The sequence below is a fragment of the Levilactobacillus sp. genome, from assembly GCF_022646225.1.
GTDB classification, from domain to species: domain Bacteria; phylum Bacillota; class Bacilli; order Lactobacillales; family Lactobacillaceae; genus Levilactobacillus; species Levilactobacillus suantsaiihabitans.
Map to the genome: position 1 here is coordinate 1 of NZ_JALCJA010000006.1, position 201664 is coordinate 201664.

General features: G+C 52.6%; 168 protein-coding genes, 1 tRNA gene, 2 pseudogenes and 1 other annotated feature. Of the genes and pseudogenes, 66 read left to right on the plus strand and 105 right to left on the minus strand.

Annotation, left to right across the window (positions count from 1 at the left end; all coding sequences use genetic code 11):
* Nucleotides 1-346 precede the first annotated feature (346 nt).
* Complete coding sequence (locus LKH74_RS10290; RefSeq protein ID WP_135368275.1) at nt 347-964, minus strand: LysE/ArgO family amino acid transporter; 618 nt, start codon at nt 962-964, stop codon at nt 347-349.
* Nucleotides 965-1350: 386 nt separating this feature from the next.
* On the opposite strand from LKH74_RS10290, the gene abc-f reads away from it, so the two are divergent.
* Nucleotides 1351-2838 carry a ribosomal protection-like ABC-F family protein gene (gene abc-f / locus LKH74_RS10295; protein WP_287788894.1) on the plus strand — a complete coding sequence of 496 codons (1488 nt, stop codon included), beginning with the start codon at nt 1351-1353 and terminating at the stop codon, nt 2836-2838.
* A gap of 273 nt (nt 2839-3111) precedes the next feature.
* Here abc-f and LKH74_RS10300 read toward each other — a convergent pair whose 3' ends face one another.
* From LKH74_RS10300 to LKH74_RS10355, 12 genes and pseudogenes are all read right to left on the minus strand, one after another.
* Entirely contained in the window at nt 3112-3669 is a 558-nt protein-coding gene (locus LKH74_RS10300; protein WP_287788895.1) for a DapH/DapD/GlmU-related protein, read from the minus strand.
* Nucleotides 3670-3686: 17 nt separating this feature from the next.
* Nucleotides 3687-4049, minus strand: a complete 363-nt coding sequence (locus tag LKH74_RS10305; protein ID WP_287788897.1) for a nuclear transport factor 2 family protein — start codon at nt 4047-4049, stop codon at nt 3687-3689.
* Between the two features lie 178 nt (nt 4050-4227).
* Nucleotides 4228-5067, minus strand: coding sequence for an SDR family oxidoreductase (locus LKH74_RS10310; RefSeq protein ID WP_287788898.1), 840 nt, complete (start codon nt 5065-5067; stop codon nt 4228-4230).
* Nucleotides 5068-5103: 36 nt separating this feature from the next.
* Nucleotides 5104-5706, minus strand: a pseudogene (locus tag LKH74_RS10315) (NAD(P)H-binding protein).
* Nucleotides 5707-5791: 85 nt separating this feature from the next.
* Nucleotides 5792-7132, minus strand: coding sequence for an MFS transporter (locus tag LKH74_RS10320; RefSeq protein ID WP_287788899.1), 1341 nt, complete (start codon nt 7130-7132; stop codon nt 5792-5794).
* A gap of 297 nt (nt 7133-7429) precedes the next feature.
* On the minus strand, nt 7430-8473 hold the full coding sequence (locus LKH74_RS10325) for a zinc-dependent alcohol dehydrogenase family protein (protein ID WP_287788900.1): 1044 nt from the start codon (nt 8471-8473) through the stop codon (nt 7430-7432).
* 15 nt (nt 8474-8488) lie between these two features.
* Nucleotides 8489-8968, minus strand: a complete 480-nt coding sequence (locus tag LKH74_RS10330; RefSeq protein WP_287788902.1) for a flavodoxin family protein — start codon at nt 8966-8968, stop codon at nt 8489-8491.
* A gap of 171 nt (nt 8969-9139) precedes the next feature.
* Nucleotides 9140-9778 carry an NAD(P)H-binding protein gene (locus LKH74_RS10335; protein WP_287788904.1) on the minus strand — a complete coding sequence of 213 codons (639 nt, stop codon included), beginning with the start codon at nt 9776-9778 and terminating at the stop codon, nt 9140-9142.
* A 64-nt stretch (nt 9779-9842) separates the two neighbouring features.
* Nucleotides 9843-11423, minus strand: coding sequence for a cation:proton antiporter (locus LKH74_RS10340; protein ID WP_287788906.1), 1581 nt, complete (start codon nt 11421-11423; stop codon nt 9843-9845).
* A 75-nt stretch (nt 11424-11498) separates the two neighbouring features.
* Nucleotides 11499-11936 (minus strand): MerR family transcriptional regulator, encoded by a 438-nt coding sequence (locus LKH74_RS10345; protein WP_287788907.1) that lies wholly within the window; start codon nt 11934-11936, stop codon nt 11499-11501.
* Nucleotides 11937-11950: 14 nt separating this feature from the next.
* Nucleotides 11951-12604 carry an NAD(P)H-binding protein gene (locus LKH74_RS10350; protein ID WP_287788908.1) on the minus strand — a complete coding sequence of 218 codons (654 nt, stop codon included), beginning with the start codon at nt 12602-12604 and terminating at the stop codon, nt 11951-11953.
* Nucleotides 12605-12697: 93 nt separating this feature from the next.
* Nucleotides 12698-13342, minus strand: a complete 645-nt coding sequence (locus LKH74_RS10355) for a TetR/AcrR family transcriptional regulator (RefSeq protein ID WP_287788909.1) — start codon at nt 13340-13342, stop codon at nt 12698-12700.
* A gap of 175 nt (nt 13343-13517) precedes the next feature.
* Here LKH74_RS10355 and LKH74_RS10360 point away from each other — a divergent pair, with 175 nt between their 5' ends.
* Nucleotides 13518-14120, plus strand: coding sequence for an NADPH-dependent F420 reductase (locus tag LKH74_RS10360; RefSeq protein WP_287788910.1), 603 nt, complete (start codon nt 13518-13520; stop codon nt 14118-14120).
* Between the two features lie 288 nt (nt 14121-14408).
* On the opposite strand, the gene LKH74_RS11965 is transcribed toward LKH74_RS10360, so the two are convergent.
* The 6 genes from LKH74_RS11965 to LKH74_RS10385 all read right to left on the minus strand — a co-directional run bounded on the left by LKH74_RS11965 (nt 14409) and on the right by LKH74_RS10385 (nt 20057).
* On the minus strand, nt 14409-14597 hold the full coding sequence (locus LKH74_RS11965; RefSeq protein WP_353845643.1) for a type II toxin-antitoxin system mRNA interferase toxin, RelE/StbE family: 189 nt from the start codon (nt 14595-14597) through the stop codon (nt 14409-14411).
* Between the two features lie 538 nt (nt 14598-15135).
* Nucleotides 15136-16095, minus strand: a complete 960-nt coding sequence (locus LKH74_RS10365) for a beta-galactosidase small subunit (protein ID WP_287788912.1) — start codon at nt 16093-16095, stop codon at nt 15136-15138.
* The gene (locus LKH74_RS10370) at nt 16079-17965 is read right to left on the minus strand and encodes a glycoside hydrolase family 2 TIM barrel-domain containing protein (RefSeq protein ID WP_287788913.1); all 1887 of its coding nucleotides are present in this window, start codon (nt 17963-17965) and stop codon (nt 16079-16081) included. Before LKH74_RS10370 ends, LKH74_RS10365 begins: the two co-directional genes overlap by 17 nt.
* A gap of 168 nt (nt 17966-18133) precedes the next feature.
* The gene (locus LKH74_RS10375; RefSeq protein WP_135368290.1) at nt 18134-18565 is read right to left on the minus strand and encodes an Rrf2 family transcriptional regulator; all 432 of its coding nucleotides are present in this window, start codon (nt 18563-18565) and stop codon (nt 18134-18136) included.
* 42 nt (nt 18566-18607) lie between these two features.
* On the minus strand, nt 18608-19465 hold the full coding sequence (locus LKH74_RS10380; RefSeq protein WP_287788914.1) for an SDR family oxidoreductase: 858 nt from the start codon (nt 19463-19465) through the stop codon (nt 18608-18610).
* A gap of 187 nt (nt 19466-19652) precedes the next feature.
* Nucleotides 19653-20057, minus strand: a complete 405-nt coding sequence (locus tag LKH74_RS10385; protein WP_135368292.1) for a hypothetical protein — start codon at nt 20055-20057, stop codon at nt 19653-19655.
* A gap of 463 nt (nt 20058-20520) precedes the next feature.
* Between LKH74_RS10385 and LKH74_RS10390 the strand changes: the two genes are divergently transcribed.
* Nucleotides 20521-21369, plus strand: coding sequence for a hypothetical protein (locus tag LKH74_RS10390; protein ID WP_287788915.1), 849 nt, complete (start codon nt 20521-20523; stop codon nt 21367-21369).
* Nucleotides 21370-21637: 268 nt separating this feature from the next.
* Here the strand turns inward: LKH74_RS10390 and LKH74_RS10395 are convergent, their stop codons facing one another.
* The 11 genes from LKH74_RS10395 to LKH74_RS10445 form a co-directional block, all read right to left on the minus strand.
* Nucleotides 21638-22063, minus strand: coding sequence for a GNAT family N-acetyltransferase (locus LKH74_RS10395; RefSeq protein WP_287788916.1), 426 nt, complete (start codon nt 22061-22063; stop codon nt 21638-21640).
* Between the two features lie 412 nt (nt 22064-22475).
* Entirely contained in the window at nt 22476-23306 is an 831-nt protein-coding gene (locus tag LKH74_RS10400; protein WP_287788917.1) for a DUF2399 domain-containing protein, read from the minus strand.
* Nucleotides 23303-24265, minus strand: a complete 963-nt coding sequence (locus LKH74_RS10405; RefSeq protein WP_287788919.1) for an SbcC/MukB-like Walker B domain-containing protein — start codon at nt 24263-24265, stop codon at nt 23303-23305. Before LKH74_RS10405 ends, LKH74_RS10400 begins: the two co-directional genes overlap by 4 nt.
* Before the next feature lie 9 nt (nt 24266-24274).
* Nucleotides 24275-26425, minus strand: coding sequence for a chromosome partitioning protein ParA (locus LKH74_RS10410; RefSeq protein WP_287788920.1), 2151 nt, complete (start codon nt 26423-26425; stop codon nt 24275-24277).
* 1 nt (nt 26426) lies between these two features.
* On the minus strand, nt 26427-27452 hold the full coding sequence (locus LKH74_RS10415; protein WP_287788921.1) for a hypothetical protein: 1026 nt from the start codon (nt 27450-27452) through the stop codon (nt 26427-26429).
* Nucleotides 27445-28956, minus strand: a complete 1512-nt coding sequence (locus tag LKH74_RS10420) for a hypothetical protein (protein ID WP_434737656.1) — start codon at nt 28954-28956, stop codon at nt 27445-27447. The genes LKH74_RS10415 and LKH74_RS10420 overlap by 8 nt, the downstream gene beginning before the upstream one ends.
* A 479-nt stretch (nt 28957-29435) precedes the next feature.
* Entirely contained in the window at nt 29436-29756 is a 321-nt protein-coding gene (gene arsD / locus LKH74_RS10425) for an arsenite efflux transporter metallochaperone ArsD (RefSeq protein ID WP_135368297.1), read from the minus strand.
* 62 nt (nt 29757-29818) lie between these two features.
* A complete protein-coding gene (arsA, locus tag LKH74_RS10430; RefSeq protein ID WP_287788925.1) occupies nt 29819-31549 on the minus strand; it encodes an arsenical pump-driving ATPase in 1731 nt (576 codons plus the stop codon).
* Nucleotide 31550: 1 nt separating this feature from the next.
* Nucleotides 31551-31883 (minus strand): ArsR/SmtB family transcription factor, encoded by a 333-nt coding sequence (locus LKH74_RS10435; RefSeq protein ID WP_135368299.1) that lies wholly within the window; start codon nt 31881-31883, stop codon nt 31551-31553.
* A gap of 290 nt (nt 31884-32173) precedes the next feature.
* Nucleotides 32174-32335: a hypothetical protein gene (locus tag LKH74_RS10440; protein ID WP_167850177.1), complete on the minus strand. Its 162-nt coding sequence runs from the start codon at nt 32333-32335 to the stop codon at nt 32174-32176.
* Nucleotides 32336-32589: 254 nt separating this feature from the next.
* Nucleotides 32590-33192 carry a TetR/AcrR family transcriptional regulator gene (locus LKH74_RS10445; RefSeq protein ID WP_135368300.1) on the minus strand — a complete coding sequence of 201 codons (603 nt, stop codon included), beginning with the start codon at nt 33190-33192 and terminating at the stop codon, nt 32590-32592.
* A 116-nt stretch (nt 33193-33308) separates the two neighbouring features.
* Between LKH74_RS10445 and LKH74_RS10450 the strand changes: the two genes are divergently transcribed.
* Nucleotides 33309-34784: a DHA2 family efflux MFS transporter permease subunit gene (locus tag LKH74_RS10450; RefSeq protein WP_287788926.1), complete on the plus strand. Its 1476-nt coding sequence runs from the start codon at nt 33309-33311 to the stop codon at nt 34782-34784.
* A 13-nt stretch (nt 34785-34797) separates the two neighbouring features.
* Here the strand turns inward: LKH74_RS10450 and LKH74_RS10455 are convergent, their stop codons facing one another.
* Nucleotides 34798-34995, minus strand: coding sequence for a hypothetical protein (locus LKH74_RS10455; protein ID WP_287788927.1), 198 nt, complete (start codon nt 34993-34995; stop codon nt 34798-34800).
* Between the two features lie 121 nt (nt 34996-35116).
* Nucleotides 35117-36007 (minus strand): EamA family transporter, encoded by an 891-nt coding sequence (locus LKH74_RS10460; RefSeq protein ID WP_135368302.1) that lies wholly within the window; start codon nt 36005-36007, stop codon nt 35117-35119.
* Nucleotides 36008-36189: 182 nt separating this feature from the next.
* Here LKH74_RS10460 and LKH74_RS10465 point away from each other — a divergent pair, with 182 nt between their 5' ends.
* Together LKH74_RS10465 and arfA are read left to right on the plus strand one after the other, a co-directional pair.
* Nucleotides 36190-36615, plus strand: coding sequence for a hypothetical protein (locus tag LKH74_RS10465; protein WP_287788929.1), 426 nt, complete (start codon nt 36190-36192; stop codon nt 36613-36615).
* Between the two features lie 200 nt (nt 36616-36815).
* Nucleotides 36816-38318, plus strand: coding sequence for an arabinosylfuranosidase ArfA (gene arfA, locus LKH74_RS10470; protein WP_287788930.1), 1503 nt, complete (start codon nt 36816-36818; stop codon nt 38316-38318).
* A 185-nt stretch (nt 38319-38503) separates the two neighbouring features.
* Here arfA and LKH74_RS10475 read toward each other — a convergent pair whose 3' ends face one another.
* Nucleotides 38504-39448 carry a sugar-binding transcriptional regulator gene (locus LKH74_RS10475; protein WP_287788932.1) on the minus strand — a complete coding sequence of 315 codons (945 nt, stop codon included), beginning with the start codon at nt 39446-39448 and terminating at the stop codon, nt 38504-38506.
* A gap of 144 nt (nt 39449-39592) precedes the next feature.
* On the opposite strand from LKH74_RS10475, the gene deoC reads away from it, so the two are divergent.
* Together deoC and yaaA (LKH74_RS10485) are read left to right on the plus strand one after the other, a co-directional pair.
* Nucleotides 39593-40243 (plus strand): deoxyribose-phosphate aldolase, encoded by a 651-nt coding sequence (gene deoC, locus LKH74_RS10480; RefSeq protein ID WP_287788934.1) that lies wholly within the window; start codon nt 39593-39595, stop codon nt 40241-40243.
* A 184-nt stretch (nt 40244-40427) separates the two neighbouring features.
* Nucleotides 40428-41174, plus strand: coding sequence for a peroxide stress protein YaaA (yaaA, locus tag LKH74_RS10485; protein WP_287788935.1), 747 nt, complete (start codon nt 40428-40430; stop codon nt 41172-41174).
* A gap of 498 nt (nt 41175-41672) precedes the next feature.
* On the opposite strand, the gene LKH74_RS10490 is transcribed toward yaaA (LKH74_RS10485), so the two are convergent.
* On the minus strand, nt 41673-42254 hold the full coding sequence (locus LKH74_RS10490) for a TetR/AcrR family transcriptional regulator (protein WP_287788936.1): 582 nt from the start codon (nt 42252-42254) through the stop codon (nt 41673-41675).
* 163 nt (nt 42255-42417) lie between these two features.
* Here LKH74_RS10490 and LKH74_RS10495 point away from each other — a divergent pair, with 163 nt between their 5' ends.
* Complete coding sequence (locus tag LKH74_RS10495) at nt 42418-45180, plus strand: YhgE/Pip domain-containing protein (RefSeq protein WP_287788938.1); 2763 nt, start codon at nt 42418-42420, stop codon at nt 45178-45180.
* A gap of 218 nt (nt 45181-45398) precedes the next feature.
* Nucleotides 45399-46151 carry a M23 family metallopeptidase gene (locus LKH74_RS10500; RefSeq protein WP_287788940.1) on the plus strand — a complete coding sequence of 251 codons (753 nt, stop codon included), beginning with the start codon at nt 45399-45401 and terminating at the stop codon, nt 46149-46151.
* Between the two features lie 162 nt (nt 46152-46313).
* Here the strand turns inward: LKH74_RS10500 and pyrE are convergent, their stop codons facing one another.
* Nucleotides 46314-46949 (minus strand): orotate phosphoribosyltransferase, encoded by a 636-nt coding sequence (pyrE, locus tag LKH74_RS10505; RefSeq protein WP_167850180.1) that lies wholly within the window; start codon nt 46947-46949, stop codon nt 46314-46316.
* Nucleotides 46946-47662, minus strand: a complete 717-nt coding sequence (gene pyrF / locus LKH74_RS10510; RefSeq protein ID WP_287788941.1) for an orotidine-5'-phosphate decarboxylase — start codon at nt 47660-47662, stop codon at nt 46946-46948. The genes pyrE and pyrF overlap by 4 nt, the downstream gene beginning before the upstream one ends.
* Before the next feature lie 403 nt (nt 47663-48065).
* Here pyrF and LKH74_RS10515 point away from each other — a divergent pair, with 403 nt between their 5' ends.
* Nucleotides 48066-49298 carry an MFS transporter gene (locus LKH74_RS10515; protein WP_135368315.1) on the plus strand — a complete coding sequence of 411 codons (1233 nt, stop codon included), beginning with the start codon at nt 48066-48068 and terminating at the stop codon, nt 49296-49298.
* Between the two features lie 62 nt (nt 49299-49360).
* On the opposite strand, the gene pepI is transcribed toward LKH74_RS10515, so the two are convergent.
* The 7 genes from pepI to LKH74_RS10550 form a co-directional block, all read right to left on the minus strand.
* Nucleotides 49361-50245 (minus strand): proline iminopeptidase, encoded by an 885-nt coding sequence (gene pepI, locus LKH74_RS10520; protein WP_287788942.1) that lies wholly within the window; start codon nt 50243-50245, stop codon nt 49361-49363.
* Nucleotide 50246: 1 nt separating this feature from the next.
* Nucleotides 50247-50678 carry a MarR family winged helix-turn-helix transcriptional regulator gene (locus tag LKH74_RS10525; RefSeq protein ID WP_287788943.1) on the minus strand — a complete coding sequence of 144 codons (432 nt, stop codon included), beginning with the start codon at nt 50676-50678 and terminating at the stop codon, nt 50247-50249.
* Nucleotides 50679-51030: 352 nt separating this feature from the next.
* Nucleotides 51031-52995 carry an elongation factor G gene (locus LKH74_RS10530; RefSeq protein ID WP_287788944.1) on the minus strand — a complete coding sequence of 655 codons (1965 nt, stop codon included), beginning with the start codon at nt 52993-52995 and terminating at the stop codon, nt 51031-51033.
* A 21-nt stretch (nt 52996-53016) separates the two neighbouring features.
* Complete coding sequence (locus tag LKH74_RS10535; protein ID WP_287788945.1) at nt 53017-54540, minus strand: hypothetical protein; 1524 nt, start codon at nt 54538-54540, stop codon at nt 53017-53019.
* A 218-nt stretch (nt 54541-54758) separates the two neighbouring features.
* Complete coding sequence (locus tag LKH74_RS10540; RefSeq protein WP_287788946.1) at nt 54759-56645, minus strand: hypothetical protein; 1887 nt, start codon at nt 56643-56645, stop codon at nt 54759-54761.
* Between the two features lie 551 nt (nt 56646-57196).
* Entirely contained in the window at nt 57197-59137 is a 1941-nt protein-coding gene (locus LKH74_RS10545; protein ID WP_287788947.1) for an Ig-like domain-containing protein, read from the minus strand.
* A gap of 443 nt (nt 59138-59580) precedes the next feature.
* Nucleotides 59581-60618, minus strand: coding sequence for an SDR family oxidoreductase (locus LKH74_RS10550; RefSeq protein WP_287788948.1), 1038 nt, complete (start codon nt 60616-60618; stop codon nt 59581-59583).
* Between the two features lie 114 nt (nt 60619-60732).
* Here LKH74_RS10550 and LKH74_RS10555 point away from each other — a divergent pair, with 114 nt between their 5' ends.
* Complete coding sequence (locus LKH74_RS10555) at nt 60733-61305, plus strand: TetR/AcrR family transcriptional regulator (RefSeq protein WP_287788949.1); 573 nt, start codon at nt 60733-60735, stop codon at nt 61303-61305.
* Nucleotides 61306-61535: 230 nt separating this feature from the next.
* Here the strand turns inward: LKH74_RS10555 and LKH74_RS10560 are convergent, their stop codons facing one another.
* A complete protein-coding gene (locus tag LKH74_RS10560) occupies nt 61536-62225 on the minus strand; it encodes an EAL domain-containing protein (protein ID WP_287788950.1) in 690 nt (229 codons plus the stop codon).
* 86 nt (nt 62226-62311) lie between these two features.
* Between LKH74_RS10560 and LKH74_RS10565 the strand changes: the two genes are divergently transcribed.
* The gene (locus LKH74_RS10565) at nt 62312-63679 is read left to right on the plus strand and encodes an FAD-dependent oxidoreductase (RefSeq protein WP_287788951.1); all 1368 of its coding nucleotides are present in this window, start codon (nt 62312-62314) and stop codon (nt 63677-63679) included.
* Between the two features lie 385 nt (nt 63680-64064).
* On the opposite strand, the gene LKH74_RS10570 is transcribed toward LKH74_RS10565, so the two are convergent.
* The 3 genes from LKH74_RS10570 to LKH74_RS10580 all read right to left on the minus strand — a co-directional run bounded on the left by LKH74_RS10570 (nt 64065) and on the right by LKH74_RS10580 (nt 65433).
* Nucleotides 64065-64682 carry a sugar O-acetyltransferase gene (locus LKH74_RS10570; RefSeq protein ID WP_287788952.1) on the minus strand — a complete coding sequence of 206 codons (618 nt, stop codon included), beginning with the start codon at nt 64680-64682 and terminating at the stop codon, nt 64065-64067.
* A gap of 331 nt (nt 64683-65013) precedes the next feature.
* On the minus strand, nt 65014-65229 hold the full coding sequence (locus LKH74_RS11970; RefSeq protein WP_353845641.1) for a UPF0158 family protein: 216 nt from the start codon (nt 65227-65229) through the stop codon (nt 65014-65016).
* A 6-nt stretch (nt 65230-65235) separates the two neighbouring features.
* A complete protein-coding gene (locus LKH74_RS10580) occupies nt 65236-65433 on the minus strand; it encodes a WW domain-containing protein (RefSeq protein ID WP_287788954.1) in 198 nt (65 codons plus the stop codon).
* 212 nt (nt 65434-65645) lie between these two features.
* Here LKH74_RS10580 and LKH74_RS10585 point away from each other — a divergent pair, with 212 nt between their 5' ends.
* Complete coding sequence (locus LKH74_RS10585) at nt 65646-66812, plus strand: DUF2075 domain-containing protein (protein WP_135368852.1); 1167 nt, start codon at nt 65646-65648, stop codon at nt 66810-66812.
* Nucleotides 66813-66900: 88 nt separating this feature from the next.
* On the opposite strand, the gene LKH74_RS10590 is transcribed toward LKH74_RS10585, so the two are convergent.
* The 3 genes from LKH74_RS10590 to LKH74_RS10600 form a co-directional block, all read right to left on the minus strand.
* Nucleotides 66901-67380 carry a hypothetical protein gene (locus tag LKH74_RS10590; protein WP_287788955.1) on the minus strand — a complete coding sequence of 160 codons (480 nt, stop codon included), beginning with the start codon at nt 67378-67380 and terminating at the stop codon, nt 66901-66903.
* Between the two features lie 242 nt (nt 67381-67622).
* Nucleotides 67623-68324 carry a type 1 glutamine amidotransferase domain-containing protein gene (locus LKH74_RS10595; protein ID WP_287788956.1) on the minus strand — a complete coding sequence of 234 codons (702 nt, stop codon included), beginning with the start codon at nt 68322-68324 and terminating at the stop codon, nt 67623-67625.
* A complete protein-coding gene (locus LKH74_RS10600) occupies nt 68306-68644 on the minus strand; it encodes an ArsR/SmtB family transcription factor (RefSeq protein ID WP_287788957.1) in 339 nt (112 codons plus the stop codon). Before LKH74_RS10600 ends, LKH74_RS10595 begins: the two co-directional genes overlap by 19 nt.
* A 173-nt stretch (nt 68645-68817) precedes the next feature.
* Between LKH74_RS10600 and LKH74_RS10605 the strand changes: the two genes are divergently transcribed.
* Nucleotides 68818-69828 carry an NADP-dependent oxidoreductase gene (locus LKH74_RS10605; RefSeq protein WP_287788958.1) on the plus strand — a complete coding sequence of 337 codons (1011 nt, stop codon included), beginning with the start codon at nt 68818-68820 and terminating at the stop codon, nt 69826-69828.
* A 109-nt stretch (nt 69829-69937) separates the two neighbouring features.
* On the opposite strand, the gene LKH74_RS10610 is transcribed toward LKH74_RS10605, so the two are convergent.
* The 4 genes from LKH74_RS10610 to LKH74_RS10625 all read right to left on the minus strand — a co-directional run bounded on the left by LKH74_RS10610 (nt 69938) and on the right by LKH74_RS10625 (nt 77198).
* On the minus strand, nt 69938-72526 hold the full coding sequence (locus tag LKH74_RS10610; protein ID WP_287788959.1) for a MucBP domain-containing protein: 2589 nt from the start codon (nt 72524-72526) through the stop codon (nt 69938-69940).
* Between the two features lie 382 nt (nt 72527-72908).
* Nucleotides 72909-74531 carry a glycoside hydrolase family 43 protein gene (locus LKH74_RS10615; RefSeq protein WP_287788960.1) on the minus strand — a complete coding sequence of 541 codons (1623 nt, stop codon included), beginning with the start codon at nt 74529-74531 and terminating at the stop codon, nt 72909-72911.
* Nucleotides 74532-74559: 28 nt separating this feature from the next.
* Nucleotides 74560-76038, minus strand: coding sequence for an MFS transporter (locus tag LKH74_RS10620; protein WP_135368845.1), 1479 nt, complete (start codon nt 76036-76038; stop codon nt 74560-74562).
* Nucleotides 76039-76292: 254 nt separating this feature from the next.
* On the minus strand, nt 76293-77198 hold the full coding sequence (locus LKH74_RS10625; protein WP_287788962.1) for a helix-turn-helix domain-containing protein: 906 nt from the start codon (nt 77196-77198) through the stop codon (nt 76293-76295).
* 358 nt (nt 77199-77556) lie between these two features.
* Between LKH74_RS10625 and LKH74_RS10630 the strand changes: the two genes are divergently transcribed.
* Nucleotides 77557-78117: a hypothetical protein gene (locus LKH74_RS10630; RefSeq protein ID WP_287788963.1), complete on the plus strand. Its 561-nt coding sequence runs from the start codon at nt 77557-77559 to the stop codon at nt 78115-78117.
* Between the two features lie 83 nt (nt 78118-78200).
* On the opposite strand, the gene LKH74_RS10635 is transcribed toward LKH74_RS10630, so the two are convergent.
* From LKH74_RS10635 to yycF, 12 genes are all read right to left on the minus strand, one after another.
* Complete coding sequence (locus tag LKH74_RS10635) at nt 78201-79070, minus strand: hypothetical protein (RefSeq protein WP_287788964.1); 870 nt, start codon at nt 79068-79070, stop codon at nt 78201-78203.
* A 403-nt stretch (nt 79071-79473) separates the two neighbouring features.
* Nucleotides 79474-79881 (minus strand): hypothetical protein, encoded by a 408-nt coding sequence (locus tag LKH74_RS10640; protein WP_287788965.1) that lies wholly within the window; start codon nt 79879-79881, stop codon nt 79474-79476.
* A 58-nt stretch (nt 79882-79939) separates the two neighbouring features.
* Entirely contained in the window at nt 79940-80242 is a 303-nt protein-coding gene (locus LKH74_RS10645) for a hypothetical protein (protein WP_287788966.1), read from the minus strand.
* 3 nt (nt 80243-80245) lie between these two features.
* On the minus strand, nt 80246-80524 hold the full coding sequence (locus tag LKH74_RS10650) for a Mor transcription activator family protein (RefSeq protein ID WP_135368837.1): 279 nt from the start codon (nt 80522-80524) through the stop codon (nt 80246-80248).
* 667 nt (nt 80525-81191) lie between these two features.
* Nucleotides 81192-81671: a 23S rRNA (pseudouridine(1915)-N(3))-methyltransferase RlmH gene (rlmH, locus tag LKH74_RS10655; RefSeq protein WP_135368836.1), complete on the minus strand. Its 480-nt coding sequence runs from the start codon at nt 81669-81671 to the stop codon at nt 81192-81194.
* Between the two features lie 296 nt (nt 81672-81967).
* Nucleotides 81968-82108 (minus strand): hypothetical protein, encoded by a 141-nt coding sequence (locus LKH74_RS10660; protein ID WP_287788967.1) that lies wholly within the window; start codon nt 82106-82108, stop codon nt 81968-81970.
* A gap of 103 nt (nt 82109-82211) precedes the next feature.
* Nucleotides 82212-83549: a S1C family serine protease gene (locus tag LKH74_RS10665; protein ID WP_225428735.1), complete on the minus strand. Its 1338-nt coding sequence runs from the start codon at nt 83547-83549 to the stop codon at nt 82212-82214.
* Between the two features lie 158 nt (nt 83550-83707).
* A complete protein-coding gene (locus tag LKH74_RS10670) occupies nt 83708-84535 on the minus strand; it encodes an MBL fold metallo-hydrolase (protein ID WP_135368833.1) in 828 nt (275 codons plus the stop codon).
* 816 nt (nt 84536-85351) lie between these two features.
* Nucleotides 85352-86209, minus strand: coding sequence for a two-component system regulatory protein YycI (locus LKH74_RS10675; RefSeq protein WP_287788968.1), 858 nt, complete (start codon nt 86207-86209; stop codon nt 85352-85354).
* A gap of 27 nt (nt 86210-86236) precedes the next feature.
* Nucleotides 86237-87541: a YycH family regulatory protein gene (locus LKH74_RS10680; protein ID WP_287788969.1), complete on the minus strand. Its 1305-nt coding sequence runs from the start codon at nt 87539-87541 to the stop codon at nt 86237-86239.
* A complete protein-coding gene (gene walK / locus LKH74_RS10685) occupies nt 87528-89384 on the minus strand; it encodes a cell wall metabolism sensor histidine kinase WalK (protein WP_135368830.1) in 1857 nt (618 codons plus the stop codon). Before walK ends, LKH74_RS10680 begins: the two co-directional genes overlap by 14 nt.
* 44 nt (nt 89385-89428) lie before the next feature.
* Nucleotides 89429-90145 carry a response regulator YycF gene (gene yycF / locus LKH74_RS10690; RefSeq protein WP_048733642.1) on the minus strand — a complete coding sequence of 239 codons (717 nt, stop codon included), beginning with the start codon at nt 90143-90145 and terminating at the stop codon, nt 89429-89431.
* 572 nt (nt 90146-90717) lie between these two features.
* On the opposite strand from yycF, the gene LKH74_RS10695 reads away from it, so the two are divergent.
* The 5 genes from LKH74_RS10695 to LKH74_RS10715 all read left to right on the plus strand — a co-directional run bounded on the left by LKH74_RS10695 (nt 90718) and on the right by LKH74_RS10715 (nt 94764).
* Nucleotides 90718-91920, plus strand: a complete 1203-nt coding sequence (locus tag LKH74_RS10695) for an iron-containing alcohol dehydrogenase (RefSeq protein WP_287788970.1) — start codon at nt 90718-90720, stop codon at nt 91918-91920.
* Between the two features lie 299 nt (nt 91921-92219).
* Nucleotides 92220-92292, plus strand: a tRNA-Lys gene (locus LKH74_RS10700).
* Nucleotides 92293-92470: 178 nt separating this feature from the next.
* On the plus strand, nt 92471-93142 hold the full coding sequence (locus tag LKH74_RS10705; protein ID WP_225428734.1) for a hypothetical protein: 672 nt from the start codon (nt 92471-92473) through the stop codon (nt 93140-93142).
* A gap of 191 nt (nt 93143-93333) precedes the next feature.
* On the plus strand, nt 93334-93645 hold the full coding sequence (locus LKH74_RS10710; RefSeq protein WP_135367821.1) for a hypothetical protein: 312 nt from the start codon (nt 93334-93336) through the stop codon (nt 93643-93645).
* 117 nt (nt 93646-93762) lie between these two features.
* Nucleotides 93763-94764: a matrixin family metalloprotease gene (locus LKH74_RS10715; protein ID WP_135367820.1), complete on the plus strand. Its 1002-nt coding sequence runs from the start codon at nt 93763-93765 to the stop codon at nt 94762-94764.
* Between the two features lie 165 nt (nt 94765-94929).
* On the opposite strand, the gene LKH74_RS10720 is transcribed toward LKH74_RS10715, so the two are convergent.
* The 4 genes from LKH74_RS10720 to LKH74_RS10735 all read right to left on the minus strand — a co-directional run bounded on the left by LKH74_RS10720 (nt 94930) and on the right by LKH74_RS10735 (nt 98947).
* The gene (locus LKH74_RS10720; RefSeq protein ID WP_287788971.1) at nt 94930-95172 is read right to left on the minus strand and encodes a hypothetical protein; all 243 of its coding nucleotides are present in this window, start codon (nt 95170-95172) and stop codon (nt 94930-94932) included.
* A 197-nt stretch (nt 95173-95369) separates the two neighbouring features.
* Nucleotides 95370-96980 carry a peptide ABC transporter substrate-binding protein gene (locus tag LKH74_RS10725; RefSeq protein WP_287788972.1) on the minus strand — a complete coding sequence of 537 codons (1611 nt, stop codon included), beginning with the start codon at nt 96978-96980 and terminating at the stop codon, nt 95370-95372.
* Between the two features lie 448 nt (nt 96981-97428).
* The gene (locus LKH74_RS10730) at nt 97429-97698 is read right to left on the minus strand and encodes a hypothetical protein (RefSeq protein WP_287788973.1); all 270 of its coding nucleotides are present in this window, start codon (nt 97696-97698) and stop codon (nt 97429-97431) included.
* A 73-nt stretch (nt 97699-97771) separates the two neighbouring features.
* Complete coding sequence (locus LKH74_RS10735; protein ID WP_135367816.1) at nt 97772-98947, minus strand: MDR family MFS transporter; 1176 nt, start codon at nt 98945-98947, stop codon at nt 97772-97774.
* Between the two features lie 138 nt (nt 98948-99085).
* Between LKH74_RS10735 and LKH74_RS10740 the strand changes: the two genes are divergently transcribed.
* On the plus strand, nt 99086-99616 hold the full coding sequence (locus LKH74_RS10740) for a flavodoxin family protein (protein WP_287788974.1): 531 nt from the start codon (nt 99086-99088) through the stop codon (nt 99614-99616).
* Between the two features lie 248 nt (nt 99617-99864).
* Here the strand turns inward: LKH74_RS10740 and LKH74_RS10745 are convergent, their stop codons facing one another.
* The 4 genes from LKH74_RS10745 to LKH74_RS10760 all read right to left on the minus strand — a co-directional run bounded on the left by LKH74_RS10745 (nt 99865) and on the right by LKH74_RS10760 (nt 105949).
* Nucleotides 99865-101001 (minus strand): NAD(P)-dependent alcohol dehydrogenase, encoded by a 1137-nt coding sequence (locus tag LKH74_RS10745; protein ID WP_287788976.1) that lies wholly within the window; start codon nt 100999-101001, stop codon nt 99865-99867.
* 540 nt (nt 101002-101541) lie between these two features.
* A complete protein-coding gene (gene dnaB / locus LKH74_RS10750; protein ID WP_135367813.1) occupies nt 101542-102936 on the minus strand; it encodes a replicative DNA helicase in 1395 nt (464 codons plus the stop codon).
* 470 nt (nt 102937-103406) lie between these two features.
* Complete coding sequence (rplI, locus tag LKH74_RS10755; RefSeq protein WP_125574696.1) at nt 103407-103865, minus strand: 50S ribosomal protein L9; 459 nt, start codon at nt 103863-103865, stop codon at nt 103407-103409.
* Nucleotides 103866-103933: 68 nt separating this feature from the next.
* Nucleotides 103934-105949, minus strand: coding sequence for a DHH family phosphoesterase (locus LKH74_RS10760; RefSeq protein WP_135367812.1), 2016 nt, complete (start codon nt 105947-105949; stop codon nt 103934-103936).
* A gap of 255 nt (nt 105950-106204) precedes the next feature.
* Between LKH74_RS10760 and LKH74_RS10765 the strand changes: the two genes are divergently transcribed.
* The 3 genes from LKH74_RS10765 to LKH74_RS10775 all read left to right on the plus strand — a co-directional run bounded on the left by LKH74_RS10765 (nt 106205) and on the right by LKH74_RS10775 (nt 110395).
* The gene (locus LKH74_RS10765) at nt 106205-106969 is read left to right on the plus strand and encodes a MerR family transcriptional regulator (RefSeq protein ID WP_287788978.1); all 765 of its coding nucleotides are present in this window, start codon (nt 106205-106207) and stop codon (nt 106967-106969) included.
* Between the two features lie 554 nt (nt 106970-107523).
* Entirely contained in the window at nt 107524-109128 is a 1605-nt protein-coding gene (locus LKH74_RS10770) for a peptide ABC transporter substrate-binding protein (RefSeq protein ID WP_287788979.1), read from the plus strand.
* 79 nt (nt 109129-109207) lie between these two features.
* The gene (locus LKH74_RS10775; RefSeq protein WP_287788980.1) at nt 109208-110395 is read left to right on the plus strand and encodes a metal-dependent hydrolase family protein; all 1188 of its coding nucleotides are present in this window, start codon (nt 109208-109210) and stop codon (nt 110393-110395) included.
* A gap of 71 nt (nt 110396-110466) precedes the next feature.
* On the opposite strand, the gene rpsR is transcribed toward LKH74_RS10775, so the two are convergent.
* The 12 genes from rpsR to dnaA all read right to left on the minus strand — a co-directional run bounded on the left by rpsR (nt 110467) and on the right by dnaA (nt 127156).
* Nucleotides 110467-110706 carry a 30S ribosomal protein S18 gene (gene rpsR, locus LKH74_RS10780; protein ID WP_129032222.1) on the minus strand — a complete coding sequence of 80 codons (240 nt, stop codon included), beginning with the start codon at nt 110704-110706 and terminating at the stop codon, nt 110467-110469.
* Between the two features lie 27 nt (nt 110707-110733).
* Nucleotides 110734-111306 (minus strand): single-stranded DNA-binding protein, encoded by a 573-nt coding sequence (gene ssb / locus LKH74_RS10785; RefSeq protein ID WP_287788982.1) that lies wholly within the window; start codon nt 111304-111306, stop codon nt 110734-110736.
* A gap of 35 nt (nt 111307-111341) precedes the next feature.
* Nucleotides 111342-111638 (minus strand): 30S ribosomal protein S6, encoded by a 297-nt coding sequence (gene rpsF / locus LKH74_RS10790; RefSeq protein ID WP_125574700.1) that lies wholly within the window; start codon nt 111636-111638, stop codon nt 111342-111344.
* Between the two features lie 208 nt (nt 111639-111846).
* The gene (locus tag LKH74_RS10795) at nt 111847-112650 is read right to left on the minus strand and encodes a hypothetical protein (protein ID WP_287788983.1); all 804 of its coding nucleotides are present in this window, start codon (nt 112648-112650) and stop codon (nt 111847-111849) included.
* 211 nt (nt 112651-112861) lie between these two features.
* Complete coding sequence (locus LKH74_RS10800) at nt 112862-115234, minus strand: BspA family leucine-rich repeat surface protein (protein WP_287788985.1); 2373 nt, start codon at nt 115232-115234, stop codon at nt 112862-112864.
* A gap of 393 nt (nt 115235-115627) precedes the next feature.
* The gene (locus LKH74_RS10805; protein ID WP_287788986.1) at nt 115628-117463 is read right to left on the minus strand and encodes a bifunctional metallophosphatase/5'-nucleotidase; all 1836 of its coding nucleotides are present in this window, start codon (nt 117461-117463) and stop codon (nt 115628-115630) included.
* A gap of 393 nt (nt 117464-117856) precedes the next feature.
* Nucleotides 117857-120355, minus strand: a complete 2499-nt coding sequence (gene gyrA, locus LKH74_RS10810) for a DNA gyrase subunit A (RefSeq protein WP_434737657.1) — start codon at nt 120353-120355, stop codon at nt 117857-117859.
* An 88-nt stretch (nt 120356-120443) separates the two neighbouring features.
* Complete coding sequence (gyrB, locus tag LKH74_RS10815) at nt 120444-122390, minus strand: DNA topoisomerase (ATP-hydrolyzing) subunit B (protein ID WP_287788990.1); 1947 nt, start codon at nt 122388-122390, stop codon at nt 120444-120446.
* Nucleotides 122391-122393: 3 nt separating this feature from the next.
* A complete protein-coding gene (gene recF, locus LKH74_RS10820) occupies nt 122394-123542 on the minus strand; it encodes a DNA replication/repair protein RecF (RefSeq protein WP_135367804.1) in 1149 nt (382 codons plus the stop codon).
* Nucleotides 123542-123769 (minus strand): S4 domain-containing protein YaaA, encoded by a 228-nt coding sequence (gene yaaA / locus LKH74_RS10825; RefSeq protein WP_135367803.1) that lies wholly within the window; start codon nt 123767-123769, stop codon nt 123542-123544. The genes recF and yaaA (LKH74_RS10825) overlap by 1 nt, the downstream gene beginning before the upstream one ends.
* Nucleotides 123770-124331: 562 nt before the next feature.
* Nucleotides 124332-125471: a DNA polymerase III subunit beta gene (gene dnaN, locus LKH74_RS10830; protein ID WP_287788992.1), complete on the minus strand. Its 1140-nt coding sequence runs from the start codon at nt 125469-125471 to the stop codon at nt 124332-124334.
* 326 nt (nt 125472-125797) lie between these two features.
* Nucleotides 125798-127156 carry a chromosomal replication initiator protein DnaA gene (gene dnaA / locus LKH74_RS10835; protein WP_135367801.1) on the minus strand — a complete coding sequence of 453 codons (1359 nt, stop codon included), beginning with the start codon at nt 127154-127156 and terminating at the stop codon, nt 125798-125800.
* Between the two features lie 539 nt (nt 127157-127695).
* On the opposite strand from dnaA, the gene rpmH reads away from it, so the two are divergent.
* From rpmH to LKH74_RS10870, 7 genes are all read left to right on the plus strand, one after another.
* A complete protein-coding gene (gene rpmH / locus LKH74_RS10840; RefSeq protein WP_081624573.1) occupies nt 127696-127830 on the plus strand; it encodes a 50S ribosomal protein L34 in 135 nt (44 codons plus the stop codon).
* A gap of 96 nt (nt 127831-127926) precedes the next feature.
* On the plus strand, nt 127927-128283 hold the full coding sequence (gene rnpA, locus LKH74_RS10845; RefSeq protein WP_135367800.1) for a ribonuclease P protein component: 357 nt from the start codon (nt 127927-127929) through the stop codon (nt 128281-128283).
* A gap of 11 nt (nt 128284-128294) precedes the next feature.
* The gene (gene yidC / locus LKH74_RS10850) at nt 128295-129128 is read left to right on the plus strand and encodes a membrane protein insertase YidC (RefSeq protein WP_225428687.1); all 834 of its coding nucleotides are present in this window, start codon (nt 128295-128297) and stop codon (nt 129126-129128) included.
* Between the two features lie 796 nt (nt 129129-129924).
* Nucleotides 129925-130701 (plus strand): RNA-binding cell elongation regulator Jag/EloR, encoded by a 777-nt coding sequence (gene jag / locus LKH74_RS10855; RefSeq protein ID WP_287788995.1) that lies wholly within the window; start codon nt 129925-129927, stop codon nt 130699-130701.
* A 220-nt stretch (nt 130702-130921) separates the two neighbouring features.
* Complete coding sequence (gene mnmE, locus LKH74_RS10860) at nt 130922-132316, plus strand: tRNA uridine-5-carboxymethylaminomethyl(34) synthesis GTPase MnmE (RefSeq protein WP_135367798.1); 1395 nt, start codon at nt 130922-130924, stop codon at nt 132314-132316.
* Between the two features lie 535 nt (nt 132317-132851).
* Nucleotides 132852-134762: a tRNA uridine-5-carboxymethylaminomethyl(34) synthesis enzyme MnmG gene (gene mnmG / locus LKH74_RS10865; protein WP_287788996.1), complete on the plus strand. Its 1911-nt coding sequence runs from the start codon at nt 132852-132854 to the stop codon at nt 134760-134762.
* A 276-nt stretch (nt 134763-135038) separates the two neighbouring features.
* Nucleotides 135039-135290 carry a type II toxin-antitoxin system Phd/YefM family antitoxin gene (locus tag LKH74_RS10870; RefSeq protein ID WP_287788998.1) on the plus strand — a complete coding sequence of 84 codons (252 nt, stop codon included), beginning with the start codon at nt 135039-135041 and terminating at the stop codon, nt 135288-135290.
* Here LKH74_RS10870 and LKH74_RS10875 read toward each other — a convergent pair.
* The 4 genes from LKH74_RS10875 to LKH74_RS10890 form a co-directional block, all read right to left on the minus strand.
* Nucleotides 135287-135970 carry a YjjG family noncanonical pyrimidine nucleotidase gene (locus tag LKH74_RS10875; protein ID WP_135367796.1) on the minus strand — a complete coding sequence of 228 codons (684 nt, stop codon included), beginning with the start codon at nt 135968-135970 and terminating at the stop codon, nt 135287-135289. The two genes, LKH74_RS10870 and LKH74_RS10875, sit on opposite strands and share 4 nt — an antisense overlap.
* Before the next feature lie 126 nt (nt 135971-136096).
* A complete protein-coding gene (locus tag LKH74_RS10880; protein ID WP_135367795.1) occupies nt 136097-136363 on the minus strand; it encodes a hypothetical protein in 267 nt (88 codons plus the stop codon).
* A 108-nt stretch (nt 136364-136471) separates the two neighbouring features.
* Complete coding sequence (brnQ, locus tag LKH74_RS10885; RefSeq protein ID WP_287789000.1) at nt 136472-137815, minus strand: branched-chain amino acid transport system II carrier protein; 1344 nt, start codon at nt 137813-137815, stop codon at nt 136472-136474.
* A 278-nt stretch (nt 137816-138093) separates the two neighbouring features.
* The gene (locus LKH74_RS10890; RefSeq protein ID WP_287789001.1) at nt 138094-138741 is read right to left on the minus strand and encodes an NAD(P)-dependent oxidoreductase; all 648 of its coding nucleotides are present in this window, start codon (nt 138739-138741) and stop codon (nt 138094-138096) included.
* A gap of 120 nt (nt 138742-138861) precedes the next feature.
* On the opposite strand from LKH74_RS10890, the gene LKH74_RS10895 reads away from it, so the two are divergent.
* Nucleotides 138862-139413, plus strand: a complete 552-nt coding sequence (locus LKH74_RS10895; protein WP_287789002.1) for a GNAT family N-acetyltransferase — start codon at nt 138862-138864, stop codon at nt 139411-139413.
* A 415-nt stretch (nt 139414-139828) separates the two neighbouring features.
* Here LKH74_RS10895 and LKH74_RS10900 read toward each other — a convergent pair whose 3' ends face one another.
* On the minus strand, nt 139829-140353 hold the full coding sequence (locus LKH74_RS10900) for an acyl-CoA thioesterase (RefSeq protein ID WP_225428685.1): 525 nt from the start codon (nt 140351-140353) through the stop codon (nt 139829-139831).
* A 175-nt stretch (nt 140354-140528) separates the two neighbouring features.
* On the opposite strand from LKH74_RS10900, the gene LKH74_RS10905 reads away from it, so the two are divergent.
* Nucleotides 140529-141737, plus strand: coding sequence for a condensation domain-containing protein (locus tag LKH74_RS10905; protein ID WP_135367791.1), 1209 nt, complete (start codon nt 140529-140531; stop codon nt 141735-141737).
* 778 nt (nt 141738-142515) lie between these two features.
* Here LKH74_RS10905 and LKH74_RS10910 read toward each other — a convergent pair.
* Complete coding sequence (locus LKH74_RS10910) at nt 142516-143709, minus strand: multidrug effflux MFS transporter (protein WP_404819919.1); 1194 nt, start codon at nt 143707-143709, stop codon at nt 142516-142518.
* Between the two features lie 418 nt (nt 143710-144127).
* Here LKH74_RS10910 and lepB point away from each other — a divergent pair, with 418 nt between their 5' ends.
* The 8 genes from lepB to LKH74_RS10950 all read left to right on the plus strand — a co-directional run bounded on the left by lepB (nt 144128) and on the right by LKH74_RS10950 (nt 151406).
* Entirely contained in the window at nt 144128-144721 is a 594-nt protein-coding gene (lepB, locus tag LKH74_RS10915) for a signal peptidase I (RefSeq protein ID WP_135367789.1), read from the plus strand.
* A gap of 234 nt (nt 144722-144955) precedes the next feature.
* Nucleotides 144956-145423 carry a MarR family winged helix-turn-helix transcriptional regulator gene (locus LKH74_RS10920; RefSeq protein WP_287789004.1) on the plus strand — a complete coding sequence of 156 codons (468 nt, stop codon included), beginning with the start codon at nt 144956-144958 and terminating at the stop codon, nt 145421-145423.
* Nucleotides 145424-145749: 326 nt separating this feature from the next.
* Nucleotides 145750-146493, plus strand: coding sequence for an ABC transporter ATP-binding protein (locus tag LKH74_RS10925; protein ID WP_287789006.1), 744 nt, complete (start codon nt 145750-145752; stop codon nt 146491-146493).
* A complete protein-coding gene (locus LKH74_RS10930; RefSeq protein WP_287789007.1) occupies nt 146471-147667 on the plus strand; it encodes an ABC transporter permease in 1197 nt (398 codons plus the stop codon). Before LKH74_RS10925 ends, LKH74_RS10930 begins: the two co-directional genes overlap by 23 nt.
* Nucleotide 147668: 1 nt before the next feature.
* Nucleotides 147669-148322, plus strand: a complete 654-nt coding sequence (locus LKH74_RS10935; protein WP_135367785.1) for a TetR/AcrR family transcriptional regulator — start codon at nt 147669-147671, stop codon at nt 148320-148322.
* Nucleotides 148323-148393: 71 nt separating this feature from the next.
* Nucleotides 148394-148810 (plus strand): hypothetical protein, encoded by a 417-nt coding sequence (locus LKH74_RS10940; protein ID WP_287789008.1) that lies wholly within the window; start codon nt 148394-148396, stop codon nt 148808-148810.
* 198 nt (nt 148811-149008) lie between these two features.
* Nucleotides 149009-150340 carry a C1 family peptidase gene (locus LKH74_RS10945; protein WP_287789009.1) on the plus strand — a complete coding sequence of 444 codons (1332 nt, stop codon included), beginning with the start codon at nt 149009-149011 and terminating at the stop codon, nt 150338-150340.
* A 421-nt stretch (nt 150341-150761) separates the two neighbouring features.
* Nucleotides 150762-151406 (plus strand): HAD family hydrolase, encoded by a 645-nt coding sequence (locus LKH74_RS10950; protein ID WP_135367782.1) that lies wholly within the window; start codon nt 150762-150764, stop codon nt 151404-151406.
* A gap of 584 nt (nt 151407-151990) precedes the next feature.
* Here the strand turns inward: LKH74_RS10950 and LKH74_RS10955 are convergent.
* The 3 genes from LKH74_RS10955 to LKH74_RS10965 form a co-directional block, all read right to left on the minus strand.
* Complete coding sequence (locus tag LKH74_RS10955) at nt 151991-152326, minus strand: hypothetical protein (RefSeq protein WP_287789011.1); 336 nt, start codon at nt 152324-152326, stop codon at nt 151991-151993.
* Nucleotides 152327-152389: 63 nt separating this feature from the next.
* The gene (locus LKH74_RS10960) at nt 152390-152563 is read right to left on the minus strand and encodes a hypothetical protein (protein ID WP_287789012.1); all 174 of its coding nucleotides are present in this window, start codon (nt 152561-152563) and stop codon (nt 152390-152392) included.
* Between the two features lie 208 nt (nt 152564-152771).
* Nucleotides 152772-153311, minus strand: a complete 540-nt coding sequence (locus LKH74_RS10965; protein WP_287789013.1) for a hypothetical protein — start codon at nt 153309-153311, stop codon at nt 152772-152774.
* 260 nt (nt 153312-153571) lie between these two features.
* On the opposite strand from LKH74_RS10965, the gene LKH74_RS10970 reads away from it, so the two are divergent.
* The 7 genes from LKH74_RS10970 (at nt 153572) to LKH74_RS11000 (ending at nt 163136) form a co-directional block, all read left to right on the plus strand.
* Nucleotides 153572-154387, plus strand: a complete 816-nt coding sequence (locus LKH74_RS10970; RefSeq protein ID WP_287789015.1) for a DNA/RNA non-specific endonuclease — start codon at nt 153572-153574, stop codon at nt 154385-154387.
* 241 nt (nt 154388-154628) lie between these two features.
* Entirely contained in the window at nt 154629-155762 is a 1134-nt protein-coding gene (locus LKH74_RS10975) for a glycosyl hydrolase family 8 (protein ID WP_287789016.1), read from the plus strand.
* 22 nt (nt 155763-155784) lie between these two features.
* On the plus strand, nt 155785-157284 hold the full coding sequence (gene wsfD / locus LKH74_RS10980) for a glycan biosynthesis hexose transferase WsfD (RefSeq protein ID WP_434737655.1): 1500 nt from the start codon (nt 155785-155787) through the stop codon (nt 157282-157284).
* A complete protein-coding gene (locus tag LKH74_RS10985; RefSeq protein WP_287789018.1) occupies nt 157281-158840 on the plus strand; it encodes a hypothetical protein in 1560 nt (519 codons plus the stop codon). The genes wsfD and LKH74_RS10985 overlap by 4 nt, the downstream gene beginning before the upstream one ends.
* Nucleotides 158841-158937: 97 nt before the next feature.
* On the plus strand, nt 158938-160191 hold the full coding sequence (locus tag LKH74_RS10990; protein WP_135367776.1) for a glycosyltransferase family 2 protein: 1254 nt from the start codon (nt 158938-158940) through the stop codon (nt 160189-160191).
* A gap of 46 nt (nt 160192-160237) precedes the next feature.
* On the plus strand, nt 160238-162274 hold the full coding sequence (locus tag LKH74_RS10995; protein ID WP_353845642.1) for a cellulose biosynthesis cyclic di-GMP-binding regulatory protein BcsB: 2037 nt from the start codon (nt 160238-160240) through the stop codon (nt 162272-162274).
* Nucleotides 162267-163136, plus strand: a complete 870-nt coding sequence (locus tag LKH74_RS11000) for a GGDEF domain-containing protein (RefSeq protein ID WP_287789021.1) — start codon at nt 162267-162269, stop codon at nt 163134-163136. Before LKH74_RS10995 ends, LKH74_RS11000 begins: the two co-directional genes overlap by 8 nt.
* Nucleotides 163137-163334: 198 nt before the next feature.
* On the opposite strand, the gene LKH74_RS11005 is transcribed toward LKH74_RS11000, so the two are convergent.
* Entirely contained in the window at nt 163335-163490 is a 156-nt protein-coding gene (locus LKH74_RS11005) for a hypothetical protein (RefSeq protein WP_167850147.1), read from the minus strand.
* 118 nt (nt 163491-163608) lie between these two features.
* Between LKH74_RS11005 and cls the strand changes: the two genes are divergently transcribed.
* Nucleotides 163609-165066: a cardiolipin synthase gene (gene cls, locus LKH74_RS11010; protein WP_135367773.1), complete on the plus strand. Its 1458-nt coding sequence runs from the start codon at nt 163609-163611 to the stop codon at nt 165064-165066.
* A 1079-nt stretch (nt 165067-166145) separates the two neighbouring features.
* Here the strand turns inward: cls and LKH74_RS11015 are convergent.
* A complete protein-coding gene (locus LKH74_RS11015) occupies nt 166146-166667 on the minus strand; it encodes a QueT transporter family protein (protein ID WP_287789022.1) in 522 nt (173 codons plus the stop codon).
* A 201-nt stretch (nt 166668-166868) separates the two neighbouring features.
* Between LKH74_RS11015 and LKH74_RS11020 the strand changes: the two genes are divergently transcribed.
* The 5 genes from LKH74_RS11020 to LKH74_RS11040 all read left to right on the plus strand — a co-directional run bounded on the left by LKH74_RS11020 (nt 166869) and on the right by LKH74_RS11040 (nt 172599).
* The gene (locus LKH74_RS11020; protein ID WP_287789023.1) at nt 166869-169946 is read left to right on the plus strand and encodes a YfhO family protein; all 3078 of its coding nucleotides are present in this window, start codon (nt 166869-166871) and stop codon (nt 169944-169946) included.
* A gap of 98 nt (nt 169947-170044) precedes the next feature.
* Entirely contained in the window at nt 170045-170959 is a 915-nt protein-coding gene (locus tag LKH74_RS11025; RefSeq protein ID WP_287789024.1) for a prenyltransferase, read from the plus strand.
* 290 nt (nt 170960-171249) lie between these two features.
* Complete coding sequence (locus tag LKH74_RS11030) at nt 171250-171738, plus strand: hypothetical protein (RefSeq protein WP_287789026.1); 489 nt, start codon at nt 171250-171252, stop codon at nt 171736-171738.
* Nucleotides 171735-172193 carry a hypothetical protein gene (locus LKH74_RS11035; RefSeq protein WP_287789027.1) on the plus strand — a complete coding sequence of 153 codons (459 nt, stop codon included), beginning with the start codon at nt 171735-171737 and terminating at the stop codon, nt 172191-172193. Before LKH74_RS11030 ends, LKH74_RS11035 begins: the two co-directional genes overlap by 4 nt.
* 19 nt (nt 172194-172212) lie before the next feature.
* Nucleotides 172213-172599, plus strand: coding sequence for a hypothetical protein (locus LKH74_RS11040; RefSeq protein ID WP_287789028.1), 387 nt, complete (start codon nt 172213-172215; stop codon nt 172597-172599).
* 175 nt (nt 172600-172774) lie between these two features.
* Here the strand turns inward: LKH74_RS11040 and LKH74_RS11045 are convergent, their stop codons facing one another.
* Complete coding sequence (locus tag LKH74_RS11045; protein WP_135367766.1) at nt 172775-174085, minus strand: NCS2 family permease; 1311 nt, start codon at nt 174083-174085, stop codon at nt 172775-172777.
* Between the two features lie 295 nt (nt 174086-174380).
* Complete coding sequence (locus LKH74_RS11050) at nt 174381-175364, minus strand: aldo/keto reductase (RefSeq protein ID WP_287789030.1); 984 nt, start codon at nt 175362-175364, stop codon at nt 174381-174383.
* Between the two features lie 149 nt (nt 175365-175513).
* On the opposite strand from LKH74_RS11050, the gene LKH74_RS11055 reads away from it, so the two are divergent.
* The 3 genes from LKH74_RS11055 to LKH74_RS11065 all read left to right on the plus strand — a co-directional run bounded on the left by LKH74_RS11055 (nt 175514) and on the right by LKH74_RS11065 (nt 177952).
* Nucleotides 175514-176116: an NAD(P)-binding oxidoreductase gene (locus LKH74_RS11055; protein ID WP_287789031.1), complete on the plus strand. Its 603-nt coding sequence runs from the start codon at nt 175514-175516 to the stop codon at nt 176114-176116.
* 86 nt (nt 176117-176202) lie between these two features.
* Nucleotides 176203-176574: a hypothetical protein gene (locus tag LKH74_RS11060; protein WP_135367763.1), complete on the plus strand. Its 372-nt coding sequence runs from the start codon at nt 176203-176205 to the stop codon at nt 176572-176574.
* 349 nt (nt 176575-176923) lie between these two features.
* Complete coding sequence (locus LKH74_RS11065; protein WP_287789032.1) at nt 176924-177952, plus strand: polysaccharide deacetylase family protein; 1029 nt, start codon at nt 176924-176926, stop codon at nt 177950-177952.
* Between the two features lie 63 nt (nt 177953-178015).
* On the opposite strand, the gene LKH74_RS11070 is transcribed toward LKH74_RS11065, so the two are convergent.
* On the minus strand, nt 178016-179158 hold the full coding sequence (locus LKH74_RS11070) for an ArgE/DapE family deacylase (protein ID WP_287789034.1): 1143 nt from the start codon (nt 179156-179158) through the stop codon (nt 178016-178018).
* Nucleotides 179159-179340: 182 nt separating this feature from the next.
* On the opposite strand from LKH74_RS11070, the gene LKH74_RS11075 reads away from it, so the two are divergent.
* Together LKH74_RS11075 and addA are read left to right on the plus strand one after the other, a co-directional pair.
* Complete coding sequence (locus LKH74_RS11075; protein WP_287789035.1) at nt 179341-182946, plus strand: PD-(D/E)XK nuclease family protein; 3606 nt, start codon at nt 179341-179343, stop codon at nt 182944-182946.
* Nucleotides 182930-186718: a helicase-exonuclease AddAB subunit AddA gene (gene addA / locus LKH74_RS11080; RefSeq protein WP_287789036.1), complete on the plus strand. Its 3789-nt coding sequence runs from the start codon at nt 182930-182932 to the stop codon at nt 186716-186718. Before LKH74_RS11075 ends, addA begins: the two co-directional genes overlap by 17 nt.
* A gap of 51 nt (nt 186719-186769) precedes the next feature.
* On the opposite strand, the gene LKH74_RS11085 is transcribed toward addA, so the two are convergent.
* Nucleotides 186770-186961, minus strand: coding sequence for a hypothetical protein (locus LKH74_RS11085; protein ID WP_287789037.1), 192 nt, complete (start codon nt 186959-186961; stop codon nt 186770-186772).
* Nucleotides 186962-187024: 63 nt separating this feature from the next.
* Nucleotides 187025-188194 carry a thiolase family protein gene (locus LKH74_RS11090; protein ID WP_287789039.1) on the minus strand — a complete coding sequence of 390 codons (1170 nt, stop codon included), beginning with the start codon at nt 188192-188194 and terminating at the stop codon, nt 187025-187027.
* 155 nt (nt 188195-188349) lie between these two features.
* Between LKH74_RS11090 and LKH74_RS11095 the strand changes: the two genes are divergently transcribed.
* The 5 genes from LKH74_RS11095 to hdcB all read left to right on the plus strand — a co-directional run bounded on the left by LKH74_RS11095 (nt 188350) and on the right by hdcB (nt 195219).
* Nucleotides 188350-189312, plus strand: a complete 963-nt coding sequence (locus tag LKH74_RS11095; protein WP_287789040.1) for a hypothetical protein — start codon at nt 188350-188352, stop codon at nt 189310-189312.
* Between the two features lie 483 nt (nt 189313-189795).
* Nucleotides 189796-191073, plus strand: a complete 1278-nt coding sequence (gene hisS, locus LKH74_RS11100; RefSeq protein WP_287789041.1) for a histidine--tRNA ligase — start codon at nt 189796-189798, stop codon at nt 191071-191073.
* A gap of 148 nt (nt 191074-191221) precedes the next feature.
* Nucleotides 191222-191456 (plus strand) — a binding site (T-box leader).
* Between the two features lie 684 nt (nt 191457-192140).
* Nucleotides 192141-193076, plus strand: coding sequence for a histidine decarboxylase, pyruvoyl type (hdcA, locus tag LKH74_RS11105; RefSeq protein ID WP_287789043.1), 936 nt, complete (start codon nt 192141-192143; stop codon nt 193074-193076).
* A gap of 94 nt (nt 193077-193170) precedes the next feature.
* Nucleotides 193171-194655: an amino acid permease gene (locus LKH74_RS11110; protein WP_287789045.1), complete on the plus strand. Its 1485-nt coding sequence runs from the start codon at nt 193171-193173 to the stop codon at nt 194653-194655.
* A gap of 24 nt (nt 194656-194679) precedes the next feature.
* Nucleotides 194680-195219, plus strand: coding sequence for a histidine decarboxylase maturation protein HdcB (gene hdcB, locus LKH74_RS11115; RefSeq protein WP_287789046.1), 540 nt, complete (start codon nt 194680-194682; stop codon nt 195217-195219).
* 108 nt (nt 195220-195327) lie between these two features.
* Here hdcB and LKH74_RS11120 read toward each other — a convergent pair.
* The 3 genes and pseudogenes from LKH74_RS11120 to lysS all read right to left on the minus strand — a co-directional run bounded on the left by LKH74_RS11120 (nt 195328) and on the right by lysS (nt 199818).
* A pseudogene (locus LKH74_RS11120) lies at nt 195328-196592 on the minus strand (ISL3 family transposase).
* Between the two features lie 176 nt (nt 196593-196768).
* On the minus strand, nt 196769-198286 hold the full coding sequence (locus LKH74_RS11125; protein ID WP_135367741.1) for a UDP-N-acetylmuramoyl-L-alanyl-D-glutamate--2,6-diaminopimelate ligase: 1518 nt from the start codon (nt 198284-198286) through the stop codon (nt 196769-196771).
* A 20-nt stretch (nt 198287-198306) separates the two neighbouring features.
* Nucleotides 198307-199818, minus strand: coding sequence for a lysine--tRNA ligase (gene lysS, locus LKH74_RS11130; RefSeq protein ID WP_287789048.1), 1512 nt, complete (start codon nt 199816-199818; stop codon nt 198307-198309).
* Between the two features lie 255 nt (nt 199819-200073).
* Between lysS and LKH74_RS11135 the strand changes: the two genes are divergently transcribed.
* Nucleotides 200074-201255: an MFS transporter gene (locus LKH74_RS11135; protein WP_287789049.1), complete on the plus strand. Its 1182-nt coding sequence runs from the start codon at nt 200074-200076 to the stop codon at nt 201253-201255.
* Nucleotides 201256-201664: the final 409 nt, after the last annotated feature.

The window sequence follows — 201664 nt, forward strand, 5'->3', positions numbered from 1 at the left end:
TAGCTGCATTGACGACTAGTCTTTCATTAACACAGTGTTGCTGACAGGTATCAACTTGCCGGAGGCAGCCAGGGTGGAGCCAGCTGTGTCGGCGGTGTTGGCTGAGGTTCTTTCTCAGCCTACAGCGCGGGGCGACTTTGAAGACTTACGGGTTTAGTGAGGCTTCAAAGCGAACCGGAAGCCCGCTTCTCAGGCTGGAGGTGTCCCCCATAGCAGGTGGAACCCTGGCTGACGCAGGCGCCTGGTTTCACCAATTTTAGCTTCAACCTTCACCTGGGCAAATTAAAAGAGCACTGCCAGCTCAGTGGACGTGCTCCCAATCGACAAATTTTATCATTTAATCCGGCTAAATCACCATCATCACCGCTTGGTACAACAGGTAGGCCCCGTACACCATGACGATGCCGCCGGAAACGATGTTGACCCACATCAAGAACTTCTGCGGCAACCGTTCCTTGAGCAGACCCAAGATCAGCGTGATGCCAAAGAACCAGATGGCCGTGGCGGATACGACCCCGGTGATGAAGGGGGTGACCTCGTTGTCGGCCAGCGACCCGCGTAAGGCCCCGAACATCAGGCTGGTGTCGATGATGGCCTGGGGATTGGCCCAGGTCACGACCCAAGCGTTGACCAGCGACTTTTTCATCGTCAACGGCGTATTGGCACTTTCCAATTTGAAACTGGCCGCCGAGCGCAGGATGCCAAAGCCAATCCAGATGACCAGCAGGCCCCCCAGAAACATGATGATCAGCTTGAACAGCTGGTGGGAACTGATGATGGCCCCCATACCAAAGAAGGCGGCCAGCGTCAGTGCCGTGTCGGCGAACCACACCATGATGGTGACGGGCCAAGCCCGCTTCAATGGCTGGTTAATGGCGTTGTTAAAGACGAATAAATTTTGCATCCCAATCGAGGATACCAGAGCCAGACTCAACAGTAGGCCCTTCAAGTACATTGCGGACATGATAACTCGCTTTCCCTCCAGGCCCACTCCGATAGTCGCCCGAGTTTTTTTCAGTATTCGATTAGCATACCAAATATTCTGTGAAAATTAAAGATAAACGAAAAAGAAACGGGCCCCTATCCCCCATCGTGAAGGACCGACACCGTTCAGGGGCAACCCGCCTAATCCCCACGGCTTTAATTGCCAGATGCGTGGTCCCGGTGACCCAACTGGTGACCGGCGACTAACTAGAGTTGATTTTAATCTAATTTTAATCTAAAATTCACTTTGAGATGGCTGAGTCATCCCCACACTAAACCGAAAGAACGCGATTCACGTGAAAAACCTAACGCAGAACACCCCATTATTGCGGAAACCTAGCCAACCAAGATGGGAAGTCTCGTTATATGCCCAAAGTTTCATTACACCAATTGACCTTCGGCTTTGCGTCGAACACCGACTTACTCTTTGATCACGTGGATCTAGACCTCGATACCCGTTGGAAACTCGGCTTGGTCGGCCGTAACGGGCGGGGCAAGACCACCCTGTTCAACCTCTTACAAGGCCACTACCCCTATCAGGGGCACATCACCAGCACCACACCCTACACCTATTTTCCCGCCCCGGTCCCCGACCCCACTTTGCCAGCGATGACCGTCCTACAAGCCACTGCGGACGTGGCCGACTGGCAAGTGGTCCGCGAATTGCGGCAACTTCAGCTGGACCCGCAGCGCTTGGAGCAGCCCTTTGCCGCGCTGTCGGGCGGGGAACAGACCAAGGCTTTGCTCGCGATTTTATTTGCCGACGAAACAGCCCTGCCCCTGATCGACGAACCGACCAATCACCTGGACCTGGCCAGTCGCCAACAGGTCGCGGACTACCTCAAACGCCAACGCCGCGGCTTCATCGTCGTCAGTCACGACCGGCATTTTCTCAATCAGGTCACCGACCACACGCTGGCCATTGAACGCCGCCAGATTCGACTGTATCAGGGGAACTTCGCCGTTTACGAGGACCAAAAGCAGCGCCAAGACGCCTTTGAAGCGCAACAAGACGCCAAGTTAAAAAAGGAGGCCGACCGCTTGAAACAAGTCGCCGTCGACCGGACCAACTGGGCCCAGGTCACCGAGAGCCGCAAGCACGGCAATCCGCACCAAAAGAACAGCGGCTGGCAGGCGGCCGGGGCTAGTGCCTTACCGGCTAAGATGATGAAACGCGCCAAGAACCTCGAACGCCGGCGGGATCGCGAACTCCAGGCCACCGAGGGACTGCGGCAAAATATCGAACACGTGGCCGCGCTGTCCCTGACGCCGATGACCACGCACTACCAGCCGCTGATCCACGTCGCCGACTTTGCGTTGTGGTACGGCGACCGACAGCTATTTCAGCCCGTGTCCTTTGACCTCAACGCTGGCGACCGGCTTGCCTTGGTGGGACCCAACGGCTGCGGCAAGTCCTCGTTCATCCACTACCTCCAGGGGACCTTCACCGGCCAGCACACTGGTAGTGCCACGATCCACCAGCAGCTCACCTTGAGCGTGACCCGCCAGTTGACCGCCGAAAACGGCTCCCTGACGGCATTTGCCGCGGCCCATCACCTGAACTATCGTGAGTTGTTGAATACCTTGAAAAAACTCGGCCTGCCTCGCGACGTCTTCGCCACGCCCATCGACCAGATGAGTCTGGGTCAGCAGAAAAAAATCGAGCTCGCCCAATCGCTCATGACGCCGGCCAACCTCTTCATTTGGGATGAGCCGCTAAATTACTTGGACGTGTTCAACCAAGACCAGCTGGCCACCCTGCTCACGCAGACGCAGCCCACCCTCCTGTTGGTCGAACACGACCAGGATTTTATCGCCGCTGTGGCCACGAAGGTGGTGCGGTTGCGGCCGTAAAAAGCTAGAAAAAAGGCACCTGTGGCGGTGTCTTTTTTAGTCCGAGAGTATTTACATATTTGGTTTCGTACAACATGCAAGATTCAAAATTTCTAATTTTTATCCAGTATACTGGATAAAATCCAGAATTCCCCAGTTTCTTCCAGTATACTGAAAGAAATCCAGACCGTTCATCGGCCGATTCCAGACGGAACACATCTGGGCGGTGCTGATCAAGTCCGTGGGGAAGGTCACGTCGACGTTCGCCATGATGTTTCACATGAAACATTTAACCTAATCCAGCGTCTTCACAACCTTAGCTGGCACCCCTACGGCGACCGCATTATCGGGGATATCCTTGGTGACCACAGCGCCCGTCCCCACAATGGCATTCTCCCCAATCGTTACGCCCGGCAAGAGACTAACCCGGGCGCCAATCCAGGCATTACGCTTAATGTGAATCTCCTTGGTCAAGATTGTTCGAATATTTTTGGGCTCATGATTGACCGTAAAGAACCCCACTTCCGGCCCCATCATGACGCCATCGTCAATAGTAATGGTGCCCGCCGCCATCATGGTCAAGCCGTGATTGGCGTAAACATTTTTGCCCAGAAAGACCCGGCTGGCCGTATCGATGTGCATCGGCGGCGTAAAGAAGGTGCCGTCGGTCATTTGCCCGTGAAGTAAGCGATTTTCCAAATCCAAGATACGCTGTTTTTGCTTAGGATTGGTTTGGTTAATTTGAAATTGTAACGCATCCGACCGATCAATTTCACCGTGAACTTCTTTTAAATAGGCCGCGTCGTGGATATCGTAAGCCTGGCCCGCTCTTAAATTTTCAAATACACCCATGATTAATGCCTTCCTTTCTAATACGTCGTGACAACCGCTGACAAAATCTGCCACCGACCATCAATTTGCGAAACCGTCATGACCGTATTCAACGGCCACTCATGCCGCCCGCTACCATGAATGCTGGCTACGACCCGGTTTTGACCGGTCACCTGCCAGCCTGACGCGGTCGCTCGCATCGCCACGTGGTCTTCGATAGAAGAAAAGTAATGCATGGTTCCCCGTTTCAACTCACCCAGCCATTCCGCGCGTGGCTGCACGTATCCCGTCATGTGGGTCAGCGTGAAGTCCGGCCCCAGTAAGCGGTCCAAGGCCGCCGTGTCATCTGCCGCCATGGCTTGGTTGTAGTCCCGGTAAAGTTGTAAGATTTCTGTGTTCATGTTAAAACCGCCTCTCAATCCATTTTCATTTAATAAAACCTTACTGTAGTTCCTTGCAGTTACTTCAAGGCAAGGCCCATTGCCCTAAGAATGATAAACGAGCCCATAAAAAACGTCCCAATCGCCTCGGAGGAGGCGTTCGAGACGTTCACAGTCAGTCTTTTCTACCCTGTCTAGCCTATTCGCCCGCCGGAAAATCCGTCGAGGCGGCCAGATCCGTTTGTGTCTTGAAATCGGCGACTCGCTTTTCCAGCGTCGCAATCGTATTTTCCAGCGCTTGGGAACCCAAGACCATCCGCAATGGCGCTGGGTCTTGCGCAACACTTTCGATGATGCGACTGGCCATACGCTTAGGGTCGCCAGGCGCGAGTCCATTGGCCGGGTCTAGCATCGTTTGAAAGGCGTGCGCCGGATTGCCTTCGTACGCTGGCATCGCCTTGGCCACCTGCGCACTGCCATAACGAAATTCAGTCCGCGCACCACCGGGTTCAACGATGGTCACGCCAATGTTAAAGCTGGCCACTTCCTGGGCAACGGCCTCCATGAAACCTTCAATCCCAAACTTGGCGGCATGATACATCGCATTCCCCGGAAAGGCCACCTGACCACCGTAGGAAGAAATCTGAATCAAGCGGCCATGTCCCTGATGCCGCATGCTAGGTAAAATGGCCCGCACCATTTGAATGGATCCCGTCAGGTCAGTCGCGATGATCCGATTGATCTCGTCATCGCTCAATTCCTCAGCGGCACCAAATAACCCGTAGCCAGCATTGTTGACCAATACATCAATCTGATAATCCTGCGTTAACTTGGCGACTAAGCGATGAATGGCCGAAACATCCGTCACATCAAGGATTTCACTAACAAAGGTGTCGGGATACTGGTCCATCAAGTCCTGCACCTTGGCAACGTTACGGACGGTGCCAATGACCGTCTTCCCCTGAGCCAAGAGTTGCTCGGTCATCGCGTGACCAAATCCACTGCTAACACCAGTAATCAACCATGTTTTATTTTCCATTTCTACAATACTCCTTTAATTCAAGTCCACCGTTATCTACTTGCGGTTAATACCTAGGCTATCGCGAGACCCCAACGTCTCGTCGTGGGCCAAACGCATGACCAGGTCGGCAATGCTTTACCGGGAAACATCATGGCCGCCGAAGGGTTCGCCCTTCTTGGTCACCTGGTAGTCGGTGTCATTACCGTTGTCAAACCAGCCGGGCCGGATGACCGTGTAGTTCAGATCAGATGCTTCGATCACGTCGGCGGCGTTGCGGTAACCTTGCAGCATCGGGTTAGTGGCCAAATTGCCGCTGGCGCCCACGCTCGCCGGAATTTCGTTGTAAATCCCCATCGAGGCAATGAATAAGAGGCGCTTGACGCCCGTCTCATCCATAGCGGTAACGAGACTCTTTGCCATACCAGCAAGGTTCCCACTCAAGGCAGCAAAAACCACGTCCTGACCCTTAAGTGCATCCTTCAACGTTGCCGTATCCGTGACGCTGCCAGTGACTGCACGTTCGCGGTCGGACAATTGGCCCAAGCGACGGGTGTTCCGCGCCATCAAGGTCAGTTGGTCAGCCGTGTGGTCCAAGAAATATTGACGGGTAACGCTACCCACAGAACCCGTTGCCCCAATAACTAAAACGTTTGTCATGATTCATTTCCTCCAATTCATTCGTTGATAAATTCAGTGTAGCCCCTTGCAGTTACTTCAAGGCAAGGCCCATTTCAACTTATTTTTAATTTTTTTGACGTTCACCCGGCACAATTAGGAAGATGGCGGCTAATAAGGCCAGTAACAGCAAGCCGGCACCCGTCAGGATAGCGTGTTGGAACCCTGGTACTTGACCACCAAAGAGATCTTGCATGGTCACCAGAATCGACAACCCTACGGAGCCACCAATCTGATGCATGACGTTGACCACCCCAGAAGCGGCACCAGCGTCAGCCCCTTGCGTGTGCGCGACTCCGGCCGCCGTGAAGGGACTCAGGGAGAAGCCTTGACCAATTCCGACGACGACCATTGGCGCGGCGATTCCCCACCAGTAGCCGGTCGTCGGCGTAAACCAACTCAGCCAAAGCATGCCAAGCGCCGTCAGCGCAATCCCGATGACCAGTAGGCCGCCATTACCCCATCGCGCCGTCAGTCGGGCAACCTGAAGCGCAATGATAAAGTTCACCACGGTTAAGGGGAAGAACGCGACCCCTGCCATCAACGCGCTGAATCCCAATTGATTTTGCATGAGTTGTGGCGTGATGAACCAAAAGCCCATCATGGCCCCGAGGTAAAGGAAACGCCCCACGTAAGCCCCAATCCGTTCACGGTCAGTAAACAATCGTAACGGCATGATCGGTTGCCCCGTCCGGTGTTCCTGATAAATGAAGATACCCAAGAATACGACGGCCAAGAGTAAGGCCGGCAGCTTGGCCCAATTTCCAATAATACTGTAGACCAGTACACTCATCCCAATCAAAGAGCTCAGGGTGCCGACCCAATCCAATTTGCCAGATTGACCGCGATCCGCGCTGAGCTTCTTAACCGCCAAATAATACATCCAGATACTGATGGGAACGTTCATGAAGAAACCAACCCGCCAGGTTAACAGACTGGCGAAGACGCCGCCAATGACCAGACTGACGCTAGCACCAATGCCGGCCATGGCGCCATAATAAGCGATGGCTTTGACGCGTTCAGCCCCCTCGTAAGTATCCATCAAGATTGCCAGCGTGGTTGGCGCCAGAATAGCCGACCCAATGCCTTGAAAGGCCCGAGCGGCAATGATCATCGGCGCATTTACCGCCAGCCCGACCAAAAGTGACCCCAGGCCAAAGATGATCAGTCCTAATTTAAAGACCCGTCGCCGACCAAATAGATCTCCGGCCCGGCCCCCTAACAACAAGAAACCACCGAACGTCAGCGAATAAGCACTGCTGACCCAAGATAGCGTCGCCTGATTCAGGCTTAAATCTTGGGCAATTTTAACCGTCCCCGTGAAGATGATTGAATTGTCCAAGAGAATCATGAAATAACTCATTAAGATGACCAGTAAGATCCAGTCAACTCGTTTTTGCTTTGCCATGTGTATTTGCTCCTCGTCTTTAAGTGAATGATTAGGAGTTTAGACCTTCATCCGTACTTCAAGGCAAGAAGAAATTTGAAATAAATTAAAAAGCTCTCGGCGAATCCCACATTTCACGCCAGTCACTCATTTTCAAAAAGACAGACTTGTAAGGAATTCTAAAGTCTTGTCGCCCAGGGGTTACAAATTCCTCACCAATTTCGTTAGTAAGCGTAGAGAGGGTATTTTTCCCATTAAAAAGGGGCCTGCAGCTACTGCCACACGCCCGTTTTTATTATTAATAATTGAATTTAATTATTAGTCACTGATAATTAACAATGATTTAATTGCTTCTCGCTTGTCCATGGCCTCATAGGCGTCCTGGACGTGATCAAGGTCAAAGCGTTGCGTGAAGACCTTGCCCGGGTGAATTTCACCTTTCAAAACGGCGTCCAGCAGAACAGCCCGGTCGTAAGTTGTGACCGAAGCGATTCCACCGCGCAGGCCAATGTTCTTCCAGAACAAGTTGTTGGTGTTCATTTCAGCCTTTTGCGGCACACCCACACGACCAACCACGGCACCCGGACGGCCTACCTTGACGGCCGTATCGACGGATTGTTCAGTCCCGACACATTCCAAGACGGCATCGGCACCAGCACCAGCCGTCAGGGCCATGACACGTTCAACGGCTTCATCGCCGCGTTCGGCTACGATATCGGTCGCGCCAAATTCCTTGACCAACGCCTGGCGATCGGCGTGGCGGCTCATGGCAATAATTCGCTTAGCCCCACGAAGCTTGGCAGCAATCACCCCGCACAGACCCACGGCGCCGTCACCCATAACGACCACCGTATCGCCGTCCTTAACTTCGGCGGTCGCGGCGGCGTGGTAACCCGTAGCCATCACGTCGGCCAGCGTTAACAGGTCGTTGAGTTGGGCATCGGAGTAGTCACTGGGTTGACCGGGCACCTTGACTAGGGCCCAGTCGGCGTTCTTGAAGCGTAAGTATTCGCCTTGGTAGCCGACGATTTCGTCATCGGTCCGTGCATTTTCACAATCGCCGTCAAAGCCGGCCAGGCAAGCCGCACAGTGACCGCAACCATGGGTGAACGGGGCGACGACAAAGTCACCGGGCTTCACGTTGGTGACATCGCTACCCACACTCTCCACGACTCCGATAGCTTCGTGACCCACCGGCGTGTTCTTTTGCCGGTCGTTGATGCCGCGATACCACCACAGGTCGGAGCCGCAAACACAGGCGCGGACGATTTTTAGAACGGCGTCCGTGGGATTCTTCACTTCTGGTTTAGGTAATTCTTGGGCTTCTACCTTGCCTGGTTCAACAAATACGGCTGTTTTCATTTGAAATTCCTCCAATTATTTAATTAGGTTCTGCCACCAACTGGTCAGCTGCTGCTCGGCGTCCCGCAGTTCTCCCGCTGTCAAACCAATTCCCGGGACCACAGTAGCGGTCGTGACCAGACTGGCAAAGTCATCCTCATAACCACCGGGAGTACCGGCGTCCGTGTAGAACGGCGCGACGGTGCCCTGGAAGTTCGTAAGCTGCTGTAAGAATGACCGGACCGGCGTCGACACCTTCGCCGACCAGACGGGACCGCCCACGAGCAACACGTCATAGGCGCTAACATCGGGGAGCACATTGGTTAAGGCCGGTAACTGCTGCGTTATCAGCTGCTGGTTCGCCACATCAGAGGTAGCGTACATATCGTTAGGAAAGGTTTCTGCGGCGACCGTCAAGTCCACCCGATCACCGCCAGTCACGTGCTGCAGAGCAGTCGCTAGCTTGGCGGTAGTCCCGGACCATGAATAATCGACAATTAACGTTTTCGTTGCCATGTGCAGATCTCCTTTATCTATTCAATGGTTCCAGTTTAGACCTTGAAGTAGACTTTAAGGCAAGCGTTTTTTCAAAAAAACAGACTTGGGCTTCATTACTTGTCGACGCGTTCTGATTACCACGGCGCTACACGGCATGCCCCCCTATCACCAGCCAGCCTGTCGCTTAAGCTAGGCATACACCGGCGTATCGCCATCCGTACCCGCCTTCGCAATGCCAAGGCTACTGCGGCTGTGCAGGGCCGGATTCTTAGCAATCTTCACGATCAAATCGGCAATACTTTGCCGCGAGATGGTCGTTCCCTTGAAAGTTTCGCCCTTTTCCGTCAGCTCGTAATCGATCTCGTCCTTGTTGGTCATGTAGCCAGCCCGGATGATGGTGTAATCGAGCGGTGAATCTTCGATAATTTTGGCCGCTCGCCGTGTATCCTCCATGACGGCGTGCCCAATCGACCGTTCCAACCAGGCATCAAACTTTGCTGGCAATTCGTGGTACAGGCCCAATCCCGTAATATACAGTAAGCGTTTCACGCCAGTTTCCTCCATGGCTTGCACGATATTTTTGGCCATGGGTTCAAACGTCCCACCCAAATCAGCTAGTACCAGGTCTTGACCGGCCATGGCGGCCTTTAGGGTGGCGTAATCATTGACATCACCTTCGACAACCGTTTCTCGTTGTGCGTCAACCGCGTTTAGTCGCGTTGCTTGGCGTAGGTACAAAGTCAACGTCGCATTCGTTTCGGCCAGCAACCGCGTCCGGACCAATTGGGCAATTTGACCATGCGCACCTAGAATTAAAATTTTCATCATGACACACTCCTTTTGACTGATTACGCTCACGATAAACCTTCGAGTCGACTCGAAGACAAGTCTTTTAAACCATTCGGCTGTAAGGGTCCACCACCAAGGCTTCCGACATCAAAACTTCCGTGTAAATATCGTGTAACAACGTCACATCAACGACGTGGCGGCGTGCCTGGTCGGCCAAGAAGGCCCGTTCACTAGCAAATGCTTGCATCATGGCCCAGCGTTGATCACGACTTTGGAGAAAACTGATGGCTTCATGATGACTAATAATACCGCGCCAACGTCGGAGATAGGCCTGCAACGGATTGCGTTTGTTTTGGTCCTGAAGATCATAGATGACCACGTGCTTAACACTTTCTGGTAAATCCAACTCCTGAACCCGTTGAATTCCCACGGCCGTCATCTCGCGACGAATCTGCGCCAGAATCTTAGTTTTGCTGAGTGCATCGCCGTCTTGAGGCAACAACCGTTTGAACAACACGGTCGGTACCAACATACTCAGAATAATGACCACCGTTTCCATCAAGATTACTTGCTGAAATTGACTGGTGGGCAGCATCCCCAGAACGGAAAAGGTCATGGCTAACGTCACCGTCCCGTGAACACCACCCAGTGCAAACAACCAACTGGTTCGCCACCGATGCTGAGCAATAAAGAAATAGGCGTAAATGGTCCGGCAGAGGAGCAAGGCTAAATAAACCGTTACCCCCCACCACAGCCACTGGAGCGACTGAAACATTTGCTGATACTGTTCCTGAACAATGCGTTCCAAACTAATGCCGAGAATCACAAAGACCGCACCATTTAGAATTTCTGAAATAAAATTCATCAGCTGCGTCCCCAGATACATCTGCCGCGGCGCCGTAAACCGACTACCGTTAGCTTCCCCATTGTGAATCAAGCCCGCGACCACAACCGCGATGATCCCTGACACGCCCAGTTGCTCCGCAATCAAATAAATCACGATTGGTGTCAGCAGATAGATGAGGGTCTGGGAAGAAATCACGTTTTCTTCGGTTCGCACCAAGGCCTGCCGAAATAACATGATAGCCACTGCTAGCACAGCACCCACGAGGGTACCACCAACTGCGGAGATTAAGAGTTTACCGATGTTTTGACTAAAAGAAAACTCGCTGGTCTTCAGCCATAGCAACCCAGCTTGTAGCAGAATCAGCCCGGTGGCATCATTAAATAAGGACTCCATTTTTAACTGGTTACTCAGTCGATCACTGATTTTTCTCCCGGTAATGACGGATTCAAATGCCGTGGCATCCGTTGGCGTACTAATCGCCACCATCACCAGTGCTAAAGGCAAACTGACCGCGAAGATGCCATGTAACCCAACAGTTGCGACCACGGCTGACCCGATGGCCAAGGCAAAAGCCGTTCCCAAGATACTGGGAATTCCTTTCCCCACCTTAACCATTGGCGTCGTTTGACCTTCGAAAAATAGCAGCGGTGCTAGAATCAAGACCATAAAGATTTCATTTTCAAAATTCAAGACCAAATGATTTAACCCTGGAATCAGCGCGACCACAATTCCCGCCAGTAATGCCAAATACGTCTTAGGAATCGGTAACCATTGCGCTACCAGATTCGCTAAAGCGACTGTTACTAACAAAACGAATGTCGAAGTGAAAAGTGCCATTCGACCGACCTCCTAATTATATTGACCCCACAACCTCAAAAAGAGCGACCATTCACAAATAGTCGCTCTTCGTTATCAATTCAGTTCATCGTCGGCCTGCTCTGTCGACTCCAGCTTTTCCGCGTGTTGCTTTTCCAATTCCCGCAGTTCGGCTTCTGTGGTTTCCATATGATCATAGAAGTGGTTGAGCTTGTAGTTCAAGTGGTCGATGGCCGCCTGCAGATCGTCGCGCTTTTCTTCCATGACGGCCAGCTGCTCTTTCAACAGAGCCTTTTGTTCCTTGGTGTTGTCCTCTTGCGCGTCAAACAATTCAATGTAGCGCCGCAGGTTTTCGATACTCATCCCTGCTGCGCGCATTTGCGTGACAAAGCGAATCCGCCGAATGATGCGGTCGTCGATATCACGATTACCCACCTCGGTCCGGTCGATGGCGGGAATCAGGGATTCCTTTTCGTAATACCGAATGGCTGCGGCGGAGACCCCCGTCTTTTCGCTTGCTTCTTTAATGTTCATTTCCCATCGCTCCTTTAGTAAACCGGTCGGTCGTTGCCCGCCGTAGTGGGGTCGGCCATGCCAATGCTATCGCGACTGTAACGGGTCGGGTCCGCGATGATCTGCAAGACCACATCGGCGACGCTCGCCCGGGATCCCGAGACCCCCTCGTACAGCTGGTCCTTGGCCGTCACCGTGTAATTGACGTCGCGATCATTCAACCACGGCAACCGCAGCGTCGTGTAGTCCAGCCCCGAATCGGCCAATAATTGGTCAGATCGCCGGGCTGGCGCCATCCCTGCGCCAATCATCTCCAAGTTCCAGCGACCAAATTCGCCGCCGACTTCATTATACAACCCCAAGACGTTGGTAAACAGCACCCGATCAACGTGGTTGGCTTGCATCCCAGCAATCACGTTTTTCGTTAACCGGTTTTGTCGGTCATGGTCCACCACGGCCACGAAGACCAGATCTTGGCCGGCCATTGCCTTGGCCACAGCGTCAGCATCCGTAATGTCCCCCTCGATCAACGTGACGCGGGGATTGTCCTGCAGATCGTTCAACCGACTGGCGTGACGCAAGAACAGCGTCAAGGCGACGTCTTGAAAGGCCGCCTCCGTTAAGATCCGGTGTTCCACGAGTCGCGCAATTTGGCCGTTAGCGGCGAGAATCAATACCTGTTTTGTCATCCGTGTCATTTCCTTTCATGTCACTTGAATGACCTTAGGATAGACCTTGATGTGTACTTCAAGGCAAGGGGAAAGTTTAAAAATTTTTCTTCCCTACAAAATCAGCGCATAGGTCTCCCGGAACTTCCGCAAAACCGCCGCTTCCAGGCCGGCCACCTGCTTGACGTCCAGGCGTGCCTGGCTGTTGGCTGCCAACAGACTGACTAGTTGCAGGTGCAAGGTCGCTTCCACATACCGTCCCGCCTGGTCAACTGCCAGCTGGCGATGCTGCACCCGAGTCAAGATGCCTTGAATCAGCGTTTGGGCCTGAAAAATCACAAAGTCGGCGGGGTAGACGTCCATCAACACTTTTTGCGCCTGACCCTGAGTGATGTAAGTCTCTAGTTGGGCGAAGTAATCCTGCTGGGCTTCGCTGACCGCCTGAAAGTGTTCTGGGTAGTGGGTCCGCAGGTCGGCCATAAACCGTTCGGTGGTCATTCCCATCAGCTGGAGCGACGCCAACCAAATCGGTAGGAAGGTCGCCGGGGAAAATTGCTGCGGCACGGGATGTTCCGCGATGAAGCCCAAATGGCGTTCGACCACGGCCTGAACGACCTCATCTTTGTTCTTGAAATACAGATACAGACTGGCCCGGCTAATGCCTACCGCGGCGGCCAGTTTCCCCATGGATAATTTTTGAAAGCCTTCAATTAAGACGACTTGGTTCAGCTTGCGCATTAAGTCTTTTTGATTGATCACGTCTAGTCACTCCTTATGTAACCAGCATAGCATTTCTTGGCGTTTTAGACTACTTAAAATCTTATCTGTCTAATCATAAACGTAACCACGAGATTCTCACAAACAAATAACTTCGCTTTTTCCCGCCAGTCCCGTAGACTAGACCTAAGACAATTTACCGAAAGGATGAAGCATTATGAATATTGGTGTTGTGGGTTCCGGAACGGTCGGTACGATTTTGACGCAGACCTTCAGTCGTGGCGAAAACACCATCGTCTTGAGTCATCAGGGTGGAGCGGCCAGTCTGACACCCCGTCGCGCAGAATTTGCGGCCAACGTGACCTTTGGTGAGGTCGCCGTGGCCCTCCAACAGCCCTTAGTCATCATTGCCGTACCGTTTACGGTGGCACCGACTGTTTTAAGCCAAGTCGCCGATTACCAACAACGTATCGTGGTCGATGTGACCAATCAATTTACCGCGGACTTTAAGAAGATCGACACGCGCCCATTGACCAGTAGCGAAGTCATTGCGCAGGCCGCGCACAACGCCCGGGTCATCAAGGCCTTTAACACCTTGCCCCATGAGCTGATGACCGGGCACGTCGACGGTCCCGGCCAACGGGTCCTGTTCTACGCCGGCGACGATCGCCCCGCCAAAAAGCAGTTCGCCGAGCTGGTCAAGCCACTGAATTTCCACCCGGTCAACCTAGGCAAGCTCCGTCACGGTGGCAGCGTCATGCAGGTCGGTGGCGGCTTGGGTCATACGGCGTTCGTGCAATTGGATGAATCACTGGACTAGTTGGGTTTAAAAAAGTTTGGGACAAACTCCCCACTCGCATAAAAAGGGACCACCCAAGAAATTGTGTAACTTCTTGGGTGGTCCCCTGTTTGTGCTTATGTATACACAGAGATGGCAATCCCTGCTAGTCTTTAGGTGCTGAACCAAAAAAGAAAAGAGATAACCAACCCCATGCAACTGAATTATACCAGTAATCGCACCATTTTAAAAATCAGCCTGACCTGGAGTAAGTGTCTAGTTTTCCCCGGTCATCTCTAATTCGATTTATTCCCATTCTGTTGATTTTAGTTAGAGCATGTCGTGTGAACCCGTGTTTAGCACTAACAATGTAATCTCGTCTTCATTGACGATCTCGTATAGCAAAAGCCAGTTGGCATCTAAGTGAATTTCGTTGACACCGGCATGGTTGCCTTTGAGCGTGTGCCACTTAAACTGTCGAGTCAACGTTTCATGGTCTTCAGCAACGATTAAAGCAATCGCTTAGGTCATTTTCGCGGTATCATAGTTTTTTCGCAGCTTTTTCCAGGTTCTTAAAAACAGCTTGGGATATCTGACCTTTTTAATCATCAGGATTGTCAAGGAGCTTCATGAAGTCATCAACGGAGACGGTTTTAGTATCGCCATTTTTAACTTCTGCTAACGCTTGATCTAATTCAATTGCCCAGTTATTACGCGTTACATAGTGGTTATCGATTTGGGTTCACCTCTTTCTCAAATTGTTGATCCAGCAGTTGCGCCAACTGTGTTTCTGTTAAATCGGGCTGCTTTTCAGTATTTTCCATCTGACTCACTTCTCAGCTAATTGGTAGCTAAATCATATCATCTAGATAGTCGATTGCAACTAAAAAGAACCTGAGACAAAAACTTGCCCAGGTTCTTTCGCGTTATTTTTACCTAGCTGAAACGTACGCCCAAAGGCAGCCCGGTTCCGCTTAAAACTGCTAAGGCTTATTCGGTCAGCAGCCTTAATACTCGCCTACTAATCACCTTTTGGCTCACTCTCTTTGACGATGCGCTATTCAACGCCCGCAATCACAAACTTCACCTCATGGTCGGTATCCCCGGCCACGTGGTATTGCGGTTCAACGTCAGCGCCCCAACTGTCGATGCCACCGACACCGCGGGTAGCCCCGTAGATGGTCAGGACCGTCCGCCGAGCGAGCGGCAACTCTTCCATGTGCGTCGCATTTTCCAGTTCCTCCGGCGTGTACGGCAGGCAGCTGAAGGCAAACGGTTGGTCGGCTTGGGCAAACGTCAGGCTAAATGGCTGGTGATCGGGGTCGGCGTTATTTTGCGTCGTGGCCCGCGTGACCTTGACCCAGTCATTTTGCATGTGCATCCCGCATTCCTGCGGCACCATGTACGGCGTCACCGGAAGACCAGCGACGTGGTAGGTGCCCGGTTTGCCGCCAGCTTGGCGGTCCGGATACGTTTCGCCCGACAGGCCTTGGTAATCAAAGCCCGTGGCGCGCGTTGGCATCACGAAACGTAACCCGAAGACTGGCAGCTCTGGTAAGCCCGCGGCCCCGTGGTAGTGGGCGGTCACGGTCATTTGGCCACTGCCATCAACCGTGTAGGCCACGGTCACCGTGGTAGCGGGAACCGTCGGCGTGGTGTAGGTGAAGGTGATCGTCACTGAATCCGCCGTTTCGTGGTCGGAATACTTGTTGTTTTCCGGCGCGATGGGCAGCGGAATGGCCTGACCATCCACCGCCACGTCTACACTGGTACAGGTGCTGAACATGTCGGCCCCCAACCAGGCAGCCGACTTCGTGGAAAAGCCGTTACCCCGGTCGTTATCGGTCGTCGCGCGCCAGAAAGCGGGCATCGGCGTCCGGTACAGCCACTCCTTGCCGTAACGCACCAGCGACTCCAAGCCGCCGCGGTCATAGGCAAAAATGTAGTGGAATCCCGGACCGCTGAGTCCTAGCGTCACGTCGCCGTAAATCACGTTTAATTTAGTCGTGTTGGCCATAGTAGTAGTCCACCTCCTGTAGTGCTGGCTTAGGCGTCCGGTCGGCAAAGAGCAGGCCGTCGCCCGAGAATTCGTAATCCGAGTGCCGGTCGTCGAAGTCCCCACCGTAGCGCAGAACCGGCTGGCCGGTCACCTCATCTTTGGTCCAAAGCGCCTGGTCGATGTAATCCCAAATGAAGCCGCCCTGATACATGGGGTACTTATCGATCAAGTCGATGTAACTGTTCATGCCGCCAATGGAATTGCCCATGTCGTGCATGTATTCACAGTTGACAAACGGCTTGTCCGGATCATTTTTCAGGTATTCTTCGATGGCGCGCGGCGGATCATACATCATACTTTCCATGTCGGAAATGCGGTCCGCGTAGACCCGGTTGCGGCAAACGCCCTCGTAATGGGTCAAGCGTGTCGGGTCGGCGTCGTGGTAGAACTTGTCCATGGCCGCGATGTCATCGCCAGCGTAGGATTCGTTCCCCAGTGACCAGAACAAAACGGCCGGGTGGTTCTTGAACATTTCGTAGTTGCTCTTGGCGCGATCCAAGACGGCCAATTGCCATTGCGGCAGGCTGCCAGGCACGTTGTAAGACGGTTCCACGGCGCCCATCTTTTGCCAGGTCCCGTGGGTTTCCAGGTTATTTTCGGCCATCATGTAGATACCATTTTGGTCACACAGGTGGTACCAGGCATCCTGGTCCGGGTAGTGACAGGTCCGCACGGCGTTGATGTGGTTGTCGTGAAAGACCTGCATGTCGTGGGCCATGTCCGCGGCGGTCACGGCGCGGCCGCGGTGGGCGTCCCATTCGTGGCGGTTGACGCCGTTGATGATCAAACGGTGACCGTTCAATTGCATGATCTTATTTTTCAGTTCAATGCGACGGAACCCGACCTGATAAGGCACGACTTCGACCAGTTGGCCGAGGGTATCGCGCAATTCGATCTGCAGCTGGTACAAATACGGGTCGTGGTGTTGCCACAGGTGGACCGCGTCAACGGTCGTCTCGAGGTCTAGGTTCGCGGCCACGGGCGACTCGGTGGTCCACACGGTGGTGCCGTCGGCCGTCAAGAGGCTCGCCGTCACGGTGCCGGCCAATTGGTCAGCCGCGGACAACTGCAGCTTAACCTTTAAATCGCCGGTCTTAAAGGCATCGTCGACCCCGGCGCGAATCGTCAGATCCTCGACGTGCAAGGCAGGCTTGGCCACCAACCGCACGCTACGGAAGATCCCGGAGAAGCGGAACATGTCTTGGTCCTCGAGAAAGGCCGCGGTACTGTGTTTGAAGACTTCGACGGCCAACAGATTGTCGCCGTCTTGCAGGTAAGGCGTCAGGTCAAATTCGGAGCGGCTGAAACTATCTTCGGCATAGCCCACGAAATGGCCGTTCAACCACAGGTACATGGCCTGTTCGACACCATCAAATTCGACGCTGACCCGTTGCCCCTGCAATTCGGAGTTCAGGGTGAAATGCTTCACGTACGCGCCGACCGTATTTTGCGGGTCGGTACTGAACATCCCTTTTTCGGGGTAATCGGCGCCCATGCTGTAGGCCGGCCGCCGATAATGCTTACCCTCCCACGGATAGGCCGTGTTGATGTATTGAATCTGGCCGTAACCCGCTAGCTCGATGTGGCCAGGAACGGTCAACCGATCGAAGTCCGCCCGGTCAAAGTCTGGCTGATAAAAGCCGACTGGCCGATGTTGCGGGTCTTGCGCAAAGGCAAATTCCCAAGCACCGTCAAGACTTTGGACCAGACTGCTCTGCTGGTTTTGCGCCTCCGCAACCGTCGCGTAGCCGCGGTGATCACTATGTGCGGGTAACTGGTTGACCCGAAAAGTCTGGGGGTCATCCAGCCATGAAATTTCTGCTTTCAAAAGTCTTCCTCCTTTTTAAAACGCTTACATTGGTTATTATACAACAGAATTGATGAGATGCCAGCGAAGTCGTCGGTAATTGTCAGTTGTTGAGTGACAAATTAAAAAGCAGTCTCTCCGGCTACTGGACCGGAAAAACTGCTGGAATTGTTGCCTTTATTTGGTGACCTAGCTCACCTGCTGGTGGCGGTCCTGAACATCTTGGATCATATCGGCGACGGTCAACTGGCGCATTTCGGCCTCGGCCGCGCGCTGAATACGGGTGTACGCCGCATCCAGGGTTTGCTGGATGTGCGCGCCGACCGGACAATCCGCATTAGTCCGCGGATCCACGTGATACAACATCTGCCCGGGTTCCACGGCGCGGGCGACCTCAAGCAACGTGATGTCGTGGGGGTCACACGCCAGGCGCGGTTCGGCGGCCCCGGCATGACTGATGATCAGCCCCGTGTGCTTCAACGTGGCCATCAACCGCCGCACCACGCTGGGATTAGCGCCAATGCTGGCCGCAATCGTTTGACTGTCCAAGAGGCCTTGCGGGGCGATATAGATGTAGACCAAAATGTGAATGGCATCACTCAATTTATACGAATATTTCATGGGTTTTCCTCCAAAATTTGGGCACCATTTCGCCGCAACGCTCTAGCGCTGTAAGATCTCGTGGATGGCGTCCGGTAGGCTAGTCAACGGCCGCCCCAACACGTCTGGCAAATCCGAACTGGTCACGTCTAATTCGCCAGCACGCATCATCGCCTGCATGCTACTCAATACAGCCACTAGCCCCTGGTCCATACCGGCAGCCTGCAGCGATTCCCGGTAGGCCGCGTCGTCAACGGACTTAAAGGTAAACGACTTGCCCGTCACCTGACTGAGTGCTGCGGCCAAGTCGGCATAGGTCCGTGGTTCGCCCCCGAATTCGTAGACTTCCTTCGGCGCCGGGGTCATCAAGACCTGAGCGGCCGCCTCCGCATACTCGCGTTCCAAAGCAAAGCTGATGCGACCCTGACCGGCGGCGTAGACGGCATTTTGGCCGTTGGCGCCGGCTTGCAGGTAGCTGGATTCGTTTTCCAAATACCAAGCGTTGCGCAGGAAGCTGTGCCGCAGTCCGCTAGCCCGTAAGGCTTTTTCCGTGGCCACGTGATCCGTGGACAACGGCGACTGCGCCGTATCGGCGTGGGCAAAGCTGGTGTAGGCCACGAAAGCAACACCGGCCGTTTGCGCCGCTTGGATCACGTTGGCGTGTTGTTGCTGGCGTGAAGGCTCCCCACCCGGCACGGATGAGATGAACAGCAGCCGGTCAACACCGGTCAGGGCCTGGGTCAAGGCAGCTTCGTCGCCGTAATCGGCTTGGCGAACCGTCACACCAGCCGGCAAAACGCTGCGACCCTTAGCGGCATTGCGGACAATGGCCACGATGTCACCGGCATCGACGACCTTAAGTAGATATGAGATGGCAAGTTGACCGAAGCGCCCGGTCGCGGCAGAAATGGCATATTTCAAAATTAACGTCTCCTTATTTTAACATCTGTTATCCTGAACACAACAGCTACAGGATAAATACTGGTTGTTATTTTATAAACCACAGGTTACAGCATAATCGGTTGTGCTTTTAAAGTCAACAGGTTTGTGTGCCTTTTTGAAAAAGACCCAGGAAGCGCATCCCAGGTCTTAAAATGAAGTGTATTAGTTATTTATGATACCAACCCAAATAATCATACTTACTCGACCACGCATTCTTGAATTCGAGCTTGTGATTCTTCAGGACGATTTGGAGCCGGGCATCCTTATCGGTCAGATCCTTGCTCTTGAACGTCCCCTTTAACTTGTAGGTCTGCTTGCCCACCTTTTGGTATTTCAACTGCGACCAGGTACTCGTGGTCGCGTGCTTGCGCGTCAGATGAATCGTCTTAGCTTTTACCTGAAAATGCATCACAATCTTGGTCCCTTGATCCTTGTAGGCCCGTTGCCAATTGCCACGCAGGGCTTTGGGCGTACCATTGTGCCACGTCGCCGCATCAGCGGTCGTGGCGGCAACGCCCCCTACCATGATGGTCGTTAAGGCAATGACCATGACTTGTCCCAACTTTTTCATGTTTTCCATCCTCCAGGAAAATCGATTCAGCTTTTAACGACTTCCGTTGACTGGTCACTACCCAAATTATACACGCCGGGCTTGAAAATTACCGCCATTAACTATCGGAATATTTGGTGTCAAAAATCGATTGGCCGTTTAATCGCCTCTTCCAGCAACTGATGCCAGCACAATTGGTTTGACCGGTGGCGATTGTAAGGTCAGCGGCGAAACGACGCAGCCTGATGGGCACTGCCGCAATGAAGGGGTTATCACCCGGGTTAAGCAGCATTTCCCTCGGTCTCCTTGCCCCGGTTAACCCGGGTTATATTTCCCAATTTAACCCGCATGCCCGCTTTCACCCGGTGCATTTCCACGACATTTCAGGTATACTGAAGTTGATGAAATTTCTTGAAAGGAGTCGGTTCCCATTTTCAAACAGCTTGTCAAAGGCAGCTTGGGTGCCCTCGTCGTTGGGCTTATTGTGGGTGGCGGTTATCTCGCCGCACAGGCCCAAACGGAGAAGCCCAGCGCCATCGTTAAGGTCGGCGATTACGCCGCCAGTACTGACTTTCTCAATTTGAGTGCCTACTACCAAACGACCCGACCCGTGACGGTCAAGGTGGCCTATTTTCCAACTTACAAATCCGGCCACGCCATTCGCCAAAAACTGACCCTGCCTACGGGTATCACGGTCGCGGGGAACCTGACGTCCACCAAATCCGGCAGCTATTTAGTGCCCAGCCTGCAGCTATTTTTGGCACGGCTGAGCTACACGGCCTTGGCTGGCAGCGCCAAACCCGGCTACACGATTGACCCCGGCGCTAGCGCGTATGATCCGCAAGCAACCATCACCGACACGACCAGGCTGAGCGCCTTCAAACGGGTGCCCGCCCCCGACTACATGCCGGGCTACAGTCACGGCGACCTCTACATCGGCGGGGCCAAGGCGGCCTTGAGTCCGGTGGAGCCGCAGACCAAAAGCATTCGGGTAACGCCGGACGGCTACCTGGAGGTCCTCAAGTATGACCGCCGAGCGAACACAGGCTTGGGCTTTTACCAAAAACCCGTTGGCATGGGCAAGATCGTGAAGACCGACTTCAAGGATCCCAACCGCACGCTGTATTTCAGCCACGACATTGCCGGCGTTAAGACCCAACGCGTGACGCGTGACGGCCAAACACTTTACCGTCTGACCTTAAAGAACCTCCATCAACCCCAACACATTGCGGGCAATCCGGAAACGGGGACCGCGGGCACGTTCGACAGTCTGTACCGCATCGGTGGCCAGCTTTACTACACGTTCATTGGCTATGATGGTGTCAGTGATTAAGTTAAGCGATTCGTATCGAGTTGGCTAAAAGGCGATTAGCCGGTTCCGCTATATAAAGATGAAACGAACAAGCTTGGGATGTTTGTGGAGCTGCCGAAAAAGTCAGAAATCCGGCATTTGCAAAATCGAACTCCCCAAAATATAATCAAATAGCCAGCAAAGTGGGGGAAACCATCCACTTTGCTGGCTATTTTTAGGTTTAAATGGTGATTCTTCAAATAACAATTTAGTTTTTCAGCGGTCCCATGTTTGCCCTGTTTTTTTGATTTCAGTGTGTCAGGCGTTTGCAAAAATACGTGGTCGTGACCCCGGCAAACGGGAGATCTGGCAGGGTACCGTAAATTTGATAGCCACATTTTTCGTAGAACCCCACCGCCTGATAGCTCCGCGTCGACAGGGTGATATTGATGACGTGGCGGTCGCGGGCGAGTCGTTCCGCCGCACGTATCAGTTGGGTGCCGATCTTTTGGCCACGATAGGCCCGGTCGATCGCCAGTTGCGTGATGGCCAGATGGTCGTAGCGCCGCCGCATGATGATGCCGCCAATCAGCCGGTCACCATCATAGGCCCCCATTGCCAGTAACTCGCCCACCTTACCGTCATAGGCCAAGTGGTTTTCAGTAAATTGTTGCGTAAAAATCGTGTTTAAATACAGTTCCAGTGTCGTCGAGTCTGTGCGTTTTAAAGTTGCCATCGCTGCGTCCTCCTTAGACCAAGTTGCCTTCATTTTAACGAATTCATCCGGACTTAGCGATAACTAATTTGCCATTAAGTGACTTATGGGGTAAAACGACTCTTTCCCATCCCACCTGAATCCATGCTACAATGACAGTAATCTTACCTGGGGAGGAATCAGGGATGCTCATTAAAATTGTCTCATCTTTTGCCGCTTTGTTTATTACGGTCAGCCTCTTGACGTTCGGCAGTTGTCAGCCACTGCCTCGTCACCGCACCAAATAAGAGCCTGGGATAAAACCTCCCAGGCTCGTTGGCATGACCTTTATATAGCTGAAACGTGCGCCAAAAGGCAGCTGGTTCCGCTTAAAACTGCTAACCAAACAATCCAAAACCGGGATTATTCGGTTAGCAGCCTTAATGCTCGCCAGCTAATCGCCTTTTGGCCCACTCTCCGATTTGGCTAACCACTGCGTTATCAGGGGCTCATACGTGGCAATCAGCTGTTCTTGTTCGACGAACTTGCCCAAGAGGTTGAGCGAGTTGAGTTCTTTTTGAAAGACTGGGTTTTGAATCGCCAGCGACCGGGTTCGCTGGCGATTGGCTTTTCCCTTTAGCGTTAGCCATTGCACCACGTTGACCGGCGACTGGATCGCGGTGAACGTGGCAATTGGCGTTTGTCGCAAGACGCTAAACAGGTGGTCGGCCATCTGAATCCCCCGACTGTCCAAGTCGCCCAAATACGTGAGGGCCACGTGGCGCTGTTCCAGGGACCGAATCAACGCTAGGTACGTGGTGTTAAAGTCGTTGCCCGACTGGTTGATGAGCGGCCAATTGGGATGCAACTGTAGCAACCACGCGAAGACCCCGTTGTTTTCGACAATGATGGCTCGGTCGGTCCGCAATGGAAAATCTCGCATCGCGGTGACCTGCCACGGATTGATCGTCAGGGGTTGGGGCAGGTCGGTTTGAAAGACATTGGCACACGTGAATACGCGGCCAATCAATTTGGCGGTCAATTCCGTGATCTGTTCCGGCTGAAAGCAGTTGGTCAACACCCACCGGTAGTAGTCGTAGACGGCGGGATTTTCCTGCGGGTCGTTGAGGCTATGGGCCGTCAAGCCTAGATCCACGGCCTGTTGGCCCCGCGGCGGCAAGACCTCACCGGCCGCAATGCGGTCAAACAACTTGGCCAACTGAGCAGCTTCTTGCGGGGCACGTTTGCCCGTAGCCGTTTCGTAGGCCTGTTGATAAGTCATCACTGGACATCCCCCCAACTCAAGGCCGGCCGCACGACGTTTTCATGAAAGCGACCGTCATCTTGCTTGGCGGGCGCAATTACGTCATAGGCAATGTTGTCGACGCCATCGGCCAAGATCTTATTTTGCGCCCCACTCGGCATGGTTGCAATAAAGTTGAAGCCAAACCGGGCAATCGTCTTGGCAAACGACTTGGCGGTTTCCGGGTCCAGTTTGTCGGCAAACTCATCGAACATGACCAGATAAGGCGCATCCGGCAGCTTAGCGCGTTGCAGGACCATCTTAGGCACCAGCAACAGTGGTAACACCATGGCCTGGGCCTTTTCCGCCCCGGAGCCTCCGGACTGAACGAACTTGTCGTCGACTTCTTCGTAGTGGTCCTCATCGCTTTGCCGCCGTTTGATCATGACCTTAAAGGCCGACCACTGGCGCGTATCCAACAATCGTTGGGCGGCCGCCATGAACAGTTCGTCATCGTCGGCCACGGTCAGGTCATTGGCCAATTTCTCCAAGCGATTTTGAACCTCCGCCAATAACGTCGGCCGCTCTTGGCGCTGGGGATCACAGGCTTCCGTGATGACCTGGGCATCAACGTCCACCGGCGTCAGGGTGATCTTCAATTTGATACTCTGCTCGCGGCTGACACCCTCCATTAACATCTGGTTGTAATCGCCAATCAACCGGTATTGCGAGGTGATTCGCTGTACGGCCGCAGCCATATAGGTGTCCTGGGCGACGTTGTTGCCAGTCGTGAGTTCCTGCAATGCCCGTTTGACGTGACTTTCATCGGTCGACATCAAGAGCAGCGCCTTGTTGATGTCAAAGGCCACGACCGTCAAGCCGTTGCGGTTAACGGAACGTTGTTGGCGCATGGCACTGGCAAAGTCGTTATACCCCCGCTCCTCAAACAGCGTATCCAAGGCGTTACGGTCGATACCATCGCTATTGTTCTTATGAATCAAGCGGCCGATTCAATCACTGATATCAGCATAGTCACTGTTACGGACCTCGCTACGATGCTGTTGGACAAACGCCAGGGCTTCCAGAATCGTGGTCAGCGGCGTCTCGGCGGGAACGTACGGTGCTAAAGTCTGCAGGATCGCCTGCCCATCCGTTTCCAGCTGGTCCAGTTGGTCCCTGAGACCCACCATATCTTCCTTGGCGGAGCTGATGCGGCCTTCTGCTTGGGCTTGCTGATTACTCAGTTTCGCTTGTTCCCGTTCGAATTGATGTTGCGCCTGTTCGGCCTGGGCAATCTTTTGGTCGATTTGCGTATCGATGACCAGGGCATCCCGGCGTTGTTGCGTGTCGACAATTGTGTCTTGCGCCTGTTGCGCGTCAAAATCAGGGTCCATTTGGGCCTGCACGTCATCGACCTGTTGTTCATAGAGAGCTTGCGTATTAGCCAAGCTCTCTAACTGCCGACTCAGATCCGCCAAGTGCTGAACCAGCTGAGCTAATGACCGCTGCTGTTGCCCCAATTCTGATAAGAAATCAGCCTGGTCTAAGATGACCTTCAAATCAGGATGCGCACGCAACGCCGCCTGTTGTTTCGCCAAGATTTCTTGAAACTGGTCATTCATCTTGGCTGCACCGGCTTCGTGGACGTCAACGTTATCTTGTTGCAGATCCTTGCGCACCCGTCCCTGGAGCGGCCCTTGGAGTCGTTGATCAATGCGTTGGCCTAAAGTCTCCCGCATCTCACTCACGATTTGAACGTCACGGCTGACCCGTTCCTTGGCGCGTTCATCGGCCTGATATTGCGTCAAGACTTTCTTCATTTGTCGAATGTAGTCGGCCAGGCCCACGTTAACGTCGGTCGGCTCAACTTCGGTCACCACGTCCATCAGCTCGGGCAAGTCCGTGGCCCGCGTGGCCAACTGCGTCAATAGCGGCCGCAATTGTTGTTCTTGGACGGCTTGTTGTTGCGTGGTGAGGGCCGCTTGTTGCTGGACCACCTCGGCTAATTGCGCTCGGACCTTTTTTAACTGCTTCTGTTGGGCCTGGTAGATCGCCAACTGCTTAGTGAGACTTTGAATTTGGGCTTGGTATTGGTCGCGTAAGACCACGATACTTTGCTGATCCGCCTTGGCTTGGCGTAATTGCCGTAACTGTTCGGTCACCTGGGTCAGACTCGTCGTCACCAACTGCAACTGTTCCTGCACCGTGGCAATCATCTGCCGCGCCTGGTCAATGACTTCTTGTTTCTTTTCATGGTCCTGGCGCACCCGACTATACGGGATCAGCGTGGTTTCGCGAATGTGATTCAGGTTGCGCCAGAAAATTTCTTTTTTCATTCTCTGGAGGCGTGTTTGGGCCTGTTTCAGTCGTTCCAAGACGCCCTTGGTGCGGTTCACCTCGCGCTGGCTGTCGGCGACCTGTTGAATGATTTGGGGATCGATGCCCTCTTGTGCATGCTTTAGGGCCTCGCGAATCGGCGTAAAGCGGGCATTGCCGGCTGTTAAAATCGGTGAAGCCAACAGGCGATACACCGCGGCTAATTTACCCAGTGATTCGCCACTGGTAAAGCCGTAGACCTGCGTGGCTGCGTATTCCCGATAATTGATGGCTTGGTTGAAAAGCCGTAATTGGTTGCCCAAACCGGCATTGGCTTCACGAAATTCGGCCTCGTTTAGCCCGGTGCCATCAGTGCGCGTCGTGATCAACGGCAACTCGGCGTCGGGCCGATTGCTGATGACGACGAACCACCAGGTGGGCTTACGGATCTCGCCGACAGCCCGGTGCGCCCCCAGGCCTAAAATGACCTGGCGTTTTTGCGACCGCAACCGCATGTAACTGTAGCCCGTCCGCACCTTCATGGCACCGCTGCCCCAGCCCAGTAACATGCTTTCAAAGTTCCGCGATTCGCGGGCACTGTTGCGCGGATTCCCCGTCTGCGTCAATTTGTCGGTACCCTTAGCGGAGTTGAAGGACGGCGTCGCAATCGACCCATCGATCAACATCGGGAAGAAGCAGTTGGCCAGTGTCGTTTTCCCGGCGGCATTTTCCCCAATCAGCGTTAAATTTCCGTTTTCGGCCGCTGGTAGATCCAGGGACCTGTACTTGTTGAAGCTACGCAGGTGAAAACTGACCGGCGTCAAATGTTCCTTTAGTTCCATCATGTTATGCTTCCCCCTCATCTGGCGTCTTGGCGTCCTGTTCTACCATCGTCCGCATGACAAAGCGACTGACGATGGGCGTGGGACTGACGTACTGGTTTTCTTCCTTGACCAAACCGTTATCCGTCAGTGCTTGCTTGACCAGGCTTACTGACACATCGGTTTCTGGAAAAATTTGGCGGGTTAACAAATGAATCCGCGTCGTTAACATATCGCTGGGGATGCCGACCCCCAAGGAATTGGCCACGGCAATCGCCACCACAAACGGCTTGGCCTTGCTGGGCTGACGGGTATTATCCAATAGCAACGCGTAGTCATCCCCGCACTCCAAATCAAATCGCCCCAATTGCGCCCACTGCTCCGCGATTTCTGCCTTGTGTACCAGCAGATCCGGCCACAATTTAGAGGATCGACTCAAGTAGCGTTGCGTCAACAGCGCCCGGTTGACCCGTTGGACCGCCGTCAACGGCTGCGTATCCGTTTGCGCCTGAAGATGGTTGACCAGGCATTGGGCAAAGTAGTTGAAATCCGGACTGACATCCCAGTAATCTTCCACCGTTTGGGTCTGCTCGCTGGGCCCCAGATCGGGCAGGTCGGGCACAAACAACGCGAAGCGGTCCACGAACAAGGCCGTGATCTGCCGGCGAATCTCCTTTTCGTTGAGCGTGACGACCTCACTGTGGACTTGCCGAATGATCGTCTGGGTCGCCACCACCCGGTCGCTTTGGGTATTTTGCAATTCCGGAAGGTTAATGACTGCTTTGATGGTCGCCAGTAATACGTGCACCGCCTCTGGCTCTAAGCGTTGCGTGCCAAACAAGAACAGGAGGTTTTCCTGATAGTTGTCCGGGACCACCCCGAGTAAATTCTTAAAATAGCTGTTCAGCCGCTGTTGGTTAGCTGGTTTCTTTAAAGCATTGATGGCATCCACCATCGGCCCCGTGGTCTTGGGCGTAATCGTCCGGGTGAAGACACCATTATTAAAAAGTTGATTGATAATTAAGCGATCCGTCGCGCGTAAATTACTCATGGTCTTCATCTCCCTTGGCAAACCAGACGGCAAACGACCCCGGCAAGGTCACCGTATACTGCTCATCGACACAGTGGATCCGCACCGGTTCGGCCTTGAGTAGCGCCACCTTGACGACCGGCCGACCAAACGGCGCAAAGCTATCGTAGTGACTGTACCCGGTGGCACTGTAAAGGCGGATAACTTCATCGCGGGCGTGGCGCGAATGAAAGGTCAGGTCATGATCCACGACGCCATAATCCGCGTCTTGCATCACGAGTTGCTGAAATTCCACCAGGCCTGCTTGAGCATCCGGCACTTCAGGGTCATCCGTTGCCAGGGGCGGGTTATCCGCTTCGGTCGCGACCTTGGTCGTGCGCGTTTGGGCCGCATAGACCACGGGTCCCATCGTCGTGGCGTTCAAAAGATCCGCACTATCGTCTAAGTCCTCGCGATCATTGGGCAGGTGGCGGGGAATCGGCTGACGCACGATCAACGATTGATAGTGCGTCAATAGGTGGTCGATTTGTCCCGTCAAGGCCTTGACGTCAACGGTCTGGCTTTGAATGTGGTCGTACTCCTGACTGAGCAAGCGAATCGCGCCCAGAATCGTTTGAAACAAGAGATAGACCGTATCCAGACTGTTGTCAATGGCCGTTGCACTGGGGTCAAAACTCCCCGCGAGTCGTTCCAGTTGGCGCTGGGTGTACGCCTGCACATTTTGAAAACGCAAGAGCATCTTCGCCTGGTCGCCCGTCGCGTGAGCCGCGTCAAGGTCGTCGCTCCCCTGTTGGCTGCGGGCGACGCGTTTGCTAAAGCTAGTGGAATCCGCCAGGGCTTGAATGCGCGGGCCCTGACTCAACAGCTGCTTAAAGGCTGGGATGGCCTTGTCTTGCAGCATCTGTTGTAACTGCTCGGCCGCGGCCCCGCCATGATTGAAGGCCAGGTCGTTAGCCAACTCACTGAGGTCTTCGTCGAGCTTGTGCATTCCCTTCATCACGTCCGCGTAAGCCGCCAGCATATTTTGAAAATCGTTGAACAGCTGCGTATCTTCCGCCGACAGTTCCGGATCGGCCAATTTCGCCACCAACACACAGTACTCCTGAATCCGCGTGATGTTGGCCGTCACCGTGTTATCGGCATCGATGACCTTGACCATCAGGGTTAAATACTCAATACCACTACTCGTAATCTTGTAAACGTAGGATTGGTGAATGTGGTATCCCCCATTCATCATGCGTTTGCGGACCTTTTGGGGAGACACTTCAATCAAGCCCGCCTGAGTGCTCAACACGTCCAAGATGCGTTTCAGAACCTCATCGGTGATGGGCTTTTCTTCCTCATCCAGGTACTCGTTGTTATATTTCTGAGAGAGGTAGTTTAAATCCGTGACCTCGCCACTGGCAGCGCCGTCGTGGTAGAGAATCGTCAACACATTCCAACCGGCCAACCGGTGATCTCTGCTCAACCCGAGATTGTTGGCCAGCAATAACTCTCTTAATTTTGGATCAAGTGCAACTGCGATGATGCTCCCCTCCTCTATGTCGCAGGTTTTCTGCGAGACTTTCATCTCTCCAGTATACCGACAACGCCCGATTAGCGTCTAGTTTACCGGTGAAATTGTTCCGGCAGCTTAATCAGCTTACCAATCTAAATATAAGAATTTTAATTTAACGCATCTGATTAATTATGCGTAGTGTTTACTATACAGAACAGGTGTTCCGGCGTCAACCTTTTTTTGGCGACAGCACCCGATAACATGATTACCCGTTTAATGATTTTGCCACGCGAAAAAAAGGTCTGGGACAAAACTTCCCAGACGCTTCGCATCACCTTTACCTAGCTGAAACGTGCGCCAAAAGGCAGCCCGGTTCCGCTTAAAACAACCAACCAGTCCCAACCCGAGATTATTCGGTTAGCAGCCTTAGTGCTCGCTGGCTAATCGCCTTTTGGTCCATTCCTCTTTTTGTTAGCGATTACATTTCAAGCCTTAACCGGCCTCACTCATGACTGCTTTAACTGAAGTCGCGCGTAATCTGAAAATTCGGCCACGCTTGGGTATTCACCTGACTTGACCACTTCATCTCCCACCATCGTTATTGGTAAACAAGCCATCCCCCGGGTAGCCAATAGTTCTTGGACCACCGCTTGATGGGCAAAGGCCCCGGGATTTTGTGCCAAATTATAGCGAATCACCCGCACGTCTTTGGACGCGTTCACTTCCTTTTGGACCGCCGTCATGCGCAATAAGTCTTGACGAACGACCGGACCACAAACCCCAGTCGGACAACACAGTGCTTCCTCATAAACTTGAATCTTTCGCATAAGCCATCTCGCCTCCCAAGTAAAGAATCTTAGTCACTTTAAACAATTCGTTGTCAATTTTGTCAAACCCGCAAGCGTTGTGCTTCAAAGTCCGGCTGCCAGCCTTCAACCGCAAAGTGCCCGCCCGATACAGCCTCAACCTTGGCTACCCACTTTTTCTCGGCTGTCGCCTTGGCCTGTAATAGCGGACTAGTCGTAGTTGTTGCTAGCAAACTCTCATTGATTAACCACCATTTATGCGGCATTTGCGCGCGATTCAGGTCCGCACTTAATCTTTCGGTTTCATAAACCGGTGTCGCTTCGGGCAGCGTGACCATGACCACTTCAACGTCTTGGGCGTGACGTAATCGCGCCAGTAGGTCGGTGACCGCTACCGGAACAGTGCCCACCGTTCGTCTAACTTCTGCTTCATATTCTCGAGTCGTGTTCAACAACAATAAAGTGTGTCCCGTTGGCGCCGTATCTACCACCGTCACCTCGCACTTGGTCTGGGCAATTTCATCCGCGAACACCCTGAATAAAGCAACTTCTTGGGTACACGGTGACCGTAAATCTTCCTTCACGTAGTCTAAATCATCCGCACTCATCGTTTGCGCCGCCTGCTGGATCACCTGATCTTGATAGTCCTGTAAAACGTGCTGCTGATCAACGTGAGTCACCTGGACCCGGGCGTCCACTTTAAATAACCCCAAATGATCTGCCGGATCAGTCGTAATCAATTGCACCGATTTTCCTCTAGCCACTAAGCCTTGCGCAATCTGCACTGCCGTGGCGGTTTTACCCACGCCGCCCTTCCCCATCGTAAAGATCAGTCGCTTGTCCTGCCGGTCCAAATCAGCAATAATCGTCGCTAACGTTGGTAATTGGGGAGTTGGCTGCCGCAATTGTTGGTGCGGTTCAACCGTTTCTGGCTCTAAAATCTGTCGCACATTGGCGATACCGACCGTACTCCCCGCCCGTAAATAAACTTCGCTTTGCGGGGATGCCGCCAACCGTGGTAATAACTCGGCCAGATCTTGTTGTTGCTGGCGCCGGATTTGCGCCGTCACCTCGTCATCGGCTACTGGGATAACCCCATTAACAATGACTTTCTGCTGCGTCATGCCTAAGCGGTTTAGTTCTGACGCTGTGCGCACAGTCTCTAATAACGAGGTCCGCTGGGGCCGGGTCACTAACAGCATCGTCGTCTTTTGCCCGTCCGCCAACGTTGCCACCGCCTGCCGATAAATTTGCCGGTTATCCGCTAATCCCGCCAGTTGTCCCAAGCAAGAAGTCCCCGTGACGTTCGTATCCAAGTAACTGGTCCAGGCCGCTGGCAGCTGCAACATTCTTAACGTATGCCCAGTGGGAGCCGTATCAAAAATAATATAATCAAAGCTTTGGTCCACCGTCTCATCAGTCAGGAAATGCGTAAACTCATTGAACGCGGCCACTTCAGTTGTACAAGAACCTGATAATTGTTCTTGCATATTTGCTAGTGCTGCCGCTGGTAAGACGCCACGGTACGGCGCCACCACCGACTCACGATAGGCTTTAGCTGCCGCCATGGGATTGAAATTTGCCACTTGCAGATTGGCCACCCCAGGGATGGCTCGCGGCTGGTCGGTCAATGATGTCTGAAAAACATCTTGCAAATTGCTCGCGGGATCAGTCGAAACGAGCATGACTCGAGCACCTTCATCTGCCAGCTTAATGGCGGTTGCGCTCGCAATCGTGGTCTTACCCACACCGCCTTTACCCGTAAAAAATAGATAGTGTGTTAACGCTGAATCTAACGGATCATACCGTTTCACCTTAACCTACCTCCTCACAGTCAGAACCTGCTTGCGTTTTCTCATGACAAATACAGTTCTCATCACGCTGTAACAGCCGTTGGGCGAACTGGGGAAATTCTGTTGTAAATGCCGCAACTAACGTGTAATACTGCCAACGCCCCCGCTTTTCAGCGCGAACAATCCCCGCATCTTGAAGAACCTTCATGTGATGGGACAATGTTGGCTGGGTGAATGAAAAATGCGCTAAAATATCACAAGCACACAACGTCCCACACGAGAGTAGGTCGACGATCTCCAGTCGTTTCGCATTGGCCAATGCTTTGAGCGTCTGAGCATACCCTTCATAATCCACGAAATTCACCCCCAATACATAGATAAGTATCTATACATAAAATATAGATGCCTATCTATGTAAAGTCAAGTTGCGTGATTCAGTAATCGTTCACCCTGACGAAAAAAGGGCCTGGGAAAACTTCCCAGACCCTTCGCGTCACTTTTACCTAGCTGAACCGTGCGCCAAAAGGCGGCCGGCGTTTAAAACTGTTAACCAAACAATCCCAACCCGGGATTATTCGGTTAGTAGCCTTATGCTCGCCGGCTAATCGCCTTTTGGCCCACCCCCTAGTGTTTCACATGAAACATTTAATTAAGGCCGCCGGGATATTGCAACGTCAGGTCTTGAACGTGGAGTAAAACCGGATAATGGGTCGCCAGTGGGGTCAGTGTTAGGGGCGCGATGTGTTCAAAGAGTGGTGCTGTACCAGCGAAGCCAAATGTGAGGTGCTGAATGGTAATTTTGGTCATGTAAAAGAACTTCCCATCTATGGTGACTAAGTATCGGGTGATATGGGATGAAACGAGAACGGTTCTTCACAGTGATCGCATTCTTTCGGTTTAATTTACACCATTCTCGCCTAATTCTAACAATTAGACGTTGATTGTCTTTCAAGTGGCGCAGTTGAGCTGATTTTAAATGATAAAACAATTAAAATCAGTAAAATCCATCTCGTCTTGCAAATTAATTTAATTATAGAATCATCTGCGCCGATCACATGTAATCATTCGGTTAAAGCAGCCGTATAACTAGGGAGCAGGACTGTTTGTACGAAATCGGTTAGTTGGCGATCATCGATTGGTTGATTGACAAAGCGTTGGTAACGAATCCAATCAAAGGGTAATAATTTAAGATTATCAGGAAGATTGGTCCGTGTGAGTTCGTGCCGTTGCTGCGCCCGTTGTAAAACATGGTCGATGGCGTGACTATCAATCTCTTTGACGGCCGTTAACATTTGTTGTAGTTGCGCAGTTTGTTCATGATCTAGGCCGGTAAACCAAGTGTTCATAAGTGCCTGGCCGTAAGCGTCCATGCTCAGGGTAAATCGTTTGAGTACTTGAAAAAGATCAGTCGCTAGATTATGACCAGTTAAAGTGAGCTGATCGAGACGACCGTGATTATCAGTTTTAATTTTATCCTGAATAGCCAGTAAGGCCAAAGTAAATGGTGAATCCCAGTGACGATAGATAACGGGTTTGCTGGTTCCGGCTACTTCGGCAACTTTGGCAAAGGTTAATTGTGCGAGGCCATCCTGTTCTAGAATAGTCCGAGTGGCCTGATAAATGGCGGCATTAAGTTCTGCTCCGCGACGGCGGGTTTTCGTCATATGATAACCTCCAAATTAAGAAACTATATAGTTTCTTATTGACTTTTTCTATCTAGGGTGTATTATACGCTTTGCGTTATTAAGATACCAAAAAGTTTCTTAAAAGGAGAACAAAAATGTCTAAAGAAAATCAGATTCCTAAGTCAACCATTGTGATAGCCTTGGTCATTGTTTTTGGTGCCATGGCACCATTATTGGATTCAACGATGATGAATATCGCCCTTAACAATCTCGTTCATAGCTTTGGTAGTTCGGTGACTACGGTTCAATGGACGGTTACCTGCTATTTACTTGCAACGGGGGTGGCGGTTCCGTTTTCTAGTTGGTTTTTGAATAAGTTTGATGGGAAACATGTTTTCATGGCCGGTGAGATTTTATTTGGTCTCGGTTCAATCATGTCCGCTTTAGCGCCAAGTATTGAGGCTTTAATTGTGGCACGACTCATTCAGGGATTTGCTGGTGGGATTATTATGCCACTGCTGACAACGCTATTAGTGCAAACGGCGGGAACTGCCGTTATGGGACAGATGATGGCAACGGTCGGATTGCCGATGATTTTGGGACCGTTATTTGGCCCCATTATTGGCGGTATCATTATAAAAGTGGCATCGTGGCGGTGGATTTTTTGGGTAAATGTTCCGGTTGTGGTGATTGCGATTGCTTTGATTCTGTGGAAGATGCCCCATTATCCGGCTCAAAATAAGACCGCTAAAATGGATTTTGTGGGGATTCTATTATTGATTCTATCTTCCAGTGCTTTAATTTATGGTATTGTTCAGGCAGCACACCGTGGTAGTTTTATGAATCACACCAGTGTCCTCTTTGTTGGCTCGGGAATCGTTGCGGCGTTATTTTATCTTGGATGGGCCAGCTATCAAGGAAAACAAGCCGTGCTGCCATTATCGCTCTTTAAATTTCGTTCCTTCGATGGCTCTGGTCTGGGGTTATTCATGGCGGGAACCGTGTTAAATGGGGCGATGCTGCTCTTGCCACTGTATTTTCAAAATATTCAAAATATGTCAGTAATCATGGCAGCCTTGGCCTTGTTGCCACAAGGGATTGGCATGTTAATTTCACGAGGATTAACGGGAAAGTTAACCGATAGCTTGGGTGCAAAATATGTGGTCTTAGTGAGTGTCGTCATTACCTTTGTGGGAACGCTCCCCTTTTATTGGTTTGATCAGCACACAGCCTATTGGGTAATCGCGTTAGTCCTGTTCATTAGAGGAATTGGTGCCGGTGGAATCTTAATGCCACTGATGGCGGATGCTTATACCGGTATGCGGAAAGACCAGATTCCGGCAGCCACGATTGGTTCTCGAATTATTCAAAACATTGGGAGTGCTTTTGGTTCAGCCTTAATTACAACGGTGGTAACAGCTGATGCGACGACACGGATTCATACCTTTGCGGAACAATTAAAAGCCGGGAAGTTCCACGTAACGGCTGAACATTTATCAGCTTTTGCGGCCAGTCATGTGCTAGCTTTAAAGATTCAGGCCTTTCAGAATGGTTTTTTGTTAATCTCAATTGTGGCTCTGCTGATTACGTTACCGACATTACTTTTAACCAATAAACGGCACGGTGCCTAACGATAGCCGTGTTTCACGTGAAACCGGACAAGGCAGCAACACTACCCTTTTTAACGACTTCATGTTTGCCACACCGTGGGCAAACACTAAGGGTGTAGGAAAGATCCGCGTAAATACGTAAGGCATCACGTGATTCGTCTAAGACCTTGAAGTTATTAATGTTTTGGTCTTTAATTTGTAAGAGTTTTCTTGTAAACTGTTCTTGGGACATATCATTTTCCTCGCTTTCAATTGGTTTCGACGACTTGATTGTAGCACAGAGGTGATATGCCTCTTTTTTATACAAAAATGGCGTCGATGGAGTTCTCCATCAACACCAAATATCATAGAACCTAATTAAGTTGTCCCCGGCGTTGCATGCTCCAGACGTTGGGCAAGATGACCGCCCCAATGATGATCAGCACGCCGATAATCTGCGGCCAACTGACCGTTTCGCCCAGGATGACAAACGCCACGATGATGGACGATGGCAATTCCAGCGACGATAAGATGGGACCGATGCCCAGCTCCAGGTAAGGCATGAAGATGGAGTAGGCCACCAGGGGGAAGACCATGGAAAACAGCGCAATCAGCACGCCCCACTTGATGGTGTTGCCGGTTACCGGCGCCGTCACGATTTGTGGCCCCCACACAATGGAGATCAACAAGAAAGCCCCAATACACAACAGCCAGGTCTTGCTCAAGGCATCCAAATTGTTCCCCAAGCTGGCCGTAAACTGCATGGTACAAGCGTACGCGCAGGCTGCTAGAAAACTAAAGAACAGGCCTAGCGGCGACAACGCCTGGGTGATGGGAAACAGGCCCGCGGCCAAGACCGTCCCGGCCAGGACCAAGACAATGCTGACGACCTGAACCCGGGATGGCCATTGCCGATGGATGATGGATCCCAGTAGGACCGACAACCAAACGGCCTGCATTAACATGACCGCCGCTGCGGCGACCGGAATTAATTTCAACGACTGAATATAAAAGGTATTGGTAAATCCGGAGGCCGTGCCAGCCGCAATCACCAGCAGAATCTGCTTCCAATTGGTGTGCTGATACCGCAGCCACTGCCGGCGTGCAAAATGGATCACGCCGAGAATGATCACAGCGCTGAGAAACGACCAGAACAATAACGGTCCGTTGACCACGCCTTCGCGGGCAGCAATCTTAAACAGCGTCGCGGGAATCCCGAAACTTACCGCGCCTAACCCTACAAATAGGGGTGCTAACTTCTTCAAAAACTCACCTCATCTAAAAAACTCACCCTTTCATTATACAACACTGGGTCGGTTCGTTAGACCCGGAAAAAATCGGCTGACTGATTCACAGGCATTGACTACACCAATTCCCTTGCAGACTTCCCTTGAATCCCCCACTCAGACTCGTATACTAAAGTTATCATTATGAAAGGGGATTCATCATGAAGAAGATTGTTTACACGACGCTCGCCATTGGCTTGGCGGTGACTGGCCTCGGGGTTGCGAACCCAACCACTGCCAGCGCCAAGACGACCTACCTACCTAAAACCGTTCGCAGCCACACTTGGTATCGCCTGACCGATGGTGCCCAAGGCGGCTTCCATGACAAGACGACCTTTAAGGGAAACCACTTCACGGTCAAAGTCAAGGGGTCCAGTCTGCGTTATCACTGGCACTTTACCGGCCTCAAGAAACACACCAAGACCACTTACTACGGCCGCTTACACTACTCCAAAAAGCGCTCCGAACTTGTTAAGGTTAAGATTTTCAGTCACAAACATTTCGATATTATTCCGAAACATGTCTTCCACCTGGCCGGCAACTACACCGGCAATGAAAGTTACGGCGCCATGATTTTCAAGCGCTAGCCCCACTACGCGACCAGTCACTTGACCCGGCCGCGTTTTTTCATCCCCTCAACTCTGACAAAATTTATAAACGAACAGTGAAATTCCCCATGGCCAGCGACTTTATCCTCCGTTATATTAAAGGTAATTATTTAGTGAGCAAGCAAATGTAACCGCTATCATAAAAGCTCACCACACCATTAAATTTGGAGGTCATACCCATGAAAGGTTCCACGAAGATTCAACCACAAGACGTCATCGCACCGATCGACCGGCGCATCTACGGCTCATTCATCGAACAACTGGGCCGCGCGGTGTACACCGGCGTTTACCAACCCGGACACCCGGCTGCGGACGAAGATGGTTTTCGGACCGACGTGATCAACGCCGTGAAGGAACTCAACGTGCCGCTGATTCGCTACCCCGGTGGGAATTTTCTGTCACAATATCGCTGGGAAGACGGCATTGGTCCGAAAGACCAGCGGCCCACACGACTTGACTTGGCTTGGCGCGAAATCGAAACCAATCAATTTGGCCTCCACGAATTCATGAAGTGGGCGGACAAGGTCAATGCGGTCCCCAACATGGCCGTCAACCTCGGGACCCGCGGGATTCAAGAAGCCGCCGATCTGGTCGAATACTGCAACTTCCCTAAGGGCACCTACCTGAGCGACCTGCGCCGGCAAAACGGGGCGGAACAGCCCTTTGCCATCAAGACCTGGTGCTTAGGCAACGAAATGGATGGTCCGTGGGAAATCGGCGCCAAGACCGCCAGCGAATACGCCCACCTGGCCAACGAAACGGCCAAGGCCATGCGCCGCGTCGACGATTCGCTGGAGCTCGTGGCCTGCGGCAGTTCGTCGATGGACAACCCGACCTTTGGTGAATGGGAAGAAACCGTGCTCGACGAATGCTACGACAACGTCGATTACCTGTCACTGCACCGCTACTACGGCTATTACAACGACGATGACCCGACTGAACTGGACAATTTCTTGGGCAAGAACCTCGACCTCGATGCCTTCATCAAGGGAGTCGTTGCCATGTGTGATGCCGTGAAGGCGCGCAAACGGTCGACCAAAACCATCAACCTGTCCTTTGACGAATGGAACGTGTGGTACCACTCCAACGATGCCGACACCAAGGTCGAACCGTGGCAAGTCGGCCCACATTTGCTGGAAGACGTCTACAACTTCGAAGACGCCCTGCTGGTCGGCAGCCTCTTAATGACGCTGTTACGCAACGCCGACCGGGTCAAAATTGCCTGCCTGGCCCAACTGGTCAACGTGATTGCGCCGATCATGACCGATACCGACGGCGGCGTGTGGAAGCAGTCCATCTTCTTCCCGTTCATGCAGGTCGCTAACTACGGCCAAGGCAAGGTCCTGGTCGATCACAGCCAGTCGGCCACCTACAATTCCCGGGAATTCAAGGATATTCCGTACTTAGACACCGTCACGACCTACGATGAGGCCAGCCAAACGCTCACGGTCTTTGCCGAAAACAAACACCAGACCGATACGCTGGACTTCGACTTAGATCTGACCGACTTCACGGTCGACCACGTCATCGATGCCACTCAGTTCTACGGCTACGACATCAAGGCCGACAACCGTGACGGCAAGATGCAGCTCCAACCACTCGCCGTCAACGCCAGTGGCCACCAAGCAGCCGTGACGCTACAGCCACTGTCCTGGAACGTCCTGCGGTTCGCTGTTAAATAGTCATTTCCAATCACTCGCCATCGAAATTAAACTCACTCACCGCGTAATTTTGCCGGTGGGTGAGTTTTGCTATCCGCTACTGATACAAACGAAACTCAATCATTTTTTGTAACCCCTAACGCAAAAAAAGCTTGAGACAACCGCCCAAGCTCCTTGCGAATGCTACTATACAATTTACCTGTCATTTACAACCGCAACAACGCCTTAGCCACCGCCTGGTCCACGATCAACACGTTGGCGTGATGGCCCACGAGCGCCGCGTGGATTGGCTGCAATTTGGCCTGACCGCCCGCCACTAAAATAGCGTAACGCTTCTTGCTCAGCCGCTCGAGTGGAATCGACACCGTGCGTTGGTCTAGGTCTGGTGCGGCCAAGGCTCCGGTCGCCGTGATGTAGTGGGACAAGACGTCACCCACCGCATCGGTCTGGAGCTGGTGAATCTGCTGGTCATCCAGATAGCCCGACTGAAACAACATCGCCGTGGGCCGCGTCGTGCCGACCGTGTACAGCGCAATGTCGGCGGCATCCCCCTGCGCCACGACCTGCTTGATGAATTGGTCGGTCATGGCCAGTTGCTTGATCCGTGCGTCGCTGAACACGATGGGCAGCGGTAAGAGACTCGCCTGCGTGTGAAAGGCCCGGTTGAATTTCTGGGTGATGTCGGCCGAAAAGTTATCTTCGCTAGAATTGGTCACGCTTCCCTTGAGCTGGACCAACCGGACGTTGCGGTTGTGACTGGCATGCAGGTGATTGGCCACGGCCTCCATGGTCCGCCCCCAGTTGATGCCAATGGTCACGCCGTCCGTGACGATCTCATCGAGGTAATCGGCGGTGACGGCTCCCAACTGTTCCAAAATCCCCTGCTCATCGTAGTTGGCCTGTTCGGCGATCACGACGTCTTTCAGCTGATACTTGGTCCGCAACTGCTCGCGCATGACCCCGGTATCTTCAAACGGGTCGTGAATGTTGATGGTCACGATGTGGTTATCGCGCGCTAACTGGAGTGATTTGGACACCGTGGGCCGCGACAGGTCCATCTTGCGGGCGATCTCTTGTTGGCTCAGGTCATCTTGATAGTAATACCGGCTGACAGCCAAGATTCGTTCGATCTGTTTCTTGGTTAATGCCATGGGTTTCCCTCCTTCGTCTGAATAATTTTTGTCGTTAACCTATTCTACCACACTTTACATTTGTTATTTTTATTACTTTACATTTGTAAAAATACGTGTTAAATTAAGTGGGTAAATAACTTAACATTGAAAAGAGGAACTCACATGACCACATTAAATCGCACCATCGACCACACCTTACTGGCCCCAGAAGCCACGCAAGCCGACATCGACCGCATCATTCGTGAAGCTAAGGAACACCATTTTCGCTCTGTCATGCTCAACCCTTACTGGGTCGCCTACGCCCATCAACAATTGGCTGATACCGACGTGAACACCGACACGGTCATCGGCTTTCCTTTGGGGGCCAACACCACGGCCATCAAGGTTGCCGAGACGAAACAAGCCATCCACGATGGGGTCGACGAGATCGACGTGGTCATGAACATCGGTGAATTCAAGAGTGGCCATTTTGCCACCGTGACCAGTGATTTGAAAGCGGTTATTCAAACGGCTCACGACCATGACAAATTGGCCAAAGTCATCATCGAAACAGCCCTGTTGAGCGATGCCGAAATCACCCGGGCATCTGAACTCGTGGTCGACGCCGGCGCAGAATTCGTCAAGACCTCCACTGGTTTTTCCACCCGCGGCGCCAGCGTCCATGACGTGATTTTGATGAAGCAAGCCGTCGGTGACCGCATCCAAGTCAAGGCGTCCGGCGGCGTCCACACTAAGGCAGAAGCCGAAGCCATGCTAGCCGCCGGGGCCACGCGGCTGGGCACCAGCTCAGGCATTGCCGTCGTCAGCGAATAGCCCACGAACTTTAACTTGACGCCACCGCCACCACGTGCGATACTACTCGTGGTGCCAAACCACGGTGGGGGTACGCGATCGGTGCGCAAGCATTCCGAAGGTCGCCGCACCTCACCACAGCAGTCTCGAGTAGAACGCGAGGCTGTTTTTATTTACAAATTTATCTTGAAAAGAAGGCCCCCTCGTGAAAATCATCATTGCGCCCGCCAAGAAGATGGTCGTCGATCCCGACACGTTTGGCGTCGACGCGCTCCCCCAATACTTAGCCCAAACGCAACAGCTTCTTGCGGCCCTGCGGCAACTGGATTATCCGGCGGCCAAGGCGTTGTGGCACTGTAGCGACAAGCTGGCGCGGCCCAACTTCGACTGGCTGCAACGGCTCGACTTGACCCACCAGCTCACTCCGGCGTTGCTGGCCTTCTCCGGCATTCAGTACCAGTACATGGCCCCGGACCTGTTCACCGCGCCGGCCTTGGCTTACGTGCGGGCCAATTTACGCATCCTGTCGGGCTTTTACGGCATCTTGCGGCCCTTTGACGGCGTCGTACCCTACCGCTTGGAAATGCAATCTAAGCTCAACGTGGCGGGAACTCGCAGCTTGTACGATTTCTGGGGCGACCGGTTGTATCGTGTGTTGACCCTTAAATCAGAGCCCATCATCAATCTGGCCTCGCAGGAATACGCCAAGGCCATCACGCCTTACCTGCAGCCCGACCAACCACTGATCACCGTGGTCTTTGCCAGTTTGGTGGATGGCAAACTCAAGACCAAGGCCACCCTCGCCAAGATGGCCCGCGGCGAAATGGTCCGCTTTTTGGCCGAACACCAGGCCAGCGACCCGGCGGAGATCCAGGCCTTCGACCACCCCGACTGGGCCTTTGCGCCGGAGCGGTCGACCGCGCGGAAATTGGTGTTTGTTTATCAAAAATGACAATCAAAAAACTCACTAGCCCCCTCCGCCGAGAGTCGCTAGTGAGTTTTACTTTTGCTTTGAAGGCTGAAAGACAAAAATCAGCTGGAACTACTGTTAGCACACGATTTATGGCGTCAAAAATAGTCGTTTACAGCCACATGATGCGAGTGCATGTCAGTAACAGTCGTCTTAACTCCAGATAGTAACTACAGTGGCAACTAGCCTTTAATTAACACAGTGTTACTGATAACCGTCAACCTTGCCGGAGGCAGCCAGGGTGGAGCCAGCTGTGTCGGCGGTGTTGGCTGAGGTCCTTTCTCAGCCTACAGCGCGGGACGACTTGAGAGACTGGCGATTTTTGCCAGGCTTTCAAGCGAACCGGAAGACCGCTCCTCAGGCTGGAGGTGTTCCCCAGAGCAGGCGGAACCCTGGCTGACGCAGGCGCCTGGTTTCACCAATTTAGGTGTCAGAACACCGTCGTTACGGCAATCGACGCGTTAATTTTACTTGCAACCTTCAGTTTTGCTTTGTTAACGCCAACAACCCCTGCATCCCCGACAAATTCAACGCCACCAAGCGTTGGCGAAAGGCCGGCTTGGATAGGTCGATCTGCTTCGTGATGTACAAGCGAAACAGCGTCATTGTGCTGTCGATCAGGAAGTTCACGCCGATTTGGGCATCAGTAGCGCTCAGCTGGTAATCGCGCTGAAAATCCGCGGCCATTCCTTCAGCCACGCGATTTTTAACCCGTCGCGATAGGAAACTATAGTCATCTGACGTCAGGATGAACGTGTAAAAGGCCGGTGCCTCGTCGAAGAACTCCCCCAGCCGTTGCGCCCAGATGCCGGGATGTTCCAACGGTTCGTGGTCGGCTGGCGCTTGGAGCAACAGCGTCAAGAGCTGGTCGGCGATTTCTGTAGTGAAACTTTCCGCCAGGTCATCGATCGAGTCAAAATGTAAGTAAAATGTCTTACGATTGATATTGGCCTCATCGGTCAGCTGCTGGACCGTGATGTCGTGGTACGGATACTGCTGGGCCAGCTTTCTGAAGGCCGCGCGCAGTGCCTGGTTCGTTCGGACAACTCGTCTATCCGTCATCTAATCCCTCCCGTTAAACCCCAGATGTGGCGAAAGTGAGGTTTAATCCTCAAAGTGCCAATATCTGTTGTGGACGCTTGGCCACTCCCTGCGTATGCTTTACCCACAAATGAGGCAGATCCTTTGCCCATAGAATACCACAAGAGTTAGGGGGGCGTCGCCGATGATCCGTGCAGAATGGCGCTATTTGTTAAAACACAAACTATTATTGGTGGTGTTGGTGGTAGTCATGTTGATTCCATCCATCTACGCCGTGACTTTTTTAAAATCCATGTGGGACCCGTACGGCAAGCTCGCAGACTTACCCGTCGCGGTCGTCAACCAAGATCGCCCGGTCACCTATCAGGGAAAGCACCTGACAGCCGGACAAGACCTCACCCACAATTTGACCCACTCCAGCGCGCTACATTTCACCACGACTAGCGCAGCCGCCGCCCACCGCGGTCTCACCAACGGCAAGTACTATATGGTCGTGACGATCCCGCAGAACTTTTCGCACAACGCCACGACGCTGATGGCCAAAGACCCGCACCAAATGGTTCTGCACTACCAAACCAGCGCCGGGCACAACTACACCGCCTCGAAGATGACCGCTTCGGCCGCCCAATCAGCGGCCACGGCCGTCGGCGACCAGGTCACGCGTACCTACGCGCACACCCTATTTACGGACATCAAGCGGTTAGGGAGCGGTCTGAATACGGCCGGTCGCGGCAGTCAAAAGCTCGCTACCGGTAGCCAGCAACTGACGGCGGCCGACCAGAAGATTGCGCGGGGCCTCACGACCCTGGCGACCAGCACCGTGAAATTAACCAACGGTGAGCGCACCATTTCCCAAAAGCTCAGCCAATACGTCAACGGCGTTCAGCAAGCGCAAACCGGTAGCCAGCAGCTGACCACCGGATTGGACCGCCTGCTGAGTCAGTCGCACCAACTTATCGCCGGTCTCAATCAACTGGCCACCGGCAGTCACCAGCTCGCCAGTGGCGTGAGTGCCTATACGGCCGGCGCTGGTCAGCTCAACACCGCCGCGACCCGGTTGTCCAGTGGCAGCCAAACCGTTGACACTAGTACCCACCGCTACGTCAACGGCGTCACCAGTGCTAATGAAGGCGCCCAACAGCTCGCGACCCAGTTGACCACCTTACATGCCGGCACCCAACAACTCACTAGTGGCGTGAACCAACTGGCCACGGGTAGTCAAACGCTCACCCAAAACTTCGGCAAGCTCACGACTGGCAGTGCCGCTTTAACCCAAGGCCTCCAAAAGCTCCAGGCCGGCGTGAAAACGTCGCAGGCCCAACAGGCAACGATGAAACAGGCCGCTAGTCAGCTGGCCACCAGCACCGCCAGCACCCAGGCGCTCAAGCAAGACGCGACCAGCCTGCAGACGGCATTGACGGCCCTGGCCAGCGCCGATGACACCACCAAGCTGCAAAGCAAGGTCGCCGCGGCCGCCGACGCCCAAGACCTGACCGCCAGTCAAAAGGCCGCCATGTTAAAGGCCGTTAGCGCCACCACGACTACCAGCACCCTCACGGCCGTCCAAACCGCCGCCAAGCACCTTAACAGCGACCTCAGCGCGCTGACGACCGGGGCCAATGCCGCCAAAACGCTACAGACCGGGTTGACCCAAGCCGCTAGCGCCCAAACGCAACTGGGACAAGGGCTAACGACCCTCACCACCAATGCTCAAAGCCTGACCAGTGGGCTGAAACAGACCAATCAGGCGTTAACCACCCTGACCACAGGCCTGCACACGCTAAACACTCAAGCCCCCGCCCTCAATACTGGCGCCGGACAACTGGCTACCGGCGCCACCACCCTGGTCAACGGCACGCAACGGCTAGCCACGAGCGGGACCCAATTGACCGCTGGGACCGGCCAGTTGGCCGCCAGGAGCACGCAACTCGCCGCGGGAGCGCACCAATTGACCGCCAAGAGCACCGCGCTGAATACCGGGGCGACCACCTTAGCCAATGGCCTGGCCACGCTGAATGAACGGGCGCCGCAGCTGACCCAGGGTGTCGGTCAATTGGCCACTGGGGCCACCACACTCAATGCCGGACTGACGACTCTGGCCACGACGGGTCCGCAACTCACGGCGGCCACGCAAAGTGCCACATCCGGGAGCACACAGGTCACGAGTGGCGCTTCGCAATTGGCTACCGGAGCCCATCAGGCCGCCAATGGGGCCACGACCGTACAAGCTGGCAACGCCCACCTCGCACAATCCTTGAATCAAGCCGGGCACCAGGCGGCCGTCCACCCGTCCCAGCTGACCTACCGGCAATTTGCCAAACCCGCGACTACCAGTCACACTGATCACGATGACGCCCCGGACAACGGCACGGGGATGGCCCCGTACATGATGTCCGTGTCCCTCTTCGTGGGTGCGCTGGCGTTTAACCTGATGTTTGATATGTACACGCCCCGCAAGTATCCGCGCAGTGGCTGGCGGTGGTGGCTGGGCAAGGCGTCCATCATGTGCGCCTTCGTCTTGGGCGAAGCCCTGTTCATGACCGGCCTTTTGGCGGCCATCGACGGACTGGCGCCGATCCACCCGTGGGCAACCTTCCTGACACTGCTGATGACTGGCGGCGCCTTCATGAGCATCGTCTACTGGCTCAACCTCGTGCTCGGCAAGCCCGGCGCCTTCTTCAGTATGGTGCTCTTGGTGCTCCAGCTTGGCGGCTCTGCCGGAACTTACCCGCTGCAAATGACCAACGGCTTCTTCCAGGCCCTACACCCGTGGCTGCCAATGAGCTACTCGGTGGCCGGGCTGCGTGAAACGCTGATGATCGGCAATTCCGCCTTGCCAGAAATCGCCGTCCTCGGAGGCATCGTGGCCGCCTTCTCCTTACTCAGCGTGCTCTTCTACGCGCGCCGGCACGGCCACTTGTCGGCAATGGATGTGGAAGAAATCTAGCCGAATTTAAACGTTTAAAGCCACGCCGGAGAAATTTTTTCTTCGGCGTGGCTTTTTTGTCAGAAACCGCCGCAAGCGCCGGTATCACAGCATTTGGCCCACAACTTTTTTGGATGAATTGCGCCCGTCGCGGGAAAAATTCACAATTTCTTAACACTTAGTCGGCTAATCACTGGTACAATCTTTCTTATCACTGTTAAAAGGTAGGTTCCAAAACAATGTCGACGCTACACCAACTCCCCCACTTAAATCATCGGCTCAATCGCCACTTGCTCCTGAGCACGGCCGCACTGGTCGTCTTGGGCGCAGTCCTGCTGCTGGCATCTTGGACCACCAAGACGACGGCCAAGGCAGAGACCTTAACCATCGCCAACACGCCCACCGATCTGGCCACGGACCAGCCCAAGCGCGTTTATCAATACTTCCACGTGGAAAAAAACACTCCCGCCAAGCCAAAATTAACCAGCTTGGCAACGGCCCAACAACCCGCGACGCAATCCGAGTCCACCACCGAATGGGGCTGGCCCTACACCGGTGGCCGCTACGTGACGTCAACCTTTGGCAAACGTGACCTGGCAGATTCTCCTTGGCACGACGGCGTTGACTTCAACGCGGGCGTTGGCAGCAAGATTCACGCCATCCACGCCGGCAAGGTCATCTTCGTGGGCAATCCCATGAAGCGGGGCGTGACCGACGCCTATCCGCTGGGCCTGGGCAAGGACGTCGTGGTCACCAAGACCGCCGCGGGCGACGAAATCATCTACCAGGAATTTGCGATGGGCAAACAGACTCACACCGTCCACGTGGGCGATACCGTCAAGACCGGCCAAGTCATCGCAACGCAGGCCAGTGGTCATTTGCATTTGGGCATCACCAACCACAAGAGTTGGGTCAGCGCCCAAAACGATTGGCAAAATCCAGCGGCACACTCCTGGCAAGATCCGTTGAAACTGCTGAAAACGGCGGCGTAAATACAACGATTTTTGAACAATTAATCATGAAAAAAGAGTTGATTTGGTCATTGGACCGAGTCTACTCTTTTGGTATCTGCTATTAAATTTGCAATAATGCCTTTCCTCACCGAACCGCTTTGTCGAGCAGGTGACCGTCATTATCTTGTTCCACGTGAAACACTACCGCCGCGGCCAGTGCCACGGATCTGCCCGCCACTGTTGTAAGGAGGCAAACTCTGCCGCGGACATGTCGCCTTCGGCTCGCGCTACCGCAATTAGAGTGCTGTAGGTGGTCAGCGGCGTCAAGGTCAGGCCAGCTTGGCGAAAGTTGACGACGCTGTCGGGCAGTTCGTACGAAAAGATGGCGACGACGCCCAATACGGTGGCCCCCGCCGCCTGAACGGCCTGGGCGGCGGCTAACACACTGCCGCCAGTCGAAATGAGGTCATCGATCAAGACCACCTGATCTGCCGCTGATAATTGGCCCTCAATCTGCTTGCCCTGCCCGTGGTCCTTGGGTTTGGCCCGGACGTAATTCATGGGGAGGTCCAGCCGGTCGGCGACCAGCGCCGCGTGCGGAATTCCCGCGGTGGCGACCCCGCCAATCACGGTTGCACTGGGATAGTGGTCTTCAATCAGTGCGGCTAACCCGTCGGCAATGGCCGCTCGTACGCGCGGATAGGCAATCGTTTGCCGATTGTCCGTGTAAATGGGCGCCTGCATGCCACTCGCCCACAAGAAGGGGTCCTGGGGTGCCAGACTGACCGCGCCAATGTGCAAGAGGTCCGCTGCAATTTTATCCGTAATCGTCATCATTTTCCTGCCTCCCATTCTGCTATTACCTGATGATACGCCGCAACCGCATCGGCGGCTTGCGTGATCGACCGCCCGACAACGATGCCATCGCTCCCTAGACGTGCGGCCTGGGCGGGCGTAACGACCCGTTGCTGGTCATCGGCCGCATCCGTGGCCAGCCGGATCCCCGGATTGATACATAGAAATTCCGGAGCGGTCGCCGCATGAATCACCGGATCCTCTAAAGCTGAGGCAATGACGCCGTCCGCACCGTTGGCCTGGGCCAGCTGGGCCAAATGCCGCACACTCGTGGGGAGGTCGGCAGCGACCAATTGTTCGGCTTGCATCTGCGCTTCCGTCGTCGAGGTCAGTTGGGTAATGGCCAGTAGCTTTGCCGGCGCCACCCCTGCCTCTTGGCTCCCCTGATTCAATCCGCGACGGGCCGCCGCAATCATCGCCGCGCCCCCGGCCGCATGGATGGTCACCATCGCGACGCCTTGCCGCCCCAGTTGGCGCATAGCCCGCTCGACGGTGTGGGGAATATCATACAACTTCAGGTCTAAGAAAATCTGGAGTCCCCGTTGCCGTAATGTTCGTAAAATGCTGGGACCGGTCGCGTAAAAGAGTTCCATCCCCACCTTGACCATTGGCTGGTCCGTAGCGGGAAATTGCGCTAAAAAGTCGGTGACGACCTGTTGATTTTCGAAGTCTAAAGCCACAATTACTGGGCGCATGTGAAGGGTCCTTTCTCTAAAAAAAATCCGGCTAGCGCCTGTGGTGGGCTAGCCGGATTTCGCCCGCAAATCGGTCTACTGCGGGTTTTACCGTCCAACTTTTTAGTCTCACAGGGCTAAGTTAAAGGTTTAGTTGCTATTGAGTTTAGCGAAAATCCAGGTCCGCGTCAACCTCAAGTTTCAGGTTAGACGATTTACCTAGAAAAATAAAGGCACACCGTCTTTGTTCGCCAAAATAGTTAATTTTCCTAATGATTGACAAATCTAAGAACCCGTATAATTAATTTAATATCCGGATTAACGGTTGCTTTTCACTGACGTCCATGGCATAATATGCCCAACGTCCGGTTTGCCGGCAAAAATAACGAATGTCCGTGAACATTCATTTTGGAGGAACTGAATAATGGAAACCACCACGCAAGACCACGCGCTTAACACGCACCAGAAATGGACGATTGCTTCGACTTCGGCGGGATTCGCCCTGGAGAATATGGACGTCATGTTCTTATCATTCGCCCTCTCCTCAATCATCGCCGATCTGCACATCAGCGGAGCCCAGGCCGGTCTGATCTCATCGATCACCAACCTGGGGATGCTCGTGGGGGGCGTTTTGTTTGGCATCTTGGCCGACCGCTTCGGCCGCGTCCGCACCTTCTCGCACACCATCTTCATTTTCGCCTTCGCAACGGCGGCCATGGGGTTCGCCAGCAATATCACCTGGATCTACGTCTTCCGGTTTCTGGCTGGCGTCGGCGCCGGTGGGGAATACGGCGTGGGCATCACGCTGATTGCTGAAAGCTTCTCGCGTGACAAGATTGGCAAAATGACCTCGGTGGCCGCGATTGGCGGTCAAATTGGCGCCATCCTGGCCGCCGTGGCTGCAGCATTTATCATCCCCGCGCTGGGCTGGAAAGCCCTGTTCGTCTTGGGCCTGGTCCCAGTGGCTCTGACCTACTTCATCCGGCGGCACCTGCACGAAAGCGATGAATTCTTGGCCGCCAAGCAAGCACCCCGCGACCAACAAAAGCCGGTCCAGATTCGTGCCCTGTTCAAGACGCCCAAGCTGGCCTACCAAACGGTGGCACTGATGATCATGGTCATCGTTCAAATCGCCGGTTACTTTGGGCTGATGAACTGGTTGCCAGCCATCATGCAACAAAAACTGGGCCTGACGGTTTCCGGGTCCTCGGTCTGGATGATTGCGACGATCGTCGGCATGAGCATTGGCATGATGACCTTTGGGAGCATCCTGGATTACTTCGGGCCGCGACGCGCATTTGGCATCTTCCTGATTGCCTCGGCCATCGCCGTCTTCAGTATCACTCTGGCCTTCAACCAACTGACTTTAGTACTGGCCGGCGCCATCATCGGTTTCTTCTCTAACGGGATGTTCGGCGGATACGGCGCGGTCATCAGCCGCCTCTACCCGACCGAGATTCGCTCAACGGCCAACAACGTGATTGTCAATGTTGGGCGGGCCATCGGCGGATTCTCCTCCGTGGCCATCGGTTTTTTGATGGACCACTACACGCTGACCGTGGTCATGGGCTTCCTGTCCGTACTCTACATCATCAGCTTCACGGTCATGCTCACGATTCCCAGCCTTCGTAAAATGGGCGTTGTCAACGAAGATTAAGTAAACACAAAACTGGCCCCCGATGCCGTCGTTTGGACGGTGCCGGGGGCCTTTTCCTTTGCCTAATCTTGTGCCGCCAACCACGCCGTTAAGCGTGCGAAATACGCCGGTGTCTCGTCGATAAACGCCATGTGACGACTGTGGGCAAACAACGTCCAGGTCGCGTGGGGCAAGGCATCGACCATGGTCTTGGCGACTAGCGGTGTGCATAGGTCATTGGTGCCGCTGGTCACCAACGTGGGCGTCGTCACCCGCGCTAATTTGGCCGTGTAATCATAGTCGCTGAGCGTGCCCGTGGGAACGTACTCGTTGGGCCCCCACGCCACGTTGTACGCGGCCGTACCTGCCCGCTTGGGGCGGCGCAAGAATTCGGGCGAATCCGCTGTGATTGGTCCCGCCGCGTGCGCCAGCATGTAGCGCTCATTGGCTGCCAGGTAGGCCGGCGCGGTAAAATCGCCGCTGGCTTCGGCCTGGGCGATAGCGGTTTGGTCGGCCGGCGCCATGAATTTGATCAGCCGGTGCTGTTCTTGCCGCCACAGGGCCGCCGACGATAGTGTGCTGGCTAGAATCAGGCTCTGAATGCCGGCCGGGTGGTGGTCACACAGGTAAATGATGGCCAGCATGCCACCCCAGGATTGCCCCAGTAAATGCACGCGTTTTAGCCCCAAATAGTGACGCAACGCCGTTAGTTCCGCCACCCAGGTGTCTGCGCGCCACAGGCTGGCGTCGTCGGGCATACTCGAGCGACCACAACCCAACTGATCATACATGACGACCGGTCGCCCCGTTTGTGCCGCCAGTTGGTCGAACACTTCAAAATAGTTGTGGGTCGACCCCGGTCCGCCGTGTAACAGGAGTAAGGGCGTTGGTCCAGCCGTCAAATCCCCGACGACCCGGTAATACGTTTGGTACTGGCGAAACGGCATGAATCCGTCGTGAACTTGCATACTACCCCTCCAATCCGCGCTGGGCCGCCGTTAGCAGCGCCAACAACTCACGCTGCTGAATGGTGTTCAGTTCCACGGTCAACTGCTGGTAAACGTCGGCGCGCGCCCGTTCAAAGGCGGCGACGACCCGTTGACCACTCACGGTCAAATACAATTGCTTGTTGCGGGTATTGTCGGTGGACACCCGCCGCACGATGTATCCCGCCGTCTCCAATTTCTTTAAAAAGGCCGAGACCGTAGCCGCCCGCCGCTGCAAAACGTCCACGATATCGCGTTGAATCAGCCCCGGGCGCTCATCGATCAGCTGTAACACGACTGCCTGCTGCGGCGTTACTGCCGCGTCATCGGCCAATGTGGCCGCAATTTGCCGCTGTTCGGCGAGAAAAATCTCCCGAATCCGCGTGCTGATGGCCTGACTATCTTCCGTTGCCATTGAAATCACCTCGCCCTTAGTTTACCAGAGAGTTCGGCAGGAATACAGTTAGACGGACTAACTGAATCGACGGCTGATGAAGTTTGGCGTAGCTTAACTAACTGTTAGATAAACTAACTATGCAAAAGACGTTTGGGAGCAGATAGAATCCTTCCTCATCACGCGCGATACGCGTCGCTGCTTTTTCCAGGTGTCACCTAGTCGACCCCACGCCATGACAGTGTTCCACGCTCATCCGTAAAAAAATTAAAAACTAGGTAAGCATCCCGCATTACTGCGGATTCTCGCCTAGTTTCACGCCATCTTACTGTAGTCATTTATTTGCGTTGTCTGGCCACCAGCTGGTCCACGCTCATTGATCCAACGCCCGCAACGCCGCGGGTGAATAGGCATAATCGACGTGCGCCATGGCCGGCACCTCGTCCCATGGCACGGGATAGCCGGCACCATGCGCACAGAACACGGAATCCGGCGTGTTTGGTAGATCCGCCACGGGGGCGTAGTCCTGTTCGGCCACAATGTCATCCTGATTGTGACACGGCCGGTAACCGTCGACCAGACATTCCAGTTGGCCCTTGCCGTGGGTGTAAGCCTGCACCGCTTGGGCGTAGGCTTGCATCTCAGCGACCGGCGCCGTCCCCGTCAAGACGACCATGCCAGCCGTGCTGGTTGTGCCATCGGGCGTGTCAAATTGCCCGTGCATCCGCTGGATATCGTTCATGGCCCGGCCAACCTGGTCTTGGCCAATTTCCAAGCGGAACTGATACCACGGTTCCAGCAGCTGACAGGCTTGTTTGGCCCGTAACATCATCAGGCCTTGCCGGACCGCTCGCCAAGTGGCCTCGCGAAAGTCGCCGCCGACCGAGTGAACGATGCTGGCGCGCCCGGTGACCAGCGTGATCTTCACGTCGGTCAGAGGTGCCCCGACCAAAACGCCCAGCTGTTCCTTAGCACGCAGATTGGTGAGGACTTGGTGTTGCCAATTTTTCCCCAAGATCTCTAACGAGCAGTCGGCGGCAAACGTCAGCCCGCTGCCCCGCGGCGTGGGTTCCAGTAGTAAATGGACCTCCGCGTAGTGCCGCAGCGGTTCGAAATGCCCAACGCCCTCCACCGGCTGGGCGATGGTCTCCTTGTAAAGGATGCTCCCGGCGCCAAAGCCAATCGTCAGGTTGAACCGGTCGCGCAACAGCTGTTGTAAGATCTCCAGTTGTACGCTGCCCATGATCTGGACGCGAATCTCCTGGAGTTGTTGGGACCAGGTCACGTGCAGCTGCGGATCTTCATCTTCGAGTTCCTGCAGGACCGTCAAACAGTGATGCAGGTCGTTGTCACCGGGATCCACCGTGTAGGTCAAGACCGGTTGGATCTCCGGCGTACGTCCCGCGGCCTGTTGGCCTAAGCCTTGTCCCGGATGGGTAGCCGTCAGGTTCGGAATGGCACAGACCTCACCGGCCACGACTTGCGGCTGAATCGTGAACTTGGATCCATTGTACACCCGCAACTGATTGACCTTTTGCTCGCCCAAAATGACGTCCTTATTGGCCAGGACACCCCCGGTCAGACGAATCCAAGTCAGGCGTTCGTCCTGATCGTGAGAGATCTTAAAGACCTTGGCACCAAATTCGGCGGGATAGCGCTTTTCTTGGGTCCATTTGGACAATCCAGACAAAAAGCCATCAACACCGTCTAATTTCAAGGCTGCCCCAAAGAAGCACGGAAAGACCTGACGGCGCTGAATCAATTCCCGAACCGTGTCGTCAGCCAACTCCCCGGCATCCAGGTAAGCGGCCAACACGTCATCGTCTTGCATGGCCACGTTTTCCGTGGCGTCCGCAGACAAGTTGGGCCTGTCAAAGGCGATACAGCCAGGTGAAAAGGTTGCCTGTAGCTGGGCCAACACGCGATCCTGGTCGGCCGTCACGGCATCCATTTTATTCACGAAGATGACCGTGGGCACCTGGTAGTGGTCGAGCAAGCGCCACAGCGTGCGGGTGTAGCCCTGAATACCATCGGTGGCCGAGACCACCAAAATGGCATAGTCCAAGACGCTGAGAACCTGTTCCGTTTGCGAGGCAAAGTCCACGTGGCCCGGGGTGTCCAGCAAGGTCAACTGCAGGTCATCATAAGTCAGGCTGGCCTGATGGGAGAAGATGGTGATGCCGCGTTGTTTTTCTAAGTCGTCGGGGTCCAAGAAGGCATCCCCGTTGTCGACGCGTCCCAGTTGCCGCACCGCGCCGGATTGGTACAATAACGCCTCCGATAGCGTGGTCTTGCCGGCATCTACGTGGGCAACGATTCCCGCTACGATGTGTTTCATGATTGGTTGATTCCTCCAAACTTACTGACGTTTCTTCTTGCGCGCTGCCTTCATCGAAATAACATTGCCCTGCTGGTGGTTGGCTGGGTGGAGGACCGCGATAATGCGTTTGCCCTCTTCGGCAGGGAGATAGTGATCATCGACCAGCATGTGTATTAACGCCGTCAACAAGGCCAGCAACTGCTGCGGCTCAAGGCCAGCTTGCCGAATCCACTGCGCAAAGTCCTCCCAAATAACTGGCGGACACTCGTCCAGCATGACCAGCTGTTGGCTGTACAACATATCAGCGAGTTGCGTCAAAGCATCCATTACCTTAAACGCCAGCTGCCACGACTCCCCTTCTAACGGGTACCGGTCCCGTAACAGCCATAACCGCAGGCCGAAGAGCAGACTCAACTTGTGCGCATCCTGGGCATCTGCTTGGTGCCAATGACGGTCACCCACCTTGGTGACGTGCATCCTGGTTAAGTAGTCTGCTTGCGGATCCGGGTCAAATTTAACCGCAACCGCAAGCAACCGATCGTCATCATCTAGCAGGGCTTGAAATTCTGCGGCCGTTAGATCCCTTCCGTCCGGCAGACGTGCTCCCCCTTCGTAGGCGCTGTTCAGCCCCCCTTGGGCATTGACCTGGTCCATGAACGCTTGGATTGCGGCTTCATCGGTCGTATCGACACCTTCCGTCCGCATTTGGATGATTGCTTGTTTGGCCGGGCCAAAATTGTTGGGATCCTGGGCCTGGGCAACGGCTTTAGGCGCAATCGCGTTCAAGTAACGCTGATAATTTTCGGCTTTCTTGGCATTCAACCAGCCCTGCTCAGCCGCAAAGCGCATGACGTGGCCGATGACTGGAATAACGGCGCCCAGCTCAGCTGCGGTCAAGTCTAGGTTCGAGACAAAATAACCACACAAGATGCTAGACAAGACCTTCTTCGTCCAGCTCTTGGGCGTCTTGCGATACGTGTCGTAGGCCTGTTCACTTAACTGTTCAACGGCTAATTCTAACGTATCTTGGGTGAGATCCGCGTTACGGTCTCGTCGCCAACCTGGACTTCTCACATAAGCCGCGACCCATTTGGCCGTATACCGCTGAATGCTATCAGCCCTGTATGCACGCCACTCTGGCAGATCCGGATCACTCACGTCACGGGTGGGCACGGGCGCTGGGTCGTCGTTTTCTAACTGGCCTGCGGACAACTGATGCCCCTTTTCAAACTGGTCCAGCGACTCGGTTAAGTCCTGTTCCTGAATCTTGGTGGTACCAGTCCCAACTAGATACTGTAGGAAACTCTTAATCACAGCATAACTAAAATACAAAAAGTCATCAGCGTTAGGCATGTCCGGCTGAGTAGCGTCCGCCGCGAACTGCTTTAAAGCCAGTAACACAGTATGGGTCGTCCACTCATGAAAATCTTTGTTACTACTGCTAATCTCTGACAGGTAGAATACCAACGTTTGCATGACCAACTCGTCGGGAAAAGCGCTAAAGTCACGATACGCGGCCGAGGCCTGAAAATCAGACAGCAGCTTTTTTTCTTCACTTGTCACTAGTAACACCTCTTTTTTCGATATGCGATGAGTCAATTTTACCGTACCCCCGCGCAGAATGCACCTAGTGACTGCGCATCGTGGTTGAAAAACGCCAATGGACCGAAACGGTTGGAAACATAAAAGGGGAGACAACAGACAGCGAACATTTAAAATTGGTGTACAAAAAGAGCTTGGGCGGCTTTAAACCCAAACTCTTTGGAAAGTCACTGATTCATTTAAGGGGCTGAGGTAATCGTCCAGTCCAGTGTGGACGTGTAGTTGCCTGGGTAGATGGCTTGGCTGGCGAGATCTAATTCTAATTTCTGACCTGAATTAGCTCCCAGAGAGCCCACTTTTATCCCGTTACCACTATTCAGTACAGCTTGGTTGGTATCCGTCAACTGCCTGACTAGCTTGCCGTTGACAAAGCTAAGCGTCGCATCCAATGTATGCGTCCCTTCTGAATTGGTAAATGGCGTTGCTTGCCGCAATGTAATGGTTGCTCCGCCCTTCGTTCGGCGATCATCTGTTACGTCAAGCAGGTTTCCGCCACCTTCAACTTGACCCTCAATCTCCTGATTGATATTGGCGTATGACAATGTGCCAAAGGTAACTTCCCCGGCCGCCGTTGCCTTAAGTTGGCCATCCGTTTCGTTAATTGTTAAGTCTGGTCCCTGATAAGTATCAATTGGCGTACCGCTCGCCTCATCCGTCTGATACCCTTGAAGTTGGACAGTGGTTTTCGTCAAGACATTGCCCGGTTCAATTGATTGAAAATCAACCTCGTACGTATGCGTCTGCACACTGCTAAAATCAGTAGGCGAAGCCACAACCAGATACATTTTTCCGTCCACCGATGTTGGGGCATAAACCTCGTTCTTACCGTCGATAATGACATGGGTATTTTGCACGTTATCCGGTAACATAATCAAAAACGTCCCAGACTTTAGCTTAGAATCCACATTTTTATCTTGAATCGTCCCCGTGATTTTTACGTTATCTCCAGACACAACGTTATTTAGCGTCGTATCCGTATTGCCTGTATTATCAGTCTCGTCAGTCATCTGACTGGTGATTGTGACATTGGGTGTATGATCAACAATTACGTTAAGTGCGGCCTTATTGGTCGTCACCGTCTCTGATCCATCACTGTTCTTTATCGTCAAAACGGCGTAGTATTTCGATCCATCATCCCCGGCAACGGTCGCCGGCGTTGTGTAGGACAAACTGTTACCGGTCGAAACCGTCTTATCAGTACCGCTAGCACTCACCTTGTGCCACACAACTGAGGATGGGGCTTGGCCAAAGTTCCCTTGAACTGAGAATTTAGCCGTTCCACCGCTCTTGACCGTTTGACTGTCCAGTCCACCACCAATCTTGATGGTGACCGTCCCCGACTGTGTCGACCCATCACTATTCTTGATGGACCCCGTAATTGTAACATTGCCAGACTGTCCATTCGTGTTAGCCGTAACCAAGCCCGTTTTGGCATCAACGGTGGCTAAGCTCGTGTCACTACTCGTCCAAGTAATGTCCCCCGTCGCATCAGCTGGCGTCGGACTGCCATGAACATAGGTAGTGGTAGCATTACTCTGATTATTATATAGATAGTCATCATCAGTTGAGACGTTCAACGCTGTGGCCTTAATGGCTGAAGCCACCGTAGTAACTGCGGCAACTTGGGAGTAATAATCTGGTGGCAAAACTATCGTAAGCGGATTATATTGTTCATCTAATTGATAATAAACTTTTCCCGCACTCTGAGGCGTAACTGCCAGCGAAAAGTCCGTTGCCCCACTCACTTTCGTCCAAGTTACCCCTTCATCAGTGGATTGATACCACTGCCGCGAATCGGCATGAACTAGCAGCGGTTTAAAGAACATATTACGCCCAAAACTAGTAACTAACGTTTTCGTATGCCCGACGTAGGTATATTGATCCTGCGGTTGAAGCGTATACCCTGAACTAAGATAAAATCCTGCAGCATCAACGATATCCGCACTGGGCTTATGCATCTCTACCACAGCTTCGGCACGCACCGGCTTTACCAAACTACCCAATAAAAACGCCAGCACCAACGTCAACAGCCCCACGAGTAGTCGACCCAATTTCTTACCCGTCATAATGTCTTCTCCCCTTTTAAAAGGTCTGAACGACTGCTGATCCACTACGCAATGGCAGTCGATCAGCGGTCTACTTATCTAATCGTCCACGACCGAGCTAACCCAATCAGTTCTCAGCCGCGTGACTGTAGTCTCTCATCCGCAACCGCAAGATTAGGGCACACCGGTAAATAGCCTGGCTATAATCGTTGTTTACTGATCATTGAGACTAATCAATTGGCTACGAAATGATTCGTGACACGCCCCCCAGTCGCGGGCACCGTGTCCTACCGTAAAGTCGACAATCAATCCGTCACTAACACTGTTACAGATTAACCACCCTGGTCATCTTTATTATAGTTTCTATTTTGGAGGAATACCATTTTAAACATAAATTATTTTAACTATCGAACTATAAGGTAGGTGTTATCCGTTGACCCCTCGAAAAAAGAGCCTGGGGACTGCATCTCCCCAAGCTCTTGACCGTCTATTCTAAATAACCAAAACGTGCACCAACAGGGGCTACTCCCAGCCGCCTTTTAGCCCACGCTCCTATGTTTCACATGAAACACTTATCCCTGCGGCCCGGAAATAAAGGTCCACTGGATGGTCGATGTATAGTGGCCCAGCTGACTCGCCAGCGCGTTCAAGTGAAAGTCCAGCCGTTGTCCTTGGCTCGGGCCAATCGCGGGCACCGACTGGTTAGCCGCAATCTCGGCTACGGGTTGTGGGTCCGCCGTTATCGGCAACCGCCTGCCCTGTCCGTTGTCAAAATTCAACGTGGCTGGCAGTTCTTGGGTGCCATTTTGAAATGGCGTGACCTGCTGGAGGCCCACCTGTGTGGCGGCCTTTTCCCGCCGATAATCGGTGACGTCTAGCAGATCCGTTTGCCCCTGAGCCGGAACGTCTTGCCCCAATTCAGCCGGTCCCACCGTCCCGAAGTTGACTGGGTTGGCGGTGGCGTGCAGGTTGCCATCGGTGAAGTTTATCGTGAGCGGATCACCTTGGTAGGTCCCCAACTGCTGATTTTTACTGTCATAGCTAATCAACTGAACCCGCGTCGAATAGCGTCTTAGCGCGCTTTGCTGCGAGGTCAGCGTGACACGAAATGACTTGGGAAATACCCAGTCGAGCTGGACGCCACTCACAATCAACTGCTTACTCAAACCATCCGGCGCCACCTTAACGTAATATTGTGCTTCCGCGTCATCGACGGTAAAATTCGTGACCTGGGCACTCCCCGGAATCGAAATGATCAAGTCACCATCTGCCATGGCCGTGTCCCCATTGGCATCCTGAAGTGTGCCGCTGATGGTAAAGTGATCACCGGTGATGACGTTGCTGAGCTGCTGGTCGGTGTCTCCCGTACTATCCGTCAAATTTTTAACCTTACTGGTAATACGGACGTCGGGCGTCGTATCGGGCTGGACCGTTAACGTGGCCTGGCGGGTCGTGACGGTCTGCGTCTGGGGCTTTTCTTGTTCATCATACATCGTGTAGGTTGCCGTCGCGTAATACTTGGCCTGATCATCAGCCTTCGTGGTGGCGGGGGTCGTGTACGTTAATCCTGCAGCGCCTTTGATTGTCGCCACCTTAGTCGCCTGACTACTCCCTGACGCCAGACGGTACCAGGCCACCTGGTCAGGCGCCTGCTGGTCACCACCGAGCACGTGGAACGTGGCTGTCTGGCCTTCCGCAGCGCTCTGGTCCATCAGGCCACCACCAATGTCGATGGTCGTGTGGTCCGTGATCGTCGACTGATCATGGTTGGTCAACGTCCCGGTAATGGTGACGCTACCGGCCTTCTCTGCAGTGTTGGCGGTCACCTTCCCGGTATGGGCATCCACCGTGGCCAATGTCGGGTCACTACTGGTCCAGGTCAGCTCGCCGGTCGCGTTTGCCGGCTCTGGCGTGGCGTGCACATAGGTCGTCGCCGCCACCTTCTTGCCGTCAAACACTTGGTTGTTATACAAATAGTGATTGTCGCTGGTCACCGTTAGCTTGGTCGCGTCCACCGGGGTCGGTAACGTTTCGACCGTCGCTACCCGTGAAAAATAGGTTGCCGTAACAAATGGAATTGGCACGATTGTATAGTACTGAAAAGACTGCTGATAGTAGGTGGTGCCCACCTTGTCAGTAGGCAGCGTCAAGTCGCTCTGCTGGCCCTTGTTCACCTTTGACCAGCTCTGACCGGCATCAGTCGACTGGTACCATTGAAAATGGTCGCTGGCGGTCAACCCGGTGACAATCGCCCACATGGAATGCGCCGTGTCTGTCGTCAAAATCTGCTTGCCCGGCGCATTGAGGTAGGTGTAACGATCTTCGGGTTGGAGACTGAAACCCGTGTTCAGGTAAAATCCAAATACCCCCACAGGCGTCGCACTGGGCCGGCCCTTACCGTTGATTGTGGCCGCCTGAACGGGTAACGGGGCTTGCGGCCACCACAAATACAGCCCCATCACCATTGCCAAAACGCCTAACGCCATGCGCCAACGCCCCATTCTACGCCCCATCTTCGTCTCTTCCTCTCCGTTTATTTGGTTAAGGTCCAATCACATATTTTACCGGATTAGACGTAAACACACTTAATTTATTTAACAGGCAATACTCGCCCACCCTGACCATCCAGGGCCACCCATTCGCCCCCATTATAGTCAGTGGCCCCTGTAAATACCACGATTAATGATAAATATTTTTCATAATGGACTATCAACCGTTTTACCGACAAAAAAGAGTGGGACAAAAGGCGATTAGCCGGCGAGCATTAAGGCTGCTAACCGAATAATCCTGGGTTTGGATTGTTTGGTTAGCAGTTTTAAGCGGAGCCGGCTGCCTTTTGGCGCACGTTTCAGCCATGTAAAGGTAAAGCGAACGAGCCTGAAAGGGTTTCTCCCAGGCCCCGGTGCGTCACTTTTAACTAGCTAAAACGTGCGGCAACGGCTGGCGAGCTCTAGTTTTAGGGGGCCGTCACAATACCTAGGTCGATCATCGACTGGGCCGTGGCCAAAATGGCTGCTTGTGCCGAACGCGGCTGCCATCCCAGTAATTTCACTGCCTTGGCGTTGCTGGTCCCCGCATACGCGCCCACGATGCTGGCAATCATTTTCAACTCTGGCTTGATCCACGCCGCCGCTTTGACCACGGCGTTAGGAATCGTCCGGGTCGGCAAGCGTGTTGCAAATGCCGGGAAGGCCTGCCGCAGAAGCGTGGCGACGTCTAGCATGGACAGGGTCTCTCCCGTGGTCGCCAGAAACCGCTCGCCCGCGGCTTGAGGCGCCGTCATGGCCAGGAGGTGCAGGCTCGCCACATCGCGCACGTCGACGTACCCGGAGTCCACGTGAGGCACGGCCTTGAGTTGACCGGTCAGGAGCTGATAAATCTGCACGTTAGAGTGAGAATAGTCATCGGCCAAGACCGGCCCCATGACGCCGACGGGATTGACTGCTGCTAGTTCCATGCCGTGACCCTCACGCTTGATAAACGCCCAAGCGGCCTGCTCAGCCAGCGTCTTAGACTTTTGATAGGCGTGCACCCCTTTGGCAGTCACGTCCGACCAATCCCGCTCGGTGTATGGCGTCGTGCGGTGGGGATGGCCGGCAAAGATGGCCCCATAAGCTGAGGTCAACACGACCCGTTTAACCCTCGCATCCCGCGCTGCCGTTAACACCCGGCGAACACCCGCTACCGCCGGGCGAATCATGTCATTTTCATCCTTGAATACGCGATTGGGTGTGGGTGAGGCCACGTGAATCGCGTAGGTCGCTCCCCGCATCACCGTCGACCAGTTGGCATCGCTGGTCAAATCAGCAGTGGTCACCTCAAGATCCGTCAAATCCGTCACGCCACCCGTCGCTAACATTTGGCGAATCAGGTCCGCTTTTTGCAGCGACCGGACCGTGGTGCGCACGGCATAGCCCTGTTGCAGTAATTGTAAAATAATGTGGCTAGCGATAAACCCACTCCCACCGGTCACGACGACAACTCGTTTAGTCATTAATCTTCACTCTCGCTTTCGTTTCACTTGTAACGTCTGTGCCATTAATCTACACTGAGATTGGACGCGTGACAAGAACTTACCGCGCATCTCTGACAGATTGGAGCGATTGTTATGGCAGCTACTCAGCATGCCCAAGCGATTAAACAGGATTCACAAGATTACCTCGCCACCGCACTCTTGCAGCTACTGGCGACCAAGGACCTCAGCGACCTGACCGTCACGGCCGTGGTCCGCCGGGCTGGCGTTAGCCGCATGGCCTTTTACCGCAATTTCACGACCCTCGCCGACGTGTTGACGGCGCATTTTACGCCCATCATCACGGCCCGCTTCGACGATGTCTTGGCCCACGTGCCGCAAGCGCAAAAATTAGCGGCCTTGGGGGACTTCTTTACGGACCTCGCCCCCACGCTCAAGTTGGCCGTCACCCGCGGTTTCGAACCCGTTTTCCAACAAATCTTCACTCAAAATATGATCCGGTTTTACGCCAGCATTTCCTGGCCAGCCATCACGCCGGTCCAGCAAAAGTACTGGACCACCTTCATGACCGCTGGCGTCTACCAAATTTGGCGTGACTGGCTATTGGCCGGTCAAGTCGAGTCACTGACCACCATTCATGAGCTGATTGCCGATTTTCAAACTGGTACCCTCCAGGCCCTGACCGCCCGGCACGCAACCGATGTGTAAAAAAGACATTGTTCCGCGCCACAGCTGTGACGGGGGACAATGTCTTTTTTTAAGTTAAGTCTTGAAGATAAAATTAACGCGTTACGTGCCGGAACGACGAGGTTTTGACATCTAAAATCAGTGAAACCAGGGGCCTGCGTTCCAACCCATATTTGGCGAACGGTAGGCGGCTAGCTCACTTCCTGTCACGGTCAACAACCAATCCTAACACCATGTCTTCCAGCCCTTATTTACGCAAACATATCGCCGGGCAGCTTCAAGAGCCGCGGCTTGCTGAAATAGTAGCCCTGCTTGAGCTTGATACCCAGATGACGGCTCAGTTGGCTATCCGCCGCATTTTCGATGCCCTCGAGGACCAGTCGCAACCCATATTCTTGGGTAATGGCCCGCCAAAAATGAATTTTTTTCTGAATCTTGGGGTCGCTGAATTCCTCCGCAAAATTTTGTAACGCAAATTTAACTTCGGAGACCAGTGGCAACAATTCCTGAATACTTGTGAAATAATTATCACCGGTACCCACATCATCCAAGGACAATTCCATCCCCTGGTCGAGGAACTTTTTCAGCTGCGGAATTAGCTCTTGGACCGAATATTGTTGCGGCCCGTCGTCTTCCGTTAGCTCCACGACCAAACGTGTGGGATAAATCTGTTCTTGGCTTTTGGTGATGGCTGAGGCAATTGACGTCGTCATTAATTGCTCACGGTTAACGTTTACTGAACAATATCGCACTTTAGGCGATAAAACCTTCGTTGTTTCAACTAACAGGTCGGCCACGATTTTCGAGTCGATAGCGGAGAACGACGCTGGTAAACGCCAACCGTCAGGGGTCAATTGCTTCATCAACAATTCATAACCGAAAACCGTTTTCGTTTCCGTGTTAATTTGTGGTTGCACAAAATACCGATAGATTGGTTCCAAAAAATACTACCCCCTCATGAACAGTTTGCATTGCTTTATCTTATAGAACAGTATACTATAATGTAGTCAATTAGTAATAGAAAGAAATGATTAATGTTATGAAAGTCGTCGTCATCGGCTGTACCCATGCGGGCATCGCGGCGGTAAAGCAAATTTTAACCTACTACCCTGATGCAGACATCACGGTTTATGAGCGGCAGCAAACAATTTCCTACCTGTCTTGCGCGACCTATCTGCACATCGAGGGGACCGTTGCCACCCTGGCCGATGCGCGATACGCTGAACCCGCAGATTTCATCAAACGCGGCGTGCATTTTGCCACCAACCACGATGTCATTCGCGTCAACGCGGCCAACCACTGCCTATTAGTTCAAGATCTCGCCACCAAACAGATTAGCCGCACCAGTTATGACAAACTGATCGTGGCTACCGGCTCGGTCACGGCCATCCCCGCTATTTCTGGCGTGGAAAATCCCAAGGTCCTCTTGTGCAAGACTTACGATGAGGCCCACGACCTGTGTGCCTATTCGGCCAATCAGCAAAGCGTCGCCATTGTTGGGGGCGGCTATATCGGCGTCGAACTGGCAGAAGGCTATGCCACCTCGGGTTATCAAGTGCTCCTGATCCAAAAGCCCGCCCACTTGCTAAACGGCTACGTGGAACCAGCAATCGGTGATCAAGTCGCCCAACTCCTGCAAGCCAAGGGCGTCACTGTCCTGACGGATGCCGTGGTCACCTCGTTTCAAGACACCGACGATGATCAGCTACTGATCACCACCACCCACGACAGCTACCGCGTTGACATGGCCGCCATTAGTGCCGGCATGTTGCCGCAGACTGATCTGTTGGCTGGTCAGGTCAAAATGGCCAAGAACGGCGCCATTTTGGTCGACGATTACCTGCAGACGTCGGACCCCGACATCTTTGCTGCGGGCGATGCGGCCATGAACCACGACAATCCCACGGACGACTACGTTTACGCACCGCTGGCTTCTACCGCGGTGCGCCAAGGCACGGTCGCGGGCATCAACGTGGGTGAACGGCGACTCCGCAGCCTGGGCACCCAGGTCACGACGGGCATGAAAATCTTCGACCACACCATGGCCTGTACCGGGTTGACGGTCGCGGCAGCCCAGGCGGCTAATTTTAACGTCGGCCACGTCACATCCACGGGCACCTACCGGCCGCACTTCATGCCAGACGCCCACCCGATCACGGTGGAACTGGTGTATGATCGCAACAATCGCAAGATTCTCGGGGCCCAACTGCTCTGCGCCCACGACGTTTCTCAAGCCGCCAACACGGTCTCGGCACTGATTCAAAATGGCGGAACCATCGATCAGTTAGCGCTGTTAGACATGCTGTTCTCTCCGAATTTCAACGAACCCTTCAACTACCTGAACCTCGCCGCACAACAAGCGGTGGCTCAGGAAAATGGGTATTGGCGGAGTTAATTTTAAAAAGGACGGCACGTACTAAGCCCAGTCTTGGCTGCGTGTTTCCGCTATTAAACATTAGTACAAAAGCGTCTGAGATGTTTGGTCTCAGGCGCTTTTTAAGTTGCCGGTTAAAGTGACCGGCGATTTTCTTGCTGGGATAGTAGGTCGACTCGACGTGGCTCCCGGAGACGGTCTGGGGCACCTTGCTGTGGTGATCGCGGTCAGTCGCGGCCAGCGGCAGGGCGCCCCCGGGCCACAGGCCAATGTGGATGCCGCCGCGCTGCTTTTTCTTGTGGCGATTTGTTTCATGTGGAACACCTTACTAGGGAAAACTGTTGTGGATTCAGCTACTTGAACTTACCACCACAACGCCATTTTCACTTTCCCGACACACGGTCACCTATTTCTCAAATAGCTCCGGGTCAATTCGCCGGTCCTTGAAGTAAAATTTCCGGTCATGCTCACCGACCTGGCGGAGCACGTGACACGGATCACCAACCGCCACCACGTTGTCCGGCAAGTCCTTGGTGACGACGCTCCCCGCACCGACCACCGTATTATCGCCAATCGTCACGCCCGGGAGCACGATGACGCCGGCACTGAGCCAGCAGTTGCGGCCGACATGGATCGGCATGTTGTACTGATAGTTACGCGCCCGTAACTCGGCGTTGATCGGATGACCGGCCGTGGCCAGCGTCACGTTCGGTCCGATCATCGTGTGGTCCCCCACATAGATATGGGTATCGTCGACCAGCGTCAGGTTGAAATTGGCATAGACGTTATCCCCGAAATGGACGTGATGTCCACCAAAATTCGCATGAAACGGCGGCTCGATGTAGCAGTTCTTGCCTAACTCGGCGAAGAGTTCTCGCAAGATTTTCTGCTGCTGCGCGGGCTGGCTCGGCCGCGTTTGGTTATAGTCAAAAAGCCGGTCTAGGTAGCGTTTTTGCTCGACTTCAATGGCAGGATCGTCTGGTAGATACAGGTCCCCTGTATGCAGTTTGTCGCGGTTGGTCATGGGTAGGATCCTTTCTGGATTTGATTTTGATACCGCTATCATAGCATACTTTTTTCTGAAGAGCTTTGTTTCACGTGGAACAATCCCTGTGATGAGGGGGTGCCGACTAGGGCTTCGCTGATGAGCCTGGGACAAAACTTTCCAGCCCCGTCGCCTTCACCTTTACATAGCTGAAACGTGCGCCCAAAGGCAGCCGGTTCCGCTTAAAACTGATAACCAAACAATCCAAGACCAGGATTATTCGGTTATCAGCCTTAATGCTCGCCGGCTAATCGCCTTTTGTCCCACTCTCCTCGCTGATAGCCCCATTTTAAACGACAAAAGGACGAGCCTAATCTTGCCCATCCGTAAAATTGACTTGATTCTCGCGACACCACGCGATAGCCTGTCGCCGATTGGCAGCATCCTTAAAGTCATACCACGCTTGTGTGAGCCCCAATTGTTCCAGCTCATCACGAAAACGTCGAAAAGCGCCGCGGCCGTTGATGGCACGAGTCAATCGTTGGGCTTCTTTGCCAGCTGGTAGACCCGCAATGAATTCGACCATTTTTTGCTAGTCATTAATTTCGTAGTGACTGGGTAGCCTTAAGTATTGGTCAAAATTGTCTTCGATTTCGTCGGCCACGGCGTCATCATCTGCCATGCCATCTACGACCAATTCAACCTCCCCTGTCTTTTTGTTGTAGTAATAGGTCATCCCATCGTCAGTGAAATCGATGGCCTCAATGATGTCACTTAGTTTTACTTGCATCAATGATTCCTCCAGTACGATAACCCCTTCAGCATACCGTAGCCCGCGCCGCCGCACAACTGAGCGCCCACAATTTTCAAAATTAGCCATTTTTAAAATTGTGAAAACCCTTTTCTCCACAACTAGCCCGCGCATCTCCAGCATAACTGCTATAATTAGACCTTGTATAGGCGCCGGCATTGCCTACAACTCAACTGATTAGGAGTTTACTTATGAATAAAATCTTACAAGAACAATTCTTCGTCAAGGACCTGTCTGACGACCAAAAGCGCGTCATCACCAACCTGAACGCGTACATCAAGCAAGGCCTCACGGGTGACACGTCTTCCGTGGCCATCATCGAAGGGGCAGCGGGGACCGGTAAGTCCGTCGTGTTGATGGAACTGGTCCGCAAATACATGACTGACAAGCACTACCGTACCTCGTTGGTCGTGAACCACCCCGAGCTTTACAAGGCCTATCGCGACCTCGCCGCATCGATTCCCAATATGAAGGCCAGCGAGATTCGGCGGCCCACGTCCTTAATCAACTACGCCCAGAAGAATCATAAAAAATATGATATTATCTTCGTCGACGAGGCCCATTTACTCTATTCCAAATCCGAACCCTACGCACACTACCGCGGCCAAAACCAGTTGACCGACCTGATGGCGCTGGCCAAGGTCGTCGTGGTCGTTTACGATTTCGACCAGGTCTTCCAATCCAAGATGTACTGGGACAAGGACCTGCTTTATCAAACCATCGGTAACCACCCCCACGAACTCTTCAGCATGAACTTCCAGTACCGGATGGTCGCCAGCGACGAACAGGTGGCCTGGATGGACGACCTGACCGCTGAAAAGCCGTTGCGGCCCTTCCCCGACAACAGCCAGTTTGAATTTAAAATGTTCGACACGGCCGGCGAACTCTTCGAGAACATCAAGAAGCGCAACAAGGAGGTCGGCATGAGCCGGGTCGTGGCCACCTCGGGCTTCCCGCGGATCGACGGTCGCCACAACGTTGAGATGGACTCCTTCAACCTGCCATGGGATGAATGGGATCCGCAACGCACGCACTGGGCCAAGCGCGAAGGCTCCATCACACAGGTGGGGACCATCTACACGCTACAGGGCTTTGACCTGAACTATGTCGGCATGATCATCGGCCCATCATTTGGCTATGACCAACAAACTGACACGATGACCATCATCCCTGAAAAGTACTCGCACAAGGAAATCTTCAAGAAGCGCAAGGACAAGCACTTCACCCGTGATGAGTACAAGACCTTCATCGCCAACGTCTTGAACGTTTTGATGAAGCGGGGAAAGTATGGGTTGTACCTGACGGCCTATGATGACGCGCTGCGGCAACGGCTATTGGAATTGAATCACGGTGAATAACCCCCTAAATACACAAAGAGGCTCCAGAATAAAATCTGGAACCTCTTATTTTTATCTAAGTTTTCCAAAATGTTTCACATGAAACATCCTACCGCCGATACAAGTAAGCAATATGCTTCCCGACAATCGGATAAGACTTGATGACTTTCTTCCCGTGCTTCTTGGCTGGCTTCAGATATAGAATTGACGCATACCCAATCTTACTATCAATCTTGGTGGTTGGGTAAATTTCATACTGCTTCGTCTTGTAACGATAGTCAATATCCCGGATTTCTTTCTTTAAGAAATGGATGGTCTTGGACTTCTTTTTACCTTGGAAATCAACCTTCATCGTGTAAGAATGCTTCTTAAATGTATACGTCCAGCGTGTTTTCTTCTTACTCTCACTGCTGTATTCAGTGTATCCCTTGGTTCGCCAAGTTCCCCGCAACACCTTTGGAATGGCGCGGTAGGTCTTGTAATACTGGCTATTGTCGGTCGCCGCACTAGCCGGTTGGGTCGTTGCTGTAACGGCACCGGCTACCCCCAAGCTCAACGCTAACGTAATCACGAGCTGATTCAGTTTCATGACGTCTCCTCCATCAGAATATGTATTTTGTTTCCTCCTAAATTATACCACTAGGTTAACTATTTTCCACAATAGACACCCGATTGTCTGTTCACCAACGACTAATTTCGTTCAGTCCATTTTTAACTGAATTCGTCTCGTTCTAGCAAAAAAACGAGCCTGGGAAAAACCTCCCAAACTCGTTCGCTTCACCTTTACATGCTCGCCGGCTAATCGCCTTTTGGCCCACTCTCCTATTCTGCTTACACATCCTCAGCCAGCGCTTGAAGTAACAGCTGTGCCACTGCCTTCGCTGAAAAGGGGTTCTGCCCCGTGATCAGTCGCTCATCTTGGACGGCGTATGTCTTGTACGCGCGCTTCTTTGTAAAGATTGCGCCCCGCTTCTGCACTTCCGCCTGATTGAAAAACGGCACCACTGAACGCTTGCCAGCCAAGACTTCTTCGGCCTTGGTAAACCCCGTCACACGGTGATTGGCAATCAAATACGCCCCTGAGGCTGTCCGAATGTTCAGTAGTCCCGCGATGCCGTGGCAAACCGATGTGACATAGCCCCCATGACCATAGATGGCCGCGGCAATGGTCTGCAGCGCCTCGTCATCGGGAAAGTCCCACATCACCCCATGGCCGCCCGCATAGTAAATCGCCACATAATCAGCCGGAACCACCTGGGCGGGCCGCAACGAGTTCATCAAAGCCCGTTGCTGAAAGTCTGCGGTTTCGTAAACGGTCATAATCTCCTCATCCGTATACTTCATGCTTCGCGGATCAAGCGGGACGAACCCACCCTGGGGACTGACATAATCCACCTGATAGCCCGCCTGCTGAACCAGCAAAGCAAATTCGGTGGCTTCACTCAACCACAAACCGGTGGGGTCAGTCGTTTGACCATAGCGAGTCGTGTTCGTTAATACGATTAGCATTTTCTTTAGATTTTTTGATTGCATGTCATCGTCTCCGTAACGTGGTCTAAGAGGGTCTTCAACTGGTCAATCGCTTTTGTCTGATGCGTGAGATAGTAAAAGTTCTTGGTGCCTTCCCGCCGATAATCAACGAGCTGAACGTCCTTTAAAATTTTTAAATGGTGGGAGACCGCTGGCCGTGACAGACCCGTGACCCCCACTAAATCAGTAACTTGAAGTCCCCGGTGAATCACTTGGGGGTCCAGCAAGGCCACAATAATGGCTTGGCGCTTCTGGTCACCCAAGGCCACAAGAAAGTCACTTGATTTTGTGAATTCGTGTTTTAGTTTAGTTAAATTTGACAATTTAATCACCTATTTGTTCGTTAATTTAAACCATTAAAACATTTTAAATTAATTCTGTCAACTCCCAGTAAATCACCACTTATGCCTAATCATTCCGTTGACATTTTTAAACGAAGCCAGTATTATGTTCATTAATCGTTTAAAAATATAAACCGAAGGAAGTTGCTATATTTATGTCAAACACCATGCAAGCAGCGGTGATTCACCGCTATGGCCAAGCATCCCCCACCCTCGAAACCGTTTCCCGACCAGCTCTTCGCCCAACTGATGTCCTGGTTAAAATCAAAGCTGCCAGCATCAACCCAGTTGACTTAAAAATCATGGCCGGCGAGCTAAAACTCCTTTTGTCCTATCAAATGCCCCTCATCATCGGCAGCGATTTTTCTGGCGAAATCGTCGCAGTGGGCGCCCAAGTCACCCGATTTCAAGTTGGCGACGCCGTTTACGGTCGTCCCCGAAAGAACCGCATGGGGACCTTCGCGGAGTACCTCGCCATTGATCCCGACGACATTGCCTTAAAGCCGCAAAATCTCACCTTTGTGGAAGCGGCCGCCATTCCGCTGGTCGGCCTGACGAGCTACCAGGCGCTTCATGACCTGTTGCACGTGCAGCCTGGCCAACGCGTGCTCATTCAGGCTGGTGCTGGCGGTATTGGCACGATTGCTATCCAGTTGGCGAAGCACTTGGGCGCTCAAGTTGCCACGACGACTAGCTCGCGCAATTTCGAACTAGTCCGCGCATTAGGCGCCGACCGGATCATCGATTATCATCAAGAGGATTTCGCGACGGTCTTGACGGACTACGACGCTGTCTTCGATACGTTAGGTGGTCAAAGTCTGGAATCTGCCTTCTCAGTGGTCAAACCCGGCGGTCAAATCATCAGCATTTCTGGTCGGCCGAATGCGCGCTTCGCCAAAGCCTATGGTCTGCCTCACTGGAAACAAACGTTGTTTCGCTTGGCTACGCGCCGTCTGTCACGCTTGGAAAGGCAGCGTGACGTGCGTTACCAATTTCTCTTCATGTCGCCAAGTGGTCAGGAGCTAACGCAACTCACCCGACTCATCGAAGCTGGCGAGTTACAGCCAGTTCTCGACCGGACCTTTACCTTTCAGGAATTGGCCCAAGCCTTGACTTACTCTCGAAATGGCCATGCTCAAGGGAAAATCGTCGTCCAAATTGCTTAGATCTCCGCTAACAAGGCCGCTGTTGCAGGCGACTTGTTTTGACTTCGGTCGGCTAACCAAGAAAAATCCACTCGCTTAGCACGCCCAAGCAAGTGGATGAATGAACTTCTCAATGTCTTCTAACCCATCGTGCCCCAGCTAAGCTACTAATTGCGGCAAATAACGCTGCCCCCACTAGCGCTGAGTACTGGCGGTCTCCCGTCTGGGGCAACTCGGTCGTTGGCCGCGGGGTTGTCTTAGCAGCAGGCCGCACGCCGACCCGACGCGCTCGACTGTGCACGACCAGGCGCTGGCGCGTGACCCGTGGCGCTTGACGCGGTGTTTGCGCCGGGGACGTCGTTTGGCGAGTCGCGACTTCATCCGGTTCAGCCGTGACCATCGCGGCAAGGCCATCGCTCAAAATCGCCGGTGCATCCCCCTGTTGGGCCAACACGGCCGTTGCGTTTGGCGACTGCAGCTGTGGTATCTGCGGCAACGTCGGTTCACCAGTATCGGGATGCTGATCGTCACCCTTATCCGGGAGCTTCACCGTCTCATCATGATAAATGTAATACACGTCCTGGACCGCGGCGGTAAACGTCCCCGTCGCGTTGGCTGGCAACGCGGTCAATTTGTACTTATCAAACGTCAACCCCTGCGTTGCGTAGGCCGTTCCCACGGCTCCCGTCAAGACTTGATCATCCGTTAATTTGACGCCAGCCTCATCTTGATAGTGTACCGTGACCTGGCCATTTTCGACCGGCGTTCCCGGATCAACGGGCGTGACTGGCGGCTTATCCGGTTCTCCCGTGCTCTGGTAGTAAACGTAGATGTCGTCATTGTAGTCCTGAATCGTGCCGCTCAGCGTCTGATCGGTGAGCGTGCCACTGCCAGTGACGTGGTCGTAGGTGTAGCCGCTGATTTTAGGCAAATCAACTTGCCAGGCTGTCCCGATTTTGCCGAATTCCTTGACCAGCTTTTGGCCGATGGGTTGGCCGTTTTCGTCAACCAGGTAGATTTTTTGGAGGGGACTGAAGAGGAGCGTGATATTTTGGGCATCGTCGGTGTAGGTGACGCTCGAACTTTCAGTTGTACCCGTTAAGTCCGGGGTGTATTTGGCGGGCTTTTCATAAGCAAACCCACGGCGCTCCAGGTCGGCGATGGTCGCTTGAACGGAGGGGTCATCCAACACGTCTAGAGTCGTGCCCGGCTGGCCGTTGAGAATCACGAACGGGGCAATCTTCACCCCACCATCGAGCTGAAAGGCTACCGTAACGGCATCGACACCTTCCTGCAGGGTATACGGCACAAAGATTTTTCCCGCAAAGGTTAACCCATTAGGCGCTTCCGGCCGTGTCAGGTCATTGTGACGACTAACGTCCCAATCCAAAACGAGCTGGCCCGATTGCCCTGGCGCAGCGGTCAAGTCACTCCAAGTAACCCAGTTGGCCGCGCCAATGATGTGACTACTCCCCGCCGATTGCGGATCCCCGATCATAAATTCATTAAAGTCATACAGATTATCATAGGCGAAGGACCAAGTGGATAGCGTTTGCGTGGCTGAATTTAAGCGCACCGGGTCTAAAGTCCAGGTTTGATTCCCGGCAGAAATCATATAGTATATCTGCCCCAAAAACGGCTGCCAATTGAGGCCAAGTAGCGGCATAATATCAAAAATATGATTGTTGCCAAAGGAAAAGATTCCCGGGGTTGCGGTGATATTCCGCAATGGCGATACATCTGAAATATCATTGTACGACAACGTGATATTGGAGAGATTGACCATTTTTGACATGAACGACAGGTCCTTGATTTGATTGTGCGACAAATCTATGGTCGTAAGATTGGTTAAACCTGCCAATGGTGCCGTGTCCGCATCAGTTAGTTGATTATATTTAAGCGTCAGCGTGAGCAATCCGGTCAATTCTTTAATGGCCGACAAATCAGTCAACTGGCCGTTTAAGCTGGTATTCCCCCACTTTCGACTCGCACTGGCGTTAGGGAAGATTATTAATTTTTGTAGGCCTTTGGCATACTCTAAGCCAGCCAGTGACTTGGCATTCGCCACCGCATCATAAAATGCCTGATCATTTTGTTGCTTAGCAATGGCGGCGTCGGAATTCAAATTAATTTCCGTCAATTTCCCTAACAGATCCGGCGTAATCTGCGAAACAGCGGTTACATCCGGATTGTCCTGTTGGATCGCAAATAAAACGATTTGCTGAAAGTTCTTGTCCGGAATGAGGTCATCAACCGTGGGTGGCGTCTCCACCGCTGCCTTGGCCATCCGTAGTGTCGGGGCCTTAGGCGCTGACGCCTGGGGTGCCGGTTTAAGCTTATCAGCGGGCGCCGGTGTTGACGTGGTTGGCTCTTCTTTGGTTGGCTCTTCTTTGGTAGTATCCGCCACGGCACTTTCGACTTCCGGCTTGGCTACGGGCTTCTTCGAGGTGCCGGTAGAGCTGTTACCACGGCTTGTTTCTGATTCGGCTGGTGCTTCGGCCGGGTCCTTGCTCTGTTCACCGGTGGATTCACTCGGCTTAAGCGCGACTTGCTGGTCCTGAGACTGCTCACTAGCTATCTGACTAACCTCATCCCCCGATTCCGATGAGTCGGCGCTATCGGCTCGAGCCGTCGTCGCCAGGCCCACCGTTCCAACCGTCAGAGCCACCGCCCCGGTCAAAAATAGCCGTCGATTTTCTTTTCGCTGAGTTAATTTCATGTCTAAATCCCCCCCAAGATTCATGAAATCCTACGCATCATTATTTTCGTCAAAATATGTCGTCTAATCACGATCAATGTATCACAATCTTTCGGACTATTCAATCATATGAATTTGTTCGATGATTACAAATTGCGTATAGAAATAATAAACCCTTAAGCAAAGCGCTTTTCGGGTGATTACTGAACGTAAAGTCAGCGTAACAACGCCGGCGTTGCGCGCTGCACCTAGTTTATACATTTTTCTTAAGTCCCCGCCATAGGGGGTAACAAACGCCCGTTAGATTTCGTTAGTAAGAATGACGGCTCTTTTATCACGCGAAAAAACGACCGCCTCAGCAAAGCCTGCTAAGGCGGTCGTCAACATTTATTTTTCTAAATCGTTAATCTGGTAATTCCTGGTAATCGAAGTGGTCGAACGTCGCAACCGCTTCATAGCCAGCGTAATCTACCGCGGCCAAGCCAACGAAGGCGCCGGTGAAGAAGCCCCCCGAGGTCTGGAGCACGTAATCATCAGACAAGATGGCGGCATCCAGCTCAACCGGAACCGTTTCCCAGTCTTGGCCGTCAAAGGAGTACTGATACGTGTAGGATTCCTTGCGAACCTTCACTTTAAACCAAACAAACTCAGTCCCTGCCGGAATCGCGATCGCCTGGTCCTTTAGGAAGGACGTGTAGTGGTTGTTGTCGTTTTGGGCCACCTCGATGACCCGTCCTTTTTGTTCATCGTTGGTGATGAAAATCCAGCTGTAATGCTTGTCGTTGTAGAAGTTGACCAACCCGGCCATTTGCTGGTAGCTAAACGGATCGAACTTCACCTTCGTTTCGGCATCAAAGTTAAACGCTTGCCAACGACGCGCCACCAGTGAGACATCAAACGTGCTCGACAAGGACTGCTGGCCCACCAGCTTTAATGCACCGTTGCCGACGGTCCCCAATTTAGCCGTAAATGGTTGCCGAAGCGTATTCCAGTTTAAGTCCAGCGTCGACTGATCGAACGTATCGTGTTGGGAGTGGTCCTTCGGCGCATCCGTTAAGATGGCATCCTTAGGCGCCTCAACCGTTACTTGACCGCCGTGACCGCCAACGACTCGTGGCCAACCTGCGTCGTCCCATTCGACCTTTTGAATCGACGTTTCACGACCCAACGTGCTCCAGCCCCGGGGATCGTGACTGGATTCTGTGGCGTGGTTCCATGGCCGCGCCACCAGCGAAGCGTAGTACCACTCACCACTTGGGGTGGACGTCAACGCGCCGTGGCCTTGCTTTTGCAGGTAAAAGTCTGGCGTATCGATGTTGGTAATGAACGGGCCATCCGGTTCTTCTTCAAAGGACAGCTCGTCGAGAGTCTTGGAACGCGCCACGACTTCTTGATGCGTAAAGACGGTCCCGCCTTCAGCAGCGAACAAGTAGTAATAGCCGTTGATTTGGTAAAGGTGCGGTCCTTCAACCAGCTTAACGTCATCCCCGTTGAAAATGTTTCGCGCCGTTTTCGGCTTTAACTGCATGGTGTCTAAATCGAATTCCGTCAAGGTGATGCCGTTAAAGGGATGATGATACTCGCGGTGATCCCAGGTCTGCTGGACCAGGTATTTGCGGCCGTTTTCGTCGTGGAATAAGGAGGCGTCAAACCCGACCCCATTAATCTTAATCGGATCCGTCCAGGGTCCCCGAATATCAGTTGCCGTGGTCAAGTAGTTGGTCATGTCCTTGAAAGGACCGTCCGTAATTTTCACATCAGTGTAGATCAACCAGAACTTGCCATCCGCGTAGGATAGGTCCGGCGCCCAGATGCCACCAGATGCCGGATTTCCTTTCATATCCAGCAAGGTCGTCGTGGCTAGCGGTGACGGCAGTAAGTTCCAGTGAACCAGATCCTTGGATTCATGCAGGCGCACGCCAGGGAACCACTCAAAGGTCGAGTTGGCAATATAGTAGGTGTCCCCTACCCGAATCATACTGGGATCGGCGTTAAAGCCTGGTAGTACAGGGTTTTGAATCTTCATCAGAAATCTTCCTTTCATCTCAATTGCTTTAGTCCATGCCGGCTTTACGAGCTGCTGTTAGCTCCTCGTTCATCCGGTTTACTTCGTCATCGGTCAACGTGTAGCGACTCATGATAAACATCGCAACGATTGCCAAAATAATTGGTAGCCAGATCATCGACCATTGAATTCCCATCAAGGCGCCAGCACTTTGCGTTGCCTTGGTGCCATCAAATTTGAAGAAGGCGTTGATGTAACCCGGGATAATCCCACCGAGCGCCAATCCAATCTTGAAGAACAAGCCCATGATGGCGTTGATGATCCCTGCCACCCGCTTTTTGGACGTGTATTCGCCGTAGGAAACGACTTCTGGAACTAGTGACCACATGTAACCGGTAGCGGCGGTAATCCCCCATTGCATCAAGAAGCGACCGGTGTATCCGAGGGCCACGCTATTCTTGAAGGCTGGGAACGACCAAACCCACAGAATCAACGTCCCAATGATAAACAGTGTCAAAAAGGCGTAGAAGAATTGGCGTTTACCGATCTTTTTCCGAACGATTGGCCACAAGAAGACTAAGAAAATCCCAGGAATCGAGCCAATCAAGTTGATTGAAGCCATCCATTCGGAGTGACCGATGCTGTACTGCATGTAAAATGGCCAAACCGTGTTGCCGAAGAACATGAAGGTGAAGGCAATCAAGAAGAACAGGCCTAAAATCTGCAGCGGTTTATTTTGCTTGAATTCCAACCAAAGATCAGCATACTTCACGGCATCGGATTCCTTTTGCGTCGGTAAAACGCGTTCCTTGATACCGAAGTAAGTGGCCATTAACATGATGAAACCAATAATCATGTAGATGGCCATCACCATGAAGTACGCGCCGCCGGCCTTTGGTGAGGTATAGTCACCTAAGTTCATGTGAATGCCGAAGAAGCCAATGTCCTTGGATTGAGGATTGGGTGAAGCCATTTGAACAAATAATGGCAAGAATGTGTAAACCAGCAAGTTACCAATGTTGGCTTCCGTCATCCGGACGGTCGTCAACGTTGAAATTTCGTCATTGTCCCGCGTTAAGGAGGCGTTCAACGCGCCATAGGGGATGTTCACGAATGAATAGATCAATGCGGTGGCCAGGTAGGCAATAAAGGCGTAAAAGACATTACCGCGGACCGCCTCGATGGGCAAGAAGAGCAGCGCTGCCATGATGGTCAGCGGAATCCCGCCGTAGATCAAGTACGGACGATACTTGCCCTTCTTAAAGTTGTGTTTGTCGACAAAGGCGCCGACCCACGGATCCCAGAAAACGTTGACCCAGCGGACCACCAGGAAGATGGTCGCGCCGACTGCGGCCGAGATACCATAAACTGTCGTCAAATAAAAAAGTAGCATGGAGCCAACCGTACCAAAGATTAAGTTTTGCGCGAGATCACCAGCGCCATAACTGATCCGTTCGCGCCAAGAAAGCTTGGCGAATTCGTCGGTCGTCTGAGTCGCTGTGGCATTAGCCTGTGTATTGGAGGCCATGTGCGAGAACCCCTTTCAGATTGGAAAATAGGTATTTGGTAGCCGAGACTACCAACAAGTTGTCCAGTGAGTCGTTGGCCGACGCCTCACTTCATTTCTCCGTTAGCTAACTTACAGCTTGAATTGTATCCGCTTTCACAAAAGTGCGCTATCTTCTTTCATGACCGGTTTTAGTTAAATCCTGACCTGACAGGTAAAACAAATCCCCGCCAAATCAACGTTTGACGGGGGGATTTATCTTTTTGTGACCAAAACTATTCAAAATAGCCACTTTCTTTAACGGTGCGCACCCGCCGCTTTTGTTTCAACTGCCGCTGATAACGACTCGGCGTGATGCCCGACCATTTCTTAAATTGCTTGCTAAAATTGGAAACGCTGCTGGCCCCCATGAGGTAGGCAATGTCTTCAATCGAATACTCCGGTGACCCCAATAGCCGTTTGGCCTTGTTATACTTTTGACTCTCGATGTAGTGAAGCGGGGTCACCCCGTAAACCTTCTTGAAGATTCGGTGCCCGTAGCCGCTACTAACCCCGACTTGCTGGCAAATTGTGGCGAAGGAAAAGGCCGGAATTTCTTTTCTCAAAATGTACTGCTTGATCAGCGAGGCCATTTGGCGACTCGTCTTAGCCTCACTTTCGCTATAATGGCCGGTCTTCCGCTGCGTAAAGGCCTGCAGATTGGTGGAAATCGCGTAAAAAAAGGTAAGTACGGCAATCTGGATGCGCAAATTGGCCTGCTCCTTGGTTAAGGACCGGTCAGCACTGGCCGCAACGATGGTTGTCGCCGCCGTCATGGCTGCCTGGGCGACGGGATGATTGGCGGGAATCACGGCATTGACGAGACTACTGAGCAACTCCGATTTAAGCTCAAGACTTTCAATGCTGAAGTGAAAGCAGATATAGGTCATGCTGGCGGTTTCGCTGGTATTTTTGTTGGTGTGCAAGGTCCCTGGCGAGATGATCATGACCTCTCCCGCACCATAATCAAAGGCACCATTCCCCTTGATTTCCGTGGTCTGTCGCCCCTCAACGACACACATCAACTCAAACGCTTGGTGTTTCTGCTCAAAGAACTGCCACCCACCTGGCACAGTCCGCTGATGTCCGCCGAATAGGTAGAGGCTCGAGTCTACGACCGGAATCGGTACAAACGGCTTCATTCCTGGTCCCTCCTGACGTGTCCGCTCAACACAGTGTGAAAGCGGTTTACTATCCAGCTATTATTATAACGAATTAGTTGTTTAAAGCAACTAACCCGCTCATTAAAAATTACGCTAACTGGTTGAAAATAACGGTACCGGGCTGGGGAACCACCAAGCAGTCCCGCGTCTTTGGTACACTGCCTTTCCTGGATCAGACACACCTGCAATTCACTAAGGGGATCATTTATTAAGCGGCCTAAACCACCAATGTCGCTGGCTAGTCGCGATAACAGCCGTTGCAGACTTCCTTGCCATCTGCATTTGAGCCCCCCAAACAGTTTCAGTATACTAAAACTACAAAAAGGGGGACTCACTCATGAAACATTGGTGTATGAAAACGGGCTTAATGGCGTTCTTTGCTGTCATTGGATTCATTGGCTTGGCCAATACTTCTGCTGACGCAAAGGTCGTTTGGACATTTGGTAATTCCGACAAATCAATCCAAACAGCGCCTAAAGCCTTGCGTGGCACCTGGTACGGCTATCAATCTTCTTACGATAAGCACCCTAGCAAACTGGTCATCAACAAAAAGTCCTTTACGGTCGCAACCACAGCCGGTAAACGGACCCTAAAGTACGCAAAATCCTGGAAGACTGCTTATAAAAGAAACCTGCCCAATGTCGACTTACGAAAATCCCGCTACCATTGGTATTACTTTGCGCTTAATTGGAAACAACACTGGGATCCACTAGCGTCACAGATCAGCTATGGCCAGGTTCGACCCGTTAAGTACGGCCATCAAAAAGCCTTGGCCTACGTGCCCGTTGTCAGTGAAGACACCGGTCGCGTCACGCTATTGACTAAGAAAAAATACAAACACCCTATTTACAAATCGGCCAAACACATGACCGTGATTAATTTCTATGGTGGTAAATGAGTTGACCGTAAAACAAAGGAGCATTGCCAGCAATCGGCTAATGCTCCTTTAATTATGAACGCGACTTCAAGCGACGCACGTCATTAATCCTCAATCTCACTACCAAAACAAATCGGCGTGTAGTAGGTGACACCGCCAACCGCGTAGAGGCTATCAAATACGTACACCTCACCACGATCATCGTCGTAGTAGCTCAGATCTTGCGGCTGGTGGAGATTCTTAAGGGCTAACCGGTACTGATAAGCGCCTTTCTTACCCACGCGCGTCGTTTTGATACCAGTCCCGGTCATCTTCGAACTCAGGTACAGGTAACGCGTGGCGCCTTTGACCCGCGTCTTTTTGATTTTAGCCTGATGTCGTGGTTTGCCCGCAAAGGCGGCGTCGGTCTGAACCTTGGTATTGCGCGCAATCAGCTCCACGTAGCCGTTAGTCGTAATCCGAAAGACCCGTTTTTGCTGATCATCTCTCTGGGTAGTGGCCTTGGCACCGCCTAAATAGAGATCACCAGAACTGTAGGCTGGCATGTAAACCGGCCGCTTGACCTTTTTTAGGTATTTCAGCGCGTAGGAAACGATACCACCGGCCACATAGCCCTTTTTAGCGCCCGAATTAAGCAACTTATAATTCAAATTGCCCTGACCAAACGTTAATTCGTCTCCCCATTTACCGTGCGCAAGCTGGTGCTTCGGCACAATCGATCCCGCCACAACGGTGCCCTTAGGTAGTTTGAGGGTCTTGGTGTATTGCCGCTTGCCGTCTTTGGCTCGGTAATACGTCACGTGCGCCTTAACCGCCCATGTCGCTCGATAGTAAGTATCACTGTTTAAATAAGAGCGACTCACAGTCGTCCCACCGATATTGACCGTTGCATCCGCGTGAGCTGTAGTTTCCCCCGTACCGACCGTTAGTAGTGCTGCGAAGCCAATCAAGCTGGCTAAAAGCTGTTTTTTCATGTGACTCATCCTCCCAATCTTGAGTTTACGATACCACTCATAGTGAAAGGGCGTCAATGACTACTCGATAAGCGGCCGAAGCACTTGAAAAAAATTTTCCGTTATCCCCATCACTTATGACATGGCGATACATAGCAGACTACATTGCAATTACTCTAATCAGTTGATTCTAGTATGATATAATGACTCTCGCAAGTAAACCATACATGTAAACTTAGAGCTCGTGGGTTCGATTCCCACTCCTGCTATCTGTCATTACCGGTTCTAAGCACTGTGCTCCTATCTCTATTCTCAAGTTGTCTCTATTTTCTATGCTCCTATAATCCAGTACCCAAAAATAGGGCCAATCAACGTTGTATAGAAACGTCGATTGACCCTAAAGTTATAATTACTATTTTAATTGTTACTTGTGGAACCAGCCAAGGTATGAATAACTTTTAGACCACGAATTCTTGTACGTAACTTTGCTGTGACTCTTCTTGACCTTCATATGCGAATTCTTTTGCGCTAACATACCACCATTTCGATACGTCCCTTTAATCTTGTAAGTACCAGCTCCCACTTTCCGATACTTCAAGTTTGACCAACTCTCCACAGCCCAACCTGGACGACTGATATCCATTGACTTGGACTTGATGCGGAAGTGAATAGTAACCTTTGATCCACGATCATTATAACTACGTTTCCAGTTTCCTCTTAGCGCTTTTGGAGTTCCTTTGTGCCATGTAGCGGCGCTGGCCGTGGTCGGTACTGCTCCACCCACCAGTAATACTAGCATCGCAGTCATTGCTACTTTACTAAATTTACCCATTACGTTTCCCTCCAAATTTTTAATTACTAATAATTAATCAACCCATTTAAAGTAACTACTAGAATGGACCTGTTCCATTCTCACGACGCGCATTCAGCATTCTAGTTGCTGAGCTCCGTTCTTCTGGCGAGTTCGTATAATCGTTGGCGTAATTCTTCAGTTCTTCATTGGTCAGCTGACTCAATCGTTTAAAACGCGCATTTATCTTTTGGCTACGCTCATGATCTTGGCTAAATGCCCATCGCGTCAAAAGGAAGAAACCTGCTGCAACCCCAGCTCCTATTTTACCCCATCCTAAACCAAATTTACTATGTGCAATCCAAACACCCACGATAACAACAATTAACAAGACAAGTCCCATTACTTATTCCTCCTTTATCTTACCTTCTTCACGCCGCCTCAAAGCTTTATACACCCACTTCTGCGAATAGCCGTACTTATGAGCTAATTCCTTTTGATTGTGTCCATCAAACTCTTCTCTCACTCGCTGAGCGGCCAGTTTACGATCATATAGATGAATTGGAATACTCAACTGCGTCCCTTTGTACTGAGCATGAATACGCAACATGGCCTCTGTGCCAACTACTTCACTTAAGCTCCGATAAAACTGGTGTAAGGCTCTTATCTCAACATCTTCGACCATTAACTCGCCACCTCTCAATTGAAATTTTAGTCGATACTGGTTCTTTTCGTAACCGCTTAATGACCTTACAAAAGTACTTACACTTTCCTTGAAGTCTGCACTAACTTCTTACCGACGGTTATCTCGAATCCAGCTCTCGGAATACCCATATAACCTAGTCAAATCCTTATTGCTGGCCCTTAATGCCTTTAAAATCGGTCGCAACTGTTTGGAATCATACAATCGCATTGATAGACTAAACTGCGCCCCCCGCCAATAGCTATAAATTTTTAGCCTATTCTCCTCACTAACCAAATCATTTAACTCTTGGTAAATTGGAAATAGAGCATCATAGACGACATTCTTACTCATAATTCAACATCCTTTCTGTACACAAAAATAGGCCTAGTGTCAGATACACTAAGCCTTCATGGTAATCGTACACATTTGAAAATACGGATAATTCATTTTCATTGGACTATTTATAAGGAAAAGTACGCGTAGTTGTTTCACCCAAACAAGCTTCCAAAATTTGTACACTAAGGCTATCAATGAGGCGGTCAAGTCACACGTATATTATCTTTCTGCTGGACCATACTACTTAAAGAATGCAACTTACAAAAAATTACCGTCAAGTATACTGGAGAATAATTCCATACGACATTTGACGGTGATTTTTTAAACCCCATCACTTATGATACGGACTCCCCTCATTAATCATAAACGCCCGGTAAACCTGCTCCGTCAACACTAGCCGCATCAACTGGTGGGGCAGCGTGAAGCGGCCAAATGAAATCTGGGTGTCGGCGCGCTTCAAAACGGCTGGCGTGAGGCCCAGGGAGCCGCCAATAACGAACGTGATGTCTGAGTGGCCGTAGGTGGTCAGGTCTTGGATCTCCTTGGCGAACTCTTCTGACGAACGCTCCTTGCCCAGGATCGCCAACGCGTAAACGTATTCGCGATCCTTGATCTTACTCAAGATGCGCTCGCCCTCCGCGGCCATGACCTGGTCCATTTCGGCCTGCGATAGATTTTCCGGGGCCTTTTCATCGGGGACCTCGACGATTGAAAATTTACAGAAACGCGACAGCCGCTTGGCATATTCCGCAATTCCCTGCTTGAAATACTTTTCCTTTAACTTGCCCACCACGACGAATTTGATGTTCATAATTCCACTCCTTTACACAGGTTGTCCACAAAGTTATCCACAGGTGGACAATCTGGTTTCCTAGATATTGGGGGTACTTCTGAGCGACCCCCCACATTTATTTTTTTGCAAAATGTCAATATAAAATTAGTTATCCACCGGTCTGCAGCGAAACGTCCGTTCGGGCTATCCGCTTACAACCCGCATGGCGACTGGGTTTAAGCCTCTAAGTGACGGTGGAATGTTTTTCTATCCACAGTTATCCCCACAGCCTGTGGATAACTTTTGCACCGGTTCCATTGCCGGTCTCTTCCTGTTCATAACTTTTCCCCTATCCATTGTACCCTTTTATCCCCCAAGTTATCCACAGCTTTTTTCACCACCAGTTTTGCCCCTGAATTACCACCGAGTGTCCCTGTATTTTCGTTCGTGAAAGTTACCAGCGGGTACGTTTTCATTTCGCTTAAACCCTCCTTAAACTTCGGCTTTTCATCAACCCACTTCTCATCGACAAAAAAGCGTCCGCTGGAAAAATCCGCGGACGCTTTCATTTTGACTACACTATGATTCTGAGGTCGCTGACGTACTGCTCTGTAATTGTGAAGAGGTTTCGGTCAGCTTAATGTTCCCGGTCTTCTTCTTACCGTTGTGGTAGTAGGTGACGGAAACCGTATCATTTAATTTGTATTTGTACAGAATGTCGCGCAACGTGGATTGATCAGAGATCTGGTGACCACCCAAGGCGGTGATGACATCGTACTTGGCCAAGCCGGCCTTCTTAGCGGGTGACCCGGCGCTGGCGCTCATGACCACGACCCCGTTTTCCACGCTAGATGGCAACTTCAGGATCGACTTCTGTTGGGCACTGGAAACGTTGGCCAAGTCCACGTAGGTGATGCCTAACGCGGGCCGCACAACTTTTCCGTTCTTAACCAACTGATTGATGATTTTGACGACTTCGTTGGACGGAATGGCAAAGCCCATCCCCTCAACGCTAGTCCCTTCCGCATCACTGGCAATCTTCGACGAGGTGATGCCGACGACTTGCCCGCCGACGTTGATCAAGGCCCCACCGGAGTTCCCGGGGTTGATGGCGGCATCGGTCTGGATGACCGTGGCGTTACCGGTCTGGGTCCCCGACGAGTTGGTCGTTTCAATCGTCCGCTTCTTGGCGGAGATGATGCCTTCCGTCAGCGACGTTGCGTACTGGCTACCCAGTGGTGACCCAATGGCTAGCGCGGTTTCCCCGACCTTGACGTTGTCGGAATTCCCGAACGAGGCCACGGTCTTCAAGTCCGCACCATTGACCTTCAAGACGGCCAAGTCGGTGACGGAATCCTTCCCGACCAATTTGGCCTGGAGTTGCTTACCGGAGCTGGTGACCACGCGCAGTGCGGACGAACCGGACACCACGTGGTTGTTGGTCACGATATAAGCCGTGTTACCGCTCTTCTTGTAAACGACCCCGGACCCTTCGGAGGCTTCTTCCAATTCCGACTTCGACTTGGAGCTGGAGCCGGAAGATTCCTGACCGAACAATTGGCCTAAGGTACTACTACTGCTATTTTGCTTTTGTAAATTGATCACGGAGACCATGGCACCCTTGACCTTGTTGAAGGCCTTGGTCGACTGGCTAGACACGTTGACCGTCACGTTTGACGTCGACGCATTGCCGCTCTTGTTACTGCCAGATGGGACCGCCGTATCGTTGATGCCGCTGTTATTGAGGTAGTTGATGCCGCCGTAAGCGGCCCCGCCACCTAACAGGCCGGCAACCAGCGCAGTCACCGCCACCTTGGTTAAGGTCAGGCCACCCCGTTTTTTAGGTGCCGGAGTAGGCGTTGGAGTTGCTTGGTTATCGTCATTCAAATTGTTGTTTTGATTATTGTTGTTATCCATCACATTGCGCTAACGCGCGAACCCTCCCATTCATCGATCAGCGACTGAACCCGCCGACCGGTCGTTTAATAATTTTTATAGTAACGACTGAGTATGAATTTTTCTTGATGATTCGGTGCTGAAGTCCTAAAGTTTACCAAAACTTATACTGCCGCCTTCTACAAAGCGACTAAAGGTGTGGCCTCTTCGGGATTGGTATCGATCAGTTGGAAATCATGACCGACACCAAAGTCGCGGTTCTCCATCATGGAGGCAACGGTCAAATGACACAGTGATTGCATGTTGTTGTGCAGACTGCGGTGTCCGAGATAGATTTTCTTGGTGTGGTTCCCCAAGACGTCCATCAAGGCGTCGGCGCCTTCCTCATTGGACAGATGACCCTTGTCGCCCAAGATCCGTTGCTTCAGCGGCCAGGAGTATTCGCCCATCCGCAGCATTTCGACGTCGTGGTTGCATTCCAACAAGTAGGCGTCGGCATCCTTGATGACCCCTTCGACGTGTTCGGACACGTAGCCGGTATCGGTCAGGATCACAAACGTCTTGCCGTGATAGTGAATCGCATAAAATTGGGGTTCGGCCGCATCGTGGGAAACGGAAAAACTCTCGACGTCAATGTCGCCAAAGGTTTGGACCGTGTCTGGCGCAAAAATGTGCTTTTGGGCCAGGTCGACCTTGCCGATCTTACCGGCCATCGCGTCCCAGGTGCCGGCGTTGGCGTGAACGTTCAACTGTTCATACCGCCGCGCCAAAATACCCACGGCCTGGCGGTGATCCGAGTGTTCATGGGTGACCAACAAATCATTGACATCACTCATGCTCCGATTGATATCGCCCATTAATTTTTCAATTTTCTTGCCGCTGAGTCCCGCATCAATCATGATCCGTTCGTTGGGACTCTCCACGTAGGCCACATTGCCCGTACTTCCGCTCGATAAAATGCTAATGCGCAAGTCATCTGCTACTGCTGTATCCGTTCGCAAATCCAATTCGACCTCTCCTTAAATTCGATACCGTTATCATACCGCATTTCAGCAGTCTTGTAACTAATATTAATCGGTTTATGGCAACGCCTTACCATTGTCACTATCCAACTTGTGACGTTAGGACTAGTTGTTGCCCGCTTCATAGTCGAAACCAGGTGCCTACGTCAGCCAGGGTTCCGCCTGCTCTGGGGAACACCTCCAGCCTGAGAAGCGGTCTTCCGGTTCGCTTGAAAGCCTGACAAAACCCGTCAGTCTCTCAAGTCGTCCCGCGCTGTAGGCTGAGACAGAACCTCAGCCAACACCGCCGACACAGCTGGCTCCGCCCTGGCTGCCTCCGGCAAGTTGGCAGTTGTCAGCAACATTGTGTTAATGAAAGATTAGTCGTCAATGTAACTACTATCTGGGGTTAAGACAACTGTTACCAACATGCACCACCGTAGCCGAGAGTTCGTCAAATATGGGTTCAGCCGTTGAAAAAGAGTGGGCCAACAGGCGGTTGACTGCCTAGCAGCGTTAAGCGGAACCAGTTGACTGTTGGCGTACGTTTCGGCCATGAGGCCACTTTGAGACGTGTTCTCCGGCTCAAAGCGAGGCGTCGAGACCGCCCTTTGGCTCGACCCGCCCCAGCGTTCCAACCCATATTTGGCGAACGGTAAGGCGGCCAATTTGCATTATGTGGCTGTAAACGACTACTTTTGACGTTATAAGTCGCATGATAACAATAGTCCCAGTTGATTTTCGTCTTTCAGCCTTTAGATTGCTATAAAAAAGACGGCTCACGGCCGCCTTTGCGCTGCTATTGAATTTATTGACTTTAATTTACTCACTGGTCGTCGACGTTCCGCTGACGGTCTTCACGTTGCTATCCTTGGTCAGGATGGCCCCGGTGAAGGCGTTGACGTGTTTCAGCTGGAGAACGCCGGCGTTGTTGCCGCTATTGGCCTTGACAGCGATGACCCAAGTCGGGATATAGACGCTACTGTTCTTCAAGGTGAAGTAGCGGGTGTAGGCCAGCTTGGTCCAAACGATCTTGGTGTTGTTGGCAATCTGGTTATATTGGTACAGCCAAATCAGCGCCTTGCGTTCGGAAATGGTCTCCGTTTTTTCGCGCAACGTGGCGACGTTGGCCAGATAACCTTGTTCATATCCCGTGACCTGGCCGTCATTGGTCAGGCTAAAGCGAATCTCGCCGTAACGCGAATAGATCTGCCCGTCCGTGACGTGTTGCGTGTACACGACGGTGTTGCGGCTCGATAACTGCTGATTGTAATAGTAGTTTGTGCCGTTTAGGATCAGCGCCCCGTTGTTGACCACGGTATCCAGCGTTTTATCCGGATGCTTGGGGTCGACACCGGTAATAGCGGTCTTGAACGTCGAGCTAATCGTGCCATCCGTCCGGTACCGCACGGTCTGATCAGACAGGCTGGTCAGGCTACTCTTGATGCTATCGTCGTTGCTGGTGGAAATGTAGTAGCCCTCGCCCACCTTTTTGGACGGCGAACTGAAGGTAATGTCGTCCGCTCGCATTTCCTTGATGATGGTCGTATCGCTATCGGCCGAACGGGCTGAAGTGGTATCGGTCTCACCGGATGTATCGCGCTGAAAGGCGGCGAACAAGAAGATATCAATGACAATGAACGCGACTAGAAATAACCACTCGATGCGGCGAAAATCCATGCCAGACCGCCCTCCTTTTTGACCGGTTTATTGCTGCTGCTTCAACAGTTGATCGTAGGTCTTCCACCCACTGCCCCGATAGTAAATGTACCAGGTTGGCGTCAGGTTGACCACCTTATCCGAGGAGGACGAGGCCAGCCACTGATAGCCCAACTGCACGGTAACGATTTTCTTTTTGTCATACCCGGCAGCCAGCAACAGGTCAATGACCCGTTGCGTGCTGGGGAGGCTTTCGGCTTTTTTGTCCGTGGGAACTGGCACCTGCAGACTGTACAGCGAGAAATTGTACCGCCGTACGCCTTGTGACAGCATTTGGATGCGGGCCGCGCCGTAATTACTTTGGTTAAAGATTGGGAAACCTTCCACGAAGCTCCGATAGGTCACGGTCGAGTTGCCCTTGGTGTACCCGTAGTAACGCAGGTTTTCCATGGGGATCCCGATTGATTTGACCGCGTTGTAGCTAGCCGTGAGGGCCTGACTAAAGGTAAACGATGACTGTAACGCGCTGTAATCCTCGTACAAAGCCGTTCCCCGTTTGTCGTAAACGGTCAACTGCCGCGAGGCGCCATCGCTATAAATCGTGTTATCTTTATTCTTCTTGGCCGACACATTGGTCGATTCACCCTTGTTGAGCAAGCGTGTCGTGAAGTAATCCGTTGACTGCTGGTTGACCAAATAACTGTAGGCCTGCACCGTCACGGTATTGGTGACGTACGGCATGACCGAGTGATTCAGCCACTGCATCTTCACGTTGATCCGGAAGAGATTTTCCTTCAAAATCTTGCGAAGCGCGCCCAGATTACTCTTGCGTACAGTCACCCGATAGACCTTTTGGCCCCGATCATTCAACAAATACAACGCCTTGGTGTTGTCCAGGGGAATCATGATCCGCGAGAACTCGGTCGACAACCGCGCCAGGCGACTGCCGAACACGGTATTGAACAGTTTCACATTGACCGGTGCCGAATACGACAGTAACAGGCTGTTCTTGGTCGTCAGGTAACGCAGATAGTCCGCTTGTGAACTGGTCCGCACGCTGCGAATCCCACCAAGGTCCCATTTGGACAGGGCCTCGCGCACCTCGGTCGTCAGGTTGACTTTCCGGTTGTTCAGGAGTTCCTGATTGCCGTTGGCGTCGGTCGACACGACCTGCGTGGGCAAGTACACATCCTTTTGCGGCCGGGTATTGAGCTCGGTCGTGGGCGTGTTCGAACTGCGCTGCCGACTACGTTCGTATTGCGCCGGGTTCGTCCAGATCATGGCCGATAACGCCACACTGACCGCCACAGCGAGGGTCAACCCCAGTGGTAGAAATGCTTTAGTTATCTTCATCCCAGAGATCCTCCTCATCGTACGGCTTGTAAGGCAAGGAAATATAGAACGTGGACCCGCGGCCTTCACGACTATCGACCCAGATTCGGCCGCCCAACATTTGGACGACTTCCTTGGAAATCGCTAAGCCCAGGCCGGTTCCGCCCTGTGCCCGTGAACGGGCCTTATCCACCCGATAGAAGCGGTCAAAGATCCGCGGAATATCGGCCCGCGGAATCCCCAGCCCTTGGTCAGAGACGCTCAAGATCACGTTGTTGTGGGTCTCCAGCAGGCGCGCCGTGACGACGCCGCCATCTGGCGAGTACTTGATCGCGTTGTTCATCAAATTATCCAACACCTGCGTGAAGCGGTCCGTGTCGATTTCGACCCAGAGGTCCCGTTTGGTGAAGTCACGTTTGATGGTATAGGTCTTTTCTGGCTTGTCGTCTTGCTTCAACATCATGTCAAAGCGGTCCAAGACGTAATTGAATAATTCATTCAAGTTGACCATTTCTAGGTCGACTTTTTGCGTTCCGGAATCCATCCGTGATAGCGTCAACAGGTCGTTGATCATCCGAATCATCCGGTCCGTTTCTTCTTGGGTGACCTTTAAGAAACGCGGTGCGACCTCGGGATCCTTCCATGCCCCTTCGGACAAGGATTCGATGTAGGCCCGCACACTGGTCAGTGGCGTCCGCAGTTCATGGGACACGTTGGAAACGAATTCCTTACGGTCCTGATCGATCTTCTGTTGTTCGGTAACGTCGTGCAGCACACAGACCAGCCCGGAAATGAAGCCCGATTCTCGTTGAATCAAAGAGAAGTAGGCTTGCAAAATCAGGTCGTGTTCCTTGGTCGAAAAGTCCAAGACCAAGTCGTCCGGGTCCTCTAATAATTCGCGCAACGTGTAGTCGTCACGAATGTCTAAGAGGTCCAGAATCGATTTGCCCACGGCGTCGTCCGGTTCGTTATCGAGAAAACTGCTGGCCGTTTCGTTAATGATCGTCACGTTCCCACGGCGGTCGGTCGCAATCACCCCATCGGTCATGTGCGCCATGACGGAATCTAGCCGCCGGCGTTCGGACTCAGTGGATTCCTGCGCCTCTTCCACCCGCACGGACAGGTTATTGACAGCACTGGCCAGTTGTCCCAGCTCATCGTTGCCGTAAACGTGGACGTGACCGGAGTAATCCCCCCGGGCGATGCGCAACGTTTGTTTCTTCATTTCATCGATTGGCCGGGTTATTGCCCGGGAAATAATGATGGCCATGACCAGTCCCAAAATAATCGCCACAAACATCGCGGAGACGTAGATCAGCGTGATTTGATTGATATTTTGATAGACCGAATCGAGGCTCGAGCGCATGTAAATAACCCCGACTAACTCGCTGTTATTGCCCTGGGTGCGAATCAACCGCGTAATCGTCGTGTAGTAACGACTGTTGTTTTGCGAATTGTACGTCGTGCGCACGACATCGCGGTTATTGTAGATGGCGTTCTTGATGTTGTTATCCGTAGTTTTTTGGCCCACGATCCCCTGGTTATCGACCTCATTGGTCCCCCGAATGGTCCCTTTGTTGTCGATCACCCGAATCTGCGCGTTATTGGTATTGTTGATTTCAGACAGGGTTGACTTGATCTGCTTATCACTCTTCGTGGTATTGGTCGTCGTCAACTCATCAGACAAGCGATTCACAATGTAGGTTTGCACGGTTTGTTGGGCCTTAAACGTGTTTAAATTTTGCCGCTCCAACTGCCGCACAAACACGGCGCCAACGATCTCCAGCGTTAAAAGTAGGAGTAGCGCGAAGACCAGCGCGATTTTAAAGTGAATCGACTGGAAAAATTTTATTTTACTATTCACGAAGTCACATACTCCTCAATGCGAGATTTAGCGTTGCCGCTAGCTTAAGCTTGGTCAGAATCTGGGTTGCGCAGGTAGTAGCCGACGCCCCGCCGCGTTACCAACCAGGTTGGGTGGCTCGGAGCATCTTCAATCTTTTCACGCAAGCGCCGGACCGTCACGTCGACCGTCCGCACATCACCGAAGTAGTCGTAGCCCCACACTGTTTGTAGCAAGTGTTCACGGGTCATGACTTGGCCAATGTGTTGGGCCAGGTAATGGAGCAGTTCAAATTCCCGGTGGGTCAACTCAATGTTGGCGCCCCGCTTTGACACGGAATAAGCTTCGGGATGAATCGTTAAATCACCGATCTCAATGTCTTGGTTTTCGGGTTCTTCCGGTTGCGCGTGAGCCGCGGTGTTTTGCCGCCGCAAGTTGGCCTTGACCCGGGCCACCAGTTCCCGGTTCGAGAAGGGTTTCGTCACGTAATCATCGGCGCCCAGTTCCAGCCCCAAGACCTTATCCAGCTCGGAATCCTTGGCGGTAACCATGATGATCGGCATGTCGTGCTTCTTGCGGATCTCACGTGCGACCTCCAGGCCATCGACCTTCGGCAACATCAGATCCAAAATGACCAGGTCCGGATTGCCCTCTTCGACCTGTTGAATGGCGGCTTCACCGTCGTAGGCCACATCCACTTCGTAGCCCTCTTTTTCTAAATTAAACTTCATAATATCCGTAATTGGCTTTTCATCATCGACAACGAGAATTTTCTTAGGCATAGTAAAAATTTCCTCCTTAAGGGAAATACAAGCGAATCCGGTAATTGCAGGATTACCGGCAGGCCGGCCATTGGGTGTCAATGTACCACCGTCAATGGGGCCACTCCAGTTAGTGTTTTCAGTTTTATTTCATCGTTTAAAGTCAAGGAATAGTGGGACACGATTGACACATGTCCGCGTGGTTCTCAGGGGCGTTGCCCAGACTGATAAGGTTCCAGTGCTGTTTAGCGCAACGCTACTTGAATTATAACACATCATGAAGTTTCTTTCAGTCCTAGTCTATCAAGGATTTAAGGTTGTTTTAACCCGATATTTCCCGGGAAATATCGGGTTGTCCTGAACAAAATAGCAGTTTTTGGTCATTAAAGCGCTTTATTTACATGAAAAGTCGACCAATTTACTTAGTGATTCGGAACTCTTACATTTTGATGACGATTATTTTTCAAATAAGTCAACGTTCCTCGACTGACACTGGTCACCTGAACGACCGAACCAATTAATTGACAGTGCTACCTGGCAAGCCCATACTACGTTTAATTTATGAATTATCCCTTACTGAGAGGAGTCTTTCGATGTCGACCTGGTTTTATCGCTCACAGCAATTTGCCGTGAGTCTATCGCAACCTTTACAGCGTCGTTTCCAACCAACGACAATTTCCGGTGCTAACAGTATGTTACGGATTCCCACCATTCTCCAGCAACATCACGTTGAACGCGTATTAGTCGTCACCACCCCCGGATTTATTCGGCGTAAATCTCTGGATCCCCTCTTCAACGCCTTAACCGCAGCTGGTGTGAACTACGCTTACTTCGCAGACGTTAAGCCAGATCCAGACATCGCTTGCATCGAAGCCTGTCTGCAAGCGGCGACTAACCAACGCGCACAAGCCCTAATTGCTGTCGGTGGTGGTTCCGTGATGGATTGTGCAAAAGTGACGGGGGCCCGGCTGGTTCGACCGCGGCAATCCATTCAGTCCATGACGGGGACCATGAAGATTCATCGTCCCCTTCCACTACTCATTGCTGTTCCCACCACTGCTGGCTCTGGTTCTGAAGTTTCCGCCGGTGCCGTAATTACTGATACACAGACTCACCGGAAATATCCGATTGATGACCTATTCTTAATTCCAAAATTCGCCATCCTTGATCCGCAACTTTTAACGGGACTTCCCGCTAAAATGACCGCCTACTCTGGCATGGATACGCTGACGCACGCCATTGAAGCTTACACCAATAAGTTTGGATCGCGGTCGGCCCGAGAACACGCCAGCCACGCTGTAAGCTTGGTCTTTGGCTATCTACGGGCCACCTACCAAGATCCCAGCAACCTCATCGCACGTGAACGGATGCTCATCGCCAGTCATGATGCGGGCATTGCCTTTTCTAGTGCCTATGTCGGCTATGTACACGCCATTTCCCACGGGATCGGCGGCCGCTATCATGTGCCCCACGGTCTAGCCAACGCGGTCATTCTTCCCGTCGTCATGGCCGCGTTTGGTGATAGCGTGGTGCCAGCATTAGCGGCGCTGGGTCGAACCATTGGCCTGACCGCAACGGATGACACCCAATGTGCGCACCAATTTATGGCGGCCGTTGACCGCCTACGCGCCGACCTTGATTTACCGGATCATCTTTCCCAAATTCAAGAAGCCGATATCCCTGCCTTGGCCGCCGGCGCCGCAGCAGAGGGTAATCCGCAATATCCGGTTCCGCAGATTTGGGATTCGACTAAATTTGCGACCGTTATTGACCGCGTTCGCTTAGGAAAACCGTGATTTTAACGGCATTTCAAAAAAAGTTGTGGTTTTTTTGCCAGTCTTACTGCTAGCTGTCTGCCGAAATTACGCGCTATTTGAATTTTTTCGAAAAAAAGTTGAAAAAATTTTACCCGCCACAAAAATAATGATAATCCGCGTGAAACCGGGATTTTGGATTCCTTATTTTTGGTAAAATACCCAGTTTTTTTGAATAAAAATCAACTTTTTTCGCAAAAGGGGTTGCGCACCCCCCGCCCGCATGATATGATAGTTCTCGTTGATATGGAAGACATACAACAGCAACAACTTAATCACATGGGCAGTTAGCTCAGCTGGCAGAGCAACGGACTCTTAATCCGTGGGTCCAGGGTTCGATCCCCTGACTGCCCATCACTTACTAATCAGCTTTCACGAAGTTAACTTCGTGGTTGCTGATTTTTTTGTATCATTAGGTAATAAATATCCGCTACATTTAATATCTATTCATAACGGGCCAAGACCAGTTCATCCTTAGCTACCGGCTATCTATAGGAGAAACGCTACGGAAAACTTGTCGAGGTGAGTCGTTTTGGAACAGCAACAGCACAAGAATCGGATGTCTTATCGGGTCGTGGCATTGATCATCGGCCTGGTGTTAAACGCGTTTGGTAACGCCTTGAGCGTCGCCGCCAACGCCGGGAGTGGGATTTGGACCGCCGCGGCCGTGAATATTGCCTACTGGATTCACGGCAACGTGGGGGTCATTCTCCTGATTGTCGGGGTCTGCAGCGCGCTTTTGAATCAGCTTCTGATCCATCAGGTCGACATTCCCCGCTTCGTGGGCGAGGTCGTCTTTATTTCTTGCTTCAGCTACTTTATTGATCTCTTTGTGGCGATGTTTACCAAATGGGGCATCCCCGCTTTAGGCCTCGGCTGGCGCATGCTCCTCAGCATCCTGGGGGTCACCATCTTCGCCTGCTCGATTTCCATCTACCAACGGGCCAACCTCATCATGCATCCCAACGATGACACGTCAAATATCCTACGCTTCATGTACCTGGGCGGCCGGGCGACGGCCTCTCAGTTCGTCGACTTCATCCCACCGATCGTGATGATTGCTATCTGCTACGTCTTCACCCGGCAGATCTATTCCGTCAACGTCGGTACGCTGTACTCCATTCTCTTCAACGGCGTTATCATCGCCGCCTCGGACAAGCACATCATGCCGCATTTGTATCACAACTTTCGGGTCTCTCATTAATTCAATGATCACCGGCACTCGCTCACGTAGCGGTGCCGGTTTTTTAGTGAAAGTGGTGTCAAAACTAAATTTGTGAACGGCGGTATCCCTTGGCGCGCTTGGGGTTGCGGCTACAATTTTATTTATGGTAAATTTCACTAGCTTTCTGCCAGAAATTCCCGTATTCTAGCAAAATAAGGGAGGCATCATCCATGAATGAAATTGAATTGACGCACGACGCACTGATCTTAGAGGCTCTCAACGTCCTCGCTCGCAAAGCCAAAATCACCCCCAGCGCCCTACTCCTGTTAAATTTCCCATTCACCGACGCCCAGTTGACCGGCTTGGACCAGTTCTTGAACCGTAGCCTCTTTCAACGCCAGGCCTTGACCGCCACGGACGTTGCCGAACAGCTGCACCACTTACGACCGGAAATGGCGGCCACGGATTACCATTTCTTGGCCCAAGACCTGATCAAGGCCTGGCAAAAGGAAGACCGCTACCACGGTCTGGTCTTCGCGTAGGCTGGACAACCTGACGATCCAGGATTACACTTACCTAATACGCGGGCTGAACTATTTAACGATTATTATTTTAACGTCCGGTTCATCCCCAGTTGATTTGGGAAAGGATCCGTCAGTATGCAAAAATCACTCCTACTGCTCACCGGTTGTCTGGCCCTCCTAGGCGGTGTTTCTGCCCAAGCGGCGACAAAGAACCCGACACCGGCCAATAAGTACCGTTACGCTGCTAAGAAGGCCGCCTATTACAATAAATCGACCAGCACCTACTACCGTTCCATCTGGACGACGGCCCGCAAGACCTGGAACGCCTCTAAGGCCTTCACCTGGTCGACCACGACCAACAAGAAATCCCGTTCCTTTACCACCACGGTAGCCAAGAACACGGGCATCTGGACCAACGCGACCGGCATGGCCTATAACGGCATGTCATTTGATCAAAACGGCAACCAGACCGGTGCGGCCATGTATCTCAACCGTAGCGTGCTCAAGAAATTTCGCTACACTAAAAAGCAACGCACCAACGTGGCCATCCACGAAATGGGTCACGCTTTAGGCCTCAAGCACAATAACAAGGGCTCCGTGAGCGTCATGAACCCGTCCAACCGCGTGCACGGCTTGCGCAACGTCGACATTCGCGGCGCTAAAAAGGTCTACGCCACCCCTGCTAGTACGTCCAAGGCCCTGGCGTCGGCCGCCAAGCCCAGTCTCACGGTCGACCATTTAAAGGACTACTCCAACAACATCACCGGCGTTGAACAGCTGGTCCATGATGCGGGCACCATCGTCGAGGGCACCATCACCAAGAGTGTGCCCCACCACCGCGCGCCGAAGAATTACTACACGACGCAGACCATCCGCATCGCCGACAAGTTCAAAGGCCAGACCGGCCAGACACTGACCTTCACACAGGGCGGTACCCCGGCCATGGCCGTCACCGACAGCGTGGTCCTGCACCCCGGTGAGACCGTGGTGGTCATGTTAGGTCGTCATGCCAATGGCCAATATTACGCCATCAATGATGGGCAAGGCCTGTTTCTCGATACCCATACCAATAATGGTCACGAACTCTTCGAACATGTGTCCGATCACGTGTTGTACACCGAGGAAATGTTGCATTAGAAGATAAAAATCGCTTAGAATCATTGTCACCCTGCGATTCATAGCGGGGACTGGCCACCTGCCGTTCCAGCAATCAACGCGTCACTTCTACTTGCAACCTTCAGGCACTGATCCTAACGAAAAAGCAGCCGCTCCGGAATTTCCAGAACGACTGCTCTCATTTACTCAATTTGAGCGATGCCAGTATTGCCAAGCCACCTCGATCAAGTCGATCACCGCGAACAATAGAATGAATCCCCCGACGGTCGCCACGAAGAAGACGCCGTAGTCGACCCAAAATAGTTCGCCCAAGGTGATGAGGTCCACGACCCCCTTCACCAGAAATACCGGCACTAACAAACACAAGAAAACCACTAACAGATCAGCTGTTTGCAGGACCTGTTCCTTTAACAACCGTTGAAACTGCATCCCCGCGCCCCCTAGGTTCTGACCACCGCCCCACCTAGCGTTTAACTGACGCTCCCCTAAAGTTGAGTGGCCGAATAGTTCTTGCCTATAAGTATACGCTAGTTTAATCTGTAAACACCAGTCTGACCTGCTAGCTTCGTCAAAAAAGCCGCTCCGCCCAATCGCGAAACGACTTTTCTTATCCTCAGCTAATGAGATTACTTCCAATAAGCATACTTATATTGGGCGTCACTCATCATGGTGTATTTCAGACCGCCCACGGAATCGGAGACGAGGTGAGCCTTGGCTTGTTGATACAGTGGGACGAGGCCCGCTTGCTTGGTGACATAGGTGTCGGCTTGCTTCAGCAGGTCCCACCGTTGTTGCGTGGTGTGGTTGGTCGTGTCATCGACTTGCTTCATCAAATTGGTGAAGTGGGCGTTGTCCCACTTGGTAAAGTTAACGGAGCTGGTCCCATCGGCCATTTGCAAGAAGTCGGCCGGGTCCCGCCAGTCGGTCGTCCAGCCATCGAGGTCGATATCGAAGTTCCCCGCGGCGCCCTTGGCGATCTGTTGGGCCAACGGCATGGATTTGATGGTGAGCGATAGACCGGGCATGTATTTTTGGGCCTGTTGTTGCAGGTATTGGGCGACGTGCTTTTGCTCATCGGTATCCGCCGTCAACAGTTCCAAATTAGCCTTCTTGATGCCCAATTCTTGCTTGGCTTGGTTCCACAGTTGCGTGGCCTTCTTGGGATTGTAGCTCAACAGGTTGCCCACGTCGGCAGTAAAGTCCTTCCCCGTAGTTGGGTCATTGCCGTCACCGGTAGGAATCAGGCTCTTCGCAGCGGCCGAACCGTCCTGGAGGACATTTTTGGTCAGCGCTTGCCGATCTACCACGTAGGAGAAGGCTTGCCGGATTTTAGTGTTGTGGGTCACTTTCTTCTGATCGTTGAATTCCAAGAACCGCATCGAACTGTTCAACGTGGTCTTTAATTCAGGATTATTGGCATTTTGCTTAATGTATTGCCCAGACAGGACCGTTTCTTGAACCTTTCCCGACTTGAATAGGTTGGCCGACGTCCCGGGATCCTTGACGACTTGAACGTTGACCTTGTCAATCTTCACGTTCTTGGCATTCCAGTAATGGGGGTTCTTCACGTATGACCAGCTGTCGGCCGAACCGCTCCACCCGACCAACTTATAAGGCCCTTCCGACAGGGTCTTGGCGGCGCTAGTACCATATTGACTGCCATACTTCTTAAAGAGGTCCGTCTTCATCGGATAGGCCGCCGTGGCCAAGATATCTGGCAACCAGGGTTGTGGTTGCGACAGGGTCAACTGTAACGTCTGCTGATCCAACGCCTTGACGCCCAAGGCCGACGGGGCCTTCTTGCCAGCTTGGACCGCGTCATAGTTCTTTAAATACTTCAGCTTGTTGGCCACTTGTGACTTGGACTTGGGATTGACCTGCCAGTCAAAGGAAGTCACAAAGTCCTGCGCCGTCACGGGGTCGCCGTTGGCCCACTTGGCATTCTTCTTGATCTTGAAAGTGTAGACCGTGCCGTTTTGGGTTGGCTTGACCACCTTTTCGGCCACACCGGCGATGACCTTCCCGTTTTTGTCGAGCGTGTAGAGTCCCTCTTCGGTCTGCGCGATCAAACTGGAACTGTTGCTGTCCCCCGAAATGGCTGGGTCAGCGGTGGCCGGATTGCCGACCATCGTCACGTTCAACGCCTTGTCATCACTACTTTGGGCCTGCGTGGTGCCACAACCGGCCAACGTCGCAATGGCCATGAAACCCAATCCTAATCCTAAAAGTTTTTTCATATTGATTACCCCTCAATTTTTGACCGGTCTCGCAAAAAAAGTCGCCCGTCCCTGTCGACCATCTCTGGCCAACAAGGGCGAACGACTCGCGGTACCACCTTGTTTTATCTCTCAGTGTGCTGATGCACCGTGCGGTAATGGGCACGACCCAGGTGAGGCTACTCCTTTCACGCCACCGACTTCCAGATGCGCTTCACCCGGGCGTTTGATCCGGCTTCCATCATTCCGGATTCGCTAAACAAACGGTGGCGGGTTACTCTTCTGGCAACGTCTTCTTGATTGATATTAAATTTATCATCATTCACTTTTGCTGTCAATACTTTTATAAACATTCATTTTTATGTATATTTTCTGAATATTGGCGTTAAAAAAAGACAATCCCGCGTCGCCGTAGGATCATCCTTTTGTATATTGGTCATTTAGGGGCATGAATGACCCCCTAATTTTTTTATTTATGCATATCCTGTTGCCGATGACCCTGCGTCATGGTCGTCGTTTGCCGACTCACCGTTTTGCCTGCCTGACTGGTTGTCGTTTGCGTCTTGACTGCCACGTGCCCCTTGCCAGCGGTATCCAATTGCACGGCCGTTTGTCCGGAAGCCGGTTGAACGACCGAATCCGTTACAGTGGACTGACTCTGCGGGACCTGGCTGAAGAGGACTCCTCCAACCACTAGGCCCAGCAAAACGCCACTTATTCCCCTTGTCTTTTTTGTCATGTGCTGTCCCCTGATTTCCCTTTTGTGCGTAATACTTCCTCTTAGTCAATTATACACCCAAAAGGCAAATAACCTACTTATAAATTTCCACATTCTGACGGTTGCTGGAAATGACCACGCCATTGGCCCCCAAAATCACCAGATTGGCGACCGCCGCGATCACAAACAGCAGGGTGTACGAGCCGTGGTCAATGACCAAGCCGCCAAATAACGGTCCAAAGGCCTTGCCGACGCTGGCCCAGGCGTTGGCCATCCCTTGGTATTTGCCCTTGACCGCATGCGGCGTCAAACTGTTCACGATCGCCGGAATGGCGGGAAAGGCCGTGGCCTCACCCAGAGTCAAGATCACCATCGCCAAGACGAAATGTAGATAGTCCTTGGCAAAGATCAGTGTCGCAAACGACAACGCCACGAAGAAAATCCCCGCGTAGACCTGCAGATACAGATTGCTAAAGAAATTGGCCAACCAGTTGAGGATGGCTTGAAAGACTACGATCAGCCCAGCATTGATGGTCCACAACAGGCTGTATTCACGCATGGGAATGCCCATGCCAGTCATGTAGACGGACAGGTTGGAGACCCACTGCTCATACATCACCCAGATAACGACCAGGGAGATGAAAAAGGTCATCATGATCCGACGGTTGGGCCGCGGAATCGTCACGACCTGTTCCGTCTTGGCCACGACCTGTCGCTGCATGACCGCCGGCGCGTGATAACAGGTCACCACGACGACCAAGAAGCAAACGAATAGGCTGGCCGCAATCACGAATAACAGAGTCACGCTCACGCTATAGACGAAGCCCACCAGCGCCGTCCCCAAGACGACCCCCAGGTTTTGCGCAAAGTAGAGCATGTTAAAGATGTAGCGTCCGTCGCGGCTATGGATCGTCGTTCCCAGCGAATTGACCATGGTCAGCGTCCAGCCCGATGCCAGCCCTAAAAAGATCAACGAGATGGGAAACGCCGGCCAGCCGTGATGCCAGATCAAGCTCCCCAACGTCACCAGTGAGGTCGTGACCCCACCCACCGTCAGGTAAAAGGGATTGTAGCGGTCAAACAACCGACCGCCGATGACGCTACCCACCACGTTGGCTGAAGAGTACAACAGGAGAATGATCCCGACTTCGGTCAGCGAGGCCCCCAATCGGTTATGCATGTAAATCGTGGTCAAGGGCCAAATAAAACTCATGCCGATACTACTGAACAAGGCACCCAACAGTAACCAGCGGAGTCGAATTTCGCGCATAAGCCGCCTTCTCTCTATGATTAGAATTCAATTAGATTCAGCTTACCATATTTCCCTAGGCCAGCACTACCCCCGGCGGCGAGTTAATTGCTTTTTTGTGGGAGAATCCGTACACTAAGTGCGAAAGGAGCTCTACCCATGACCATTTTATTTATCAATGGCAGTCCCCGGCAGCACGGCAATACCGCGACGCTGGGCGAACGCTTTTTACATAACCTGCCTCACACCACCATCCAGCTGGCCGCCCACGATTTACACTTCGTCCAGGACCACCGTGACACCGACTTGCCCCAACAGGACCTCACAGACGACTACGAACAGTTAATGACCAGCTTCGCCCAGGCGGACGACATCGTCTTGGGCACCCCGGTCTACTGGTACGGCATGACCGGCCAGCTCAAGGTCTTCATGGACCGCTGGTTTGATAGTTACACCAACGGCTTTGCTTTCGCGGGCAAACGCGTCTATTTGCTGGTCGTCTGTGCCGATGCGCCCCAGACCAAGGCCCTGGGCATCACTCAAGCCGTGCAGCACTCGTGTGAATGGCTGAAAATGTCCTTCCAAGGCACGGCCACGGTCACGGCGGACGGTCCGGATGACGTCGCAGCCATGACCGACTTGCCAGCCAGCTATTGGCAACTCGGGGCCAAGTTGCACGCCCAAAATTAAGCTGTTTCACGTGAAACAAAAAGAGTGGGCCAACCGGCGAGCAGTCGGCGAGCACTAAGGCTACTAACCGAATAATCCTGGGCTTGGATTGTTTGGTTGGTAGTCTTAAGCGGAACCAGCTGCCGGTTGGCGCACGTTTCAGCTATGTAAACGAGATGCGAAAGAGCCTGGGATGGTTGTCCCAGGCTCTTCGTGTTCACTTTAATTGACCGAAACGTGGCCATTAGGTGGCCGGTTGCGCCCATTTTTTAAACGGTATAATCTTCATCCATGATCAGCACGGGTTTGATGACTTCCCCACTGGTGGAAGCTCGATCCGCCTCGTTGATGTCGGCGAACTTGAAGGTCTTTTCGAGCTTATCGAATGGGTAAAGTCCCTTTTGCCAGAAAGAGATCAACTTCTTGATTTCAATTTGGGGTACCGCGTTGCCCATTAGGACACCCACCACGGATTTTTGCGTGGCGACCAGGTCATTGAATGGCACCAGGTCCAGTTCCTTTTGGGAAACGGCCAGCGGTGCGAAGACCCCGTTAATGCCCATGGCATCGACCGCTTGTTTCATCACGGCAGATAATCCGGTCGTATCAACGGCGTAGTCAACCCCTTTACCCCCGGTGAGTTCCTTGATGGCCGCAACGGCGTCGACTTCCTTAGAGTTAACGGTCGCCGTGGCGCCAATTTCTTTGGACATGGCCAGGCGTTCGGGCACGATATCGACGGAAATAATTTGCGCACAGCCGGAAATCTTAGCGGCCATTAAGGCGGCGGAACCGACCGCACCGGTCCCGAAGATGGCCATCGTGGAGTTCGGTTCTGGCTTCAAGGTGTTGAAGACCGTGCCGGACCCAGTGACGAAACCGCAGCCCAGTGGCCCAACCTTCCGCAAGTCAACGTCTTTGCCCACGACCGTGACGTTGCTTTCTTGAACCAACGTGGTCGTACTGAAGGACGCCTGGTTGAACATGCTGCCCAGGCCCTGGGTGGTGTCATCCTTGTCCGTGAAGACGGGTTGACCATTCGGCCGCTTGCCACTGCCCATGTTCAACGGCACCCACTGTTCACACGAGGCTGGCTGCCCGGCCAAACAGTTATCACAGGTGCCATCGTAGGCGTAGGACAGAACCACGTGATCGCCCACGGCCACGCCACTCACGGCTGAACCGACCTTTTCCACGATACCGGCCCCTTCATGGCCCAATACGATGGGTAACGGTAAGTCGCCGGCATCGCCGACCCGCACGGCTTCATCACTATGACAAATTCCGCTCGCAACAATGTGCACCAAAACCTCCTTCGGCCCTGGTTGGTCGTCTACCAACACATTTTTCACAACGAATGGATCGTTTCGTTTCTCAACAACTGCTGCTTGCACTTCTTTTGCCATTTGTTCGCCACTCCTTTTTGCTTTTGGTAACGCTTACATCATAACGGATTTTGTGAACAAACGTCAAGCATTATTTTTTACATATGTCCAAATGAGGCCACAAAAAAACCACCGCTCGGGGAAAGCGATGGTCATCGGAGTAGGGGTAACGTCATTATATAAGAATGACGTTAACTATTTTTTCATTATTCCAGGGGAGGAGGAGTACATGAAAAAAGATTGTTAATCTTTGGTAGAAGCAACCGATTGGTTAACTTCTATGTTTCATATACTAATGGGAAAATATGATGAAACTGTGAACTTTCTGGCACACTCTTATGAATTTTGAATATGTTTATTATTGAATTCGTTATATCCTTAGTGGCCCAAGGGTTTTGGCCCACAATCAATTTCTCATGACCCACCCATTTTTTCTAAAATCAGACACTAATTTTGACGTTTATACAGCCGAAAGCGGTTTATTCAAAATTTTATACAAAAAAGCCTGGACCAAATTTGTCCAAGCTCTGATGCAGCCATTTTGACTGGCCGAGATATGTGCTATTGTCCCGGTGTATAGGCCACCGAGGAGAACTTGTTAAACGACTTCACAAATAGTAATTTGACCGTTCCTCGCGGACCCGACCGGTTTTTCTCAATAATGACTTCGACTTCCCCGACGTCTTGATCGCCCTCTTCGCGCGGATCGCTGTCGTTGTCGCCGCCACCATCTTCGTCGCCTTCGCGCTCGTAGTAGTCATCCCGATACAGGAAGGACACGATATCAGCATCTTGTTCGATCGATCCGGATTCCCGAATATCGGACAGGACTGGCCGCTTGTCTTGCCGCTGTTCCACGCCCCGTGAGAGCTGGGACAACGCAATGACCGGCACGTGCAATTCCTTGGCCAACTTCTTTAATTGCCGCGAAATATCAGACACTTCTTGTTGCCGACTTTCGTGGTTGGTCCCTTCGATCAGCTGCAGGTAATCGATCACGATCAGCCCGAGGTTACCCTTTTCCTTGGCTAACCGCCGACATTTGGCCCGAATCTCGGTAATCTTGTTACCGGCCGTGTCATCGATGTAAATGCTGGCCTTGGCCAGGCTCCCCATCGCCACGATCAGGTTTTGCCATTCTTCTTCCGACAACTGCCCGGTTCGCAGGTGATTGGCATCGATGGAGCCCTCCGCACACAGCATCCGGTTGACCAACGACTCGGCACTCATTTCCAAACTAAAAATGGCCACGGTCTTGTCCGTCTTGGTGCCCACATTTTGGGCAATGTTTAAGGCAAAGGCGGTCTTCCCGACGGCTGGCCGGGCGGCTAAAATCATCAGCTCGTCATCGTGCAGCCCGGTCGTCATCTTGTCGAGTTCCGCGTACCCGGTCGATAACCCGGTAATCACGTCGCCCTGTTCCGACAATTTATTAATTTCTTCAAAGGAACTGTTCAAGACATCACGGATGGGTTTGAACCCCGACTGGTTACGGGTCTCCGCTACCCCCATGATGTCGCGTTCCGCGTTGTCCAGGAGGTCCGCCACGTCGCCATCTTGTTCGTAACCCTGCGTGGCAATGTTGGTGGCCGTTTGGATCAGCCGCCGCAAAATGGCCTTCTCCTGCACGATTTTGGCGTAGTAGGTCGCGTTGGCCGCCGTAGGCACGGACCCCGCCAGTTCGGCAATATAGGTGACCCCACCGACGTCATCCAACTCATTTTTCGACGTCAAGCGATCGGTGATGGTGACCACATCGATGGCCTCATCTCGGTCGTTTAAATCAATCATCGCTTGGAAAATAATCTGGTGTTCCCGGCGGTAAAAGTCCTCTGGGGCCAGGTATTCCAGCGCATCCACCAACGCGTCGGTACTCAAAAAGATCGCCCCTAAGACGGCCTTTTCGGCGCTGAGGCTCTGTGGTGGTGTGTGATCTGTTAGAACGTTATTATCCATGCTGTTTGCTTACCTCTTTAGAAAAATCACCGACAGAAACTAGACTTCCATTTTACCATGGAATGGGGTCATGAGCGAATCTGAGGCTCGGCTTTTTTGTCCAACTGTGAGGGGCCAGCCGCTGAAAAGCGTGTGACGACAGGCGGTTAACTGGCGAGCATTAACGGTGCTAGGCGGATGATCCCGGTCTTGGATTATTTGCCTAGCCCTGCTAAGCGGAACCAGTTGCCTGTTGGCGCACGTTTCGGCTATGTGGCTAGACATGTTTCTCGCCCCGTCCGCCCCAGCGTGCCAACCCATATTTGGCGAACGGTAGGCGGCCAGTTCGTATTATATGGCTGTAAACGACTATTTATGACGCCATGAACCGTATGTTAACAGTAATTCCAGCTGATTTTCGTCTTTCAACCTTTAAGCAGTCAGTTCCACTCATGCAAAAAGGCCGCCCCAGCGGACGACCTTTCCTAACTTTATTTTTGTTTAGCGACCACGTGGACGCGAATCTTAGCGGTCACGTCGCTGTGTAGCTTGACCGGTACGTTGGTGAAGCCCAGCGTCCGGATTGGTTCAGGGAGTTCAACCTTGCGCTTATCAATCTTTAAATCGAATTGCTTTTGTAAGGCTTGAACGATTTGCTTGCTCGGAATTGACCCAAACAACCGGTCGTCTTCCCCCGCCTTAGCCACGATTTCAACCACCGTCTTGTCGGCTTCCAAATGCTTTTGTAATTCCTTAGCTTCAGCCAATTCTTCAGCTTCGCGGCGTTGTTCCGCTTTACGTTCGGCATTCAACTGACTCATGGCGGATTGGTTGGCTTCCTTAGCCAAACCCCGCTTGATCAGGAAATTTTGGGCGTAGCCATCGGGAACATTCTTGATTTCCCCGCGCTTACCCTTACCGCGAACGTCTTTCACAAAAATAACTTTCACGTCGTTCACTCCTCACTTATTCCATATCTAATCTTATCCTACGCCACCTCACGCCCAGAAGCAATTAACTATGTGGTCGCCGGCTCAGGCTCAGCCGTGTGGTTGAGGATATCCAATAATGCTTGTTTGACCTCAGCGACTGTCTTGTCACTGATCTGCGTGGCCGCATTGGAGAGGTGACCGCCGCCGCCCATGGCTTCCATGGTCAGCTGCACGTTGATCTCACCCAACGACCGCGCGGAAATGCCGACCCGACCGTCCGCCCGTCGCGTAATCACGAACGAGGCGTCTACGCCTGACATGTTCAAGAGGTCATCGGCCGCCTGGGCCGCGGTGACGGGATCGTAAGTCTGGTCCTCTTCACCCGTGATCAGGGCCATGTCCTCGTTGACAAACTCAACCATTTCAATCAAATGATTGCGTTGCAAATAACTGTCGACGTTTTCCTTCATATACTGCTGCATCTCAACGGCATCGGCCCCGGCTGACCGCAAATAACTGGCGGCGTCAAAGGTCCGCGTCCCGGTCCGCAACGAGAAGTGTTTGGTATCCACGAAGATCCCGGTCAACATCGCCGTGGCTTCCAGCTTGTTGATGGGTTCGCCCTCTTGGGACTGGTACTCAAACATTTCGGTGATCAGCTCACACGTCGAGCTGGCGTACGGTTCAATGTAGACCAGCAGCGGATTTTCAGGGAACTCTTCACCGCGCCGGTGGTGGTCAATGATCATCACCCGATTTTCCAGGCGTTGATAGAGTTCGGCCGAAATTGAAATGGACGGCTTCGAGTGGTCGACCATCAAGAGCATGCTCTGGTCGGTCGCCTTTTCCAAGGCCTCGGCTGGCGAAATGATGGCCGCATCCACGTCGGGGTAGGCCTTCAAATTATCCAATAACCGTTGCACATCGGAATGGACGGTCTCCTTGTCGAGCACGATCCAGCAGGTCTTGTTGTTCATCTTGGCGATCCGGCGAATCCCCAGGCAAGCACCCAGCGAATCCATATCCGGTTGGGTATGCCCCTGCACGAAGATCTGGTCCGATTCGCTCATCAGCTCTTGGAGGGCTTGGGAAATCATCCGCGCCCGGACCCGCGTCCGTTTCTCCATCGGGTTGGTCTTCCCGCCGTAGTAGCGGGCCTCTTGGTCGGCCGCCTTAACGACGACTTGGTCCCCACCCCGACCCAGGGCCAGGTCCAGGTTACTCTGCGCTTGGTCGGCCAGCTTATTCAGGTTCGCATCGCCGTACGCGATTCCCATACTGAGCGTCAAGGGGAAGTTTTGCTTCGACGTGCTCTCCCGAATCGTGTCGAGAATCTTGAACTTATCCGCCTCAATGGCTGCCAACGATTTGGCGTAGGCCAACACGAAGTAGTGGTCATCATCAAGCTGCTTTAGGTACATATCAAATTGCTGAACCCAAGCAGACAGCTCGTTGGTCACATAATTGCGCAGGTTCGAAATATCTTGGTCGGTCATCGACTGCGTAATTTCATCGTAGTTATCCAAGAAAATTTGGCCAATCGCAATCTTTTCGTCGTCATACTGTTCTTGAATCAGCTGGTAATGGGTGATGTCATACAGGTAAACCGCGTGGAAATCCGGCTGGACGTACAGGGTGAAGCGGTAGTCGCGCCAGCTCACGGTCGTCATCGTCTGCGGTTTGGTCGTGGCCACCAATTTGGCCAGGTCCGCGTCCACGTCACTGAGCGACCGATTCAACACGTCGGTATCACCGAAGTAGTGCTGCAAATACGGGTTGACCCACTCGATCTGATCGGTATCACCCAAGATCATGACACCAGGCGGCATGCGAATCAACGCCTCCTGCTCGCCTTGTTGGATGCGAAACGACAGGTCGGAAATGTACTGCGTGGTGTCGGCCCCAATCTCGGCCATGGTATTAAAGACCAGTAACATTGAGATGCCGACTAGCACCAAAATGACGAGTCCAAAGATCCAGTTCAATAAAAACGACAGCACGATACCTAGAATTGCCAGCAGTGCCATGAGCACCGCAATTCCCCGCAGCCGCCGATTCTGTAAGAACTCGGGTACATTGGCTCGTGAAAATATTTTATTCATACTTGCTCCTCATCTGTTTCATCAAAAAAAGTTATGGTTACCCGGGCACTTGCCGTCGGGTCAGAAAGTTACAAATAATACCTATATTTTAGCACACTTCGGGGTCAGGACAAAACGTTGGTCCCGGTTAAAAACCGCGTCACGACGGGCCTGCTGTGAAATTTCGGGTTACCCTAATTTTACGCGAACAGCCCTTGACCTTGACGCTACGACAACCCTTATAGTAGGTTGTAAGCAAGACAGGAGGTGGTCACCTTGACCTACAGCATTCAAGCACTCGCCAAGCTCGCCGGCGTGAGTCCGCGGACGCTGCGTTACTACGACCAGATTGGACTACTGCCGGCCGACCGGGATCCGCATAACGGTTACCGGATGTATCCGGCCGCAGCCGTGGATCGCCTGCAGCTGATTCGCTACTTTCAGCTGTTCGGCTTCACCCTGACTCAGATTCAATCACTACTGGCCCAATCGCCGGCAGCCCAAACGGCCGCGCTCCAGGAACAGCGCACCCACTTGGTTAAGCAACGTGACCAACTCACGGCCTTGCTGACGACTTTAGACCGCACCCTAGCGGCCAGAAATGGAGGTCACCCCATGACCGATTCAGAAAAATTTGCCGCATTCAAACAAGACCAGCTCACGGCCAACGCCCAAAAATTTGGTGCGGAGGTCCGGCAACGCTACGGTGACACAACCTTTACTGCCAGCCAGGCAAAATTTGCCAACTTAAGCGCGGCAGACTACCAGCGCATGCAAGCCACCGAGCAGCAGCTCTTTGACGCCCTAAGAGACGTGTGCCACAGTGGCGACCTCACCAGTCCGGTAGCCCAACACATCTATGCCTTGCATCGTGACTGGCTATGTTTCACGTGGAACAATTATTCAATTGCTGCTCATCGTGGCTTAGCCCAGTTATATCAAAGCGATGGGCGCTTTGCCCAATACTACAATGACCACGTTGGCTCTCCGCAAGCCACTTCATTCCTGGTTGCGGCCATCTTACAAGCAACTGAAGGTTGAAAGGCGGAAATCAACTGAAACCATTGTGATCATGCGACTTATGACATCAAAAATAGTCATTTACAGCCTCACAATCCGAACTGGCCACCTACCGTTCGCCGTGGCACGCCCCTGGTCTCCGAAAACCACTGTACCTGATCCCCCGTTAAAATTTGTCATTGACATTCTGAAAATTCCTGCTAAACTAGCAATCATTAACAATTGATTAGAAAATTAAAAAGTAATGACGAAGACCAGTAACGTTGTCGGTCATTGTTAGCGAGCCCGGTTAAGTGCAAGCGGGTCAAGGCTAACAACGCGAACTCCCTTCCGAACTGTCAGCTGAACGCCAGTAAGCCCGACCGGTCGCACCCGTTATCTGTGCAGTGAATCGCACCCGACTGAGCAGTTGGACCTAGCCAACGCCCCTCAGTCTCTAGGAGGGATTGCCGTTCACATTCGAGTTAAAAACAAGGTGGTACCGTGCGACAGCACCCTTACGGAAACGATTTCCGTAAGGGTGCTTTTTGTTTTTCCCACCCGTCTAATCAATTGCCGCTAGGAGGTTGTTTCACATGAAACATTTTATGCGTTTGGTTCCCCTATCACTACTCATGCTCGTCACCCTCAGCGCCTGCGGGACTGCCGCGGGAAAGTCGCAGCACAATCGGACTTTAAATGTCACCTTAGCCGATGAACCCGCGACGGTCGATCCTAATAAAGACACCGATACCAACAGCGCGAGTGTCATTTTTCAAACGATGGAAGGACTCTACACCTACAGCAAATCGCACAAGATTGTCGCGGGCGTAGCCACCAAGGTCGTCCAACCCACCAATCACGGTAAGACCTACACGTTCACCCTCAAGGCCAACGCCAAATGGGCCAACGGTCAAGCCGTTACGGCCCAAGACTTCGTCACCTCGCTGCGGCGAATGGCCGATCCGCGAACGAAGGCCCAGTATGCCAGTGTACTTGCTGCGGTCAAAAACTACAGTGCCATTCAACACAGCCGCCTAGCTCCCAGCAAGCTGGGGGTCACGGCTCTGAGCAAGACTAAGCTTCGCATCAACTTAACACGGGCAGTGCCCTACTTTAACGACCTGTTGGCCAGCAAATATTATCCGCTCAATACCGCTGCCGTCAAAAAATACGGTAGTCGCTATGGGACCAGCGCCGCTACGGCAGTTGCCAACGGCCCGTACAAACTCGTTGGCTGGACTGGCAGCAACGCCACTTGGCATTACGTCAAGAATCGCCACTACTGGAATGCTGATAAGGTCAACATCAACCGCATCAAGGTCGCCGTAACGAAGGATCAATCGACTGCCGTCAATTTGTTTAAGGCGGGGAAGATTCAAGAAACGACCGTCAGTGGCGAATACGTCCGGGCCAATCGCAATGACTCGCAGCTCAAGACCCACCTCTTGGGACGCATGAACTTTCTTTACTTTAATCACCAAAAGCAAGTCACCGACTCTGAAAATCTCCGTCAAGCCGTTTCCTTTGTCATCGACCGTCAGCAATTGACCAGTCAGGTCCTTCAGGATGGCTCAAAACCCGCCCTCAGTGCCATTCCTCGCGGAGACCAAACCAATCCGCAGACTGGTGGTGACATGGCCCAAGAAACTGGCAACCTGTTGCCCCACAATATCGCCAAGGCCAAACGCTACTGGCAAAAATATCTGCGTGAAACTGGCAAGCAAACCGTCACTCTGAATATTTTGACCGACGATAGTGATGACGATAAAAAGATTGGGACCTATCTGCAATCCGTGATGGAAAAATATTTTAAGGGACTGACCGTTAAGACCACCGCATTACCCCACGCCCAACACGTGGCCCGTGACTTTTCCGGTGATTTTGAAATCAATCTGATCGGCTGGTCGACCAATTGGCTGGACGCATCGGACTATCTCGACCTGGCCGCCAAGAATAATTCCGTTAACTTCACCCATTGGAACGACCCCACGTACAACCGCCTATTGACTCAGGCCGAAGCGCAAACCGGACAAAACCGCTATAACGGCTTGGTTCGTGCCAACAAATACCTGATGGCCGTCAAAGGCTACGTCCCACTTTACCAGCCAGCCGAAGCCAAGCTGATCAGCAAGCAAGTCGGCGGTCTGACTTACGATTTGCTGAATGATGCCCAATACCAATACGCCTACTGGAAATAGGCGGCACACATCTAAAGGGGGTGACCCGTTTTTCCGTAATTAATCACACGACCAGAATCCATCAAGGAGGAACTTGCTTATGACGAAAAAAACATTCTTTAATTGCACCCTATTTGACGGGGCGACGGACCACAACGAACCAAACGCTTGGTTCACCGTTGACACGACCACTGGTAAATTGACTGCACGGGGCACCGGCCAACCGGACCCGGCTGACCAACAGATCGACTTACACGGACAGTATGTCATGCCCGGCTTCATCAATGTCCATACCCACATCACCAGCAATCCCGAATCCTTTAGCGGTAGCTTTGGTGCCTCAGAATCAGAATCGGCCGTCTTTGGCTACGAGAACTTGCAAAAATTGCTTCGCTCCGGGGTGACTTACATCCGTCAATGTGGGTCAACTTACGATGTCGATATCAAGCTCAAGCGCCTACAACGGGCCGGTCGCCTGCCTAAAACACCGCACATCATGGCGTCCGGTCGGGCATTTTCCATGACTGGTGGCCACGGTGACGGCCGCAATTCGGCCTACTTGGTCGACTCGCCTGACGAAATGCGGAAAAGCGTCCGTCAAGCGTTCAAAGCCGGCGCTGAATGTATCAAGGTCATGGCAACCGGTGGCGTCATGACGCCCAATGATTTCATGGAAGACCCCCAACTCTCCGTGCCAGAGATGCGCGTGGCCGTTGAGGAAGCTCACCATAAGCGGCGCATTGTTGCGGCCCACGCAGAAGGTAACCCAGGAATTCAAAATGCCTTGGACGCCGGCGTTGATTCGATTGAACACGGGTTTTACGTCAATGAAGCGGAAGCCCAACAGATGATTGCGCAACGGACCTATCTGACCCCCACGCTCATCGCCGAATGGGTCATCCCTGAAAAGGGTGTCGGCGTGCTTCCTGACTGGGAAGTCAAAAAGGCCGCGGATGCGATCGATGACACCTACCGTAACCTCAAGCGGGCCTTTGAACTAGGCGTGAAATTCACGTGTGGAACGGATGCCGGAACCCCCTTTAACGGTTTCGACCGCACCCCCGACGAGTTTGGCCTCCTCACCAAGATTGGGATGTCCCCGGCTCAAGCCTACCAGTGCTCTAGCATCAATTCTGCCCAACTTTTAGGCATCGCCGATAGCTACGGCACCCTAGAGATTGGCAAGCACGCCGATTTTCAAGTCCTAACAGCTGACCCCTTAGCCGATACTCAGGCCGTCAAACAATCAGACAAACACGTTTACATCGACGGTCAGCAGCAATTTTAAAAATCAAGCCAATTTAAGCGCAAAAAGAGACCAACCACATCCCTGTAGTTGGTCTCTTTTTAGTTGAAGGACTAGCCTTCATCACTGACGAAAGGCATTAAGCCCATAATCCGTGAACGCTTGATAGCGATAGTTAACTTACGTTGGTTCTTGGCACTAGTACCAGTCACCCGGCGAGGTAAGATCTTACCCCGTTCGGAGATGAACCGACGCAATAAGTCAGTATCTTTGTAATCAATGTATTCGATGTGGTTGGCTGCAATAAAGTCAACCTTACGACGGCGACGGCCGCCACGACGTTGTCCTGCCATAGGAAATTCCCTCCTCGTATTTAGAAATTAGAACGGTAAATCATCATCGGAAATGTCAATGGAATCACCGGAATTGGCAAACGGATCGGCTGTGTTGTTGTTCCCAGCGTTCCCCTGATTGTTGTTTCCAGGATTTGGCGTCGTATTTTGAGCTGGACCAGACTGAGCTGGATTCCCACTCGTGTACGGGTTGGCATTTTGATTCTGATTCTGCTGAGGAGCATTATTATTCATGGAACCGCCATTGTAGTTACCCCCGGCGTTGTTGTTCGCGTTGCGAGAACGCGGTTCAAGGAACGAAAAGTCCTCGACAACAACTTCGGTAACGTAAACACGTTGGCCTTGTTGATTTTCGTAATTCCGGGTCTGGATGCGTCCTTCAATTCCGACAAGGGACCCCTTGTGGAAAAAGTTAGCAAAGTTTTCCGCAGATTTGCGCCAAATGACACAACTTACGAAATCAGCTTCCCGTTCACCAGATTTGTTGGTGAACCGCCGATCAACGGCCAGCGTGAAGGTGGCAACAGCAGCACCGCCTTGGGTGTAGCGTAAGTCAACATCCCGTGTCAGTCGGCCAGTAAGTACTACTCGGTTGATCATTGCTGAATAACTCCTCTCAAAAATTAAAGTTTAAATTAGTCTTCGCGCTTAACGATCATGTGACGTAAGATGCTGTCATTGATCTTGGATAAACGGTCGAATTCGTTTAAGGCTTCGTCATTAGTTGCGTTTAACGTGATAACGTGGTAGATACCTTCGTTAAAGCCACCAATTTCGTATGCGAACCGACGCTTTGACCAGTCTTTCGAGTTGATCAATTCTGCACCGTTGTCAGTCAGTAACTTGTCGAAGCGTTCAACCAAAGCGGTCTTAGCGGCATCGTCAAGGTCTGGACGAATGATGTAGGTGATTTCGTATTTAGTAGTTTCCATGAATGTTACACCTCCTTATGGACTTCAGGCCCCCGCTGCAATGCGGAAGCAAGGAGAGACACTAGCGTAAGCCAGATACTCACAAGCTAGTAGTATAGCATAGATTTAATTCTGAAGCAAATCGGGGCCGACCGATGGGTTGCTTACTTACGTTACACCCATCAACTCCGTAAAAAATCGCCAAATATTTTTGAATCTCGCAACTTCTTTAAAATTTTTCGGGCTGATCGGCAAGATGAAAGAATGCCGCCCGTTCCGGTTGCGTCATTTTCAACGCCAGCGCAAGCAAGAGATAACAATCCGGCAAGAGATAGGTCGTCTGGTGCTGCACATCCCAGGCGATGGCCTCGCGTAACAAGGTAATCGCTGCTTGCGGCCGGTTTAAGTTCAGCTGTGCTTGGGCATACTGGTAAAAGACCAACGTCAAATTTTCTGGCATATCTCTTACCCGGCCCTCCCTGATGACCGTTACCGCCCGGTCAAAACCCGACAGATCCGGTTCGGGCGTTGTGAGGTCCCTAACGCTATTTTCCGCCGCCAGTAACAAGAGGTCTAGCGAGCGGTAGACTTGCGGGGATTGGGGGGTCATAAACATCAGGCCCGCGCGTAAATGTAACTGGGCGGCCTCCACATCCCCGATTGCCGCCAGCGAGCGGCCATAGTAATACAGGATGGCCTGGCGATCCGTGTCAGTGGTCAACTGGCGCAGCACGTCACCAGCGGCCACATTGGCCACCAGTTGCCCGTACGCCTGCTTTTGCCACCAAGATTGCAGTCGCCGGTCAAACACGGGGAGACGCCGAATGGGATAGCTCTGCGGCAAGGGCCGGTTGCGTACGATTCCCAGTTGTTGGTACAGTTGGGTCAACTGGGCCACGCTGGGGGAGCGCTGCCCCTGTTCAATTGCCGCCAAAACGTCCAGTGGACACACGCGCGTTGCTAAGGCAGTCAACGCCACCCCTCGTTGTTGGCGGCACTGCTGCAAATAACGACCGACCGATTCTCCCGTCATCGTCCCTTCTCCCCTCTGATTGAGTTGTTACTGCTAAGATACCAAATCGGTGCAATAAAGTAAACAGATTAAACCATATACAATTATTTAAATATTTTAAATAATTTTGATTATAACAAGCTTAGTTAGCCGCCATCAGCTTCAAATAAATTGCTCACTTCAGTATCTAATCCAGCAAAACGATTAGTAGTTGTATAAATCACACCTATGATTACCGCTTACGCCACCAATACCAACCCAATCCGCCTAACAATAGACTTCCCCAAATCAGCGCCACCCGGGACAGCTGCTCACCCGTCGCGGGTAATTGTTGGTTGGCTGGTTGCGCGGCAGCCGGTGATTGTCTTGACTGCATTGACTGGTTTACTGGCTGTTGTCCCCGCTGGCGTTGCGCTGGCCGTGACTCAACTGGCCGGTTTTCTGGCGTAATCAGATCGCCAGAATTTCCCGTCTGTACCGGCTGGTCGGGTTGCGGGGTGACTTGGTCGGCCGCATCCCCAGATTCAATGGGCTGGACTGGTTGCGGTTGCGGCGTGGGGGCCGGTGTTAATCCTGGATTCGGCGTTGGTGTTGGATTTGGGCTTGGGTTGGGGCCTGGGTTCGGGTCTGGCGCCGGATCAGGGTTCGGTTCAGGGTTGGGATTCGGCTCAGGCGTCGGCTCTGGATTGGGATTTGGATTAGGATTGGGCTCCGGACTGGGCCCTGGATCAGGCGTCGGATTTGGGTCTGGCGTCGGTTCCGGGTTGGGTTCCGGGTTGGGCTCCGGATCAGGATCGGGGTCTGGCGTTGGTTCCGGATTGGGTTCCGGGTCTGGCTTAGGGTCAGGATCAGGTCCCGGGTCCGGTTTCACCGTCACCCGACGATAGTACAGTTGGACCGCCACCGGATCTTCCATAAAGTCACCGAACAGACTATCGGTACTACTCCGGACAAATTCATAGCCCGGGATCAGCAAAGGCGTCAGCGTATACATTGACCCCAGAAGCCCCTGCTGAGTTTGCGACGGTGCCAGTTTCTGATGCGTGTCAATATCCTGGTAGTCGATTCGCAGGTCACGCAGCTTGGGGACCCGCACGTAGGTATCGGCCATCGCCGACGTGTAGTGGTGCTCCAGTTCAGCAACGCTCAGCAACTGGCCCTGCGGATGCGCCACCGTTCCTGTCCCCACGGCCTGCCATTGACTATCTTTTTGCCCGTCCACGTTCGTCAGTCCCAGACCGACCGTGTAGCCGTGCGCATCCAGCAGCAAGTTCTTTGGCCCCAGCCGCACCGTCTTCAATGCCGGCATGTACGCCAGCATGTCCTCGACGCGCCCATCCGTCCAAAAGACATCATTGGGGCGATAGTCCAAATGGGTCATGTCAAATCCCGACAGGTCCAAATTTTTCACGAGCGCATAAATAAACATCTTTTGCATACTGGCCGCCCGTGCCGTTTGCCAGCCACTCACATCGAGCGTCTTTATCCGCGCCCGGCCAAACATTTGCTCGAAATTCCCCACGTGGCGGACGTCCCAGTGAGCCAGGTCTAACGCCGGCACCCCCACGTCACGAAACATCTGCGTCATCGACGTCACGTGACTGACATCCCAGTCCGAAACCGCCAACGTGGTGGCCGGAACGCCCTGAAACATCCGGTCCATATTCGTGACTCGCCCCGTTTGCCAGCCGGCGACGTCCAGGTGAGTCAACCGCTCACAGAGCCGAAACATCTCATCCATGTCCGTCACGTGGCTGACGTCCCAGTGATGCAGATCCAGCCACCGCACCCCACTGTCGATAAACATATCGTCCATGCGAGTCACCTGATGCGTGTCCCACTCCTGGATATCCGGACCGCTTAACCGGGGCGTTTCCGCAAACATCCACCCCATGTTGGTCACCTGGCCCGTTTGCCAATCATCGATGGCCAAGTACTGCAGGTATGGCATCTCATCAAACATCGAACCCATATCGGTAACGTGGCTGACGTCCCAGTCGTCGAGGTCCAGGCCACTCAACGCCGTCTTGGCAAACATCCCATTCATGTTCGTTAAACTCGGCGTCCGCCAGCCCGTGAGTTTGAGTGTGCTGAGGCTATCGTCGTCCCAAAACATCATCCACATCGACGTCACGTGGCTCACGTCCCAGTGACTCAAATCCAGCGTCCTTAACAGTTCGACATTTTGAAACATCCGCGCCATATTGGTGACCCGACTGGTATCCAACTGCGTGAAACCACTGACCTGCTGGAGCTGCGTGAAATCCGCAAATAGGCCGGCACTATTGGCGGGTAATTGTACCGGTCCTAGGACTTGGATCTCTTGCACCTCGCTGGCGTACTGCTGCCACGTTGGATTCCGCGCCAATTGGCCGGCTTCCAGGCGCAACACCCCATTGCGCAGCGTCCACTTAGACGTCCCCGACTGGCCAGAGGCCGTGGTCCCCCACGCGCTTCTGGTGGTCGCTACGACGCGGTTCGCTGCGGCTGGGACCGGTTGGAAGCTACGCCACTCCCAGCCACCCAACGCCACACTGACAACGACCCCTACCTTCAAGATAAAGTTGACTTCATGGACTTGTGTCCGCCAATTGCTTGTCATCATGTCCTCCTCCACATCCCCAAGGGACGCAATTTTCTAAAATTAACAGCTTTCATTCCTTTTGCCGGATTAGCAGTTAAGCCCCTTAATCACGCAATCCCCATTTGGCTCAATCGGTTCACTTCAAATCGTCGCCAGCCCCACCCCCCTAGTGGTCGACGCCAACTGTCGTTTTCATGGTCTAGACCGAGTATAGTCACTTCCCCGAAAAATTGCCAGTAGAAACGTTTATTATTTAAACTATAGCCGCTGGACACAATTAAATTGTCCATCAGCTAACCGGGCTCGTCCCAGCAAAAAGAGCCTAGGATAAATCCTTCCTAGGCTCTTTCGCATTCCCTTATCTAGCTGAAACGTGCGCCCCAAGGCAGTCAGTTTCACTCTCTTTTCTGGTCCTTAATGGCTGCCGAGATAAACCTTTCGATCCAATTTTGGTGCTTGAACCGGCGTCCCCGCTGCCGTCATATCCTTGATGTAATTGACAAAGGTATCCGTATCCGTCCCCACTGACGCCACGATCTTGGTGTCCTTAAAGGCCGCGAAGTTATCGCCACCGCCATGCAAGAAATCATTGATGACGACGTTGTAGGTCGCCTTCATCTCCAGTGGATCGCCGTTGGCCTTGGTGATATCGGCCACCTGGTAAGGCGTGTCGACGCCACCAGCCGGATTGTCCGTGTAGGTGTAATGCAGCCCGGCAATCTGCAGGTAGTAGGCCTGTTTCTCATCATATTGCTGGTTCAACGCATCTTTGATCTGCTGACCCGTCATCTCAACGACTTGCAGGATGTTGCCAAATGGCTGAACGGCCGTGGCCGCACCCCAGGTGATCGACTTGTCCGGTTTGACCGCCAGATCAGCCCGCACACCACCATTGTTGGTCATCGCAAAGTCGGCCTTGGTGCCTAACTTATTGGCTTCATACAACTGCCCGTCGACGACCAGTTCCCCGGCCGCATTTTCCATGGTCTTAGAGTTGTTGAGACGCCCCGTGATCGTGGTGGCGGTGGCTGCTTGACCAATCACCGCATTGACCTGCGGAGCGACGCGCTTGTCAGCATCCGCCACGATGGCCGATACCTTGGCATTGTCCTTGACCTTCGGCGCCTGACTCTTCGGCAGGACCGGATAGACGTGTGACACTAAGCGCATGAATTTCCCAGTCTTAGGACTGATGTATCCTTGGGTGTTGTTGTAGGCCTTTCCCGTGTACACCGCCTGCACGACGCGCGTCTTCCCCACCGTCGCGTTGGCGTACTGATGGGAATGGCCGGCCACGTACAGGCCCACGTTATTCTTAGGATCTGTTTGATTGACCTTCTTTAAAATGTCGACGGCCGACCCACTGGTTTGCTTACCGTAAGTCGAGACCCCAGTGTGGGCCAGGACGACGACTGCCTTGACGCCCTTCTTGTTTAAAATGCGGTCATACTTCTTAATAGTCTGCGCTTCATCCAAGATTTGATAATCCTGGTAATTTTGCAGGAGCGTCAAACTAGGCAGATCCGTCGTTTCAATCCCGATGAAGCCTACCTTTGCCTTTTTACCGTGAGCCTTGACCGTTTTGATCACGTAAGGCTGGTAGCCGTAGGGGCGCTTATGATTGCTCTTCTTGACCACGTTGGCAACCACGAGTTTGATCTTCGAATTTTGATGCGGATACTTTTGAATCAGCGAAGATGCCGTGGTGGCTGGCTTTTTCCCGGTCAGGATTCGGTTGAACTCACCCAGGCCGTGATCGAATTCGTGATTTCCCAGCGTTCCCACTTGAAATTTCATGGCTGTTAACGCGTGCATCGTGGATTCGTGTGCCAGCAGCGTTGAATTAGCCGGTGAAGCCCCGACCATATCGCCCGCCTCTACCCGAAAGGTATTCTTGGAGTGTTGGACTTTTTTAAATTGGTTTTGGGCTTGATCCAAGCCGGCCGCCAGCCGCGTGACCGTCCCGACACCCTCGTAGGTCTTCGCCCCGATATTGACGGAGCCCGTGGTCTCCAGCCCCCCATGCAAGTCATTGATGCCTAAAATTTGAATGGGAATCGACCGTTTGTACTTCTTCGGCACCGTCTTGTACCCCGGTTGTGCGGTCGGTGCAGCGTAGCGGTCCGTCTTGGTCGTGACTTTTACAGTCTTGGCATTCGCCGTGATCGTCGAGAACTCACCACTCCCCGCGATCAATGCTGGGACCAAGAGTGTGCCCATTAAGACATGTTGCCAATGATGTTTACCCATAACAAAACCCTCCCTGAAAAATAATGGCTAGCAAATAGCCGTGTCTCCAGCGTATCAATGAAAATTCTTACAAACAATTCCTTTTTAAATTAAAATCAGACGGTGACTTTAAGCTGGCAACGCGTGGGGTTGGTTGTTATGAAACACCAATTGGCTTATAAAAAAACAGGGACTAAGAACGGCTACTATTCAGGCTTTCAGCCAGTTCGAGTTCCATCGGGTTAATCGTTTTACTTTCAGTGTTTACGTCTACAAGTAGACTTGTGGACAAAAGATTCCTCCCCGCAACCATCCGGTAGGAATTTTGATGCTACGCAAAAATCAGCGCCATACCCAATCGTCTAACGACTCAAAGGTACCACGCTGATTTTTATGACTATATTGATCTTTTAATTAAGCTTCCGGCGCATCCGAATCCGGCGTCGTTGCGGCGTTGTCTGGTGCAGCAGCCGGTGCCGTCTCACTAGCGGCACTGTTGTCTGCATTGGCATCGTCGTCAGCGCTGTCGTCTTCTTTGTCGACCTTGGCCATGGTAGCGACCGTGGTGTCGTCTGCCAAACGAATCAGGTGTACCCCTAAGGTAGCCCGACCCGTTTCGGAAACGTCACTGCCGCTAAAGCGGATCATGACCCCTTTATCGGTGACCAACATGATGTCTTCGTCACCGTCTAAGGTGGTCAACCCAGCCAACGGTCCGTTCTTGGTCGTCACGTTGACCGTCTTGATCCCTTTACCACCACGTCCCTTGATCGGGTATTCACTGGCGGCCGTTTGCTTCCCATAACCCTTTTCGGAAATGACAAACACGCGACTGTCGGGCTTCAAGACGCTGGCCCCGATCACGTAGTCGTGGTCACGCAGGCGAATCCCGCGCACACCAGTGGCTGAGCGACCCATCGAGCGCACGTCTTGGGCCGCAAAGCTCACGGCGTACCCCAAGTGGGTCCCAATAATCATGTTGGCATCGGCATTGATGATGGCAACATCGATCAGCTCGTCGTCTTCCTTCAGGTTGATGGCCTTCAGACCATTGCTGCGGATGTTGGCAAACTCATCGACCGGCGTCCGCTTGACCGTGCCTTGGACCGTGGTGAAGAACAGATCACGCTGTTCGTTTTCACCCGGATTGGCAACGTTGATGACGGCTTGCACGTGCTCGTTGTTGTTGATCCCCAGCAGGTTGATCACGGGGATCCCCTTGGCGGTCCGGCCGTATTCAGGGATTTCGTAGCCCTTCATGCGGTAGACCTTCCCAGTGTTGGTGAAGAACAGCAACATGTCGTGCGTGGAGGTTGCCACGAGGTGTTCGATGAAATCATCATCGTGCACGCCCATGCCTTGAACCCCTTTACCACCGCGGTTTTGTGCCTTGAATTCAGACGTTGGCAAGCGCTTGATATAGCCGTTGTGCGTCAAGGAAACCACGACGTCTTCTTCGGCGATCAAGTCTTCGTCTTCCAAGCTGAGGACTTCGCCGACCATCAATTCGGTCCGCCGGGCATCCCCAAACTTATTTTGAATGTCTAACAATTCTTGGTAAATGATGTCTTGTTGGCGGTCCTTGGAGGCCAAGATTTCCTTGTAGTCCTTGATGTTCGCCATGACATCGTTGTATTCCTTTTCGACCTTTTCGCGTTCCAAACCGGTCAGGCGAACCAACCGCATGTCCAAAATAGCTTGCGATTGCTTGTCTGACAGGCTGTAGCGTGTCATCAATTCATTTTTAGCGACTTCCGCCGTTTGTGACTGGCGAATGATCGTGATGATGGCATCGATGTGGTCTAAGGCGATCCGCAACCCTTCCAGGATGTGGGCCCGCGCTTCGGCCTTGCGCAATTCGAAGGCCGTCCGGCGCTTGATGACCTGCAACTGGAATTCCAGGTAGTACTGTAAGATGGCCTTTAAGCCCAGTACTTTCGGGGCTCCGTTGACGATGGCCAGCATGTTGATCCCAAATGAGGTCTGCATCAAGGTCATCTTGTACAGGTTGTTCAAAATGACTTCGGCACTGGCATCGCGGCGGACATCGATGACGATCCGCATCCCGGTCCGGTCGGTTTCATCGTTGACATCGGTAATGCCCTCGATCCGCTTGTCCCGGGCCAATTCAGCGATCCGTTCGATCAGCTTGGCCTTGTTGACCATGTACGGAATTTCCGTGGCTACAATCCGTTGCTTGCCGTTCTTTTCTTCTTCGATATCGACCTTGGCTCGCAAGGTAATGGTACCCTTCCCGGTCTCGTAAGCTCGGCGAATGGCGGCCTTCCCCATGACGATCCCGCCGGTTGGGAAGTCGGGCCCTGGTAAGGCCTCCATCAACTCAGCCAGACTGGCATCGGGGTTTTTCATCAAGATGTGCAGCGCACTGATCACTTCCGTCAAGTTGTGCGGCGGAATGTTGGTGGCCATCCCCACGGCGATCCCGGAAGCCCCGTTGACTAACAGGTTCGGGAACCGTGATGGCAAGACGACGGGTTCGCGTTCGGACCCATCATAGTTGTCTTGAAAATCGATCGTATCCTTGTTGATGTCCCGCAGCATTTCCATGGCGATCTTACTCAACCGCGCTTCGGTATACCGCATGGCAGCGGCCCCGTCACCATCGACGGACCCGAAGTTCCCGTGACCTTCGACTAACATGTAACGGTACGAGAAATCTTGGGCCATCCGCACCATGGATTCGTACACAGCGGAATCCCCATGTGGGTGATATTTCCCGAGGACATCCCCGACCATCCGGGCTGATTTCCGGAATGGCTTATCGGGGGTAATCCCCAGTTCATGCATATCGTACAAGATCCGGCGGTGGACTGGCTTCAAGCCATCCCGCACGTCCGGTAACGCCCGTTGAACAATCACACTCATTGCGTAATCCAAGAAGGATGAGCGCATCGTTTGTGACAGGTCAACGTCGGTAATCCGACTTAAATAATTTTGATCATCAGCCAAATTTTTACCCTCCGTTCTTCCCTAACACTCACTAAACATCCAACTCGGCAAAGGTGGCATTGTCCTCGATGAATTCGCGCCGGGGAGCCACTTTATCGCCCATCAACATGCTAAACACTTGGTCGGCATTGATGGCATCATCCGCATCGACCCGCAATAAGCGCCGGTTTTCCGGATTCATGGTGGTGTCCCAGAGCTGTTCGGCATCCATTTCCCCTAACCCTTTGTACCGTTGGATCTGTGGCTTAGGTGCTGGTGGCAATTGGCCGAGTAAGTCTTTCAATTCGTCGTCGGTGTCTAAGTACCGTTGCATCTTGCCTTGACGCACCCGATACAGTGGTGGGCAAGCGATGTACACGTACCCGGCATCCAGCAACGGCCGCATGTAGCGGTAGACCAACGTCAACAACAGGGTCCGAATGTGGGCGCCATCGACATCGGCATCGGTCATGATGATGAGCTTGTGGTAGTTGGCCTTGGCCACGTCAAAATCGTTACCAAAGCCCGTGCCCATGGCGGTAAACAGCGAACGAATTTCTTCGTTGGCCAAGATCCGGTCCATGGAGGCCTTTTCGACGTTCAAGATTTTCCCCCGAATTGGCAGGATGGCTTGCGTCAACCGCGAACGGCCCTGCTTGGCAGAGCCACCGGCGGAGTCCCCTTCGACGATGAACAGTTCGGAAATTTCGGGATCCTTGGACGTGTTATCGGCCAATTTACCAGGCAGGTTAGAAATTTCTAGCCCACTCTTCTTCCGGGTGACTTCCCGGGCCCGTTTAGCGGCAACCCGCGCCTTAGACGCCAGGTTCCCCTTGTCGACGATCTTCTTGGCCACATCCGGATGTTCCATCAAGAAGCGCATGAAGTGATCGGCAAACGTATGATCCACGGCGGTCCGGGCATCCGAGTTACCTAACTTAGTCTTGGTCTGCCCTTCGAATTGGGGATCCGGGTGCTTGACGGACACGACGGCCGTTAACCCTTCGCGGACATCATCCCCGGTCAGGTTGGCCTCGTTATCCTTCATCAGCTTGTTTTGACGCGCGTAGTCGTTCACGACCCGCGTCAAGGCCCGCTTGAACCCTTCTTCGTGGGTCCCCCCTTCGTAGGTGTGAATGTTGTTGGTAAACGTCAACAGGTTGTTGTGGTAGTCGTCAGTGTACTGTAAGGCCACTTCCACCGTGATGCCGTTTTCCTGCCCTTCCACGTAAATTGGGGGTTCGAACAGGGTTTCTTTGTTTTCGTTTAAATAATCAACGTAGTGGCGAATCCCACCTTCGTAGAGGAAGTCGTCTTCCGTTGGCGTTTCTGGGCGTTCGTCACGGATCGTGATCCGCAAGCCCTTGTTTAAGAAGGCCAGTTCCCGGATCCGGGTGGTCAACGTCTTGATGTCAAACGTCGTCGTGTCTCGGAAAATGTCTGGGTCCGGCAAGAAGTGCACGATGGTGCCATGTTGGTCTTCAGGCAAGCCCTCTTCAACTACACGCATCGGTGTGACCACGTGACCGCGGTTAAAGGTGATCCCGTACTTTTTGCCACCCCGGATGACTTGAGCATCCAGTTCGGTCGACAGCGCGTTGACCACGGACGCACCAACCCCGTGCAGCCCACCAGAGACCTTGTAGCCGCCACCGCCGAATTTACCCCCGGCGTGCAGGATGGTGAAGACCGTTTCCAAAGCGGGTTTCCCCGTCTTCTTTTGGATATCGATTGGGATTCCCCGCCCGTTATCCGTCACGGTTACACTGTTGTCCTTATTGACGGTCACGTGAATCTCGTCGGCAAAGCCCGCCAAGGCTTCGTCGATCCCGTTATCCACAATTTCCCAGACCAAGTGGTGCAGGCCTTGGGCACTCGTCGAGCCAATGTACATCCCGGGCCGTTTCCGGACCGCTTCCAAGCCCTCTAAGACTTGAATCTGGCTGGCATCGTATTCCCGTGCCTGTTCTGCTTTGGTTTCGTGTTCGTAATCAGCCACTGCCTAATCCTCCTTTGTTGCTGCGTCGTTTGCCGACGCGTCAGCCACCACGGTGCCCGCTGCCACGTGAAAAATGGTCGGGTCCTTGATCAGCTGGCGGGTGATCCCGCTCAAGCTGGTGGTGGTAATAAACGTTTGGACTTTATCCTGAATTGCCGTCAGCAGATGGGTCTGCCGGGCATCATCGAGTTCGGAGAGCACGTCGTCTAGCAATAAGACGGGGTACTCGCCGGTCTCTTCTTTCATCAAATCAATCTCGGCCAACTTTACGCTGAGCGCCGTGGTCCGTTGCTGACCCTGCGACCCGAACGTCTGCACGTTTTTGCCATTGACCTGAAAATGCAGGTCGTCGCGATGGGGGCCCACCAGCGTCGTGCCCTGGTAGAGCTCCTTATCGCGCTGCTTGGCGTACAGCGCCGTTAACGCCGCACAGATGGTCTTGGCGTCCGTTAACTGGTCGTCAGGGACCTGGGTGGCGTAATGAAACGTCAATTCCTCGCGTTGTTGCGAGATCTCGGCGTGAATTGCCTGGGCCCAGTGCTCCAGCTTCTTGAGCATGTTCAACCGTTGCGCAATGATCTCCGCCCCGTATGCCGCCAGTTGATCGGATAACACCGACAAAAAAAGGAGGTCCTTTTTTTGCTTGTGCTGGAGATCCTTCAAGTAGCGGTTGCGTTGCTTCAACAGCGTACGATACTGGCTCAAGTTGTAGAGGTAGCGCGGATTCATCTGGCCAAACTCCATGTCCATGAACCGCCGCCGCACGGACGGGGCCCCTTTGACGATGGCGAGATCTTCCGGCGCAAATAAAATCACGTTGAGCTGCCCCACGTACTGCGACAGCCGCGCCTGTTCCAGGTGATTGACCTTGGCGCGTTTGCCCTGACGCGAAAATGTCAGCTCTAACGGCACGGTCCCGGCACTCTTGACCACCTTGCCACTGATCTTAGCCGTTTTGGCCTCCCAGTTGACCAGGTCATGGTCGTTTGCCGTCCGGTGACTGCGCGTTAACGCCAACACGTAAATGGCCTCTAATAGATTGGTTTTCCCCTGCGCATTTTCGCCTAATAAGACGTTGATGCCCTTACCCAGCTGCAGATCAGCGGCCGGATAATTGCGAAAATGCTGCAGCTGCAACTCCTGCAAATACATTATTCACCCTGCTTTGAGCGTATAAAAAATAATCCTACCTCAGGTACGGCGACCGTATCTCCAGGATACAACTTGCGGCCGCGCCGATTATCCGGCTCGTCATTGACATCCACGGTGTTTTCCCGCAAATACCACTTGGCTTGACCGCCCGTACTGATGACGGATTCTTCTTTAAGTAACTGGCCTAAAGTGATGTAGGGCGTTTCAATGAAAACTTCTTTTTTCACAATTTCACCCCTTATTTTTCTTCTCTTATATTATACCGCTTTTTACAGCAAAGGTACAGTTGAACTACCTTATTTTTCGCCTCTCAGCCGATTTATGCCATTCTTGATATTTTTGCCAAAAAGCCAGTAAATTTGCTCAGAACCAAAAATAGCCCGGTTACGGCGGAAATCGTCAAAATTTAGCTGGATTTTTGATAAAAATTGTTATATTAGCCGCTCTTGCCCCTAGCAGCAGGTCATTAACGCCCCCAATCACCGTGAATTGGCGGGAAACTAACCGCCACAGCCTGTGGTCACATCCCCCTATTTGAGTGCCTATGGTTCGGATCTGGCTGGGAACACTGATCTGGACGAGCCGAGTCACGGTTGGCCTTAACGCCTCGCTTTACTTTGCAAGCCACGTTGAATGCCGCCACCCTGCCGAAAAGTGTGCCACCAGGCAATCGGTTCCGCTTAACGGTGCTAGTTAAGCGCCTATTGGCCCACTCTCAATAAAAAAGCACCGCCCGCTGATGCGTGGCAGTGCTTGTGAATTCGCTTGTGAAATGGCTTGTGAAATTTTCTAGAACGTCCGTACCGGCGTGATCAGTTGAATGAAGTTGCTGGTGTCTTCGGTCGGAACCAGGGTGAATGGCCGCAACGCTGAGGTAAAGGCCACCCGGATCGTGCTTTGGCCGAAGGAGCGGAGCGCATCTTTCATGTAATCTGGGTTAAACGAGATCTCGAGGTCTTCGCCATCCAGTTCCTTGGGGGCCAAGTCTTCTTCAACGTTCCCGACGTCTGGGGAGTTACTGAAGATGGTGACTTGGTTTTCAGCTGGCGTTAAGGTCAGCTTGACCACGTTGTTCCGCGATTCATGGGACAACAGTGAGGCCCGTTCGACGGCAGCCAACAGTTCTGGCGCTTCGAATTCGACCGTGGTCGAGGCTTCCTTAGGGATCAACCGCGACGTATCGGGGTAGTTGCCTTCCAGCAGCCGGGAATAAAACGACGTGTCACCCAAGAGGAACAACACTTGGTTTTCGGAGAATTGCATCTTCACGTCAGTGTCGTCATCCCCGATCATCCGGGACAATTCCGTCAGACTCTTCCCGGGGATAATAACGTCAAACGTTGCGTCACTAGGTGTTGGCAATTCAATTTGCCGTTGGCTCAGCCGGTGACTATCCGTGGCGACCGCCAAGAATTGGTTGTTGGACAAGACAAAATGAACCCCGGTTAAGATCGGCCGGCTTTCCTGGTTGGAGACCGCAATGACGGTTTGGCCAATCAGTTCTTTGAAGACCGCACCAGATAAGACGACGGAATCGGCCGCGTCGATCTCTGGTAAATGCGGATAGTTGTTGGCATCTTGGCCGTTGATGTTAAAGGCCGCCGCACCGGAAGTGATTTCGGTTTGGAACCCGTCTTTAACGGTGACGGTCATTTCCTTTTCTGGCAAGCGTTTAACGATTTCGCTGAAGAACCGCGCCGTTAAGACGATGGCTCCCGGTTCGTCAATGGACAAGCCCAGGTCGGGATCATCGGCGCGAATCAAAGTTTCAATAGAAATATCGGCGTTGGACCCGGTTAAGAGTAACCCAGCGTCACTGGCCACGATTTTTAATCCCGTCAAAATGGGAATCGTCGTCTTTGAAGAGATGGCCCGGGAGACGTTGTTTAGTTCCTTGACGAACGCGGCCCGGTTGATGGTGAATTTCATAAACTGACACTCCTTTTCATGGTGCGGGTGGTTTAACTTAATTAAAAGATAAAAAACAGTAGCCGTAGTAGAGCGGTGTATTCTGTGGATAACTTTGAGAAACAGCCGGTTACATACCGTTTTCCACCTGTGGATAACTTGTGGAAAACTTTAGGTGTTTGTCAATCTTATCCACACGCGCTGTGGTCACCTGCTTCTATCATACCGCAAGTGGTCACAAAAAGACCGCCGCGAGTCCGCCGATGACTGGTGACCAGCGACGATCAGGTTAACGCTGCTCAAGCACTAACGCGTTGGTAAACGCACGGCAGCCAGTGCGCCGCGGTTTACCGCCTTAATTCATCTTTCAAGCTGTCGATGTCCTTTTGTAGCTGGGCATCGGTCTTTAAAATCTCGGTGATCTTGTCATAGGCGTGAATCACCGTGGTATGGTCTTTCCCGCCGAATTCGTTGCCGATGCGCGGCAGTGAGGCTTCGGTGAGTTCACGCGACAGGTACATGGCAATCTGGCGCGGCATGACGATCGCCTTTTTGCGTTTCTTCCCCTTCAGATCCTTGAGTGACACGTTGAAGTAGTTGGCCACCCGGTCTTGGATCACGGGAATCGTGACGGCATCGCTGGCGTTGGCCAGGTTGAGGCTTTTCAAGGCTTCGGCGGCCAGGTCCGTGGTGATCGGTTGGTGCATCAGCTGCGAGTAAGCTTGTACCCGCGCTAAGGCGCCCTCCAATTCCCGGACGTTGGAGTCGATCTGCCCGGCGATGTAGCTGAGCGTGTCGTCGGGGATGTCGATTTGATCAGCATCGGCCTTGTTGCGCAAGATGGCGATCCGCGTTTCGAGGTCCGGGGGCGTAATGTCCACGGATAATCCCCAGGCAAACCGAGAGACTAAGCGGTCTTGGAGCTTAGGAATTTCGTTAGGCAGCCGGTCGGACGTCAAGACGATTTGCTTGCCGTCGTCGTAGAGGGCATTAAAGGTATGGAAGAACTCTTCTTGCGTTCCTTCCTTATTAGCGAAGAACTGAATATCATCAACTAGCAGTAAGTCAACGTTGCGGTACTCCTGACGAAACTGCTCCTGCGTACGGGTTTGAATCGCATTGATAAAGTCATTCGTGAAGGCCTCGCTGGTCACGTATTTGACCTTGGTGTCCGGGCGATCTTCTAGCATTTTATTGCCAATCGCGTGCATCAAGTGGGTCTTGCCCAACCCCACGCCACCGTAAAAGAACAGCGGATTGTACATCACGCCGGGTTCTTCAGAGACGACCAAGGCCGCTGCGTGGGCCATTTGGTTGCCTTTACCGATGACAAAAGTGTCAAACGTATAGCGAGAATTAAGCGCCGTTTCCTTCATAAAGGTCGGCGTCGGTTCAGTCGTCACCTTTTCTCCGGGGGTGGCCGTCTTGGCCTTGAGCGTCGCTTGTTGCTGGCGTTCCCCCTCTAAGATGAGCACGGGCTGAATATCTTCGTGAGCGGCTTGGTATGCGTATTCTACCAATTGCTGGTCCAGATGTTGATGGGTCCAGTAATCACGATGCAGGGGTGATGGGAGTTCCAACGTTAATTTGTTGCCATTCAAGGCAATCGGCTTGGCGGTTTCGATCCAAGTCGCGTAGGCTGTCTTCGAGTTGTTTTCCTCAAACAACGCTTTGATATCAGTCCACAAAGTTAACATATCTGGCACTGAGGTATCCCCCTATTTTAGTTTAGAAAGCTCATTGAACTTTTGGACGGACTCCGCCCAAAAGAAAACGTAAGTCCAGTGTAGCATGAAGAAAAAAAGTTTTCCACAGGGTATTTGGAGCTGTGCATAATTGTTTCACAGGAAGTGGATTGAGTTATCCACAAGGGTGCGAGAATCTGTGAATAACTTTTTGACGAAATGGTTATGCACAGGATGGTGTGAACTGTGAAAGTGATAGTATCAAGTGTTTCACAAGTTATCCACAGAAATCACAATTCCTAAAATTAAAAAATAAACAGGCTGTGGAATGGTGGATAACTCGGTTGGCAACTCCCGGATAACTTTTTCTGAAATAGCAACTTATCCACAAGCAAAGTGCATGAAACAAATTTTTGTCCCCACAATTTTTTCGTGAAATCCGCAAGTTTAGGTTTCATTCTTGGGATTTTTATGCTAATATGTTCAGGAAATGCATTTAGTATTTGTCTGGATTTCCAGATAAAAAATAAATAGTCATAGTTAAGAGAGGAGATTTTACGATGAAGCGCACTTTCCAACCAAAGAAACGTCACCGTTCACGTGTCCACGGCTTCCGCAAGCGGATGAGCACTAGCAATGGCCGTCAAGTATTAGCACGTCGCCGTCAAAAGGGACGTAAAGTATTGTCTGCATAGGCCGCTGAAGGTTCAGTGGTCTTTTTATTTTATCTGCGGGGAGACTGGATCACCAATCCCGCGCGGACTGCAAAATCGAGAACTTTGGAGATGCACATGCGAAAATCTTACCGCATTAAGAAAGAAGCGGAATTTCAGCAGGTCTTTGAAACCAGGAATTCGGTCGCAAACCGGCAATTCGTGGTCTACTCAATGGCTAAGCCTGACCAGAAACACTTCCGGGTCGGCATTTCCGTCGGTAAAAAGATTGGTAACGCCGTTCACCGCAATTGGGTGAAGCGCCGGATCCGTCAGAGCCTTCTTGAGTTGAAGCCATACCTGAAACAGGATGTGGATTTCCTCGTGATTGCTCGGCCCCGCGCTGACGGCATTAGCATGGCCGATGCGAAAAGCAGTATGGTCCACGTGTTGAAGTTAGCGAAACTGTTGGATTCCAATTATAGCGAGGAATAAACGTGAAAAACGTGAAAAAGTACAAACGTACCCTACTCATGCTGGGCATTGTCAGTCTGGTGTTTATCCTCTCCGCTTGTAGCAACAAACCAATCACCAATCAAAGTACCGGGATTTGGGACGGCCTGATCGTCTTAAACTTCTCGCGGGCGATTATCTGGTTGGCCAACTTGTTCGGCGGCAGTTACGGTGTCGGTATCATCGTGTTCACCATTATCATTCGGGTGATCTTGATGCCACTGATGATCTTCCAAACGCGCAGCATGCGGAAGACCCAAGAGGTCCAACCCCAACTCAAGGCTCTGCAAAAGAAATATTCGTCTAAAGACCGCGAAACGATGGCTAAGCTGCAATCCGAGCAGCAAAAGCTGTATTCGGAAGCCGGCATCAACCCATTAATGGGCTGTTTACCAGCGTTGGTCCAACTGCCAATCATCTGGGCTTTGTACCAGGCCATTTGGCGGACGGCCGTTCTGCGGTCCGGGAACTTCTTGTGGTTACAATTGGGCCACAAGGACCCGTACTTTGTGTTACCGATCTTAGCCGCCTTGGCCACGTTCGCTAGTTCGTGGTTAACGACCAAGTCGGCACCGGAAACCAACTCCATGAACACGATGATGGTTGTCGGGATGCCAGTGGTGGTCTTCTTTACCGCCCTAAACGTCCCATCATCCCTGTCGTTGTACTGGACGATTTCCTACATTTTCCAAGTGGGACAAACCCTGCTCATTCAAAATCCGTGGAAGATCCAAGCGGAACGCGATGAGAAACAAAAGGAAAAGGCCAAGCACGACCGCGCCGTTAGAAAAGCTATTCGGCGGGCCAAGCAAAGCAAACGCAAGTAATATTTGAAAATGCATTTCTCAAGTCGTCCGGCCAGGTGCCAGGCGGCTTTTTTTAGCCTCAAAGACGATTGCTGAGAGAGTAGGCAGAAAACGGATGTTGCTTGGTGACTGGGTGAGTTGCAAGACTCACCTCCTTTCAGGTGGCGCTATACTATTACTAACGAAATGAAACCGATTTTTGTTACCCGTCGACCCCGAAACTTAAGGCTTTCTTAGTCTTTGGCGAGAGGTAACACGAACTTGTGGCCTGCCAAGGCGGTGGGGTTAGGAACGGTGGCATTGCGTAAATTAGCTAACTGGGGATGCGGTTGCGATGGGATTAGAAACGTTGGCGTTGCGCCAATAGCTAATTTGGGGATGCCTCCGCCGGGATTGTTCTTGGCTGATTTCGGCAAGAGGCTATTTGCCGGCAAGCTGGGTAGGCTGAATTCGACGGACAGGATGAGGATTGCCGAGAACTAAAGCGATTGTCGCCAACAACCACCACCGTAGCCGAGAGTTCGGCCAATATGGGCTCAGCCGTGGGAGTTCCCTTAGCAGCTTGCTGGTTAGGGAACTGGCGTCTTTGAGACGTGCTTTTCGGCTCAAAGCGAGGGCGAGACCGCACTTTGGCTCGACCGGCCCGCCCACCGCATTCCAGTCCCATATTGGCCGAACGGTAGGCGACCAGCGCTCACCTTGAAGCTGTGAACGACAAACGCACTGGAAAATCTTGCCGCTGGGGGGAAAGCGCAACTGGTCGGTGGTCACGTATGGTATACTAAATTTTAGCGAAAAAGACATGGAGGAATGGACGATGACGATCTACACGGGGAAAACGGAAGCAGCAGCGATTGCTGCAGGCGTGGCGGCGTTAAACACCAGCCGCGACCAAGTGATAACAAAGGTGGTTGCGACCCCGCGTAAGGGCTTTTTAGGCATTGGTAAACGCGATGCGATGGTCGACGTCACGCTCAAACCGGTGGCCAAGGCCATGAAGCAGGCCAAAAAGGCCCAACCCCAACCTAAGCCACAGGTCCAACCGACTCCGGCCCCTGAGGCCGCAACAAAAGCGCCAGTGGCTCATCTTCAGCCGACGACCCCACAACCGACCGTGGACCCGGCCAAACGCCGTCAGCAACGTCAAGCGGCCATTGACGGCGTCCAGGACTACTTGGCCACAATCGTCGAGCAACTGGGCATTGACGCCACGTTAGACGTCGAAAACACGGCCCACCGACAGATTCACCTGGCCTTCACCACCGACAAGGAAGGCCTGTTGATCGGCAAGCACGGGCGGACCATCAACGCCCTGCAAAGTCTGGCCCAGTTGTATTTAAACCATCATGGCGCCGCACACGTGGACGTGGTACTGGACGTCGCCGGGTACCGGGAACGGCGGACGGCGACTCTGACCCGGCTGGCGGAAAGTACGGCCCGCGAGGTCGTGGCGACCGGCAAGCCGATTTATTTGGATCCGATGCCGTCATTTGAGCGCAAGCAGATTCACGCGGTCCTGGCCAAGAACCGCTACGTCAGCACTTATTCGGCCGGCAAAGAGCCGCACCGCGCGGTTGTGATCGAACCAGCATAGTTTAGGTTTGACAAATGCGCCGTTAGCCCTTATAGTGAAGACAATCATTCTTATCAAGTTTACGATAAAGTAGTGAAAGTACTTTATCCACGCAGAGTTAGGTGGCGTGGAGTGGGTGCTTTTTTTTATGGCGTTAAATGATACGCCCGGTGCGTTTGCCCACAGGAAGGGGGCATTCAGCCGCGTAAACGACGATAAACGACAAAAAGGAGGATGGCTCATGGCAGTCACGACCACAGAATTTGATACCATTGCGGCAATTTCGACCCCACCTGGTGAGGGGGGCATTGCCATTATTCGGTTGAGCGGCGAAGAAGTCTTTGCCGTTGCCGGAAAGTTGTTCAAGGGGGCTGACTTAACGAAGGTGGCCAGCCACACGATTCATTACGGCCACATCGTCGACCCAGAAACCAACGAAGAGGTGGATGAGGTCATGGTGACCGTCATGCGGGCGCCTAAGACCTACACCAAAGAAGACATCATCGAGATCAATTGTCACGGGGGCATCGTGGCCACCAACCGCATCTTACAGCTGTGCTTGAGCTACGGCGCGCGGTTGGCCGAACCCGGGGAATATACCAAGCGGGCCTTCTTGAACGGCCGGATCGATTTGACCCAAGCGGAATCCGTGATGGACCTGATTCGGGCCAAAACGGACAAGTCCATGAAGGTAGCTTTAGACCAATTAGATGGTGATCTGTCTAAGCTGATTCGAAATTTGCGTCAAGACATCCTGGATGCTCTGGCCCAAGTCGAGGTCAATATCGACTATCCCGAATACGATGACGTGGAAACGATGACCACCAAGATGTTGCTAGAAAAGGCCCAAGAGGTCCAAAAGCAAATCAAGGTCTTACTGGCCACCGCCAAGCAAGGCAAGGTCTTGCGCGAAGGCTTGGCCACGGCCATCGTCGGCCGCCCCAATGTGGGGAAGAGTAGCCTGTTGAACCATTTGTTGCACGAAGACAAGGCCATCGTGACCGACGTGGCCGGGACCACGCGTGACGTGATCGAGGAATACGTGAACGTCAAGGGCGTTCCGTTGAAGTTGATCGACACGGCGGGGATTCGTGACACCCAAGATAAGGTCGAAAAGATTGGGGTGGAACGTTCGCGCAAGGCCATCAACACGGCTGATTTGGTCATGCTGGTCTTAAACGCCAGTGAACCCCTGACCGACGAGGACCGCGAGCTGTTACAGGCGACGCAGGATACCCAACGGATTCTTATTTTAAACAAGACCGATTTACCAAATCAACTAGACATGGCAGCGGTCAAGGCTGAGGCGAAGGACAGCCCGATTATCGAGACGTCCATCTTGCAAAGTACCGGGATGGACCAGTTGGAATCAACGATCGCGCACCTATTCTTTGATGAGGGTATCGAGTCCAGTCAAAACACGGTGATGGTCACCAACGCCCGGCACATCGGGTTGCTGCACCAAGCCAGTGACGCCTTGACGGATGTGCAAAGCGGCATTGCGGCGGGGATGCCCGTCGACTTGGTCCAAATCGACATGACCCGCGCCTGGGACCTTTTGGGCGAGATCACCGGTGACAGCTACCAAGACGAGCTGCTCGACCAACTGTTCAGCCAATTCTGCTTGGGTAAATAACCCAAGGCAACAGCGGTGTGAGCTGGTCGCCTGTCGTGGCGCGCCAGTTGCCTGCGGCTGCCAGGAATTCTGCCTTCTATGGGGACCGATTCCAGCCAAAGGGCGGGCTTCCATCTCGCTTTGAAGCCCCGCAAACCACGGGTCTTCAAAGTCGTCCCACGCTGTAGACTGCCCCAAAACGGCAGTCAACACCGTTGTCACAGCTGGCGCCATTCCTGGCGGCCTCCGGCGACGATGGTGGCGTGAACGCGGTTATGTGGCCTGGCACTGGTCGACTCTAGTCAGTGTCAGTGACAGCGCCGTTAGTAGCCGAGAGTGAAGGCCAATATGGGCTCAGCCGTGGGAGTTCCCTTAGCAGCTTGCTGGTTAGGGAACTGGCGTCTTTGAGACGTGTTTTGCGGCTCAAAGCGCGCGCTCCAGCCCATATTGGGCGAACGGTAGGCGACCAGCACGGCACAAGGTAATTGAAACAAACTTAGAAACGTAAAAAGAGATCGTTTAACCGTTTAACGGCTAGACTTGGAGGGAAAGAACCATGACTGAAGTAATTGCATACCCCGGCCAGGACTACGACGTCATCGTCGTGGGGGCCGGTCATGCCGGCAGCGAGGCCGCCTTGGCCGCTGCACGGATGGGCAACAAGACCCTGTTAATGACGATCAACTTGGATATGGTGGCGTTTATGCCATGTAATCCATCCGTCGGGGGTCCTGCCAAAGGAATCGTTGTCCGCGAAATTGATGCATTGGGTGGCGAAATGGGCCGCAACATTGATAAGACCTACGTCCAGATGCGGATGCTCAACACCGGGAAAGGCCCGGCCGTCCGCGCATTGCGGGCCCAGGCCGATAAGCACGCCTACCACGCCGAAATGAAACACACTATCGAACGCGAACCTAACTTGACCCTGCGTCAAGGCATCGTGGACGATCTGATCGTGGAAGATGGCGTCTGCAAGGGCGTCATCACCAATACGGGGGCGCACTACAGCGCCAAGTCCGTGGTCATCGCGGCCGGCACCGCTGCTCGGGGCAAGATCATCATCGGGGAACTGATGTATTCTTCAGGTCCCAACAACTCCCAGCCAGCCACCAAGTTGACGGCCAATTTGCCCAAGTACGGCTTTGATTTGGAACGGTTCAAGACCGGGACGCCACCACGGGTCGACGGCAACACGATCCACTACGATGAGACCGAAGAACAGCCAGGGGATGTGGAACCGAACCACTTTAGTTTCACCACGCCTGACAGTGCTTACCTCGAATTAAAGAATCAGTTGTCGTGCTGGTTGACCTACACCAACCAAAAGACCCATGAGATCATCAAGGCCAATTTAGACCGCGCCCCGATGTTCACAGGGGTCATTGAAGGGGTCGGCCCCCGGTATTGCCCATCCATTGAGGACAAGATCGTGCGGTTTGCCGACAAGCCTCGGCACCAACTCTTCTTAGAGCCAGAAGGCCGCAACACCGATGAATGGTACGTTCAAGGCCTGTCCACGTCCATGCCTGAAGAAGTGCAACAAAAGATCTTGCACTCCATCAAGGGCCTCGAAGACGCGCAAATGATGCGGCCCGGTTACGCCATTGAATATGACGTGGTCGCCCCTTACCAATTGCGCCCAACGTTAGAGACCAAGCCGCTGAAGAACCTCTTCACGGCGGGGCAAACGAACGGGACGTCGGGGTACGAAGAAGCCGCTGGCCAAGGTCTCTTAGCCGGAATCAATGCCGGTTTGCGGGCCCAAGGCAAGCCAGGCTTTACCTTGAAGCGTTCCGACGCCTACATTGGGGTCATGGTCGATGACCTGGTCACCAAAGGCACCAAGGAACCTTACCGCTTGTTGACCAGCCGGGCCGAATACCGGTTGATCTTGCGGCACGACAACGCTGACTTACGGTTAACGGCCAAGGGACATGAGCTGGGCCTGATCAGTGACGAGCGTTACGCCGCCTTCTTAGCTAAAAAGGCCGCCCTTAAGGACGAAATCGACCGGTTGAACAGCATTCGGATTAAGCCAAGTGCCGAGATCAATGCGTTTATCGAAAGCCACGGAGACAAGCCGCTGCAGGATGGCGTCTTGGCTGCCGTCTTCTTACGCCGGCCTTACGTGGACTACCAAACGTTGTTGCAGTTCATTCCGGCCCCCGCCCAACCGTTGGACCGACACATCGTCGAGGAAATTGAAATCTCCTTGAAGTACGCCGGCTACATCAAGAAGGCCGAGGATAACGTCGCCAAGCTGAAGCGCATGGAGGCCAAGGCCATTCCAGCCAAGATCGACTACGATGCCATCGACGGTCTGGCCACGGAAGCCCACCAAAAGCTGAAGAAGATTCAACCCGAAACCCTAGCCCAAGCCAGCCGAATCAGTGGGGTCAACCCCGCCGACATCGCAATTTTGAGTGTGTACATTGAACAAGGAAAGATTGCTAAAGTAGATTAACCTGTCACTGAAAAAAAGACCTTTCTCCATAGCGGCTGAGCCGTGGTGGAGAAAGGCCTTTTTGTTATTAATTACTAATCGATAACTATTATTAATAATTACCAGTGATTATACAAAACTTTTACGGGTTCTTTGCACAAATGAAACATAAGTCCGGTAGACTTAGCGAAGTCGGGCGTCGCTGACGGCATTGGTTAGGGGAGGCGCCAGCATTTCTGGCGAACACCGCAATGCCGGCAGCAGCCCAATTGAGAACAGATTAGAGGGGGAGTTTAATTGAAACACTATACGCCGCTAGCCGCCCAGCAGGATCTGGAATTGATCCTGGCTGCCGTTCACCGCTTGCAAGAGACCGTGGTGATCACACCGACCGACGGCGACGACGCCAAGGCCGCGGTCATCATGCCCAAGAGCGAATGGGAGGCCTTGACACAGCTGGCATTTTTAGAACAACCGTTGCCGCCCCATTTGGCCCCAACGCCGCGGCGCTTTGAGCGAACGGACATGGACCGCATGGAGTGGGGTTAGGCCAACAGTAACCGCGCCAGGTCGCTAAAGTCGTGAGCCTCATAGGTCGGCACGACCGCGCTAGTGTTGGTCAGATGTTGCGGGTTGTACCAAACGTTGTCCAGCCCCGCATTGCGCGCACCCAAAATGTCGGATCGCAGGCTATCGCCAATCATCAAGGCGTTGTCACGGGTGAGCTGCGGATAGGCCGTGAAGATGGGCGCAAAGAAACGTTGATCGGGCTTATCATAGCCCAGGTCTTCGGAAATAAAGATCTGATCGAAGTACGGCGTGATGCCTGCTCCGGCCAGTCGGCTTTCCTGAACGGACTTGGTGCCGTTGGTGGCCACGATGATGGTCAGCCCCGCTTGTTTCAGGTGGGTCAAGAGGTCACTGGCGCCGGGGAGCGTGTAGTAGTTGTGGGCCAGCATGGCCTTATACTCACGTTCCAGGGCAATGCTGTCCACAGACAGTCCCACCGTCGCAAATGTCCGGGCAAACCGGGTATCTAGCAGCGGACCGCGGTCGGCGCCTTGTTCAATCTGATGCCAGATCTCATGGTTGATGGTCAGATAGGTCTGCATTAAGGAATCGATATCAGTGACCCCGTTTTCTTGGAAGATCTGCGTGATGCCTTCCGTTTCACCCCGGCTAAAGTCCAGGAGGGTATCGTCTAAGTCAAAGATTGCGTATTTTTTCATGCGGGTCACCTTTCAGAAATGTTTTACTGAGTTTAGCATACAATGGGAGCCACAAGCAAAACGAAAAAGCCCCAACGCAGCCAGGCACACAAGTGCTGGGTTGCGTTGGGGCTTTTTTACGTTGCGTTAAGCGTGGCCACCAATGATGAAGGCTTTAGCGACCGAGGCCACGAGATAAATGACCTGAATGGCAAGGTCGATGCGGTTGAGTGGATTCGTGTCCGCGCTGCTTTCGAAGACGTTGAAATGGATCATCGCTGTGATCAGCGAGCTAAAACATAGAAAGGCCACGACCACGGGGTTGGGTACCAGCAACATGGCCAGTAACATGACCACGGTTAGAATCGTGACGCCGATCTTGAGCGGGGTTGTAGGGTAACGTACTTGAGTCATCCGGTTCACCTCATTTCATCTGACAATCGTCTGAGAAGAATTATAAATTAATTATATTTTATCAGATATTCTCATAAAATGAAATGATAAATGTCCGTGATTGTTAGTTTAACTTGATTTACGGTCTAATAGTTTGCTCATGAACCAGCCACACAGACACCCTATCAGTGCAGGGACGACCCAACTGAAGCCCCGAGCGGCCAGCGGGAGTCGGGCATTGACGGTCAAGATGGCCTGGGCCCAACCGGCGTGTTGCCAAGTTGCAGGCAGGGCGGCGACAGCGGAAAAAATCGCCGGAATCAGCGTGAAGAGCATCCCCAGGCCATACAACCAGCGGCTGGTCCCCAACAGCGGGGAGAGGACCGCTAAGGCAATCAAAACGATGGCCAGCGGGTACAGGAACATCAGAACCGGCGTCGAGTAGCTGATCAGCTTAGTCAGCCCAACGTTAGCAAACAAACACGGCAGGATACTGGCCAACGCAATCAGCCAGGCGTAAGAAATCCGCGGGAACATCCCGTGGAGCGTGTCACCAAAGGCCGAGATCAGACCAATCGCCGTTTTCAAGCAGGCCACGATCACCAGCAGGGCCAATAAGAGATTGCCGAAGGTCCCGAAGTAGTGGTTGGCGATCTGCGCCAGGGTGATGCCGCCGTTTTCGGCCAGACTGAATTTGCCCAGACTCATGGTCCCCATTAATGCCAGCAGCGTGTAGATTACACCCATCAAGGCCACGCAGATGATGCCAGCCTTGATCACGTCTTTGGCGATTTGACCAGGTTCGGTCACACCGAGTGCGCGAATGCTATCGATGACCACGATGCCAAAGGCCAGTGAGGCCAAGGCATCCAGGGTGTTGTAACCCTCCGTGAACCCGGTCGCCACCGGACTGGCCACGTAAGCGCCGCGAGCCGCAAAGCCGAAGCCGCCCATCGGTTTGAGGAAGGCCGCGAGCATCAGTAGGCCCAGTAAAATCAGGAACAACGGCGTTAGCCATTTACCAATGTAAGTCATCAGCTTGCCGGGGTTGCGGGCCAGCCACCAGGCTAACGCGAAAAACGCAATGGAAAAGCCGGCTAGGACCCAGCCTTGTTGGGCGGTGGGCACGAACGGTGCCAGCCCGATTTGAAAGGACGTGGTCGCCAGCCGTGGCAGGGCAAAGAACGGGCCCACGGTGAGGTAGAGCAGAATCGTGAAGGCGTAGGCAAAGGGCCGATTGACCTTTGTTGCCAGGTCAAAGACGCCTTCACTGCGCGTCATACCGATTCCGGCGACCCCTAGCAGGGGCAACCCGATCCCCGTCAACAGGAGCCCGACGACCGCCGCGCCGACGTGATGACCGGCTTGTTGGCCCAGGTAGACGGGAAAAATCAGGTTGCCGGCCCCAAAGAACAGGCCAAAGAGCATCATGCCAATGAAGAGCATCTGACGCCAAGTTAATTTCGTTTTCAAAGTCATCGCAACTTTCTATATTAAGTTTTTCTGGTGACTAGCATACCAAAAAATGCCGCGCGATGATACGGTGGCATGGTGAAAACAGGCCGTCTACGGTTCGCTGAAGGGGGATGGCACTAACTGCTGGTTGATCCCCGTTTTTTCAGCGGTAGCCCCCAGGCCAACCGGGTTAGTCAAAACAAGCCTGGGCCAAAGCCTCCCAGGCTCGTTCGCGTCACTTTTACCTAGCTGAAACGTGGGCCAACAGGCAGCCTGTTGGCCCACTCTCTATGGAACTATTTATCAGCGACAGTAAAGCGCGTCTGGTGGTGTTGCGGGCGTTCCAGTTCGTCGAGTAAGGTCACGGCCATGGTGCTGGTACTGGTACCGGATTGCTTGGCGGCGTTGACCAACAGGTCGTTGGTGCCCAAGAGTGCGGGAACCGCTTCGCCGGGGTGGAAATCCGCGGCCGGTGAGACGCCAAACCAGTTGACGTTGTCGACGTCCCGCAGGAAATTCAGTTCCTTGAGCTGGTTTTGCGGGACCTGAATGAAGTCGGCGGCGTGGGGGTCCTTTTCCAGGTCACGGACGAACAGATGATGGTCTGCCCCCGTAAACAGGCTGCCGGCACCTAAGATAAAGGCGACCCGCGGCGTCGTGGTGTCGCGCAGTTGCGCCACCAGGTGGGCGGCCAGGTCAACGTGTAAGTAGGCCTTGGTAGGTGCGGTCGCAAAGGCGTCGACCACGGCATCGACCGCTGTGAGATCCGCTGCCGTGAGCGCAAAGGCGTCGGTGACTTGGGTTGTGAGGTTGGCGTTAGTGCCCAAGGCGGCTAATTTGGCCGTCGACCGAGCGACCGCCACCACTTGGTGTCCCCGTCGTAAAGCTTCCGCAACAACTGCAGAACCGGCCATCCCGGTGGCCCCAATTACCATAATTTTCATAGCGTATGTCCTCCTTTAAGAGCTGGGTTCAGTATAGGCTAGATGGTGGTGGCCGCCAACTATTTTGGCTTGGCGCGGACCTGTGGTAGAGTGGGAACAAACACACAGGGGGTCAGGATGATGAAAGACGTGGTTCAGGGAAATTTGGTCCATTTAACGGAAATGCGTGACGGGGATGCCGAATGGCTCCAGGATACGCAATGGGAGGACGGCCTCTTGCGAAATTTGTCGGCGGATGCCTTTCACCCGTGGACGGCGGCGGAATACAGTGAGCTAGCGGCCGAGCCCGACAACAATGAGCGGTTTTTCTTCATGATTCGGGCCAACGCCGATGACGGCCTGCTGGGGTGGGTCGTGCTCGATGACGTGTACTTTAAGAACCGCCGCGCCACGCTGGGCATTGCCCTGCCCGTCGTCAGTGACCGGGGACAAGGCTTTGGCGAGGACGCGTTGAACACGATTCTGTCGTTTGCCTTTAACGAATTAGGCCTGCACAAGGTCACGCTCGAGGTCAACGCCAACAATCTAGCCGCCATTCACGCCTACGAGGCGGTCGGCTTCGTGCGTGAAGGCGTCAACCGCGAGGGCGTGTTTCAGGATGGCCGCTGGCTGGACCTCTACAGCTACGGTATCTTGGACCGCGAGTGGCAGAGCGCCCAGGTGCTTAAATAGAGTGTGCCAACAGGCGGTTAACTGGCGAGCATTAACGGTGCTAGGCGGATAATCCTGGTTTTGGATTATTTGCCTAGCAGGGTTAAGCGGAACCAGTTGCCTGTTGGCGCACGTTTCGGCCATGAGGCCACTTTGAGACGTGAACTTCAGCTCAAAGCGAGGCGTCGAGACCGTCCTTTGGCTCGACCCATCCGCTCTAGTGCGCCAACCCATATTTGGCGAACGGTAAGCGGCCAGTTCCCGCTACGAAGCTGTCAACGAACAATCTTAACGCCATGAGTCGCATGATCACAATAGTTTCAGTTGATTTCGTCTTTCAGCTTTCAGCAGATTAAATAAAACTAGCGCAGTGCCAGGCAAGGTCCTGGTACCGCGCTAGTTGTCGTTTGAATTCGTGATGTTTCACATGAAACAATTACATTGGCCACGGTGAAGAGACCGTGACGTGGGCGTTTAGACCGCGTTGTTCGATGCGGCGTTCCTTACGTTGGGCAGTTCGTTTGGCATAGCCGGCGCAGATGTAACGCTGCTCGGCGGTGACGGGGAGCATGTCTGGCAACGGGTCACTCGCCGTGGGGTCCTCGATCACGTAGGTAATAAAGCAGGTGTAGCCAACGAAGCGCTCGCCGGTCGTCAGGTTTTCGCCGATGATCTTCACGAAGACCTCCAGCGACCGCGTGCCAGTCCCCGTGACATAGGCTTCCAGGAACATGGAGTCGTCCAGGTGAAAGGGCCGCAGAAAGCTGACGTGGTCAAAGGAGGCCGTGACCACGGTCTTGTGGGTCAACCGCACGGCGGCCACGGAGGCGCTGTCATCGACCAACGAGAGAATCTTACCACCGAAGACGGAGTCATGTTCATTTAAATCGGGCTGAAATACCCGGTGGCTGGTCACGATAAGCGTGGCGTTACAGGAGACGGGTGCTGCTTGATTTGCCAAAAAGGTCACCTCATTCATTTTTTCTGATCCCATTCTAACAGAGTCACCCGCAAACGGCGACCCCAACGAAAAGTTACGGGTTAATTAATTTTTTGCAATATCTGAGTAAAATGCTGCGGCTCGTCCCGGCAACTTTGCTATACTGTGGGTAAAATTAGCAAGGAGGGGTGTTAGCATGATCTATCATGGCGAACCGTTGGACTTGATGCCAACGCTAGATTTGGCGGAAACGTATCCGTTACTCGAGTGTACACTGAGTTTGACGCACCCCATTGACGTGGCCCGGTTGAAGACCGCGATTGCCACGACGCAAACGGTGGTCCCGCAGGTGTTGGGTCGCTACAATTTACGCTGGAACCGATTCGAAGTCGAGGCCAGCGCCTTAGATCAGGTGATCGAAGAATTTACGGCCGCCCATGATCCCGGCCGCGCCGCTCTCGACGTCTTGGCGGGGCCACAACTGAAGGTCCAGGTGCTCCACCATCCCGATTACGATGCGTTGCGGATTTCCATGAGCCGCCTGTTAACGGACGGCGAGGGTTTCAAACACTACCTGTACCTGCTCGCCGCCGCCTATGACGGGCAAGACCTGGCCAACTTTACCAATGAGCGCAGCGTGCGAAAAATTTTAAACCACCTGCGCCATCCCCATCGGGCCTTGCCCAGCCTCAACGGCAACTCCGATGAGACTTTCCCGCGTCTTCGGGGCGACGTGCACCATCACCGCGGTGAAGCCACAATTCCGCGCGTGGTTAGTCGGCGGTTGCGCCAGCGGACCCAGTCGGAAAATGTGACCATGAACGCCGTGTTGTTGTCGGCCTATGCCTTGGCGCTCTTTGCGTTGACCGGCGAGAGTCGCTTGGTGATCCCGTATCAAGTGGATCTGCGTCTGCACGGGCCCGTCGCGGCGACCAACGTGGTCCAAGTGGCCAACCTGACCAGTGAAATGCCGATTCCCATTACCGTCCAAACGGGCGATCAACTGGCCGATGTGGTTCAGCGCACGCAAGCGACCATCACCCAACTCCGAGATGAGCTGGCCTATTTGCCACCATTGGTTGAGTTAAACCGCATGAGCCGCGCACTGCCACCTCAACTGGTGCGCCGGTTGGCGGGGAAGCACCGGCCTCAAGCGGCTATCTCCTTTGCCAATTTTGGGCATATTGACCACACGCGCCTGCGCTTTGGTGAGACCAGCGTCAGCCAGATCTACTTTGCGGGCGCCTACCGCACGATGCCACATTTCCAACTGACCGTTAGCGTGTACCACGATGCGTGGACTTTGGCCTTTCGCATGCTGGGGTCAGAACCGGATTACCAGCTGGGCATCAAGATCCTGAAAAACGTGGTGGCCCAGCTGACCCAGTGGGGCCGCGGCCATTAAAGTTGCGATACAGTCCGTGCTGGTCGCCTTACCGTTACGTGAAATTCTAGGCTGGAACGCTGGGGAAGGACCGGTCCAAGCCCCAGACCCGGTCTTGGCCCTTGATTTGAGCCGAAAAACACGTCTCAAAGTCACCAATTTGCCAGCCAAGAGCGCTGTCAAATTCCCCGGCTGAGCCTAGATTTCACTTCACTCTCGGCTACGTAGCGGGGGCAATGAACGCTGGCTCAATTCCGTCGTCATTGCCGCGTGGTGATCTGACCAGTAGATCTATGCTAGCCGTCGCTGGCAACCACCACCGTAGCCGAGAGTTCGCTAGAGATGAGTTCAGCTGTGGGAGTTCCCTTAGTGGCGCGGTTTACGGCACTTAGGGAACTGGCAACTTGGAGACGCGTACCATCGGCTCCAAGTTGAGGGTCAAGACCGCTCTTTGGCTTGACCCGCCGCCCTCAGCGTTCCAACTCATCTCTAGCGAACGGTAAGGCGCCAGCGCGGCGAGTGTTGCCAGGCAGGGTACTTTGATGAATAACAGAAAAAACGTCCGAACACCTAGGCTGGTGTTGCGGACGTTTTTAAGTTTAAGCTGATAAGTTTACCGCGCCGTGGGGGGAGTGCTAAGAAGGAGGCGGTATCCTTAACGTTGTCTGTACGTGTAGTGTAGCATGGTTTTCCCACGCTGTGTGGTTTGACGCTTGAAAAGTCGCCCAGTCGCAGCGAAGTGGCTAAAAAGGCCCGTGGTTAAGCGGATTAACTTAACCAACGACACCGAATTAGGTGCTTAGGCGTGACGGGTGTGGGCTTGGAAACGGACCAGGCCCAACGCCCCGACGTTGCAGACCAACAACATGGTTGCCATGGCCGCGTACGAACTGCCGGACAGTCCGACCAGCGGAGAAGCCAGTCCACCGCAGGCATTTTGCGCCAACCCGATGACGGCCGATGCGCCCCCGGCATTGCTGGTGGCTTGGTCCATGATGATGGTGACCGTCAGCGTGAGCAGCGCGCCGATCAGGATGACCAGCGCTAGGACCAAGACGCTGACGACCCAAACGTTGGCCGGGAAGAGCAAAGTCGCTAGCAAGACGGCACTCACCACGGCCGCGAGGGTCAAGAGGCTGGTGACCTGTTGGCGGTTAGAGAAGCGTTTAGCCAGCTGACCGGGCAGGTTACTGCCGACGACGATGCCCAGCCCATTGAAGGCGTACAGCAGGCTAAACGTTTGCGGTGCCAGGCCAAATCCCGTTTGGAACACAAAGGTCGAGGCGGAAATGTAACTGAAAAGGCCGCCGTAAACCAGACCCGTGGCCAGAATCAACGGCCAAAAGGCGGGTTGAACGACCAATTTGCCCATGGCCGTCAGTGAAGTGGCAAAGCCCCCAGTTTGGCGTTTGGCAACGGGCAGAGATTCGTGTAGGCCCAAAGCTACGGCGAGCGCAATGGCCCAGCCAATCAGCGCCAGCAGGATGAAGATGGCTTCCCAATCGACGTAGTGGATCATAAAGCCCCCAATGATGGGCGCGATGATGGGAAAGACCCCATTGACGGTGTTGAGCAGCGCATAGAACCGCGTGAGCTTTTTGCCGGAGAAGAGGTCGCGGGCCACCGCTCGGGCGAGGACCTGCCCCGTGGCGCCGGCCAGTCCCTGGATAAAACGCAAGATGATCAACAACGTGATCGAATGAATGAACGCCATGGCTAAAGAGACCAGTCCGAAGATCACAAAGCCCGTGATCAGCGGCTTGCGGCGGCCGTATTGGTCGGACAACGGCCCGGCGATCAGTTGACCCAAAGCCAGCCCAATCAAACAGGCGGTGATGCTCAGCTGCATCAGTGAGGCGTTGGTCGCAAATTGGACCTTCATTTGGGGCAAGGCTGGCAGATACAGATCAATGGCCAGCGGACCGGTCGCACTCACGGTCCCGAGTAACAGCGTCAGCCAAATTTGGCGGCGACGAGAAAGCGTAGGATTCAAAAGCAGTCAGCCTTTCATATAAAATTGCGAATATTGTGGTGGTGCGGGCAGGCGAAACTGCCGCAGAATCAAAACGCGAACGCAGATGGATAGTTAAGTGAAAGTGTTAGCCATCTGCGGGAATTCGCTTAATTTTCTTATTATTGCTGGAAATGGCCAAATTTGCAAGGGCTGGTGCGGTCGTCATCAAAAAGTAATATTGATTAGTCAAGGAGTTGACACCCCGGCAGACTGGGAAATGACCCCGGTTAGCGAGTGGCAGATATTTCAGCTGGATTAAATTCAGCGAAAACGTAGGCGTTTCAGTCAGTAAATGGTAAGATTATACTCGACCCCTGCGCTACGGAAAAGTTTTCCTCCGGCTGGTGGGGGTGTATGATAACACTATATGAATATCTGAATATTAAGGAGCTGCAACATGAAAGCATTAAAGGAAGTTATGAGTTGGATCATTCCCGTGATTATCGGGTTGGCCATTGCCTTTGCGATTAAGTCCTTCGTCTTTACCCGGGTGCGGGTCGATGGGCCATCGATGGAACCGAACCTGCAAAACAACGAAAAGGTCTTTGCCTGGAAACAAGCCAAGGTCAAGCACTTGAGCGTCATTGTCTTTGATGCCCACGGCGAAGATCCATCCGCCAAGGTCAACACCAACTACGTCAAGCGGGTCATTGGTCTGCCAGGGGACACCGTGACGAGCAAGAACGGATACATCTACGTTAACCACAAGAAGATCAACCAAAGCTTCATTTCCAAGAGCGAGCGGACTTCGGGGACGGGTAACTGGACGTTAGCCAGTCTGCAGAAAACGCAGAAGTGGAACGACGGCAAGGCCATCACTAAGGTCGTCCCTAAAGGGAAATACTTCGTGTTAGGTGACCACCGGAGCGTTTCCAACGATAGCCGTTACTGGGGCTTCGTCGACAAGGACAAGGTCTTAGGCGTGGTCAAGGTGCCATTCTGGGCATCCAACAAGACGCGCCGTGCAAACGTTAATTCATTGGCTTACTAAATTGCATGAAGGACTGTGGCAGAGGCTGCGGTCCTTTTTGTTTTGGCGCACGTTTCAGCTAGGTAAAGTAAGCGGGGTGGTCGTCCGCTAGGGATAAGTCGGCGCGCTACAGGGTGGTTTCAGCTGGCCAGTGAATTGGCGCCGCTAGCCCTGGCTAGTCCGTGCTACATTGCTTGACAACCCCAGCGATTTAGTATATGCTTGCGCACGTAATTTTAGGAGAGAAGGGTGCCTATGGTCACCAGTAGTAATGATCCCGACATTTTAAAATGGCTGTCGATCGCCAATCGCTATACTCGGATCGCGTTGGACCGGCGTTTACAGCCCTATCGGCTCAACGCCAGCATGTACTACTACATCTTGCGGATTCACGAGCAGCCGCGGTTGACGCAAGACCGCTTGATTGCCTTGACGTATCTGAATCCCAGCAACGTGACTCGCGCGGTCAATCAGCTGGTGAACCTGGGTTACGTCCGCAAACGCCAGTCCAAGGCCGATAAGCGGGTCTATGAGCTGTCGCTGACCAAACGTGGTGAGACCCTGTACCCAGAAATCGTGAAGTTGCGCCAAGAGGTTGCCGACCAATTGCTGGTTGATGTGCCGGTCGAAGACCACGATGCGCTGGTCGCCCAAGTTCGCCAATTGGCTTTGCGCGCCGTGGCTAACGAGACACCGGGAGCGAGCGCACCGGAAAAGCAATAACGAAGTGAGCAGTTACTGGCTCGTAACAGAGCCGGAGCGAACCCCGCTGCTTATGGGCACACGGGTTGGCTAGTTAAAGGTGACGCGAAAGAGCCGGGGAAGTAGTTCCCCCCGGCTTATTTTTGTGTGAAAATAACCCGGGTTATTAGGGGAAGCGGTGATGGTGGCCTGCCAGTTGCGGCCGTCTTGGATTTGCGCAGTTATCAACTGGTGATGCCCGACAATGTAACCGCTAGCAAATATGCATTGACATTCTTAGGCGCGCGTCTTATGATTAAAGCAGAAATGAGTGAGTATCCACTCACCATTGTGAAGGAGGGTTTCTCATGCGTACCAATACCATTGAAGTCACGGATGTGGCCAAGTCCTTTGGCGACAATCCGGTGTTGAAGCAAATCAGTTTACGGTTACCCGTGGGCCAGATCATGGGGTTGATCGGGCCATCCGGGGCGGGGAAGACCACGCTGGTGAAGGCCATTTTGGGGATGGAGAAGGTCGATGCCGGCACGACGACGGTACTCGGCACGACCATGCCCAATCGCCAGATCATGCAGCGTATCGGCTACATGGCCCAAAGCGACGCCCTTTACGAAGACCTGACGGCGCGCGAAAACATTCGGTTCTTTGCGGAGCTGATGAGTGTGCCCAAGGCCAAATTGGCGGCGGCCATCGACCACGCGGCGACGGTCGTGAATTTGACCGATGCCCTGGATCGCCGGGTGTCGGCGTATTCCGGCGGGATGAAACGGCGCTTGTCGCTAGCCATCGCGCTGGTCCAAGACCCCGATCTCTTGATCTTGGATGAGCCAACGGTGGGGATCGACCCCGAGTTGCGCCAACAGATCTGGACAGAGCTCAACCAGTTGCGGGATGCCGGGAAATCGATCCTGGTGACGACCCACGTCATGGACGAGGCCGAGCGGTGCGATTACCTGATGCTGATTCGGGAGGGGATTGCGCTGGCGCAGGGCACCCCAGGAGCCTTGGAACAGGAATATGCGGTACCAACGATCGAACAAGTCTTTTTGAAAGCGGGGCGACTACAAGATGAGAGTCATCGCGATATTTAAACGGGTTATTCGCCAGATGCTGCGGGATAAACGAACGTTAGCATTGATGTTTGTGGCACCATTATTTATTTTATCTTTGATGTATTTTTTGTTTAATACCAATTCGGACAGCGTGGCGCAGATCGGCGTCAGCAATGTCGACACGAGCCTGGTCAAGGCCGTGAAAAACAAGCACGTCAAGCTGCACCACTACGCAGAAACCACGACGGCCAAGACGGCGGTGCGCGAGGACAACCTGGCCGCCTTCATCCAGCAAAAATCGGGCAAGCTGACGGTGACCTACCAAAACAGCCAGCCCAGCGATTCGGCACTGGTCCGTCAGGCCTTGCAGGGCGGGTTGACCAAGTTGCGGGTACAGGCCTTGGTAGCCGCAACGAAGGCCCAAAAACAGGCATTAACGGCACAGGCTAAGGCCTTAAAGACGGTCATGGCCCAGCAAAAGCAGGTCATGGCGGCGCAGGGCCAACGCGCCACTAGCACTACCAGCACCACCACGACCAATTCAACGGCTAAACTGAAGGCGCCCAAGACCTACACGGTGACCAGTCATTATCTGTATGGCAGTGCGGATTCGACCTTCTTTGACACGTTCCTGCCGATTTTGTTAGGCTTCTTCGTGTTCTTCTTTGTCTTCCTGATCTCCGGGATCTCGTTGCTCAACGAACGGACCACCGGGACCCTGACGCGACTCCTGGCGACACCGATTCGCCGCGGTGAGATCATCAGTGGCTATCTATTGGGCTACGGCCTGTTTGCCCTGGTCCAAACGCTGATCACGGTCACGTTTGCACTGACGGTCTTCAAGATTCACATGCTGGGGAGCGTCTGGTTGATTTTACTGATCAACTTCTTGTTGGCCCTGGTGGCGCTGTCGATGGGGATCTTCGTGTCGACCTTTGCCAACTCGGAATTTCAAATGATGCAGTTCATCCCGATTCTCATCGTGCCGCAGGTCTTCTTCTCGGGGCTCATCCCGGTTGACCAGATGGCCACGTGGCTGCAGTGGATCGCCCACATTTTCCCGTTGTACTACGGCGGCAATGCGTTGATGAACGTGGCCACTCGGGGTGTGACGCTCAATGGGGTCGCCGGGGAACTGGGAATTTTACTGGGCTTCACGGTCCTATTTACGATTTTAAATATTGTCGGGATGAAACGTTATCGGAGGGTTTAACATGGCTACAGAAATGTCGATTCAAGCCGCTTTTCAAGAAGTGATGGCGGCCAGCGGAGAGATTCCGCCCAAGCAACAACAGGTACTAACGGCCAGTCTGGCGCTGTTTGCCGAACAAGGCTTCGCCAACACCACGACCAAGCAGATTGCTGAGCGTGCTGGCGTCGCGGAGGGAACGGTCTACCGGCGTTACAAGACCAAAGACGAATTGCTGGCGGCGGTGCTCGCACCGTTTACCACGGAGGTACTGCCGAAATTGGTCAAGGAGTTTGCGGCCAAAGTCGTGCGGCAAAAGTACACCACGCGCCACGCGTTGATCACGGCGGTCATCACGGACCGGTTGGCCTTCTTGCAGGACAACAGCCAGGTCATGCGGGTGCTGGTGACCGAATTGCTGGTGCGCACGGACCTGCGTGAACAGTTCTTAGCCCGCGCGGTGCCCATGGTTCAGGCCAATCTCTATCCGATTTTAGATCAGCTTAAGGCTGTTCAGGAACTGCCGGATTGGCCCAACGACCGCATCGCGCAGTTCATGATTGGGACTATGGTCAGCCAGTTCATCCGCAGCAGTTTCACGGCCGAACCCGTCGCTACTGTGGGACCACTGATGATCCAGTTTTTGGAACAGGGCCTGGCCCCAGAACCGACGGCGTAAATCACACTCAGCCAATTTAGCCGGAGAATCTATGCTATACTGAGGTTATCTGAAGACTGGGAGTGGTTGTTGTGAAAAAACAAATGAAACGGTGGTTAATGCTAGGAATCGTCGCCCTGACGGTGCTGGTAGGGCTCAACTGGGGTGGTCAAACGGCCAATGCCAAGATGAAGACCTATCGCGCGGTACCAACGGCCTTGCGCGGCAGCTGGTACACGACCCATTGGGGCAAGCCCAGCTACCTGAAGCTGACCAAGTATACGGAAACACAGACGGGCAGTACGCTGTCAATGAAGACAAAGAATGCGGATTACCGGTTTTGTGTGAAGGGCAAAACGAAGGCCGGCTACTACATGCTGGGATTGGCATCGGGTGACATGCCCCAACGCTTAAAGCCAGTTAAGCACCATGGGAAAAAAGCGTTGAAGACCTATGCGTTTGACCCAATTAAAAATAAGAATATTCACTTTTACTATTACAAAAGGTAGGCGGGTTGGCGTCCAGCTAAAGGACAAGTAACTTGCTTAACGACTCCGGCTGCGTGCGGGAGTCGTTTTTTTCTGGCCACAGTTTGGTAAGCTAAAACAGGCATTGCCTTTAACCAACGAAAGCGCTAGAATGAAATCAACTAATTTATGAGATTACAATGAGAATTCTCATGAAGGTACCGGAAAGGAGTTCGTTTTATGCCAGAAACAAAATTAGATCATGAACTAACCACTACCGAGATTGCGGCGTTACAGGCCGATTTACAGGCCCAGCCAGCGCACCAAGTCATCAGTCGGGCAACCATTAAAAATGGGGTGCTAGCGGCGTCTGAGGACCCACAAGCCGCCGTGCGGTTGAACCGGACCTTCTCCGTGGAATTGCCAACTGGCAAGGTTGCGAACCAAAAGCATTCCGGTCGTTGCTGGCTCTTCGCCACGCTGAATGTGATTCGTCATCAGTTCGCGGCCAAGTACCACGTCAAGGACTTTGAGCTGTCGCAAAACTACCTGTTTTTCTGGGACCGTGTCGAACGGGCCAACATCTTCTACGACCGTATCTTACGGACGGCCGACCGTCCCTTGGATGACCGGGAAGTCGCCGATATTTTAGAGAGTCCGGACGATGACGGCGGGCAATGGGCCATGGGCGCTGCGCTGGTCCAAAAGTACGGCGTCGTCCCCACCAGTGCCATGCCAGAATCCTTTAACAGCAACGATACCACCGGCATTGGCGCGGCATTGAATTTGAAATTACGCAAGGATGCGCTGGCGTTACGGCAATTGGTGGCCGACGGCGCCGATGAAGCCAAAATTGCGACAACGCGGGCTCAGGCCTTAAAGGAAGTCTACCGCATGGCGGCCTACGCGTTTGGTGAACCACCCGCAACGTTTGACCTGGAATTCAAGGATGACGATCACAAGCTCCACCGGGCCGCGGGTTTGACGCCGCAGGGCTTCTTCCACGATTACTTTGACGTGGATCTGGACGATTACGTGGTCGTGTCTAACTCACCAGACAAGGCCTTTGACCGGCAATACCGCCTGGCCAGCGAGGAAAATATCGTGGGTGGCAAGCACATTACCTTCCTGAACCTGCCGCTGGCCGACATGAAGCGCGCCGCCGTGGCCCAACTGCAAAGTGGTGAAGCGGTCTGGTTCGGCAACGACGTGCTCCAACAGATGAGCCGCGAACGGGGCTTCTTGGACAGCCACTTGTTCCAGGTCAGCGACCTCTTTGGCGTCGACCTGAGCCTCACCAAGGCCCAACGCCTGGCCACGGGTGAAGCCAGCGTGTCACACGCGATGACGTTGACCGGCGTCAACTTAGTCGATGACCAACCGAACCGCTGGAAGGTCGAAAACAGCTGGGGCGAAAAGAACGGCGACAAGGGCTACTTCGTCATGACCGACGAGTGGCTCGATGATTTCGTCTACGAGGTCGTCGTCCACAAGCGCTTCTTAACGCCGGCGCAACGCGAACTCTTAAACACGGAACCACACGAACTGGCACCGTGGGATTCATTGTCTTAGGTTTAAACGCCGCCGGCTGTCTGGTGGCTAGTTAACACTGGGCACAACAAAATTGGTGAAACCAGGCGCCTGCGTCAGCCAGGGTTCCACTTGCTCTGGGGAACACCTCCAGCCTGAGAAGTGGTCTTCCGGTTCGCTTGTGAGCCTGGCAAAACCGGCCAGTCTCCCAAGTCATCCCGCGCTGTAGGCTGAAAAAAAACCTCAGCCAACACCGCCGACACAGCTGATTGCCGTATTTCAACCTTCAGTAAACAAAGATATGATCGGGTCGGGGAGCTTCCCCGGCCCTTTTTTGACCAATGTTTCATGTGAAACATCGCGGCGGAAATTTTCGAAAATAAGCGTTAGGGCTGGTAATCACCGCAGTAGTACGCGTAAAATTGGATCAGACGCTGACAAGACTAATTGATGAGGTGATTGGATGCACAACTTTTTATTCGATTTTGATAGTACCCTCGCGGATACTCGCGACGTCGCTGTTTTGGCTACCCAGAAGGCCTATGAGGTCAAGGGGTTGACGGTGCCTAGCCGCGAGGCTGTGGTGAGCTACATGGGCGTGCCGATTGAGGTCTCCTTTGCCAAGATGGCCCGTGAGTCGTTAAGCGAGGCAGAACTCGCCGATCTGTATACGACGTTTCGGGCCCAGTACCACGAGGCAGAAAAGTTGGGTATCACCTTATTTGACGGCATGGGACCGACCCTGGCCACGTTGAAAGACCAGGGCGCCCGCTTATTCGTGGTCTCCAGTAAGCACTCGGTCCCCCTGCAACGAAACCTGGACCAAATCGGGCTGGGGCACACGTTTGAGGCCATTAGTGGTTCGGACACCGTGGCCCACTACAAGCCGGCACCGGATGGTATTTTAAACTTGTTGGCGCGCTTTGAATTGGACGCCCAGCAAAGCGTGATGATCGGGGATGCCAAGTACGATATGCAGATGGGCAATAACGCCGGCATCGCCACGGCCGCCGCAATGTGGGGCGCTGCCGACCCTGCGTCAGTCAAGGCTGAACAACCGACGTACTTGTTAAAGACGCCGCGCGAGTTGTTATCGATTTTTAAATAGGTAAACGAAAGCTGAACCGGCTGCCTGTTGGCGCACGTTTCAGCTAGGTAAAGATGACGCGAACAGGGTCTGGGAGATTTCCCCCAGGCTCTATTTGTTGTGTTCAGTGGTACTGAAGGGAAAACGAGCTGTCCCCTTCACTGGGTGCACAAAAAAAGCCGTCCCTGGTTAGAGGACGGCGGCGACTCGCTTGGTTAGGGCAAGCCGTTCATTTTATTTGGTGAATAAAATGAAAAAAGGTTGGTTAATAGGTTTTTATTGGTATGCTTGTATCCTAGCTGGCAAATGTGAAGAAATTGTGAAGAATATTTATTTAATAATAATGGCTATCATTAGAAACAGCTAAACGGTTGGCTGTTTTCGGTGATTTCGGGAATCAAAAGGGGGTTGGATTACTTTTTTCTAATCGTTTAGGGTATATTTTTATGTAAATTCTGAGATATTAAGCAATTAATCTCGGAGAAAATATAGATTTCTAATAGTATCAATAACTTATTATGTATGAATACAAATGTTAAGATTTTATTAAGAAAAATGGACCGAGCACCTCAGCGCCCGGTCCATTGATCAAATTTCAGTAGCTGTTAAGCATCGTGATGCTGGTGACCGTGGCCATGATGCGGGCCGGCCAATAGTTGTGGTTTACCGCCGCCGTGGTGGCAGTGACCGCCATGCCCGTGGCCATGGTGACAGCCGCCGAGCTGGCGTTGCTTGGTATGTTCGCGTTCAATCAGGAGTTGCTTCTTCAGCTGGCGGTTCTTCCAGAAGCCGTGGATCATGACAGTGACGGGAATGATTTCCAATGAAACGGTGGCCGGTATCAGCCAGGGATATTCGGCGATCAACGCGGAAAAGCGGTCGCGGTGTTCCTTCATCTCTTCGGCCGACACTTGTGGGACTGCGAATTTGTCTTTAAACATCTGAATCACGCTCCTTTGGCCCTATCATACCCCAAAGCGAAAGCGCTGTCAGTAACCAGCTGTCTAGCGGCGGTTGCGCCACAGGCTCCAGAGATGGCCGATCCCCAGAATCACGGCGATCCCCAGTAAGCCGGTCTCCAGCAAGATGATCCCGCTGAGATGCCGGTAGTGTTGGTAGAGCAAGACGCCACCAACCACCAGCAAGCCGCCCAGTTCCGGCAGGTATTTTTTAAACATAGGGTAGGGTCCTCCTAAAGAAAACGAGCCTGGGATCAAACCTCCCAGACTCGTTTGCCTTCACCTTTTACATAGCTGAAACGTGTGCCAAAAGGCAGCTGGTTCCGCTTAAAACTGCTAGCCAAACAATCCAAGACCAGGATTATTCGGTTAGCAGCCTTAATGCTCGCCAGCTAATCGCCTGTTGGCCCACGCTCTTAGTGATCGTTTATTCAGCGACCTTGATCATGACGGCTTTTGTCACGTCATCGTCAACGTCACGGCTGATGTGGTAACCGGCCACCTTTAATTTGGCGGCGTTATTTTTACCCGTCAACGTCTGTTTGACCGTAAACTTTTGCGTCATCGGAATGTCAGACAGCTTACCCTTGAAGTTGATGACGGTGTCGTCACCCTTGGTCTTGAACGTGGTGGTTAACGTCCCGACCTTGCTTAAAGCGTTGTCCTTCTTGGCGGCGCTGTAAGACTTGTAGAGCTTGTTGACGTTGTAGACCGTGACCTTGCCGTTTTTGTTGAAACGGTAAGCTTCCAGGCCAGAGTTGCTTTTGGCATTCACGGAACCCGTGACGTACCAGAGTTGCTTAGAACTAGTTAACGTGGACTTCACGTCTGACTTTTTCGTCGTTTTGTTTTTAAAACTAGCTTGTTGATTGCTCCCCGACTGACTACTCGAGCTGCAACCGGCTAAGCCCACAGCCAGGACGGCTACTAGGCTCAGAGCGGCGGCAAAAATTCGGGATTTTTTCATATCTCAATCACCTCATCCAAAATAATAACAGTTTTGTGTGCGACACACAAACCGCCTACTTCTATCTATCGTTAGTATAGCATGTGGCCACGCAGAAAACGGCCTGCTGCCAGTTAAAAAAGTGTTAAGTTGTGATGACAGCTGACAATAATCAATATTAGTTATTGAAAATCAATTATTAATAACTAATAAATGCAGACAAACGTATGTTCTTTTGGTAAACTAGACTCAACGACTTTAGAGATGAGAGGAAGAGGAAAATGAGTAAACGTTATCGGGGCCGGCGCCGGGGGAAAGTGTCCATCTATACGGCCATTGCGGTGATCTTGATTGGGGCCGTGGGGGCGCTGAGTAGCCAGGGCAATCCGACCGCCCGCAAGATTACCAATCTGGCGACCAGCCTAGTGGGCAGTTCCAGCAGCCAACAATCTGGGTCCACCACGACGACGCCCAAGCAGTCCGTGGCGACCAAGGCCTTGGCCGATCAGAAGTACACCGGAACGCAAATCGTGGCGGTCAATCACAACAAGCCGACCTTTACCAAAGCCGAGCTGTCGACCAAGAAGGGGGCCTGGGCAACCTATGGCGACCTGGATAGTTTGAACCGGGTCACGACGGCCAACGCCCTGTTGAGTAAGAGCACCATGCCCACGGCCAAGCGCCAGCCACTGTACGTCAGTCCGACCGGTTGGAAGAACAAGGCCTACACCGTCAACGGCAAGAAGGGCTACTTGTACAACCGGAGTCACTTGATTGGCTACCAGCTGACGGGGCAAAACAATAATTTGAAAAACCTGATGACCGGGACCCGTTCGCTCAATGATCCGGGCATGACGGCCTATGAAAATCCGGTGGCCAGCTACTTGAAGAGCCATCCCAGTGACTACGTGCGCTACCAGGTCCAGCCGGTCTTTCGCGGCAATGAGCTAGTCGCCCGCGGGGTCCACATGCAGGCCAAATCCGTGAAGAACACGGGAATCTCGTACAACGTTTATATCTTCAATATCCAAGCCGGTGTCAAGATTAACTACAGCACCGGGACCAGCCAGTATGGGAATCCGGCTAGTAGCTTTTAGCGGTTCAGCTGGTAACCATTTTTTAAATGAATAGCCAAGCAGTCAGTCGGAAGCGGCTGGCTTTTTTTTGGCTTAAAAACCAGCCGTAGCCAGCGCTAGCGACAGTATATGTTAAATAATGACAGGTAATGATATAAATATTGAATTTCATACATAATCAGTATAATTTTGAAGAAAAAGCATGGTACTATGAAGACGTATGTGACCGGTGAAATGATGAACTCTGAGGAGGGGTGGAACCATGTATAAACAACACTGGTGGGTATTGATAGTCGGAATCGTGGCGCTACTACTGAGTGGTTGTCAGGGCAAGTCCGCCACCATGACGCCACCGACGACCGCCCCGACGACGTTTATTCAGTCGCCAACACTGCATACTGCGACGGATCAACGCAATCAACGTCGATTGGCGCGGTTCATCAAGACTAAAATGCAGAGTAAACAGGGAATCTATACCAATTACGTAGATACCCGGACCCGCCAGCGTGGGGTGGCCACGGGGCACGAGCTGTTGAGTGAATCAGCGGGAATGTGGCTACAATACTTGGCACAGAGTCACCAGGATGCGGCGTTTCGAACGTTCTATCGTGCCACGGTCAAGACCTTTGGGGACCATGGGCAATTCAGCTATCGCTATGATCCCCGCAGTCATCAGCGGTTTGCCGTTAACGCTACTTTGGATGACTTGCGGATTATTCGGGCGCTGAATTTGTATGATGCCCAGACACACACGCAACGTTACCGGCAAGTGGCGGCCAATCATTTCGCTACCCTCAAGACTGGTGCGCTTAAGGATGGCAAGCTCTATGACTATTATGACCCGCAGTCTAAACGAACGGCGAAGACCAGTAGCTTGGCGTATTTTGATTTTAAGACATTGCGGTATTACGAACAGGGAACCCGGGCCGGTCGCCGGGCCTATAACGAGCAACTGAAAGTCGTGCGTGGTGGTTACTTGGGCAACGTCTTTCCACTATATGCAACGAGCTTTAGCTGGGATACGCTGACGTATTCACCCAAGGATCTGAACACATCGGAGGCTCTGGAAGTTCTTTTGCATTTAGCCGAGGTCGGGCAGTTAAAAGCGACCAGCCGGACTTGGCTAGCACAGCAGGTCAAGGCTAAAAAGCTGTACAACGGTTATTCGACCGCTGGCAGCATCACCAATCGTGGCCAATCGACGGCGAATTATGCGTTAGCGGCGATGATCTTCGCCGCTGCTAAGGATCAAGCTAATTACCGCATAGCCATGCAGTTGGTGTGGGCCGGGCAAGTAACGGGACGGTCACCAATCAGCGGCGGTATCGGGGATGCGAAGAGCCACCAGAGCTATTCCTACAGTAATTTGACGGCGTTAAATGCGGCATCTGATTGAATGAACAGAAAGGAAGAGCAGTGTGACCATCGATGGACTCAAACTAAAATGGCGCAATTTTTGGGGTTGGTGGGCACGACACTGTTCGCCGGCCTTGCTGGCAACCCTACTGGCGGCAGTCATTGCGGGGGTCTTACTGTTTGTACCGCCATTTCACGGATTGGCCGACAATGGGGATTTTTACCGTGCCCAATTTGTCAACGGTCTGTATCATTTGAAGGGCTACAGCATGTTGGACTATGTGACGCCTAAACTAGGAATCATGCAATATTACAATGATACGACTGCCGCGGTGTTTTCTTCCCAGCCGCTCTTTGTTAAATTAGCCATCATGCTCAACAAGGCGGTCTATAGCAAGACCATCTTTGACTTGCGTTTCATGGGTCTGGTCTACTATGTGCCTTACCTAGGGAGTATTTATTTAGTGACCACGGCTATGACCGCACCGTATCGCAAGTTGCGCAGTTATCTGATTGCGTTGCTGATTGTCTTTGTCTTTGCGGATTCTTCATTCACCTTATACTTCAATTCGTTTTTTGCAGAACCAGGCATGCTGATTTTGATGCTATATGCCTTTGCAGCACTGATGCTGGTCGCCCGCCGACCGGACTGGCATCCCCGCATTTTGACCGTAGTCTATTTTGCCAGCATCATGTTGCTGATTGCCAATAAGCAGCAAAATGCCCCATTGGCCCTAAGCTATGCCGTCACCAGCATTGGGTTATTCTTTATCTTTAAAAAACGTGCGCAATGGCTCTGGATTCTGGGTGGTATTGCCGGTATCTTGGTGACGGGAGTCCTCACCTACACCCTCATCACCCAACAATTTAATGATATTAATCAGTATCAGGCATTTACACATGGGGTGTTGTTACATACGGATGATCCCAGCAAAAAAATTGCTCAACGCGGAGTAGACGAGCAATACGCGTTGATGCGGAATCAAGACTATTACCCGAAAAACTTTGCAGCCATCAATCCCAGTGCTTCGTCGGTCAAACGTGGTCTCAATGAGCGAACGGGCTTTGGTTGGATCATGGGGTACTATCTCCATCATTATCCGCAGTTTCACACACTGTTAGATGTTGCAGCCGGTGACATGATGATTACGCAGGTCAAGGCGGTGGGAGATTATCAGCAGGCTAGTGGCAAGCCAGCTGGGGCTCAGGTGACCTATTTCACCGGCTTCAGTAACTTGGCCGGGGCCTTCTTCCCACAAAAATTTTCCTTTGATATTCTATTGACCATTGCGTTGTTGGTCGTCTTTGGAATCGGCGCCTACAACGATCTGGTTCATAAACGCGTCGCTAACGTGGTCCGGTTCTTCTTAGTCATGGGATTGTTGACCGTTTTCATCTTTGTCCCCATTATTTCCATCATTGGGGATGGGGATGCTGATTTAGCGAAGCACTTATTTATGGTGCCGGTCAGTCTGGACTTGATCTTAGTCATGTTTGTCGCCGACCTATTGAATCACCGGTTGTGGCATTCAGACGGAAATATTGAGGAGGACGAAGCGTGAAAAAACGACTATTCCTAATCATGGTGCTATTACTGAGCGGGCTGCTGCTGGGTGTCCAACCGACCACGGCTCAAGGCGCGAGTAGGCGAGTTCTGATCGTCTATGATGCGTTGAATCCAACGGTTGCGGGGCAGCAGAAGCTAGCAGGACTCCAACAATTGTTGGCTAGCACGGGAGTGGCAACGCAGACCGAAAAATTAAGCGACTATTATGCGGGGCAACTTACGACCAAGAAATATTCGGGCGTGGTCACCTTGGTTAATTGGCCCCAAGGAAACTTGCACAATGCCGCCTTTACCCGGGATCGCCAGGCCTTTTCCGGTCAGAAGTTACATATCGGCCAGCAATTAAGTCGCGCAGAGGCCCGCCAGTTACACGCCGTTCGGCACAATGTGTATCACCAACAGCTAACGGTAACGGCGGGCGACCAGCGGCAATTGCTGCCATTTAGCGAAGACATCACGTTGTTGCGTTTGAAAAAAGGGGCCCGTCATTTTGGTCAGTTGCAACCACAGAATCAAGGCATTGGTCGTTATCCCTATGGCACAGTGGTCGGCCATGCTGGCTACTTGCCTTACTTTGAGTCTAGTGGGTTCAGCCAGGTCTTAGCGGGTCAAACGATTGCCCAACTCTTTGGACGGGTTCAGCGGCAACGCCCTCTATTGACCGTGACGGGGGTGACCCCCTATAGTAATCTGACGCGGCTGACCAAATTAGCCAGCAAACTCAATGCAGCGGGCATTCCCTTTGCTGTGAGCACCACGTCGGTTGCCGACAATACGTCCTTAAGGGCCTTTTCACGATTTACCAAGGCGTTGCGCGTCGTGGAAAACAACCAGGGTGTCATCTTCTTACAGGTGCCCATCGTTGGTGCCGCTAATCGTCAAAGTGGCCCATTATTAGAACGAACCATGGTTGAAGAACTCAATCAGTTGGGGCAACGTCAAGTTATCCCGGTGGGAATCAGTGCGCCCATCTACTGGAATCAAGATAAGCTCTTTCGGCGTCACGGTTTAGCGCGGGCTAGCAACGTGTTGCTATTGCCTAATCCAGCGACCACAACCTTTGCCAATCAAGATAATCGCGGCGCCACGTATCCTCAGACCTGGACGGGGCTCAGTCTTCATAGCTTGTTGACGGTCAAAAATGGGCGGCAGATTGCGGTCAATCGCTTAAAGTTTCCCGTCAAGACAGCGTTGACAGTGTCGTTGCCAACTAGTCAAAAACGGTTGACTGCCCTGCTGAAACAGGTCACCAGGCTAGATGTTGATTGGTATCAGCCGCAGGCACAGTTGCGGGCCAAAATTACCAGTGGCTCGGCCACGTTTGGTTACCACGATGGCGTCTATTATTTGAACGGTAGTCCGGTCACGGTGGGTGCCGAGGCAACTGGTGTGCCGAACTATCATTTTTCCCAAACCCGGCACGTGGCGCTTGATCGCTACTTCAAGGTCCAAGGGAATATTCTCTTCGTCTTCTTTACGATCACGACGATGGTGTTGGTGGTCTTCTTGTTTCTGGGACGACGGATCTATCGCCAGATGTTCCGGCGCTGAAAAAGAGTGGGCCAATAGGCGCCTGGTTTCACCAATTTTAGGTTAAACCTTCAGGAACCAATATGAAGTCTTAGGTGTTTAGAAAAGAGGGTGTGTCATGAGTGTTTTAGATTACTTTGTCTTTGCGGCTATTTTAATCATCTGGGGTATCTTGGTGGTGAACTTGATTTTGACGATGGCCGGGTACACGCAGTATTTACAGGATGCGCGTACGCCCGCGCCGCAGTTGCCCGCCCAGGTACCGTTTGTGACGGTGATGGTCCCGGCGCATAATGAGGGGATTGTTATTGTGAAGACCGTGTTATCACTGTTGAACTTTGACTATCCCCATGACCGTTACGAGATTATTGTGATCAATGACAATTCCAGCGATAACTCGGCAGCTCTGCTCAAACAGATACAAACCACCTACCCGCAACGTAATTTAGAAGTCATTAATACGGACAAGGTCACGGGAGGCAAGGGCAAATCCAACGCCTTGAATATTGCGTTGAAACAAGCCAAGGGCAGTATTATCTCAGTTTATGACGCGGACAATACGCCGGAACGACCGGCGCTACGGTATCTGGTGGCTGAGCTGATGCAAGATGATACGTACGGGGCGGTTATTGGTAAATTTCGGACGCGTAACAAGAATGCTTCATTACTGACGCGGTTCATCAACGTTGAGACGCTCTCGTTTCAGTGGATGGCGCAAGCAGGCCGCCTGCGCCTCTTTAAACTCTGTACGATTCCGGGGACCAATTATGTGATTCGGCGGTCACTGTTAGACAAAATCGGTGGGTGGGATACCAAGGCTTTGGCGGAAGATACCGAAATCAGTTTTCGGGTGTATCGTTTGGGTTATCGAATCTATTTCCAACCCAAGGCTGTGACCTGGGAACAGGAACCACAAACACTGGATGTATGGTTTCATCAGCGAACGCGCTGGGTCAAGGGAAATATTTACGTGATTTTGAAGAATCTTCCCTTGATCTTTCGCAAGAGTGGTCGCCGAATACGGTTTGATCTGTTGTATTTTTTATCCGTCTACTTTCTCTTGATGACGTCGTTAATTCTGTCTGATTCGGTATTTGTGCTTTCAGTTGCAGGGGTCGCGCACTCCAATCTTTTGGGGTTTAACAACTTTTTGTGGGCCTTCGCAATTGTCCTGTTCGTCATCAGTACCTTTGTAACGATTACCACTGAAAAAGGGGAAATGACGCTGGGCAATCTACTTATTATTATTTTCATGTATGTCGTTTATAGTCAAATGTGGCTCGCGGTAGCTGCTTATGGAATGGTGGGGTATATTCGTGAACAAGTCTTTCATCAACAAGCAAAATGGTATAAGACCAAACGCTATCAATAGGGCGATTTTAGCTAGCCTACTCCTTATTCTGAGTGTCTGGGGACTGTTGGGCATAACGACGACTGCCAGTGCCAAAACAGCGCTGAAGACCTACACGCAGCCGTTTCAAAACAATACCACCAGTCTATCTGGTCAGTCCGTTGAAATGAGTACTTACTTTATCAAGATGGACTATTGGGACGTGAAAAGAGCGACGCTGAATCTGAATTATCAGGTGTCCCAGCTTTCCAGCAGGCAATTATCGGACATTACGGTTTCTCTGGGCGGCGTAAAATTCGCCTCATTTCGACCGAAAAAACAAACGGGACTGCAGACCAAGTCGATTCGCATCCCGTTACGGCTCTTGGCTGGTCAAAACGAATTGAAAATTAGTGGTCAGGTACTGAATCGCGCCGGCAAACAGGACTATCGGCTGACGCAGACGCCGGCCAACTGGCTGACCGTGGATAATCGATCAGATGTCAATTTCCAGTACGCCTTGAAAGCGCCGACGCGTAACATTGATTCCTTCTATGATCATTTCTCGGGGCCAGATACCATCGTGAATCGTAACGCCTACATCACAGTGCCCAATGCTGCGAACAATGCCGAATTGGCCGCGAGTATGTACGCGTTAACGGGGGAGTCGCGAGTCATCACTACGGAAAATCAGCAGATTCCGGTAGTTCAGTTCAACAATGCCGACGGGCAAAAGGCTGATTACCAACTGGTGATGGCCGAATATCAGCATTTGCCGGCGCGGTTTCAGAAACTATTTCGGCGCGCTGATCTGAAAAATGCGGCGCAGATCAAGCGGGCTGACACGAAACACAAGCACTACTTAGTAGTAACGGCGACGACAGGCGCGCTGCTAGAAAAGGCCGCGCGGTTCGTGGCGAATTCCGAGTTGATGAAGGAGTCAAAGCATCCCACCGAGCGGATTACCCTTGCCACGCAGACTTTCACGTCAACGCTCAACTATGACGGCAAGTATCAGTTGACCACCAGTGCGGATAAAATCATCGGCGCAGATCATCAGGAACGCCAGTATTTTGTCAGTCTGCCGGTCGACCGCAACAACGCCGACGGGTCCACCATCAGCATTCACCTGCGCTATGCCCGCAACCTGGATTTCAGGAATTCACTGGCCACGGTATATGTGAACGATACGGCCATAGGGAGTCAGCGCTTGAGCGCCGCACGAGCGGATAACGATACCCTGACGGTGACGTTGCCTAAGGGCATGACCCTGGGTAATAGCTTCACGGTTCGGGTGGCCTTGGACCTGCCGCTAAAGGGTTCGGCCGCCACACAAAATAATCACCAGACACCTTGGGCCAGCATCGAACCTGACTCAGTTGCCCGCATCAAATCGGCGCCGGGCAACGACCTACTCTTTAGCAACTATCCGAATTTGTTTTTGAAGAATTCAACCTATGATAATCTGGCGGTCGTCCGGCCGCAGACAATGTCGGCCACAGACTACCAAACCTTAACCAACATTTTCAATCTGATTGGTAATTACGCGGAGAACAACCGCGGCAAAATCACTTTTTATCGGCAGTCGCCCAGCAAGACGGTCATGGCGGATGCCAACGTGATTGCCTTTGGTACGCCACGGCAAAATGCGCTGATTCATCGGTTGAACCGACGGCTGTATTTCAAATACAATGCAGCCGAGACTGGCTTTTTGTCGAATGAAAAGCTGAGCATTGAGCAGAAATATGGCCAGACGATTGGCAGTGCCCAACTGTTACGATCGCCATATAATGCGCAGAAGGGGTTGCTGGTTGTGACGGGCGCCACCGCTACGGGGACGTACTTGGCCTCAACACAAATCAATTATCAGCGGAATATCGCCCAATACACGGGCGATGCCATCGTTGTCGACCCTGACAACAACCACAACGGTTATCGGTTCAAGAAGAACAAACTGATCAATACCGCATTGAATACGAAGCAGACCATTAGCCGGCATTCGCAGCAGTTGTTGTACTTGGGACTGGGCCTCATCATGATTGCGGTAGTAACGATTGCGCTATTGCTCCTGCTGTGGAAGCACGGCAGTTTGCATCGCCGGAAGAAGGGGGCGCGGCATGACTAATCGTGCGAAAAACTCTAATCGGGAAACGTGGCTCACGGATATCTATCTGATTGCTTTTTTGATGATGGTTAGTGGCCTGGCACTGGGGATAGCCGCCACGCAGACCCACTATTTGCTGATCAACGTGACCTTTCTGGCCGTGACCATCTGCCTGATTTTATTCACGTACTTTTGGGGGATTATCACGGGCTTGTTGTTGAACCTGGCGTTTATGTTCGCCCAGATTTTAATTGTCATCTACGTCAGTCAGACGCACGCCGACACGGTGGCGTGGGGCTTGCTGTTTTGGATGATTTTGCCCCTGCTCTTGTCAATTTCCTTTTATGGAATGACAGCGCATTTGCGCAAGCTTCAAGCGGATAACGTGAAATTACGGCAAGACCTGATTGAACGCGGGGCGTTTGACGAGTCGACGAACCTGCGTACGACGGTCTCGTTCATTGAAGATACCGCCGTTTTTACCGAAACCAACCGCCGTTTTAATCTACCGGTAACGACGATGATCATCCGGATTCGTTATTTCCAAGAGATGCGCAGTATGATCAGTGACAGTCAGTTAAGCGAGCTCTTACAGCTGGTTTCGGAGACCATCAAAGATGCCATGCGTACCAATGATATTACCTATTTGTTGGACCGGACGAACCCGACTTGGGGTGTCTTGCTCTTCACCAATGCGGATGGTGCTGGCATTGCTGGTAAACGGATCAAGGATAAATTTGATAAGGCCTTGCTTGATTCCGACAACTTAGCGACCTTGGAGGTCCGGTTAATGGTCGGGGTAGCCAGTTGGGATGCGGAGAAGATGAAGAACCCGTATGACCTGATGAACGCGGGGATTAAGGAAACGGAATACGACGTTTAAGGCCTGCTAGCAGGAAAAAGTGCGCCAAAAGGTGATTGGCCGGTGAACATTAGGGCTGATCCCCGAATAATCCCGGGCTGGGATTGTTTGGGTATCGGCCTTAAGCGCCGGGCGCCTTTTGACGCATGTTTTGGTTACTTAGAGGAAACAAAACGGCCTGGGATGGTTTGGCGCCAGACGCATTTTGATTGATGCGAGTTACCGCCGATTCATATACCGGTAAAGGCTATACAAAATAATACCTGCCAGCACGATGATGCCCACGGCCGGGTTGTCGCGAAACAGCCAGTGGACGACCCGGATGGGACTGGTGCCGTGTAAGCCGCCAATTAAGGTGGTGAGGTGAGAGAACATAATGAGGCCTCCTGTGAAATTAATTGCGAAAATATCTGAAAAAATTAAGGAAAAGTAAAGACATTTTGGTGATTTAGCGTATGATGTAAACCACAGAGACCTAGAGGAGGGTATACACGTGAACGTGAATTACATGCTCATCCTGGAAATCATTGTGGTGGTCAACGCGGCATTGGCCTTCGTGACGGTCTTCCGGGAAAAACGCGATATTGCAGCGACCTGGGCTTGGATGCTGGTGTTGGTGCTTTTGCCAGTGGTCGGGTTTATCGCCTACGCCTTTATCGGCCGAAAATTGCCGAAGGGCCGAATGTTTCGCCTGCAGCGGCAGGTCGCCGTACAACTAGAGGAACGCTTGAATCAACAGCGTGAAGAAATTGGCGATGAAATTGTGCCGTCTGACCAAATTAGCCACTCGGTCATCAATATGGTGAATATGTTTATGGAAACGGACCACGCCTTTCTCGCGCGCAAGAACCGGGTGCGGGTGATTACGGATGGCCACGACCTCTTCCATCTGATGTTGGAGGACATCGAGCGAGCGCATTCTAGCATTCATATTGAATTTTACACCTTTTACAATGATCAGATTGGTAATGACGTCTTGGATTTGTTAATTAAAAAGGCCCAGGCCGGCGTCGAGGTGCGGGTCATCTATGATCCGTGGGGGTCGATGGGGACCTGGAAGAGCTTTTTTAAGCCGTTGATCGACGCTGGGGGCCACGTGGAGGCCTTCCTGGGCACGCGTTCGGCCGTGATCGACTTTCGACTGAACTTCCGGGATCACCGTAAAATTGTGACCATTGACGGACAAATTGGCTACGTTGGGGGCTTTAACATCGGCGACCAGTATCTTGGGCGTAAGGAAAAATTTGGCTACTGGCGCGACACGCATTTGCGCATCGTGGGTTCCGGGGTCTTCTCCCTGCAGGCCCGTTTCATGCTAGATTGGAATGCCACTGACCGCGATCACCCCTTCAAGGATGACCGCATCGAGCACAAATACTTCCCCCTGACCAAGGTCAAAGGGGAGACTAGCCTCCAGATTGTGTCGAGTGGACCGGATTCCGACCTGCAACAGATCAAGATGGGCTACATGCGGCTGATCCAAACGGCCGAGAAGCGGTTATGGATTCAAACACCGTACCTGATTCCCGACGACAGTGTCTTGGACTCCCTGCGGATTGCGGCCATGGCGGGTGTCGACGTGCGGATCATGATTCCGGACAAGCCAGATCACGCCTTCGTGTACCGGGCCACGCAGTACTATGCGCGACAACTGGCCGATGACGGCGTCAAGATTTACTTCTACCACAATGGGTTCATCCACGCCAAGACCATGGTCGTCGACGGCCGGATTGCCTCGGTAGGGTCGGCGAACATGGATTATCGCAGTTTCAAGTTGAATTTCGAAATCAACGCCTTCATTTATGATCCGCAGGTGGCCACGCAGCTGGAGGAAATCTACGAGGCCGACATGCGCTACAGTGAGCTGATTACGCCGGAGAAATTCAAGGCCCAATCGACGTATTTGAAATTCAAGCAGACGGCGTCGCGGTTATTATCCCCGATTCTGTAACGCCTGTCCTGATTGGCGCATGGTATTATTGGGGTTAGGAGTCACGTTGGGACGCAACTAAGCAGATTGGTTGGCCTGGTGACGTGACAGATGTTATGATGAAGCCGCTAAAGTGGTCGGCACTGCTGGCCCGGATTGAGGCCAGGCTTGCTGGTCGGGCCGGCAGTGTTGCCCTTTAGTGCCGCAAAAAATTTGAGTTGATGGAGTCTGGGACAAGCGCCTGGGCTCCTTTTTGGGTTAACTGGAGGTTAAAAGTTGGATTAATAGGTTGGTTTCTGATTGGCTTAAAAGCCTGGCTAAGACCGTAGTCTCTCAAGTTGCCCTGCGCTTTAAACTGAGACAAGACCGCAACCGATACCTTCGTCACAGTGGCGGTCACCCAGGCTGACACCGGTAAGTTGATGCCTGTCAGAAACGATGTGTTGATCAGGCGTTAGTTGCTATCGGGGGTTAAGCCGATGCTTGTTGGCAAGCGCTTTTGTAGCCGAGAGTTCGCCAAATATGGGTTCAGCCGTGGGAGTTGTCTTAGCGGCACGGTTCAAGCCGCTTAGACAACTGGCGTCTTTGAGACGTGTTCTTCGGCTCAAAGCGAGGCGTCGAGACCGTTCTTTGGCTCGACCCGTCCGCCCCAGCGTTCCAACCCATATTTGGCGAACGGTAGGCGGCCAGCTCTCACTATGAAACGGTCAACAACTAATCCTAATGTGGTGCTAGTCGTTTATTGCCGTTCAGCTGTTAGCGACGAAAATACCCCAGCGAGCGCGTCGTTGGGGCAGTGGCAAATGCTTGGTTAAATGAATCTTGCTGGATTGCACTGATTAGTTAGGGGTGCCAATCACAATCCACAGATGAGACCGCACGACCAGCCCCATCTACAGTCCTTATCATAACTGAGCAAGCGGGTAAACACAATCAAAGGGCTTAACAATCGAGTTAGTGAGCGATTGGTTAAGTGGCTTGCTCAGTAAACGGATAAGTCGTTTGAGTCAGTTTTTCAGTTTTGTAAAGAAAGTTTGTCCGTTCACTGTATGCCAAACAAATGCCCCGCAATCACGATGACTGCGGGGCATTTTAATCACTTATTTCGTAAAATCAATGGCCAGACTCAAGAAGTAGACCACGATCCCGCCAACCACCATGCTGACGAGTTCGCCCCAGCCGATGGACAGCCAGTTGGCCCAAAAGGTTGGCCAGAAGGCGGCGTTGCCCACGATGGCAATCTCCCAGGCAATCATGCACATGAAGAAGACGGCGACCACCGTGTTGACCGCCATTTGGGCGATACGGTTGTGGACGACCTTGCTGAGCCAGTACATGACCAGTAGGGCCAGCAGCGTTTGGACGGTCCCGGTCACGATGTCCAGAAAGCCAAACGGCGAGGCAATGATATTTGAGATGAAGACCCCCAGCGTGACTGCGGCAATGTAGCGCTTGTTAAAGACGACCAAGTGGTTAAACATTTCCGACAGGCGCACCTGAAAGGGGCCGAAGCTCAGGGCTGACAAGACCGTTGTTAAAACAACGTAGAGTGCAGCTACCAGGGCAGCGAGGACCATACTACGGGTGTCGTCGATGCCCAGAAAACTTTTCTTAGAATTCACGAGAAATTCCTTCCTTTGCTAGTTATTCAGTTTGTGACGCATACATAAGGGTACCGCAAACCGCGGGATTTGGCAAAATGTTCCATGTGAAACATTACAATCCGGTATTGTCTGGGGCGAAGCATTGACAGGGGCCGGGGTGGTTGTGTAGATTAAAACTAACTTAACTGAAATCAGACAAAAATAATTGGAGGAGTCATCATGAAAATCGCACACCGCCAGTGGCCACTGTGGGGGCTGTACACCTTGGCGTTTACGGTGATTGCCGCATTGGGTTTTGGCGTGTTTGGCCTGGCGAACCGCACCATGATTTGGTACATGGATGGGGTGACCCAGCACTATCCGCTCATCTTAGAACTCCACCGCTTATTGACAAAGGAAGGCCTAGGTGGTCTGGCCGGGTGGTCGTGGACGCTGGGGTTAGGGGCCGATAAACTCACAACGCTGGCCTATTACGTGTTGGGCGACCCGTTTGCTTACCTGGTGGCACTACTGCCCACGCGGTTGCTCGAGGTCGGCTACGGCTGGGGCATCGTGTTACGGCTGTACGCCAGTGGCCTGGCCTTTTTAGCACTGGCTAAACGCTATGACTTTCGGCCCGGCAGTCAGCTGTTAGGGGCGGTGACCTACGCCTTTACCGGCTACTCGCTCATGGTCGGTGTGCATCATCCGTTTTTCTTATTGCCCATGATCTGGTTGCCGCTGTTATTCGTGGGTATCGACCGGGTCTTGCGGGGTCGCGGTTGGGGAGTATTAGCCCTGATGACCGGGATTACGATCCTGAGTAATTTTTACTTTGCCTACATCTTGGGACTGGGGAGCCTAATCTATGCGGTGATCCACTACCTGCACGTGCATCAGCAGGGCCGCGTTGCCGTCAAAGGCCGCGTGGTGCTGGGGCGCTTCTTGGCCGCCGCGGTGACTGGGATTCTGATTGCCGGCGTCTTTTTGGTGCCATCCCTACTGATGATGTTAAAATCCACGCGGACCGGCGCCATCTTTGCCAACGGCTTGCTCACCTATCCGCTGAGCTACTACCTGACGCTGGGCAACGCTATTTTGACGACCGGGAATACCTTGAATTACTGGGCGGTGCTGGGAATGAGTGGCATCACCTTTCTGGGCTGCGTTTATACGCTGGTCCACTGGCGCCAACACCGCTGGCTGGCCGGCACCTTAGTCGCTATCGTACTGGGACTGGGGATTCCCGCTGTGGCTGCTGCCTTTAACGTCTTCACCACGCCGTCCAATCGCTGGATCTTACTGGCCGCGGTGCCGTTTGGCCTGGCGACCATGGTCCTCGGCGACCAGCTGACGCACCTCACCGCCCGGGACCGCTGGTGGCTGGCCGGAAGCGTGGCGGGACTGCTCGCTGTGGTCTACCTCAGCAACGGTCTCATCTTCAGTAATGCCGCGCGGGACCTGATCACCTATGGCCTGCTGCTGGCACTGCTGGCGGTCTTAATGATCACTGCCCCCGCGCGGATCACCTGGAGCTTGGTGAGTGTGCTGGTCGGGTTAAATTTGGTCAACAACGCCTGGGGGTATTACGACCCCAATGCTGGGGTGCAGGCTACCCAGGAGTTGCGGCGCGGGGATGCGACTCGTTACATTCAAGACTACTTTGACGGTGCGCAGACCGTGGCCCAAGATGAGCAGACCTTCAGCCGCGTCGACGCCACCCGTAATTTTAATTTATTTCGGACGGTCGGCAATAACATGACCATGACGCACGGGTTGCACGGGGTCATGTCGTATTTTTCCGTGCAAAACGGCTACGTGGGGCAGTTCAGCCGCGACTTGCAAAATTCTGAGTACGCCATGAACGCCCCGATTGGCCAAGGCGACAGCCGGACCACACTGAATCAACTGCTGGGCGTCAAGACGCTGTTCGCCCGCGCAGACCAGGTGGCCACACACCAGGCCTTGCCATATGGCTATCATGCCGCGGGTAAGGTGTTCCCTGAAAAGCCGGTGTACGCGTTGTCTAACGGCGTCGGCACCCAGGCATTGACCACCAACCTGGCCTTTCCACTGGTCTACACCCAGCCGCAAGCCTTGACCACGACGGCTTGGCGGCGGTTGTCGGGGGTGGATCGCGAACGCAGCTTAACGCAAGCGGCGGTCACGACCAAGCCGGTGGCTGGAGTGACGGCGGCGACCTACCAGTCACCCAAGCGCCAGCTGGCCTATACGGTGACGCCCGATACGGTACCGGTGATCGACAGTACCAATAAAGTGATTCAATATCGGTTAAAACAGGCCTTGGCCGGTCAAAGAAAGGGACTCAACGACAAGCAAACGGCGACGTACGGGGCGACGCTGAAGGCACCGCAACTGACCGTCGATGCTGACGGCCTGATCAGTCATCGCGACGTTTTGCAATACGGGCCTATGGTGGGCTTGCAGCGGCATCGTCAGGCCCTTCAACGCGTCTTGGCGCAGAACCAAACAATCGTGAAACGCACCACTCAGGCCAATGCCCACGGCTTGCGCCAGCTGACTAGTGACGCACAGGGCCAACCGCTCAGCTACACGTTGACCCTCAAGCACCCACAACGCGCGCGGGGGACGGAGTTGTATTTGGAGCTCACCGGCATCACGTCGGATCGCTTGACCACCCGTGGCCAGCTCCAAGCCCAGGACAATACCAGCGTGCTGGGGGCCACACCGCGCTCGGCACTGACCAAGTTGAATGCCTGGCGGACGGCGACGCGCAACCCGGATCTGGGGGACTACTGGGTCACGGCCAAGACGCGTAATGCGGCCAAGACATTCTCCCAATTTGGCGTCGACAACCTGTCGGACTACGAGCCCAAGCAACACGTCTTGCTCAACCTGGGCTATTCCAAGCAGTTGCGCAAAACGGTGGACGTGACCTTTAACGCCACGCAACAGATCAATTTCAAATCCGCCCGGTTGATTGCCGTGCCATTTGGAAAAGCCTACAACCAACAGGTCCACCGCGTGCAGCGTCGCGGCCTGCAACACGAACGGGTCACCAACAATCGGGTGACCGGTGACCTGACGACGGCCCGCACCAGCGTGCTGACCACGTCGATTCCGTACTCCACCGGTTGGCGGCTGACAGTCGATGGGCGGTCAACGCCCACGCAGGTGGTCAACGACGGCTTCGTGGGCGCACGTCTGACCCGTGGCACCCACCACATCCAGTTGACTTACCAGACGCCGGGACTGAAACTCGGCTGGGGACTGACCGTGGTTGGCACCCTGATTTTAGTGGGTGAAATCGGTTGGCGGTATTGGCGGCGACCTTAATCTTAAAAAAATGGCGACTCTCGAGACTTGAGAGCCGCCATTTTGCGTCTGATTTGGTACACTGAAGAGGCAGTAAAACTTTTAGGGGAGTGATTTAAATGTCACGATGGTTAACGTGGCCCGTGTTCTACGAATTGACGGAGATCTACACGGCGCCACTCAATGTGATGTGGTTCATCTTGGGGGCAGCGATTGCCCAATACTATGCGGGAACGGTGAATTGGGTCAACGTCGGCTTGTGTCTGCTGGTCGTCTTCATCTTCGATTTGGCCGTCAATGTGGCGGATAATTATTATGATTATCGCCACGCCCACGATCGGACGGGGTACGCGCAACAGATCAATCCAATCGGCCGGCTTGCGTTGCCAGAAAGCGGGGTCGCGCAACTGGCGTGGGGATTGTATGCCCTGGCCGCCGTGCCGGGCGTCGTTTTGGTCTTACGGACCGGCTGGCCGGTGGCGGTGTTTGGTGCCGTCGGCTATCTGATTGGTATCTTTTACACGGCGGGGCCGCGACCCATCAACGCGACGCCGGTTTCAGCTATTGTGGTCGCCTTAGCGATTGCCTTTTTGATCCAGCTGACCTGTGTCTACGTGTCCATTTACGGAGAACGGCCGCTGACTTGGTCGATGGTGGGGGTGACCTTTTTGTTGTGCCTACCACTCACGCTGATTTTCTTTACGCTCCAGCTGGCCAATGATACGGCCGACCGGGCAGAAGACATTGCAAATCACCGCTACACGCTGGCGTACTACCTGGGCCAACCGGGTGCCGTGCGGCTGATCCAAGTGGTCGTGGTGGCGGGGAGTCTGTGGCCCTTGGTCAACGTGGCGCTGGGGATTGCGCCGGTTTGGACGGCGTTAGCAGTGCTGTTATTGCCCGTGATGTGGCGGGGGATGCAGCCCTTCTTTGCCGTGCAAGACAAGCGTCGGACCTTCATGACGATGGTCAAGAGTGCCGCGCTATTTTTCGTGGCCTACCCGCTGTTGTTTGCGCTGGGGACCTGGTTGTAGTGGGCGGGTTAACCCGGGTTATTTTTGAAATCGACTGATAGGTAATGTTCAGGGCGTAAACCGATACACTGACATCAATGCTAAATCCCCTCTTTTGCAAGCGTAGAAAAATACGGTATCGTAGGAGTGTGCCTGGTGGCGGTGAATCTTGAGCAAACGACTATGCCTGCAAAAAAAGATAATCAATATTTCGCCGTTAGGTAGCAACAGGTGGTAACAGTTAGGAAAATAACCTGGGTTAACCCGGGTTATAAAATGTGGTCTACGGTATTTCCAGGGGAGGAAATCAAGTGACAAAACATGTACGGGATTACTTGCTGCAACAACTCAATGATGGACTGATCTTGCTAGTCTTCTGCAACAGTGTGACGCTGGGGCAGCTGCGACTAAGTGCGTGGTACTATCAGTGGGGGTCGTCGCTACTGTTTTTCGGCTATCTACTCGTGATATTGGGGTTGTTGGTCGTAGGACTTTGGCGTCCGCGACCAGATGCCCGTGAGTTTACCTGGGCGCAGGCGGACCACTGGCTGTATCTAGCCAATGAACCCCAAGGTGATTTTAGAGGCCTGAATTGGACGAAGGGAATCTGGTGCGGCGCCATCATTTTTAATTTGTTGGTCTTTCAATTCGGCGCGACACTGGGCTGGTCGACCGGCCAACAGCTAGTCGTGAAGTTAACGGTGGCCGTCGCCGTTGGGGGACTCGTGCTGGGAATCATTGGCCTTTGGGCGGTGCGTTGGTGGCAGCATCACGCACGATTGCGAGGTGGTCAGGCATGACCAAGCAACGACACGATTACTGGCAGTTATTTTTCGGCGACATCTTTCAGCTCGTCATCACGGGACAACTGGCCCTGTCATTGTTGGACTGGGATGACCTTTGGCCGTGGCGGATCACGGTTCTGGGGACGCTATTCGTCGTGCTGGTTGGTTTAGTGCTCAGCAGCGCCTGGTATCGCTACCGGGGCAGTGTGCACAGTCAGCCGATTGCGACGACCACGCATTGGCTGTATTTGTTAAATGAACGTGACGCTAATCCGACCCGTAACTGGTTGACCTGGTCGCGGGGCGTGCTATTGGGATTGGTGGTGTTGATGGCCGGCGTGAGTCTACTAAATGGCGTCGTCGCGCTACCGCCCACGGCAGTGCTCTTTTTAGGGCTGGACAGCCTGGTATTTATCGGCGGAATTCTGGCATTCAATGTCTTACGCTGGGGGCTTCAACGCCGGCAGTAATTTCGGAGGAGGTGGCAATATGCCCAAACGCGGCTGGGTACTGACGACTGGACTAGTGGGCAATCTAGCAGCGATTTTTACGGACTTGACGTTGGCCGGACCGTGGTGGTTGCGCTTTACATACCTAGGCATCTTCTTGCTACTAGTTAACGCCAGTTTGATTTTTTGGACCCATCACCGTCGCGAGTTATGGCACGGTCATCTCCATTCTGGCAGAGAATTGGCCTACGTGATCGTTCTAGATCTGGTTTATCTGTTCTGGGATGTCGGGCCCGCCGTCCATGGTGGGTTGGCCGTCTTGTGGCAGGTGGCTAATGTCGTGAACTATCTGACGCTGGCCTTGGCTGGACTGATGGTCGGGCAAGGGTTGACGAGAATCTGGCACAGTCGCCGACTTCCTCATTAAAAAATCGCGTGACCCATTGTGACAGGTCACGCGATTTTTTAATGAGGTGGACAAAGTTCCTAGCTGCAAAATCAGTTCGTTTGATTGGGGGGGAGCCATCGGTAAACGCCTTGGTTCTTAAGTAACGTGCAAAAAACCCGTCATTCAGGCTAGACGCCCCAATGACGGGTTTGGTTTAATCAGCGTTTAAGATCCATAGGAACAAGACGAAGACGACGGCTAACCCGTACATCATGGCGCCGACTTCCTTACCACGCTTGGCCGCAATCATGGTCAGTGGGTAGGTGATGAAGCCCAGCGCGATTCCGTCAGAGATGCTGTAAGTCAACGGCATGCCCAAGACGATCAGGAAGGCTGGCGCGGCCACTTCGAATTTTTCCCAATGAATGTTCTTCAGGGATTGGGCCATCAGCACACCCACGATAATCAAGGCTGGGGCGGTGACTTGGTTGGTCACGACCGCGAGCAGTGGGGAGAAGAAGGCCCCGAAGATGAAGAGAATCCCGGTGACGATGGCGGTAAACCCGCTTCGGCCACCAACGGCGATTCCGGCAGAGGATTCCACGAAGGCCCCCATCGGCGACGTCCCTAACAGGGAACCGACCACCATGGTACTGGAGTCAGCCATCAGGGCCTTACCGATCCGGGGTAGCTTGTTGTTCTTGACTAATCCGGCTTGTTCGGCCAGGCCAACCAAGGTCCCGGTGGTGTCAAAGAAGGTAACCAGCAAGAAGGTCAAGACGACCACGACCAGCTGTAAGGAGTTGATGCTCGACACGTGGGTCAACCCGACCATAAAGGTGGAGCTGATGCTTGGGACACCGGAAATCAATTGCTTGGGCATGGCGATCAGCCCCGTCGCAAGTCCCAAAATGGAGTTGGCGACCATCCCGATGAAGATGGCTCCGGGAACGCGGGCACTCATCAAGACTAACGTCACGATCAGGCCGAAGATGGTCAGCCACGTGCTACCGACCTGCAGGGAGCCCAGCGTCACGACTGTGGACTTGTCGGCGACGATTAAGCCACCTTGACTCAACCCAATAAAGGCGATGAACAGGCCAATCCCGGCACTGATGGCCATTTTCAGATCACGCGGGATGGCGTCGACCACCTTTTCCCGTAGCTTGAAGGCCGTCAAGATCATGAACAGGATGGACGCCACGAAGACGCCAGCCAGCGCCGTTTCCCACGGCACCTTCATCCCAATGACCACGGAGTAGGCGAAGAAGGCGTTGATCCCTAGACTCGCGGAGATGGCGATCGGGTAGTTGGCGAGGATCCCCATCAGCATGCACCCGAAGGCCGAGGCAAAGGCTGTCGCGGTGAACACGGCGCCCTGGCTGATGCCGGAAGCCCCCAGCACTTGCGGGTTTACGAACAAGATGTAGGCCATGGAAACGAAGGTCGTTAAGCCGGCCAGCGTTTCTTTCTTGTAGTTCGTGCCCAGTTCTTCAAAATGAAAAAAGTCAGCGATTCTTTGCATGAATGATTGCTCCTTTAGGCAAATTTATGTAAAATCCGAACGTTTAACGGTATCGTTCGTGTTTTTATTCTTAATCAATCCTTATAGAGCTTATCATGTTACTGATTGAAATGCAATCACGAATTATAAATTATTTTATAATTGGTTAGTTCGTGGACTGCTGGCACGCAAAAAAAGAGCCGGGGAGAATTCCCAGACTCTTGGGTGATGAACAGTTAGCTAGTTGAAACGGGTGTCCGCAGGCAGTCAGCCTTGATGCTCGCCGACTAAGTGCCTGCGGTCTCCCTCTTGGAACTTAATCCGGATCCGCCAGGGACTTGCCGCTAGTGATGGTCTTGAAGCCGGAAAAAGCCGTGTCGATCGTTTGATATTCCGCGTCGCTGAGGGTCACGTCCAAAGCTTGGGCGTTGGCCTCGACTTGAGCGGCGCGCTTGGCACCGGGGATGACGACGCTGACCAATGGATCTTGCATGTACCAGGCCAAGACGGTTTGGGCCACCGTGGCTTGGTGCGCGTCGGCAATCGGCCGAATGGCGTCGATGGCCTTGAGGGCCTGGCTGTAACGGGGTTCTTGGAAATCGCTGATTTGGCTGCGAATATCGTCAGCCGGGAAGGTGACGTCTTGGTCGTATTTCCCGGTCAACAGGCCAGAAGCCAGTGGGAAGTACGGCACAAAGCTGATTTGATGGTCCTTGAGGTACGGCATCAGGTCGGCTTCATGGTCGCGGTGCAGCAGGCTAAATTCGTCTTCGACCACGTCCACGTACCCGTCGGCGTTGGCTTCCTTGACCTGGTCTAGGCTGAAGTTGGACAGGCCAATTGCACGGATCTTGCCTTGTTCGCGCAAGCGCTGTAGGGCACCGACCGCTTCGGCCTTGGGCGTTTGCTTGTCAGGGAAGTGAATGTAGTAGATGTCCAGGTAGTCCGTGTTGAGGCGTTTCAGACTATCTTCGACTTGGGCGGTCAAAAATTTCGGATCGTTATTGATGACCTGTTCGCCGCTCGAAAAGTCCTGGGCGCCCTTGGTTGCCAGCGCAAAGCTGTGGCGGTCAAAGTCGTGCATGGCTTGGCCGACCAATTCTTCGGAGTGGCCCAGGCCGTAAACGTAGGCGGTATCGAGTAATTTGATACCATTGTTCAGCCCGGCCTTGACCAGGTTCAAGCCGTCTTCATCTTTTAAATTGGGGAAGAGGTTGTAGCCGCCGACCGCGTTAGTCCCGAGACCGAGTGGCGTGGCCTGCACATCAGTTTTACCAATCGTAACTTGTTTGTGTGTCATACAGTGACCCTCCTAATGAAGTTGTGAAACCGGATTCAAATACATTTCCTATTATAACGGATTTTTCCAGGCGTGAAAAATAACTTGGTCCGGTGTTAGCCAGCGCCACTTTCTGGTACACTGGAAGGCAAGGAAAAGGAGCGGTGAAAATGACAACTTACTTAATCGTGGGCGCAACGACCCTCGGGCAACTGGTCGCCCAACAATTGGCCAGCCAGGCCGACGCCACGGTGCGGGTGCTGTGTGGCCCTAAAGACACGGTGGCGCCTGCATTGGCCCAGCAGGTCACGGTGTTGAACGGTGATTTGACCCAGGAGGCCACTTACGGCCCGGCCTTGCAAGACCAACCCGTGGTCTTCTCGGCGTTGAGCGGCATGGACGTGGACCTGGCATTTGAGGCACTGTTTGACGCCCAATACCACCAGCGTCTGACGTTGACGCGTTTTGTCATGTTGAGTACGGCGGGCGTCGACCAAGAGGTGACCGGCGACCTGGTCTACCCAGAGATCACCGACGTCAAGGAGTACCTGAATCAGCAGCGTTATGCTGCCAAATTAGTGGACGAGGCGGAATTTCCGTATACCATCTTGCGGCCGGTGACGTTAAGCGATGAGGCAAACCGGGCGCCACAGATCATCAAGGAAGGCGCGGCCGTCCCCGCGGGTACTGTTCCACGTGAAACAGTGGCCCAGGTTGCCGTTAAGCTGATGACGGTTGGCGGCGCGGACTACCAGTCGCTAGCCATTTGCTAAAACAAATTAAGTTTGCCAAAAAACTGGTAAATTCTATCGTGGCCTGCGAGAATGTTTGTTAAAATAAGGACAGTGGGGTGAAAGCAGTGGCAATTAATATTGATCAAGACCAATTAGAAGCGATTCGTGCGCGCATGGACGAAGCTAATCAGCGCGCCCACTTCGTTATTTTTAAGTCCGTGGAACGGGCGACTGGTAAAGTCCTGCGCCTCATCACGGACATTGAAAGTTTCCGAACGATTCAAGAACAGCATCAAGATGATTCCGACATGACCATCGTGCAAGACATCGTGCCCATCACGCCCACGTTAGCGCGCTGGGCAGTCGCTGAAAACCTGGCGGCCCAACAGCAAGGCGATAGCGCGACCATCTTGGCCGACCTGGAGCATTACACGAATGCGGTGCTACAAGAAAATCATCAAACCATTAATCCTCCCGAGGATGACGAAGACGACTAGCGCGAGTTGGTCGCCTTTTTGTTAGGAATCTGGGACAAAACTGCCCAGACTCTTCGCGTCACCTTTACATAGCTGAAACGTGCGCCAAGAAACAGCCGGTTCCGCTCTCTTTTGTTAGGGACGGGGCGGTTATATTACCAGTGGTTTGACCAATTCGCTCACGAAAGATTAATGGCACACAGCATTTAAGCAGGCGATTAAAACGGTAATAAAGTCAGCAAGTGTCGGTTACCAAACTAACCGGCACCTTTTTTGTGACATTTTGGTATCAACGCCCTACGCCCCGGGCAAAACTGGTAAGATAGAGGTAAATAAGAGAGAAACAATCTTTTTTTGGAGGAGGGAGATCATGAACAGGTATTGTCAATTGCTTTTGGGGACAGTTTTCGCTGCACTAGCACTGGGCTGGGGATCCGCGCCAGTCGGGGCCCCAGCAAAGGCAAAACCCACCACGACGATCAAAATGGTGACGTATGGTCAGCTGACCAAACACAATACCCATCGGCTGGCGGCCGTCCGCGAGGCGGCGCGCCAAGCCATTTTACAGACTACTAAGGCCAAGAGTAGCCGCGTGCCGGCTGTCTATCAGGTGAAATTGCCCACACATATGACCAAGAAAGCGGGCTTGGCGAAGCAGGGGCTGCGGATGCCACTGTTGAAGAATAGCTTTAAGCTGACCCACGTGACGGTGCCCTACAGCGCGTTAACGGGCAAGATCGTCAATCAGTACTTACCAAAGGCCAATCGTACCCAGAAGGTGAATACCAAGAAGATGGTGGCTTTGACCTTTGACGATGGTCCGGACAAGACCCTGACGCCGCGCCTGTTGAAGACGTTGAAGAAGGCCCACGTGCACGCCACGTTCTTTGAGGTGGGGCAGAGTGTCAAACGCTATCCGAAGATTGCCCGCGCCGTTTTGGCAAATGGCAATGAGTTAGCGAACCATTCCTGGAATCACCCGAACTTTGGCAGCATTGGGACTAAGAAGACGGCCCAACAGGTCATGCGGACCAACCAGGCCATTTATCAGGCCACGAAGACCTTGCCACAATACGTTCGGCCACCATACGGCAGCATTACCGCCGCGGAAGGTCGCAAGATCCAGCAACCGATCATTCGGTGGTCGGTGGATTCACGCGACTGGGCTTACCTAAACGCTCAAAAGGATATTAAGGAAGTCATGAAAGACACGCGTGGAGGCGACATCATTTTGATGCATGATGTTCACAAGCAATCCGTCGCCGCGGTACCAACCATTATCAAACGACTGAAGGCCAAAGGCTACAAATTAGTCACGGTCAGCGAATTACTGAACAATCAGGCGTTGCCCGGGTTGCAGTACTTTGGCGCGCACGATTCGCGCATTGTCGGTAAATAAAAAAACGATTAGTTTCACGTGGAACATTTTCCCGTGAGACTAATCGTTTTTTATTCAGCTAGCTTAAGCCAGCAGTTGCTTGACCAGCTGTTCGTAAACGTGTTGGACGTGGTGGAACTCGTCCAGGTCAACGGATTCGTTGAGTGAGTGGGCGTCGTACCATTTGCCGGCCCCGTAAACGATGACGGGGAAGGCGTTGGCGGACTTGGTGAATTCCGATGCGTCGGTGGCGCCATGGATCACTTGCAGGTCGATGGGGTGGCCGAATTCGGCGTCAGCGATGGCTTTGGTGGTCTTGACGAGTGGCGAATCCTGCGCGCTGATGATGGGTTTGAAACTGTAGTCCACGTGTAGCGTCAGGTCCACGCCGTCTTCTTGGTTGAGACGATCGACAGTCTCGTTGAGTCGCTGAATGACCGCGGCGTTGTCGAATTCCGGAATCGGCCGGATGTTACCTTGGAGTTCGGCCTTGGCGGGGATGCTGTTGACCTGTTCGCCACCGTTGAAGACCGTCACGCTGTGGACCAGCGGCCCGAGTTCGGGGCTGACCGGTGCATCGTCAAATTCGGTGGCTTCGGCGGTCACGTATTTAATTAAATTCGTAATGGCGTTGACGCCTTTTTCAGGCATGGAGCTGTGGGCGCCGACCCCGCGTGAATAAACGTGGTAGTTCAGTGAGCCGTTGTGCGCATAAACCAGGTTGCCGCCGGTCGGTTCCCCAATGACCATGCCGGACAGATCATCAGCATAGCCTTGTTCGGTCAACATCCGGGAGCCCATGGCGCCGTTTTCTTCGCCGACGGTCCCGATGAAGCGCAGGCGGCCGTTGAGCTTAACGTGGGCATCGGCCAGGTCGATGAAGGTGATCAGCATGCCGGCGAGCCCGCTCTTCATGTCCGCTGCCCCCCGACCGTACAGGGCATTGTCGGCGATGTGGGCGCTAAACGGGTCGAACTGCCAGTCGGCCAAATCGCCGGTGGCCACGGTGTCCAAGTGACCGGCCAACGCAAAGACGTTGTCGCTGGTGGGGTCCCCGATTTCAGCCACCACGTTGCTACGGCCCGGAGCGTACGGAATCAGCTTGGCGGAAATGCCGTGTTCGGCAAAGAGCTGCTGAATATAGGTCGCGACGGCTTCCTCGTTGCCGTTGACGGAATTAATGCTGACTAAGTCTTGTAAAATCTGCACTGCTGCACTATCTTTCATAAACTACCCACTCGCTTTCTCACCATTTTTTAATATTATAATTCAGTGTAGCACGCTTTCAGAAAAATGGCCCGTAAAGTTGTCCATTATCACGAAATCTACGGCAAACATTTGTTCGCTTTTACTGCTGGATATGCTAGAATATAATCAACTAAGACGACTACGAAATTGGAGGATGGCTGATGAGTTTACAATTTATTTTGGGCAGCGCCGGACAGGATCACCGGACGCCCATGGTCACGGCCCTCGCGCAACAGGTGAGCGACCAGCCCGCTGATCAGGGCTACTATTTGGTGCCGAACCATATCAAGTTTGAAACAGAAGTCGACGTCTTGGCCGCGTTAAAGGCCCAGTTGGCGCCGGACCAGCCGCTGTTTGCTCAGACGCAGGTCCAGGTCTTTTCATTTACCCGGTTAGCCTGGTTTTTCATGAAAAATGAACCGGTCTATCAGTTGCCACGGATCTCCACGGCGGGGCTCAACATGTTGATCTATCAGATCATCCAAAGCCATGCCGACGAGCTGACCATTTTCCGGGGGGAAGTGGACCGGCCCGGCTTTGTCAGTCAGTTGACGACCCAGCTGGCCGAATTCAAGGTCGGCCAAGTCACGGCCGCGGATCTGATGAGTGCCATCGACCAGCTGCCCAGCACCAACGCCGATCTGCAGGCCAAGCTGCACGATCTGATGATCATCTATGACGCCTTTGAAACCCAGATGGTGGGCAAATACATTGAAAACACCGACCTGCTGAATCAGCTGGCCGATTATTTGACCCAACGCGTCGACCTCAGCCACGCGCATTTTTACTTAGAGGGCTTCTCCCAGCTGAGTGCCCAGGAACGCCAGCTGGTTGCCGTTTTGATTCAACAGGCGGCTAGCGTGACGGTGGCCTTGAACCTGGATAAGGCCTACCCGCAAGATTTGCCCGATCCGACCAACCTGTTCTTTCAATCAGCCAAGACCTACCACCAATTGTACGCGGTGGCGCAGGCCAACCACGTGCGGGTATTGGTCGACGGTCGGGCTAAATCCGCGCGGGTGTCGGCGGACCTCCAGGCACTCGATGACTACTGGCAAGCCAGCAACACGCTGACGCCCTTACCGGCCCACGCCGCCACAACGCCGCAAAATATTCAGATCGTCCAGGCCGACAACCGCTACGTCGAGGTCTCGCGCGTGGCGACGCAGATTCGTCAGCTAGTGGCGACCGGCAAGTACCGGTACCAAGACTTCTTAGTGTTGGCCCGGCATTTGGACGCCTATCAAACCGTGATCGCGCCCATTTTTCAGGCACAGGCTATCCCGTATTTTGACGACGCCGATGTGCAAATGGCTGATCACCCCTTTGTTGAGTTGCTCAACGCCCTGTTTGACGTGCAGCGCAAGAATTACCGCTACGCCGACGTCTTTCGGGTCTTGAAATCCGAACTGCTCCTGCCCAAACAAGAAAACGGCCAACCGATGGCGCTACCAGCCTATCGGCAAGCCTTGGCGCTGACCGAAAACCTGGTCTTAAAGAATGGCTACGAGGGCCAACACCGCTGGACGCAAGAAGCCGACTGGGTCTTCAACCGCTTTGCCGATGGGGATGGCGGGGTACAGACCACTAAGGACCAGCAAACGACCGCGCAGATCAACGTGATCCGGCATTTTGTCAAACAGACCCTGCCGCCGTTTTTTGCCCACCTCAAGCAGGCCAAGACCTATACTGAGGCCGTCGCCGTGCTTTACCAATTCTTGGCCAATGCCGGTGTTGCCGACCGCTTGATGGCTTGGCGGGACCAAGCCATTGATGCCGGAGACCTGGTCAAAGCGGGGCAGCCCGAACAGACCTGGGGGACCTTCTGCCAAATCTTAGACGAGTTCCACACGATCTTAGGGGACACATCCTTCGACCAGGCCGACTTTCAGGCGCTCCTGCAGGCTGGTTTTGCGGGTGCCAAGTTCAACCAGATTCCTTCGACACTGGATCAGGTCACGATTTCTGAAAGTGGGATCGTGCAGGCCAACAACCGCAAGATCACCTTCCTGATGGGGGCCACGGCCGACGCCATGCCGGATGATCAGGTCCCGACCACGCTACTAGCGGACAATGACCGCCAGGACCTGAGCGAACAGCTCCAGCAGGTCGATGAAAATAGCTACCTGCGCGACGATGCCGCCACCCAATTGGCCGGTGAACCCTACTTGAACTACCTAGCCTTTTTGAGTGGCAGCGAGCAGCTGATCTTCAGTTACCCGGTCACCAGCGATGCGGACCACAACGGCCTGCAGATCTCGCCGTACGTGGCGCGGATTCGGGACTATTTCCAGCTACCGACCCAGATTGCGGCGGCCACACCGCAGGCCGAAGACGACGACATTCTGCCGTTCATCGGTACGCGGCGGACGACCCTGCGCCACTTGGTCCAGGCTGGTCACGACAGCCAGTTACGCGAAAAGCCGCTGTCGAATGCCTGGTTGTACGTGTTGCATCTGTTGCGCGCGGACCCCAATTACGGGGAGCTGACGACCAAGTTACTGGGTAGTCTCAGCTACCGCAACGTCCCGACGCCGCTGACGCCAGACATTGTGACTCAGCTGTACGGCAATAAGATCAACACCTCCATTTCTAAGCTGGAGGAATACTACGCCAACCCGTACGCTTACTATCTCAAATACGGCTTGAAACTGCAGGAACGCGACGTGTTTGAGCTGTCCCCGGCCAGCACCGGGGAGTTCTTCCACGCGACCTTAGACGGGCTGATGAAGCTGGTGAACCGCCAGCATCTCGATTTAGCCGAGATGGATGACCAGCAACTGCGCGAAATGACGGACGAGGTGATTGCCAAGATCCTCGACACGACGGCCAATCCGCAGTTTGCCATCCTGGAGAGCTCGCACCGGATGACTTACATTCGGGGGCAATTGATCAAGACCATGCGGCGAATGGCGTCGACCCTACAGGAACAAAGCAAGCGCACCAAGTTTCGGCCCAAGCGCACCGAGGTGCAGTTTGGGCTGGGTGATGAACACGGCTTGGCGGCGCTGTCCTTTGACGTGGGCAACCAGCGCCAGGTCACGGTCCGCGGACGAATCGACCGACTGGATGCCATGCAGGTCAACGACAAGACCTACTTGGGGATCGTGGATTACAAGAGTTCGGAGCACAAGTTCAGCTACCAAGACGCTTACTACGGCCAGGCCATGCAAATGCTGACGTACCTGGATGCCGTGCAAAAAAACATGCCGGAACTCTTGGACAACGTGACAGCCAAAGATGCCGAACTGGCGGGGGCCGTCTACCTGCATTTGCAAAATCCAATTTTAAAGGCGGCCGACGTGTTGGGCACGGACCTGGGGGATGCCTTACTGAAGGCCGAACAGTACCAAGGCCTCTTGTTGGATGACCCGGATCTGTTGACGAACTTGGATACGCTGTTTGCCGACCCGGACTTCACCGGTAGTTCCTTGCTGTTCCGCGGCTTGCGGAAGACCAAGAAGGGCATCAGTTCATACGGCAAGTTGCTGGTGAACCCCGCCGAGTTGAAATTACTACTGGCGCACACGGAACGGCTGATCAAGCGCGCAGCCACGGAAATTTTCGATGGTCACGTGGATCTGGCGCCGTACCGCCAACAGAGTCGCACGGCCCTGCAATACTCGCCGTACAAGTCGATCATGCAGTTTGACCCGTTACTCAAGGAAAATAACTACCGCGATCTCGCGTCGTTGAAGAAGGCCGACGTCATGGCCAAAATCAAGGCAGAACAAGGACAGGAGGGCCCCGATGAGCACGAAATTTAACTATACCAAAAGCCAACACCAAGCCATTTTCCAGACGGGCAACAACCTGTTGGTCTCCGCTTCGGCCGGTTCCGGGAAGACCCGGGTGCTGGTCCAACGGGTGATCGAACACCTCAAGGCGGGGATGGGGATCGACCACATTCTGATCGTAACCTTCACCAAGGCCGCCGCAGCGGAAATGCGCGACCGTATTCAAACCGAGATGCGCAAGGAACTAGCGGCCAATCAAGGCAACAGCGAGCAGCAACAATTTTATCTCCGGCAACTCAACCAGCTGCCGGTCGCTGATATCAGTACGCTAGATGCCTTTTGTCTGCGCATTCTGCAGCATTACTACTACGTCATCGACCAGGATCCGGTCTTTCGGTTGCTGGCGGACGAAACGGAAAACGCATTGCTGCGTGACGAGGTCTGGGCCGACCTGCGGGAACAACTCTATGCCGATGATGACTCGGGGCTATTTGCGCGGCTGACTGAGAACTTCTCGGGAGACCGGAACGATCAGGGGTTGGCCGACTTGGTCCAACAGACCTATACGTTTGCCAACGCAACACCGGATCCCGCGGCCTGGCTAGCGGCCTTGCCCCAACCTTACCAGTTGGACAGCGACCACCTGACCGGCACGACCTTTTATCAGCAACGGGTCAAGCCGCTATTTACCGAGCAACTGCAACAGGTCAAAGCCGACCTGACCAGTGCCCGCCAGCTCGCCGTTCAGGCCAACCTGACCAAGCAACAGGACCACTTGGAACCGCTGCTCGGCCAGTTGCAAGAGATTCAAGATCTGGTCGATGGCGATAGCTGGAACGCGTTGCGCGCGGCGATTCAAAACTTTGCCTGGGGACGGATGCCGGCCATTCGCAAGAATAATGAAGACTATCCCATTTATAACGAGCTCAAGACCACGTACTATGACCCGGCCCGTAAGCAGTTAGCGGCATTACAGACATCTTACTTGCTGCAAACGGAAGAGCAGGCCCTAACGACCATCGCCAAGTCCGGGGAACTGGTCGGCGAATTGGCCCGGGTCGTGACGGCCTTTCGAGACGCCTACCGCCAGGAAAAGCAGCGGCGGCACGTTTTGGACTTTGCCGACATTGAACATGCAGCGCTGGAGATCTTGACCAGTGACACTGACCAATCCCGGCAGGTGGCGGCGCAGTTGCGCGACCAATATCAAGAGATCATGGTCGATGAGTACCAGGATACCAACGGCTTACAAGAGGCCATCTTAACGGCCATCGCCCGGCCGGCGCCCCACGGAAACCTGTTTATGGTGGGCGACGTCAAGCAGTCGATTTATCGGTTCCGGCAGGCCGACCCGACCCTGTTCATGGACAAGACCGACCGTTACGCCACGGACAGTGACGATGGGCAGCTGATCGTCTTGGCCGAAAATTTCCGTTCGATGCGCAACGTGGATGACTTTACCAATTTGATCTTTAAACAGCTGATGGACCGGGAATTGGGTGAGATCGCCTATACCGGGTCGGCCCAGTTGAAATATGGCGCCACCTACTACGATGACCAGGCACCCGATGTGACCAGTACGGCCGAGTTGTTGGTCTATTTGACCGAAGGGGATGAGGCCGCAGCCACGGATGGCGAGCCGGTCGACGCCACTTTTCAGGTGGACAACAAGCATCAAGGCGAAGTCCTATTGGTGGGGAAGAAGATTCAGGAATTGGTGGGCGCCAAGACGCCATTTTATGACCGCGATGAAAAAAAGGTGCGGCCAATCTCGTACGGTGACATCACCCTGTTGACGCCGACGCGAACCAATAACCTGATCATCACCGATGAGTTGCGACGGCTGGGGATTCCGGTCGTGGTCAACGATGCGCAAAATTACTTCAAGACCACCGAGATTCAGATCATGATGGCGCTGTTAAAGATCATCGACAACCCGTATCAGGATATCCCGTTGGCGGCGGTCCTCCGCTCGCCTATCGTCGGCCTGAATGAAAATGAGCTCGCCCAATTACGGATCAATCAGAAGACCGGCGACTACTACCAGGCCCTGTTGCACTATCAGCGGACCTTTACGGCCACGACAGCCAGTGATTTTCAGCTGAATGTGTACAACAAGATCAGCCACTTCTTGGAACAACTCCAGACCTTCCGTGACGTGGCTCAGCAAAATGAACTCGTGACGTTGATCTGGCGAATCTACCAGGACACGGGTTTCTTGGACTACGTCGGGGGGATGCCGGCCGGCGAACAGCGTCAGGCCAACTTGCACGCGCTGTATGAACGGGCGCAGAGCTACGAAAAGAGCAGTTTCAAGGGTCTCTTCCAATTCGTGCGCTTCGTCGAACGACTCCAGGAACGCGAAGCTGACTTGGCTGGAGCACCCGTCCAATCGGCAACGGATGCCGTGTCGGTCATGACGATCCACGGCAGTAAGGGGTTGGAATTCCCCGTCGTCTTCATCATGGATGCCTCACGCGAATTCAACAAGCAAGACCAACAGGGCAATTACGTCATGAGTGGTCGCCGTGGTATCGGCATTGACTACCTGGATCCCGACAGTCGGGTCAAAACGCCGAGCCTGCAGAAGCTGGTCACTGCCCAAGCCATTTCGCGGGCCAGCCTCGCCGAGGAAATGCGGAAGCTGTACGTGGCCTTGACCCGAGCCGAATCACGCCTGTACATCGTGGGGTCCCATAAGACGCAAGCCGAGGCCATCACCGCCTGGGAACAGGCCTATCAGAGTCCTGACTTGGTCTTAAACGCCACCTTGCGGGAAAAGAGCAAGGTCGCCAATTACTTAGATTGGATCGGCATGTGTCTGGTCAGAGACGGCAAATTCCCCGACGACCTGCGGCAGGGAACGGCGACGTTCTCCGGCTTGGCCGGCGACCCCGCTAACTTCCAGGTGACCTTTGCGACGGCTAATGAGCTGGCCCCGGCTGCGGACGTGAACGCGGCCGCCGTCGATTGGTTGAAGACCAACAGTGAATCCGCCGCGCAGGTCTCGCCGGGTGCAGTCAACGGCGAGCAGTTGCAGCACATCATGGACTTCCGCTACCCGCACCAGGCGGCGACCGTGACCACGGCCTACCAATCCGTCTCGGAGGCTAAGCGCCTGTTTGAAGACCCCGATAACGCCACGATTGGCGAGTACCAAGCCAGCGCCGCAGGGCAAACGGGCCATCGGTTTGTGACGCATGACTTTGCCCGCCCGGAATTTCTCCAAACGGTGCGCGAACCGTTGCCTACCGAAATTGGAAGCGCCACGCATTTGGTCTTACAAAAACTCGACGTGAGCGTCGCGCCAACTGCGGCAAGTGTTCAAGCCGTGATTGACCAATTGGTGGCCGATCAGGTGCTGACCACAGAAGTCGCGCAACGCATCCAACCGGAAGCCATTCTGCGATTCTATGCCAGTGAGTTGGGCCAGCAGATCTTGGCGGCACCGGACGAGTTACACCGGGAAGTGCCATTTTCACTGTTGATGCCGGCGCGCAGCCTGTTCCGTGATTTTAAGGAGGCCGATTCGCAGGTGCTGGTCCACGGGATCGTGGATGGGTATTTGGAAACACCGACCGGGGTGATCTTGTTTGACTACAAGACTGACCACGTCAACCTGGCGGCCAAGGCACAAAGCGCAGCCAAGTTGCTCGACAGGTATGGCGGGCAGGTGAATTTGTACGCCGCGGCCTTGACCCAGATGACGGGCAAGCCGATTGTCGGCCAGTACCTCTACTTGTTAGCGAGTGGGGACCTGCTGGCAGTACCGAAAAAGCAGATTCAAAATTTACCAGAATAACGCAAAAACGAGGACGAATCGCCGCCATGACGATTCGTCCTCGTTTTTAGATTATTGATGAATTAAGAAAAGCGAAACTAAGATAAAGACCTGAACGACCATGACGGCCAGCACCCCGGTGAAGTATCGGGTGTAGTGGCGGTCATGGTGGAACAGCCAGCCGATGATGCTAGCGAGGACGATTAGGCCGACGACCAACATGAGGATCAGTTTTAACTTAACATCGAAGTCTGTGGTTAACATCGCGTGCGCCCCTTATCGTGAAGTGTTATCGCTATTATACCAGAAATGTGGGGGACGCCGCGCCTAATCACGTTCGATGGTCAGAGCAATGCCCATACCGCCGCCGATACACATGGCAGCCAGTCCCCGGTGCAAATCGGTGCGCAGCAGTTCGTGAAGCAAGGTGACCACGATGCGGGTGCCCGATGCGCCCAGGGGATGGCCCAGGGCGATACTGCCACCATTGACGTTGAGCTTGTCGGCGGGGATGGCGAGGTCGCGGGCGATGGCGACGGACTGCGCGGCGAAGGCTTCATTGATCTCGAAACGGTCAATGTCGTTCACCGTTAGCCCGGCTTGCCCCAAGGCGCCCTGAATGGCCGTGACCGGCGCATAACCCATCACGGCGGGGTCGATGCCCACTTCTTGGTAGCTACGCAACGTGGCTAGGTAAGGGATGTGGGCCGCTTGAGCTGCCGACTTGCGCATGAGGACCATGGCGGCCGCCCCGTCGTTTAGCCCCGCCGCGTTACCGGCCGTGACCGTGCCGTTGGCCTTGAATGCCGGCTTTAATTTGGCCAATTGGTCTAGTGAGGTGGTTGACCGCACGGCTTCATCGGCCGTCACGGTGGTCTCGCCAACGGTCACGGGAACAATTTCTGCCGCAAACCGGTCCGTTGCTTGGGCATGGGTGGCGTTTTGTTGGGAACGCAGGGCAAAGGCGTCCTGTTCGGCGCGCGACACGTGGTATTTGGCGGCCACGTTTTCCGCGGTAATGCCCATGGCCTCGCCGCCAAAGGCATCGGTCAGTCCATCGTTGGCCAAACTATCGACCAGCGTGGTGTGCCCCAATTTTTGTCCCCAGCGAATATCGTTGTTTAAGAAGGGGGCGTTGCTCATGCTCTCGGTGCCGCCCACCAGCACGGCGTCGGCGTCGCCCATGAGAATGGCGCTTTGGCCCAGGCGGATGGCCTTGAGGCTCGACCCGCAGACCTGATTGATGGTCATCGCGGTACTGGTGACCGGAAGACCGGCGTTGAGCTCGATTTGGCGCGCCACGTTTTGGCCCAAACCAGCTTGCAAGACCGTGCCAAAAATTGTTTGTTGAATCGCGGTTGGCGCAAGGCCACTCCGCTTTACGGCAGCCTGGGCTGCGATGGTGCCCAGTTCAACGGCCGATAACCCGCGCAAACTCCGCCCGAATTTGCCAATGGGGGTCCGCACCGCACTTACAATTACAACTTCATCTGCCATGGTGATACTCCTTTTCGATAGTCTCCGAACCTCAAATATAACCGACTTTGCCGGATTTGTCTTGAATTTTAGACTGAAATTAGGCGGATTTGCTTTTTCTTAAGGAATTTCTCTATAATAGACGGTGAACACTTCAAGATAGGGGAATGAAAGTAATGGAACAATCAGATTCAACTGCCCAATCGTTGACGCCGGCAGAATTCCTGACGCCGCAACGATTGGCTTCATTATCGGCTAATCAGCAAAAATACGCTGCCGACATTTTGGCGGACGTTTTGCACGTTCGGGAAACGGTCAATATGGCTCAGGGAGATTGGACGCCGCAACAGGTGGCCGCAACCTTGGCCGCCTTGCCAACGATGGTTGATCAGCCGCACCTGTATTTTGTGGCGGTTGTTCCGGTGCTGACGGCCTATTTCAAGGCCCAGCAGCTCCCTAACCTCGCCGCGTTGACGGCTGCGTTGAAGACGGCGCGGCCGACGCTGGTCGAAAAACACGCGGATGCGGCTAGCGAACAAACGGCCTATGAGGGCGTCGTTGCCCAGGTTGAGCAGTGGGTCCAAGCCATGACCGACCAAGCTGACGTGGCCAATTTGTCGCAACAAGATTTGCAAAACTTCGTGACCATTGTGCACACGACCGCGGAGCTCATGATCACTGGCAAGGGCAAGCAGCCCCAGGACTGGGATGCGGCCACGTTGAGCGAAATCATGTTCGGACCGTTCACCCACTTGCTGGATGAGGCCGACCGAGTGCCGGCACTGTTTAATTTGGTCCCCTTTGCCCTGACCACCTTGTTCGAATACCTGGACACGCAACGAGCCTTGCCAGCGGCCGCCGACCTGGAGAAGTGGGTCAGTGAACACCACACCGCGTTGGTCACCATGTACGATCCCAAGTTGGAGAGCTTTTTCGAAGACTTGACCAAGGCCATGCAAGCGGAAAACGTCGACACCACTGATACCAAGGCCGTCGATGCCTTCACGCAAGCCTACCTGCGGGCGCACCCCACGACCAGTCGGGAACTCTTCACGACCGACCGACAGCTCACGCACAAAAAGCACATCAAACAGATCAAGTACAGCCAAAAGAAGCGGCGGAAACGACGCCGGAAATAATTAATGATGGGATAATTGAAACAAGCTAAATATATGGTACACTGAAGACGGTTGAAAGTTATTTTGATGTTTATACTTGACAGATTAGAAAACAGCGTTAGAATCTAACTAATATCTCATAAGCTGAGATTGGAAATAAGAATGCCTGAATTTTGACAGAGACCACCGGTTGCTGAAATGGTGGAATAGGTGTTTACACCTCCATGAGCTTATATTTTGAATTTTAGTAGAAATATACGGTTGGGACTCGTTATTGTTCTTGAGTTTGATGTTTGAACTCTCTGAGGTAGTTGTTGTGAAGCAACTACGAGTTAGAGGTGGAACCGCGATATTCGCCCTCCTAAGGTATTTAGTTACCTTAGGAGTTTTTTATTACTTGGAGGTATTTGTGTATGGAAAGTCTTTTACGGTGTCAACACTGGCATTACGGATACATTAAATAAATCATAAGTCAAAAATAAAAAATAAAGGTGGTAGTTTTATATGTCATTTCAAAAACCAAAAGGAACTGTTGACATTTTACCTAGCGAAGTAAAAACTTGGCAAAAAATTGAAGGTACAGCTCGCAGAGTGTTTTCACAATATGGTTATCAAGGAATTCGCACACCAATGTTTGAGTCGTACGATGTTTTTGTACGTAGTGTTGGTGATACTTCCGATATTGTCACTAAGGAAATGTATGACTTTGAAGATAAAGGCGGCCGGCGTATTACGTTACGTCCAGAAGGAACTGCTGGGGTGGTTCGGGCTTATAACGAAAATAAATTATATGGGCCAGAATTTCCAAAGCCATATAAGGTTTATTACATGGGACCTATGTTTAGGTATGAACGTCCACAATCTGGACGTCAACGTGAATTCCACCAAATTGGTGTGGAAGCTTTGAACAGTGAGAGTCCACAAGTGGACGTTGAAGTTATTGACATGGCGTTGAACCTATTTAAAAATTATGGTGTAAGTAATGTTAAATTGGTTATTAACTCATTGGGTAATGATGCAACACGAGATAGCTATCGCCAAGCATTAATTGATTACCTGAAGCCTTTTTATGAAAAGTTGAGTCCAGATTCTCAAGAGAGATTGTATAAGAATCCTCTTCGAGTTTTAGACAGTAAAGATGAAACAGATCAAAAGATTGTTGAAAAGGCACCATCGATTCTCGATTATTTAGATGACTATTCTAGTAAATATTTTGAGGATGTTAAGAGATTGTTGGATGAGTTAGGGATTAAGTATGAAGTTGACAGTTCTATGGTCCGCGGGCTGGATTACTACACACACACTATTTTTGAAATCATGTCTGATTCAAAAGCCTTCGGTGGAAAATACACCACTGTTTGTGCAGGTGGTAGATACAATGGCCTTATGAAAGAATTAGGCGGTCCTGAAGGCGGCGGTATTGGCTTTGGTTTAGGTGTTGAACGTCTGATTTTGCTGATGCAACAGGAAAATCCGGACTTTTCAGATGAGACAGGACTAGATGTATTTATTACGTCAGCTGATGACAAAGGTAATGATTTAGCATTTAAGCTTATGCACGACTTACGGATGCAAGGACTCAAAGTAGATAAAGATTATGAAGGAGTCAAATTATCTACACAGATTAAAGAAGCAAACCGGCAGAATGCTAAATATTACATTGTGTTAGGTAGTAATGAAGTTCAAAGTGGTAAGGTAACAGTTAATAAGTTTGATAGTGATGAAGAGATTAATACAAGTATTGATGAATTGAAGTCGAATGCGGTACAGCTTCTAAAGTGATACGTCTGTCTGAAGCAGATTAATCTCGCAGTTGGTGGTCAAAATGGAAGTAATTTGAAAGTGCATAAGATAGCCTATGAAAAGGCTTACCTTTTTCGTTGACAAATGAATTTAGTGTGCTATGATGTATAGTATAAAAGTTGATATTAAGACTGCGATGAACGGCATGAGTAGTTACAACGTAATCCTTAGAGACCTGTTAGTGGTGAAAGACAGGAAGTTGAAACGAACACAGCTGTGAGCTTATGTTTCGAAAAGTCAAGCTGACTTAGTAGAGGCATACGGATTAATTCCGTTAACATTTTGAGTTTTTAACTCACTGAGGTATTAGTTGTGAGACTAGTGCAAATAGAGGTGGAACCGCGAATTACATCGTCCTCCCGATACGCTTAAAGCGTGTTGGGAGGTTTTTGTTTTAATTTAGGAGAATGATTATGAAATCTTTGTCTGAACTAATAAGATTACAATCTACTAATATGACGGTCGATTTAATTAGCATGAGAAAATTGGTTTGTTGCTTAAAGTTCTTGGAGCCTGAGTGATACATTAAATTTGTTCTCAAATGTTGATCAAATTCTAGCTATTTGTATGTAACGTATCTGAATATCTCTTGAAAAATGTTTGATTCGTCAATCTGTTTGAAATTTAATATTTTGAATGTCTAATTACTTTTTCTCATTTTTCCTAGCTGGAGAATTAAGTAAATGAAAACATTTTCATGTAAATCGGTTGTCCCACTGATCTATATTGAAATGATTTCAAACAACATTTGCCAGGAAGTGCTAGCGAGTAGTGACGGTGTTTTTAAGAGAAAAATCGGATTTTGATTTGCTGAGAAAAGTATTGACTTGGCCCAAGATTATAAAAGGGATCAGTGTATCCATAGCACTGGTCTCTTTTTTTTCGTTTTTTAATGAAAATGAGACCATTTTAATTATCCCTGAAGAAAGTCAGGGTATTAACTTTCAGCGGCTATTGACATGACTTTGTAGGTTTGTTAACTTGAGTACGTACAAAAGGAAAGCGCTTCCTCTTCTGTTACATACAAATAGCTAGGAGGTAACATCATGGCAGATTTAGATGTTAAATTAAACAAACTTGGGATCGACAGAATTTCTATCAATACCTACAAGCAATATTCACGTGGTTATATGGAGCCAGGTAATATTGGTAATGGGTATGTTGCAGGGCTTAAAGTTGACGCCGGTGTTCGGGACAAGACCGACGATGACGTGCTTGATGGAATTGTTTCATATGATCGTGCTGAAACGAAGAATGCATATATTGGTCAAATTAACATGACCACTGCTTCTAGTTTCACGGGTCCTCAAGGCCATGTTATTGGTTATGATTTGTTAAAGAACCCTGAAGTAGACACTGCAAAGCCATTGTTTACTGAAAAACAATGGGATGGTAGTGAATTACCTATTTATGATGCAAAGCCATTGCAAGACTCATTGGTTGAATACTTTGGTATGAACAATGAACGTCGTCACTATCCAGCACCAGGTAGTTTTATTGTTTGTGCTAACAAAGGTGTTACGGCAGAACGTCCAAAGAATGATGCTGAAATGAAGCCAGGTCAAGGCTATGGCGTTTGGTCCGCTATTGCTATTTCTTTTGCAAAGGATCCTACTAAAGACTCCAACATGTTTATTGAAGATGCTGGTGTTTGGGAAACTCCAAACGAAGATGAATTAATTGCATTTTTGGATACTCGTCGTAAGGCAATTGCTAAATCAATTGCTGAATGTGGTGAAGATGCTAATACTGCATTCAAGGGTTCATGGATTGGTTTTGCACACACAATGATGAAGCCAGGCCAAATTGGTAATGCCATTACAGTTGCACCATACATTTCTATGCCTGTCGACTCAATTCCTGGTGGTTCTATCTTAACTCCTGATAAGGATATGGAAATTATGGAACAATTATCCTTACCAGAATGGTTAGAAAAGATGAACTACAAGTCACTTGTTAAGGAACACAACGTTAAGTACTAAATTCATGTTCTTATAACAGTGAGTAATAAGAAAAGATAGAGAGGCTAAATTTAGCCTCTCATATCTTTTTATGCAGGAAGGAAGCCAGTAAGTTATGGATGAAAAAAATTCTGGCGATTCACATAAAGTTGAATCGAAAGAGACAGTTGGTGTTATTGGTTTAATTGCCTTTGTCTTATCAGCTATGGTTGGTGGGGGTATCTATGACCTTCCGCAAAATATGGCCTTTAATGCAGGTATGGTTGGACAAGTTCTTGCGTGGGTAGTAACGGGGATCATTATGTGGTTCATCGTTCGTTCATTCATGACGTTGTCTGAAATTAGACCTGAATATACAACTGGACTTTATAAATATGCCGAAGATGGTTTTGGCCGTTTCACAGGGTTCTTCGTTAGCTGGGGATACTGGATTTGTGAATGTTTTGCAAACGTCACTTACTCAGTTCTGCTGATGTCAACTTTGAATGCTTTTTGGCCAGGTACCTTTACAGGTGGGAATAATATCCCTTCACTTATCGGTGGTACCGTTATCCTGTGGGTCATGAGTGCATTAATTCTACGTGGGATCAAAGATGCTAGTTGGGTTGACATTACGGGGACTGTTGTAATGCTATTTTCAACAATCGCATTTATTGTGACTATGTTTGCAGCGTTTAAGTTTAGCAATTTTACGACTAATATTTTTGCAAATCAAGCTATCCCAAGCTTGCACGATAAAGATATGGGGAATTTAGCTGTTCAAGTGAAAAACACTATGATGACGACTCTCTGGGTATTTGGTGGTGTTGAAGGTGCAGTTGTGCTTTCTGACAAGGCCCGTAGTCAAAAGGACGTTCGTACTGCCACTAAGTGGGGATTCTTACTTTGCTTGTTGCTGTACGCTCTAGCTTCATTACTCCCACTGGGATTAAGAAGTTACGGGCAAATTGCTCGGATGGCAGGCCCATCTTCTGCATCACTGATGGAAATTGTTATTGGACCGATTGGTCGTCTTATCATTACGTTCGGTGTTGTATTTGCCGTATTAGCCAGTTGGTTGACGTGGACACTTATGTTATCTGAAATGCCACGTGCTGCTGCGGCCGATGGGACTTTCCCTAAAGCGTTTGCAAAGACTAACTCAAAGAATGTTCCGTGGTTCTCAGTTATTGCATCAACAATTGTTATGCAGCTTATTGTTATTTCAACTCACTTTGCGGGCCATGCGTTTAATACTATGCTGACAATTGTTGGTACTATGACGGTTCCGCCATACCTCATCTCAATGATTTATCTGGTACGGGCAAGTGCTAGTGAGAAGACATTTAATATTCATAACGATCCACTTTCAGTGTCACGTAAGAGTGCTCACTTTGTAGGTTGGTTAGCAATTATTGGGACGTTGTTTATGGGCTATTCAGCGGGAATTAAGTATACTACGATTTCATTCATTATCTATGCAATCGGGATTCCTGTGTTTATGTATGCAAGAAAACAATATGCTCCTAACGATGCAATTTTCTCAAAGAATGAAAAGATCTTTGCAGCTGCCATTGTTTTGGTTGCTCTCATTGGTATTGGATTGCTGTTCATGAAATAATGTAGTTACGAAAGGGTTTTACTCATGGAAAAGTTTGCAAAGGAAAACGCAACAAAAATTCACGAGTTGCTTTCAGAAGTAAATGCGGTATCTAATAATGAAGTGGGTAAAATCCCAACGACTGTCAGTGAACGTATTGTGGAAGCAATTGTTGATGATTCCCAAGATACTATCCAGTTGATTTTTACAACTCGTCATAAAATTTATTTCGTTGATTTAAATGGCGATAATAGTGATGTGAAAACAGTGGGTAAGGATGAAGTTATTGATGCGGAGTTCTTAAGGGGAGCTCCTGAAGGGAAGTGTATTATTAAGTCTGCTTCCGAAAATTGGACATTTGATCATATTGTAGGTGGTCGTGTGTTTGACTTTATACAAGATATAAAGCCTAAGGAAATTAACCACGCAGGTTATGATAATACAGTTCGTGGAGAATTCCATCAATTACTTGATCCAGATCATGCTGAGGAGATTGATAAGTTGAGGAAATATATGCAGGAGGGAAATATTAGTCATTATGAATATGACGATATTAACCCAGCTATTTCCAAAGCAGGGAAGTAATTCTTGCAAAATATGCATTAGAGAATTTGGGGAAGAGATCCAGGTTTTGTAATCAAAAGATGGCTCTTTGTCAACCGGTGTTGATGGGGAGAATTTGAGAGGTTCAATTCACTTACGAATTGGGCCTCTTTTTTGGACCCGAATATTGAATTCAATCTGTATTCTGTAGTGGAAGTTAGTCCAGTTGCGGTAGCCGTAGGCAGTGCGCTTGATCTGTTTGATCTTACGGTTGACGCCTTCGACTGGACCGTTGGAGAGTAAGCAGTTTGTCATATTCTTGATGAACTGCTTTTTATGGATAAAGGTTTTAAGGGTCGTTAGAAGCTGAGGACTAACGTTCTCAACTTCTCCTAGAGCCTTGACAAAGGCGATGTAGTCATGGTTACGGATATCTTCTATGATGGTGTGGCTTGAGAAATAAGTACTCGTAAACATCTCGCTTAGGCCTATTCCCTTCAAAACAAGCTGTTCCTGTGTGTAATGGTCCTTGAGGTGCGAGAACCACTGTGTTTTACTCTTCTCAAGGTCTTTATAGCTCATCAGGTACAGACGCCAATAGTACTTCAAAATACGGTATTCAGGGGTGTCCTTAGGGAAACGTTTCATCACTTGCACACGCGTCTGATTCAACGCTCTTAAGCCCATTTGGACCAGGTGAAAGTTGTCGGCGACAATGTTGGCGTTGGGAAAAATCTCGTGAATAACTGACTGGTATTGTGCATTAAAGTCCATAACGACTTGGGTGATCTTTTTGCGGTTCTTCAAGTCATAGTGATTCAAGAAGAATTCTTTGATCTCCTCGTTTTTGCGTCCCAGTAATATGGCGACGAGATCGTGCTTTTGCGCGTCAATGGCGATGAAGCTCATTTGGTTACCTGTGGATCGAAATTCATCAATGCAAAGGGCGGTTGGTAGGCCATTATAGGCAGGCTGGGTTTTTGCTTGCCAAGGGCGACTAGCTGACGGCTCACAGTGTTAGTTGAGACGTTGTATTGTGAGGCAATACTGGTCATTGTGCGGTCTTCAGTTAAACTGCTGGTGATACCGTGTAGGATGTTTCGTGAAATTTGATGCTGGGGCTCTACGACCGTTGTTTTCGCAATCTGGGTGTGGCCGCACTGCTTACAGAGAAAGCGTTGTTTCCGCAAGATTAATATAGCTACCCGCTCACTGACATTAGGAATTCTGATATTGACAGTTTTATAGCCATTTTTAACGACTTCATGTTTGCCACACCGTGGGCAAACACTAAGGGTGTGGGAAAGATCCGCGTAAATACGTAAGGCATCACGTGATTCGTCTAAGACCTTGAAGTTATTAATGTTTTGGTCTTTAATTTGTAAGAGTTTTCTTGTAAACTGTTCTTGGGACATATCATTTTCCTCGCTTTCAATTGGTTTCGACGACTTGATTGTAGCACAGAGGTGATATGCCTCTTTTTTATACAAAAATGGCGTCGATGGAGTTCTCCATCAACACCAAATATCATAGAACCAAAAAAAGAGATTGATGATTTCGTTTTGGAAATCGTCAATCTCTTTTTAGTTACTTATTTTTCATCCGCCAAACCAGCAATCACGTCTTCGGCCACGACTGGGTCGGAGGCGTATGGGGTGTCGACCCCGTTGATCTTCTGGTAGGCGTCTTCACCCTTGCCGGCGAGGACGACCAGGTCGTCGTTCGTGGCAGTGGTGATGGCGTGGCGAATGGCATCTTCGCGTTTGGGAATGATGGTCGTGGTGACCTTATCGTGGTCAATGTGACTGTCGATTTCCTGGGCGATGGCGATGGGGTCCTCGTGACCCGGATCGTCCGTCGTGAGAAACGCGGTGTCCGCAAATTGGTTGAGCGCCTTGGCAAAGCCTTCACGCCGGTCTTCACCCTTATCACCGGTACTGCCGAGGACGGCGGTCACGTGGTGGTCGGGAAATTGGGTGTGCAAGAAGCTGAGTAGCGCGTTCATACTGCCCCAATCGTGGGCGTAGTCGATGTAGATCGTGCCGTGATGCTTGGTGGTGATCGATTCCATCCGTCCAGGGATCGTGGTGTTGGCTAAACCGTACTGCATGTCGGCCACCTGAGCGCCGGCCAAGCGACTGGCCAAGATGGCCGCCGTGGCATTGCTTTGGTTGAAGTCACCAGGCACGGCCACGTGGTAGTGCGCCGCTAAGTCCTGCAGCGCCGGATTGGTGGCGTGAACCGTCAAATCAAATTCACTGTCCGTCAACGTGGCGGTGCTATTTCCAATCGACAGGGTCGCGTTGGGGTTAACCCCGTACGTGAAGATGTGTTCGGGGTCGGTCGAGACCTTGGCCGCGGCGTAGACCTCATCGAAGTGGTCCATGTCAGCGTCAATGATACAATTGCGCGAATTGATCATCAGCTGCATTTTGCAGAAGAGGTAGTTCGCGAAATTCGGGTGTTCGTTGACCCCAATGTGGTCGGGCGAAATGTTGAGGAAGAGTCCCACGTCAAACGTCAACCCGTACACGCGGTCCAGCAGGTAGGCCTGTGAGGCGACTTCCATGACCAGCACCTTGGCGCCGTTATCGACGGCCTGGCGCATCTCGTGGAAGATATCAAAGGATTCCGCCGTTGTCAGGTGGGCCTTGAACTGGTCTTGGGGCTTCGGACCGATGATGTGGTTGATCGTCGAGAACATGGCGACCTGTTTGGGAAAGGCGTGGGCCAAGATATTCGTGGTCAAATACGTCGAGGTCGTTTTCCCCTTGGTTCCGGTGTAGCCAATGACGAAGAGGTCATTTTGTGGGAAGCCAAAGTAGAGTTGTGCGGCCAGTGACAAGGCCTTGCGCACATCCTTGACCAAGATGACGGGCGTGTCCACGTGGTAATCCTGTTCAGCCAGGTAGCAGGTGGCGCCGTTTTGAATCGCTGACGTCAAATAGTCGACTGAGAAATTAAAGCCTTTGCAGACGAAGAGACCGTTGGCGCTGACCTGACGGGAATCGTAGGCCAAAGACGCGAAATCCGTGTCGTCTGATGGTAGCGTCGTGCTGCGAAACAAGTCGTGCTCCTGCAGTAACGCGATCAACTGATTTGCTTTCATTTCGTTGCCTCTTTTCGTGCTTAGTCGTTCGGCCGCATGGTTGGGAACAGCATGACGTCACGGATGGAAGCGGCGTCGGTTAAGAGCATCGTCATCCGATCGATCCCGATACCCAGACCACCAGTAGGCGGCATCCCGTATTCCATGGCTTCGACGTAATCTGTATCGATCCCGTGAGCTTCTTCGTTACCCGCTTCACGTTCAGCGTCTTGGGCTTCGAACCGTTGCTTTTGATCGATTGGGTCGTTTAATTCCGTAAAGGCGTTCCCGTATTCGTTGCCGTCGATGTATAGTTCGAACCGGTCAGTGAACCGAGGATCCTTCGGGTTCTTCTTGGCCAGTGGTGAAATTTCAACCGGGTGACCGTAAATGAAGGTTGGGTTAACCAACGTGTCTTGAACCTTTTCTTCGAAGAAGGCATTGATGATGTGACCGACCTTCCAGTAAGGTTCCACGTGGATGCCGTTGTCGGCGGCTAATTTCTTCGCGTCGTCGTCAGACATTGGTTGCCAGAAATCAATCCCGGTAACTTCCTTGACGGCGTCGACCATGTGTACTCGCTTGAATTCAGAGTCCAAGTCGATGTCCTTGCCTTGGTAAGTCACTTGGCCAGAACCGTTGACCTTGTTGGCCACGAACCGGAAGATGTTTTCCGTCAGATCCATGACGTCGGTGTAGTCTGCGTAAGCCGTGTAGACTTCGACCATGTTGAATTCAGGGTTGTGCCGTAAGTCGGTCCCTTCGTTCCGGAAGTCCTTGCCCAATTCGTAGACCTTTTCCATGCCCCCCACGATTAGACGCTTTAAGTAAAGTTCCGTCGCGATCCGCAGGTACAAAGGAATGTCAAAGGCGTTGGAGTGAGTCACGAATGGCCGCGCTTCAGCACCACCGGCTTCCGTTTGTAATACCGGGGTGTCGACTTCCAGGTAGCCTTGGTTATCCAGGTATTCGCGGATAGCCTTCTTGACTTGTGTGACCTTGAGGAAGCGATCAAAGCTGTCGCGGTTAGCAATTAAGTCCAGGTAACGTTGACGGTAGATCGTTTCTGGGTTGGTCAACCCGTGGTATTTGTCAGGTAATGGCCGTAAAGCCTTAGATAAGAATTCGAAATCAGTGAAACGCAGGGTGAGGGCACCGGTGTTGGTCTTGATGACGTAGCCCTTAGCACCGATGAAGTCCCCTAAGTCGAGGGTCTTGTATAAGGCGTACTTGTCTTCCCCCAGTTCGTCTTGGCGGGCGTACCCCTGGATGACACCAGTTCTGTCGAGCAAATCGATAAAGCCGGCCTTGCCACTGCCACGCTTACCGGTAATCCGACCCGCAACAGCAACATAATGTTTGTCTTCCATCAGCTCTTCTTTATCGTACTTATCGTATTTCTCGATAAGTGACTTACTGTTGTCAGTTCGATCGAAGCGGTGACCGAAAGGCGCGATGCCCTGTTCTTGTAAACTATTCATTTTATCCCGACGGACCTGCATCTGATCGTTCAGATCGGCCGGCGTGGCATTATTATTTTTGCTGTTACCCATGTTGTGTCCTCCTATTAAGTATTGATTCAAAGTGACAATGAATCCAGACCTCCCTTAAATTTAGTTGATTTCGACCGAATAAGCAAGCCATAAAGCGGAAACAGCCGAATGAAGGCGTTTTCAACAAAGATCACCAGTTAGTTAGCCCAACAAAATCCAAAATTTGTCCAACTTGTTTTTGAAATTCCCTTTCGACACCCCCGGTAAGCATGATAGACTTAGCACAATATCTGCAGAAAAGGGGGCGGCAACGTCATGGTACAACTCATCCGAAAAATGTGGCCATTACTGGTGCTGGGATTCTTGGTGAATACGGCCTACAGCGTGATGTGGCCGCTAACCACCATTTACTTACACGGTGACTTACATCTGGACTTAGTCCAAAGCGGCCTGATCCTGGCGGCCTATTCCGGGTGCAATGTGTTGGGTGGCTACCTGGGTGGCGTCTTGACCGACCGGTACTCAGCTCGGCGAGTCGGGGTTGGCATGTTAGTCGGCCTGATTTTAGACGCGGGCGCTGGGTTCTTTTGGAACGGCCTGATCGGGTATCCCATTGTGTTGGTGATCTTTGGGTTACTGACCGGGGGCATGCTGACGCTGATCACGGCGATGACCGCTCAGCTAAGTCACTTGGATGGCCGGCTGTTTAATCTACTCTATATCTTCATTAATGTGGGCCTGGTCGTGGGGACCGCCAGCATCGGGGTCTTGTATCACGGCAGCTTACGCCCCATCTTTGCGTTACTACTGGGCTGCTACGTGCTCGCCGCTGTCTTATGGGCGGGGCACGCCCGTCACTTTGAACAACAAGCCAGTCACCAGGCGGTGTACGAAACGGCGGCTAAGTCATCAGTAGCATCAGCGACGCCGGGTCGTTTGTCGCGCGTCCAACTGGTGGTCATTCTCCTGAGCCTGGTCTTCATGTGGGTGACGTACGCCCAATGGATGAGCAACGTGTCAGTCTACATTCAAAATGAAGGGCTGGGAATCAAACTCTACAGTACCTTGTGGGTCTATAATGGTGTGCTGCTGATCGTCGTGCAAGCGTTGATGGCCAAATTCGGTCGCAGCAAGGGTCTCCCTTGGCAAATCTTGGTCGGTTTGGTCGCCATCGGCAGCTCGTTTCTTCTATTAAGTAACCTCTCAGGTGTCGTCATCTTATTTGTGGCGATGACGCTATTGACGATTGGCGAGGCCATCTACGTCCCGGGGGTCCCGGCCCTGATCAATTTGTATACGGTCGGCAACGAGGGTAAGTATCAGGGACTCGTCAATGCCTTTTCTTCCTTAGGTAAAGCCTTGGGCCCAGTCATTGGCGGGGTAGTCATCGCGCAATTCAGTTCATTTCCGATGCTATTTTGGTTATGTGCCGTGGTCGACGGGCTGATTGCCGCTGGTTTTCTGGTGGGCGTCATCGCCGGATTACAAAAAGAATAATATATGATGCGAACCATCTCCAGGCGTGTCCTGGCAAAACGGCCGGTTAACTCGGCCGTTTTTTGTATTTTCACGGCGACCATTCGGCTTTGAAAATAATTTTCATTTTCTGCTATTTTTAGTTGACGGTCGGGGTTGTGGTTGGTATAGTTATATATGTTGTCACGGCGATTCACCAACTAGACCAATTCGATGAGTTGAAAATAGTTGTTGACAAAGATGATGACAAAATGTTATATTGATTAAGTTGTCGCTTCTTGATAACACATCAACGAGAAACGTTGTTAAATCAAACTTCTTGTTGACATCACATCGGTTAAATGATATGATGATTAAGTTGTCTGTTAGAGCAGATAACTTGGTAGACCTTTGAAAACTGAACATTGTTTCGACAAACCAAATATGTGTA

Bases quoted from the DNA above. Each gene is read 5' to 3' on its own strand.
- LKH74_RS11035 (WP_287789027.1), top strand. From the start codon at position 171,735: ATGACCAAGCAACGACACGATTACTGGCAGTTATTTTTCGGCGACATC.
- arfA (WP_287788930.1), top strand. From the start codon at position 36,816: ATGAAAGGTTCCACGAAGATTCAACCACAAGACGTCATCGCACCGATC.
- LKH74_RS10545 (WP_287788947.1), bottom strand. From the start codon at position 59,137: ATGGGGCGTAGAATGGGGCGTTGGCGCATGGCGTTAGGCGTTTTGGCA.
- LKH74_RS10565 (WP_287788951.1), top strand. From the start codon at position 62,312: ATGATTAATGTTATGAAAGTCGTCGTCATCGGCTGTACCCATGCGGGC.
- LKH74_RS10465 (WP_287788929.1), top strand. From the start codon at position 36,190: ATGAAGAAGATTGTTTACACGACGCTCGCCATTGGCTTGGCGGTGACT.
- LKH74_RS11085 (WP_287789037.1), bottom strand. From the start codon at position 186,961: ATGTTAACCACAGACTTCGATGTTAAGTTAAAACTGATCCTCATGTTG.
- pyrF (WP_287788941.1), bottom strand. From the start codon at position 47,662: ATGCGCCCAGTAATTGTGGCTTTAGACTTCGAAAATCAACAGGTCGTC.
- LKH74_RS10770 (WP_287788979.1), top strand. From the start codon at position 107,524: ATGAAACATTTTATGCGTTTGGTTCCCCTATCACTACTCATGCTCGTC.
- LKH74_RS10530 (WP_287788944.1), bottom strand. From the start codon at position 52,995: ATGAAACACATCGTAGCGGGAATCGTTGCCCACGTAGATGCCGGCAAG.
- LKH74_RS10965 (WP_287789013.1), bottom strand. From the start codon at position 153,311: ATGAAAAAATCCCGAATTTTTGCCGCCGCTCTGAGCCTAGTAGCCGTC.
- LKH74_RS10475 (WP_287788932.1), bottom strand. From the start codon at position 39,448: ATGGCATTAACCAAGAAACAGATCGAACGAATCTTGGCTGTCAGCCGG.
- LKH74_RS10325 (WP_287788900.1), bottom strand. From the start codon at position 8,473: ATGAAAACAGCCGTATTTGTTGAACCAGGCAAGGTAGAAGCCCAAGAA.
- gyrA (WP_434737657.1), bottom strand. From the start codon at position 120,355: ATGCGCTCATCCTTCTTGGATTACGCAATGAGTGTGATTGTTCAACGG.
- LKH74_RS10350 (WP_287788908.1), bottom strand. From the start codon at position 12,604: ATGACAAAACAGGTATTGATTCTCGCCGCTAACGGCCAAATTGCGCGA.
- rpsF (WP_125574700.1), bottom strand. From the start codon at position 111,638: ATGGAAACTACTAAATACGAAATCACCTACATCATTCGTCCAGACCTT.
- LKH74_RS10410 (WP_287788920.1), bottom strand. From the start codon at position 26,425: ATGATGGAACTAAAGGAACATTTGACGCCGGTCAGTTTTCACCTGCGT.
- jag (WP_287788995.1), top strand. From the start codon at position 129,925: ATGACGATCTACACGGGGAAAACGGAAGCAGCAGCGATTGCTGCAGGC.
- LKH74_RS11095 (WP_287789040.1), top strand. From the start codon at position 188,350: ATGGAACAATCAGATTCAACTGCCCAATCGTTGACGCCGGCAGAATTC.
- ssb (WP_287788982.1), bottom strand. From the start codon at position 111,306: ATGATCAACCGAGTAGTACTTACTGGCCGACTGACACGGGATGTTGAC.
- LKH74_RS11125 (WP_135367741.1), bottom strand. From the start codon at position 198,286: ATGAAAGCAAATCAGTTGATCGCGTTACTGCAGGAGCACGACTTGTTT.
- LKH74_RS10875 (WP_135367796.1), bottom strand. From the start codon at position 135,970: ATGAAAAAATACGCAATCTTTGACTTAGACGATACCCTCCTGGACTTT.
- LKH74_RS11090 (WP_287789039.1), bottom strand. From the start codon at position 188,194: ATGGCAGATGAAGTTGTAATTGTAAGTGCGGTGCGGACCCCCATTGGC.
- lysS (WP_287789048.1), bottom strand. From the start codon at position 199,818: ATGGGTAACAGCAAAAATAATAATGCCACGCCGGCCGATCTGAACGAT.
- LKH74_RS10360 (WP_287788910.1), top strand. From the start codon at position 13,518: ATGAATATTGGTGTTGTGGGTTCCGGAACGGTCGGTACGATTTTGACG.
- LKH74_RS10620 (WP_135368845.1), bottom strand. From the start codon at position 76,038: ATGGCCTCCAATACACAGGCTAATGCCACAGCGACTCAGACGACCGAC.
- LKH74_RS10905 (WP_135367791.1), top strand. From the start codon at position 140,529: ATGATCTATCATGGCGAACCGTTGGACTTGATGCCAACGCTAGATTTG.
- LKH74_RS10445 (WP_135368300.1), bottom strand. From the start codon at position 33,192: ATGACGAAAACCCGCCGTCGCGGAGCAGAACTTAATGCCGCCATTTAT.
- LKH74_RS11025 (WP_287789024.1), top strand. From the start codon at position 170,045: ATGTCACGATGGTTAACGTGGCCCGTGTTCTACGAATTGACGGAGATC.
- LKH74_RS10925 (WP_287789006.1), top strand. From the start codon at position 145,750: ATGCGTACCAATACCATTGAAGTCACGGATGTGGCCAAGTCCTTTGGC.
- hdcB (WP_287789046.1), top strand. From the start codon at position 194,680: ATGGAAAAGTTTGCAAAGGAAAACGCAACAAAAATTCACGAGTTGCTT.
- LKH74_RS10605 (WP_287788958.1), top strand. From the start codon at position 68,818: ATGTCAAACACCATGCAAGCAGCGGTGATTCACCGCTATGGCCAAGCA.
- LKH74_RS10945 (WP_287789009.1), top strand. From the start codon at position 149,009: ATGCCAGAAACAAAATTAGATCATGAACTAACCACTACCGAGATTGCG.
- LKH74_RS10500 (WP_287788940.1), top strand. From the start codon at position 45,399: ATGTCGACGCTACACCAACTCCCCCACTTAAATCATCGGCTCAATCGC.
- mnmE (WP_135367798.1), top strand. From the start codon at position 130,922: ATGGCAGTCACGACCACAGAATTTGATACCATTGCGGCAATTTCGACC.
- recF (WP_135367804.1), bottom strand. From the start codon at position 123,542: ATGTATTTGCAGGAGTTGCAGCTGCAGCATTTTCGCAATTATCCGGCC.
- LKH74_RS10895 (WP_287789002.1), top strand. From the start codon at position 138,862: ATGAAAGACGTGGTTCAGGGAAATTTGGTCCATTTAACGGAAATGCGT.
- lepB (WP_135367789.1), top strand. From the start codon at position 144,128: ATGAAAGCATTAAAGGAAGTTATGAGTTGGATCATTCCCGTGATTATC.
- LKH74_RS10935 (WP_135367785.1), top strand. From the start codon at position 147,669: ATGGCTACAGAAATGTCGATTCAAGCCGCTTTTCAAGAAGTGATGGCG.
- LKH74_RS10800 (WP_287788985.1), bottom strand. From the start codon at position 115,234: ATGATGACAAGCAATTGGCGGACACAAGTCCATGAAGTCAACTTTATC.
- LKH74_RS10550 (WP_287788948.1), bottom strand. From the start codon at position 60,618: ATGACTAAACGAGTTGTCGTCGTGACCGGTGGGAGTGGGTTTATCGCT.
- LKH74_RS10635 (WP_287788964.1), bottom strand. From the start codon at position 79,070: ATGAAAAAACAGCTTTTAGCCAGCTTGATTGGCTTCGCAGCACTACTA.
- LKH74_RS10990 (WP_135367776.1), top strand. From the start codon at position 158,938: ATGAGTGTTTTAGATTACTTTGTCTTTGCGGCTATTTTAATCATCTGG.
- LKH74_RS10760 (WP_135367812.1), bottom strand. From the start codon at position 105,949: ATGAATAAAATATTTTCACGAGCCAATGTACCCGAGTTCTTACAGAAT.
- LKH74_RS10580 (WP_287788954.1), bottom strand. From the start codon at position 65,433: ATGCAAGTAAAACTAAGTGACATCATTGAGGCCATCGATTTCACTGAC.
- LKH74_RS11070 (WP_287789034.1), bottom strand. From the start codon at position 179,158: ATGAAAGATAGTGCAGCAGTGCAGATTTTACAAGACTTAGTCAGCATT.
- LKH74_RS11075 (WP_287789035.1), top strand. From the start codon at position 179,341: ATGAGTTTACAATTTATTTTGGGCAGCGCCGGACAGGATCACCGGACG.
- LKH74_RS10590 (WP_287788955.1), bottom strand. From the start codon at position 67,380: ATGAAACTGAATCAGCTCGTGATTACGTTAGCGTTGAGCTTGGGGGTA.
- LKH74_RS10880 (WP_135367795.1), bottom strand. From the start codon at position 136,363: ATGACTCAAGTACGTTACCCTACAACCCCGCTCAAGATCGGCGTCACG.
- LKH74_RS10335 (WP_287788904.1), bottom strand. From the start codon at position 9,778: ATGATGAAAATTTTAATTCTAGGTGCGCATGGTCAAATTGCCCAATTG.
- LKH74_RS10515 (WP_135368315.1), top strand. From the start codon at position 48,066: ATGGAAACCACCACGCAAGACCACGCGCTTAACACGCACCAGAAATGG.
- pepI (WP_287788942.1), bottom strand. From the start codon at position 50,245: ATGCAAGTTCACGACGGATTCATGCCGTTTCGCCAGTACCAAACGTAT.
- hdcA (WP_287789043.1), top strand. From the start codon at position 192,141: ATGGCAGATTTAGATGTTAAATTAAACAAACTTGGGATCGACAGAATT.
- LKH74_RS11040 (WP_287789028.1), top strand. From the start codon at position 172,213: ATGCCCAAACGCGGCTGGGTACTGACGACTGGACTAGTGGGCAATCTA.
- LKH74_RS11045 (WP_135367766.1), bottom strand. From the start codon at position 174,085: ATGCAAAGAATCGCTGACTTTTTTCATTTTGAAGAACTGGGCACGAAC.
- LKH74_RS10950 (WP_135367782.1), top strand. From the start codon at position 150,762: ATGCACAACTTTTTATTCGATTTTGATAGTACCCTCGCGGATACTCGC.
- LKH74_RS10415 (WP_287788921.1), bottom strand. From the start codon at position 27,452: ATGAGTAATTTACGCGCGACGGATCGCTTAATTATCAATCAACTTTTT.
- LKH74_RS10730 (WP_287788973.1), bottom strand. From the start codon at position 97,698: ATGACAAAAAAGACAAGGGGAATAAGTGGCGTTTTGCTGGGCCTAGTG.
- LKH74_RS10660 (WP_287788967.1), bottom strand. From the start codon at position 82,108: ATGAAAACGTACCCGCTGGTAACTTTCACGAACGAAAATACAGGGACA.
- LKH74_RS10555 (WP_287788949.1), top strand. From the start codon at position 60,733: ATGGCAGCTACTCAGCATGCCCAAGCGATTAAACAGGATTCACAAGAT.
- arsD (WP_135368297.1), bottom strand. From the start codon at position 29,756: ATGCGAAAGATTCAAGTTTATGAGGAAGCACTGTGTTGTCCGACTGGG.
- LKH74_RS11065 (WP_287789032.1), top strand. From the start codon at position 176,924: ATGAACAGGTATTGTCAATTGCTTTTGGGGACAGTTTTCGCTGCACTA.
- LKH74_RS10740 (WP_287788974.1), top strand. From the start codon at position 99,086: ATGACCATTTTATTTATCAATGGCAGTCCCCGGCAGCACGGCAATACC.
- LKH74_RS10625 (WP_287788962.1), bottom strand. From the start codon at position 77,198: ATGAAGCCGTTTGTACCGATTCCGGTCGTAGACTCGAGCCTCTACCTA.
- LKH74_RS10930 (WP_287789007.1), top strand. From the start codon at position 146,471: ATGAGAGTCATCGCGATATTTAAACGGGTTATTCGCCAGATGCTGCGG.
- LKH74_RS10960 (WP_287789012.1), bottom strand. From the start codon at position 152,563: ATGTTTAAAAAATACCTGCCGGAACTGGGCGGCTTGCTGGTGGTTGGT.
- LKH74_RS10955 (WP_287789011.1), bottom strand. From the start codon at position 152,326: ATGTTTAAAGACAAATTCGCAGTCCCACAAGTGTCGGCCGAAGAGATG.
- LKH74_RS10640 (WP_287788965.1), bottom strand. From the start codon at position 79,881: ATGGGTAAATTTAGTAAAGTAGCAATGACTGCGATGCTAGTATTACTG.
- LKH74_RS10440 (WP_167850177.1), bottom strand. From the start codon at position 32,335: ATGACCAAAATTACCATTCAGCACCTCACATTTGGCTTCGCTGGTACA.
- rnpA (WP_135367800.1), top strand. From the start codon at position 127,927: ATGCGAAAATCTTACCGCATTAAGAAAGAAGCGGAATTTCAGCAGGTC.
- yycF (WP_048733642.1), bottom strand. From the start codon at position 90,145: ATGCCTAAGAAAATTCTCGTTGTCGATGATGAAAAGCCAATTACGGAT.
- LKH74_RS10710 (WP_135367821.1), top strand. From the start codon at position 93,334: ATGAATGAAATTGAATTGACGCACGACGCACTGATCTTAGAGGCTCTC.
- LKH74_RS10290 (WP_135368275.1), bottom strand. From the start codon at position 964: ATGTCCGCAATGTACTTGAAGGGCCTACTGTTGAGTCTGGCTCTGGTA.
- LKH74_RS11970 (WP_353845641.1), bottom strand. From the start codon at position 65,229: ATGGTCGAATTCATTGCGGGTCTACCAGCTGGCAAAGAAGCCCAACGA.
- LKH74_RS10585 (WP_135368852.1), top strand. From the start codon at position 65,646: ATGAATAAAATCTTACAAGAACAATTCTTCGTCAAGGACCTGTCTGAC.
- LKH74_RS11135 (WP_287789049.1), top strand. From the start codon at position 200,074: ATGGTACAACTCATCCGAAAAATGTGGCCATTACTGGTGCTGGGATTC.
- LKH74_RS10320 (WP_287788899.1), bottom strand. From the start codon at position 7,132: ATGGCAAAGCAAAAACGAGTTGACTGGATCTTACTGGTCATCTTAATG.
- LKH74_RS10395 (WP_287788916.1), bottom strand. From the start codon at position 22,063: ATGGCAACTTTAAAACGCACAGACTCGACGACACTGGAACTGTATTTA.
- LKH74_RS10310 (WP_287788898.1), bottom strand. From the start codon at position 5,067: ATGGAAAATAAAACATGGTTGATTACTGGTGTTAGCAGTGGATTTGGT.
- LKH74_RS10345 (WP_287788907.1), bottom strand. From the start codon at position 11,936: ATGAACATTAAAGAAGCAAGCGAAAAGACGGGGGTCTCCGCCGCAGCC.
- dnaB (WP_135367813.1), bottom strand. From the start codon at position 102,936: ATGGATAATAACGTTCTAACAGATCACACACCACCACAGAGCCTCAGC.
- addA (WP_287789036.1), top strand. From the start codon at position 182,930: ATGAGCACGAAATTTAACTATACCAAAAGCCAACACCAAGCCATTTTC.
- LKH74_RS10495 (WP_287788938.1), top strand. From the start codon at position 42,418: ATGATCCGTGCAGAATGGCGCTATTTGTTAAAACACAAACTATTATTG.
- LKH74_RS10610 (WP_287788959.1), bottom strand. From the start codon at position 72,526: ATGAAATTAACTCAGCGAAAAGAAAATCGACGGCTATTTTTGACCGGG.
- LKH74_RS10365 (WP_287788912.1), bottom strand. From the start codon at position 16,095: ATGGCCAACACGACTAAATTAAACGTGATTTACGGCGACGTGACGCTA.
- LKH74_RS10795 (WP_287788983.1), bottom strand. From the start codon at position 112,650: ATGACGGGAGAATCGGTCGGTCGTTATTTGCAGCAGTGCCGCCAACAA.
- LKH74_RS10695 (WP_287788970.1), top strand. From the start codon at position 90,718: ATGTCGACCTGGTTTTATCGCTCACAGCAATTTGCCGTGAGTCTATCG.
- LKH74_RS10675 (WP_287788968.1), bottom strand. From the start codon at position 86,209: ATGGATTTTCGCCGCATCGAGTGGTTATTTCTAGTCGCGTTCATTGTC.
- LKH74_RS10630 (WP_287788963.1), top strand. From the start codon at position 77,557: ATGAAACATTGGTGTATGAAAACGGGCTTAATGGCGTTCTTTGCTGTC.
- LKH74_RS10805 (WP_287788986.1), bottom strand. From the start codon at position 117,463: ATGGGTAAACATCATTGGCAACATGTCTTAATGGGCACACTCTTGGTC.
- LKH74_RS10725 (WP_287788972.1), bottom strand. From the start codon at position 96,980: ATGAAAAAACTTTTAGGATTAGGATTGGGTTTCATGGCCATTGCGACG.
- LKH74_RS10715 (WP_135367820.1), top strand. From the start codon at position 93,763: ATGCAAAAATCACTCCTACTGCTCACCGGTTGTCTGGCCCTCCTAGGC.
- rpsR (WP_129032222.1), bottom strand. From the start codon at position 110,706: ATGGCAGGACAACGTCGTGGCGGCCGTCGCCGTCGTAAGGTTGACTTT.
- LKH74_RS10720 (WP_287788971.1), bottom strand. From the start codon at position 95,172: ATGCAGTTTCAACGGTTGTTAAAGGAACAGGTCCTGCAAACAGCTGAT.
- dnaN (WP_287788992.1), bottom strand. From the start codon at position 125,471: ATGAAATTCACCATCAACCGGGCCGCGTTCGTCAAGGAACTAAACAAC.
- LKH74_RS10455 (WP_287788927.1), bottom strand. From the start codon at position 34,995: ATGTCCCAAGAACAGTTTACAAGAAAACTCTTACAAATTAAAGACCAA.
- LKH74_RS10775 (WP_287788980.1), top strand. From the start codon at position 109,208: ATGACGAAAAAAACATTCTTTAATTGCACCCTATTTGACGGGGCGACG.
- LKH74_RS11020 (WP_287789023.1), top strand. From the start codon at position 166,869: ATGAAAATCGCACACCGCCAGTGGCCACTGTGGGGGCTGTACACCTTG.
- LKH74_RS10300 (WP_287788895.1), bottom strand. From the start codon at position 3,669: ATGGGTGTATTTGAAAATTTAAGAGCGGGCCAGGCTTACGATATCCAC.
- LKH74_RS10735 (WP_135367816.1), bottom strand. From the start codon at position 98,947: ATGCGCGAAATTCGACTCCGCTGGTTACTGTTGGGTGCCTTGTTCAGT.
- LKH74_RS11005 (WP_167850147.1), bottom strand. From the start codon at position 163,490: ATGTTCTCTCACCTCACCACCTTAATTGGCGGCTTACACGGCACCAGT.
- LKH74_RS11050 (WP_287789030.1), bottom strand. From the start codon at position 175,364: ATGACACACAAACAAGTTACGATTGGTAAAACTGATGTGCAGGCCACG.
- deoC (WP_287788934.1), top strand. From the start codon at position 39,593: ATGACCACATTAAATCGCACCATCGACCACACCTTACTGGCCCCAGAA.
- LKH74_RS10665 (WP_225428735.1), bottom strand. From the start codon at position 83,549: ATGGATAACAACAATAATCAAAACAACAATTTGAATGACGATAACCAA.
- LKH74_RS11055 (WP_287789031.1), top strand. From the start codon at position 175,514: ATGACAACTTACTTAATCGTGGGCGCAACGACCCTCGGGCAACTGGTC.
- LKH74_RS10975 (WP_287789016.1), top strand. From the start codon at position 154,629: ATGTATAAACAACACTGGTGGGTATTGATAGTCGGAATCGTGGCGCTA.
- hisS (WP_287789041.1), top strand. From the start codon at position 189,796: ATGTCATTTCAAAAACCAAAAGGAACTGTTGACATTTTACCTAGCGAA.
- LKH74_RS10340 (WP_287788906.1), bottom strand. From the start codon at position 11,423: ATGGCACTTTTCACTTCGACATTCGTTTTGTTAGTAACAGTCGCTTTA.
- LKH74_RS10650 (WP_135368837.1), bottom strand. From the start codon at position 80,524: ATGGTCGAAGATGTTGAGATAAGAGCCTTACACCAGTTTTATCGGAGC.
- abc-f (WP_287788894.1), top strand. From the start codon at position 1,351: ATGCCCAAAGTTTCATTACACCAATTGACCTTCGGCTTTGCGTCGAAC.
- mnmG (WP_287788996.1), top strand. From the start codon at position 132,852: ATGACTGAAGTAATTGCATACCCCGGCCAGGACTACGACGTCATCGTC.
- rpmH (WP_081624573.1), top strand. From the start codon at position 127,696: ATGAAGCGCACTTTCCAACCAAAGAAACGTCACCGTTCACGTGTCCAC.
- LKH74_RS10745 (WP_287788976.1), bottom strand. From the start codon at position 101,001: ATGGCAAAAGAAGTGCAAGCAGCAGTTGTTGAGAAACGAAACGATCCA.
- LKH74_RS10615 (WP_287788960.1), bottom strand. From the start codon at position 74,531: ATGAAGATTCAAAACCCTGTACTACCAGGCTTTAACGCCGATCCCAGT.
- LKH74_RS10525 (WP_287788943.1), bottom strand. From the start codon at position 50,678: ATGGCAACGGAAGATAGTCAGGCCATCAGCACGCGGATTCGGGAGATT.
- pyrE (WP_167850180.1), bottom strand. From the start codon at position 46,949: ATGATGACGATTACGGATAAAATTGCAGCGGACCTCTTGCACATTGGC.
- LKH74_RS10450 (WP_287788926.1), top strand. From the start codon at position 33,309: ATGTCTAAAGAAAATCAGATTCCTAAGTCAACCATTGTGATAGCCTTG.
- LKH74_RS10645 (WP_287788966.1), bottom strand. From the start codon at position 80,242: ATGGGACTTGTCTTGTTAATTGTTGTTATCGTGGGTGTTTGGATTGCA.
- rlmH (WP_135368836.1), bottom strand. From the start codon at position 81,671: ATGAACATCAAATTCGTCGTGGTGGGCAAGTTAAAGGAAAAGTATTTC.
- LKH74_RS10540 (WP_287788946.1), bottom strand. From the start codon at position 56,645: ATGACGGGTAAGAAATTGGGTCGACTACTCGTGGGGCTGTTGACGTTG.
- LKH74_RS10330 (WP_287788902.1), bottom strand. From the start codon at position 8,968: ATGGCAACGAAAACGTTAATTGTCGATTATTCATGGTCCGGGACTACC.
- LKH74_RS10490 (WP_287788936.1), bottom strand. From the start codon at position 42,254: ATGACGGATAGACGAGTTGTCCGAACGAACCAGGCACTGCGCGCGGCC.
- LKH74_RS10375 (WP_135368290.1), bottom strand. From the start codon at position 18,565: ATGAAATATTCGTATAAATTGAGTGATGCCATTCACATTTTGGTCTAC.
- LKH74_RS10680 (WP_287788969.1), bottom strand. From the start codon at position 87,541: ATGAAGATAACTAAAGCATTTCTACCACTGGGGTTGACCCTCGCTGTG.
- LKH74_RS10385 (WP_135368292.1), bottom strand. From the start codon at position 20,057: ATGAAAAAGTTGGGACAAGTCATGGTCATTGCCTTAACGACCATCATG.
- LKH74_RS10595 (WP_287788956.1), bottom strand. From the start codon at position 68,324: ATGCAATCAAAAAATCTAAAGAAAATGCTAATCGTATTAACGAACACG.
- LKH74_RS11000 (WP_287789021.1), top strand. From the start codon at position 162,267: ATGACTAATCGTGCGAAAAACTCTAATCGGGAAACGTGGCTCACGGAT.
- LKH74_RS10305 (WP_287788897.1), bottom strand. From the start codon at position 4,049: ATGAACACAGAAATCTTACAACTTTACCGGGACTACAACCAAGCCATG.
- LKH74_RS10970 (WP_287789015.1), top strand. From the start codon at position 153,572: ATGAGTAAACGTTATCGGGGCCGGCGCCGGGGGAAAGTGTCCATCTAT.
- LKH74_RS10570 (WP_287788952.1), bottom strand. From the start codon at position 64,682: ATGACCAACCGCGACAAACTGCATACAGGGGACCTGTATCTACCAGAC.
- LKH74_RS11110 (WP_287789045.1), top strand. From the start codon at position 193,171: ATGGATGAAAAAAATTCTGGCGATTCACATAAAGTTGAATCGAAAGAG.
- LKH74_RS10890 (WP_287789001.1), bottom strand. From the start codon at position 138,741: ATGAAAATTATGGTAATTGGGGCCACCGGGATGGCCGGTTCTGCAGTT.
- LKH74_RS10920 (WP_287789004.1), top strand. From the start codon at position 144,956: ATGGTCACCAGTAGTAATGATCCCGACATTTTAAAATGGCTGTCGATC.